At 32.9% G+C, this 230,686-nt stretch carries 198 protein-coding genes, 2 tRNA genes, 2 other RNA genes and 15 pseudogenes (2 of these 217 cut by a window edge); 104 read left to right on the top strand and 113 right to left on the bottom strand.

Going from position 1 to position 230,686, the window contains the following annotated elements; genetic code table 11:
* The 5 genes in view from ACN1AG_RS07310 to ACN1AG_RS07290 are tightly spaced (at most 40 nt apart) and all read left to right on the top strand, a layout consistent with a single transcriptional unit that may run on beyond the window.
* A protein-coding gene (locus ACN1AG_RS07310; protein ID WP_417904890.1) for a CoA transferase subunit A crosses the window boundary here: on the top strand, positions 1 to 321 show its 3' end. The gene continues 378 nt to the left of window position 1, outside the view; only the last 321 of its 699 coding nucleotides appear in the window; its start codon lies beyond the left edge, outside the window; it ends in the stop codon at positions 319 to 321.
* A gap of 7 nt (positions 322 to 328) precedes the next feature.
* Entirely contained in the window at positions 329 to 967 is a 639-nt protein-coding gene (locus ACN1AG_RS07305; RefSeq protein ID WP_417904889.1) for a 3-oxoacid CoA-transferase subunit B, read from the top strand.
* Between the two features lie 40 nt (positions 968 to 1,007).
* Complete coding sequence (locus ACN1AG_RS07300; RefSeq protein WP_417904888.1) at positions 1,008 to 2,006, top strand: FKBP-type peptidyl-prolyl cis-trans isomerase; 999 nt, start codon at positions 1,008 to 1,010, stop codon at positions 2,004 to 2,006.
* An 11-nt stretch (positions 2,007 to 2,017) separates the two neighbouring features.
* The gene (gene thyX, locus ACN1AG_RS07295; RefSeq protein WP_367364328.1) at positions 2,018 to 2,911 is read left to right on the top strand and encodes an FAD-dependent thymidylate synthase; all 894 of its coding nucleotides are present in this window, start codon (positions 2,018 to 2,020) and stop codon (positions 2,909 to 2,911) included.
* Positions 2,912 to 2,922: 11 nt separating this feature from the next.
* A complete protein-coding gene (locus tag ACN1AG_RS07290) occupies positions 2,923 to 3,654 on the top strand; it encodes an N-acetylmuramoyl-L-alanine amidase (RefSeq protein ID WP_417904887.1) in 732 nt (243 codons plus the stop codon).
* A 184-nt stretch (positions 3,655 to 3,838) separates the two neighbouring features.
* Here ACN1AG_RS07290 and ACN1AG_RS07285 read toward each other — a convergent pair whose 3' ends face one another.
* A complete protein-coding gene (locus ACN1AG_RS07285) occupies positions 3,839 to 5,155 on the bottom strand; it encodes a porin (protein ID WP_417904886.1) in 1,317 nt (438 codons plus the stop codon).
* A gap of 860 nt (positions 5,156 to 6,015) precedes the next feature.
* On the opposite strand from ACN1AG_RS07285, the gene rimP reads away from it, so the two are divergent.
* The 5 genes from rimP to ACN1AG_RS07260 all read left to right on the top strand — a co-directional run bounded on the left by rimP (position 6,016) and on the right by ACN1AG_RS07260 (position 12,546).
* Complete coding sequence (gene rimP / locus ACN1AG_RS07280) at positions 6,016 to 6,504, top strand: ribosome maturation factor RimP (protein ID WP_417905610.1); 489 nt, start codon at positions 6,016 to 6,018, stop codon at positions 6,502 to 6,504.
* 217 nt (positions 6,505 to 6,721) lie between these two features.
* Entirely contained in the window at positions 6,722 to 8,218 is a 1,497-nt protein-coding gene (nusA, locus tag ACN1AG_RS07275; protein ID WP_417904885.1) for a transcription termination factor NusA, read from the top strand.
* A 914-nt stretch (positions 8,219 to 9,132) separates the two neighbouring features.
* The gene (gene infB, locus ACN1AG_RS07270; protein ID WP_417904884.1) at positions 9,133 to 11,622 is read left to right on the top strand and encodes a translation initiation factor IF-2; all 2,490 of its coding nucleotides are present in this window, start codon (positions 9,133 to 9,135) and stop codon (positions 11,620 to 11,622) included.
* Positions 11,623 to 12,018 carry a 30S ribosome-binding factor RbfA gene (gene rbfA, locus ACN1AG_RS07265; RefSeq protein ID WP_417904883.1) on the top strand — a complete coding sequence of 132 codons (396 nt, stop codon included), beginning with the start codon at positions 11,623 to 11,625 and terminating at the stop codon, positions 12,016 to 12,018.
* Positions 12,019 to 12,075: 57 nt separating this feature from the next.
* Positions 12,076 to 12,546, top strand: a complete 471-nt coding sequence (locus ACN1AG_RS07260; RefSeq protein WP_417904882.1) for a GNAT family N-acetyltransferase — start codon at positions 12,076 to 12,078, stop codon at positions 12,544 to 12,546.
* 160 nt (positions 12,547 to 12,706) lie between these two features.
* Here the strand turns inward: ACN1AG_RS07260 and ACN1AG_RS07255 are convergent, their stop codons facing one another.
* Together ACN1AG_RS07255 and ssrA are read right to left on the bottom strand one after the other, a co-directional pair.
* The gene (locus ACN1AG_RS07255; RefSeq protein ID WP_417904881.1) at positions 12,707 to 13,189 is read right to left on the bottom strand and encodes a ClpXP protease specificity-enhancing factor SspB; all 483 of its coding nucleotides are present in this window, start codon (positions 13,187 to 13,189) and stop codon (positions 12,707 to 12,709) included.
* Between the two features lie 249 nt (positions 13,190 to 13,438).
* Positions 13,439 to 13,795, bottom strand: a transfer-messenger RNA (tmRNA) gene (ssrA, locus tag ACN1AG_RS07250).
* Between the two features lie 233 nt (positions 13,796 to 14,028).
* Between ssrA and ACN1AG_RS07245 the strand changes: the two genes are divergently transcribed.
* From ACN1AG_RS07245 to ACN1AG_RS07220, 6 genes are all read left to right on the top strand, one after another.
* Complete coding sequence (locus ACN1AG_RS07245; RefSeq protein ID WP_417904880.1) at positions 14,029 to 14,766, top strand: ABC transporter substrate-binding protein; 738 nt, start codon at positions 14,029 to 14,031, stop codon at positions 14,764 to 14,766.
* Positions 14,751 to 15,233 (top strand): flavin reductase family protein, encoded by a 483-nt coding sequence (locus tag ACN1AG_RS07240; RefSeq protein WP_417904879.1) that lies wholly within the window; start codon positions 14,751 to 14,753, stop codon positions 15,231 to 15,233. Before ACN1AG_RS07245 ends, ACN1AG_RS07240 begins: the two co-directional genes overlap by 16 nt.
* Entirely contained in the window at positions 15,230 to 15,982 is a 753-nt protein-coding gene (dapB, locus tag ACN1AG_RS07235) for a 4-hydroxy-tetrahydrodipicolinate reductase (RefSeq protein WP_341754518.1), read from the top strand. The genes ACN1AG_RS07240 and dapB overlap by 4 nt, the downstream gene beginning before the upstream one ends.
* Before the next feature lie 126 nt (positions 15,983 to 16,108).
* The gene (gene rpmB / locus ACN1AG_RS07230) at positions 16,109 to 16,402 is read left to right on the top strand and encodes a 50S ribosomal protein L28 (RefSeq protein ID WP_341754519.1); all 294 of its coding nucleotides are present in this window, start codon (positions 16,109 to 16,111) and stop codon (positions 16,400 to 16,402) included.
* The gene (rpmE, locus tag ACN1AG_RS07225) at positions 16,399 to 16,626 is read left to right on the top strand and encodes a 50S ribosomal protein L31 (RefSeq protein ID WP_341758396.1); all 228 of its coding nucleotides are present in this window, start codon (positions 16,399 to 16,401) and stop codon (positions 16,624 to 16,626) included. Before rpmB ends, rpmE begins: the two co-directional genes overlap by 4 nt.
* A 378-nt stretch (positions 16,627 to 17,004) precedes the next feature.
* A tRNA-Met gene (locus ACN1AG_RS07220) sits at positions 17,005 to 17,081 on the top strand.
* A 69-nt stretch (positions 17,082 to 17,150) separates the two neighbouring features.
* Here ACN1AG_RS07220 and ruvX read toward each other — a convergent pair.
* A complete protein-coding gene (gene ruvX, locus ACN1AG_RS07215; RefSeq protein WP_417904878.1) occupies positions 17,151 to 17,624 on the bottom strand; it encodes a Holliday junction resolvase RuvX in 474 nt (157 codons plus the stop codon).
* A 39-nt stretch (positions 17,625 to 17,663) separates the two neighbouring features.
* Between ruvX and ACN1AG_RS07210 the strand changes: the two genes are divergently transcribed.
* Complete coding sequence (locus ACN1AG_RS07210; protein ID WP_341758394.1) at positions 17,664 to 19,238, top strand: phosphoethanolamine transferase; 1,575 nt, start codon at positions 17,664 to 17,666, stop codon at positions 19,236 to 19,238.
* Positions 19,231 to 20,394 carry a lipid-A-disaccharide synthase gene (gene lpxB, locus ACN1AG_RS07205; protein WP_417904877.1) on the top strand — a complete coding sequence of 388 codons (1,164 nt, stop codon included), beginning with the start codon at positions 19,231 to 19,233 and terminating at the stop codon, positions 20,392 to 20,394. Before ACN1AG_RS07210 ends, lpxB begins: the two co-directional genes overlap by 8 nt.
* A gap of 23 nt (positions 20,395 to 20,417) precedes the next feature.
* On the opposite strand, the gene ACN1AG_RS07200 is transcribed toward lpxB, so the two are convergent.
* The gene (locus ACN1AG_RS07200) at positions 20,418 to 20,690 is read right to left on the bottom strand and encodes a hypothetical protein (protein WP_417904876.1); all 273 of its coding nucleotides are present in this window, start codon (positions 20,688 to 20,690) and stop codon (positions 20,418 to 20,420) included.
* A gap of 159 nt (positions 20,691 to 20,849) precedes the next feature.
* On the opposite strand from ACN1AG_RS07200, the gene ACN1AG_RS07195 reads away from it, so the two are divergent.
* Together ACN1AG_RS07195 and ACN1AG_RS07190 are read left to right on the top strand one after the other, a co-directional pair.
* The gene (locus ACN1AG_RS07195; protein ID WP_417904495.1) at positions 20,850 to 21,083 is read left to right on the top strand and encodes a hypothetical protein; all 234 of its coding nucleotides are present in this window, start codon (positions 20,850 to 20,852) and stop codon (positions 21,081 to 21,083) included.
* Positions 21,084 to 21,385: 302 nt separating this feature from the next.
* Positions 21,386 to 22,495 carry an IS66 family transposase gene (locus ACN1AG_RS07190; RefSeq protein ID WP_417904515.1) on the top strand — a complete coding sequence of 370 codons (1,110 nt, stop codon included), beginning with the start codon at positions 21,386 to 21,388 and terminating at the stop codon, positions 22,493 to 22,495.
* Here the strand turns inward: ACN1AG_RS07190 and tnpB are convergent.
* The 7 genes and pseudogenes from tnpB to ACN1AG_RS07155 form a co-directional block, all read right to left on the bottom strand.
* Positions 22,492 to 22,845, bottom strand: coding sequence for an IS66 family insertion sequence element accessory protein TnpB (gene tnpB / locus ACN1AG_RS07185; protein ID WP_341757307.1), 354 nt, complete (start codon positions 22,843 to 22,845; stop codon positions 22,492 to 22,494). The genes ACN1AG_RS07190 and tnpB overlap by 4 nt on opposite strands.
* Positions 22,833 to 23,264 (bottom strand): hypothetical protein, encoded by a 432-nt coding sequence (locus tag ACN1AG_RS07180; protein ID WP_417904493.1) that lies wholly within the window; start codon positions 23,262 to 23,264, stop codon positions 22,833 to 22,835. The genes tnpB and ACN1AG_RS07180 overlap by 13 nt, the downstream gene beginning before the upstream one ends.
* A gap of 53 nt (positions 23,265 to 23,317) precedes the next feature.
* Positions 23,318 to 23,605, bottom strand: a complete 288-nt coding sequence (locus tag ACN1AG_RS07175) for a transposase (RefSeq protein ID WP_417904875.1) — start codon at positions 23,603 to 23,605, stop codon at positions 23,318 to 23,320.
* A 152-nt stretch (positions 23,606 to 23,757) separates the two neighbouring features.
* The gene (locus ACN1AG_RS07170; RefSeq protein WP_417904874.1) at positions 23,758 to 24,390 is read right to left on the bottom strand and encodes a hypothetical protein; all 633 of its coding nucleotides are present in this window, start codon (positions 24,388 to 24,390) and stop codon (positions 23,758 to 23,760) included.
* A 53-nt stretch (positions 24,391 to 24,443) separates the two neighbouring features.
* Positions 24,444 to 24,638 (bottom strand): hypothetical protein, encoded by a 195-nt coding sequence (locus tag ACN1AG_RS07165; protein WP_417904873.1) that lies wholly within the window; start codon positions 24,636 to 24,638, stop codon positions 24,444 to 24,446.
* Between the two features lie 294 nt (positions 24,639 to 24,932).
* Positions 24,933 to 25,696, bottom strand: a protein-coding gene (locus ACN1AG_RS07160; RefSeq protein WP_417904872.1) for an IS5 family transposase whose coding sequence is annotated in 2 segments (ribosomal slippage) — positions 24,933 to 25,361 and positions 25,364 to 25,696 — 762 coding nt in all. Because the reading frame shifts where the segments join, the coding sequence is not laid out codon by codon here.
* A gap of 54 nt (positions 25,697 to 25,750) precedes the next feature.
* Positions 25,751 to 25,986, bottom strand: a pseudogene (locus tag ACN1AG_RS07155) (transposase family protein); the annotation flags it as partial.
* A 319-nt stretch (positions 25,987 to 26,305) separates the two neighbouring features.
* Here ACN1AG_RS07155 and ACN1AG_RS07150 point away from each other — a divergent pair.
* The 3 genes and pseudogenes from ACN1AG_RS07150 to ACN1AG_RS07140 form a co-directional block, all read left to right on the top strand.
* Positions 26,306 to 26,928, top strand: a pseudogene (locus ACN1AG_RS07150) (IS5 family transposase); the annotation flags it as partial.
* Between the two features lie 164 nt (positions 26,929 to 27,092).
* Positions 27,093 to 27,233 (top strand): annotated as a pseudogene (locus ACN1AG_RS07145) (transposase); the annotation flags it as partial.
* Between the two features lie 152 nt (positions 27,234 to 27,385).
* Positions 27,386 to 28,237, top strand: coding sequence for a hypothetical protein (locus ACN1AG_RS07140; protein ID WP_417904871.1), 852 nt, complete (start codon positions 27,386 to 27,388; stop codon positions 28,235 to 28,237).
* On the opposite strand, the gene ACN1AG_RS07135 is transcribed toward ACN1AG_RS07140, so the two are convergent.
* Positions 28,204 to 28,323, bottom strand: coding sequence for a hypothetical protein (locus ACN1AG_RS07135; RefSeq protein ID WP_417904870.1), 120 nt, complete (start codon positions 28,321 to 28,323; stop codon positions 28,204 to 28,206). The genes ACN1AG_RS07140 and ACN1AG_RS07135 overlap by 34 nt on opposite strands.
* A 389-nt stretch (positions 28,324 to 28,712) precedes the next feature.
* Here ACN1AG_RS07135 and ACN1AG_RS07130 point away from each other — a divergent pair.
* The 3 genes and pseudogenes from ACN1AG_RS07130 to ACN1AG_RS07120 form a co-directional block, all read left to right on the top strand.
* Positions 28,713 to 29,441, top strand: a pseudogene (locus tag ACN1AG_RS07130) (IS982 family transposase); the annotation flags it as partial.
* An 844-nt stretch (positions 29,442 to 30,285) separates the two neighbouring features.
* Positions 30,286 to 30,606 carry a transposase gene (locus tag ACN1AG_RS07125; RefSeq protein WP_417904869.1) on the top strand — a complete coding sequence of 107 codons (321 nt, stop codon included), beginning with the start codon at positions 30,286 to 30,288 and terminating at the stop codon, positions 30,604 to 30,606.
* A 54-nt stretch (positions 30,607 to 30,660) separates the two neighbouring features.
* Entirely contained in the window at positions 30,661 to 31,431 is a 771-nt protein-coding gene (locus ACN1AG_RS07120; protein ID WP_417904868.1) for a hypothetical protein, read from the top strand.
* A gap of 108 nt (positions 31,432 to 31,539) precedes the next feature.
* On the opposite strand, the gene ACN1AG_RS07115 is transcribed toward ACN1AG_RS07120, so the two are convergent.
* Positions 31,540 to 31,629, bottom strand: a tRNA-Ser gene (locus ACN1AG_RS07115).
* Positions 31,630 to 32,063: 434 nt separating this feature from the next.
* On the opposite strand from ACN1AG_RS07115, the gene ACN1AG_RS07110 reads away from it, so the two are divergent.
* A complete protein-coding gene (locus ACN1AG_RS07110; RefSeq protein WP_367363706.1) occupies positions 32,064 to 32,477 on the top strand; it encodes a helix-turn-helix domain-containing protein in 414 nt (137 codons plus the stop codon).
* Here the strand turns inward: ACN1AG_RS07110 and ACN1AG_RS07105 are convergent.
* The 6 genes from ACN1AG_RS07105 to ACN1AG_RS07080 all read right to left on the bottom strand — a co-directional run bounded on the left by ACN1AG_RS07105 (position 32,474) and on the right by ACN1AG_RS07080 (position 43,399).
* Positions 32,474 to 34,714, bottom strand: coding sequence for a tetratricopeptide repeat protein (locus ACN1AG_RS07105; protein ID WP_417904867.1), 2,241 nt, complete (start codon positions 34,712 to 34,714; stop codon positions 32,474 to 32,476). The two genes, ACN1AG_RS07110 and ACN1AG_RS07105, sit on opposite strands and share 4 nt — an antisense overlap.
* A 6-nt stretch (positions 34,715 to 34,720) precedes the next feature.
* The gene (locus ACN1AG_RS07100; protein WP_417904866.1) at positions 34,721 to 36,973 is read right to left on the bottom strand and encodes a tetratricopeptide repeat protein; all 2,253 of its coding nucleotides are present in this window, start codon (positions 36,971 to 36,973) and stop codon (positions 34,721 to 34,723) included.
* The gene (locus ACN1AG_RS07095) at positions 36,966 to 38,399 is read right to left on the bottom strand and encodes a hypothetical protein (RefSeq protein WP_417904865.1); all 1,434 of its coding nucleotides are present in this window, start codon (positions 38,397 to 38,399) and stop codon (positions 36,966 to 36,968) included. The genes ACN1AG_RS07100 and ACN1AG_RS07095 overlap by 8 nt, the downstream gene beginning before the upstream one ends.
* Positions 38,400 to 38,626: 227 nt before the next feature.
* Positions 38,627 to 39,175, bottom strand: coding sequence for a CDP-diacylglycerol--glycerol-3-phosphate 3-phosphatidyltransferase (pgsA, locus tag ACN1AG_RS07090; RefSeq protein WP_341758125.1), 549 nt, complete (start codon positions 39,173 to 39,175; stop codon positions 38,627 to 38,629).
* 644 nt (positions 39,176 to 39,819) lie between these two features.
* A complete protein-coding gene (locus tag ACN1AG_RS07085; protein WP_417904864.1) occupies positions 39,820 to 42,423 on the bottom strand; it encodes an AsmA family protein in 2,604 nt (867 codons plus the stop codon).
* 322 nt (positions 42,424 to 42,745) lie between these two features.
* Positions 42,746 to 43,399 (bottom strand): ankyrin repeat domain-containing protein, encoded by a 654-nt coding sequence (locus tag ACN1AG_RS07080; RefSeq protein ID WP_417904863.1) that lies wholly within the window; start codon positions 43,397 to 43,399, stop codon positions 42,746 to 42,748.
* 224 nt (positions 43,400 to 43,623) lie between these two features.
* Between ACN1AG_RS07080 and ACN1AG_RS07075 the strand changes: the two genes are divergently transcribed.
* Positions 43,624 to 45,408, top strand: coding sequence for an ABC transporter ATP-binding protein (locus ACN1AG_RS07075; RefSeq protein ID WP_417904862.1), 1,785 nt, complete (start codon positions 43,624 to 43,626; stop codon positions 45,406 to 45,408).
* Positions 45,386 to 47,188 carry an ABC transporter ATP-binding protein gene (locus ACN1AG_RS07070; RefSeq protein ID WP_417904861.1) on the top strand — a complete coding sequence of 601 codons (1,803 nt, stop codon included), beginning with the start codon at positions 45,386 to 45,388 and terminating at the stop codon, positions 47,186 to 47,188. The genes ACN1AG_RS07075 and ACN1AG_RS07070 overlap by 23 nt, the downstream gene beginning before the upstream one ends.
* Positions 47,189 to 47,389: 201 nt before the next feature.
* On the opposite strand, the gene ACN1AG_RS07065 is transcribed toward ACN1AG_RS07070, so the two are convergent.
* Entirely contained in the window at positions 47,390 to 48,304 is a 915-nt protein-coding gene (locus tag ACN1AG_RS07065; protein WP_417904860.1) for a murein hydrolase activator EnvC family protein, read from the bottom strand.
* Between the two features lie 90 nt (positions 48,305 to 48,394).
* Between ACN1AG_RS07065 and rpiB the strand changes: the two genes are divergently transcribed.
* Entirely contained in the window at positions 48,395 to 48,829 is a 435-nt protein-coding gene (gene rpiB / locus ACN1AG_RS07060) for a ribose 5-phosphate isomerase B (RefSeq protein WP_341757886.1), read from the top strand.
* Here rpiB and ACN1AG_RS07055 read toward each other — a convergent pair.
* From ACN1AG_RS07055 to ACN1AG_RS07045, 3 genes are all read right to left on the bottom strand, one after another.
* Positions 48,826 to 50,262: a hypothetical protein gene (locus tag ACN1AG_RS07055; RefSeq protein WP_417904859.1), complete on the bottom strand. Its 1,437-nt coding sequence runs from the start codon at positions 50,260 to 50,262 to the stop codon at positions 48,826 to 48,828. The genes rpiB and ACN1AG_RS07055 overlap by 4 nt on opposite strands.
* A 447-nt stretch (positions 50,263 to 50,709) precedes the next feature.
* A complete protein-coding gene (locus ACN1AG_RS07050; protein ID WP_417904858.1) occupies positions 50,710 to 51,252 on the bottom strand; it encodes a DUF2497 domain-containing protein in 543 nt (180 codons plus the stop codon).
* A gap of 152 nt (positions 51,253 to 51,404) precedes the next feature.
* Positions 51,405 to 52,754: a TolC family outer membrane protein gene (locus ACN1AG_RS07045; protein ID WP_417904857.1), complete on the bottom strand. Its 1,350-nt coding sequence runs from the start codon at positions 52,752 to 52,754 to the stop codon at positions 51,405 to 51,407.
* Positions 52,755 to 53,190: 436 nt separating this feature from the next.
* On the opposite strand from ACN1AG_RS07045, the gene ACN1AG_RS07040 reads away from it, so the two are divergent.
* From ACN1AG_RS07040 to ACN1AG_RS07015, 6 genes and pseudogenes are all read left to right on the top strand, one after another.
* Complete coding sequence (locus tag ACN1AG_RS07040) at positions 53,191 to 54,444, top strand: hypothetical protein (protein WP_417904856.1); 1,254 nt, start codon at positions 53,191 to 53,193, stop codon at positions 54,442 to 54,444.
* Positions 54,445 to 54,843: 399 nt separating this feature from the next.
* The gene (gene gyrB / locus ACN1AG_RS07035; RefSeq protein ID WP_417904855.1) at positions 54,844 to 57,270 is read left to right on the top strand and encodes a DNA topoisomerase (ATP-hydrolyzing) subunit B; all 2,427 of its coding nucleotides are present in this window, start codon (positions 54,844 to 54,846) and stop codon (positions 57,268 to 57,270) included.
* A 144-nt stretch (positions 57,271 to 57,414) separates the two neighbouring features.
* Entirely contained in the window at positions 57,415 to 58,314 is a 900-nt protein-coding gene (locus ACN1AG_RS07030) for a DUF2608 domain-containing protein (protein ID WP_417904854.1), read from the top strand.
* A 603-nt stretch (positions 58,315 to 58,917) separates the two neighbouring features.
* Positions 58,918 to 59,052, top strand: coding sequence for a 50S ribosomal protein L34 (rpmH, locus tag ACN1AG_RS07025; RefSeq protein ID WP_417904853.1), 135 nt, complete (start codon positions 58,918 to 58,920; stop codon positions 59,050 to 59,052).
* 3 nt (positions 59,053 to 59,055) lie between these two features.
* Positions 59,056 to 59,484, top strand: a complete 429-nt coding sequence (gene rnpA / locus ACN1AG_RS07020; RefSeq protein WP_417904852.1) for a ribonuclease P protein component — start codon at positions 59,056 to 59,058, stop codon at positions 59,482 to 59,484.
* Between the two features lie 126 nt (positions 59,485 to 59,610).
* Positions 59,611 to 59,778 (top strand): annotated as a pseudogene (locus tag ACN1AG_RS07015) (IS6 family transposase); the annotation flags it as partial.
* Positions 59,779 to 60,037: 259 nt separating this feature from the next.
* On the opposite strand, the gene lepA reads toward ACN1AG_RS07015, so the two are convergent.
* Complete coding sequence (gene lepA, locus ACN1AG_RS07010) at positions 60,038 to 61,840, bottom strand: translation elongation factor 4 (RefSeq protein WP_417904851.1); 1,803 nt, start codon at positions 61,838 to 61,840, stop codon at positions 60,038 to 60,040.
* An 83-nt stretch (positions 61,841 to 61,923) separates the two neighbouring features.
* On the opposite strand from lepA, the gene prfB reads away from it, so the two are divergent.
* A protein-coding gene (gene prfB, locus ACN1AG_RS07005; RefSeq protein ID WP_417904850.1) for a peptide chain release factor 2 occupies positions 61,924 to 63,034 on the top strand; the annotation gives its coding sequence in 2 pieces (ribosomal slippage) (positions 61,924 to 61,992 and positions 61,994 to 63,034; 1,110 coding nt in all).
* 63 nt (positions 63,035 to 63,097) lie between these two features.
* Here the strand turns inward: prfB and ACN1AG_RS07000 are convergent.
* The 12 genes and pseudogenes from ACN1AG_RS07000 to ACN1AG_RS06945 form a co-directional block, all read right to left on the bottom strand.
* Positions 63,098 to 63,247 (bottom strand): annotated as a pseudogene (locus tag ACN1AG_RS07000) (IS6 family transposase); the annotation flags it as partial.
* A gap of 62 nt (positions 63,248 to 63,309) precedes the next feature.
* Positions 63,310 to 63,698: pseudogene (locus ACN1AG_RS06995) on the bottom strand (transposase); the annotation flags it as partial.
* Positions 63,656 to 63,808, bottom strand: coding sequence for a hypothetical protein (locus tag ACN1AG_RS06990; RefSeq protein ID WP_417904849.1), 153 nt, complete (start codon positions 63,806 to 63,808; stop codon positions 63,656 to 63,658). The gene ACN1AG_RS06990 and the pseudogene ACN1AG_RS06995, both read right to left, overlap by 43 nt.
* Positions 63,809 to 63,894: 86 nt before the next feature.
* Positions 63,895 to 65,664, bottom strand: coding sequence for a glycosyltransferase family 2 protein (locus tag ACN1AG_RS06985; protein WP_417904848.1), 1,770 nt, complete (start codon positions 65,662 to 65,664; stop codon positions 63,895 to 63,897).
* A 645-nt stretch (positions 65,665 to 66,309) separates the two neighbouring features.
* Entirely contained in the window at positions 66,310 to 67,422 is a 1,113-nt protein-coding gene (locus ACN1AG_RS06980) for a hypothetical protein (RefSeq protein WP_417904847.1), read from the bottom strand.
* Positions 67,419 to 68,546, bottom strand: a complete 1,128-nt coding sequence (gene wecB, locus ACN1AG_RS06975; RefSeq protein ID WP_417904846.1) for a non-hydrolyzing UDP-N-acetylglucosamine 2-epimerase — start codon at positions 68,544 to 68,546, stop codon at positions 67,419 to 67,421. The genes ACN1AG_RS06980 and wecB overlap by 4 nt, the downstream gene beginning before the upstream one ends.
* A complete protein-coding gene (locus tag ACN1AG_RS06970) occupies positions 68,539 to 69,549 on the bottom strand; it encodes a polysaccharide biosynthesis protein (RefSeq protein ID WP_417904845.1) in 1,011 nt (336 codons plus the stop codon). Before ACN1AG_RS06970 ends, wecB begins: the two co-directional genes overlap by 8 nt.
* A gap of 9 nt (positions 69,550 to 69,558) precedes the next feature.
* On the bottom strand, positions 69,559 to 70,413 hold the full coding sequence (locus tag ACN1AG_RS06965; protein WP_417904844.1) for a dTDP-4-dehydrorhamnose reductase family protein: 855 nt from the start codon (positions 70,411 to 70,413) through the stop codon (positions 69,559 to 69,561).
* A gap of 229 nt (positions 70,414 to 70,642) precedes the next feature.
* A complete protein-coding gene (locus ACN1AG_RS06960; RefSeq protein WP_417904843.1) occupies positions 70,643 to 71,158 on the bottom strand; it encodes a transposase in 516 nt (171 codons plus the stop codon).
* A 373-nt stretch (positions 71,159 to 71,531) separates the two neighbouring features.
* Positions 71,532 to 71,702: pseudogene (locus tag ACN1AG_RS06955) on the bottom strand (IS982 family transposase); the annotation flags it as partial.
* Positions 71,703 to 71,707: 5 nt separating this feature from the next.
* Positions 71,708 to 72,745 carry an IS630 family transposase gene (locus ACN1AG_RS06950; RefSeq protein ID WP_417904842.1) on the bottom strand — a complete coding sequence of 346 codons (1,038 nt, stop codon included), beginning with the start codon at positions 72,743 to 72,745 and terminating at the stop codon, positions 71,708 to 71,710.
* 56 nt (positions 72,746 to 72,801) lie between these two features.
* Positions 72,802 to 72,960 (bottom strand): annotated as a pseudogene (locus ACN1AG_RS06945) (IS982 family transposase); the annotation flags it as partial.
* Positions 72,961 to 73,152: 192 nt separating this feature from the next.
* Between ACN1AG_RS06945 and ACN1AG_RS06940 the strand changes: the two are divergent.
* A complete protein-coding gene (locus ACN1AG_RS06940) occupies positions 73,153 to 73,296 on the top strand; it encodes a hypothetical protein (protein ID WP_417904841.1) in 144 nt (47 codons plus the stop codon).
* 142 nt (positions 73,297 to 73,438) lie between these two features.
* Here ACN1AG_RS06940 and ACN1AG_RS06935 read toward each other — a convergent pair.
* Positions 73,439 to 73,567, bottom strand: a pseudogene (locus ACN1AG_RS06935) (IS5/IS1182 family transposase); the annotation flags it as partial.
* Between the two features lie 252 nt (positions 73,568 to 73,819).
* Between ACN1AG_RS06935 and ACN1AG_RS06930 the strand changes: the two are divergent.
* Together ACN1AG_RS06930 and ACN1AG_RS06925 are read left to right on the top strand one after the other, a co-directional pair.
* On the top strand, positions 73,820 to 74,413 hold the full coding sequence (locus ACN1AG_RS06930) for a plasmid pRiA4b ORF-3 family protein (RefSeq protein ID WP_417904840.1): 594 nt from the start codon (positions 73,820 to 73,822) through the stop codon (positions 74,411 to 74,413).
* Between the two features lie 341 nt (positions 74,414 to 74,754).
* Positions 74,755 to 75,045: pseudogene (locus ACN1AG_RS06925) on the top strand (DUF4158 domain-containing protein); the annotation flags it as partial.
* 105 nt (positions 75,046 to 75,150) lie between these two features.
* Here ACN1AG_RS06925 and ACN1AG_RS06920 read toward each other — a convergent pair.
* The 5 genes from ACN1AG_RS06920 to ACN1AG_RS06900 all read right to left on the bottom strand — a co-directional run bounded on the left by ACN1AG_RS06920 (position 75,151) and on the right by ACN1AG_RS06900 (position 79,487).
* Positions 75,151 to 76,188 (bottom strand): hypothetical protein, encoded by a 1,038-nt coding sequence (locus ACN1AG_RS06920; protein ID WP_417904839.1) that lies wholly within the window; start codon positions 76,186 to 76,188, stop codon positions 75,151 to 75,153.
* Between the two features lie 409 nt (positions 76,189 to 76,597).
* Positions 76,598 to 77,839 (bottom strand): MFS transporter, encoded by a 1,242-nt coding sequence (locus tag ACN1AG_RS06915; protein WP_417904838.1) that lies wholly within the window; start codon positions 77,837 to 77,839, stop codon positions 76,598 to 76,600.
* A gap of 6 nt (positions 77,840 to 77,845) precedes the next feature.
* Positions 77,846 to 78,601, bottom strand: coding sequence for a LuxR C-terminal-related transcriptional regulator (locus tag ACN1AG_RS06910; RefSeq protein ID WP_341755693.1), 756 nt, complete (start codon positions 78,599 to 78,601; stop codon positions 77,846 to 77,848).
* 43 nt (positions 78,602 to 78,644) lie between these two features.
* The gene (locus ACN1AG_RS06905) at positions 78,645 to 79,238 is read right to left on the bottom strand and encodes a hypothetical protein (protein WP_417904837.1); all 594 of its coding nucleotides are present in this window, start codon (positions 79,236 to 79,238) and stop codon (positions 78,645 to 78,647) included.
* A gap of 66 nt (positions 79,239 to 79,304) precedes the next feature.
* Positions 79,305 to 79,487 (bottom strand): hypothetical protein, encoded by a 183-nt coding sequence (locus tag ACN1AG_RS06900; RefSeq protein ID WP_417904836.1) that lies wholly within the window; start codon positions 79,485 to 79,487, stop codon positions 79,305 to 79,307.
* 277 nt (positions 79,488 to 79,764) lie between these two features.
* Between ACN1AG_RS06900 and ACN1AG_RS06895 the strand changes: the two genes are divergently transcribed.
* Positions 79,765 to 80,115 carry a hypothetical protein gene (locus tag ACN1AG_RS06895; RefSeq protein ID WP_417904835.1) on the top strand — a complete coding sequence of 117 codons (351 nt, stop codon included), beginning with the start codon at positions 79,765 to 79,767 and terminating at the stop codon, positions 80,113 to 80,115.
* Positions 80,116 to 80,182: 67 nt separating this feature from the next.
* Here ACN1AG_RS06895 and ACN1AG_RS06890 read toward each other — a convergent pair whose 3' ends face one another.
* Together ACN1AG_RS06890 and ACN1AG_RS06885 are read right to left on the bottom strand one after the other, a co-directional pair.
* The gene (locus ACN1AG_RS06890; protein WP_417904834.1) at positions 80,183 to 80,617 is read right to left on the bottom strand and encodes a hypothetical protein; all 435 of its coding nucleotides are present in this window, start codon (positions 80,615 to 80,617) and stop codon (positions 80,183 to 80,185) included.
* 489 nt (positions 80,618 to 81,106) lie between these two features.
* Positions 81,107 to 83,353, bottom strand: coding sequence for a tetratricopeptide repeat protein (locus ACN1AG_RS06885; RefSeq protein ID WP_417904833.1), 2,247 nt, complete (start codon positions 83,351 to 83,353; stop codon positions 81,107 to 81,109).
* Positions 83,354 to 84,165: 812 nt separating this feature from the next.
* Between ACN1AG_RS06885 and ACN1AG_RS06880 the strand changes: the two genes are divergently transcribed.
* Positions 84,166 to 85,056: an IS982 family transposase gene (locus ACN1AG_RS06880; RefSeq protein ID WP_367363772.1), complete on the top strand. Its 891-nt coding sequence runs from the start codon at positions 84,166 to 84,168 to the stop codon at positions 85,054 to 85,056.
* A 157-nt stretch (positions 85,057 to 85,213) separates the two neighbouring features.
* Here ACN1AG_RS06880 and ACN1AG_RS06875 read toward each other — a convergent pair.
* Positions 85,214 to 85,573, bottom strand: a pseudogene (locus ACN1AG_RS06875) (DDE-type integrase/transposase/recombinase); the annotation flags it as partial.
* A gap of 971 nt (positions 85,574 to 86,544) precedes the next feature.
* Here ACN1AG_RS06875 and ACN1AG_RS06870 point away from each other — a divergent pair.
* Positions 86,545 to 90,801, top strand: a complete 4,257-nt coding sequence (locus ACN1AG_RS06870; protein ID WP_417904832.1) for a palindromic element RPE1 domain-containing protein — start codon at positions 86,545 to 86,547, stop codon at positions 90,799 to 90,801.
* 16 nt (positions 90,802 to 90,817) lie between these two features.
* On the opposite strand, the gene ACN1AG_RS06865 is transcribed toward ACN1AG_RS06870, so the two are convergent.
* From ACN1AG_RS06865 to ACN1AG_RS06835, 7 genes and pseudogenes are all read right to left on the bottom strand, one after another.
* A complete protein-coding gene (locus ACN1AG_RS06865) occupies positions 90,818 to 91,183 on the bottom strand; it encodes an IS630 family transposase (protein ID WP_417904831.1) in 366 nt (121 codons plus the stop codon).
* 135 nt (positions 91,184 to 91,318) lie between these two features.
* Positions 91,319 to 91,501: a hypothetical protein gene (locus ACN1AG_RS06860; protein ID WP_417904830.1), complete on the bottom strand. Its 183-nt coding sequence runs from the start codon at positions 91,499 to 91,501 to the stop codon at positions 91,319 to 91,321.
* Positions 91,473 to 91,781, bottom strand: a complete 309-nt coding sequence (locus ACN1AG_RS06855; protein WP_417904829.1) for a helix-turn-helix domain-containing protein — start codon at positions 91,779 to 91,781, stop codon at positions 91,473 to 91,475. The genes ACN1AG_RS06860 and ACN1AG_RS06855 overlap by 29 nt, the downstream gene beginning before the upstream one ends.
* Positions 91,781 to 92,544 (bottom strand): IS5 family transposase gene (locus ACN1AG_RS06850; protein WP_417904828.1). Its coding sequence is split into 2 segments (ribosomal slippage): positions 91,781 to 92,209 and positions 92,212 to 92,544, totalling 762 coding nucleotides; the frame shifts between segments, so codons are not numbered across the junction. The genes ACN1AG_RS06855 and ACN1AG_RS06850 overlap by 1 nt, the downstream gene beginning before the upstream one ends.
* A gap of 457 nt (positions 92,545 to 93,001) precedes the next feature.
* A pseudogene (locus tag ACN1AG_RS06845) lies at positions 93,002 to 93,873 on the bottom strand (IS982 family transposase).
* 102 nt (positions 93,874 to 93,975) lie between these two features.
* Entirely contained in the window at positions 93,976 to 94,101 is a 126-nt protein-coding gene (locus tag ACN1AG_RS06840) for a hypothetical protein (protein WP_417904827.1), read from the bottom strand.
* Between the two features lie 37 nt (positions 94,102 to 94,138).
* Positions 94,139 to 94,258 (bottom strand): annotated as a pseudogene (locus ACN1AG_RS06835) (IS982 family transposase); the annotation flags it as partial.
* An 80-nt stretch (positions 94,259 to 94,338) separates the two neighbouring features.
* On the opposite strand from ACN1AG_RS06835, the pseudogene ACN1AG_RS06830 reads away from it, so the two are divergent.
* Positions 94,339 to 95,602, top strand: a pseudogene (locus tag ACN1AG_RS06830) (IS256 family transposase).
* A 230-nt stretch (positions 95,603 to 95,832) separates the two neighbouring features.
* Here the strand turns inward: ACN1AG_RS06830 and ACN1AG_RS06825 are convergent.
* From ACN1AG_RS06825 to secA, 6 genes are all read right to left on the bottom strand, one after another.
* Positions 95,833 to 96,096: a hypothetical protein gene (locus tag ACN1AG_RS06825; protein WP_417904826.1), complete on the bottom strand. Its 264-nt coding sequence runs from the start codon at positions 96,094 to 96,096 to the stop codon at positions 95,833 to 95,835.
* An 80-nt stretch (positions 96,097 to 96,176) separates the two neighbouring features.
* A complete protein-coding gene (locus tag ACN1AG_RS06820) occupies positions 96,177 to 96,467 on the bottom strand; it encodes a hypothetical protein (RefSeq protein WP_417904825.1) in 291 nt (96 codons plus the stop codon).
* 92 nt (positions 96,468 to 96,559) lie between these two features.
* Positions 96,560 to 97,012: a transposase gene (locus tag ACN1AG_RS06815; protein ID WP_417904824.1), complete on the bottom strand. Its 453-nt coding sequence runs from the start codon at positions 97,010 to 97,012 to the stop codon at positions 96,560 to 96,562.
* A gap of 105 nt (positions 97,013 to 97,117) precedes the next feature.
* Positions 97,118 to 97,384: an IS110 family transposase gene (locus ACN1AG_RS06810; RefSeq protein WP_417904823.1), complete on the bottom strand. Its 267-nt coding sequence runs from the start codon at positions 97,382 to 97,384 to the stop codon at positions 97,118 to 97,120.
* Positions 97,385 to 97,872: 488 nt separating this feature from the next.
* On the bottom strand, positions 97,873 to 98,748 hold the full coding sequence (locus ACN1AG_RS06805; RefSeq protein ID WP_417904822.1) for an aminoglycoside phosphotransferase family protein: 876 nt from the start codon (positions 98,746 to 98,748) through the stop codon (positions 97,873 to 97,875).
* 216 nt (positions 98,749 to 98,964) lie between these two features.
* A complete protein-coding gene (gene secA, locus ACN1AG_RS06800) occupies positions 98,965 to 101,697 on the bottom strand; it encodes a preprotein translocase subunit SecA (RefSeq protein ID WP_417904821.1) in 2,733 nt (910 codons plus the stop codon).
* Between the two features lie 146 nt (positions 101,698 to 101,843).
* Here secA and ACN1AG_RS06795 point away from each other — a divergent pair, with 146 nt between their 5' ends.
* Positions 101,844 to 102,689, top strand: a complete 846-nt coding sequence (locus ACN1AG_RS06795) for a foldase protein PrsA (protein WP_367363902.1) — start codon at positions 101,844 to 101,846, stop codon at positions 102,687 to 102,689.
* Positions 102,690 to 103,018: 329 nt separating this feature from the next.
* Here the strand turns inward: ACN1AG_RS06795 and ACN1AG_RS06790 are convergent, their stop codons facing one another.
* Both ACN1AG_RS06790 and ACN1AG_RS06785 read right to left on the bottom strand, forming a co-directional pair.
* Positions 103,019 to 103,480, bottom strand: a complete 462-nt coding sequence (locus ACN1AG_RS06790) for a hypothetical protein (RefSeq protein WP_367363903.1) — start codon at positions 103,478 to 103,480, stop codon at positions 103,019 to 103,021.
* 226 nt (positions 103,481 to 103,706) lie between these two features.
* Positions 103,707 to 104,285 carry a disulfide bond formation protein B gene (locus ACN1AG_RS06785; RefSeq protein ID WP_367363904.1) on the bottom strand — a complete coding sequence of 193 codons (579 nt, stop codon included), beginning with the start codon at positions 104,283 to 104,285 and terminating at the stop codon, positions 103,707 to 103,709.
* Between the two features lie 396 nt (positions 104,286 to 104,681).
* Between ACN1AG_RS06785 and ACN1AG_RS06780 the strand changes: the two genes are divergently transcribed.
* Entirely contained in the window at positions 104,682 to 106,838 is a 2,157-nt protein-coding gene (locus tag ACN1AG_RS06780; RefSeq protein WP_417904820.1) for a Sca4 family protein, read from the top strand.
* A 608-nt stretch (positions 106,839 to 107,446) separates the two neighbouring features.
* On the top strand, positions 107,447 to 107,926 hold the full coding sequence (locus ACN1AG_RS06775; RefSeq protein ID WP_417904819.1) for a hypothetical protein: 480 nt from the start codon (positions 107,447 to 107,449) through the stop codon (positions 107,924 to 107,926).
* A gap of 590 nt (positions 107,927 to 108,516) precedes the next feature.
* On the opposite strand, the gene ACN1AG_RS06770 is transcribed toward ACN1AG_RS06775, so the two are convergent.
* The 6 genes from ACN1AG_RS06770 to ACN1AG_RS06745 all read right to left on the bottom strand — a co-directional run bounded on the left by ACN1AG_RS06770 (position 108,517) and on the right by ACN1AG_RS06745 (position 118,302).
* Positions 108,517 to 109,995, bottom strand: a complete 1,479-nt coding sequence (locus ACN1AG_RS06770) for a glutamate--tRNA ligase (protein ID WP_417904818.1) — start codon at positions 109,993 to 109,995, stop codon at positions 108,517 to 108,519.
* Positions 109,996 to 110,012: 17 nt separating this feature from the next.
* Entirely contained in the window at positions 110,013 to 112,427 is a 2,415-nt protein-coding gene (gene topA, locus ACN1AG_RS06765; protein ID WP_417904817.1) for a type I DNA topoisomerase, read from the bottom strand.
* 2 nt (positions 112,428 to 112,429) lie between these two features.
* A complete protein-coding gene (gene dprA / locus ACN1AG_RS06760) occupies positions 112,430 to 113,569 on the bottom strand; it encodes a DNA-processing protein DprA (protein ID WP_417904816.1) in 1,140 nt (379 codons plus the stop codon).
* Between the two features lie 323 nt (positions 113,570 to 113,892).
* Positions 113,893 to 114,495: a peroxiredoxin gene (locus tag ACN1AG_RS06755; RefSeq protein ID WP_417904815.1), complete on the bottom strand. Its 603-nt coding sequence runs from the start codon at positions 114,493 to 114,495 to the stop codon at positions 113,893 to 113,895.
* A 763-nt stretch (positions 114,496 to 115,258) separates the two neighbouring features.
* Positions 115,259 to 116,287, bottom strand: coding sequence for an IS110 family transposase (locus tag ACN1AG_RS06750; RefSeq protein WP_417904814.1), 1,029 nt, complete (start codon positions 116,285 to 116,287; stop codon positions 115,259 to 115,261).
* 245 nt (positions 116,288 to 116,532) lie between these two features.
* Positions 116,533 to 118,302 (bottom strand): ABC transporter ATP-binding protein, encoded by a 1,770-nt coding sequence (locus ACN1AG_RS06745; protein WP_417904813.1) that lies wholly within the window; start codon positions 118,300 to 118,302, stop codon positions 116,533 to 116,535.
* A gap of 125 nt (positions 118,303 to 118,427) precedes the next feature.
* Between ACN1AG_RS06745 and ACN1AG_RS06740 the strand changes: the two genes are divergently transcribed.
* From ACN1AG_RS06740 to sucD, 10 genes are all read left to right on the top strand, one after another.
* Positions 118,428 to 118,685, top strand: a complete 258-nt coding sequence (locus ACN1AG_RS06740; protein ID WP_367363911.1) for a DUF2671 domain-containing protein — start codon at positions 118,428 to 118,430, stop codon at positions 118,683 to 118,685.
* 100 nt (positions 118,686 to 118,785) lie between these two features.
* Positions 118,786 to 119,280, top strand: a complete 495-nt coding sequence (locus tag ACN1AG_RS06735) for a copper chaperone PCu(A)C (RefSeq protein ID WP_417904812.1) — start codon at positions 118,786 to 118,788, stop codon at positions 119,278 to 119,280.
* 428 nt (positions 119,281 to 119,708) lie between these two features.
* Positions 119,709 to 120,275, top strand: a complete 567-nt coding sequence (dcd, locus tag ACN1AG_RS06730) for a dCTP deaminase (RefSeq protein WP_341747229.1) — start codon at positions 119,709 to 119,711, stop codon at positions 120,273 to 120,275.
* A gap of 28 nt (positions 120,276 to 120,303) precedes the next feature.
* Complete coding sequence (gene secB, locus ACN1AG_RS06725; protein WP_341754311.1) at positions 120,304 to 120,753, top strand: protein-export chaperone SecB; 450 nt, start codon at positions 120,304 to 120,306, stop codon at positions 120,751 to 120,753.
* A 257-nt stretch (positions 120,754 to 121,010) separates the two neighbouring features.
* Positions 121,011 to 121,772, top strand: coding sequence for a response regulator transcription factor CtrA (gene ctrA / locus ACN1AG_RS06720; RefSeq protein WP_417904811.1), 762 nt, complete (start codon positions 121,011 to 121,013; stop codon positions 121,770 to 121,772).
* A gap of 217 nt (positions 121,773 to 121,989) precedes the next feature.
* On the top strand, positions 121,990 to 122,340 hold the full coding sequence (locus ACN1AG_RS06715) for a hypothetical protein (RefSeq protein ID WP_417904810.1): 351 nt from the start codon (positions 121,990 to 121,992) through the stop codon (positions 122,338 to 122,340).
* 24 nt (positions 122,341 to 122,364) lie between these two features.
* Positions 122,365 to 123,039 (top strand): DUF5394 family protein, encoded by a 675-nt coding sequence (locus ACN1AG_RS06710; RefSeq protein WP_417904809.1) that lies wholly within the window; start codon positions 122,365 to 122,367, stop codon positions 123,037 to 123,039.
* A 117-nt stretch (positions 123,040 to 123,156) separates the two neighbouring features.
* Complete coding sequence (locus ACN1AG_RS06705) at positions 123,157 to 123,993, top strand: DMT family transporter (protein WP_417904808.1); 837 nt, start codon at positions 123,157 to 123,159, stop codon at positions 123,991 to 123,993.
* A gap of 248 nt (positions 123,994 to 124,241) precedes the next feature.
* A complete protein-coding gene (gene sucC / locus ACN1AG_RS06700; protein WP_417904807.1) occupies positions 124,242 to 125,402 on the top strand; it encodes an ADP-forming succinate--CoA ligase subunit beta in 1,161 nt (386 codons plus the stop codon).
* A gap of 29 nt (positions 125,403 to 125,431) precedes the next feature.
* Positions 125,432 to 126,310, top strand: coding sequence for a succinate--CoA ligase subunit alpha (sucD, locus tag ACN1AG_RS06695; RefSeq protein ID WP_417904806.1), 879 nt, complete (start codon positions 125,432 to 125,434; stop codon positions 126,308 to 126,310).
* Here the strand turns inward: sucD and acpS are convergent.
* The 3 genes from acpS to ACN1AG_RS06680 all read right to left on the bottom strand — a co-directional run bounded on the left by acpS (position 126,307) and on the right by ACN1AG_RS06680 (position 128,399).
* On the bottom strand, positions 126,307 to 126,690 hold the full coding sequence (gene acpS, locus ACN1AG_RS06690; protein WP_341754304.1) for a holo-ACP synthase: 384 nt from the start codon (positions 126,688 to 126,690) through the stop codon (positions 126,307 to 126,309). The genes sucD and acpS overlap by 4 nt on opposite strands.
* Complete coding sequence (gene rpoZ, locus ACN1AG_RS06685; RefSeq protein WP_341761359.1) at positions 126,687 to 127,079, bottom strand: DNA-directed RNA polymerase subunit omega; 393 nt, start codon at positions 127,077 to 127,079, stop codon at positions 126,687 to 126,689. The genes acpS and rpoZ overlap by 4 nt, the downstream gene beginning before the upstream one ends.
* A 153-nt stretch (positions 127,080 to 127,232) precedes the next feature.
* Positions 127,233 to 128,399 carry a glycosyltransferase family 4 protein gene (locus tag ACN1AG_RS06680; protein WP_417904805.1) on the bottom strand — a complete coding sequence of 389 codons (1,167 nt, stop codon included), beginning with the start codon at positions 128,397 to 128,399 and terminating at the stop codon, positions 127,233 to 127,235.
* A 23-nt stretch (positions 128,400 to 128,422) separates the two neighbouring features.
* On the opposite strand from ACN1AG_RS06680, the gene ACN1AG_RS06675 reads away from it, so the two are divergent.
* The 6 genes from ACN1AG_RS06675 to ACN1AG_RS06650 all read left to right on the top strand — a co-directional run bounded on the left by ACN1AG_RS06675 (position 128,423) and on the right by ACN1AG_RS06650 (position 133,480).
* Positions 128,423 to 129,187, top strand: coding sequence for an alpha/beta hydrolase (locus ACN1AG_RS06675; RefSeq protein WP_417904804.1), 765 nt, complete (start codon positions 128,423 to 128,425; stop codon positions 129,185 to 129,187).
* Positions 129,184 to 129,945, top strand: a complete 762-nt coding sequence (locus tag ACN1AG_RS06670) for a DUF2608 domain-containing protein (RefSeq protein ID WP_417904803.1) — start codon at positions 129,184 to 129,186, stop codon at positions 129,943 to 129,945. The genes ACN1AG_RS06675 and ACN1AG_RS06670 overlap by 4 nt, the downstream gene beginning before the upstream one ends.
* Positions 129,921 to 130,934, top strand: coding sequence for an efflux RND transporter periplasmic adaptor subunit (locus ACN1AG_RS06665; protein WP_417904802.1), 1,014 nt, complete (start codon positions 129,921 to 129,923; stop codon positions 130,932 to 130,934). Before ACN1AG_RS06670 ends, ACN1AG_RS06665 begins: the two co-directional genes overlap by 25 nt.
* A gap of 86 nt (positions 130,935 to 131,020) precedes the next feature.
* Entirely contained in the window at positions 131,021 to 131,992 is a 972-nt protein-coding gene (locus ACN1AG_RS06660) for an SPFH domain-containing protein (RefSeq protein WP_341754299.1), read from the top strand.
* Positions 131,993 to 132,147: 155 nt separating this feature from the next.
* A complete protein-coding gene (locus ACN1AG_RS06655; protein ID WP_417904801.1) occupies positions 132,148 to 132,789 on the top strand; it encodes a GNAT family N-acetyltransferase in 642 nt (213 codons plus the stop codon).
* 88 nt (positions 132,790 to 132,877) lie between these two features.
* Positions 132,878 to 133,480 carry an ATP-dependent Clp protease proteolytic subunit gene (locus ACN1AG_RS06650; RefSeq protein ID WP_341754920.1) on the top strand — a complete coding sequence of 201 codons (603 nt, stop codon included), beginning with the start codon at positions 132,878 to 132,880 and terminating at the stop codon, positions 133,478 to 133,480.
* A 296-nt stretch (positions 133,481 to 133,776) separates the two neighbouring features.
* Here ACN1AG_RS06650 and ACN1AG_RS06645 read toward each other — a convergent pair whose 3' ends face one another.
* Together ACN1AG_RS06645 and phaZ are read right to left on the bottom strand one after the other, a co-directional pair.
* Entirely contained in the window at positions 133,777 to 135,876 is a 2,100-nt protein-coding gene (locus ACN1AG_RS06645; protein ID WP_417904800.1) for a hypothetical protein, read from the bottom strand.
* Between the two features lie 89 nt (positions 135,877 to 135,965).
* A complete protein-coding gene (phaZ, locus tag ACN1AG_RS06640; RefSeq protein ID WP_417904799.1) occupies positions 135,966 to 137,210 on the bottom strand; it encodes a polyhydroxyalkanoate depolymerase in 1,245 nt (414 codons plus the stop codon).
* 184 nt (positions 137,211 to 137,394) lie between these two features.
* Here phaZ and der point away from each other — a divergent pair, with 184 nt between their 5' ends.
* Positions 137,395 to 138,744: a ribosome biogenesis GTPase Der gene (der, locus tag ACN1AG_RS06635; RefSeq protein WP_417905609.1), complete on the top strand. Its 1,350-nt coding sequence runs from the start codon at positions 137,395 to 137,397 to the stop codon at positions 138,742 to 138,744.
* Positions 138,745 to 139,076: 332 nt separating this feature from the next.
* On the opposite strand, the gene ACN1AG_RS06630 is transcribed toward der, so the two are convergent.
* The gene (locus ACN1AG_RS06630) at positions 139,077 to 139,880 is read right to left on the bottom strand and encodes an RMD1 family protein (protein WP_341754284.1); all 804 of its coding nucleotides are present in this window, start codon (positions 139,878 to 139,880) and stop codon (positions 139,077 to 139,079) included.
* A 133-nt stretch (positions 139,881 to 140,013) separates the two neighbouring features.
* Here ACN1AG_RS06630 and ACN1AG_RS06625 point away from each other — a divergent pair, with 133 nt between their 5' ends.
* The 9 genes from ACN1AG_RS06625 to ruvC all read left to right on the top strand — a co-directional run bounded on the left by ACN1AG_RS06625 (position 140,014) and on the right by ruvC (position 149,152).
* Positions 140,014 to 140,826 (top strand): YgfZ/GcvT domain-containing protein, encoded by an 813-nt coding sequence (locus tag ACN1AG_RS06625; RefSeq protein WP_417904798.1) that lies wholly within the window; start codon positions 140,014 to 140,016, stop codon positions 140,824 to 140,826.
* On the top strand, positions 140,819 to 141,436 hold the full coding sequence (locus ACN1AG_RS06620) for a chloramphenicol phosphotransferase CPT family protein (RefSeq protein ID WP_417904797.1): 618 nt from the start codon (positions 140,819 to 140,821) through the stop codon (positions 141,434 to 141,436). The genes ACN1AG_RS06625 and ACN1AG_RS06620 overlap by 8 nt, the downstream gene beginning before the upstream one ends.
* Positions 141,433 to 141,990 (top strand): histidine phosphatase family protein, encoded by a 558-nt coding sequence (locus tag ACN1AG_RS06615; RefSeq protein ID WP_417904796.1) that lies wholly within the window; start codon positions 141,433 to 141,435, stop codon positions 141,988 to 141,990. The genes ACN1AG_RS06620 and ACN1AG_RS06615 overlap by 4 nt, the downstream gene beginning before the upstream one ends.
* A 139-nt stretch (positions 141,991 to 142,129) precedes the next feature.
* Positions 142,130 to 142,297 (top strand): hypothetical protein, encoded by a 168-nt coding sequence (locus ACN1AG_RS06610; RefSeq protein ID WP_417904795.1) that lies wholly within the window; start codon positions 142,130 to 142,132, stop codon positions 142,295 to 142,297.
* 417 nt (positions 142,298 to 142,714) lie between these two features.
* On the top strand, positions 142,715 to 143,374 hold the full coding sequence (locus ACN1AG_RS06605) for an amino acid ABC transporter permease (RefSeq protein WP_367363931.1): 660 nt from the start codon (positions 142,715 to 142,717) through the stop codon (positions 143,372 to 143,374).
* Between the two features lie 14 nt (positions 143,375 to 143,388).
* The gene (locus tag ACN1AG_RS06600) at positions 143,389 to 146,418 is read left to right on the top strand and encodes an efflux RND transporter permease subunit (protein ID WP_417904794.1); all 3,030 of its coding nucleotides are present in this window, start codon (positions 143,389 to 143,391) and stop codon (positions 146,416 to 146,418) included.
* Between the two features lie 130 nt (positions 146,419 to 146,548).
* On the top strand, positions 146,549 to 147,604 hold the full coding sequence (locus ACN1AG_RS06595; RefSeq protein ID WP_417904793.1) for a DNA cytosine methyltransferase: 1,056 nt from the start codon (positions 146,549 to 146,551) through the stop codon (positions 147,602 to 147,604).
* Entirely contained in the window at positions 147,594 to 148,592 is a 999-nt protein-coding gene (locus ACN1AG_RS06590; protein ID WP_417904792.1) for an HNH endonuclease, read from the top strand. Before ACN1AG_RS06595 ends, ACN1AG_RS06590 begins: the two co-directional genes overlap by 11 nt.
* 74 nt (positions 148,593 to 148,666) lie before the next feature.
* On the top strand, positions 148,667 to 149,152 hold the full coding sequence (ruvC, locus tag ACN1AG_RS06585) for a crossover junction endodeoxyribonuclease RuvC (protein ID WP_417904791.1): 486 nt from the start codon (positions 148,667 to 148,669) through the stop codon (positions 149,150 to 149,152).
* Here ruvC and ACN1AG_RS06580 read toward each other — a convergent pair.
* Positions 149,147 to 149,662, bottom strand: coding sequence for a hypothetical protein (locus ACN1AG_RS06580; protein ID WP_417904790.1), 516 nt, complete (start codon positions 149,660 to 149,662; stop codon positions 149,147 to 149,149). The genes ruvC and ACN1AG_RS06580 overlap by 6 nt on opposite strands.
* 483 nt (positions 149,663 to 150,145) lie before the next feature.
* On the opposite strand from ACN1AG_RS06580, the gene ACN1AG_RS06575 reads away from it, so the two are divergent.
* From ACN1AG_RS06575 to ACN1AG_RS06565, 3 genes are all read left to right on the top strand, one after another.
* A complete protein-coding gene (locus ACN1AG_RS06575) occupies positions 150,146 to 150,421 on the top strand; it encodes an HU family DNA-binding protein (protein WP_341754294.1) in 276 nt (91 codons plus the stop codon).
* Between the two features lie 217 nt (positions 150,422 to 150,638).
* The gene (locus tag ACN1AG_RS06570) at positions 150,639 to 151,439 is read left to right on the top strand and encodes a DNA polymerase III subunit delta' (protein ID WP_417904789.1); all 801 of its coding nucleotides are present in this window, start codon (positions 150,639 to 150,641) and stop codon (positions 151,437 to 151,439) included.
* Positions 151,440 to 151,733: 294 nt separating this feature from the next.
* Entirely contained in the window at positions 151,734 to 153,704 is a 1,971-nt protein-coding gene (locus tag ACN1AG_RS06565) for a hypothetical protein (RefSeq protein ID WP_417904788.1), read from the top strand.
* A 397-nt stretch (positions 153,705 to 154,101) separates the two neighbouring features.
* Here ACN1AG_RS06565 and ACN1AG_RS06560 read toward each other — a convergent pair whose 3' ends face one another.
* The 3 genes from ACN1AG_RS06560 to mutM all read right to left on the bottom strand — a co-directional run bounded on the left by ACN1AG_RS06560 (position 154,102) and on the right by mutM (position 157,315).
* A complete protein-coding gene (locus ACN1AG_RS06560; protein ID WP_417904787.1) occupies positions 154,102 to 155,388 on the bottom strand; it encodes a type II restriction endonuclease in 1,287 nt (428 codons plus the stop codon).
* A gap of 3 nt (positions 155,389 to 155,391) precedes the next feature.
* Positions 155,392 to 156,393 (bottom strand): DNA (cytosine-5-)-methyltransferase, encoded by a 1,002-nt coding sequence (dcm, locus tag ACN1AG_RS06555; protein ID WP_417904786.1) that lies wholly within the window; start codon positions 156,391 to 156,393, stop codon positions 155,392 to 155,394.
* A gap of 103 nt (positions 156,394 to 156,496) precedes the next feature.
* Complete coding sequence (mutM, locus tag ACN1AG_RS06550) at positions 156,497 to 157,315, bottom strand: bifunctional DNA-formamidopyrimidine glycosylase/DNA-(apurinic or apyrimidinic site) lyase (protein WP_417904785.1); 819 nt, start codon at positions 157,313 to 157,315, stop codon at positions 156,497 to 156,499.
* A gap of 77 nt (positions 157,316 to 157,392) precedes the next feature.
* Here mutM and ubiE point away from each other — a divergent pair, with 77 nt between their 5' ends.
* From ubiE to ACN1AG_RS06530, 4 genes are all read left to right on the top strand, one after another.
* Complete coding sequence (gene ubiE / locus ACN1AG_RS06545) at positions 157,393 to 158,157, top strand: bifunctional demethylmenaquinone methyltransferase/2-methoxy-6-polyprenyl-1,4-benzoquinol methylase UbiE (protein WP_417904784.1); 765 nt, start codon at positions 157,393 to 157,395, stop codon at positions 158,155 to 158,157.
* Between the two features lie 621 nt (positions 158,158 to 158,778).
* The gene (locus ACN1AG_RS06540) at positions 158,779 to 159,879 is read left to right on the top strand and encodes a hypothetical protein (RefSeq protein ID WP_417904783.1); all 1,101 of its coding nucleotides are present in this window, start codon (positions 158,779 to 158,781) and stop codon (positions 159,877 to 159,879) included.
* 50 nt (positions 159,880 to 159,929) lie between these two features.
* Positions 159,930 to 160,589, top strand: a complete 660-nt coding sequence (locus tag ACN1AG_RS06535; RefSeq protein WP_417904782.1) for a hypothetical protein — start codon at positions 159,930 to 159,932, stop codon at positions 160,587 to 160,589.
* A 124-nt stretch (positions 160,590 to 160,713) separates the two neighbouring features.
* Positions 160,714 to 161,451, top strand: a complete 738-nt coding sequence (locus ACN1AG_RS06530) for an HD domain-containing protein (RefSeq protein ID WP_417905608.1) — start codon at positions 160,714 to 160,716, stop codon at positions 161,449 to 161,451.
* Here the strand turns inward: ACN1AG_RS06530 and ACN1AG_RS06525 are convergent.
* From ACN1AG_RS06525 to miaA, 9 genes are all read right to left on the bottom strand, one after another.
* Entirely contained in the window at positions 161,366 to 162,688 is a 1,323-nt protein-coding gene (locus tag ACN1AG_RS06525; protein WP_417904781.1) for an MFS transporter, read from the bottom strand. The genes ACN1AG_RS06530 and ACN1AG_RS06525 overlap by 86 nt on opposite strands.
* A gap of 871 nt (positions 162,689 to 163,559) precedes the next feature.
* Positions 163,560 to 163,820: a hypothetical protein gene (locus ACN1AG_RS06520; protein ID WP_417904780.1), complete on the bottom strand. Its 261-nt coding sequence runs from the start codon at positions 163,818 to 163,820 to the stop codon at positions 163,560 to 163,562.
* 276 nt (positions 163,821 to 164,096) lie between these two features.
* Positions 164,097 to 164,594 carry an NADH-quinone oxidoreductase subunit NuoE gene (gene nuoE, locus ACN1AG_RS06515; RefSeq protein ID WP_417904779.1) on the bottom strand — a complete coding sequence of 166 codons (498 nt, stop codon included), beginning with the start codon at positions 164,592 to 164,594 and terminating at the stop codon, positions 164,097 to 164,099.
* Positions 164,591 to 165,766 carry an NADH dehydrogenase (quinone) subunit D gene (nuoD, locus tag ACN1AG_RS06510; RefSeq protein WP_417904778.1) on the bottom strand — a complete coding sequence of 392 codons (1,176 nt, stop codon included), beginning with the start codon at positions 165,764 to 165,766 and terminating at the stop codon, positions 164,591 to 164,593. The genes nuoE and nuoD overlap by 4 nt, the downstream gene beginning before the upstream one ends.
* 97 nt (positions 165,767 to 165,863) lie before the next feature.
* Entirely contained in the window at positions 165,864 to 166,244 is a 381-nt protein-coding gene (locus ACN1AG_RS06505; RefSeq protein ID WP_417904777.1) for a hypothetical protein, read from the bottom strand.
* Positions 166,245 to 166,255: 11 nt separating this feature from the next.
* Positions 166,256 to 166,852, bottom strand: a complete 597-nt coding sequence (gene lspA / locus ACN1AG_RS06500; RefSeq protein WP_417904776.1) for a signal peptidase II — start codon at positions 166,850 to 166,852, stop codon at positions 166,256 to 166,258.
* 8 nt (positions 166,853 to 166,860) lie between these two features.
* A complete protein-coding gene (locus ACN1AG_RS06495) occupies positions 166,861 to 167,490 on the bottom strand; it encodes a peptide deformylase (RefSeq protein ID WP_417904775.1) in 630 nt (209 codons plus the stop codon).
* A gap of 31 nt (positions 167,491 to 167,521) precedes the next feature.
* On the bottom strand, positions 167,522 to 168,409 hold the full coding sequence (locus ACN1AG_RS06490) for a HEPN domain-containing protein (protein ID WP_417904774.1): 888 nt from the start codon (positions 168,407 to 168,409) through the stop codon (positions 167,522 to 167,524).
* Positions 168,410 to 168,807: 398 nt separating this feature from the next.
* Positions 168,808 to 169,734 (bottom strand): tRNA (adenosine(37)-N6)-dimethylallyltransferase MiaA, encoded by a 927-nt coding sequence (gene miaA / locus ACN1AG_RS06485; protein ID WP_417904773.1) that lies wholly within the window; start codon positions 169,732 to 169,734, stop codon positions 168,808 to 168,810.
* Positions 169,735 to 169,765: 31 nt separating this feature from the next.
* Here miaA and ACN1AG_RS06480 point away from each other — a divergent pair, with 31 nt between their 5' ends.
* Positions 169,766 to 169,909 (top strand): hypothetical protein, encoded by a 144-nt coding sequence (locus ACN1AG_RS06480; protein ID WP_417904772.1) that lies wholly within the window; start codon positions 169,766 to 169,768, stop codon positions 169,907 to 169,909.
* A 266-nt stretch (positions 169,910 to 170,175) separates the two neighbouring features.
* Here ACN1AG_RS06480 and ACN1AG_RS06475 read toward each other — a convergent pair whose 3' ends face one another.
* Positions 170,176 to 170,940, bottom strand: a complete 765-nt coding sequence (locus ACN1AG_RS06475) for a GNAT family N-acetyltransferase (RefSeq protein WP_417904771.1) — start codon at positions 170,938 to 170,940, stop codon at positions 170,176 to 170,178.
* A gap of 377 nt (positions 170,941 to 171,317) precedes the next feature.
* Here ACN1AG_RS06475 and ACN1AG_RS06470 point away from each other — a divergent pair, with 377 nt between their 5' ends.
* The 4 genes from ACN1AG_RS06470 to ACN1AG_RS06455 all read left to right on the top strand — a co-directional run bounded on the left by ACN1AG_RS06470 (position 171,318) and on the right by ACN1AG_RS06455 (position 176,592).
* On the top strand, positions 171,318 to 172,601 hold the full coding sequence (locus ACN1AG_RS06470; RefSeq protein ID WP_417904770.1) for an MFS transporter: 1,284 nt from the start codon (positions 171,318 to 171,320) through the stop codon (positions 172,599 to 172,601).
* Entirely contained in the window at positions 172,585 to 174,357 is a 1,773-nt protein-coding gene (locus tag ACN1AG_RS06465) for an ABC transporter ATP-binding protein (RefSeq protein WP_417904769.1), read from the top strand. Before ACN1AG_RS06470 ends, ACN1AG_RS06465 begins: the two co-directional genes overlap by 17 nt.
* Positions 174,358 to 174,486: 129 nt before the next feature.
* A complete protein-coding gene (locus ACN1AG_RS06460) occupies positions 174,487 to 175,461 on the top strand; it encodes a DNA cytosine methyltransferase (RefSeq protein ID WP_417904768.1) in 975 nt (324 codons plus the stop codon).
* Between the two features lie 15 nt (positions 175,462 to 175,476).
* On the top strand, positions 175,477 to 176,592 hold the full coding sequence (locus tag ACN1AG_RS06455) for a hypothetical protein (protein WP_417904767.1): 1,116 nt from the start codon (positions 175,477 to 175,479) through the stop codon (positions 176,590 to 176,592).
* Between the two features lie 8 nt (positions 176,593 to 176,600).
* Here ACN1AG_RS06455 and ACN1AG_RS06450 read toward each other — a convergent pair whose 3' ends face one another.
* Positions 176,601 to 177,260, bottom strand: a complete 660-nt coding sequence (locus ACN1AG_RS06450; protein ID WP_417904766.1) for a 7-carboxy-7-deazaguanine synthase QueE — start codon at positions 177,258 to 177,260, stop codon at positions 176,601 to 176,603.
* 170 nt (positions 177,261 to 177,430) lie between these two features.
* Here ACN1AG_RS06450 and ACN1AG_RS06445 point away from each other — a divergent pair, with 170 nt between their 5' ends.
* On the top strand, positions 177,431 to 178,657 hold the full coding sequence (locus ACN1AG_RS06445; protein WP_417904765.1) for an ankyrin repeat domain-containing protein: 1,227 nt from the start codon (positions 177,431 to 177,433) through the stop codon (positions 178,655 to 178,657).
* Between the two features lie 268 nt (positions 178,658 to 178,925).
* On the opposite strand, the gene mreC is transcribed toward ACN1AG_RS06445, so the two are convergent.
* From mreC to ACN1AG_RS06430, 3 genes are all read right to left on the bottom strand, one after another.
* Positions 178,926 to 179,762 carry a rod shape-determining protein MreC gene (mreC, locus tag ACN1AG_RS06440; RefSeq protein ID WP_417904764.1) on the bottom strand — a complete coding sequence of 279 codons (837 nt, stop codon included), beginning with the start codon at positions 179,760 to 179,762 and terminating at the stop codon, positions 178,926 to 178,928.
* 3 nt (positions 179,763 to 179,765) lie between these two features.
* A complete protein-coding gene (locus ACN1AG_RS06435; protein WP_341753644.1) occupies positions 179,766 to 180,806 on the bottom strand; it encodes a rod shape-determining protein in 1,041 nt (346 codons plus the stop codon).
* A 187-nt stretch (positions 180,807 to 180,993) separates the two neighbouring features.
* Positions 180,994 to 182,082, bottom strand: coding sequence for an LptF/LptG family permease (locus ACN1AG_RS06430; RefSeq protein WP_417904763.1), 1,089 nt, complete (start codon positions 182,080 to 182,082; stop codon positions 180,994 to 180,996).
* 665 nt (positions 182,083 to 182,747) lie between these two features.
* Between ACN1AG_RS06430 and pheS the strand changes: the two genes are divergently transcribed.
* The 3 genes from pheS to ACN1AG_RS06415 all read left to right on the top strand — a co-directional run bounded on the left by pheS (position 182,748) and on the right by ACN1AG_RS06415 (position 188,093).
* A complete protein-coding gene (pheS, locus tag ACN1AG_RS06425) occupies positions 182,748 to 183,797 on the top strand; it encodes a phenylalanine--tRNA ligase subunit alpha (protein ID WP_417904762.1) in 1,050 nt (349 codons plus the stop codon).
* Positions 183,794 to 186,175, top strand: coding sequence for a phenylalanine--tRNA ligase subunit beta (gene pheT / locus ACN1AG_RS06420; RefSeq protein ID WP_417904761.1), 2,382 nt, complete (start codon positions 183,794 to 183,796; stop codon positions 186,173 to 186,175). The genes pheS and pheT overlap by 4 nt, the downstream gene beginning before the upstream one ends.
* 640 nt (positions 186,176 to 186,815) lie before the next feature.
* A complete protein-coding gene (locus tag ACN1AG_RS06415; RefSeq protein ID WP_417904760.1) occupies positions 186,816 to 188,093 on the top strand; it encodes a hypothetical protein in 1,278 nt (425 codons plus the stop codon).
* Between the two features lie 415 nt (positions 188,094 to 188,508).
* On the opposite strand, the gene ACN1AG_RS06410 is transcribed toward ACN1AG_RS06415, so the two are convergent.
* Both ACN1AG_RS06410 and lnt read right to left on the bottom strand, forming a co-directional pair.
* The gene (locus ACN1AG_RS06410; RefSeq protein WP_417904759.1) at positions 188,509 to 188,973 is read right to left on the bottom strand and encodes a helix-turn-helix domain-containing protein; all 465 of its coding nucleotides are present in this window, start codon (positions 188,971 to 188,973) and stop codon (positions 188,509 to 188,511) included.
* Positions 188,974 to 189,033: 60 nt separating this feature from the next.
* Positions 189,034 to 190,536, bottom strand: coding sequence for an apolipoprotein N-acyltransferase (lnt, locus tag ACN1AG_RS06405; RefSeq protein WP_417904758.1), 1,503 nt, complete (start codon positions 190,534 to 190,536; stop codon positions 189,034 to 189,036).
* An 86-nt stretch (positions 190,537 to 190,622) separates the two neighbouring features.
* Between lnt and ACN1AG_RS06400 the strand changes: the two genes are divergently transcribed.
* Complete coding sequence (locus ACN1AG_RS06400; protein ID WP_417904757.1) at positions 190,623 to 191,432, top strand: enoyl-ACP reductase FabI; 810 nt, start codon at positions 190,623 to 190,625, stop codon at positions 191,430 to 191,432.
* A 488-nt stretch (positions 191,433 to 191,920) separates the two neighbouring features.
* On the opposite strand, the gene ACN1AG_RS06395 is transcribed toward ACN1AG_RS06400, so the two are convergent.
* The 9 genes from ACN1AG_RS06395 to ACN1AG_RS06355 all read right to left on the bottom strand — a co-directional run bounded on the left by ACN1AG_RS06395 (position 191,921) and on the right by ACN1AG_RS06355 (position 199,847).
* The gene (locus ACN1AG_RS06395) at positions 191,921 to 192,724 is read right to left on the bottom strand and encodes a DUF2163 domain-containing protein (protein WP_417904756.1); all 804 of its coding nucleotides are present in this window, start codon (positions 192,722 to 192,724) and stop codon (positions 191,921 to 191,923) included.
* Positions 192,721 to 193,311 (bottom strand): TIGR02217 family protein, encoded by a 591-nt coding sequence (locus tag ACN1AG_RS06390; protein WP_417904755.1) that lies wholly within the window; start codon positions 193,309 to 193,311, stop codon positions 192,721 to 192,723. Before ACN1AG_RS06390 ends, ACN1AG_RS06395 begins: the two co-directional genes overlap by 4 nt.
* A complete protein-coding gene (locus ACN1AG_RS06385) occupies positions 193,308 to 193,601 on the bottom strand; it encodes a nucleotidyltransferase domain-containing protein (RefSeq protein WP_417904754.1) in 294 nt (97 codons plus the stop codon). Before ACN1AG_RS06385 ends, ACN1AG_RS06390 begins: the two co-directional genes overlap by 4 nt.
* Before the next feature lie 33 nt (positions 193,602 to 193,634).
* Complete coding sequence (locus ACN1AG_RS06380) at positions 193,635 to 194,867, bottom strand: Rpn family recombination-promoting nuclease/putative transposase (protein ID WP_417904753.1); 1,233 nt, start codon at positions 194,865 to 194,867, stop codon at positions 193,635 to 193,637.
* Positions 194,857 to 195,195 carry a phage head closure protein gene (locus ACN1AG_RS06375; RefSeq protein ID WP_417904752.1) on the bottom strand — a complete coding sequence of 113 codons (339 nt, stop codon included), beginning with the start codon at positions 195,193 to 195,195 and terminating at the stop codon, positions 194,857 to 194,859. Before ACN1AG_RS06375 ends, ACN1AG_RS06380 begins: the two co-directional genes overlap by 11 nt.
* 6 nt (positions 195,196 to 195,201) lie before the next feature.
* Entirely contained in the window at positions 195,202 to 195,741 is a 540-nt protein-coding gene (locus ACN1AG_RS06370; protein ID WP_417904751.1) for a head-tail connector protein, read from the bottom strand.
* Positions 195,742 to 196,066: 325 nt separating this feature from the next.
* Complete coding sequence (locus ACN1AG_RS06365) at positions 196,067 to 197,602, bottom strand: phage major capsid protein (protein WP_417904750.1); 1,536 nt, start codon at positions 197,600 to 197,602, stop codon at positions 196,067 to 196,069.
* Between the two features lie 434 nt (positions 197,603 to 198,036).
* Positions 198,037 to 198,822 (bottom strand): TatD family hydrolase, encoded by a 786-nt coding sequence (locus ACN1AG_RS06360; protein ID WP_417904749.1) that lies wholly within the window; start codon positions 198,820 to 198,822, stop codon positions 198,037 to 198,039.
* On the bottom strand, positions 198,819 to 199,847 hold the full coding sequence (locus ACN1AG_RS06355) for a mitochondrial fission ELM1 family protein (RefSeq protein ID WP_417904748.1): 1,029 nt from the start codon (positions 199,845 to 199,847) through the stop codon (positions 198,819 to 198,821). Before ACN1AG_RS06355 ends, ACN1AG_RS06360 begins: the two co-directional genes overlap by 4 nt.
* A gap of 387 nt (positions 199,848 to 200,234) precedes the next feature.
* Between ACN1AG_RS06355 and ACN1AG_RS06350 the strand changes: the two genes are divergently transcribed.
* Both ACN1AG_RS06350 and glyA read left to right on the top strand, forming a co-directional pair.
* Entirely contained in the window at positions 200,235 to 200,774 is a 540-nt protein-coding gene (locus ACN1AG_RS06350; protein WP_341758368.1) for an invasion associated locus B family protein, read from the top strand.
* Between the two features lie 181 nt (positions 200,775 to 200,955).
* Positions 200,956 to 202,218 (top strand): serine hydroxymethyltransferase, encoded by a 1,263-nt coding sequence (gene glyA, locus ACN1AG_RS06345; RefSeq protein ID WP_417904747.1) that lies wholly within the window; start codon positions 200,956 to 200,958, stop codon positions 202,216 to 202,218.
* Between the two features lie 858 nt (positions 202,219 to 203,076).
* Here the strand turns inward: glyA and tkt are convergent.
* Positions 203,077 to 205,128, bottom strand: coding sequence for a transketolase (gene tkt / locus ACN1AG_RS06340; RefSeq protein WP_417904746.1), 2,052 nt, complete (start codon positions 205,126 to 205,128; stop codon positions 203,077 to 203,079).
* 283 nt (positions 205,129 to 205,411) lie between these two features.
* Between tkt and ACN1AG_RS06335 the strand changes: the two genes are divergently transcribed.
* From ACN1AG_RS06335 to rsmD, 6 genes are all read left to right on the top strand, one after another.
* Complete coding sequence (locus ACN1AG_RS06335; protein WP_417904745.1) at positions 205,412 to 206,284, top strand: DUF1189 family protein; 873 nt, start codon at positions 205,412 to 205,414, stop codon at positions 206,282 to 206,284.
* 307 nt (positions 206,285 to 206,591) lie between these two features.
* Entirely contained in the window at positions 206,592 to 206,828 is a 237-nt protein-coding gene (locus ACN1AG_RS06330; protein WP_341747556.1) for an AbrB/MazE/SpoVT family DNA-binding domain-containing protein, read from the top strand.
* Positions 206,822 to 207,151 carry a type II toxin-antitoxin system PemK/MazF family toxin gene (locus ACN1AG_RS06325; RefSeq protein WP_417904744.1) on the top strand — a complete coding sequence of 110 codons (330 nt, stop codon included), beginning with the start codon at positions 206,822 to 206,824 and terminating at the stop codon, positions 207,149 to 207,151. The genes ACN1AG_RS06330 and ACN1AG_RS06325 overlap by 7 nt, the downstream gene beginning before the upstream one ends.
* A 12-nt stretch (positions 207,152 to 207,163) precedes the next feature.
* A complete protein-coding gene (locus ACN1AG_RS06320; RefSeq protein WP_417904743.1) occupies positions 207,164 to 208,255 on the top strand; it encodes a pentapeptide repeat-containing protein in 1,092 nt (363 codons plus the stop codon).
* A 160-nt stretch (positions 208,256 to 208,415) separates the two neighbouring features.
* Positions 208,416 to 209,129 carry a pseudouridine synthase gene (locus ACN1AG_RS06315; RefSeq protein WP_417904742.1) on the top strand — a complete coding sequence of 238 codons (714 nt, stop codon included), beginning with the start codon at positions 208,416 to 208,418 and terminating at the stop codon, positions 209,127 to 209,129.
* Positions 209,126 to 209,695 carry a 16S rRNA (guanine(966)-N(2))-methyltransferase RsmD gene (gene rsmD / locus ACN1AG_RS06310; RefSeq protein ID WP_417904741.1) on the top strand — a complete coding sequence of 190 codons (570 nt, stop codon included), beginning with the start codon at positions 209,126 to 209,128 and terminating at the stop codon, positions 209,693 to 209,695. Before ACN1AG_RS06315 ends, rsmD begins: the two co-directional genes overlap by 4 nt.
* A 47-nt stretch (positions 209,696 to 209,742) precedes the next feature.
* Here the strand turns inward: rsmD and ACN1AG_RS06305 are convergent, their stop codons facing one another.
* Positions 209,743 to 209,907, bottom strand: a complete 165-nt coding sequence (locus ACN1AG_RS06305; RefSeq protein ID WP_417904740.1) for a hypothetical protein — start codon at positions 209,905 to 209,907, stop codon at positions 209,743 to 209,745.
* Positions 209,908 to 209,974: 67 nt separating this feature from the next.
* On the opposite strand from ACN1AG_RS06305, the gene ACN1AG_RS06300 reads away from it, so the two are divergent.
* A protein-coding gene (locus ACN1AG_RS06300; RefSeq protein ID WP_417904739.1) for an IS5 family transposase occupies positions 209,975 to 210,798 on the top strand; the annotation gives its coding sequence in 2 pieces (ribosomal slippage) (positions 209,975 to 210,362 and positions 210,362 to 210,798; 825 coding nt in all).
* A 156-nt stretch (positions 210,799 to 210,954) separates the two neighbouring features.
* On the opposite strand, the gene queA is transcribed toward ACN1AG_RS06300, so the two are convergent.
* Positions 210,955 to 212,016, bottom strand: a complete 1,062-nt coding sequence (queA, locus tag ACN1AG_RS06295) for a tRNA preQ1(34) S-adenosylmethionine ribosyltransferase-isomerase QueA (protein WP_417904738.1) — start codon at positions 212,014 to 212,016, stop codon at positions 210,955 to 210,957.
* Between the two features lie 165 nt (positions 212,017 to 212,181).
* Here queA and ACN1AG_RS06290 point away from each other — a divergent pair, with 165 nt between their 5' ends.
* Positions 212,182 to 212,565 (top strand): hypothetical protein, encoded by a 384-nt coding sequence (locus ACN1AG_RS06290; protein ID WP_417904737.1) that lies wholly within the window; start codon positions 212,182 to 212,184, stop codon positions 212,563 to 212,565.
* 16 nt (positions 212,566 to 212,581) lie between these two features.
* Positions 212,582 to 214,303, top strand: a complete 1,722-nt coding sequence (locus ACN1AG_RS06285; protein ID WP_417904736.1) for an autotransporter domain-containing protein — start codon at positions 212,582 to 212,584, stop codon at positions 214,301 to 214,303.
* A 214-nt stretch (positions 214,304 to 214,517) separates the two neighbouring features.
* Here the strand turns inward: ACN1AG_RS06285 and gyrA are convergent, their stop codons facing one another.
* The 3 genes from gyrA to rnpB all read right to left on the bottom strand — a co-directional run bounded on the left by gyrA (position 214,518) and on the right by rnpB (position 219,358).
* On the bottom strand, positions 214,518 to 217,157 hold the full coding sequence (gene gyrA / locus ACN1AG_RS06280; RefSeq protein ID WP_417905607.1) for a DNA topoisomerase (ATP-hydrolyzing) subunit A: 2,640 nt from the start codon (positions 217,155 to 217,157) through the stop codon (positions 214,518 to 214,520).
* 320 nt (positions 217,158 to 217,477) lie between these two features.
* Positions 217,478 to 218,782, bottom strand: a complete 1,305-nt coding sequence (locus ACN1AG_RS06275; RefSeq protein WP_417904735.1) for a hypothetical protein — start codon at positions 218,780 to 218,782, stop codon at positions 217,478 to 217,480.
* A gap of 174 nt (positions 218,783 to 218,956) precedes the next feature.
* Positions 218,957 to 219,358: RNase P RNA component class A (rnpB, locus tag ACN1AG_RS06270), an RNA gene on the bottom strand.
* Positions 219,359 to 219,470: 112 nt separating this feature from the next.
* Between rnpB and ACN1AG_RS06265 the strand changes: the two genes are divergently transcribed.
* The 3 genes from ACN1AG_RS06265 (at position 219,471) to dnaJ (ending at position 223,533) form a co-directional block, all read left to right on the top strand.
* Positions 219,471 to 220,127: a hypothetical protein gene (locus tag ACN1AG_RS06265; RefSeq protein WP_417904734.1), complete on the top strand. Its 657-nt coding sequence runs from the start codon at positions 219,471 to 219,473 to the stop codon at positions 220,125 to 220,127.
* 112 nt (positions 220,128 to 220,239) lie between these two features.
* On the top strand, positions 220,240 to 222,126 hold the full coding sequence (dnaK, locus tag ACN1AG_RS06260) for a molecular chaperone DnaK (RefSeq protein WP_417904733.1): 1,887 nt from the start codon (positions 220,240 to 220,242) through the stop codon (positions 222,124 to 222,126).
* A gap of 279 nt (positions 222,127 to 222,405) precedes the next feature.
* Complete coding sequence (gene dnaJ / locus ACN1AG_RS06255) at positions 222,406 to 223,533, top strand: molecular chaperone DnaJ (RefSeq protein WP_417904732.1); 1,128 nt, start codon at positions 222,406 to 222,408, stop codon at positions 223,531 to 223,533.
* Between the two features lie 537 nt (positions 223,534 to 224,070).
* Here dnaJ and ACN1AG_RS06250 read toward each other — a convergent pair.
* From ACN1AG_RS06250 to ACN1AG_RS06230, 5 genes are all read right to left on the bottom strand, one after another.
* Positions 224,071 to 225,051, bottom strand: a complete 981-nt coding sequence (locus ACN1AG_RS06250; protein ID WP_417904731.1) for a hypothetical protein — start codon at positions 225,049 to 225,051, stop codon at positions 224,071 to 224,073.
* A gap of 463 nt (positions 225,052 to 225,514) precedes the next feature.
* Complete coding sequence (locus tag ACN1AG_RS06245; protein WP_417905606.1) at positions 225,515 to 226,789, bottom strand: MFS transporter; 1,275 nt, start codon at positions 226,787 to 226,789, stop codon at positions 225,515 to 225,517.
* 21 nt (positions 226,790 to 226,810) lie between these two features.
* Positions 226,811 to 228,625: an aspartate--tRNA ligase gene (gene aspS, locus ACN1AG_RS06240; protein ID WP_417904730.1), complete on the bottom strand. Its 1,815-nt coding sequence runs from the start codon at positions 228,623 to 228,625 to the stop codon at positions 226,811 to 226,813.
* 187 nt (positions 228,626 to 228,812) lie between these two features.
* Positions 228,813 to 229,523, bottom strand: coding sequence for a hypothetical protein (locus ACN1AG_RS06235; RefSeq protein ID WP_417904729.1), 711 nt, complete (start codon positions 229,521 to 229,523; stop codon positions 228,813 to 228,815).
* A 56-nt stretch (positions 229,524 to 229,579) separates the two neighbouring features.
* Positions 229,580 to 230,686, bottom strand: the 3' portion of a protein-coding gene (locus tag ACN1AG_RS06230; protein WP_417904728.1) for a UvrD-helicase domain-containing protein. It continues 867 nt past the right edge of the window; the window shows 1,107 of its 1,974 coding nt (coding positions 868–1,974); its start codon lies beyond the right edge, outside the window; its stop codon occupies positions 229,580 to 229,582.

Here is a 230,686-nt window from a genome sequence, read left to right as displayed (position 1 = left end):
ATAGTAGAAGAAGGAAAAGAAGTACGTGAATTTAATGGTGAGAAATACCTTATGGAAACCGCTCTTTTTGCAGATTTAGCGATTATTAAAGGTTGGAAAGCTGATAAAAGTGCCAATGTAATTTACAATAAAACAGCTAGGAATTTCAATCCCATAATGGCAACTGCTGCTACGATAACAGTCTGTGAAGTAGAAGAGATAGTTGAGACAGGTAGACTTGATCCTAATAATATTCATACACCTAATATTTTCATAAATAGGCTAGTACTCGGTGAAAAATATGAAAAACGTATAGAACATATAACAACTAGAGAGAAATAAGTACAAAATGGCATGGACTAAAGAGCAAATGTGTCAAATAGCGGCGAATCTTGAACTAAGCCAAGGTCTATACGTCAATCTTGGTATCGGAATACCGACAAACGTGGCAAATTATATTCCACCAAATATGGATATCATATTTCAAAGCGAGAATGGTATGCTTGGAATGGGGGAGTTTCCTTTTGCAGGAGAAGAAGACCCTGATTTAATTAATGCAGGGAAACAAACAATAACTTCAATTCCGCAAACTAGCTATTTGGATAGTGCCTCATCATTTGCCATGATTAGAGGTTCTCACATAGACTTAACTATTTTAGGAGCTATGCAGGTTACTCAAGATGGAGATATTGCAAATTGGACTATACCAGGGAAAATGGTTAAAGGCATGGGAGGAGCTATGGATTTGGTGGCAAATGTCAAACGTGTAGTCGTGATCATGGAACATATAGCTAAAGATGGCAGCATGAAGTTATTGAAGAAATGTACATTACCTCTAACTGGCGTTAAGGTAGTAGATAGGGTAATAACAGATATTGGAATTTTTGATATTACTAGGGATGGTATGTGCTTAGTCCAAAAACCAAATGATGTAAGTTTAGAAGAAATTACTGCAAAAACTACTGCAGAATTTACTGTGTCTCTTTAGGTTGATGGCAAGAACCTAACAATTGGATCGAGGTTATTATATGCAAAAAGCTTTAAGTCTTATAATTGCTGCAGCAATTATTTACTCTATTGTTCAAATGAAGATGCTCTCTCCTCCCGAGGATAAAGACCCTAAAGTTCAGACGACTAATGATGCTGAGAATAATAAAAATACTACCGCTGCTCCTGAACAAGCAAATATACCATTAACTGGTAATTTTCTTGAAAAAACTGTTTCAAAGGTTTTGATAAATGCTCTTAAGACAGAAGAAGGTCGACTATTTTTTGAGCATTTACTACAACCAACGAACAAACCTATTACTGATGGTAAATATACTATAGAGGTTAATAGAGACTTAATACAACCAATGTTTAAGATTAATAGCTTTGGTAATGGGACTATTGGGCCAGCCACTTGTGGTCACGTGGTCACATTACGTTATCAATTATTGGATATTAACAATAATTTACTTAGCGAAAATACCAAAACCTTTACACTTGGTTCTAGAGCGATCATGCCAGGCCTTGATTCTGTAGTAGTAGGTATGATGGTTGGACAAACAAGACAAGCGGTACTTCCTGCAAAATATGCATATTATAACCAGCAATATAAAGAAGAAGATAGAGAGCATGATGTACCTTATAGAGTTAATATTGTCTTAAATTCAATATTACCTAATAATTTTGTTGATAGTAATGAAGTAAAGATATTTGATGATGAAATAGCTTATAGAATGCCATTATTATGTGGAGATAGAGTAGGGGTTGACGTAAAGATTACTAAATTATCGAATGGTCAGGTAATTTATGATTCAGTACAGAAAGGTAAGAAATTAGATATAAAAATTGGTGATATTAATTATCCATTAATCGTTTCATATGCTCTACATGGTAAAGTGCCAGTTGGCACTAGAACAGTAATTGCCAAAGGTAAGTCATTTAAGGCACTTGGTTCTAATATCAACAAAATGCTTAATCAAGATAAGATTCCTATGGATGAATATTTGATGCTGGAATTAACAAATTTTCAAACAGAATAATAGAGAAAAGAATGCACGACAATAATTACAAGACAAAAAGAGCTACAGTACCAGCTCTAGAAGAATTATTATTTGAACCCATAAAAATACTAGATCATGGTTTTATCAGAATTATTGATTATATGGGTGATGATAGTAGCATCGTCCAAGCAGCACGAGTATCATATGGTAAAGGTACAAAACAACTAAGCCAAGATAAAGGTTTAATCAATTACCTAATGCGTCACCACCATACAACACCATTTGAAATGTGTGATATCAAATTTCATATTAAACTGCCTATTTTCGTTGCAAGACAATGGATACGTCACAGAACCGCTAGTGTTAATGAATATTCAGCTAGATATTCTATATTAGGAAATGAATTTTATTTACCAGAAAAACAGAATCTTGCTGCTCAATCCACAATAAATAAACAAGGAAGAAGTGATGAAGAAGTTCCAAAAGAAATTGCAGATAAAGTCTTAGTGCTACTAGAAAAAGATGCTAAACTATGTTATCAGCATTATACTGAAATGATGAATCAGGATGAATATGGCAATATTATCGATGAAAACACTATAGGTATTACTAGGGAACTTGCGAGAATGAATTTAACCTTAAACTATTATACAGAATGGTATTGGAAAATTAATTTGCATAATCTATTACATTTTCTACTGTTACGTGGGGATTCTCATGCCCAATATGAAATCAGAGTATATGCAGAAAAAATGCTAGAAATAGTAAAAGCTTGGGTACCTTTCACTTATGATGCTTTCGAGGAATATAGGCTAGGAGGAAATAATATTTCTAAAAAAGGACTTGCTGTTATAAAAAAACTACTCAATAATGAAGAAATTACTCAAGAATCTAGTGGCATAAACAAAAGAGAATGGGATGAATTAATGCAACTTATAAAATAGGTTTTTCAGAAATGATAATAATTGATAGAACAACCTACAGAGCTGCGTGCTTTAATGAAAGAGTTAAGTTCTTAGTACTGCATTACACTGAAAGAGATCTAGAGATATCCTTAAAGCTATTATTGGGTTCAGAAGTTAGTAGTCACTATCTAGTTTCTGATATTAATCCCAATCATATATTCCAATTAGTAGACGAATCCAAACGAGCTTGGCATGCTGGTATTAGTAGTTGGCAAGGACATCAAAACCTAAACGATACTTCTATCGGTATTGAAATAGTATATCTTGGCTATACTCAAAATACTCAAGGAGAGATCACTTGGCATCCTTACGCATCAGATCAGATTGAATCAGTAATTGCCCTTTGTCAAGATATTATAGCTCGCTATGATATTGACCCCACTTGTGTGATCGGTCATTCTGATGCTGCTCCGGGAAGGAAACAAGACCCAGGTCCTCTATTCCCATGGAAACAATTATATGATAATAATATCGGAGCTTGGTATGATCAAGATACTGTTAATGCTCTAATAGCTAAGGTAGATATGTCTAATGTAAAGTTAATCCAAGAACAATTTAGCAAATATGGTTATGTGTTGCAGCCGACAGGAGTAATTGATCAACAAACAACTAATGTCATAGTATCGTTCCAAATGCATTTTCGCCCAAAGAATTTTTCTGGAGTATTAGATGTCGAGACTGTGGCAATTTTGCAAGCATTATTACAAAAATATCTTATGTAAAAAAGCTGTCAATCCCTACGAACGCATTGCCCGCGTGGATCAAAAAGGCAACGTAAGTAATGGTACTTACAGAATCAAAAACGATGTCATTCCCGCGTAGGCGGGAATCCAAAAAATAGCTTGCAAAGACCTATTAGGTATTATGGATTCCCGCCTGGGAACGACAACGAGGGCTTATTAAAGGTTAAAATTTAAGCTTTGCACCAATAAGAGCAACTGTACCTTTAGTTTTTTTCTTAGGAGCTTCAATAAGGTAAACTGGCTTACCTTTAGCTTGAAAATAGGAGATTTCAGCGTAAGGTAACAAGCCTGGTGTTATCTTATATTCAGTACCTAGACTTACTGTATCCACCGTATTTTTATACTTTAGTGATTTAAAATAGGAAAGACTTGTTTTAATAGGACCTTGCCCATAAGCAATTGTACCATTATAATATTTCGTATCACGGCCAACTTTATGATAAGTTTTTGAAGTCAAACTTTTACCTAAACTACCATAAGAAGCTGCACAAGAAATATTACCATAAGTTAAGACTGCACCTAAATTGTAAGCGTTTAGATATGATAGCTTGTTACTAGATACTATCTTTCCATTAGGATCTAATACTATAAGTTTGCGAGCTGGTTTGGCATGTTCTCCTGTAACACCAACTTCTACCGCCGCATCATCTAAAATCTCGTACTTATAGGATATCCCTGCAGAAATGGCATCTTTGACATTGTAATTATAAATTACTGTATTACCTGTACCACCATCTATACCTGGTAGTGTTACTTCAACTATACCAGTCTTTAATGTACTACGACCCGTTTTACTATCTAAGTTTTTTATACTACGATGACCACCAGTATTTGCTGAATCAGGAATATAAGAAATACCAAACTGAAAGCCTTGTATCTCTGGCGTATAATAAGAGACTTTTCTAGATGGCTCTGTTCCTTTACTTATATCATCGAAGCTATTGGTAAATGAGTCTGTGAAAGTGGGTGGGACTACCTCAAATTGTGGTTTCATACCTTTATATTGCATACTGCTATCGTCTAGTGATACATACTTACTCCAACCAAAACCACAACTGGCTACTGCAACTTTAACACCACTAACACCCATCTTATTTGCAGCATCATAAGGAGAGCCTAACTCTACTTTACCATAATCTGTCTCTAAGAAAATGTGAGAACCATTGACACTTGTAGAACCCTTTGGTTTGCTTGTTGTTAGTAAAATTATTTTAGCTCCAGCTATTACATCATTAAATTCTTGCTTAGCAGTGGCAGAGAAAGCCGCTTCACTATAAAATCCAAGCTTTTTCTTATTATCAGTGATATATTTACTTTGTTCTGACGACAATTTACCTTGAGCACTATAACCAGCTTGGAAACCAAAAAAACCTTCTAATTTTATTTCAGTATCTGAAGCAGCATCAGCTGGAGGAGTAGAGCTACTCAAGGCTGTGCTAGACAAACAAGAAACACAGAGTAACATTATTAATTTTTTCATAGTAATACCAAAACTTTTTATTCATTATATTCTTTTTATATAGCCTAGCCCATTGAACGTATATACATTCCTATATTGGATATTTATAGCAGAAGATAAACCATAATGTAACAAATTTTCGTAAATAACTATGATTAGTCAGACAAATTTTGTAATTTTAATGATAAAATTACAACTATATAATATTATACCATAGTAGTGCAAGTTTTGTTAAGTAGCCTTGATTTCATGCCTGCGGAGGCTTTGCCCGTGTGGATCACTAGTATGTCATTCGAGCTGCGACGGGAATCTAAAAAATAACCTGCAAAGGCTATTAGATATTATATCTTCCGCACCGAAGCGGGAATGACATAAAGGGAAGCAGGTCACGTTGAAAGTTTACAAACATCTATACCACAGCGTCATTGCGAGCGTAAGCGAAGCAATCTAGGAAACAATCTATAGATAAATGATGTTACTGGATTGCTTCGTCGGCCTTACAGCCTCCTCGCAATGACGTATAGGGAAGGTGTATTTACTAACTTTCAACAGTTATGGGAAGCAGGGATGAACGAAGTAGGGACATATACGATGAAACGATGTCATTCTGCGAAAGTAGCGGAATCTAAAAAAACAGACAGGAAGGGTGCTTTAGATATTTTGGATTCCCGCCTACGTAGGAATGACATCAACCCTTAAGGATATTATACTTACTTAAACTTACACACTTGGTAATTATAACATTTTTTTAATTGTTGCTAATATCATAAAAATATTGTATTCTAGCTTTGCGGGTTGAAATTTTTGTAAATAAAGTTGAAAAAACAAAGGTGGGGTTAACCCCACCTTTTTTATTAGAATCTTTAAATATTTATGTTGTAATGCAAACTATAGAGCAACAAATTATTGATGCGGTGCAAGATAACCTGAAAGATATTGGTTTCGACTTAGTAAAAGTAACTTTAAAGGGTTCAACCCATAAAGTACTTGAAATATTAATAGATAGGTTGGATGGCGAAAAGGTTAATATAATAGATTGTCGGAATAGCAGTAGAATTATCTCAGCCCTTTTAGATGTTGAAGATATAATTAGTGATAAATATTTTTTAGAAGTTTCTTCAGCAGGTATTGAACGCCCATTAATAAAATTTGAAGACTATACTAGATTCCTCGGTAGGGAGGCTACCATAAAATTAAAAGAATTATTAAATGGTCAAACTAGATATCAGGGAAAGATAGTTAAAGCTGAAGATAATAAAATTCATCTGAATAACCATGGTGAAGACATAGTGTTTTCATTTGATATGATAAAAAAAGCCTCTTTGGTATTAACAGATGAAATGTTTAGGAATTTAATGAATAAAAAATAGACTTCTTGGAGAATTTGCTCTAGCTCAGGAATTTGTAGGAGGATTGGAATCTTGACTCGCAGCGTACTCAAATTCTGTTACGGATTCGAGTCTAGTACCGACGCACAAATTACCAGTAGAAGTAACACGAATTCGGGATAAGAATTGACAAATTCTTATCCCGAATTGGGGTAAGTAGAATTATGCAAGAAGTCTAATCTTAAAAGGCAGTGAATTTATGGTTAATATTGGTAACATAGAAATTCTGCAGATCATAGATTCTGTAGCTAGAGAAAAGAGTCTTCCTAAGGAAGCACTACTTTCGGCAATGGAACAGGCTGTACAGATTGCAGGACGCAGAAAATATGGAAATGAGCATAATATAAAAGCTGAGATTGATAGGAAAAATGGTAATATTAGTCTTTTTAGAATCCTTGATGTAGTGGATGATGTAGAGAATTATTTTACTCAAATTTCTTTAAAGGATGCTGTTGAAAAGAAAGCCGATGCTAAAATTGGCGATGAGATTTATGAATTCTTACCGCCTATTGATCTTGGACGTGTTGCAGCTCAGGCAGCTAAGCAAATAATAATACAACGTGTTGGTGAAGCAGAAAGAGAAAAACAATATGAAGATTTTAAAGATAAGAAAGGTGAGATTTTAAACGGCACTGTTAAGAGAGTAGAGTTTAATAATATCATAGTTGATCTTGGTGGTCGTGCTGAAGCAATGATTAAAAAGGAGCAGCTCATTAGAGGAGAAAGCTTTAAGGTTAACGATCGTATTAAAGCTTATGTACAAGATGTAAGATTATCGTCTAAAGGACCGCAAATTTTTCTATCTAGAACTGACGACCAAATGCTAATAAAATTATTTGAATTAGAGATTCCAGAGATTTATGATAATATAATTGAATTGCGGGCTGTAGCTCGTGATCCTGGATCAAAGGCAAAAGTTGCAGTCTTTGCTTCTGACTCCAATTTTGATCCTATAGGTCCATGTGTAGGACCTAGAGGTAATAGGATTAAGGCTATTAGTAATGAGCTTAATGGCGAAAAAATAGATGTAATATTATGGAGCAAGAATATTGCCCAATTTATTATGAATGCACTTGCTCCTGCAGCAATTGCAAAAATTGTTATTGATGAAGATAAGAATATAGTTGATGTAGTCGTGTCTCAAGATAATTTGAGTCTTGCAATTGGTAGAAGAGGTCAAAATGTTCGTTTAGCCTCTAAACTTACTGGCTGGAATATTAATATAATGACGGAAGATCAAGAATCCAAACGGAGAAATGATGAATTTTGCTCTGCTACTGAGTTATTTATGGAAACCTTAGATGTTGAAGAAGTGATAGCACAACTGTTATCTGCACAAGGTTTTACTTCTCTAGAACAGTTAGCTTCCAGTAAAATTGAAACTTTAATGAATATTGAAGGCTTTGAAGAAGAATTAGCAACTGAGATAAGAGAACGAGCAATAAATTATGTAAATGCTAAAAATGAAAAAATTATTATTAAACTCGAAGCTTTAGGTGTTGAACAAGAATTAATTGATGTATTGGATTTACAACCAGAATTCATATTAAAATTAGCTGAGTATGGTGTAAAGACTATAGAAGATTTGGGAGAATTGACAGTTAATGAATTTAAATCATTAGTGCCTAATTCTAACATGGTAGATGATGATATAGAATTACTGATTCGTACAGCTCGTACTCGTGAAGATGAATAAATTTAAGCAACCTCAGTATCATTCTAGAAAAGAAAGATGTCATTCCCGCCTACGCGGGAGTGACATCAATCCTGACAGGGGGTGCTACCTAGACTACTTAAGCTAACACCCATGTGCGTAGACGGGGATCTAAAATGTCTAATAGTTATCAGTCAAAGCAAGAAAATTTTAAAAAATTTAACATTAAGTATTAGTGCTAAGAATTTTATTGATATAACTGAAGAACTACCAGCAAAATTAGCCATTTCTAATAACAGAAACTTGGTAATTTAATTTTGGATAAAGAAAAAATTAACAATTCCTTTAAAAAAACTGGTATTATAGTGTAAGCATGAGATGCAAGTGCAAGAGAAAAAATCTAAGTGTGCAAGTTTAAGTGAGTATAATAGTCCTTAAGGGTTGATGTCATTCCCGCGTAGGCAGGAATCCATAATATCTAATAGCCTTTGCAGATTATTTTTTGGATTCCCGCCTACGCGGGAATGACATCGTTTTTGGTTCTGTAAGTACCATACTAACGTTGGAGTTCTTGATCCATACAACAAAGTCTTTGCGGGGATGATACCGGGGCTACTTAAGTTAACAAAACTTGCACACTTGGTAAATTTGTAAATTATTCGATATACTCAAATGATTTGAAGAATGGAGACAACAAACAAGGGGTGAGCGTACCTTACTATTACCTACATCTTTGGACTAGTGGGACGTCATCCTGAAGGATGTGGATAAGTGGATAATAGTAAGGTGAACGTACTAGCTGTACGTTTAGTAGTGAGTACACTAAATCCCCGCAAGTATTTGCAGAAGCCAATTCTTTAAAGTAGAAGAGTATATCAGTTAATCATTAATCACATAGCAAAATTATTTAAAAAACTTTATCACAAATATAATTGCTATTTAAAGGTTTAATATTTATGACGTATAACCAAGAACCTAAACCAAAGAAACTAACACTTGGTGGCTCTAAACTCTCGCTTAATAAGCCAGCCCAACCCACCAATGTTACTAGAGGTTTTGTTAGTTCTGCAAAAACAATTGTAGAAGTTAGGAAGAGTAGCACTCCAACTAATACTTTGTCTTTTAACAAACTTTGGTCTAGTGGTTCTACTTCTCAAGGCGGCGAATCTACTGCTGGAGAAGAATTTAATAGACGCCTAACTATTTTAAAAAAAGCAGCAGAAGATGCAAAATCTCAGAGTACTGATAGTAAGATTAGCACTCTGAGTAAACTTGCAACTATCAATCAACCTATGAAAAAAGACGATATTGAAGAAAATGTTCAGGATGAGTCACAAGATATCGAAAATGATTCTGAAATACCACCTACTACATTAGCACCTACATCTTCACAGGATAACAACCCATCAAAGTCTTTTGTTAGATCAACACTGATTGGTTCTCAGAGTAATTTTGGCGTTGCACCTGAAGATGTTTCTGGGGCAGATAAGACTGGTGATAATAAAATAGTAGTGCCAAAGGTTAAAGTTGAGGAACCTAAAAAATTAAAAAAGGCAGATATCTTCAATATGCTTGATGCGGATGGAAGCGATAATACTGGTAGAACTAGAAGCCTTGCATCAATAAAAAGAGCTAGAGAAAAAGAAAAACGTAAAGCTGAGCAACAAACACCAGACAAAGTATATAGGGAAGTTATTATTCCGGAAGCTATTTCTGTAGGAGATCTAGCCAATAAAATGTCTGAGCGAGCCACGGATGTTATAAAAGAATTGATGAAGCTCGGTATTATGGCTACGACCATCCAAACAATTGATGCAGATACAGCAGAGCTTGTTGCTACGACCTTAGGGCATACAGTAAAAAGGGTTCAAGAGTCCGATGTTGAAAATATATTGATTAGTGAAGCTGATAAAGAAGAAGATTTAAAGCATAGGGCTCCTATTGTAACGATTATGGGACATGTCGACCACGGTAAAACTTCGTTGCTTGATGCTTTAAAGTCAACTGATTTGGCAAGTCAGGAAACAGGTGGGATTACCCAGCATATTGGTGCTTATCGAGTAACCTTGGCTGATGGTAGAGCTATTACTTTTATTGATACTCCAGGACATGAAGCGTTTTCAGATATGAGAACTAGAGGGGCAAAGGTAACGGATATAGTGGTTATAGTAGTTGCTGCAGATGATGGAATAAAGCCGCAAACGATTGAAGCAATTAATCACGCTAAGGCGGCAAATGTTCCTATAATCGTTGCAATAAATAAGATAGATAAACCGGATATTAATCTTGACCGAATTAAAAATGATCTATTAATTTATGGTTTAGTTAGTGAAGAGTTGGGAGGTGATACTATAGTTGTACCAATTTCAGCTTTAAAGAAAACTAATTTAGATAAGTTAGAAGAGGCTATATTATTGGTTGCAGAAATGCAGGATCTTAAGGCTAACTTTAGCGGACTCACTGCTGGGGTGGTCATAGAAGCAAGAGTTGATAAAGGTAAAGGAGCGGTGGCTACTATATTGGTACAACGTGGTATTCTAAGAAATGGAGACATAGTAGTTGCTGGAACGAAATATGGTAGAATTAAGAGGATGAATAATGATAAAGGATTAGATCTTACCGAGGCAGAACCAACTTTACCAGTAGAGATTTATGGGTTAAATGAAGTTCCGCGAGCAGGAGATCAGTTTAATGTAGTGCAGAATGAAAAGCAGGCTAGAGATATTGTAGAGTATCGTGAACGCCTTGCAAAAGAAAAGAAAATTTCTGTTACCCAAAGATCAAGTATAGAAGAATTATTCCTAAAAGCCTCCGGTAATAGTGGTATGGTAAAAGAGTTACCTATAATTGTTAAAGGCGATGTGCAAGGTTCAATTGAAGCAATTAACACTAGTCTATTAAAGTTGCCAAATGATGAAGTTCGTTTAAGAATTTTACATCACGCAGTAGGTGGAATATTGGAGTCAGATGTTACTTTAGCTAAAGCATCCAATGCTATTATTGTTGGTTTTAACGTTAGAACTAATAATAATGCTTTGGCTATGGCAGAAAGAGAAAAAGTGGATATTAGATATTATTCCATTATCTATAATTTGTTAGATGATATTAAATCAATAATGAGTGGTATGCTTTCACCAATTATTCGTGAGCAATATATCGGTACAGTAGAGATTAGACAGGTATTCATTGTCTCAAAAGTTGGTAAAGTTGCAGGTAGTTATGTTACCAAGGGTACTATTAAAAGAGGTGCTGGAGTTCGCTTGTTACGAGATAATATTGTTATTCACGAAGGAAAACTTAAGACTCTAAAACGTTTTAAAGATGATGTTAAAGAAGTTCACGAGAATTTTGAATGTGGTATCGCGTTTGAAAATTATGATGCTATAAAAGAAGGTGATATAGTAGAAGTCTTTGAAATTATTGAAGAAAAAAAACAGTTATTGTAAATGCAAAAACTTTCTGATAAAGACAAGTCACAAAATAGGTCACAAAGGCAAAAAAAAGTGGCAATATTAATAAATGAAGCATTAGTGGAAGTACTAAGGCGTGGTAAGATGTTAGATGAACGTCTGATTAATTGTCCAGTAACTATTACTAAAGTCTTAGTTACTTCTGATTTAAAAGTAGCAGATTGTTACTTTTTACCATTTAATACTACTTTTAATGAGATACAACTTACTGAATCTTTAAATAATTCAAAATATGCTATAAGAAACTTTATAACTGCTAAGATTAATTTAAAATATTCACCGGAAATTCGTTTTCATTATGATCACGGATTTGATAATGCTTACAAAGTTGAGGAGTTATTGAAGCAAGTTACCCCAATTCGGGAGAATTAACTAATTCTTATCCCGAATTCGCGTAAGTTGAAACTAATCGAGTGAACTAGGGTTACAATGAATCAAAACCTTACCCATCGCAAAGCCACAATTGCTGACTTAAAAACAATTGTCAACCTTCTTTTAGAAGATGAACTTGGACAAACAAGAGAACAGTTTTCAGCAGAATTGGATCAAGCTTATATTGATGCGTTCTACAAGATAGATAGTGATCCACATCAATATTTGATGATAGTTGAAATGAATAAAGAAATAGTTGGTACTTGCCATCTGACCATTATGCCCTCGCTAACTTTCATAGGTTCAACTAGGATGCAAATTGAAGCTGTTCGTATCTTAGAAAAGTATAGAGGGCAACATTTCGGTGAATGGATGATGAGTATTGCAATGAAATATGGCAAATCAAAAGATGTCTCCATTGTTCAGCTCACAACTAATAAAAAACGTCCAAGAGCCAAACAGTTCTATGAAAGACTTGGTTTTGAAGCAACACATGAAGGGATGAAATTATATAACTCTAATGAATAATAGTGTTATTATTTTAGCCTCAGTTCGATATAAGAATTATTAATTCTTATATCGAACTGAGGCTATTTAGACTTTTCTAGACCCCTGCTTTCGTGAGGGTAACATCAACCCTAACAGGAGAGGCTAACTTGTTACATCGAACTCAGTTTATGTAGATTATCTACACGGGTTTACTGGGTTTTCGAAATTTGTCCAAAACTATTATATTATCTGCTGAATTAGATTTACTTTTAGAATCGCTAGATGCCTTAATTGTTTCTCTTTTCTTCTCGTTAGGCAATTCATTAGATTTGATTGTTTCTAGCTTAAACTTTAGGCTGTAACCATTATTAGGATCAACAAAGCTGATAAGCGAATCAAATGGTACATAGATAGTTTCTTTGATACCATCAAAACTAATTGTTACAGAAAAGCCATTGAGTCCTGCAGTTAAATCTTCAAATTGATGTTGTATTACTATAGTGATTTCTTTTGGATAACGTTTTTTTATCCTAGAAGATAAAACTACTGCAGGATTATCAGTTCTGTAAGAAATATACAAGAGTTGATTCATCTGCAACTTATCGGTACGAATTTTTGAAAGAATCTTTTTTACAAATTCCAACATACATTCGTTCAGAAATTGTTGATATGGGGTGTTCATAGTTATAAACTAAATAAAGAAAATAACACAAAACTAGATATAGCTAATCCGAAAATGTTTGATCCATAGTAATAACCTTGATGTCATTACCCGCTTTCGCGGGAATGACATATCTTCTAGCTAGGTAACATTAACATATAACTAAAACCTTTTCAGGTTAGCTATAGGCTGAACAAAATTTAAATAGTCTTATTCAAGCCTTATTCACATGAGGTTTTGTATATCTCTAGTTATGCAAGATAAAATTCTAGCGGGGCTTTTTCTGTTGCCCGGTTAAGCCCCCAACCGCGTAGGATTAGGCAGCTAGTGCTGCAGTTCCTACGAAACGTTCATTATCATTTGCGTTTCTTTTTTTAACCCAACGACACAAGGTCCGGCGGAATTATACCGAGTAAAGATAATTTTTTTATTAAGCACGTCGATCCTATTTCGCCCCCATGAAAGCTTATGGATAGAACCTGTAATATCCTTCTATCACAACTTAATTTGGTGGAAGCGTCGGGTACCGCCCCCGAGTCCGCAACCTCTATTCTAAATCACGTTTATTACTATAGCTACAAAAGCAGCAATTTTATGCTACAACAATTATAATAGGATGTAAAGGGCTAAATTTTAAAAAAGTCTATTGTATATACTTATAAGAAGTGCGATAATAATTAACATGAGTTCGATTCTAATCCCCTCGATGTCATTCTTAGCAACGGCGGGAATCCGTAATATCTAATATCCTTGGCAGGTTATTTTTTGATTCCCGCCTACGCGGGAATGACATTATACCCAGTATGGAAGGATAATTATTACATCGAACTCAGATTAATTAAAACAGTTATTTGATTTTTATGAAACTAATAAAGCTATTCTTTCTTGTTATATCTTGTTCCTTTTTGATGACTGGTTGTGATAATCAATCTAAGGAACAAAATTTAATAGTTGCAACTTCTGCAGATAACCCCCCTTACGAATTTATCCAAAATGGTCAAATAGTAGGATTTGATATTGATATTATTAATGCTATAGGAGAACAAATAGGGAAAAAAGTTATAATTAAAAATTTTGATTTTAATGGTTTACTTGCATCCTTGACTACTGAAAATGTTGATATAGTGATAGCTGGATTATCGGTAACCGAAGAGCGTAAAAAACATATTAGCTTTTCAGTTCCTTATATATCAACGAATGTGTCAATATTGTATAGATCAGCAGATAATTTAAAGAATACTGGAGATTTGGATAATAAAGCTGTGGGTGTACAACTTGGTACAACATGGGCGGTAATAGTTCAGGATTTAGCTAAGCAGTTTAATATTAGAATAAATTATTTATCAAATAATTTAATGCTAGTCGAAGAGTTAAAGTCAAAAGTTATAGATGCGGTGGTACTAGAGGCATCCCAATCTAAGAAATTTATTGAAAATAATCCTGATCTTGCTAGCTTCAGTTTAACAGAGTTTTCATCTGAACTAGCTATCGCTATGCCAAAAAATTCTAAACTTATTGAGAATGTTAATAGAGCTATTGCTGAATTGACAGAAGATGGGACAATTAGCCGTATTACTAAAAAATGGCTTCAACAGTGAATTCCGAACGATTTAAACAAGCTCTTAGCACTTTGCCTACAGGCGTTACTATTATCACTACTTTATATAATAATAAGCTATTTGGTTTTACTGCAGATTCCTTTACCTCAGTTTCCTTGTTACCACCTTTGGTATCGTTTTGTCTTGATAAACAATCTTTTAGTATGAATGCTTTTGCTGGTAGTGAGTACTTTGCTATTAGTATTCTAGCTGAGAATCAAGAAGATATTTCTAGGCATTTTTCTAAGTTTAACATTGATAAATTTGCGGGTATTTCGTATAATTTAGGGTGTGCTACTAATTGTCCTTTGATTGAGGGGGCAGTTTGCCATATTGAATGCAACAAGTTTAGTCAATATGAAGTGGGAGATCATGTTATATTGATTGGTGAGGTGATAAATACTATAGTGAACAGTAACTTAAACCCACTAATACATTATTTAAGACAATATAGAGGATTAAAATGACTGTTTGTATAGGTGTTTGTGGTGCAACTGGTAAAATGGGGCAGATGATAATTCAAAGAATGAATGGATTTAATGCTTGTACACTTTCTACAACATTTACTAGAAAAAATAGCATAGATGATCTTGCTGAGTTTTGTCAGAATTCTGATGTAATTATCGACTTTTCTAGCAGTGAAATATTAGAAAAATTACTTGATTATGCTATTAGCTACAACAATAAATTAGTTATTGGCACTACTGGTTTGACTCAATATCAGCTTGATCACTTAAACGTAGCTTCCAAAAGCTTGGCTATATTATATTCAGCTAATATGAGTTTAGGTGCGAATTTACTTACAGTACTGGCAGAAAAGGCAGCAAAAATTCTAGATAATACTTACGATATAGAGATTCTAGATTGTCACCATCGTATGAAGAAAGACGCCCCTTCTGGTACAGCTATAATGTTGGGTAAGGCTGTAGCTAAGGCTAGAAATTTAGATTTTGATGAATATGCAGTATTTAATCGTAGTCAAAAAGGTCAAAGACAGCCTGATGAAATTGGTATTAGTTCTATTAGGGGAGGGCAGGTACATGGGGAGCATGAAGTGTTATTTTTAGGTAATAACCAAGTTCTTAGTATAAAACATCAAGCATTAAGTAAAGAATCCTTTGCTGATGGTGCAATTCAGGCTGCCGTTTGGTTATTTGATAAACCAGCCGGTCTTTATTCAATGCGTGATATGTTCTCGCTACTTCAAAAATGTTGACGATTTTTGCATAAAGTTTGCATAAAAATTTCCATGAAAATGTATAATAATATATAATATACATTGACATAAGGTCTTGTTATATAGTATAATCCTGTGTTATAAATTATGGGAAGGGAGATCACGATGTCTCGTAGATGTGAGCTTAGTGGAGTAGGTGTTTTATATGGTAATAAAGTATCACACTCACAAAGAAAAACTAGAAGACGATTTGAACCTAACCTAAGGGTGGTGAGGTTTGTAAGTGATCTGACGAAGCAAGAATATAAGCTTTCGGTAAATGCCAAATGTATGCGTTCTGTTGAGAAAGTAGGTGGTTTTGATGCATATATGCTTAAAATATCATGTGATGTACTCTCAGATAAAGCACAGGTAATTAAAAGAAAGATAGCTGAAAAAAAAGTTGGTGCTTCATTATGAAAACTGGAATACACCCAAAATATAAAAAATTCAAAATTATTATCAGTAAGGATGTTTTTGAAACAAATTCCGGTGGTCATGCAGAAGAGATTCTGATGGATGTTGATTATAGGAAACATCCAGCATGGACTAAAGAATCTGGAAATGTTGTTAACCAATCTAATAAAAATATCAGTGACTTTAATAAAAAGTTTGCTGGGCTTAGTTTTGGTAAAAAGATATAGCTAAGCTTTTTACTCAAGGTGGATGTCATCCTGAACGGGGTGGAGGATCTGTTAAAACTAAGTAGTTTAGATACTGAAATAAATTTAGGATGACGTCATAGTAGGTGAGTAATTATTAGGAGTGTCTACGAATTGAGGAATTTTTAGGAAAAATGCAGCTGAGTATACTCGAACGATCCTACGAATTGGATTTGAAAATGAGGGACAAGCGAACTAGGTGCATATTTCATGAGTATGCTAGTTCCTGATATTTTCAAAAAACAATTTTTCAAAGCAGGAGAGTATCCCGCAAGCAGTGTACAAATGTACGTGAGGAACGGAAGCAAGTTTTGACAACAAAATTACCAAAAAAAATCAATTCACAGGTACTTCCATTATCGTGGGGTGGAGCAGTTTGGTAGCTCGTCAGGCTCATAACCTGAAGGTCGTTGGTTCAAATCCAACCCCCGCAACCAATTATGGTACGATTTTAGTCTATCTGAGTTTGTTCGTGTCTCATATATCTGTACCACACTAGGATACACTTAGGCTCTGTGGAGTTTCTTAATAGAATCTAAAGTAGTTTCTAAAATCATACTTGCTGCGATTGAATCATCTTTTTGGTTACGTTCTCGTCTTTTGATTCCTAGCGATTTTAATAAACTATTGGCAGCAAGGGAAGTAAGTCTTTCATCTTGTAGATATATAGGAAGATTTATAGCTAAACTAAGCTTTCTGCTGAATTTTAATACAATCGCAGTTTGATCACTAGCTTGACCATTCATACTAATCGGCAGCCCTACGACAACACCACAGCTAGAATAGGTTGCGATCAAATCTAATATTGATTTGATCTTATTTTCTTCTGTTATCTCATATATAGTTTTTATAGGCATAGCGATGGTATGTTCTTGATTTGAGATAGCGATGCCTGTTTTTCGTGTCCCATAATCAACAGATATAATTGGTCTATTAACTTGTAAAAGTTGAAAAAACTCTTGCAGTGTTGATGTTATCATGATACCTAAGTTACAACCATACAAAAGTACGTTATTTATATGTTAAAACTAATCCAAAAACATTTAGATAGTAAACTAATCAAACTATCTTTGGTGTTCTCTTTTATTTATTTTTTACTTTTTAATTCAGCAGTTATTGTTTACAAGTTCAGCTACTACAAAGTCACTTTTTTTAAAGCAATATTGGAGTTGAGTAAGGACTCTATTTATATTTGCTTTACTTGCTTTATCATTTTTTTTGGTTTAACTATTCATCGACTTGTTTTTATAATAGGAGCAATATTTTTATTTATAACGGGAGCAATTGCCAGCTATTATCTATATCTTTTCAAAATTTCTCCTACAAAAGAGATGATGGGTAGCTTTTTCTCTACTGACTTCAATGAAGTATATGAGATAGCTAGTATTAGGCTAATTGTTTGGCTAGTTTTTAGCCTAGCTACTTGTATTTATACGATGAAGCATTTCTCTATTTTAGATAGTAAACTATTTGTTACAAAATTACTATCGGCAATTTGTCTTTTAATTACCATTAATAATATTATTATGCCGCAGTTTAATTTGCTAAAGGGTTATTTTCCTATCCAATATTTACATAATACATATTTATCTTTAAATAGCAAAAAAAGTGCAATGCGTGATGATATAAGTAAGAAGTTTTCTTTCATTGATCAATCGGATCAAAATATTACAGTGGTACTTGTAATAGGAGAATCAGCACGATTTGATCATTTTGGTATTAATGGTTATCACAGGGACACTACTCCATATTTAAGTTCTGTTGAAAATCTTTTTTCATTTAAAGCACAGTCTGCTTCCAATCACACACATCTTTCTGTCCCATCTCTTCTATCTCGCCATCCTGCGAGTAGCTTAGACAAAAGTACAGAAGAAACGAGTTTTTTATCAATTTTTACCATGCTTGGTTTTAACACTAATTGGATTGGCACTCAGAGTATAGTAGGATACTTAAGAAGTAAAAATCCAGTTACAATTTATGATGAAGTTAGGTTTGCTATAATCCCCAGTGGTTCTATTTTATTAAAAAGGCTTGATCACGATGGAGAAATGTTACCTCATATTGAAAATAATATTGTAAATTCTACTACTAAAAATGTTTTAGTTATCCACACAGCTGGTAGTCATTGGAAATATTCTGCTAGATATCCTAAAGAATTTCAAAAATTTACTCCTAAGTGTAATTCCATTACTAAGGTAGATCAGAGCAGTTGTGATATTGAAGGGTTGATTAATGATTACGATAATACCATTTTATATACAGATTTTTTTTTGTATAATGTAATAGGTCTATTAAAAAATAGTAACGCTATCCTAATGTATGTTTCTGATCATGCAGAATCTTTGGGAGAACATGGTTATTACGGTCACGGTGGACCTATGATTCCAGAACAGACCACAGTGCCTTTTCTAGTTTGGGTATCGAATGAATTTAAAAAAAAACATCCTGATTTGGTAAGTTCTATAGCCAATCATTTAGGCACTGAAATTAGTCATGACTATGTATTTCATTCGATCCTTAATTGTGTTGGCATTCATTCTGCTGTGATTGACAAAAATTTAAGCTTATGTAGTAAGCAGCGGTCAAATGGCTAAAATTTATCTAATTGCTGGTGAAATTTCAGGAGATTTTATAGGGAGTCATTTGATACAAAGCCTAAAAGATATCTATAAGCTGGAGGAGATGCAATTAGAGTTCGTTGGTGTAGGGGGGAGCAAGATGGAAGAAGCGGGGTTAGAGCATAGCCTTTTCCCGATTAGTCAAATAAACCTTATGGGTTTCGTCGAAATTATACCACATATTTTTAAGATCACTAAGCTAATCAAGCGTACTATTGCTGATATAATTCAGCATGCCCCAGATTTGTTAATTACCATAGACTCGCCAGGCTTTACTTATAGAGTGGCAAAGAAGATTCGAGCAGTCCGACCCAATTTAAAGATTATGCACATTGTCGCACCCTCCGTTTGGGCATACAAACCTTCTCGGGCTATGAAATACGCTAAAATTTATGATTATTTGTTGGCTTTACTGCCATTCGAGCCACCATACTTTCAGAAGCTAGGTCTAGATTGTCGGTATATTGGTCATCCAATATTAGAGCAGTATTTTTATGATGATAAAGATAAAGAGCTATTAAAGCGAGAATTACAAATACCTGTTCACTCAGAAGTGTTATGTGTCACTTGTGGTAGCCGCAAAGGTGAAATAACAAGACATGCTCCGGTATTCACGGCGGCGATCAATCTACTAGCAAAACAATTCCCTAATCTTGAAGTGATATTTGTTACGGCTGAGCCTAGTCATAAATCTTTAATTGAACCATTTTTATCAGATGCAGCATTTAACTACCATTTCTCAAGTGCTAGACTTAAGATTTTTGCTGTAGCTACCCTTGCTCTAGCAAAATCTGGCACTAATACCTTAGAAATTGCCGCTTGTAATACTCCGATGATTGTTGCTTATAAATTAAATATCTTAAGCTTTTTTTTAATAAAGTTACTAATAAAAATACCTTATATTTCTTTGATTAATATTATTGCTAATAAAGAGATATTACCAGAATTTATTCAGTTTAACTGTACTAAATCACATATAGCAGATAAGCTTACATCACTATTAGTTGACAAGGAAAAAGCAGCACAGCAAGTGAAAGAAAGCAGGAAGATTTTAATAGAATTAGGTTTTAAAAGCCCTAGCTCTCCTTCAAGCGTAGCAGCATATATTATAAAGTCAGAATGTTTAAATTGATATCTTAGTACAGGACAAAGAGATTAACAAGGTGATAATTGGAGTAAAGATGGTATCATTGGTTTAATAAATTTTGTTATAACTTCCATCCATTTTTCCATCATTTCTTCAATATTCAAAAATATTCTCTGCAAGTAATCTAAGCCATACCTGAATAAGGAGATAGACTTTCTACCATGTTTTTTAAGCTTTATAGGTTTGATAGAATTTTGCCATTGACCCACAACATAAGCAAAAGTAAATACTATAGCAAGTAAACCAAGCAATTTACTAATTCTATCGTATACTTGCAGCAAAACTGCATAACACTATTAAATTTTTTTGCTAGTATAAATTTATTTTATAAATTTGGGTTTCTACTATGCAAATATCACCGATTAATAAAAAAACTAGTTGAAAAAGTACCAGTCATATTATAACATCTGAAATATTAACAATAATGATAATTAATCGAAATGCAAAAGCCAAAAGTAGCGACCTTAAGTGCTGAAGAACGAGAAGAACTAATACAACATATTAAGGCAAATTCATTAACAGGAAATGATCAGCAAGCGATAATAGAACTTGTGAAATTTTGTAACGAACTAATAGACAAGCTAGCATCATCAAATATCAGTATAAATAAGCTTAAGGAAATGCTGATTGGTTTTAAGGCAGATAACAAAAAAAAGATAGTTCAGATTCATTAAAAGAACCGCCAAGTGAATCTGATAACGGGAATGGTGGTAATGAAGAAGAGTGCGATAAGCCCAAAAAGATAGATCGTAGTAATTGGCAAGGTAAATATGGGTTTGATGATTATAAGGATGCGAATACCAGCTATTTAGCTCCTGAGAATTTTTGTAGTGGTGATAGCTGTCCTCACTGCTATAATGGCAAACTATATAATAGTGAAGCTAGAAAATTGCTACAATTCACAGGTAACGCTCCAATTACAGTCAACAGATATGTAAAGAAAACGCTACGCTGTAATGCTTGCGACTATAAAGTTATGAACAATAAAAATATCAACAAATGGACAAATAGTAGCAGAAGTGCAATAGTGTTACAAAAGACCTATGGTACTCCTTTCTACCGTTTATCTAGGTTGCAAAGTTTAAGTGGGTTTCCTGTAGCATATAGTTCGTTGTGGCAACAATATTTAGATGTTTGGCAAGAAGGTGGTGGAGCTGAGATTTACGGGGTATTATTGGAAATGGCTGCCGAATGTAATTCACTGAATCTTGATGATACTAGAGCCAGGATTTTAGAAATTACTATAGCCAATAAAAAATTACGTACTCAAAATAAGAAAGGACGCAGCTGTTATACTACTACTATATGTGCTAAGACTACAAATAATGAGGTGATAGTTTTATATTTTACAGGTAATAAGCATGGCGGGGAGAATATTGGTAACGTACTAAAGAATCGTAAGAATAGAACAGATTCTATCCAATTAATGACTGACGCAAGTAACAATAATAACCCGGTATTATCAGAAGCAGATAAAGAATTACTAGCAATAATAGTGATGATCAATTGTTTGTCACATGGTCAGAGAAAATTTACAGAGAATGAACTATATTACCCTGAAGAATGCGGATATTTTCTCAAACAAACACGTGGTATTTACCACAATGAACATCAATGTAAAGAGATGAGCCCTGAAGAAAAACTGGGGTATCATCAGGAACATAGCAGTAAATATATAGAAAACATATATAACAAAATAGACGAATTATTTAACGACAAGAAAGTTGAGCCTAATAGTAGGCTTGGACAAGTTATGAGATATTGGTTAAATAATAAAGAAGGTTTGACCCAATTTTTAAAAATTCCAGTTAGCAGTCTTGATAATAATTGGGCTGAGAGATCACTGCGTACCATTATTTTACAAAGGAAGAATTCATTATTCTTTAAAACAATCAATAGTGCTGAGATACATAGTGGTCTATATAGTATAGTAAAGACTTGTAGTGAGAACGAGATCAATGCCTTTAAATATTTAAATTGGCTACAAGAGCAGAGTAGCAAAGCAAAGAAGCATCCTGCGAATTATAGCCCTTTTGCCTATGCAAGATATATGAATAATACGGAATTAATCAAGACAGCAGCTTAAATGACAGAACGCCAATCATTAGAGAGTTTGGCAGAACTAGGATCGCCATTATGAATAAGAATGTATAAGGTTCTATGGCAAATCTGATAAGATAAATTATCAGAAGGGAAGAGTTTTGCCGTAAATTTACCTTTGGATAGGCGTTTAGAGCATAGCCAAAAGCCTTGACCGTCAAAGGACAAAATTTTAATGGCAGTTCTGTTTTTATTATAGAATAAAAACAAGGAACCATTAAGAGGGTCAGAAGAAAGTTTTTGTCTACAAACAGCGATTAAGCCATCTATACCCTTGCGAAAATCGATGGCAATAGTGGCAACAAAAATAACTGACGCCGGGGTTAGTTGCAGCATAGAAATGTCTGAATTATGGTTTTTGGCTCTAGTGTTTGGATAATAAGCTTGGTACCATTTGGTTTAATAATGTGACAAGTATAGTGATTTTGTTTGGGGTTCGCTACAGGATCAGTAGCTATAGAATTTACTAGTTGAAATGGGACAAAATTAATATTTTGTTGTAGAGCTTGATTTGAAGCTGAGACAGGAGAAGTTTTGAGGGTAGGTTCATGGGCTTTTTTAATTGAACTAATTGTTGCTTTATTAATATTAATATTAAGATGTTTAGCTATCTCTTGGTAAGAATAATGATGGAGTAATTGGTGAACTAATTCCTTTAGATGGTTTGGTATGGGATCAAACTTGTTAGTTTTAGTTTGACGCCAAGCTTTAAATTGCTGAGCTACTTGCTCAATAGTAATTGATGGTATTTGCATAGTAGGAACCCAAATGTATAAAAAATTCATACTAGCAAAAAAATTAGATAAAGTTATGCAGTTTTGCTGCAAGTATACAATACTATAGCAAGTAAACCAAGCAATTTACTAATTCTATCTAAATGTATTATATGGGTATTTTCAAAATTGAAGCCCCGAGTCTTAAGGCAAGCAAAAAGGTTTTCTATTTCCCATCTTTTTTTATATATATTTAGTGCTATATTAGGGTTATCATTGGTAGCTATGATTACTAATTCTCCTTGATCATTACGCAATGCCGCTACAGATACTTTAGGTCCTTTATAATTCTTACCCAAATATCTTTTTCCTTTAAACAACATACGTCAATTCGGGATAAGGATTAGTAAAAATGCTTTAGCTATAACTAATACAAGATTTTGGATATGTATAAATTGCATTTCTGTGAATTCATACATTAATTGCTCTTCGTAGTGTATATATGTCTGCTATTTTTACTAATCCTTATCCCGAATTAACGTAACATATATTCACCATTCTGTAACTTCTTAATTAAATGATTAGCAGTAACTAACTCGTCTTCTGCTCTACCAATGGTAAGATTGGCTTTGATTCTAATATAAAATGGTATCATTTTATCGGCTAAAAACTTTAGCCATAAATCACCAATAAACTCCCGATCCCCAAGCAATGCTGACATTTTCTCTATGCCAAACACACTCATAAACCTTTCCATTAATTGCTGACGTTCAACGTTATTAGAAGTTCCTGCTTTTGGCAACATATCCCACATAATTGGTATAGCAATGCCTTTATGGCAAATAGATAATACTAAAATATTGATGTCAAGCTTGCCAAATTTCCAATTTGTCCGATCAAGCACTAGTAACCATTGATCAGCATCAATTCCAGCCAACCTAACCAATAACTTGGCTAAGGACGTATATGATAATTCACATTTGGCAAAAAATCTCTGTAATTTCTTATAGCGTGATTCTTGCTTATCTCCTTTTATCGTTAAGGCAAGCTGGGTAAGATTTACATCTCTCACTTGCAGTAATCTTAATATTATTTGTTCTATTAATTTTATGCTTGCAAAACTATTAAAAAAGTAGTCTCCTATTAATTGTGATAACGCTGTAATCATTCTCTTGCCTCTTAAGTCTTCAATAACCTAAGTAATAGAGCTTTGGCTACGCGTTATCTACTATTTTTTATTCTCTCCTTAATCTCTTTGTCCTGTACTGAGCTGATATATATAATAAATATCAACTTTGTGCAAAAGGTGAAAGCCGCTATTATAGAACCTTTTGCACTCATTATTAAATAATTCCCTACTTCAAGAATTGTTTTCACAACTCTTGAAGTAGGAGAAGTATATAGGCGTTGCTCCATCGTTCCTGCTACCCAATCCTCTTGAATTGACTGTTAGTATAACACCCCTCTTGTAAGAACTCGAGAACAAAAATAACGATGAAGTTGACTATTAGATACAAGAATCAGTTATGTTAACCTGAATTCGATGTAACAAGTTACATCGAACTTTCGTGTTATATATAGAAACAATCAGGTTTGAAGCGGTTCTACACCTGATTGTTAAAATATAACATTCCATTCAATAGACCTCTTTCGAAACTGGTTAACGTAGTTCAAAATTATAAATGCTAGAGATCAAATTAGGGTGTGTCATCAATTGAGGCAAATTACCATGGAAACCATATAAACAGCTCCTAAAAAGTTCTGAGATGTTTTGTCATATCGTGTTGCGATAGCTCTATATTGCTTCAATTTTGCAAAAAAGTTCTCAATCAAATGCCTAGCTTTATAAAGATCCTTATCATAATTAGCTGGATTCACACGATTCTTCTTTGGGGGAATCACAACTGTACATCCCTTATCTTTCAGCTTATCTCGCATACGTGCATCGGCATCATAAGCCTTATCAGCAAGTACAGCATCCGCTTTCGTCAATTCATTCATCAAAACATCAGATCCTTGCAAATCATGAGCTTGACCCGGGGTAAGATGGAATCCCGTTGGATTCCCTAGAGCGTCACATGTGGCATGGATTTTAGTACTCAGCCCCCCTTTACCTCGTCCAATTGCTTGGTCATCCTCTAACTCTTTTTTTTAGCACCAGCACTATGTTGATGACTCCTAACAATGGTTGAATCAATCATGGCATACTCGTTATCAGCATCTTCAGCCAGCATCTCAAAAACCTTTTTCCACACACCTGTCTTGCTCCACCTTGAATGACGTAGGTGAATCACTCGAAAATCTCCAAAACGTTCAGGTAGGTCTCTCCAAGGTATACCAGCCCTATATCGATACAAGACTGCTTCTACAAATAGGCGATTATCCTTGGCTGTTACACCAACAGACTCTTCCCTTCTAGGTAGGTTATCTTTAATCCGATCCCATTGATCGTCACGTAGAGCATATCGACGCATAGAGAAAATTTATTCTTAATTTTTTCTCTATTACACAACAAATAAACGCTCCTGTCAACTTAATTGATGACACGCCCTAAATCTAAGACCGAATTTTTACGTCTATTTCGATATTTGTCAGCAATAATTTTGAACCGTTTTAGCATACCAATAACGTTTTCATTCAGAACTCTTTCTCCTGCTAACCTACGATTATTCTTTTTATCATTTTTAGTTAAAGGATTTTTCTTGCTTTTTTTCTTTGGTAATTCAGAATTATTGTGAATTTTTTGTATACCTTGATATCCTGTATGTGCGTCAAGATAAGGTGCATTAATCTTATGGGTGAAAGTCCTGTTATGGAAGGAGTAGCTAGCTCCACCATATAGCGAGTCTTGTGCTGCTGAAGGTAACGACAGTAGTAAAGCGTAGACAGCGAAACAATCGAGCCGAAACCAAAAGGTGAACGTGATAGCCCCGAAATAGTCGGTAGTAGTGAGAGCTGATACTTTATACAGGGTAGTAAGCAATAGAATACTGGAGGTTATAACTAGGGCGTGTCATCAATTAAGTTGACAGGAGCGTTTATTTGTTGTGTAATAGAGAAAAAATTAAGAATAAATTTTCTCTATGCGTCGATATGCTCTACGTGACGATCAATGGGATCGGATTAAAGATAACCTACCTGGAAGGGAAGAGTCTGTTGGTGTAACAGCCAAGGATAATCGCCTATTTGTAGAAGCAGTCTTGTATCGATATAGGGCTGGTATACCTTGGAGAGACCTACCTGAACGTTTTGGAGATTTTCGAGTGATTCACCTACGTCATTCAAGGTGGAGCAAGACAGGTGTGTGGAAAAAGGTTTTTGAGATGCTGGCTGAAGATGCTGATAACGAGTATGCCATGATTGATTCAACCATTGTTAGGAGTCATCAACATAGTGCTGGTGCTAAAAAAAAGAGTTAGAGGATGACCAAGCAATTGGACGAGGTAAAGGGGGGCTGAGTACTAAAATCCATGCCACATGTGACGCTCTAGGGAATCCAACGGGATTCCATCTTACCCCGGGTCAAGCTCATGATTTGCAAGGATCTGATGTTTTGATGAATGAATTGACGAAAGCGGATGCTGTACTTGCTGATAAGGCTTATGATGCCGATGCACGTATGCGAGATAAGCTGAAAGATAAGGGATGTATAGCTGTGATTCCCCCAAAGAAGAATCGTGTGAATCCAGCTAATTATGATAAACGTTAATTCGGGATAAGGATTAGTAAAAATAGCAGACATATATACACTACGAAGAGCAATTAATGTATGAATTCACAGAAATGCAATTTATACATATCCAAAATCTTGTATTAGTTATAGCTAAAGCATTTTTACTAATCCTTATCCCGAATTGACGTGATAAGGATCTTTATAAAGCTAGGCATTTGATTGAGAACTTTTTTGCAAAATTGAAGCAATATAGAGCTATCGCAACACGATATGACAAAACATCTCAGAACTTTTTAGGAGCTGTTTATATGGTTTCCATGGTAATTTGCCTCAATTGATGACACACCCTAGCAAATCCGAAAGTATTTAATCACCGGGGTCGCAGGCCACAACTGTCGAAAGTTTGAAGGTAGAGGGGGTTTTAGAGGATTTTCATAAGTAAAAAAGTAGATATAATCAAGTATTAGTAAACATAAAGAGGCTAATACAAATGAATATATCGGAAATAATGAATTTAATAGATAAGGAAAAATTAGAGGAATTAGGAACATTATATAAAGTTGATAAAATCAATAACAAAATTACAGGAAAATTCATTGTTAAAAATTTTGTAAAATGCGTTCTTATGAAAAGAGCTGTTAGTTTACGCTCATTAGAGATGCTATGTAATAATAGCAAAGAATTGTCTGAGTTGTTAAAATCAAAAAGACCAAACAAGAAGCAAGTAGATCATAGTTCTATTGGTAAGAGGTTGGAAAGTATAAACGTTAAATATTTTCAAGGAATTTATGAAGATTTAGTAAATAAATATAACAATAAATTTGCAGGAAATGATAAACAAAAATTTAATATATTTGATTCAACAATTATTAGTTTATCTAGTAAATTATTGAAAGATGGTATAAATGCTGGAGGGAAGGAAACAGCTAGGCATATTAAGATTAGTGTTGGATTAAAGAATTCAATAGCAAATAGTATAAGATTTTGTAATGGACAATCGGAAGTCAGCGAAGATATAGCATTAGTTAAAGCGATTAACGAAGCTAAGATAGAAAAAGAAGATGTATTGCTATTTGATAGAGGAGTGTCAAGTGCAGATAGTTTTAGAGAGTTAGATAAGCAAGAAAAGAAATTTATTACCCGTATAAAGTTAAATAGAAAATATCATTTAGTTAAAAGAAACGATATAGTGAATGCAGGGAATTTAGATATTACAAGTGACGGTTACCTAAGTAGGAAAGGTCACCCCTTCCTACTTGGCTCCAAAACCGTACTTGATAGTTTCCCATCATACGGCTCCTCAGTAATTCAGTGTTTGTCATACATACTTCTCATTTTATGAACATGATCATGACAATAGCCGTGTAATAGCACTAAATTGTCAATATTATTGTGATGTCTATTTTGATCTTTATGGTGTACTTCCATATGATCAGTATCCTTAAAGCAGAATTGACATTGTTCACATTTGCCATGTTACGTTAATTCGGGATAAGGATTAGTAAAAATAGCAGACATATATACACTACGAAGAGCAATTAATGTATGAATTCACAGAAATGCAATTTATACATATCCAAAATCTTGTATTAGTTATAGCTAAAGCATTTTTACTAATCCTTATCCCGAATTGACGTATGTTGTATTTTCAAAAGTTGTGCTACCCTTTGTGGCACATTTAGAGAACGACCCAAGCGTGTTGCCCAGTATACGTCAGTTCGGGATAAGATATAGATGAAATAGTAATAGATAAAAGGATTGTCAAAAAGGAGTGCCTGCAGTATTTATATTTTTAAACAAAAAAACAAACTACAGGCATGAAAAAAGATATCACAGAATTATATAGTTTTATAGATGATTTTTGTAAAATTTATTTGGAGTATGAACAGAGAAAGTTATTACCATCAAATAAGCAGAGAAATCGCTGTTGTAGCATGAGTTTAAGTGAAATGTTAACAATAATAATTATGTTTCATACATCCTATGCTAAGAATTTTAAATTTTTCTATAAAAGTTATATAGAGTGCATGCATAAGGATGATTTCCCTAAAGCCTTGAGTTATAATAGATTTGTTGAATTAATGGCACGATTATTCATACCGCTAAATATGTTGATTCATTTGTTGTTTGGTGAAGAAACAGGTATTTATTTTATTGACTCTACAACGATTAAAGCTTGTCACAATAAAAGGCGTTATAGCAATAAAGTTTTTAAAGGATTAGCCAAACATAGTAAATCCTCTATGGGGTATTTTTATGGTTTTAAATTACATGTAATAATCAATAATAAAGGGGAGTTTATGGCATTAAAAGTGACCAAAGGCAATGTAGATGATAGGGTTCCAGTACCGGAGTTAACAAAAAGATTAACTGGAATTATAGCAGCTGATAAAGGTTATATTAAGCAAAATTTGTTCTTAAATTTATATGAAAGAGGCTTAAAAATGATTCATGGAATTAAGAAGAATATGGAAAATAAATTAATGGATTTGAAAGAAAAAATCTTACTTCGAAAGCGTAACTTAATTGAAACAGTTTTTGATTATACGTTAATTCGGGATAAGGATTAGTAAAAATAGCAGACATATATACACTACGAAGAGCAATTAATGTATGAATTCACAGAAATGCAATTTATACATATCCAAAATCTTGTATTAGTTATAGCTAAAGCATTTTTACTAATCCTTATCCCGAATTAACGTATATCATTCCATTTATACCTAATCGATGATTGGTTCATAACTTGTACACTACTATTCATAACTTTATCTTCTAAATTACCGTGCCTCCGTCGGCATATCCTAAACATTACTATAGGCATTAGCTTCTGAGGCAATCCTTCCACTACAGAACATATAGTTGGCTACTTACTCATTAATTTTGAGAGTATCCGTAGTGGTTACCCCGTTCCATGATTATCGTTTCACGTTGAACTTAGGTTCCTGCTTTCCGCCGGAGACTGGGAACATCTGATTGAGGTCTATTCACTCCTCATCACCCATTACGTCTCGTACCTTTTGGTTCATGCGTATCAACTCTTTTCGCATGTTCCGACCTTACGACAGTTCAGACACAGGTTTCTTGCGTAACCATATTCAACTATGTTTGGGAGGATTCTCTATTGAGTTTAAAGTTACTCCCTTTTATTCCATGCTTGCATCACAAAGATTGCCAAATCTTTGAAATGTGGAATATACTTTTACCCCGATGATAGGGGAGATGGAATTTAACCATCACAATAACCACGACTAGTCCTATTTCCCTATCGAAAAATAAAACTTTCGGGTCGCACAAATAGTAAATCTATATAACAAGAAACATCAGAAAATTAATTGTAATTTAAGGTTAATTAAAGCTAAAAATGTTGCTAAAGATGAGTTATGGTTTTTGACTAACATATTAGATTTATCTGCAGAGGAGCTTGCTGAATCCTATAAGGAACGCTGGTCTATAGAAGTTTTTTTCAAATTTATCAAACAAAATTTACAATTTAAGAATTTTGTCAGTCATAATATGAATGGAATGCAGGTATATTTATATTGCATTTTAATAGCAGCAATTTTGTTTATAATTTTTAGAATTAGTAATAAACTAACAGGATTTAAGATGGCGTTATTAAAGTTTACTTTGTTCATTGAGAAGGAACTTATTAAAGATATTGTACTTTTTTGTGGCGGTAATCCAAACTTGGTGGAGCTGAAAATATGATCCCCTTCGAACTTGCGACAGTTGTGGGTCTATACTCTTAGGTCTATGGTAAATATGGCTAAAGAATTAGGCTTAATAAGTAAAAAGAATTGTCACCTAAATAAAACTGTTATACATCGTTTAATACAACAACCATTTTATTACGGTGAAATGAGAGTAAAAGGAGAGATGTGGTCACATGGTTATCAACCTATTATAACAAGAGAGATTTTTATGGCATGTAAAGATGTACGTTTAGGATGGAAGAAGAAACCGTTTAAATATGGTGGGAAAGATTTTCTCTTTAGAGGATTAATTACATGTGCTGTAACTGGCAAAATGGTAACAGCTGAAATTCATAGTAAAACATATCCAAACGGTAAAGTGGATGAATGGACTTATTTAGCTACCTGGGATCCGCAGAACTTAGACAAGAAAATATATATAAGGGAAGATGAGGTTTTAAAGCAAATAGAAGAGGTTTTTAAAAGAATAGGTATAAGAGACCTAGAAATGCTAAAAGAGACCCTTGCATACCTAAAAAACACAAATGAGCTAAAAAAAGACGAGCATGGGCAAGCAACAGCTTCATTAAAGCAAGAACATACCGAAAATGAAAATAGATTAAATTCATTAATAGATTTGCGACTCAATGGAGAACTTAGCACAGAAGAATTTCAAAGAAAAAAACAACAATTAAAAGATCGTCAATATGAAATTGCTCGTTTAATTAAAGTTTATGAGGAAGCAGACGATAAATTTACTGATACCGCTACAACGCTAATAACTCTAGCATCTGAGGCCTATGAAACTTTTAAAGGTAAATGCCTCAAAAACGTAATCTGAATGATAAATTTCGTATTTCAGAACCTAAAACGTCAGGGGCAAAAAACTTGAACCTGTCCTACGTTTCCCGCTGCAATATTTTTGAAAAAACGACAACTTGTACCAAAGTGGCGGATAGGGTGGGATTCGAACCCACGGTACGGTTGCCCGCACGCTAGTTTTCAAGACTAGATCCTTAAACCACTCGGACACCTATCCGAGATAATACATATCAGATAGATTGAAAAAATTCAAGTATAAATATTTGTGAGAGGGGCAGGGTAATTTAAAAGTCACAGTCATTAGTTGTTATAGATGTAAGTTTAACCATTATCGATGTCATTCCTGCGAAGGCAGGGATCTATATTACGTAATAGTCTTTCAGGCTATTTTTTTTAGATACCAGCTTTCGCTGGGATGACATCAAGTACATATTAAGCACTTTTTCCCTTATCTATTAGGCTTACAACCCGACTTTTAAATTACCCTGGAGAGGGTATGGTAATTTAAACTTTTTATTAGATCATTAAAAATTAGTGTTACAAACTCCCGTAATCCAAATCAATTAATTATAATTAATTATTAGTTATTTACTTTTTGATAGTTATACCTTATTATTTAGAAATATTAATTTTACATATAAAATCTTATCTATGGCAAATTTACAAACCAAACTTAGTTCATTAATGATGCAAAAAAATATAAATGCTGTAGAGATAGAGAAAAAAACTGGATTAAGTAGAAATACTGTTTATAGCATTTTGTATGGTAGTTCAAAAAATCCTAGTGCTAATAATTTACAATTAATTGCAAAAGCCTTAGATATTAGCCTAGAAGCTCTTGTTGTTGATAACGAAATAAGCCATGAAGTGCTAACTATTGATCAAATGAAAATTTTTAGTAAAGCCACTAGTGCAACAATTAATATGTTGATTGAAAGAAACTTAATTTTTTCATCTACAAATCTTACAGCTCTAATAAAAGAAGTATATGAATATGCACTGAAAAAGCAGTCTGTTGATAATACATTTATAGATTGGATGATTGATAAATATCACAAACCTTAATCTTGCTTCACCCATAAATCCATATTATATTGTTTGCAATATTCAAACATATCAACTGTATTAGAGTGGTGTATGCCAAACTCCTTAATTTGTGGCTTGCCAAAAAATTTATAATTATACAAATCTTTGCTTTTACAAGCTGATTTTGCTGCATGATTATATAAATCACTTACTTGAACAATATTTTTACTGTTATCTTTATATAAGTAATGATATATGGTAAATGCTTGTTTATAGGATTCGATTGCTTGTTTAATATTATTTTGAGCAAACAAAATATCTCCTTGTAGTGCATAGCCTCCCGCTAAATTTAGATCTTGAGAATATTCTGTATTCTTGGGATTTCCATATTCATCTGTTAAAAATATTATAATAGCTTTGTTAATATGGTTCAAGGCTTTATCTATCTTACCTAACCCTAATTCACTTCTTGCCATTGTCCTGTAGATATAACCAAATGTCCTATGGTCTTCACTTTTTATAGGTTTATGCATGTCATATAATTGCTTAGCTTGAGCATAAGCTTCTTGGTATCTGCCAAGATAGCCTAGTATCTCTGCTCTAGATACATAAGGTGCAGTAAGATGTAGATGATTAATATTTAATCCACTTTTTATAAATACCTCAACATATTTATCTATGTAATCTAAAGCGTCATTATATTTGCCTTGGATAAAAAATAAACGTGCCTTTAAATAATAGATTCTAAATATATCAGCTTCTTGTAAACCTTGTTTAAATAATTCTTCCATTTTTTTAAGGATTTCTTTGGCAGTGTGTACATTGCCCAAAGATACTTGAGATACAGCGATGTGTGAGTTAAGATTAAATTTTAAAAAAGCATAATCACCATTAAGATTATCTAAAATCTTTAATGCTTTAGTAGGATAAGAAATGGCTATTTCAAAATTTGCTAATGACAACCTACTATGCTCTCCTATTAACCCCAAATATCTAGCATAACAATATTTTTGATATTCAGACATTTTCCACAGTTTGAATGCTCTGTCCTTATCTTTGTATTCAAACCAATCAATCATTTGTTTTGCTTTATATAGATTATGATCCCTTACATATATAGCAAACAACTCGACTCTTAAATCAAGCATTACATATATGTCAATATTATATTTTTCAGAATTCTGTAGAAGAACCTCTAGGTTGTCAGGTATAGTCTTTGCTGTCCTCCACAATTGTCCCGACTGTATACCTTTGGGTTTAGGGAGTTTAGAAATAATATTTTCTAAATATATTTTGTTATTATTGCCATTTATCTCCATTATTTTATTAGCAACAACATCATGCATTTCAAAAATAGGATTATTTTCATTAGGATCAATATTGCTAATCAGCAGAAACTTAGATAATTGATATATATCATCATCAAGAGTATCTTTATTATCAGTAATGATAGTAAGTAGTTGTTTCGAGAAACTCTGATTATTTAATAAAGCTATTTTATTAAGTAACTTTACTGCACTAGGCTTTAATTCCTTTATAGCCATACTAATATTTATCGCTATTTTATCAGCTGATTGATAAACTTTCTTCTTATATTCTTCTCTATCTAATCCTTTAACCTTATTCAATAATTGAGTACCTTGAACTATAAGTATTGGATAACCACTAAAAGATTCTATCAAAAACTTAATATCATTTTTATCTTTATTATCCAATAAATTATTAGCTAACTCTATGGTAGTAGCTTTATTAAATAAAGTCATTTCTATAGTATTGGGTAAATTCTCGCTATCTTGTGAACAAAATATTACATTGCTATTATGCTCCCAATCAATTAAATCTTGAACTTTGTTATTTCCATTAACTTTTAGATTATCAAACACTAGTAACCACTTATTACTATGAGTTAAATATGATATTACTTCTTTCTTGGCAGAAGTAACATCTTCAGGTATCTTAGTTTTCTTGATACTATTAAGTTGTTTAGCTAACTTGACAAATTCCTCATTAAGATCAAGGTTACAATCAAAAAACCAAATAATATCATAATTATTTTCATAAGCATACATTCTGACAAATTGTGTTTTGCCGATACCGCTAGTTCCTACTATACTTGCTTGTCTATATTTACTTAAGATATCCTTCAGTATCTTAAGCTGTTTCTCATGATTGACAAAATAGCTAACCGGTGTAATCAAATTAGATATTTTTTGTTCTTGAGCAAAAGATTCACAGTTTGTGATTAATAATATTATTAGCACTAAATATTTATTCATATAACCTTAATTTTTCTTTGCCCACAAATCCATATTATATTGTTTGCAATATTCAAACATACTGGTAGTATTAGGGTGATGTATTCCAAATTCTTTAACTTGCGGTTTACCAAAGAATTTATAATTATATAAATCTTTGCTTTTACAAGCTGCTTTTGCTGCATGATTATACAAATCACTTACTTTAGCAACATTTTTACTTCTCTCGTTATATAAGTAATGATATATAACAAATGCTTTCTTATAAGATTCTATTGCTTGCTTAAGCCTATCTTGGGCGAACAAAATATCACCTTGTACTACATAACTAGCTGCTAAGCTAGGATTTTTAGAATAATTTATTTTCTCTGGATTGCTGTTTTCCACTGCTAAAGATATGGGAATAGCTTTATTAATGTATTCAGAAGCTTTATCTACTTTACCTAAACCTAATTCACTTTTTGCCATTTGGGTGTAAATATAAGCAAATATCGTATCTCTTTCACTTTGTACAGGTTTATACATGTCATATAATTGCTTAGCTTGAGCATAGGCTTCTTGATATCTATCAAGAGAATTCAATATTTGTGTTCTAAGCATATAAGCTGAAGTAAAGTATGGGTCATTAATATGTGAGCCACTTTTTATAAATATTTTAATAACTTTATCTATACATTCTAAAGCCTCATTATGTTTGCCTTGCATACTAAATAATGTAGCTTTTAAAAGATATATTATAAATGAATCAGCTTCTTGTATTATTCCTTGTTTTGCTAATTTTTCTATCTTTTTAAGAAATTCCTCAGCAAGTGTCATATTACCCAAAAATATATGAGATGCAGATATATAGGATATAAAATAAAATTTAAGGAAATGATTAGATGCATCATCCTCAAGCTCATCTAAAATATTTAATGATTTAGTAAGATAAGAAATCGCTGTGTCACAATTTCTTAATATTCTTGTATGATACACTCCTATTGCTCCTAAATATCTAGCGTAATAAAATTTTTGATATTTAGACATTTGCCACAATTTAAATTCTTTGTTTTTATCTTTCTGACTAAACCAATCAACCATTTGTTGTGCTTTATTATTATTATAAAGGTTTACATATAGAGAAAGTAATTCACTCCTTAAGGTAAGTATTGCATATATGTTAATATTATATTTCTCAGAGTTTTTTAGAAGAATTGCTAAATTCTCTGGTGTAGTTTTGGCACCCCTCCACAAATATCCTGAATAAGACCCTTTAAATTTAGGTATTTTGCTAATAATATTTTCTAAATATATTTTGTTATTATTGCCATTTATCTCCATTATTTTATTAGCAACAACATCATGCATTTCAAAAATAGGATTATTTTCATTAGGATCAATATTGCTAATCAGCAGAAACTTAGATAATTGATATATATCATCATCTAGAGTCTCTTTACTATCAGTAATGATAGTAAGGAGTTGCTTCGAGAAACTCTGATTATTTAATAAAGCTATTTTATTAAGTAACTTTACTGCACTAGGCTTTAATTCCTTTATAGCCATATTAATATTTGTTGCTATTTTATCAGTCGATTGATGGATTTTCTTTTTATATTCCTCTTTATCTAAATCTTTGACCTTATTTAATAATTGAGTACCTTGAACTATAAGTATTGGATAACCATTAAAGGCTTCTGTCAAAAATTCAATATCATTCTTATCGTTATTATCCAATAGATTATTAGCTAACTCTATGGTAGTAGTTCTATCAAATAAAGCCATCTCTATCGCATTAGGTAAAATTTCGCTATCTTGTGAACAAAATATTACATTGCCATTATGTTCCCAATCAATTAAATCTTGAACTTTCTTATTCTCACTAACTTTTAGATTATCAAATATTAATAACCACTTATTACTATGAGTTAAATATGACATTACTTCTTTCTTAGCAAAAGTAACATCTTCAGATATATTAGCCTTCTTGATACTATTAAGCTGTTTAGCTAACTTGACAAATTCCTCATTAAGATCAAGATTACAATCAAAAAACCAAATAATATCATAATTATTTTTATTTTCATAAGCATACATTCTGACAAATTGTGTTTTGCCGATACCGCTAGTTCCTACTATACTTGCTTGTCTATATTTACTTAAGATATCCTTAAGTGTCTTAAGCTGTTTCCCATGATTGATAAAATAGCTAACTGGTGTAATCACATTAGATATTTGTGTATGGGCAAATGAATTATTGACTATAAATAACACCATAAGTGACAATAAATATTTATTCATTTTTTTTCCTAGTTAAAGAAGTTAGTAGAATCACATTATTTTCTGTTTTTACTGGTTGCGGGTTACTTTTATTTTTCTGTCTTATGCTTGAATCATTTGGATAGATTTCTATAATATTGCTTTGGTTATAACTTATTTTATAGTTGAATCCATCAGCTCTTAATATATTAAATACTTGACTTAAATTAAGTAAAAAAGGGTTAGCATGAGTTTTGAAAAAATGATTTGATGTTTTTAGCAGCTCTTCTGCTGTCATTATAGGATAACCGTCATATTCAAAACGTAGCTCTATTTTTTGTTTTATATTATCGATAGTTAATCTAATATTGTGTTTGGTAGTAGAAGATTGTTTCTTTAACAAAAAAAATAGATAGTTAATAACACTATAAATGATTTGGTACAACGCTGCATTAGAAGCAAAATATAATACTTTTGCTTTGCTTAAAATTTCAACCGATATATTTTCATCTTCCTGATTAAATCTGTCAGTAAATAAGTCAACTAATTTACTGGCATTAATTTCTTCTATTTTATTTTCTTGATACAGAAGTATAGAGCAAGGTACTTTATCACCAAAGTTTTTTAACCTATAATCCTTGATCATATCTTCTTGATTGTTAGAACTCTTATCAAGCAAGGATATTTGATTAGCTTCCTGAGCAAATAAACAATTAATTTCTAAATCTTTTTGTTTATTGAAATCATTATTCCAAATTTTTCTCATTAAAGAGGTTTCGCAATTTTTTAATTCCTGCTGATAATTAAACTTAAGTTGTTCTAATTCTGTAGCATATTTGTCTTGATAATGTAATGCATATGATTTATTGAGATTCTTAAATAAGCTTCTAAAGAGAAAATATAACAATAGAAGATTAGCAGTAATAAATGCAGTTAATATCCAAAATGGTCTTTTAATATCTGCTTTTACTTTATGCCAATATATACTATTAATTGCCAAACTAATATTAAGTTGGTTAGAAACGTTAATAGGATATGTTTTATCTATTTGATAATTTTGAGTTTTGATATTTGAATAAAGAAATTTTTTATTGAGTTCTATCTTGTAATAAATGAATTCCGGAATATGCTTATTCAATAATGCTCCAAAATGAAAAAGATTATAGTTTATACATTTTTCTGCCTCATTACATATCTCAAGCTCACTAATGTTGCTGTTGATTGAAATATTTTTTTCCTGAATATTGCTAGATAAATGATAGGCGAGGGAAGAGATTTTATCCATGCTCACTTCTACTATTTTATTATACTGGTTTTGTAGAATTTGTGTTTTTTCCATTTCAACTTTAGCATTATAATATTTATACAATGAAGCTATAATTGTACTATAAGCTATAAAAATTAAGATAAATATTTTGAATAAATTTTGCCTTAATTTATCTAAATATGGTGAATTTTGCTCCTTCATGATCCAATAAACTAATAGTTAGAGATTACATAAGGTTCTTTAGGCTATGTTAGGCAAGTATTTTTATCATCTTTGTTAATAACCACGTTGCATAGCGTAAATATACCTATCACTTAGTTATATATCATACTTTTTATGCTACGCTAAGTTATTATGGCATCAATAATTTTATTTTTTATTATAATGAATGATTGTTTCGTGAAAGCAAGAATTTAAACTAATAGTAATTAAAAATATTTACTACAAGCCTTCAAATATGAATATCCGGTTACTACAGTTAAAAGTGCGGCAATCCATAAAGCTATTTGGCCTATTAAATCCATATAAATTATACCTGAACCTTTAGAACCAAGAATTAACGCTGACAAAGCAAACATTTGGGTAAATGTTTTAATCTTAGCTAATCTAGACACAGGAATACTTACTTGAATCAAAGCTAGAAATTCACGTAGTCCAGCCACCAAAAATTCACGAGCTAAAATTAATAAGCACGGTATCTCTCCCGCTGCTCCTTTTTTTACCAACATTATAATTACACAACCTACTAATAATTTATCAGCTATTGGATCAAACATTTTACCAAACCCTGATACTAAATCAAATTTTCTAGCAAGATAACCGTCAAAAAAATCAGTAATACTAGCTATAATAAATAATAACGCTGCAATTCTATGAGCGAGTTTAGAGTTATCTAGATAAAAGGTCATTACAATAATTGGAATAACCACAATACGAGCTATCGTCAGATAATTTGGTATATTTTTATCAATATTCATTTATTATATATTTTTACTTCTTGATTTCTTGAGGAAATGACAACGACGGATTATGACCTAAATCCAAGAAAATAGGAACAAATTTTTATAGAATAACTTAAAAGAACTAACCTAGTAGGCTATTAAACCGATGTCTTATACCATTTCCCATTATTAACTACGCTATTTAGTGCTACAGTTGTAGTACTAATGTCAAAACGATGTCATCCCAGCGAAAGCTGGGATCTAATAATGTTTAATAGTCTTTTAGGCTATTTTTTTAGATTCCCGCCGTTGCTAAGAATGACAGCTTTGGGTAGTAACTACAACTGTAGTATTAGCGTAGTTAATAATGGGAAATGGTATTATATAGAACTCAGGTTAATATAATTTTTAATAACTCACCTTACGCATAATCCCCATGGCAATTTAAAAATTGCAGAAAAGTACAAGACACCCCAATTCGGGATAAGAATTGACAAATTCTTATCCCGAATTCGCGTAAGACGTCTATTAGCGAGACCACGTGAGTGTAGTGGCAATCCACATTTATTGGATTGCTTCGTTGCCACCAAAGTGACTCCTCGCTAATAGCTCTAGGCTATTCTCCCTATGACTTTTAAATGTCATGCGTAAGGTGAGTTAATAATTATACATTAAAGGCATTATTTAAATAACCCTTTTAAACCTTTTTCAATGGTAGATTTTACTTTGTTGATAGGCTGCTCTCCATTAGTAGAAGATCCCCTATCTTGATCATTTTGCACTCCTTCTCCTACGGGCTGTCTATCTTTGCCTACCCCAATAATATCTTTTAGTATGTCTTCAGGTTTTTTACCTTTCTTAACATCGTTAACCACGCTATTTACTAAATTCTTCACAAGATATTGCTGTAATGCTTTAGTATCAAGTTTATGTTGTGGATTATTAAGATAGCCATAAAAACGAACTTTGAATGGTGGCATTAATTTTATATCGACAGTAATAACGCTATCTGTATCAAATGTATAGGCAGGAAGGTTAATATTGCCGGTAACTGCTACCTTTGACGAGGGAGCATCTAATGTACCATGTGTTATATTAACTATGCCTTCTGTTATTTCAGTATCTACAGCAAGTTTTTGAAATTTTGTTTCACCACTTGCAAAGAAACCATCGAGCATTTTTAAAATAGTTTGAAGGTCTTTAATGTTTTTAAGGCTATCTAATACTTTTTGTAGATCAAATCCACTAACTTTACCGTTGGACGCCGTTAATGTTGTTTTACCAAATAAGTTACTTACATATTGCAATTGGCTCTGACCTTTTGTTTTTAGATCGAGTACAAAATTAACAATCCCTTGCGTAACTTTAATTTTACCTCCTTGTGGTACTATATTTTTTAACTCGGCATCCTTAATACTGGCTTTAAAGCTAACAGGTTGATTAACTTGAGAAGAAATTTGTCCAGTAGCGATTAAAGTGCCACCATATAAATTGCCATTTAAAGATTTTATATCCAGCACACCATTTGCTAATAGCATAGTAGTTTTTATATTATCAAAAATCATACTCCCTTTAATAATTTTCTGTATAGTTAAGGTTAAATCTCCATCAAACTTGTTTAAAAATGACAAATCTATCGTATCTTTAGACCAAGGCACAGAGTTGTCTACATTTTGCACAGAGTTAGTAGGGCCACTATTAGGAGGTGCGTCACTTAAATCATCTAAATTTAAGGAAGCTATTTTTATATCTGATAGAATCTTTGGTTTAGCAGATGTCAAATTTATACTTACTGCTCCACTAAAATTTACAGGGTTCTTTTTTAACGCGACAGTAAATTTATTTATGTTGATTTTTATAATTTCTGTCATATCTCCTGCGACTTGTGTTGAAAGAGAATAGCTACCAAGTATTTTATTAGGCAAGCTATTGGTTAATTGACCTATAGTTTGACCTAAATTATCACCAAAACTCTCAATAGTAATAGCAGGTTTAATATCCTTATCTAAAGAGATAGTTCCCTTAATGTTATTAGTAGTTTTTGCCAGCATTATCATACTATTAGTTTTAAAAAGATTTTGCTGTTTAATAGTCTCACCTTTTACCAAAGCATTGCCAAGATTAATAGGTAGAGTCTTACCCAATAAGTTAGCAATGGTTGGTATATCACTAATTTTTAAATTATAAGAAATAACTAGGTCTTTATCCCAATCCTTAAGACCTATATTGCCTGTTAAATTAGCTTTATCGACAATTAGATTAATATTATTTAGCAATAAATTTTGATCTAAATATGCAAAGCCTGTGGCAAAAGAGAATGGCTTATCCAATAATTTAACACTTAAATCTCCCTTATTATCTTCAAAATAAAAATTAGCATTACCTGTAGCTGATAGCTTACCTGCCGTAAAGTCAATATTACTTATTTTAAATAATTTCTTATCACTATTGATGTTAAAGCTTAGTTTGTGATCTAAATCATATGGGATAGATATATTAGGGAAAATAGTCTGCAAATTCTTACCAGCACCTTCTAGCTTAATCTGACCAGCAAAAGTCATATTGTCGTAAGCAAAATTACCTGAGAGATTAATTTTTTCTTGCAGAACATTTAAATTCACTGTTAAAGCTATACTACCATGCTTCTCCTCTATATTACCTTTGATATCATAATGCTTTCCGGAAGAATAGAACTGGCAAGCTAAATCAGATGGTCCATGGAGATTTTTAATTTCTAATCTATCAATATCTATTGTTGTTGGGGAAATACTATTACCTTTAGTACTACCGTTAAAATTAACATAATTTAGCTTAGTATCAACAATTTTAATTAAGTTTATATCTAACGAAAACCCTGCATTTTTATCAGTTGAACTGTTACTAACATTGCTTTGCATTTTAGGAAATTCCCAAGAAGCTAGACCATTTCGCATCCGTTCTAAATTAATTATTGGTTTGTTAATTTCAATCGTTGAGATATCTATCTTTCCTTTAAGTAGAGATAATATAGAAATAGAAGCACTCACTTCCTTAACTTCCAATAGAGAAGGATAATGAGCATTAGGTAGGGAAGCAAGTGTTACATCTTTAACGGTAATAGTGGGAGTAGGCAACAAAGACATGGTGATATTACCATTAATTTGTAGCTCTCGACCAGTTATTTCTTTGACTTTATCAGTTGCTAAACCTTTATATGATTCTAAGGAAATAAATAAAGGAATTATCAGCAATATAACGATTATTAAAATAAATAACCCAGCTGAATATTTTAGAAATTTTTGCACTACAATTCTCTTTTAATTATGTAAAGAATTCATTATAGCAGGTTATAACTTCTCCACTAAGTGTTCTTTAGTATTTTTTAATAGGTGCTGTGAAAATTTTGTTTTTATGAATAGATTTATAGCCAACCCTAGAAGATTATCACCAATACTATGGCTAAAACCTCCTAGGGTTAGCTATATCTTTGGACGTTACGCAAATTCGGGTACGTCCTTTAGGACAGATCCCGTATTAACAAGGTTAGCCACTTGCTTCATTAACTTGAATTTGATGTAACAAGTTACATAGAACTGTCGTGAGATATATAGAAACAATCAGGTTTCATTAATAATCAGAAGATTGGCCATCATCTACTCCTGACAATAGAACATCTGTTGCATTAATACCATTAGCAAGTACATTTTGGTATATAGTATATTGATTATTAAATGAACAATCAGTAGTGTAATCATGACTTGTTACTTCATATAAGGACTTTACAATATCACTTATCTTTTTTAAATGAGCATTTGCTTGAGGTGATAAATCCATTATTTCGTTTTTTGATAATATAGATTGTAAAGTGTACGAAAAAGCATTGATGTTCTTATCTAGCTGAACTTGAAACAAATCTGGTTTTGTGTTTTTAGCTTCACATTCTGCTAATAGAAGCATATTGCTTAAACTACCATTTCCAGAAGCAATGTTGAATGGTGTATTATTCTCCTTATTAGGTATATTTGGATTTGCTTTCATTTCTAATAACATTTTAGTGATTTCGACACTTTTAGGATGATCCTTATGTTCTGTTGCATAATGTAGTGCAGTATTACCGTCTTTATCTTGATTATTTACATTACCTTTTGTAACTAAATGATCTACTAACTTTATGTTACCTGTTTTTACAGCTGTAAATAAAGGATTTTTATCAAATAAAGTAGTTAAACCACCATAGCGTACTTTAGCAACAACTTGCTTACACACTGTTCCAAACGTCATATTTATTCCTCCTGTTAGTTTTTAGATCACAAACAATCCGTTTTAAACGGTTTGTTTGTGATTATAGTTAATACAGTAAAATTTTATTACATGCAAGCAATATTTGGAATTTTTTAATTTTATTTACAAACTACCTGCCCTGAGAAAAAATACTAAAGATAATACTTAGTGGTAATGTTATAATTTGCTATAATGCATTTTTTTATAATTAAAAGAAATATTTTATGTTCTCTATTAAACAACAAAACTATGAACTAAAATCATACTTATACGCCTTGGCTTACAAATACCGGGTGTACCTAGCTAGCATTATGCTTATGTCCATTGGTGCTGCGCTCTTTACTTTATTCGTTAACTATCAAATTAAAGAAATTATTGATACTATTGCCAAAGATCCAAAAATAGATGTTACCTTACTTCTTTGGTTGTTTGTATTATATAAAATGATGAATCACGGTACGTTTTTTATCGTTAGGCTTTTTGATATTAAATACAAACCAGCGATGCTTGCAGAAATCATCGAAAGCACTTATGGCAAAACTATCAAACACTCTTTACATTGGTTTGATTCTCATTTATCAGGAGAAATTGCCAGTAAAATCACTGATTTTCAAGATGCTATTATAACCATAGTTACTGTTCTCAATCGTTCTTTGGTATATCTTACAACTATGGTAAGTAGCATAATATTTTTGTTCATGATGAATTATAAAATAGCAGGGGTTGTAATTGCTTTTCTTGTTGTGTATATACCAATAATGTCAGTTTTATTAAAAAAACAAGGGCAGCTGCAAGAAGAATATGTTAAGGCTCGACAAGAAGCGGTTGGCATTATCAATGATTCTATTGCTAATATTTTCGGTATTAAGATCATTGGTAATAGCTGGACGGAGCTAAAACTAAAACTCCTTCCTGCAATTGATAAATGGAAAGGCTGGGATAGAAAAACTAGGCAGTATGATGCTTATTATGTAGATCTGATCGATTCCATATTACTTACTATACTAGCAGCAGCCCAAATATGGGTACTGGCATATTTATACCAAACCGAACAAATCACAGCTGGTGAATTTGCAGTTACTATAGCGATTACTTTTAACATTGAGTGGGCGATTGATCAGTTATTAGACTATATAATATTTTCCATAAATCCTAAGATTGCTGCCATTAAATCTTCATTTAACTTTATTCATACTATCTCAGATATTACTGATGTAGAAAATGCTAAGTTGCTTCCTCGTGTCAAAGGTGATATTAAATATCAAGACGTAACCTTCCGTTATAGTAGTGGAAGTACTATATTTGACAATCTTACATTGCACATCAAACCTGGAGAAAGGGTCGGTATAGTTGGCACATCAGGTGCTGGGAAAACTACTTTAATTAAATGTTTGCTTAGATATTTCAATTTACAAAGCGGATATATTTTTGTAGATGGATATGATATTTCACAAGTAACGGAGGAGTCGCTAAGAAGCAATATCTCAGTAATCCCTCAAGATATTACGATGTTTCATCGTTCTATTCTAGAGAATCTGCAGCTAGCTAAATATGATGCTACTTTACAAGAGATTGAAGAAGCTTGTAAAAAAGCTAAAATACATGATGATATTGAGAGAATGCCTAATGGTTACCATTCAATAGTTGGTGAACGAGGTGTAAAAGTAAGTGGCGGACAACGGCAACGTATTGCAATCGCTAGGGCTATTTTAAAAAATGCACCCATCCTTATTTTAGATGAAGCAACATCGGCACTTGACTCACCAACTGAAGCCCTAATCCAAAAATCTATTAATGAAGTTTTGGAAACTACTAATGCTACAACTATTGTCATTGCTCACCGTTTATCAACACTTCTGCATATGGATCGTATTTTAGTATTCGAGCGTGGCAAAATTGTAGAAGATGGTACTCATACTATGTTAATTACTAAAGGAGGAATCTACAAAACCCTGTGGGATGCACAAGTTGGAGGATTTTTGCCAGATGGTAAAAATAAGGAAAGATGATATGGATTACACATTAACACCAAATTTATGGTCTTTTATATGGCATTTTTTGCGAGGCTACAAACGTTTTGTGATTATTTTTGTTTGTCTTGCTATGATTACTGGACTTTGGGGTCCTTGTAATAGCTTGCTTATTAAATATATGATTGATTCTTTAGGCACATCACAGCTAAATAATACGCTATCTATTATATTTTGGCTTGCTGTATTTTTTGTGTTGAATTTTGAGATACATGATCTTTGTTGGCGTGGTATGGGATATATAAACTATAAGTTCCAGCCAATGATAAAGAATCAAATTATTAGTGAAACTTTTGGATATGTACTACAACATACGCAACAATTTTTTCAAGATAATTTAGCAGGTGCTATTGCCACTCGAATTAATACACTTGCTGATAACATAGAACGTATTGTGCATGACATCACAAGGCATCTTATTCGAGTGGCTGTACTGCTAATGGTGTCCTTGGTGAATATGTATTATGTGCATCCTAAGTTTTTTTATGCCTTGTTCATATGGCTTCTTGTATTTGCTTCCTTTAGTCTACGCATGTCCAAAAAGCTTGTTAATTTATCAGAATCTCATGCTGCTGCTGAATCAATTGTTTCAGGGCAATTAGTCGATAGTATTACCAATACCAGTAATGTACAAATTTTTGCTAGACGTATTTATGAAATATCTTATCTTAAAAAAACTTTGCTTATAACAAAAAAAACCTTTCAAGCAAAAGCAATATTTGCAATAACATTGCATTTTATGCAGGGCATTTCTCTTTCTATTATGCTTGGATTCATGCTTTATTTTTTAATTCAGTTATGGATGAAGCAAATGGTAAGTAGTGGTGATTTTGCACTTATTTTAGGTTTGAGTCTTGAAGTAGGATATATGACTTGGTGGGCTATGGAGCAAGTAGATGAGTTAAATAAAGCTGTTGGCAAATGTAGGCAGAGTATTGCCAAGCTTCTTATACCGCTAGAGATCAAAGATAAAGACAATGCCTCAAATTTGCTAATTACCAATGGTCAAATCACTTTTTCATCAGTTAAATTTCATTACAAAGGCATTGAACCGTTATTTCAGAATAAATCAGTAACTATTGAAGCTGGGCAAAAGGTTGGTTTGGTTGGATATTCCGGTAGCGGTAAATCAACTTTTGTAAATTTAATTTTGCGTCTTTATGATGTAACAGATGGCCAAATTCTTATAGATGGTCAAGATATTCAAGAAGTCAGGCAGGATTCCTTGCGAGAAGCTATTGCCATGATTCCACAAGATCCTTCACTGTTCCACCGATCACTTATGGAAAATATTCGTTATGGGCGTATTGATGCAAGTGATGAAGAAGTGATAGAGGCGGCGAAGCGTGCCCATGCCCATGCCTTTATAACCAAACTCTCCCAAATGTATGAATCTTTGGTAGGAGAACGAGGAGTTAAATTATCAGGTGGACAGCGTCAGCGGATTGCCATAGCTCGGGCTATCCTCAAAAATGCCCCAATTTTGATTTTGGATGAGGCGACCTCTCAGCTAGACTCTCTTACTGAAAGCGCTATCCAAGAAAGCTTATGGGAACTAATGCAAGGTAAAACCACCATTGTGATTGCCCATCGTTTATCTACTTTGATGCATATGGATCGTATCCTAGTGTTTGATCAAGGTAAAATTATTGAAGATAACACCCATACTAAACTATTCGAGAAAGGTGGTTTTTATAGAACATTGTGGGATGCACAAGTTGGAGGATTTTTGCCAGATAATAAAAATAAGGAAGTATGAAAATATAGAGTAAAAATACCTGACGGCATTGAAGCCTAAAGTTGCACCTTATTTCAACCTCTATTATAAAATACTACAACCATCATTAGTAGAACTGTCATGTCCTAAAAGCCTAATAGTATAAGAAAAATCAAGGGGATTAGAATCTAGGTTAATTATATCATAGTGTCAACAAATTTATAAATCGCCCTATCTTTACACCTAATAGCTTACATAGTTTAGCGGATCAACAGCTATCTTTCCCTCGCGAATAGCAAAATGCAGCTGAGGATATTTAACCTCTCCAGTACTCCCTACATGTCCTATTATCTTGCCTTGTGAAATTGTTGCTCCTTTTTGAACAAGTAGGTCTTGCAAATGAGCATAAGCAACATAAAGGTCGCTATTGTCTAACTTTATTATTAATAAATTACCAAACTTTGTATCATTACCTGCAAACACTACTTGACCTGTTGCAATAGATTCTACAGCAGTTCCTTCGTCTGCGGCAATATTAATTCCTTTGCTTTTTCCTTTAGATGTTTGCTCACCAAATTTGATAATAATTTTACCTTCAATTGGTTTGATAAATTTTGGTGTATTAGTTTGGACAGCATTTTTCGTTTTTCTTACAAGACTTTCTTGATTTTTTTTATTTAATAACTCAGTACTAATCTTTATTGTGATAATTTGGGATTCATTAAGATGATATGGTGTGGAAATATTATTTAGCTCAGCTAATTCTTCAACTTTCTGACCATAATCATTTGCTATTGATACTAATGTTTCTCCTTGTTGTACCTCGTGGTAGATTAGCTTACTATCATTCGGTTTCACTTTTGGAACTATTATTACGTCGTCTCGATTTTCAGTTTCTATGGCATTACGATCTTTTAAGAAACCAGTTGGAGCGTCAAAATCTTTTTCCTTCTCATCAATTTCTCTACTTATTATTTCATCTTCATCGCTTTCTAATATCTTCTTATTTTCGGAATATGCTGTAGTTGGTGAATTGATGGTTGTAGGCTTTTTGGCAAAATCCTTTCCATGATTATACTCAATAGGGGCTGGAGGTTGTGTGCTACATCCAGAAATCAAAAACACTATAAAATAGACAAAAACTATATTACCCTTCATAACTTACCAAAAAATTTGCAATTTTATTATGCAATAAACTAACTTTAATATAGAATCAAGTCTAGTATTTTTTATCAAAATTAAGTAATTATGAAAACTTACGATGTTATAATAGCCAGTGATCACTCCGGATTTCTACTCAAGAGCAAAATTATCAGTTATTTACACGATAAAAATATATCTATTCTTGATTGTGGTACTTACAATCAAGAAACAGTGGATTATCCAGATTATTCTAAAAAAGTTGTTGATGGGATTTTAGAAAATATAGCTCCTTTGGGAATTTTAATTTGTGGAACTGGCATAGGTATGTCAATTGCCGCAAATCGTACGTCTGAAATAAGGGCAGCTTTATGTTTTGACTTATTTATGGCAGAAAGATCAAGGGCTCATAATGATGCTAATATAATAGTGTTAGGAGCTAAAATACCCAATGAGGAACTAGCTTGTAAAATGATCGATAAATTTTTAACGACTAAATTTGAAGGTGGAAGACATAGTGCTAGATTAGCAAAAATAAACTAATTTGCTGTTGCTTTTATTATCAAACAGCCCACATTATTATTTTGTTCATCAGAGATGTCCAATGCCGTTCTACAATGATAATTAGTAGGCTTAATGTTTATACCACGCATAATTAACAATTTTGCTATATAGTAATTACTAGTTTCTGCAGCTTCATGTAAAAGGGTATAATTATCATTCCCCCTTCTTTGGATGATTGGATAATTATCCAAAAGAGTCCTAAGAACAAATAAATTATTTTTTCTAACTGCCTCAAATGCTCTATCCGTTGCATCACTGACTATAGCAGTATGGAAAGCATTATCATAATTATCAATAAAATTATCTATCATCTTTCTTTGCTGCTTTCTATTGTCACTATCATAAATTTTCTTAAACATTTGAATAAATGAATACATATCCATTTGATCTAATCTTGCCTCTTCTGTAAGCTCTCCCAATATTACATCATCATTTGGCAAAAGTAACATTTGTGCTTCATCTTGTACAAATTCAGTTATTTTAGGCGATGTTTCTTTGATGGTGCTAGCTTTATCTTTTGTAATTGCAGATTGATGCTTATTTACTTCTTGCTCTTCTTTGATTACATTACTATCTTTCTCTAGGGCAGTTTTACTAGAGTCATCTAGTTGCTTATCCTTTTTTACAAATACTGGTATAGGAGTTTGAGGCTTAGTCACTTTAGATTCAGTATTTTCCTTAGGTAATACTATTGGTACGATAGGAGCAGTTACTTGCGGTTCAGTAGGCTTTTTTTCTTGCGAAGAAGGCAATATATCTAGATTAGGAGCAACCACTTCTTTATTATCTTCATTACTTGGCTGTTGCAATATTACTGGATATTTCTCTTTATCAGGTATAGTTACAGAAGGTACGATAGGAGTAGTAGCTTGTGGCTCAGACTTATTACTACTCGGAAGATCTATTTGAGGTTTAGACTGGGCAGATGAATCAAGTGACTTAATAGGCACAGCATCTTTAACCTCAGTGGGTGGAAGAGTAGGAGAATCTTTGTTGGTATTACTGTCATTCTTACTAGGCCTATCTAGATCAATTTTTTGGTACGGATTTTTATCTAATCGATCCAATTCTTTTGTATTTTCTAAGGTTGGTAATTTATGATTCCCTAAATCAATGAAGGAATCTGTCTCACCTTCTTCATTATTAGTATCTTGTGGTGTGGATGCTGGTTTGCTTGATCCTAATACTTCATTATCAATTTTCTTAGAATGCATAAATTGCTGTATTTTTCCCAGCAAAGAATCTGCCTCTTCTTTCTGTTTATTCACTTTATCACTTTCTAATTGTGGCAATGCTGGGGGAAGAGGTGGTGGAGCAGCATCAGCCTTATCCATAAATAAAAAGATAGTTATTAGGACTATAAAAAATTTATTACCTAAGATAATCTTCTTACTCTCCATGTTAAAGTACATTTATAATTATTCTCACGTTAAATTTATTATACAAGTAATCAAAAACGATAAATAGCCTAAGTATAGCTAACCCGAAAAGGTTTTATGTTAATCTTAGCTTAGCTAGAAGCGATGTCATCCCTGCAGGGTTTATGTCATTCCTGCTTCGGTGCGGAATCTAAAAACATGACCAAGATAGGTTGTGTTAAGTTATTTTAGACCCCTGCTTACGCAGGGGTGACATCGTAAGATCGTATTAGATTCCCGCCGTTGCTAAGAATGACATCGTTTTTGGTCCTGTAAGTACCATTACTTACATTAGCTTTTTGATCCACGCGGGCAATGCCTACGCGGGAATAACACCGAAGCCGTATTAAGAATTCTATCCCTTATTTATCAAAGCTTATAGCTCGACTTTTAAATTACCCTGTTAAAATAAGACTAACACAAATGATGTCCTCCACTAAGTCATTTTTGATCATTTGGTATTAATTTTTGAATTTCTTTTTCTACTAATTGTTTTACTAATAAAGGCAAGTTTTTATCTAACCATTGACTCAATTGTGGTCGTAACATTTCAATAATTAGATTCTCTAATGTTTTGACCGTAGGGTTCGAAGCATTTGCACTAATCTCTTGAGCTGTTTTCGAGAAATGCTGGAAAATCTTAGTGGTTTCTGCTGCAGATTTATCGGATACCAAGGATGTCTGCGATAGTTCCTCTTCTAGTTCACTATGCCTATTATTTTCTAACTTATTTGCCTCATCCCCTACTATATTTGTCAATTCTAGTATTTCATCATCGTTAGATTGGCTATTACTATAGTCAATTGAGGAGAAGTCGGTAGTGTCGTCTTCGATCGCTTGCCTATTACATATAGGCGTTGCTCCATCGCTCCTGCTACCCAATCCTCCTGAATTGACTGTACCACGACTATCAATCACTCCTTTAATTGATTTCAATATCTCTTCAACTGACATATCTTGGTTTTTTTTATGATCTTTACTCATACACTACTATGATTCCAAAAGTTAATAGACGAAGATGAAAATCATGATAGTAGCAGGAATTACCAAGTCGAGGTGCTAGGCGTACATTTAGTACGTGAACACCACATATCTTGGATAATGACGACGCAATTCTTGATTTTCATCGAGTATAATTAAAAACCTATAATAAGTTTCTTCTTGAGTCCTTTAAACTCATCTTCAGGAGTAAAATATTTAACTTTCAATTTTAAGCTTTTTGCTGTCAATTCCCCAAGTAAAGATTTTATTTGGTAAGCTGCTAAAATAGAGTCTCTGTGTGCATCAACTTTTGACACCCTAGCACTATGTAATTTTTCTTCAGCAATTAAAACGTCTAAGATTGTTTTAGAACCAACAATTTCTTCCTGCATTGTCCCATCGTAAGCTATTTGAGCAGATTCTACACCTTGTGATGTGGCAATAACTTTAGACTTTGCTGCTTCAAATCCTTCCCAACTACCAATAGCACTTGCCCGAATTTGTTTTATTGTATCATCAAGTTGAATAACTGCACTCCTAGTACTATTTTTAGCTTTCCTAATTTTTGAATATTCGCTACCCCCGTGAGAATAAATAGGTATATTAACTGATAATGTAGATGTAGTACTTCTATTATTGGTATTATATGGGCTTTCTGGAGTGTAATGGGTTTTACCAGATTGAACTTTAAAGCTTACCTTGGGTAAAAGTTCAGCTTTTGCTGCCAGTTCACTAGCTTTATAACTTTTAACACTATGTCTTGTACTATCTATGTTAGGATTAACATTTATCGCTCTTTGCATTAAATCCTCTAATGAATTAGGTAAGTTATCAGGTATAGGAGGCATATCAATATCATTCGCTTCTATACCGAACATCCGAATGAAGCTTGCTTTTGTTGCTTGATAATTAGCATATGCGGTTAACTTCTCGGTTTCAGCTTTTGCAAGACCAGCCTTGGCAGTAGCTAAATCTATTGATGTTGCCTCACCTAATTTTAGTTTTTCTTCAATGGTTTCTAATTGCTGTTTGTTAGCTTTTACACTAATTTCAGAAATCTCATATTTTTCTTTTGTTTCATAACAATCGAGATAAGTTTTTATTAGGTTAAGAAGAATTTTTTGTTCTTCTGCATAATATTTAGCACGCGATGCCCTAAAAGCTGATTGGGCGGCTTTCAAAGTTGCAACACTACTCCCACCACTAAATATAGGCTGCTCTATTACTAAAGCTCCCTGTTGTGATTTCAGCTCTCTTTTAGAAGAAGCAGCATATTGACTATTCGGTTTATTCGTATTAATAGCAGAATCAATATTATAAGACGCACTGGGCATAAAACCTGAAAAAGCTGCAGAAAACTGTTCAATTTCATTTAAAAAAGTCTGCCTATTGATTTGTAACTCACCATTATTATTATATGCACTAGTTAGAGCATCAGATAAGTTAACAGCATAAACTGAATAGTTTAGTAAAATGATAACGGTGAAGTATAGGAATTTATGCATAATTGGTTTTCTAAAAATATGTTTATGTTAAAAAATTTTGCTAGCTTATGCAAGAAGTTAAAGGTATTCTTGATCTAAAACTTGATTTGTTGTGATAAAGCTAGCACGTATAGCTAACCAAAAAATATTTAAGCCGTAGTAATGATGATAGCCTTAATGTCATTCCCTCTTCGGTGCGGAATATAAAAAATAGCCTGAAAGGCTATTATATATCGTAGATCCCTGCCTATGCAGGGATGACATAGCTTTAGCTAAGATAACATTAACATATGGCTAAAACCTTCTCGGGTTAACTATATAATAGCTCAGATCAAATCAATTAGCTATAACATATCAAAAACTAACTGTCAGAGCAATATAACAGTTTTAAAGTGCAGTTTTTATTTGTATTATTTGAGTAATAATTTAAAAATTTTAATATAATTCAATTATCTATATGCCTAATATATACTCTTTCCTTTCAAAAGTCGCTTTACCCACTATCTTATCAGATGCTTCTATTGCTAGTGCTATAGAACAGTTAAAGTTTGATTCTATGAAAACACTCAAAACGTTTCCTAGGAACTTAAGGGCTATTAAAAAAAGAGTTGACTATATATATAACATATTTCTTGATTCAGAAGATCAACAAAGGGAACGAGAAATAGCTGAATCATTCAAAGAAACAGTAGGTAATTCCTTAGATGAATTAGAAAAGTACATTGATGAACAGCAATCGGTAAAGGAAGAGATATTATTCTTTGAAGATGCTTTCATTGAGCTAATAATAAAAGTTCTTGAAAGTATTGTGGAGTTTCAAAATAGACTAGATAGCTTGTATCCTGGAGCGTCAAAAGAGATCGTTGATTATTTAGGTAATTTATTAATTGGTATAATAGCTGTGCAAATGCCTGTAGTTGGTTTAATACTCAAGGGAAGTGGCTTATTAGACTCAGTAAAATCTTTTCTCAGTACTGAGAATCTAACAAAGACAGTAGATAATTGGCAAGAAAAACTAGAAATAGTTAGAGAAAAACGAGCCGAAATAGAAAAAAGTACAAATCTTAAAGAAAAATATTCCAAAGCTACGCAGATTGTTGAAATCACAGAAATAGCAGGAGTATCACCTGTAGCTGTAGCAGGATTAGGGTTAGATATTGACTCTTTGAAGAAAATTAATAAATTGGTTGCACAAGATCCAAAAGAAAAAAAATCTTTTAAAAAACTTATTGACTTATCTGAAGAAATCCCTCATACTAAAGATGGTATAATGGGAGGTGTTGACCTTCTGCGTAAAGGTATGACTAAAATCCTTGGAAATATACCTGATCAAGGAAAAGAGCTAAAAAAATCAATTGAAACCGAATTATCTCACATAAAAGAAAACCTCCTTGCTGTATTAGATCCCAATAAAAGCATTCTTGAGAAGTTAGGATATTGCCACAAAGCAGCCAAAAATATATTGATTATTGAATCTAAAATACAAGAAACAGTCAAATTAATACCTGACAGGGAAAAAATCACCACATCTTTTGCAAATTTAGTTAAGGATAAGACAAAAAATATTCTACCAGCATATTTTTTGAAAAACCTTACATCGTTAAGAACCCCGTTAGAATCGTTACCTGAACTACTACAAGTAGGAAATGCTATGAAAGTAGTCCTTGAAAATAGTAGTAGTAAAACCCAAGGTGTAGTACGAAAAAGGTAACATTTTGCTAAAAACATGATTTTAAAAGATTAAAATCATGTTTTTACACGATAATCAAGTTTTTATTAAGTTATATAATTCATGGCAGTTTGAAAATCATGAAAAGAAGCTGAGAAGATGTCATTCCCGCGCAGGTAGCGGAATCTAAAAAATAGCCTAAAAGACTATTTAAACTTTTTTAGATCCCAGCCTACGCTGGGATGACATAAACTACCATGAATTGTAGCCTTCAGAAAAAAACTTGATTATCGAGTTTTTAGCTTTAGAAAGGTTTAAAATGCATTCGCGTTAGCCGCTTTAAGAATGCATTTTTCCTTATTTTAATAAACTACTTGAAAACTATACACTTGCTGTAATTTTGGTGTATAGTTATTCTTTATCTTTCATTTTATGTATAATATGTCAACTAATCAACAACAATCAATAGCAGAATTAGAATATGGAGCTGACTCCATCAAAGTTTTAAAAGGTCTTGAGGCAGTAAAAAAAAGACCCGGTATGTATATTGGTGATACTGACGATGGTTCAGGATTACATCATATGATTTATGAGGTTGTTGATAACGCAATCGATGAAGCTTTAGCTGGTTATTGTAACTTAATTGCAGTAATACTAAATGCAAACGGATCTGTAACAGTGCGTGATAATGGACGTGGGATACCTGTTGATATTCATGAAGAAGGCATATCAGCAGCTGAGGTTATTATGACTCAACTGCATGCTGGAGGCAAGTTTGATCAGAATTCTTATAAAATATCTGGTGGATTACATGGTGTTGGTGTATCTGTGGTAAATGCTCTATCAGAATGGTTAGAACTTAAAATTTGGCGAGCTAATAAGGAGTATTTTATAAAATTCAGAGATGGTGCTACTGAAGTACCACTGTTACTGAAAGGAGATTCATCAGAGAAAAATGGTACTGAAATTACTTTTTTCCCGTCTATTACAACTTTTAGCACGATTGAATTTAATTTTGCTACTGTGGAGCATAGGCTTAGAGAACTAGCCTTTTTGAATTCTGGTGTAAGGATATTATTAAAGGATCATCGTTTTTCTGAACAACAAGAAGTAGAATTCTGCTTTACTGGTGGTGTAGAAGCTTATGTCAAGTATGTTGATAGAGCCAAAACCTCATTACATAAATGTATAGCACTCAATACCAATAACCAAGCAACAGGGATTACTTTCGAATTAGCTATGAATTGGAATGACTCATATCATGAAAATATTTTATGTTTTACCAATAATATAAGGCAGCGTGATGGTGGTACGCACCTTATTGCCTTTAAAGCCGCTCTTACTAGAGTTGTCACAACTTATATTGAAAATATTGGGCTTAACAAAAAAAATAAAGTAAATTTCACTGGTGATGATACGAGAGAAGGTCTCTCATGTATTTTATCAGTAAAAGTACCAGACCCTAAGTTTTCTTCACAAACTAAAGATAAATTAGTTAGTTCTGAAGTGCGGCCTATCGTAGAAAATGCTGTATATACTAAGATTTTAGAATGGTTTGAAGAACATCCTAGTGACGCAAAAATAATTATTAATAAAATTATTGAAGCTGCAACTGCTAGAGAAGCAGCAAAAAGAGCAAGGGAATTAACTCGTCGGAAATCGGCTCTTGAAATTTCTAACTTACCTGGGAAACTTGCCGATTGTCAAGAAAAAGACCCTGCTCTTTCAGAGTTATTTATTGTGGAAGGAGATTCTGCCGGTGGTACAGCAAAGCAGGGTAGGGATAGGAAATTTCAAGCAATTTTGCCACTGCGAGGTAAAATCTTAAACGTTGAAAGAGCTAGATTTGATAAAATGTTAAACTCTGAGCAAGTAGGGACTCTAATAACAGCTCTTGGCACTGCTATTGGTAATGAAGACTTTTCTTTGGATAAGTTAAGATATCATAAAATAATTATTATGACTGATGCTGATGTTGATGGTTCGCACATCAGAACCTTATTACTTACTTTCTTTTACCGGCATATGCGTCAATTAATTGATAAAGGATATCTATATATAGCTCAGCCACCTTTATATAAAGTAAAAAAAGGTAATAACGAGCTTTACTTGAAAAATGAACAAGCTCTGCAAGATTATTTAGTCAAATCTACTATTAGTGATGCAACAATTATGTTATATAATGGGGCAGAGATCATTGGTAATGATCTTGAGGGGATAATAAAGGCGGTTATCAGGTTCACTACGTTACTTGACCAAGTAAGCAAAAAATTTAATCGACAAATTGCAGAATCTCTAGCTATAAAAGGTTTATTAGGTAATCAAATATTTGATAACGATAAGACAAATGAAATAAATCAGGCTTTAAATATTTTAAATCTTGGTGATATTACACCTGATAAGACAGATTGGCAGTTTATAGTTAACGCAAATAATATAGAATTTTTCCGCTTTGTTCGGGGGGTAAAAGAAAGTAAAATTTTGTCAAAAGAACAGCTTGAGTCTTTTGAATTTATTCAGCTAGCTAAAGCATTTACCCCACTTGTAAATTTATTTATTGGACAAGCAAAGTTGTTGATTAAAAACCAGGAATTTATGATTACGTTACCTAGTATGTTACTGAATTATATATTAGAACATGGTAAAAAAGGTATAGCTATTCAACGTTTTAAAGGTCTTGGAGAGATGAATTCCGATCAGTTAGGAGAGACAACATTAGATCCTCAAAAAAGAACTTTACTGCAAGTTAAAGTACATGAACAAGATAGTGCTGAGGTGATTTTTTCAACATTAATGGGAGATATTGTTGAACCTAGAAGACAATTCATTCAAGCAAATGCTTTGAATGTAGTTAATTTAGATGTTTAAAACTCATAGGCACTCCCTTAAAGGTTAACTAAATTTTTATAGCAAGAAGTAGAAGTGTATACTCGATGAAAATCAAGAATTGCGTTAATTTCCCATTGAGAATGCTTATCCTTTATTAGACATCATCAAGAAGGTTGTGTAACGATGAAAAATTACTTGAACCAGATTAAATTGGGTATCAAGATTGGATTCATGGTGTTCATGGGCTTTTTCGCTTTTGAAGCAAATGCTCAAATTGTACAAGCATCTTCGGTTAATGAGATTAAAACATATACTTCTCAATTTGACGGCGAAAACACTCTTGTTTTATTTGACCTCGATTATGTACTGTTTGTGCCACGGGATAGCGTGTTAAGATATGCGGGCGAGAAAGACAATTATCGTTCAAAACACCTCAAAGCCATCTTTAAAGATTTTCAAGGAAAAGAGATTGTACTTAATGGGTGTAAAGTACCGATGGAAGAGTATTTAACTAGTCAGATTTTATCTTCTAGTAAGGTTGAGTTGGTTTCTTCGGACATGCCAAGCTTTGTTAACGAACTTGATTCTCAAAAAATGACTATTGTCGGGTTTACGGCCAACAGCAGTGGGAAATACGGTATCGTTCAGAATGAAGCACAACTTCATTTATCACGCTTAAAGTCTCTTGGGTATCATTTTAAAGATAATGATGATTTATTAAAGGGTTACTTTCCTGAATGTATTTCTCGTGTTATATTCACGAACAAAACAGATAAAGGGAAAGTGCTTTTAGGTTTCTTGGAGCAATTAAATAAAAATTACAAAAATATCGTTCTTGTTGATGACAGATTGAAAAATCTAATTTCAGTACAAAATGTACTTAAAGATAAAGATCCTCAAATTAATTATCTAGGTATTCATTATACTGAGCTCAAAGATAAAAATGAGGTATTAAATCAGGATATAGCAGATAAACAGTTTCAGGTATTATCTCAAGAGCATATATGGTTGAGTGACGATGAGGCACAAGCTCGACTGAATAGGAGCTTCGTCCGGAATCTAAGGTTTTACAATTTTCGCTAGACCACGATTTACAAATGTGACAGAACCCTCGAATGACATCGGTAGTAGTTAAATTTAAGTTTATATCAACTATTGACTGTGACTTTTAAACTGCCCTAGTTTTAAATAATGTTATTTAACCTCAGTTCGATATAAGAATTAATAATTCTTATATCGAACTGGCTTTGTTATAAGGAAAAATGCATTCTTGAAGCGGCTGACGCGAGTGCATTTTAACTTTTTTCATCATTCAATATGTGATTTTAATAATTAAAATCACATATTACGTTAATTCGGGATAAGGATTAGTAAAAATAGCAGACATATATATACTACGAAGAGCAATTAATGTATGAATTCACAGAAATGCAATTTATACATATCCAAAATCTTGTATTAGTTATAGCTAAAGCATTTTTACTAATCCTTATCCCGAATTGACGTATATTGAATGGAGTGTTATATTTTAACAATCAGGTGGGCAGCCGCTTCAAACCTGATTGTTTCTATATATAACACGAAAGTTCGATGTAACTTGTTACATCGAATTCAGGTTATTTAAGTTGACAGTTTAACATTATCTAACTATAAAGAAATATATTATTTCGTATTGGATGTGAATTTATGAAACGTACATTTCAACCTAGCAATTTAGTAAGAAAAAGAAGACATGGATTTAGGACAAGAATGGCGACTGTCGGCGGTAGAGAAATTTTAAGGAAACGCCGAGCAAAAGGCAGAAAAAAATTATCAGCGTAGTAAGTGCTTATCTCATCCCTAAAAAATCAGAAAGAATTTGACCTAGTTAATAAGTTAGGAAAAAAGTTCCATTGTCTTTATTTTATCACAATAATAGCAAAGAATTCTACTAAACTCTTTGCAAAACTAAATGTGAAAGGTAATATTGACGACAAAACTACCCAAGTGCAGCTATGTAAGAAATATGGTGAGATTCTACATAATTCGTCAAATACATTACTTTTTGGCATGAAAGTCGGAAAAAAGTTAGGAAACGCTGTTATTCGTAATAAAATCAAAAGACGCATTAGGCATTTAGTTAGACTGCTAAGCAAGGAATCAAAATTCAAACAAAATAGTTGGGCAATGATAGTTGTCCCTAGGAAAGGTTTTGAGCAAATTGAATTTGCAACTTTATTAAGTGAACTATATAAGATAGTTTCAAAGGTGTAATCCTTGTATAATGCATAAATTACCTTGCTTGTAATAAACCTATTAATATACAAATACCCCCGGTTCTGTCGCATCTATTGCAAATAACACAAGGGAAGAGTAGAATAGTGTAAAGAAAGTATATCTATGCCATTTTATATTTCTCCGAAACTGCTTAAATATTTTAAAGGATTCTGTTCTTCACCAAAAATCATCATGTTATTTGTTTATATGAAATGTAGATTTTCTTTGAGCTATCAAGATTTAGAAGAAATGGCTATTATTAGAGGCGCTAGAATAGATCATGCTACTTTAACCTGAATTCGATGTAACAAGTTACATCGAACTTTCGTGTTATATATAGAAACAATCAGGTTTGAAGCGGCTGCCCACCTGATTGTTAAAATATAACACTCCATTCAATATGTGATTTTAATAATTAAAATCACATATTGAATGATGAAAAAAGTTAAAATGCACTCGCGTCAGCCGCTTCAAGAGTGCATTTTTCCTTATAACAAAGCCAGTTCGATATAAGAACCCTAGCATGTTGTATTGAATTCAGGTTATGATATCACTCATCTCCTATTTTAAGAGCAGCTATAAAAGCAGATTGAGGGATCTCAACATTACCAATATTACGCATACGTTTTTTGCCAGCTTTTTGTTTTTCCAATAATTTACGCTTACGAGTTATATCACCGCCGTAGCATTTAGATAAGACATCTTTACGCATTGCTTTGACAGTTTCTCTAGCAATTATTCTACTGCCAATAGCAGCTTGAATAGCAATTTGAAATAATTGCCTTGGGATTAGATCACTGAGGCGTTTACACAATTCTCGACCTCGATATTCTGACCTTGAACGGTGTACTATAGTAGATAAAGCATCAACTGGCTCGCTATTAACTAAAATAGATAATTTTACCAAATCACTCTCCTGATAAACATCTATTTCCCAATCAAAGCTAGCATAGCCTTTTGTGTAACTTTTTAACTTATCATAAAAATCAAATACTATCTCATTTAACGGTAATCGGTAAATTACCATAGCCCTACCGGCTACATAAGTTAATTCAATTTGCACCCCTCTTTTATCGGTACATAAAGATAACACATTACCTAAAAACTCATCTGGTACTAATATTGTTGCCTTAACCCAAGGCTCTAACATTGAGTCGATATTTTGCACAGGTGGCAAATCAGCTGGGTTATGTATTTCTAATTGATCTCCACCACGCATATTAATCTTATAAATCACACTAGGAGCGGTGGTTATCATATCAAGGTCAAATTCGCGTTCCAATCTTTCTTGTACTATTTCAAGATGTAGTAACCCTAAAAACCCACAGCGAAAGCCAAAACCTAAGGCTGTTGAACTCTCTGCTTCAAATTCAAAGCTAGCATCGTTAAGTTTTAATTTAGCTAAAGAATCTTTTAAATGCTCAAATTGAGAAGCATCTGAAGGATATAAACCACAAAACACTACCGGTAAATGCGGTTTAAAACCAGGCAAAGATTCCTTACAAGGTCTTTTCTCGTCAGTTATTGTGTCCCCAACTTTACAATCAGCAACTTGTTTTATTGAAGCAGTAAAGAAGCCTATTTCTCCTGGGTATAAAATATCTGATATATGTTTTCTAGGAGTAAAATACCCAACATTTTCAACATTATAACTAGAATTGGTAGCCATCATTTTAATACGCATATTCTTGCGTAAAACTCCATCGATAACTCTAACTAAAATTACTACCCCTAGGTAAGAATCGTACCAGCTATCAACCAATAATGCCTTTAGAATATCTGTTTGATTAGTTTCTGGACATGGCAGCCTATTAACAATTGCTTCAAGTACCTCCTCTATTCCTATACCACTTTTTGCAGAAATCAATAATGCATCGCTTGCATCTATACCAATTACATCCTCTATCTGTTGCTTAACTTTATCAGGATCAGCAGCTGGTAGATCAATTTTATTTAGGACTGGAATAATTTCATGATTATTATCGATCGCTTGATAAACATTTGCTAGAGTTTGTGCCTCAACACCTTGGCTACTATCCACTACTAACAAAGAACCTTCACAAGCAGCTAACGATCTACTCACCTCATAAGAGAAATCCACATGACCAGGAGTATCCATTAGGTTTAGATAGTATGTATTACCATCTTTTGCTTTGTAAGTTAATCTAACAGTCTGTGCTTTGATAGTGATACCACGTTCTTTTTCTATGTCCATTGAGTCAAGTACCTGATGACTCATTTCTCGAGTTGCCAGCCCCCCACAATATTCAATTAATCTATCTGCTAGAGTAGACTTACCATGATCAATATGAGCGATGATTGAAAAATTTCTGATAAAGTTTTGATTATTCATGGTATATTTGGTATAATGTTAAAATTAGAAAGAAGTTTTATCTTTATATAATAAAATTCCATTTTATAGTAGGAAAATTAATAATGCGTGCTGAAATTGAACATTATGTAAAAAAAATCGAACAGTCTTTAGAACTGCTCAGGAGGTCGCTTTGATTTCGATAACGCAACCAAAAGGCTTTTAGAGCTAGAAAATATATCAGAAGATCCGGATCTGTGGAATAATCAAGAGAAGGCCTCGAGTATCCTAAAAGAAAAAAGACTTCTAGATATCAAGCTTAACTCGTTTAAACAACTTCAGTCTAATCTTACGGAATGTTTAGAACTTGAGGATTTGGCATTTATTGAAAATGATCAACAAGTTTTGCAGCAAGTTCAAGAAGATTTAGGGAAGCTATCTATTATTGCCGGAAAATTTGAAACTGAATGTTTATTTTCTGGAGAATTTGACAGTAATAATTGCTTTCTAGAAATCAACGCTGGAGCTGGAGGAACAGAAAGCCACGATTGGGCATCAATTATGATGCGTATGTATTTACGCTTTGCAGAAAGGTTGGGTTTTAAAAGTGAAATTATTCATCTTATTAATGGCGAAGAAGCTGGAATAAAATCATGTACTATTAAAATTAATGGTTACCAAGCATATGGTTGGTTTAGAACAGAATCTGGTGTGCATAGGCTAGTTAGGATATCACCTTTTAATGCCGCAGGTAAAAGGATGACTAGTTTTGCTAGCAGTTGGGTATATCCAGAAATTGATGATGATATTTCCATTACAATAGATGAAAAAGATCTTAGAATTGATACTTATAGGTCTTCCGGTGCTGGGGGACAACATGTAAACACTACCGATTCTGCAGTAAGGATTACCCACTTACCAACTAATATCGTAACCCAGTGCCAAAATGATAGATCGCAGCATAAAAACAAAGCACAAGCTATGAAAATGCTTAAAGCAAGGCTTTATGAGTCAGAGTTAAAAAAACGTACCGATGATATTAATGAACAAAATGCATCCAAGACTGAAAATGGTTGGGGACATCAAATAAGATCTTATGTATTACAGCCTTATCAGATGGTTAAGGATTTACGTACCAACCATGAAACTTCTGATACTAAGGGTATACTTGACGGGGATTTAGAGAAATTCGTTTCAGCCAGCCTATCAATGAGTATTGGTAATATTAGTCATTAGACGGTTCTGTCGCATTTGTAAATCGTGGTCTAGCGAAAATCGTAAAACTTTGGATTTTGGACATTATGATGCCATGAGCATAACAAAATGCTCAAAAGTAGCAAAATTATTATTAGCTCCAGTAATTTGTCTTTTTTGAATCATACGAATATTTTCTATACCAGTAATAGTAATAGTAGCAGAGCGAAAACTCTTAAACCCCAGCATCGGTTTGGTATAATGGACTGAAAAATCAACACAAAAAAAAGATAAATTTGTTTCCTATTTTGCATTTATTAAGGAGCAATTTGCATGTAGTTTTGCATATAATTAAGATAGACATGCATAGGTTTTTTATAACCAATAGCTGAATGAAATCTTTGATAATTATATTTATTCATATAATTATCAACACCATCTTTTAGTTCCTTAATCCGTTCATTGAGATTTGAATGTTATGATCTTTCAGCATCTGTGTATGGTCATGGTTAGTATATTGACTGCCTTGGTCACTATTAAATATTTTTGGAGCTTTGTATTTATTAAGGGCATCTTTTAATACATCAGTTACCAAAGTCACATCCATTGAATTTGATAATTTATAACTCAATATGGCTTTACTATGCCAATCTATAATAGCAGCTAAATACATAAAACCACCATTAGTTCTGACATAAGTAACCTCAGTTCGATATAAGAATTATTAATTCTTATATCGAACTGAGGTTCTTTTAATAATTCTAGCACTATTTTTGTTTTTTCTTCGGCACTGAAAATTCTTACCTTATTTTTCATAGTTGTTCCTTTTAAGTTTAACTCTTTTATTCTAACTTATTACGGAAACTTAACTACTCTCTTTTTTGTCTAATTTCTTCAGTCCATTATATACCTAGTTTCCTACAAATTTTGTTCCACGTTATTCTAAAACCATCTACACGCAGCGATCTAATTAACTTCACTATTATATTAGGGTTACGTCTCTCAGATATATTAAGATTACCTCTCTCAGATGGCCAGTCATTAAATTTTATTAATTTATCTAATGGCAAGCTAGATATATTTGCTGCAGAAAATAGTAACAACTGAACGTGCTTATCAAATTGACTTAAATATTCATCGTTCATAACAAATGATGCAATATTGATTAATCCTATTATTGTTTTTTTAGTATTTAGGCATGTAGTAGTACTGTAATTAACTCTAACCTTCGATAATGCAAGGTCAATCGCTCCTATCTCATATTTGCTTGCTATAGAGATCCATAAGCATACATCTTCACCAATTCCTATATTTTCAGGGAATTTGTTTGACATAAAAATAGAAGTTTCTCCCATAACAGTAGGCATTGCTATAGGACATTCAGCAATGATCTTAGGGAATACCTGACCTCTGAAAGTAGCAGAACTCATATATTTAATCAGCTCCCCAGCCCAATCTATTCTATGGTAAGAAGTATGTGAGAATAATAAACTATTATCCTTCATAAACTTCAATTGAACCTCAAGTTTATTGTCATAAAACAAATCATCAGAATCAATGAACGCTATGTACTGCCCAGATGCATGTTTAATACCTAGGTTACGTGCTGCTGCTGGTCCTGCATTTTCCTTACGAATATATTTAATCCTACTATCTTTATTGCACTCCTCAATTAACCTAGATACATCATCTTCAGAACCATCATCTACTATAATCAATTCAAAACACTTATGAGTTTGAGCAATAACACTTTTTATAGACTCAATTGCCAAATCAACTCTATTATAAATTGGCATAATTACACTAATCTTAATATCGGTTAAGAGATCCTTAGCCATTGACTTAGCTAGTTCAGATGCTTGATAACAAGAAGCATTTGCAAAAAAAACACTAGTACGATGCAGGAATAAATAAGGTGATCCTTCCATTATAGTCATTTCTTCTAAAGTTAACCTTCTGAGAAACCTAGACCATAATTCACTACATTCATTCATATGGCTAGTAATTTTATGTGTTCCTTGGTCTAGATGAGTACGACTTTTAATTAAAATATGATCATCAAAATGAATAGGTGCTATCCGTAAAAACTCAAACCAAAGTGCATAATCTTGGGTAGTTAGTAATGTTTCATCAAAAGTACCAATTTCACGGAAATATTTTATGGGTATTAAAAGAGTACATCCATGAATTAATCCTCGCATAAGAGGGAATAATGGGATATTACATTTTTCTGCTGATAATATTTTATCTGGTCTTATAAAAGACAGTGACTTAGAGTTATGATCTATAACTTCATACCCTCCGTAAATAATCGTATTACGACTGGGAAGAGTATTAAGTATATTAATTTGATGTTCAATTTTATTTGGATTGTAAACATCATCATGACTAAGCCACGAAAAATACTCTCCTTTCATTTCCTTAATTGCCAAATTCAATGCTGAGCCCACACCACCATTTGGCTTAGAGAAATAACGAATCTTATCACCATAAGATAAAGCTATGTGTTCCGTTTTACCATTATCACTTGATCCATCATTAACAACTAAAATTTCTAAATTTTTATAAGTCTGAGCAACTGCACTATCTATTGCTTCACGCATATAATTAGCACCGTTGTAAACGGGAATAATGATTGAAACTTTTGGGTATATATTTATTATTTTATTCACTATTTTCTCTTTATATATTTTCTAAATTGACAATAAGACTTATAGATTAAATGCAGTGATCTATAATATACAAAAACCTTACAACTAAAGGAAACCATGATATACTCAATGAAAATCAAGAATTGCGTTGTCGTCTTTAGGGATCGTAGGTAGCCACGTACTAAATGTACGCCTAGCCTCGACCCTTCGACTCCTGCTACTATCATAATTTTGATTCTATCGTCTATCACTCGATAATCAAGTTTTTTTCTAGTTCATAACAATTGGCTTATTGCAGGGCAAATGTTTGTGTTAGTTTTTATAATATTGAAACTTTTAGGTTAATAAGGTTATAAGATTTATTTTATAAGTAGTATTAACAGCACTAAAGTATAGGTTTTTCCCTCTGCAAAATATAATTTTTTTAACAATTTTAAAAAACTTGATTATCGAGTATCAACTCTTCATTTATAGAGTAGTTATACTCGTTGGTTATGAAATGTATCCGCAATCTTCAAAAACTTTTTCCCGGTATCCTGAAATTGTTGAATGCTCATAAATACATAACCGTAATATCTATACATTTTGGCTATGCTGTGTTTGATCAATTCTCGAAAAAAAAGACCATATCCTAGGAAAATAGTCAGTCCAAACATAGTTATCTTCTTATTTAGCTATATCAAATAAATTTTTAAGCTTCCTATAAATTCTTACATATATATTTCTAGAGATAACAGCTTCACGAGTCGTAAGTAGCTCATCACGAACTCTTAATTCAGTTTCACGAGTCGCAAGTAGCTCATCACGAACTCTTAATTCAGTTTCACGAGTCACAAGTAGCTCATCACGAACCTTTAGTTCATATTCCCGGGAATTGAAATCTAGAAATTGAGAAGCAAATTCTCGTATTTTTACATTATACTCTCGTGCTTCCTTCAAATAATTATCTGTTTTCTCAAGAGTTATTATATCAAAGATCTCTTTTACCGATTTCGTAGCTTCTTGTTCAATAAATAATATCATTGTTCGTTGACATGACTGAATAGCACATTTCATATTACTCCTTTCAATCTCACGAGAAACTACTTGATCTATAAACCGAGGGAAAATAGTCCGAATGGCATTTAAATTACTTGTGCTATCTAATAGAACTTCTTGAGAATATATTTCGTTGAAATAGTTTGTAGATTTGACTAAAGTCTTTATGGCGTAGAACCCACCGTATGGAGGGTTAATTGGCTGACCTTTAAAATCAGCGATATGTAAATGCTTGCATGCAAGCACATGCCAATCTAAAAAATCTTCTGGATACCACCCAGATTTATGATCCTGCCACGTTCCACCATGTAAATTCCACCCATCTAAACTACTAGCATGAGTTTCCTGAGGCATAAAACCTAAGGGAGTGAATAACACTACTTGCCTACGTGCAACACGCTCAGATTCACTAATAACCTCTAGACCAATTTCTTTAGTCATATGTTCAATGACGTCAATTAAAAATATCGAATCAACAGCATTATTAGGCAGTGCTGATAGTGCCTGTTTCGCATCAAGCGAAATAATTATTGAATTTGTTCCATCTAGGTTTTTCTTAAGTATCTCAACATACTCAAGATGAGGCTCAACACAAATGAGAAAATCAGGTATTATAAACTGTTGTGGACGAATACCACAACCAATATCCATCACAATAGAAACAGTTTCAATTAGCTCAGAAGCCCGTTTAAAAAATGTTTGGCTATCACACCACTCTAGCATTTGATTTGCTTGTTTCACTTAAACCACACAACTCTATTAATATAATCCACGTAGCTCAAAACAATACGGAGTATTTTTTGTGAGACTAAGCCAGCATTATAATCTGAAACGATTGTTTGTAAATGACTATGTTTACTATGTTGTTTGGTTACAATGCGTACAGCATCTAGAACCTTTTCTACTTTAAGACCACTCATTATCAAAACACCTTCATCCATACCTTCAGGTCTTTCGTGAGTATTACGAATGGTAATTGCTGGTAATTTAAGAATAGAAGCTTCCTCAGTAATTGTACCACTATCAGATAAAATGCAGAAAGCCTCCATTTGCAGTTTGATGTAATCTAGAAAACCGAATGGTTTTAAAAACCGAATTTGTTTATCCAAACCTTTAATACCTAATTTTTCTAACAGCTGACGTGTACGAGGATGTGTTGATACAACCACGGGCATATCATATTCTTTAACCAACATCTGTAAAGTATTAAGTAAGTCCTGTAAATTGGCTGACACATCTACATTCTCTTCGCGATGAATACTGACTAGAAAATATTGATGAGCTTGAAGTTCTATCCTATCTAGCACATTTGATAGATGCACTTTAGGCATAAAATAACCTAACACTTCTTGCATATGCGAACCAGACTTAATAATTCGCTCTGGCGATACACCTTCGGCAATAAGGTAACGACGGGCATGTTCAGTCAGAACTATATTGATATCACTTAAATGGTCAACTACTTTACGATTTAGCTCTTCTGGTACTCTTTGATCAAAACAACGGTTGCCGGCTTCCATATGAAAAACTGGTATCTTTCGCCTTTTGGCTGCGATAACCGAAAGGCAGGAATTCGTATCACCATAAAGCAATAATGCATTTGGTTGTTCTTTTCCTAAAACCTCATCAGTTTTCTCAATAATGCGTGCAATGGTTTGTGTTGCATTACCACTAACAGCAGCTTCTAAAAAATAATCTGGTTTACGAATGTTAAGATCGTCAAAGAAAATCTGATTCAGTTCATAATCAAAATTTTGCCCTGTATGAACCAAAATATGGTTCGTATACTCATCAAACTCAGAAATTACTCTAGACATTTTAATAAGTTCTGGGCGAGTACCAATAATGGTCATTACTTTAAGCATTAAGTTGCTCTTTAATGAAGTCAAGTGTTAGTAAGAGTTTTTTAACTTGTTCTATATTCAATCTTTCTGTATTAGATGATGTATAGTCAGTTAGAGAAGCAACGTTTAGATCTCCTTCTACAAAAAACTTTGAATAATTGAGATCACGATTATCGGCAGGAATCCTGTAATAACTTCCTAAATCTTCAGCTTTGACCATCTCCTCAGAAGAAACCAAGGATTCATAGATTTTTTCTCCATGACGCACGCCAATTAAACGAATTTCATTATTAGTATTAAATAATTCTTTTATAGCATGAGCTAATACTTCAATTGTTGCGGCCGGAGCTTTCTGCACAAAAATATCACCTTGTTGCCCATGTTCAAAGGCATATAACACTAAGTTTACAGAATCTTCAAGTGACATTAAGAAACGTGTCATATTTGGGTCGGTAATAGTTAGCGGTTTTCCCTCTTTTATTTGATTAACAAAAAGAGGTATTACCGAACCACGGGAAGCCATTACATTACCATAACGAGTACAACACAGGACGGTATCTCCTTTAGAACTCATTCTAGCTTTAGCTATCAACAATTTTTCCATCATTGCTTTTGATAAACCCATGGCATTGATAGGATATACCGCCTTATCAGTACTGAGTACCACAATCCGCTCAACACCATTGGCAACAGCTGCATTCATCATATTTTCAGCTCCCAGTACATTAGTCCGCACTGCTTCCATCGGATAAAATTCACATGATGGAACTTGCTTCAAGGCTGCAGCGTGGAACACATAATTAACATTTTTCATAGCATAGTAAATACTATCATAATTTCTTACGTCCCCAATATAAAACTTAAGCTTTGGGTTATTGAAAGCAATCCTCATATCTTCTTGTTTTTTTTCATCCCGACTGAATATGCGAATTTCTTTAATATCACTTTCTAGTAATCGTTTCATCACTGTGTTGCCAAATGACCCCGTACCTCCAGTAATCATTAAAATTTTATTAACAAACATTCTTACCTTTTATTGAAATTTATACATACGTTGAATTAACTCTGGCCACTCAGGCGGTGCATATCCCGTTGCCTTATTAAAAAGTTCGGCATTAAGTGAGCGATCAATGACCAGTTCATTAGATGGAATTATTTCGATTGTTTTTTTATAAGTACTAGCCACAAGTTTTAACAAATCATATTTATTGATCGGTTTTGCTGCAACATGATAAAGTCCACGCATATCGGGTCGCGGTATAACGATGTCACGAACTATCCTTGCTAATTCAATAGTTGGAAGTCCAGAGAACACGGCTTGGGCAAATCCTTTAACTTGTTTTTTTTGTGCAAGAAACCAGCCAATAAGACTCTTAGTTCCCGATAACTCATGCCCGATAATTGAAGTACGAAGTGTTATAGTGTTAGGATAATTTACTTCCCCTAAAAACTTTGAGCGACCATAGAGATCATTAGCATCTGCAAAATCACTCTCTGTATAGTTACCCTTAGACCCGGAAAATACACAATCTGTACTAACATGTATAAAACGAGACCCTATAGTTTGACATATTATACTAAGTCTATGAGGAAGCAAAGCATTAATTGATAGTGCTTGTAGGGAATCATTTGCATCTTCTAGTTGTTTAATTAGCCCAATACAATTTACTACCACATCAGGTCGAATTGTTGCAAATAATTTAATAAGAGAATCATGATTTTCTATATTTACTGGGGCAATGAGTTGTGTAGATGACTCTTCAGAAAAATAACGGCAAGCACCATTATTCCTAGCTGTCCCGTAAACGTTAAGGTTATGATCTTCAGCCATAAACCTAAACATGGCATTGCCAAGCATGCCTGTTATACCAAGGATTAATATTTTCATAGATTATTCTTCAAGCTTTTATTCAGTTTTTGCTAGGATTCATTAGGTTACGTTATTATATCACCAAACTCATATAATGGACTGAAAAATCAACACAAAAAAAAGATAATTTTGTTTCCTATTTTGCATTTATTAAGCAGTAATTTGCATGTAGTTTTGCATATAATCAAGATAGATATCCATAGGCTTTTTACAATCAATAGCTGAATGAGATCTTTGATAATTATATTTATTCATATAATTGTTGATGAATATAACGATAACCAAATTCAGGATTTTCTGTATATATCTCATCTATTCTATTTAAAACCTTCAAATTGTCTGTACTAAAGGGCTTAGCTTTATAATATACTGAAGCACGATTAACTTCCAATAATTCACACTGTCTTGCCTTTGGTAACAGCTTTAGCTTGGATTCGACAAGACTTTTTCTATTTGATAAGTCCAAGCTTTTTAACTTTCCCACAGCCCAATCCCTCTCAACAGTAGTTTTCCCGAGTGCTTTAGCAAGTTCATCATTTTGTTCCTTTAGCTTATTAATTTGCTCTTGATATTCACTCAATACTTTAGAAGGTTCAAAAGCTAATGCTGCATTCGCTACAAATTGACTCTTCCAATTCCGGATACTCTTCGCATTAACTTCATATTTCGATGATAGCTGAGATAATGTAATATCCTCTTTTAATAATTCTAGCACTATTTTTGTTTTTTCTTCGGCACTGAAAATTCTTACCTTATTTTTCATAGTTGTTCCTTTTAAGTTTAACTCTTTTATTCTAACTTATTACGGAAACTTAACTACTCTCTTTTTTGTCTAATTTCTTCAGTCCATTATAACTTAACTTGACGGTGTATTAAAATTATTTTTTTGTATTTTTACCTATTGCTACTAAAAAGTAAAAACATTAGTATAATTTTAACTATTTATACTTTTTCAACAGTCCGTCTTGACTAGTACACGTTAATTCGGGATAAGGATTAGTAAAAATAGCAGACATATATACACTACGAAGAGCAATTAATGTATGAATTCACAGAAATGCAATTTATACATATCCAAAATCTTGTATTAGTTATAGCTAAAGCATTTTTACTAATCCTTATCCCGAATTGACGTTACCTGTTTCCTCGCCAAATAACAAATGCATAAGAATATTAAGTGGGACAAACAATCTAGGCATTAACTCGACAAAACGGTTATAGCTCAATGCTTTTGGGAAATCACCTTTGTGGATATATTCTATACAAGTCTTATAAAAATATTTAAAGTTTTTAGCATAAGAAGTATACTCAATTAACCTGAAGAGTTGGCAAAATGATTAAAAGTTATAGTCTGAAATTGGTCAGTTATAAGAGTAAGCAAATTACCTTTGTATTTATCAATATTAGCAAAAAATCTATCTATAGCTTCTGAGAATTGAGCAAAATTATGGTAAAATTTATTATTTGTTACAATTCTATGCATAAATTTCCATAATCGTTCAATCGGATTAAGATTAGGGCTATAGGGAGGTAAAAATACTAATTCTATTTTGCTATTTACTAGATACTCCTTTACTTTCTTTGACTTATGATACCCAGCATTATCACAAATCAAATATATCTTCTCTTTATTAGGATTTTCTGCTTCTAATTTTTGTAGAAAATTGATTATATAATCACCGTTTACTTTAGGATTATCTGTGCTAACTAATTGCAAATCAGATAAATTAATTGCTCCTATTAAATGCTTCCTTTTCCAACCACTAAATGTTGGTAAAGTTTTATTTTGATTCTTTCTGATCCAACCATAACGGGCTTTTGTTTGATACTGAGGATGAACGCTATCCATAAAATATATAGCTTCTTTAGCCTTGAGATTACCTTTTAACAAACTATATTCTAGCTTAAATAGTTCTTGCTTATCTACATCAAGCTTGCCGGGTACAATCTTTGGCTTTTTATATACAAAGCCTAATCTCCTTAATAGCTTTGTTATTCCTGCTATTGTATAGGCAACACCGTATTTTTTTTCTATGTAATTGCTAATATCTTTGGCATAAACATAATTACATACTTCTAAATGCTCTATTAACTCTTTCTCTTCTAGCTCACTTAGCTTACTTGCACTACCACCGTTAGCTGTCTCTAATTTATTAAATTTTTGATAATCTCTTACATGCTTTCTTATAGCTTCTTCACTTAACAGCAATGCTTCTGCTATTTCTTCATAGCTCCAACCTTTATCATACAGCAAAACTGCCTTAATTCGGTCACATACTCTCCTATCTCGTTCATTACCATGACGTGACTTCAGTGCCGTTCTTTGTTCAGATGTTAAAATATTTCCCATAATCATATTCTAGCTTCTTTCTTCTCTTCTTTCAACTCTTCATTTACGAGCAGTATATGATACATTACCATAATTGTCATAATCTCGCTTAAACTCATATCACAACGGCGATTCCTTTGTTTTTCTGTTGGTAATAATTTCTTTTTTTCGTATTCATAGTAAATTTTACAAAAATCGTCTATAAAACTATATAATTCTGTGATATCTTTTTTCATGCCTGTGTTTATTTCTTTTTCCACAAAAACATTTATCACAGGCATTAACTCCTTGCAACTCTTATATCTACACTATTCTTTCTTATCCCTTATCCCTTATCCCGAATTGACGTATAACGGGACTTTCACCCATAAGATTAATGCACCTTATCTTGACGCACACACAGTATATCGAAAGCATTATCTCTTCTTATGGTTCAGTCTATTATTAAGGCATTAGATGAAGCATTTGCTACACCGCCGTTAGTGCTGCCTGATAACTTAGATGAGAAAATGCTAGATAAGCACTTTCGTATACTTAATGATTTAGATGTGTACTACGTTAATTCGGGATAAGGATTAGTAAAAATAGCAGACATATATACACTACGAAGAGCAATTAATGTATGAATTCACAGAAATGCAATTTATACATATCCAAAATCTTGTATTAGTTATAGCTAAAGCATTTTTACTAATCCTTATCCCGAATTGACGTATATCGATACAAGACTGCTTCTACAAATAGGCGATTATCCTTGGCTGTTACACCAACAGACTCTTCCCTTCCAGGTAGGTTATCTTTAATCCGATCCCATTGATCGTCACGTAGAGCATATCGACGCATAGAGAAAATTTATTCTTAATTTTTTCTCTATTAGGCGGAGTGTGAGGGAACAAGCGATGAGCCGCCACTTTGCTGGAATTCATTTGTGGATTTTGCATTTTTTAAAGTGCCGAATATACAATAGCGAGAGAATATAGTAAAGAAAGAGAGATGATAGTAATGAAATTATTTGATTTGCATTATATTTGGATCTAAGATATCATCATTAAAATACCGACACCAGTTATTCTAGGAACTTATGGGAAATCAAATATGACAGCAACTATTTCAAATATTTATCAATTTAAAATTACCTTAAAAGGAAGCAAACCCAAAATTTGGCGACGTATTCAAGTACCGGAAAAATACAGTTTTTGGGATTTACATGTGGCCATTCAAGATGCTATGGGATGGCAAGATTATCATCTGCATCAATTTGAGATGATCAATCCTAAGACTGGAGAAAAGGTTCTAATTGGTATACTAGATGAGGAGGGATTTGCCGATACAATTCCTGAGAAAACTGCTAAAATAGCTAAGTATTTTTTATCTTCTAAAGATAAAGCAAGTTACGAATACGATTTTGGTGATGGATGGGAACATGAGGTTATTTTAGAAAAGATTTTACCAGCAATTGCAGGAACGCAGTATCCACAATGTATAGAAGGTAAACTGGCTTGTCCACCGGAAGATTGTGGTGGTGTTTGGGGATATGAACATTTGCTGGAAATTATGGCGAATCCGCAGCATGAGGAATATGCAGAACGTATGGAATGGTTAGGAGATAATTTTAACCCAGTAAACTTTGATCCGAAATTGGTTAAGTTTGATGATCCTAAGGAACGCTGGAAAATAGCTTTTAAGTGATTTTGATATAGATATTTAGTTAGATTTATTTTTAGGAATTAAAAAATATTTAAAATGCAAAACAATTTACCTCAAAATAATATTCTTGGTATCGATGTTTTGTTTACCTTAGATATTACGTTAATTCGGGATAAGGATTAGTAAAAATAGCAGACATATATACACTACGAAGAGCAATTAATGTATGAATTCACAGAAATGCAATTTATACATATCCAAAATCTTGTATTAGTTATAGCTAAAGCATTTTTACTAATCCTTATCCCGAATTGACGTATATTGAAGAAATAGCTTTAGCTCAAAGTAAAAATAGTGCTGAAAATAAATTGGCATTTGTTGTAATGCTTAAGTTTTTTCAAATGGAAGGAAGGTATCCTACTAATGATGATATTATTGCTAAATCAATGATTAATAGTCTTGCTGTTCAATTAAATTGCTATGATATCTGTCTTGAGAATTATGATTGGAATAGTAGGACTTCAGAACGATTTCGTCAAGAAATTCGTTTATTATTGGGTTATAGAAAGGTAAGTAGTATTGATAGCAAGAGGTTAATTAATTGGTTAATGGAGTATATATTGCCTGAAGCTCCAACATTATCTCAGCTGCATGAGCAAGCTTATCAATTTTTTCGTAAACATAATCTAGAACCATTTAAACCCAAGCAGTTAGATCGTTATATTAGCACGGCATGTTATAGATTTGAACAACAGTTTTTTGCTGATATTTTTAAGCAATTATCTACTGCCCAGTGCTTCTATTACCATAGATCGCCGTTTACTTGGTATTGCACCTATAGCTGGCACAACCTTAGAATCAACATAATATTTATCCTTAATCTGCTTGTTCTTTTTAATAAACTCAATCGCCTGTACTATTTCTTGATAATCAGGATTATTAGTGTGAAAAACAAATATCTCTAATAACATTAATAATACACGACGATGAGCATGTGAGTACAAGGAGTATATTTTCTTTTGTACTTGGTGCTGATACCATGTATCTTTGTTAGATATTAGTTCTTTGGCTAAATTGCTAAGCGTCTCTTCACTTACTTTTGGATAAATTGTATCTTTAATTATACCAGCCGGATTCTCTAAAGCTGTATCTGCAAGTGTATATAAAATATCGAATTTACCATTAACACATTTCACCTCAGATAATATATTTTTATTAATCGATATTTCAGCGAATAGCCTCATCTTGTGGATTAATTGAATTAACGTATCTACTAAATCATCTGTTAGTAATGCAGAACGGAAATAGCAAAATATTGCCATACTTGCATAAAGTGTCTGAGGCTTATATGCTTTAATATCGCTAGGTATTGCAGCAAAAATTCGCATATAATATTTTTGCTTAAGTTTTCTAGATGATAAACTAAACGATGACGGTAAATTCAACATCCTTAAGCGTTGAATCTTATCAATTTCAAAACCAACATTCTTTAACTTAGCTCCTGCTATATTTTTCTTTAGCTGCTTTAATTTTATCTGTTCAAGCCTTCTTGCTTCAACATCCTGTTGATCACCAATATTTCCATCATTGGTCAATTCAGTTGCCTCTTCATCATCTAGGTCATTAATGTCATCTAATAACCTATCCATTGATTCTATTGTTGCAGTAGATAATTGCTTAAAAATATCAGCAAAAAACTGTTGTTCAAATCTATAACATGCCGTGCTAATATAACGATCTAACTGCTTGGGTTTAAATGGTTCTAGATTATGTTTACACGTTAATTCGGGATAAGGATTAGTAAAAATAGCAGACATATATACACTACGAAGAGCAATTAATGTATGAATTCACAGAAATGCAATTTATACATATCCAAAATCTTGTATTAGTTATAGCTAAAGCATTTTTACTAATCCTTATCCCGAATTAACGTTAATCCTTATCCCGAATTGACGTATTACGGATGCTAACGTGTATATAGACTATTGTAACCAAAATAATCTTAATCCCATAAAATTTATAGAAGATACAACTAGCGGCAAAATTGCTTGGCAAGATCGAACAATTGGAAAAATTATGGAAAAAGCTGTTAAGGGGACACCGTCAAGTTAACTTGAATTTAACAAAAAATGAGTATTTTGTGAACGATACTATGCTGCTTACAGACTGAAAATTTTGTTAAAATTAGGCGTTTTTCAGTTAACTTGACGGTGTCGTTAAAACTTATATAATATTTTTATATGTTTCTTTGTAAAAAAATATTATAAAAATAGCTAAAATAGCTAGGAAGGTTAAATAATAAGACATCGCTAATCTATCTCCTGTAACCTGATATATCCAAGCACCAATCATAGGGACTGTCCCTCCAAATATTGCTGCACTTATGTTACATGATAGTGCTACTCCTGTAAAACGAACACTAGTTGGAAATAGTTCCACTAGAATCGTTGGTATTGCACCCATATGAAATGCTACTATTACAGCAAATAAAATTTGTGCTGTAGTTGCAAGATAATAAGATTTAGTATTTATCATGAGAAAAATTGGGTAGGTGAGTATTATAAGTGCTAGGCAACTAAAAAGAATTACAGGTTTGCGTCCTATCTTATCTGAGATGTAGGCAGTAATAGGGAAAGTAATGATCATGGTAACTAAAGTTAAGCCTCCTAATGTTGAGCATTCAGCTTGGCTATATCCAAGGGTCAACATGTAGTTTGGAATGAAAATAGTTGCAGCATAAAAAGGTGCTGTAACATTAATATAAAGACCTATTGCTAACCAAAGTTTTTTCTTATAGTTTAATAGTAGTTCTCGCAAAGGGTATTGTAAGACTAGTCCACAATCTCTTACCTTGGCATATATTGGGGTTTCTGATATGCTATTTCTTATGTACATTCCTATCATACCAACAAAAAAACTACTAATAAAAGGTAATCGCCACCCGAAAGACCATAAATCTTCTTTTGATAACAAGGAACTGAGTAAATAAGCAATTATTATTCCTAACAACATTCCTAAGCATTGGCTAATATATACAATACTTCCAATTATGCCCCTGTTATTTGCCGGTGCATGTTCTGTAAGATAAATAACGCAACCACTAAATTCCCCACCTAATGAAAATCCCTGAACTAACCGTACTATAGTTAAAATTATTGGAGCAACTAAACCAATTGAATTATAACTGGGTAGTAATCCTATTATGGTAGTAGGAACTACCATTGTCAAAATACCTATAACCAAGGAAATACGTCTTCCAAATTTGTCACCAATATTACCAAAAATAATTCCTCCAAGCGGTCTTACCACAAACCCAGCTGCAAATATTGCAAAAGTCAGTATTTCACTAATAGAGCTATCTGGCAAAAATTTTTGTTTGAGTATATAAGCAAACTGAGCATATAAAATAAAATCATACCATTCCAATGCATTGCCAATCATACAGGTCAAAACAATTTTTTTCATAAAAACCTATTTTGTAGACACGGGAATAATACTATTTGGAATGTAATGTAGGAAACCACTATTAATTGCTTTTTCTATAAGTTGAGATTTATTACTGCACCCTAACTTTAATTTGATTATCGCAAAGTATGATTCCACAGTACGTACTGATAGGTTTAATATAGTGGCGATTTCTTTCATGGATTTACCACGCAACAATAAGAATACACATTCTTGTTGTTTTTTGCTTAAAGGAAGAGGAGAATGCTCCTGATTTAAAATATAAATTATAGGTTTATCCTGCGAATTTATAAATTTTTTATCAAATTGATTTAATGCTAGATACCAATTAAACATATTAGTGTTAGATATGTCCATAACTTGACCAAATATCCCAGTGATTTTCCCATCTTCTTGTTGTATGGGGATCTTATGACTCATTAAGGTTTTCCAGCCAGATGAATAATTGCAAATATATAAGCTTAATATCGCCTTAGTAGTATCGATAACTTTCTGATCAAGGGTTATAAATTGCTCAGCTGCTTTTACGGCTTCACAAGGTATGTCAAAATCTGTTAAATCAACGCAGTGGTCTGGACTCTTCCAACCCAGTAGTAGAGCATAATCTTTACTAATAACGGAATACTTAGAATTGATGTCTTTAGCGATAACAAAGCCAGGTACATTTACTATAGAAGCAAATTCAGATTTTAAATCGTTTTGTTTAGTACAAATAATTGATGTATTTTGTACTGAGCTTTTATCTTGGACAGGCTTCAACATAATTTGTTACACGAATATTTTGTTGTTATAATTAGCTGGACACTTAGTTGGACAGCTCTACACTATAAACTATTTTTTCAATATTACCATTATATCCTAGTTCTCCTATAATAATCTTGGAGGCTTTACATACCATATTTTCTTTGAAAGAGACTGCTACTCTCTTTGCAGTATCCTGTAATTCAAACCTTGGTGGGTATTGGTAAAACAACGTCATATGAGGATTATATAACTCCAAAACTCCACTAACGCCATAATTATCGACTTGTTCACGTTGAACATTTGACATATCTTTATAAACATCTTTAGAGCGAGCCAACGGATGTTTGTGGAAAGGGCTAGCTAAATGAACGATTGATGCGTGTAATGCCTGAAGATATTTAGTTTTTTCTGCTCCTAAGTCTATCCACCTATCTGCAGTAGAGTAAATTTTACTAAGATTTAAGGTAAAAGGTTGGAGTTCTAGTCCTTTAATTTTGTTATATATTTGTGGCAGATCTTTTGTTTCATATGCTCCGTGATATAAGGTAACATGCCAATAATTTTTAACATTATTTAAATGACTTAATATTTTTGCAATATCCTGATTTAGTTTTTCAGCTACTCTTACGCATTTTTCTTCTAGTAATATACTCATTCAAAATGAAGATGCTTTTGTAGATACTTATAAATGCGGGGGTTTAGGCTATTATTTAAAGCATCTTCATTTTGAATGAGTATATAACAATCCCATATTCTTATTTTTTCCTGCTGTTAATGTTCCACTACTATAAGCAAGTATAAACCAAACTATAACAAAAAAGAAGAATGACTTTTTAATTAAACTCCTAACAGCTGCATGTGACATAAAGCATTTTCCTAATAAATCCTGTACTTGAAATTCCATAATTTATACCTCAAAATTATTTTTTAATTTCAGATGACTAACTTTATACATAAATAATAATGTAAAAAATCAACTCATATCAATACCGTAAAAAATACCGTAGTAATTAATACATCAGTAAGTTATAATAATATTTTTTCGAATATTAAGTAAAGTAATAAATAGGATTTACTAAATGATTAAAATAAATACGTATAGCAGCAATCAATCATCCAATTTTATCTAGCGAAAGGCTATAGCGGACAAACATAACATTAGCAAATAAAGGAAGTAGAACATGAATTACCAAATATTAGCCTTGGCTATTGGAGTATTTAGCCTAATCATCGGACAGATATTGTTAATACTACTCTCGGTCAAATGGCTTAATCAAATCAGATCAACCTGTAGCAACATTAAGGTTATTTGCAATAATTTTTCTAACGTCTACATCAAAGCACAAAATGAAATAGCAGCTCTATATCAAAAGACCACAGAGCTAGCTAATAGTACAGCTAAGAAAGAAAATCACATGTTAAATGCTACCTTTCAGTTAGAAGATATTAATCTGAATCTTAAAATACTCCTTGATGAGTTTAGAGAATTTACTAGCTCTAGTAATAATATTACGCCACAGACCAAGGAATAAAAATAATTAACATTAACTAACTAACCCCAGTTGCCCAATTAATTTTGTATATCAAAAAGTTCTAGAGTCAATCCTTGATTATTTTTGCTTTATTACAGAATTTACCTTGCATATCAAATATTTGTACTACTCCTTCTGTATGAATATCGTGAGCTTTATCAACTAGATATTTTTGCTGTGGTGGAAACCATTGTAACACAAAATAAAGGACAGTGGTTGTAGTAATAGTTGATAAGCTAAGACTAATCGCTACCACAGGGAAAAAATTCTTGCTACGATTAATCCTAAGAGACTCAATATCATCTTTAATTTTGTTGAGATTTTGACTACAGCTATTAATCGCTATAGTCATTTCATCTATTTTAAGTTGGTTGTGATTTTGAATTTCCTCAGCAACTTCAGGGGCTATAGCTCTTATGCTTTTATCTAACTTCTCCGGTATTTTGCTTAAGATATAGCACTCCTCACTAAGCTTAGAAAGATTTTTTTTAAAATCTTCCAACTGAATACTAAATATTATTACTATAATTGCTTAGTGGAATCACTAAAAGATGCTAAACTTGCACTTCCCGTTTAATATATGGCAGCTCTTTAACTAGTTCCATGCACGTAGTAAAGTGCTTGTCTACTTTGTCATAAACTGTAGTAAAGTCAGTCGTTATTTTTTTACTCTTTAAAAAACGGTGATATGCTGGTTTATTATTTGGCACATATATACATACATCAAGTCATTTTTTACTTACATCTAGACCTATTATTTTATTCATAGTAGAATCTCCTTCATCTTATTGTGCAAGGCTACTGCATTGCAGCACCTTCTACAATTTGTTCAAAGCAAACTTTCTAAGAGGATACTTATTCTGTCTACGACTCTTTCAGTCCAAAACCCATCAAGTCACCCTCTTATAACTACTTATAACATGTTTTTAAGATATAAGACCCATTTCAGTGAATAAACTAGATTGACTTTTATAATTGCTGGTTGACACAACTAATGCTTAATGATCTTGGTCCACAAATCCATATCATATTGTTTGCAATATTCAATCATATCAACGGTATTAGGATGGTGTATGCCAAACTCCTTAATTTGTGGCTTGCCAAAGAATTTATAATTATATAAATCTTTGCTTTTACAGGCAGCTTTTGTTCCATGATTATATAAATCACTCATTTGGGCAACATTTTTACTTCTATTTCCATATAAATGATGAAATATAACAAACGCTTTTTTATATGATTCTATGGCTTGTTTAAGCCTATTTTGGGTAAACAAAATATCACCTTGTACTACATAACTATCTGCTAAATAACGATTTTTAGAATAATTTGTGTTCTCTGAATTGTTATTGTCTTCTGCTAACAACATGGGGATAGCATTATTAATATATTCATAAGCTTTATCTACTTTACCTAAACCTAATGCACTTTTTGCCATTATTATATAAATATATCCTAATATTTCTTTATCTTTATACTCATTTTGTATGAAGTTATATAATGATTGAATCTGATTATAAGCTTCTTGATATCTACCCAAAAAATTTAACAATTCTGTTCTATACGCATAAACTATAAGAGCGTATGGGTCATTAATATGCTGTCCATTTTTTATAAATATTTCAATAACTTTATCTATACATTCTAAAGCTTCTTTATATTGACCTCGCCTCTCAAATAATGTACCTTTTATAATATATATTGTATATATTTCATCTTCTTGCATTACTCCTGGTTTTATTAACTTTTCTATCTTTTTAAGAAGTTCTTCAGCTAATTTAATTTCGCCTAAAGATGCATAAGCTATAGACATATTATAGAGAACATTCAATTTAAGAGAATAATTAACTTCATCATCAAGTTTATCTAAAACCTTTAACGATTTAGTAAAATAAAAAATAGAGGTTTCAAAATTGCCTAATATTTTTCGTTGAAACACTCCTATTGTTCTTAAGTATATAGCATAATACAATTTTTGTGATTCAGACATTTGCCACAATTTAAATTCTTTATCTTTTTGATTAAACCAATCAATCATTTGTTGGACTTTGCTAATATTGTCAGTGTTTACATATAGAGAAAATAATTCACTTCTTAAACTAAGAATTGTATATATGTTAATATTATATTTTTCGGCATTTTTGAGAAGGCTCTCTAAATTTACTTGTATAGTTTTAGTGCTTTTCCACAAATATCCTGAATAAGTTCCTTGTGATTTAGGTAATTTGCTAATAATATTTTCTAAATATATTTTATTACTATTGCCATTTAGTTCCATTATTTTATTGCTAATTATATCATGCATTTCAAAAATAGGATTATCCTGATTAGAATCAATATTGCTAATCAACATAAACTTAGATAATTGGTATATATCATCATCTAGAGTATCCTTGTTATCAATAATTATAGCAAGTAATTGTTTTGAGAAACTTTGGTTATTTATCAAAGCTATTTTATTAAGTAAATTTACTGCACTAGGTTTTAATTCTTGAATAGCCATGCTGATATTTGTTGCTATTTTATCAGTTGATTGATAAATTTTCTTTTTATACTCTTCTTTATCTAGACCTTTAATTTTATTGAGTAATTGAGCCCCCTGAACTATAAGTATTGGATAACCACTAAAAGATTGCGTTAAAAATTCGATACTATTTTTATCCTTATTATCCAATAAACTATTAGCCAAAGCTACGATAGTAGGTTTATTAAACAAGGTCATTAATATAACATTAGGTAATCTCTCGTTATTTTGAGAACAAAACACCACATTACCATTATGTTCCCAATCAATAAAGTTCTGAATTTTTTTATTTTCATTAACTTTTAAATTATCAAACACCAATAACCATTTACTAGTAGAAGTTAAATATGACATTACTTCTTTTTTGGCTAGAGTTATTGCTTCAGATATATTAGTTTGTTTAACCATATTGAGTTGTTGGGCTAATTTAACAAATTGTTCATTAAGGTCTAGGTTACAATCAAAAAACCAAATTAGATCATACTTATTTTTATTCTCATAACTATACATCCTAATTAATTGAGTTTTACCTATACCGCTAGTACCCACTATACTTGCTTGTCTATATTTATCTAAATGTTTCTCAAGAATTTTAAGTTGCTGCTCATGATTGACAAAATAACTAACTGGGGTGATTAAATTAGTTATTTGTTCTTTTGCTAAAGTTCTAGTATTAATGATTAATAATATGATTAATAGTAAAAATTTTTTCATATAATAAAACTGTTGAAAAATAAATTATGCCCTAACGGTACGTATAAAACATATTATACGAAATAACTATAAAGAATAAGCAAGAATAACTCAACTTAAATTTGAATATTAATAATAAAAATTATTAAAAAGCAGGAAAGTTTGTTTGTTAATTCTGAACTAAATTCCACTAACCTAGTATGTGCGTCAAGATAAGGTGCATTAATCTTATGGGTGAAAGTCCTGTTATGGAAGGAGTAGCTAGCTCCACCATATAGCGAGTCTTGTGCTGCTGAAGGTAACGACAGTAGTAAAGCGTAGACAGCGAAACAATCGAGCCGAAACCAAAAGGTGAACGTGATAGCCCCGAAATAGTCGGTAGTAGTGAGAGCTGATACTTTATACAGGGTAGTAAGCAATAGAATACTGGAGGTTATAACTAGCAAATCCGAAAGTATTTAATCACCGGGGTCGCAGGCCACAACTGTCGAAAGTTCGAAGGGGATAATATTTTCAGCTCCACCAAGTTTGGATTACCGCCACAAAAAAGTACAATATCTTTAATAAGTTCCCTCTCAATGAACAAAGTAAACTTTAATAACGCCATCTTAAATCCTGTTAGTTTATTACTAATTTTAAAAATTATAAACAAAATTGCTGCTATTAAAATGCAATATAAATATACCTGCATTCCATTCATATTATGACTGACAAAATTCTTAAATTACGTCAGTTCGGGATAAGATATAGATGAAATAGTAATAGATAAAAGGATTGTCAAAAAGGAGTGCCTGCAGTATTTATATTTTTAAACAAAAAAACAAACTACAGGCATGAAAAAAGATATCACAGAATTATATAGTTTTATAGATGATTTTTGTAAAATTTATTTGGAGTATGAACAGAGAAAGTTATTACCATCAAATAAGCAGAGAAATCGCTGTTGTAGCATGAGTTTAAGTGAAATGTTAACAATAATAATTATGTTTCATACATCCTATGCTAAGAATTTTAAATTTTTCTATAAAAGTTATATAGAGTGCATGCATAAGGATGATTTCCCTAAAGCCTTGAGTTATAATAGATTTGTTGAATTAATGGCACGATTATTCATACCGCTAAATATGTTGATTCATTTGTTGTTTGGTGAAGAAACAGGTATTTATTTTATTGACTCTACAACGATTAAAGCTTGTCACAATAAAAGGCGTTATAGCAATAAAGTTTTTAAAGGATTAGCCAAACATAGTAAATCCTCTATGGGGTATTTTTATGGTTTTAAATTACATGTAATAATCAATAATAAAGGGGAGTTTATGGCATTAAAAGTGACCAAAGGCAATGTAGATGATAGGGTTCCAGTACCGGAGTTAACAAAAAGATTAACTGGAATTATAGCAGCTGATAAAGGTTATATTAAGCAAAATTTGTTCTTAAATTTATATGAAAGAGGCTTAAAAATGATTCATGGAATTAAGAAGAATATGGAAAATAAATTAATGGATTTGAAAGAAAAAATCTTACTTCGAAAGCGTAACTTAATTGAAACAGTTTTTGATTATCTAAAAAATAAAATGAACCTTGAACATACTAGACATAGATCACCAATAAATGCCTTTGTCCATATATTATCTACTCTTGTTGCTTATTCATTAAAGAAAAATAAACCTTCAACAAAATTTGATTTTAATCTACATGTTCTCAATATCCTTATCCCGAATTGACGTGTAGGTTGGATTCCCACCAACTGTAATTTATCCGCTTTGCCTAGCACCATCATCCTCTAACTCTTTAATCTGCTCGAATTTCATTACTACTTCAAATCAGATATTTATAACACCATTCTACATCATTGTCTAGTTTCGAAAGAAGTCTATTGTATTCATAGCAAATACGATCAAAAATATGCATCCAAGCATGCTTATCTACTGTTCTGTTAGTAAATTGAATACCATTATCTGTCAAAATAGTATGAAGTTTATAAGGTATAGCTTTAATTAAATTACGAAGAAATTGTGCTGTTTCTGTCTTTGTACATCTTGGTAAAAGTTCTACATACACAAACTTTGAAGTGCGATCAATAGCAACAAATAGACAGAGTTTACCTTCTTCTGTTTTGACTTCAGCAATATCTATATGGAAATAACCAATTGGATAAAGTTTAAACTTCTTCTTGGTTTTGTTATCTCCTTTTACTTCCGGTAACCTACTAACATTATGGCGTTGAAGAAGTCTGTGTAATATTTGTCCCATAATTCCTCTCTTGATGGTAATTCTTTATAATATACACCATTACACCCTGGGACTAAACACCAGATTTATACCGTTCGTTTATTTTACAATCAACTAATATTTTCCACCTATAGCTATTTTTTAGATAAACCATTTTCTTTTTTTTATCTCTCTTTTCTTCACCCACCCTACCTAAATAACCCTCTTAAGGAACATTCTGCTGCCTATATAAAGCTTGCCAATAAAATAAACTATGTAGTTACAAGTGAGGTTTTAGCATTTACAGCTGGAATTCCGATAGGTGCACTTGGGCAAACTAGGTAAACCTAGTTTGCCTGTGTTCAAAGATTCAGTTTTTGTCATTGCTATTACCAAAAACTTACGGCTTAGATAGTATGGCAATATATCACTGTAGCAAATCAGAAGTACAAAAAGTAGGGGGTACTTATGTATGTTTATTACATATTTTTATATATAATCTATTTTGAAATTTACACACTTTTTTGGATAGAAGCACTGGATTTATGATAGAATCATAATAGTCTAATTTAAAGTATCTAAAAATACAGAAGCAAATGCTTGTACCAATTCAGCATCAAACCAATAATATTTACAACTAGCAGAGCTTAAAAGTATCTAGAGCTGTTATGTTGTTAATTAGATAGTGATTTGGTATTACTTGTTTTTTGATCATTATGAAACAATTAAATTATTTAACCAACTAAAAATTGACACCTTAATATGAAGTGGATTTTAGAAATGAAACAAGTGATTTATGTTAGATTGGTTTTCTATAAATATATTTCTACAATTTTATGCCTTTTTTGTGCTAGAAGCCTGTCGGAGAATAGCGAATTTACCCTAATTAATGATCAATTTTATAAAACAAGCCTTAGGGGGTAAGGTAAATTTTCTTATTTTTTAAGATATTTTCTATTTTACGACAGACTCCTAGGCTCATAGCTACCTAAACTTAAATTATGAACTATCAAGATATTATTGCAGCATTAAGAAATGATCCTAATTTTGATGAAGCAAAAATTAAGGAGGCACTTAATTTTGCGATAAAGAATCACAGAGATAATAATCAGCAATTCATAGAAATAGCAAAAACCATCACCTCAGTATACCCTGACACCAGTTCTACTATTGCAGCATTACTGTTCTTTAGTTTTGCAAAAGCTAACTTAAAGACAGCTAAAATTCAATGTTTTAATACCGAAATATCTAAGCTATTTAATGCATTAACTAAACTTTTTCAAATTTACAACACATGTTCTCACAATACAACACAGGAAACTTTCAAGTTATTATTATCATTAGAACCTGATATAGGAATAAGGATATTATTAATCAGATTTGTATATTTACTGAATCAAATAATATTTGATTCAAAAGTATCAGATATTGAATATTATTTAACTAGCGATGAAATAAGTAATATCTATGTACCATTATTTCAAGAAGTAACAATAGAGAACATTAAAACTGCATTGCAAGATGGTTGTTTAACAATATTACAGCCACAGTTACAAGAATTGATAGTCACTTGTTTAACAGAACAATATCCCAATCAACAACAGTTAGTTATTAGCACCATTAATACATTGCATGATATTTTATCTGTTTTAGACATAGCATATACCATATCTGGAAGAGTTAAATCTTGTTATTCTATTGCTAAGAAGATAGTACAGAAGTCTTGTAAAGTAACAGAATTATTTGATATTATTGGCATTAGAGTAATAGTAGAGGAAGAAGGTCAATGTTATAAAATATTGGATACTATTTATAATAATTATAAACATATTCCAAAACGATATAAGGATTTTATTAAGTTTCCTAAGAAAAGTGGTTATCAATCACTACATACGGTAATAGTTAAAGATTCCCAGAAGATAGAAGTACAAATACGTACTAAAATGATGCATCACATTGCACTATTTGGTAGTGCATCACATTTGCAATATAAAATGCCGTCAATAAGAACTAACGTTACTCTACATAGTGTTTATGATCTATTAAATAAATATATATTAGATATATTAAATCCATTTACTATCAACATCAGACTGAAGGCTGTTAGAATAGCTAATGAGTCAGTTGCTCTAAGATCAGAGGTGACATGGTTAATAACACAAGATATTGAGGTATCACAGTTGCATTACCGATTTTCCTACCAAGAACATGCTGCATATTATGTTGCTGAAGTTATAACAGTTAATATCATTGAAGTAAATCAACTATCTCGACAGTTAGTTAATATTGATGACAGGATAGATATAGATGCTGCTAGGACGTCACAGATTCAAGAGCAATATTTAGCAAATATACGAACTAACTATCAAGATCATAATCAACAATATGCTGAAATCTTACTCACCGATCTACCGCTTGATAATATGGATAATGATTACAGGGTTAATCAGAGTGTCCAAAACGCTAAGAAATCAAATACCTTAGAAGTAATAAAGAATAATGCAACAATAATACCAAACCCATCAATAGAACTATTAGAAAAGCTATTGCCTCCAGATATATCTCAAGAGAAATTAATCACCCACTATCAAGATATTGACTGGTATGCAGAGTTAATATCATTAAAATCTAAGACAAGCTGTGCAAATGCACAGAATGATTGTAGTGTGCCAATAAGCATTGAAGCTCTTTTGCAATTTGCTTCTGCTAGGGAGTTGAAAGGAGATACGGAGCGTGAAATTACAACATACATAGATGTAGCTGAAGATTTATGCCCCGCCTCGAAGACAAAATTGTCAGCAGCAATAGATTTACCAAAGATATCTATTATACTTCCTGCAAAAGTCACTTATGTGCAAGGATTTGAAAGAGACTCTTCGCCTCAAACCACAGCGTACTCTAGTGTATGTGAGGATTCGAGTGCCACATCATTGTCCAAATTACCAGTAGAAATAGAGTTTTGCAGGGATTCTATTAAATCAGATAACACACCGAACTACATCAACACAACTGTATTGGTTAATGAAAAACTAGAGGAACATAAAATTAATTTTGGTGACCAAAATAATCATGATCTTAATAAAGACTCATGGAACATTCCAATTAAAACAGTTGCCTCTATACTACAAAAAAATCCCATTACTATTGATCTTCGAGACGAGAGAATAAAGGATTTAGACATTGAAACACTTATTTCTCTACTAAAAGAGCATAATATTACGCACTTAACTCTTAATACTAATGATAAATCTTATAAGATATTTAAGACATTTATTTCTCTACTAAAAGATACTAATATTACACACCTTAATCTTGAAAATAACGACATAAGCAAGACAGAGATTGAGATACTTGCTCCTGCACTCAGAGACACTAAAATTACACAGCTTAATCTTGAAAATAACGACATAAGCAAGACAGAGATTGAGATACTTGCTCCTGCACTCAGAGACACTAAAATTACACAGCTTAGTCTTGGATATAATGACATATATGACGAAGAATTTGAGATGCTTGCTTCTATACTCAAAGATACTAATATTACACACCTTAGCCTTGAACATAACTACATAACAGAGATTGAGATACTTACTCCTGCACTTAGAGACACTAAAATTACGCACCTTAATCTACAAGCCAACCAAATAGCAGAAGATTGTGCTAAAACACTTATTTCCATATTAAAAGATACTCAAATTATAGATCTTAATCTATCATGTAATGATATAGGAGATACTAGTATACCAAGTGTTAAAGATGATACACTTACTTTACCACAAGATACTAAAATTACATATCTTGACCTTGGATATAACAGTATGGGCGATGCAGAAATTAAGTCACTGGCCTCTATACTAAAAAACACTCAAATTATAGATCTTAATCTTGCATACAACTATATAGGAAATTCAGGAGCAACAGAACTTGCTTCTGTCTTAAAAGACACTAAAATTACAAAGCTTAATCTTGCATACAACTATATAGGAAATTCAGGAGCAACAGAACTTGCTTCTGTCTTAAAAGACACTAAAATTACAAAGCTTAATCTTGCACACAACTGTATAGGAAATTCAGGAGCGATAGAGTTAGCTTCTATATTAAAAGATACTGAAATTACAGAGCTTATTCTTGACGGTAACCTTATAGATGATACAGGAATTAAGGAACTTATTTCTATACAAGAAAATACTAAAATTATCATTAATTTTAAAGGTCAGTATAAGGTGATAGATAATAATATGACTCCTTATGATGAGGATAATACTCAACTAGTAGATACAGATAGTGGATATGGTGATAGTGTATGTGAAGAATTGGTTACACAGGATGAAGAGTCATGTAGCATTCCAATTAAGATAGTGGTTTCTATGCTACAAAAAGATCCCAACATGACACATCTTGATCTTCAAAACAATTGCATAGACGATTCAAATATTGAGAAACTTGCTGATATATTACCAAAAACTAATATTACACACTTAAATCTTAGCAATAACAAAATATATTATAAAGGATTTAAGACACTTGTTTCTATATTAAAAAATACTAGTACTACCCACCTAGTTCTTAAACACAACTGCATCAACACATTCGTCCAACAGGAGCTTCATTTTATTGAGGAATGTGAGTCTATATTAAAAAATACTAAGATTAAAATTAAATATCTTGATCTAGAAAATAATGCGGATAATAATTTTGATATTACAGTTCTTACTTTTATATTCAAGTATATTGAAGTTGAAGAACTTAATCTAGCATGCAACCGTATAGGAGATGATAATGATAATATGCAGCAACTTGCTAATATATTAAAGGATACTGAGATTAAACATCTTGATCTTCAAAACAATCGCATAGACGATTTAAATATTGAGAAACTTGCTGATATATTACCAAAAACTAATATTACACACTTAAATCTTAATGATAATGAAATAACAACTAAAGGAGCGAAAATACTTATTAATATATTAAATAATACTAAGATTATAAAGTTGGATTTTAAGCATAACCATATAGCAGATAAAGATATAGTAACTGATCAGAAGGCAGGAGGTTGTCAAATTGATTTTGATGATCAAAAGACTATTTATCCTGAGAATTTTTATCCTAGTAATTTTCCTAAATTACAAAATATTACATCATATTCGTTGTACTCCCCTATATCTCAAGTAGCGGATAAAATTTACTATTCACCGAATTACAATTATCAAAAAAGGTTAGAGGATGAAAAGAGTGAACTATTAGGAGAGATATAGTATAAAATACATTGAATTAGGTGACAAAGAACATAGAAATAGCTTCGAATAATTTACTAGTTTCTGTTATCTTATTTTTAATCCATTTTTTCATATTAGCCCAAAATTTTTCTATTGGATTTAAGTCTGGTGAATATGGGGGTAAAAAAATAACCTTACAACCTACTGATTCTATTAATTCTTTCGTCTTCTTTGATTTATGGAAACTAGCCTTATCTAGTACTACAACCTGTCCTGCTTTTAATTCTTTAATTAAAAACTTCTCAACCCAATTATTAAATAGTTCTGTATTACAAGTTCCATTAAACACAAAAGGGGCTATCGGCTTATTATTTACCAAACCAGCTATGATATTAGTTCTTTGATACTGTTTACACGTCAATTCGGGATAAGGATTAGTAAAAATGCTTTAGCTATAACTAATACAAGATTTTGGATATGTATAAATTGCATTTCTGTGAATTCATACATTAATTGCTCTTCGTAGTGTATATATGTCTGCTATTTTTACTAATCCTTATCCCGAATTAACGTGTTTACCACTTTTTTGTCCAACCAACAATTCTCCTATCTTACCCCAACCTCTATCTTGGCAAATGGTCCTATCTATACCACTCTCATCAAGATACACCATTTGCTCTTTGTCATATTTACTGACCTTTTCTAAATATTCAGATCGTTTCTCTGCACTTGCTTCCAAATAGCTGAAGGTTTTTTTTATAACTATAGCCTAACTTCTTTAATATTCTTCCAACTTGAGTGCCTGTAATCCCAAATTTCTTACCAATATCTTTTAGCGTAATATTTGAATTATTTTTGACAAATTCTTCTAATTGTTGCTTGTCAACTTTACTTTTAAATCCTAATCTCGCTTTTGCTAATATTGTTCCTTCTTTTTTCTTCCTTACCTTCCAACGATTAATTGTATTCTTGTGTATATCAAATATCTTAGCAGCAGATATTTGACTAGGGTGTGTCATCAATTGAGCCAAATTACCATGGAAGCCATATAAACAGCACCCAAAAAGTTCTGAGATGTTTTGTCATATCGTGTTGCGATAGCTCTATATTGCTTCAATTTTGCAAAAAAGTTCTCAATCAAATGCCTAGCTTTATAGAGGTTCTTATCATACTTAGCTGGATTCACACGATTCTTCTTTGGGGGAATCACAGCTATACATCCCTTATCTTTCAGCTTATCTCGCATACGTGCATCGGCATCATAAGCCTTATCAGCAAGTACAGCATCCGCTTTCGTCAATTCATTCATCAAAACATCAGATCCTTGCAAATCATGAGCTTGACCCGGGGTAAGATGGAATCCCGTTGGATTCCCTAGAGCGTCACATGTGGCATGGATTTTAGTACTCAGCCCCCCTTTACCTCGTCCAATTGCTTGGTCATCCTCTAACTCTTTTTTTTAGCACCAGCACTATGTTGATGACTCCTAACAATGGTTGAATCAATCATGGCATACTCGTTATCAGCATCTTCAGCCAGCATCTCAAAAACCTTTTTCCACACACCTGTCTTGCTCCACCTTGAATGACGTAGGTGAATCACTCGAAAATCTCCAAAACGTTCAGGTAGGTCTCTCCAAGGTATACCAGCCCTATATCGATACAAGACTGCTTCTACAAATAGGCGATTATCCTTGGCTGTTACACCAACAGACTCTTCCCTTCCAGGTAGGTTATCTTTAATCCGATCCCATTGATCGTCACGTAGAGCATATCGACGCATAGAGAAAATTTATTCTTAATTTTTTCTCTATTACACAACAAATAAACGCTCCTGTCAACTTAATTGATGACACGCCCTATTACCTTTTTCTATATAATTTATTACTTTTTCTCTTAAATCTTGACTATATGGGCTTGTTGACATTTTTTTCTCTTATTTATATCATATAAACTCACCTAATTCAATGTCTTTCACTATATCTATGACTGAAAATTAACATGAGTTTACTAGACTAGGACGTGTCCTCAATTAAGCCAATACTACCTCTAACTACAATGAAAGAGGATAATTTCTCCTAACTTTGTCTAACGATACTACCTTTGGTTGATATTCTGTCCGTATAGCATTCCATTTTATCCCATATTACCCCAATTCGGGATAAGGTTATAATTTAGAGGGAAGTCGAGATTGCAATTTATAGAAGGTTTATTTTTCTTAAGAGAATAGGCAACTAACGTCAATTCGGGATAAGGTTATAATTTAGAGGGAAGTTGAAATTGCAATTTATGGAAGGTTTATTTTTCTTAAGAGAATAGGCAACTAGTGTAGAAAGTATATGAACAAAAGCATTTATAGGTGATCTGTGTCTAGTATGCTCAAGGTTCATTTTGTTCTTTAAATAATCAAAAACTGTTTCAATTAAATTACGTTTTCTTAGCATAATCTTCTCCTTTAAATCCATTAATTTATTTGGCATATTTTTCTTAATCCCATGCACCATTTTTAATCCTCTTTCATATAAACTGACGAATAAGTTTTGCTTAATATATCCTTTATCTGCATACATAACTCCAGTTAAACCATCTGTTAACTCAGGTACTGGAATCCTATCATCAACGTTTCCTTTAGTCATTTTTAATGCTATAAATTGTCCTTTTTCATTAATAATTAAGTGTAACTTGAACCCATAAAAATAACCCATTGATGATTTGCTATGTTTTGCTAGCCCCTTAAATATTTTATTACTATATCGCCTTTTATTATGGCAAGCCTTGATTGTCGTTGCATAATAAAATAACTACCTGTTTCCTCGCCAAATAACAAATGCATAAGAATATTAAGTGGGACAAACAATCTAGGCATTAACTCGACAAAACGGTTATAGCTCAATGCTTTTGGGAAATCACCTTTGTGGATATATTCTATACAAGTCTTATAAAAATATTTAAAGTTTTTAGCATAAGAAGTATGATACATTACCATAATTGTCATAATCTCGCTTAAACTCATATCACAACGGCGATTCCTTTGTTTTTCTGTTGGTAATAATTTCTTTTTTTCGTATTCATACGTTAATTCGGGATAAGGATTAGTAAAAATAGCAGACATATATACACTACGAAGAGCAATTAATGTATGAATTCACAGAAATGCAATTTATACATATCCAAAATCTTGTATTAGTTATAGCTAAAGCATTTTTACTAATCCTTATCCCGAATTGACGTATTCATAGTAAATTTTACAAAAATCGTCTATAAAACTATATAATTCTGTGATATCTTTTTTCATGCCTGTGTTTATTTCTTTTTCCACAAAAACATTTATCACAGGCATTAACTCCTTGCAACTCTTATATCTACACTATTCTTTCTTATCCCTTATCCCGAATTGACGTAACTAGTGTAGAAAGTATATGAACAAAAGCATTTATAGGTGATCTGTGTCTAGTATGCTCAAGGTTCAGTTTGCTCTTTAAATAATCAAAAAGAGTCTATAATATAGTTTGTGTAAGTTGCAAAAGAAGCAGTAAGAGATTACTGTAAAAAGAAGTAACTAAAATAAAGGGAAATTATGGCTAAAGAAATAGGTAAAGATAAAGAAAAATTAAACATAAGTAATCATCTAGTAGAAGAATTATTATCAAAAGCAAACCCATCAGAGTTATTTGGTCGAGATGGTTTATTTCAACAGCTAAAGAAACAAATAGTTGAGAAAATATTAGCAAGTGAGTTAGATCATGAATTGGGCTACTCAAAACATAGTAAAGTAGAAAAAGTAGATAATAATCGTCGTAATGGTAGTTATGAGAAGACAGTAATTGATGATGATGGTCGTAAGTTGACATTAGAAGTACCAAGAGACCGGGAAGGTGAGTATAATCCACAATTAATACCAAAAGGGCTGAGGAGATTTAATGGATTTGATGAGAAGGTAATTTCACTTTATGGTAGAGGAATGACAGTCAGTGAGATTCGTGGTCACTTAGAAGAAATATATCAAACTGAAGTATCTAGTGATTTAATATCAACCATAACAGATGGAGTACTAGAGGAGGTAACTAGGTGGCAAAATCGCTGTTTAGATAGGATATACCCAATATTGTATTTGGATCGCATATATGTTAAATCTAGGGACAATCATATAGTAATAAATAAAGCTGTATATTTGGCAATTGCGGTTAATATAGAAGGCAAGAAGGAGTTATTGGGCATTTGGATAGGAAAAAATGAAGGCTCTAAATTTTGGATGCAAGTAGTAACTGAATTAAAGAATCGAGGTGTAGAACAAATTTATGTTGCTTGCGTTGATGGTTTAAAAGGCTTTCCTGAGGCTATCAGTAGCATATTTCCTGCTACTATAGTACAACTATGTATAGTGCATATGGTACGCAATTCAGTAAAGTACGTGTCATATAAGGATTTAAAAGAGGTAACATCAGATTTAAAACAAATTTACACGGCAAATAACGAAGAAATGGCTCGTTTAAAACTGCAACATATTTAGTATAAAATGGGATAAAAAATATCCAGTAATTTCTGATATTTGGCAGCGTAGTTGGTCAGGAATAATACCATTTTTTGCCTTTCCTGAGGAGATTAGAAAGGTGATTTATACCACGAATACTATAGAATCTATAAATCGTCAAATTAGGAAAATTATTAAAAATAAAGGTGTATTTCTAGATGATAAATCAATTCAAAAGATAATATTTTTAGCCTTACAAAATGCGGCTAAAAAATGAACTATGCCTATAAAAGATTGGTCATTAGCTTTAAATCAATTTGAAGTACTTTGTGGAGATTTTAAATATGATTTATTGGAAAATAAAAAATGAACTTACACAAAAAAAATTATTGACTCAATTATGCTCTCTACCTCATTGCTATAAAGATGTTGCATTAGTCCTCTTATTGCATCATGACACCCTATTCCCATTCTGAAACCATAGGAACATTCTAGGAATATTGGCTCATATATACTTTCAAGCACCTTGTGCATCATCTTCTGACATATTTTATCTTCAAAGTTGCTGATACCTAAAGTTCTAGTCTTGCCATTGCTTCCTTATTTCGGTATTTTTACCTCTCGAATATTGCCTGGTATGTAAGCCATCCTCTTTAATTTATCAACTAATTTTCCAATATTTTCTGTAAGTTTTAAGCCATAATTAGTTTTGTTTACTCCGTCTACTCCAGTTGCTTTCCTAACATCCAGCTCATGATAGCAAACAGCAAGTGCATCCTCACTAAACAAATGCATGAGATTGTTAAATCTCTTATTTTTATCCCGTGAAGATAACCATGCTAAGAGAGTAGACGCACCAGTCACCCAGTACGCCCCTCGTTAGAACCATCATCGTGCGGTTTTCCCGCAATGGGTTCAAGATAAATTCGTTCACTTCAGTAGTATCAGAAAAGTTTATGGCATACTCTCACTCTCGGAAGCGGGTTAGCTAATAGAAATAGCTGAAATTTTTCCCAAGTAAAGGACTTCTTTTGGCTTCTTCGGTTTAGCCATTTAAACATGATCTGCACTGTACGGTACAAAAAAGTCTCTATTCTTTTTATATTAAAGCTCACACCATAATATTGAATATGACCCTCTAGTTTGATACAGAATTTCTGCCATATTGTTTTGAGCTTATATTGATTTCGAACCTCTTTTGCCCACTGGTTAACCTTCTTAAGTTTTGACCTCATTCTTTTTCCTTCAGTCTTTAATTTTGGTATTTTACGTTAGCATCCGTAATGGAAGTCAATAAAAAAATAGTAACTTAACATAAATTTTCATTCTAGGAAGAATTATTTTTTACAATAGAGTGCATAAAAGCTAGTAATTTGTGCATAACAGCAACAAGAGCAAGTTTTGCTGGTTTATGTTTAGCAATTAAGTGGTCATAAAAATTGCGTAGGTGCTTATTACATCGTAAGGCAGCTACTGCAGCCATATAAAGAACTCTTCGAAGATTACCTCTACCTGCAAAAATACTTCTTCTACCTTTATAACTACCGCTTTCTCTAGCAAAAGGAGCAAGACCTACTAAAGATGTTAACTGCCTAAAAGTAATATTGCCAAGCTCCGGTGCTTCACATATTACAGTGCTAGCAAGAGTAATGCCAACTGCTGGAATAGAAGTAAGCCGATCAATTTTATCCTTTATTTCTTGATCTTGAGAAATTAATTCTTTGATACTATCCTCAATCTCTTGTAATTGTGCTGTTAAACTAGCAATATGCTGGTTCAAAGATAAAATGACGACAGCATTAAACTCTGTATCCTGCCTAGCAATTTCTTGATTCTTAAATAGTAATAATTGTTCTCTTCTTTTTAATAAAGCATGTAACTGTTGTTAACTATTACTATCATAAGTAACATTCACTGGTAAAGCAAAGCACGTTGCATAATCATGCAACAATTTACTATCGATATTATCAGTTTTAGCAAGCCATCCTTTAGCTTTAGCATAACTACGTACTTTATTAGGGTGTACTGTAGCAAAAGGCAATTTATTTATTTTTAAAAATTCTCTTAAATTATGTTCATATCCACCAGTAGGTTCAAAGACAACATTTAATTCAGATAAGGCAGTATAGTGTTTATTAATGGTGCTAAGCATAGTAGTAAAGCCTTGTTGATCATTGGTAACTTCAAAAAGCCTTGTTGGTAGCTGGTATATAGATACTTAAAGTTTTTTTACTAACGTCCACACCAATATAAGTTGTTGCCATATAGAGCCACATGATTTATATTAATAATAGGATACGCTACATACTCATACGCAAGGTTTAAACCTTATGACATCCGTTCGTAGTCTTTATCCAAACAGGATGGGTCTTTGCTCAGGTACGAAGTCTTTAAAATTCAAAGCTTCAATTCGAGATACAGTTTACCCATCCTACCACTATATATAACTGATCACGTTATATTTATCATGGCTTTTTTATTGTATGAATTCGATGTAACTTGTTATCAGTATCATCCCTGTTAGGCAGGGTAATTATAGAGTAGGCGTAAGTGGTAACGCTTACGTCTACTCTATAATTACCCTGCTGCTAGGGTTGATGTCATCGAAGGTGCTTAGAATAATAATTATTTTTATATTGTTTAGTTATGTCTGTAATCTGTAAGCACTTCATCAATAATACGCCATGATTGTGTGACTTCTGCAGCATTTGTACCCGGGAGGCCTGCTGCTACAATCAAGGCCTTCCATAATGTCCATGCACGACCGCGAGCCCAAGTGCCAGCATCTAACGGAAGCATTGTTCGAAAGATTTCCCGACTTTTTCCTTGAAACAACGTCCAAGTAATCGCCAAATCACAGGCTGGGTCGCCGATCCCTAGCCCTCCAAAATCAATGACAGCACTTAACTTTCCTCCTTGCACTAACAGGTTGCCGGTGCTGAGGTCACCATGAATCCATATTGGTGAACCTTGCCAAGTAGTAGTAAGAGCTTCTTCCCAAATTTTAGTAGCAGTGCTGACATCGATCTTGTTACTTAATTCAGAGATTGCTTGTCGTGTCTCAGTGTCGTAGATCGTTAGAGATCCACCACGATAGAAGTTATGTAAGTCTGGCAGAGGTCCGTCCGTGGGATCAATGCTTTGCAGAGCGATGAGAAATTGTGCGAGACTGGTTGCGAAGTCACCTAGGTCGGCTATGTGTGCAGATGTAGCAGTTTCGCCCTCAATCCAGCGATAAATAGACCATCTCCATGGGTAGCCCTCACCAGCTTCTCCCATTGCTACAGGCAGTGGAATTGAAAGTGGCAGCAAAGATGCCAACCTAGGCAACCACTTTTGCTCTTTTTCTACCTGTATTGCATACCTCTCAGCACTTGGCATGCGTACAAGCATGTGCTTACCCAAGCGAAATGTTCTGTTGTCCCAACCACTAAGTTCAACCGGTTGAACAGGCAAATCTCTAAATTGTGGAAACTGGGTGGCTACTAGGCAACTCACAAGTTGGCTGTCTATCATTAGTTATTTACCTATCATTAATTTCTTATTATGGGATCAGTTTGTAGGATTAGTTCATAACACTCCCATATTTCTTAATAGCCTTCCTGTCTATTTCTTTAGATTCCGCTACCTGCGCGGGAATGACATAAACTGCCATGAATTGTAGCCTTCAGAAAAAAACTTGATTATCGAGTTTACACCAACTATTGATTGTGACCTTATAAATTGCCCTGCTTATTCATTACTTCCGTGACAATATTTATATTTCTTGCTAGAACCACAGGGACATAACTCGTTTCTAGCCACTTTTCCCCAGCTTGATGGGTCTGATTGCACTCTATCCTGTGGATTGACTTGAGTTTTGATGGTTTTAAGTTGAGTTTCAATACTAACACCAGCATTATATTTATTAAAAGCTGGGTCCTCTCTAGTTTCTCGCATTGTCTTTTGAAGTTTTTTATTTTCCAAAGACATTGACTCTTTTTTAATATGGCTAGTATCCATATGGAGGTGACAAACTCTTTGGATAAATAATTCCTTCAAATTATCGAGCATTTGTTCAAATAAATTGAAAGCTTCTCTTTTATACTCGTTAAGAGGATCTTTTTGGGCATAAGCCCTTAGTGATATACCTTGTCGTAAATGATCTAAATTATGTAGGTGATCTTTCCATACTTGATCTAAAGTTGTTAGTAAAATATACTTAATTGCGTCATTCATCAAGTTAACGCTATATGCTTCATCTTTTGCTTGGTACAAGTCATTTACCATTTGTACAACGTTAGATACCACCTGTACTTCGGTAACATCAGCTTTTGTTATAGATTCATGATGTAGTTTTATAGCAAAAATACGCTGCAACTCTCCTGTTAGAGCGTTTATATCCCAGTCTTCTCTATAAGAACTAGGTGGAATAAAAATTAACACCACTTTTTCCACTAGTTCTTTTGTCATGTTAGTTAAAAAATCATGTGCATCTTTTGACTTAATGATGTCACTGCGCTGTTCATAAACTATCTTACGTTGATCATTCATAACATCATCAAAACGTAATAAATTTTTACGTATTTCGTAATTATGTCCTTCAACTTTCTGTTGAGCTTTTTCAAGTGAACGACTAATCATAGGGTGATGGATTGCTTCACCATCTTTTAAACCTAACGTTCTTAAAACTCCGGAAATACGGTCTGAGGCAAAAATACGCATCAGATCATCTTCTAAAGACAAGAAAAATTTTGTATTGCCTGGATCACCTTGTCTACCAGCTCTTCCTCGTAACTGGTTATCTATCCTACGACTTTCATGCCTTTCAGTACCTATAACAAATAATCCTCCAGCCTCTATTACACGCTGCTTCTCTTCAGATATCTGCTCTTTTATTTTTACTATTTCTAATTCATATTGCTCTTTTGGTAGGTTCTTTAGAGATAGTTGTTCTATTAGCATTTCTGGGTTACCGCCAAGCATAATATCTGTACCACGACCTGCCATATTTGTGGCGATAGTCACAGCCTTAAATCGTCCAGCTTGAGCTATAATAAATGCTTCCTGCTGATGAAATTTTGCATTTAAAACATTATGAGTTATTTTATTTTTGGTAAGTAAGTTAGAAATTTCTTCAGACTTCTCTATACTAACCGTTCCAACCAAAACAGGTTGACCACGATCATAACATTCTTTTATTAATGTTAGGATAGCTTCATATTTATCTTGTTTACTGCCATAAATCTCGTCATCATAATCAACTCTAGTGATTGGATTATGGGTAGGAACAGCAAGAACATCAAGATTGTATATGTCTTTTAGCTCTGCAGCTTCGGTCATTGCTGTACCAGTCATGCCTGATAATTTGGGATAATTCCTAAAATAGTTTTGGAAAGTAATAGAAGCCAAGGTTTGATTCTCATTTTGAATTTGTACATGCTCTTTTGCCTCTAGTGACTGGTGTAAGCCTTCGGAATAGCGTCTACCTTCCATAACACGTCCAGTAAATTCATCAATAATCATAACTTTTCCATCGCGTACTAAATAATCAACATCACGATTGAAGAGGATATGAGCTCTTAATGATTGATTGATATAATGAACCAAACTTAGATTTTCAAAATCATAAAGGCTTGAATCTTTTTCAATAAGACTATTAGCTACAAGCATTGATTCTACATGAGTTATACCATGCTCAGTAAGATTAACTGTCCGTAATTTCTCATCTTTTTCGTAATCTTCATCTTTAAACTGACGAACTAATTTATCAATTGTGCTGTATAAATCCGAGCGATCGTCTACTGGACCTGATATAATTAGCGGAGTTCTTGCTTCATCAATTAAAATTGAGTCAACCTCATCAATAATAGCGAATTTAAAAGGGCGAAGTACCTTAGAGTCTTCACTATATTTCATGTTATCTCTGAGGAAATCAAATCCAAGCTCGTTATTAGTTGCATAAGTAATATCTGCTCTATAAGCGTTACGTCTATCATCATCACTGATATTAGCGATGATACAACCAACAGATAACCCTAGGAAATTATGAATTCTTCCCATCCACTCAGAATCACGTTTTACTAAATAATCATTTACCGTAACAACATGCACCCCTTCACCAGTAAGAGCATTCAAATATGCGGGTAATGTGGCAACTAAAGTTTTTCCTTCTCCTGTACGCATTTCAGTAATCATACCACGGTGCAATATCAATCCACCAATTAGCTGAACATCAAAATGCCTCATCCCATAGACTCTTTTTGAAGCTTCTCGTACAACAGCAAAAGCTTCATAAGTTAAGTCATCTAATGACTCACCATCTTTTAATCTTTGCCTAAATTGCTCTGTTTTATTTCTCAAATCATCATCAGAAAGTTTTTGTATTGAAGGCTCGAGCAAATTAATTTTTTCAATTTCTAAAGATAGTTTTTTTATACTTCTATCATTTGCTGTGCCGAATAATTTTTTAAGTAAAGAAAGCATTTATATCCTAGATTCAAATAGTAAATATCCTGTAAAATATGATATTTTATGATATTTATCAAACAAATTGTAAATAGCTGTTGACGTAGAAGGGTTATCCTTATAAAATCCAGCTATCATAAACAATATATAATAATGGATAACAAATGAAAAGAACAACTATAATTTTTTTAGCTGCTAGTTTACTTGCGAGTAATGCTTTTGCTGATGAAGATAAAATTGTTGCTACCTACAAAGGTGGTGAAGTAAAAGAATCACAGGTTATGCAACAATTCCAACCTTCTTTAGATACCCAACCAAGTGCTAAAGGAAAAAAGTTTGCTGATTTCGATGCGAATATACAGGAAATGTTAGTAAAGGGCTATATTGATGCAAAATTGCTTGAGCAAGAAGCCAAGAATTCTAATATTGAATCTTCAAAAGAATTCCAATCTAAGTTGAATATCGTAAAAAACCAATTGGTTCAGCAAGAATTGATGGAGCGTTATGTAAAATCTCATGTTGATGAGAAAATGATTAATGCTGAATATGATAAATTAGTTGCTAGCCTAAAAGGAAAAGAGGAAGTAAAAGTAAGTCATATTTTGGTTGCAACTGAAAAAGAAGCAATAAATGTACAAAATAGACTTAAAAAAGGGGAAAAATTTGCTAAGCTTGCTAAGGATTTCTCAAAAGATGAAGGGTCTAAAGCAAATGGTGGAGAAATAGGCTATATTACTTCTGGACAGCTAGTGCCTGAATTTGAAGATAAAGCATTATCAATGAAAGTAAATGAAATCTCTGCTCCAGTTAAAACCCAATTTGGTTGGCATATAATTACTGTACTTGATAAAAGAGCTGCACAAATACCTTCTAAGGAGGAAGCTACTGCTGGTATAACCAATCAACTTAGTAGAGATGCTATATTAAAGTATGTTGCTGATCTTGAAAGTAAAGCTGATATCAAAATAATGTTACCAAAGTTACAAATAACAAATGAGACTAAAAAATAATCTAACACCTTAATTTGATGTAAGATATTGGTTTAATAGCCTAGGGTGTCATCCCTGCTAGGGTTAATGTCATTCCCGCGAAGGCGGGAATCTGGACCCCTGCAGGGGGGATGACATCGGAGTTGTTAAACCAATGTCTTACATGTCATCCCAGCGAAAGCTGGGATCTAAAACTATATAACATACCTTCATGCTATTTTTTTAGACCCCGCTACCTTCGCAGGGAGTGACAGCACTTCTATTATTATAGCTAAAAGTTAACTATAAAGATAGCTCCGGACACTAATGAACCCACGCAGGAATCAATCTGCCTTGATAATATTTTATCCTCAACGTGTTCTTGACCCCTCAAATGCTTTGCTAATCGCTTTACCTAGGGCTTCTGTTGATTTTGTAAAGTTATCATATGCTTTTCCACGTTCTTTTTCAGATTTACCAATAGATCCTATTAAAGCGATAGTAGATTTTAAAAAATCACCGAATTGAGTGATAACTTTTGGGGTTTTCATATCTTTCATAAAATTATCTTTGAGATTATTTAAGTCTTCAATTACTTCATCAACTGGACTTGCTTTATTCCCTATTTTTCTTGCCGCATCCCGCAAAGCTCTTGCAGCTTTTGGGCTTACTTGATCAACTTTAGAGTTAATTTTTTTAAATACATTTTGCACTTCGTCCATTATCTGATCATTATCTGGTATAGCGTCAACAATTTGTTCTACTTTCCGCTCTATTTTCTCTCCTAATCTTCTTGCCTTTTTTTCTACTTTTTCTACAAAGCTTTTTGACATTTTATCCTCCATTTATTGGTTATTATTAAAAATTTTTATGATGTCCTGTTATAGTAACCTCAGTTTGATGTAAGACATCGGTTTAATACCACGATGTCATCCCTAATGGCGATGATTACTTGAGCCTACTATTAATTTATTACATCAAACTGAGGTTATAGTAATATAATTAAACTTCTTGAAATAGTCGTCTTTTTTAAACAGAAATCTAATAAATTAAAATTACTTAACTACTACCAAATAATTGCTGTAAATTTTTCCATTCTAAGTAAGTTGTAGGATCGCTAGGACACATACTAAAACCACATTCAAAATAAGTTGCAAACACATTAACAAGAGTGATAATTATCAAACTAATCTCAATTAACGTAGGTACAAAACTAGGATAAAATTGTAGTATACTAAATTTACTTAGAATAAGGCTAACTATAGGGATTATAGACATTAATAGGATTAAAGAAAAAGAAATTATTGCTGACCATGTATAAAAATGTAACCCAAGAAAAGTATTACCATATCCTAAATCATGGGGTAAAATATGCAGCAAAACCTGCCTAATCCCTACCATCAACGTATAAACACTAGAGGTGAATATAATCATATCATATTTCCAAGAAGGATTATATATTATGCTAAGTAGTGCTCCAAGTCCGATAGCAATAAAACCGAATCTTTGTAATAAACATAAAGGGCAGGGTAGTTCATAATAAAAAAATTGGAAAATAAAGGCTACGACATTTGTTACTATACATAAAATAGCAATAGCAATATATATAATTGTAGGTCGGCTTAAAACTGGATTCATAACAAATTAAAATGAGATATTTAAGTGGTCAGTAGCATGTAAGTAAAAATAGATACTAGCTATTAAAAAATTAATATAAAATAATGGTATGATAAAATTATAGCTCTTTTGGGTATTTCTATGCCTATTAATTGTAAAAACATAAAACATTAAAATAAATATCAAGATCATAATTACCACTACTACTGCCTGTTAAAGCTTAGTTTGCCTCTAGGTAAAGAAAATGTCAAGATATAATTGCGTATATGCTTAGTGCTAATATTATTTATGATATAATTAAAGTGAATGAGCCTACTTTTTAAGGAAGTTGTCTTAAAAATAAAACAAAATAGTTGCTTTAAAGAAGAATATTATCTAGCATCAATATAATTAGAATTTAAGAATAGGGTGGTAAAAATGAGTAAGAGTGAAGAGAAAAATCCTAGAGAGTATTTTGATTATTATACAGACTTAATGATTGAAATAGATAAAGCTGGAGAAAAAGTAGACAGTAATGTAGAAGATACTCCAATTGAAAATGCAGCCATTGATTCTCTATTTGACTATCTACTTAAAATTCCAAATAGAGTTTCGGGAGATCATTCGATTGCACAAAAAAGCAAGGTTGCTGTAGTAAATGATGTATTAGACGGTTTTGCTGAAGCAATCAAGACTAATGCTGATGAATGTGAAAAGATAGGGGGAAATACTGAACAAGATGAGTTAACATTTAAGAAAGCTATAGTGTTTGAGAAACTAGCTGACAAATTGGCACAGTCCCTACAGCAAGGGAACATGCCTGATAGTTGGCAAGGATATGAAGGTAAGTTGCAGGCAATCATTGCTTCTACTAAAATAGAAGAACCTGCTAAAGAAGAACTTGCTCAGGACGTCTTTGTGTTGCAAGATTCTGCTGAGGAAAGTCTTAAAGAATTAGAAGACCCTTCTTTTGACGCTATCCGTACCTCTTCTTTTTCTGCTGCCGATCGAGATGTTGACCCTATAACCCAAGCAATTAGAAATCAAATCTTAACCAAGCAGAGGGAGCTAATAGTTGAAGCTCTAGTAAATAATAATATAGCACAACCAAAAGAAATTGGAGATATAACTAAATTTCGTGTGTACTGTGAAAATGAAGAAAACAAAGAGAAAATCAGTGAAGTTCTTAGAGGAGCTGAGTTAAAAAGAGCTTTAGAACAAGTAGAAATTGCCGGCTACAAAAATGTTCATACCCAGTTTACAGATAGATTTAGTACTATGGAATGGAAGGATGGAGTTGGAGAAAGTGGTAATGGTATTACTACTAAAACGCAGATAGTACGAGATGTAAATGACAACGAGATTGCTAGATTAACAGAAGCAACACATCAAATAAATCCTCCTCAAACAGTGCAAAAAAGTGATGGTACTACAGTAGCAATTAAAAATTATAGGACGATAGATTTTCCGATAAAACTTAATGATGGCGGTTCAATGCATTTATCGCTAGCGGTAAAGGATTCACTTGGCAGAAATATTGCCGCAAGTAAGGCTGTATATTTTACTGCTCACTATGATGATGATGGTAAGCTAATCGAGGTCAGTTCACCACGTCCAGTTAAGTTTAGTGGAACTAGTCCTAATGCAGTTGGGTATATAGAGCATGGTGGACAGATATATACCTTGCCAGTAACGCAAGAAAAATATAAAGCAATGATGAAAGAAGTAGCCCAAAACAAGGGACATGACGTGGATATTTCACAATCTATCGATACACCATCTGTGGACCGTATTATAACTTCCCCTCAGAAGACTGAAGAGCTGGGTAGAACAAAAGAGGCTGTGGTTTCTCTTGCTGACACGACCCAAGAGGAAGGAGTAAATGCAAGGGTTAATATTCTAGATAAGCCTCTTGATGCCCTAGATACCACACCTGTTCTAACACCAGAAAAAGCAAATGTAAAAGTAAATCCAAGGGGTAATATTCTAGATGAACCTAACCCCACTCTTCAAAATGCCCCCGTTCTAACACCAAAAGTAGTTGATAATGTTCGTACAGCTAGTAAATTAGTTGAGTCAAAGCCTGTTGAGGAAAGTGCAAAAGAGCTAGCACAATCCCTTAGGAAGAACCTAGAAACACGGGTAATTCCATCTCGAAAAACCAATGTTGAGATTATTGTACAAGCAGAAGAGATATATAAAAATTTGCAAAAAAAAGAACTTAAAAGTCAGGAACAATATATCAATGAAGAATTAAAAAAATTATCAACTCCTCAAGAACAGATAAAACTATTGCAGGAATTAGCACGGGTTGAAGCTGATAGAAGGGGAGAAAGAGTTAAAGAAATTGGTTCTGGAGGAGAGAAAGAAGCAAATGTAGGACCGGTTAGATTAAAAACAGAACAAAGGAGAGAAAGTACAAATGGATCTCCTCAAATAGGATACCAACAAAAAAGAGAACATGTTAATGTTAAAGATGATGTAAATTTACAAACATTCCTAAAGAATAGAATTGTTGAAATTAATCAAGAAGAATCCAAAAAGCTAGCTCCTGCTTTTAAAACTCGGAAGGTAGGAAGTCATGGTTTTCCCTAATTTAACCTGAGTTCGATGTAACAAGTTAATATACTCGATGAAAATCAACAATTGCGTTGTCGTTGTCCAAGACCTGTGGTACTCACGTAACCTCAGTTCGATATAAGAATTAATAATTCTTATATCGAACTGAGGTTATTGCTTACAATTTATCCTCTTTGGCATGTTTTTTTATTCTTAAAATAATTTATCACTTTTTCACTTATAGCGTAAGTTTTGCATTTTTAGTGTGGGCTTTTCTAAAAAGAACTGCACATAAAATAGGTAAGACGGTTTATCAAATAAAGTTAGGGTTTTTAGATCATTATATGCAACAGCAGCTGCGTTCACCCTCTTTACGCTATTTAGAACCTCACATTTTAACTTTGCTCTAAAAATAATTTATTGACATTTATTAATATTTTTTTATGTTGATTAACAGGCTTTATATATAAACTGTTAATTAACTGAGAATTTGTAAAAATAAGCTACCAGCTCTTTATTAGCTATTGAGACAGATTTATAAATAATTTATATAAGAGCATTAAGTAACTTCTAATACAAAAAGTATTAGTTAAACTAAGCTTATATAGCGAGTCTTTTTTAATAATTTAAGAAAGGAAATCAAAATGCTTAAGAATATAAACAATACAGTTAATAAAGTGTTAACTGCAGGCGTCGCATTTGTGGGTACGGCTGCTGCGGTTGCATTTAACACAACCTTAAACTATGTGAATGAAGTTAGTAGTAATAACTCAACTATTGATGCTGAAACTGATCCTGATGAATTGGCAAAAGATATAGTTAATGCATGTAAGAATGGTTTTACACCAGAATGTAAACAGGCAATATTTATTCCCTTGGTTATTGCAGTGGTTGGTGCTGGTTTAACAGCAGTGGCTGTTGGAAAAAAAAAGATTCTGAAGTATATTTCAGATTGGGCTAATACAGGAGAAGAGGCTGAAGTCCCTCATAAGATAGATACCCCAGACTTTCCTACTGTAAAATATCAACCTACAGCACAAGATGAGCATAAAGTAGAGCTAGCCGGTATAAGTTCACTTACAGAGCATGTAATATGTAATGAAGGTGGACCTGAAGTAATATAGTAAAGTTATAATTAACTTTACTATGACCCCAATTTTAAAGTAACCTGAATTCGATGTAACTTGTTATATCAAATTCAGGTTAAGTTATTTTAGACCCCTGCCTACGCAGGGGTGACATCGTAGTGTTTATGTCATTCCCGCTTTGGTCAGGAATCTAGAAAAATGACCAAGATAGGTTGTTAAGTTATTTTAGACCCCGCTACCTTCGCAGGGGTGACATCTGCGAAGGGGCAGGGGGGTGACATCCGAAGGGGAATCAGGGGGGTAACACTCATAGTACCCTAATTTTTCTATAATCGTCATAGCAAGGCTCTTTAGATGCCGTGGCGATCTAGGTAAACAGCGGAGCTGTTTTTTTAGAGTAACGCTTCGCGTATCCTAGATTGCCGCGTCGCCGCTTTCAGCGACTCCTCGCTAATAGACGATCAGCAGCCATTTTAATAGTGGTTATATAAAAAATGTAGGGTACTATGGGTAACACCCCACCCATAACAGTAATGATATACTCAAATCATTTGAGTATATCATTACTTACGTTGGCTTTTTGATCCAGCGGGCAACCGTTGCTGAGAATGACATCAACACAAAAATCAACTTAATCTTTTTATAATTTCTTCTCTGCGAAGTAAGGGTAATATTACTGACATTTCCGGTCCGGATGGCATTCCTGTTATGCTAAGCCTTAGAGGTAAGAATACATCCTTGCCCTTTTTACCAGTAACGACCATAATTTTTTTAGTCCATATGCTCCAGCTGTCGAGGGTTATTGGTTCGTCTGGTAACAATATAGCTGCCTGTTTTAAAAAATCTTTATCTAAGCCTTCAACTTTAGATGGTGAGTAACAAATATTCCACCAATCTTTTATTTCATATAATTTTTGCAAATTAGCTCTCACTGCCAACCAAAACTGTTCAGTTACTTGCTCAGCCTTAATCTCTCTTAAGCGATCTTTTACTTCATCAAAACTAAGGCTAATTAGTAATTTATGATTCAGACGTTCTAATTCTTCCGGCAAATAAGTTGTTGGACTTTTAGAAAAATTATTAATGTCAAACTCTTTTATTAGCTGATCTAAATTCTTAAACGATACAATACTTGATGACGAACCAATTAAACTAAAAAAACTATTAATTGCCATTGGTTCTAATCCAATTTCATCCCTTAGAGCAGCGATCTCAAACCCTCCTATTCTTTTAGATATTTTTTCATCTCGGCTAATGACTAGACCAAGATGAGCAAAATTCGGTATATACCCTTCGCCTTTCAAGTATTGGCGTTGTTGTACTTCGGGACTTCGCGTACTCACGTAGGTTTTACTACGCTCCGTTCGCTCGCCACTCGTACGCCTAGCCAACTCTTGAAATTCATCGGGTATACTCTTTTGATTTGAGTATAGCTCTCCCTGTAGTGCTTCAAACATTTGTAGTTGAATCGCCGTATTAGTTACATGATCTTCGCCCCTAATAATATGGGTAATCGAATAATCAATATCATCAATGACTGAACAAAGCATATAAGTCATACTATTATCTTCTCTGATAACTATCGGATCACCAAGATTCTTCCCATCATATTTAACTTCACCCTTAATCATATCTTGCCACATAATTGGAGTATGCGATACCAAAAATCGATAATGCGGCTTTCTTCCTTGACTAATATAATCATTTATTTGTTGTTGAGTCAAATTCAAAGCTGCCCGATCATAGATGGGGGGGAGTCCTCTTGATAATTGTAATTTACGTTTCAGTTCCAGCTCTTCTTGCGTCTCAAAACAAGGATATAATCTATTTTTTTGCAATAATAATGTTTTTACAGCTTCATATTTAGCAAGTCTATTAGATTGGCAAAAAGTTTGATCCCAGTTAAGCCCTAGAAATTTCAAATCCTGTTCAATGGCATTTTTATATTGTTGTTTGCTACGTTCAAGATCGGTATCATCAAACCTTAAAATGAATATGCCATTATGCTTTCTAGCATATAACCAATTTATAAGAGCTGTCCTACTATTACCTATATGCAGCATACCTGTTGGTGATGGTGCGAATCTTGTGATAACCCTTCCCATAATTTTATCTTAACCGCTTATTGTACTTTTTTCTTTCTTGTTTTTTTTTTTGCTGTAGCCTTCTTTTTAGAAGTTTTTGTTGCAACTATCACCTGTTTGCCATTATCTTTCTCTTGTTTATTCTTTAACTTATTATTACTAGCTTCAATTATTTCTACAGCGATCTCTGTTGTTATGGTAAAAGGATCGTATCTTTTTGGTATTGAAATAAACCTATCAAGATATTTAAGATACGGACCATATCTACCTATACCAAGTATAATCTCTTGTTGAGATTCAGGATGTAAACATAATTTAACTGGCAACTCAAGCAACCTCATAGCTAAATCAAGAGTAACATCACTTTGTGCAATAGAAGGTGGCAACGATGCACGTTTTGGTTTTTCACCCTTGGCAACTTGCTCACTAGTCTGTACATATAAACCATATGGGCCTTTCTTTAGAAAAACATCAAAACCATCCTTATTTACTCCTAATAGTTTGTTCTCTTCCATAGTAGCAACATCATCACTATTTTTAGAGGTAATTTGTTTTTTGAAAGTACATTCTGGGTAATTACTACAAGCTAAGAATGCTCCAAACTTACCAAGTTTCAGACCTAATTGACCTGTAGAGCAGGATGGGCAAATTCTTGAATTGTTACTTTCTGACTTTTCTCCAAATAAGTGATAATCTAAGGCTTCTTCAACATAAGTAATTATATCAGATATTTTCTTTCCACTAACTACTTCTACATTATTATTAAACCCATCCCAGAATTTTTTTAGTAAAGACTTCCATTCTATTTTACCTTCTGCCACCTCATCTAAATCATTTTCAAGATCAGCTGTGAAATCATATTCCACATATTTCTTAAAAAAACCTGTCAAAAATGTTGTAACTAAACGCCCTAATTCCTCTGGAAAGAATCGTTTTTTCTCAACAACTACATATTTTCTATCTTGCAACACTGATATAATTGAAGCATAAGTAGACGGGCGACCAATACCAAGTTCCTCAAGCCTCTTTACTAAACTAGCTTCAGAATATCTTGGGGGCGGATCAGTGAAATGTTGTGCTGGATTCACTGAATCTGTAATTAATTTCTCTCCTTCTTTTAGCGGTGGTAGAAGCCTATTTTCTTCTTCTGTTTCATCATCTAGACCTTCTCGATAAATTTTATAAAAACCATCAAACGCAATAATTGAGCCATTTGCTCTGCATGTAAATTCTTTATCTTCTGTATCAAGCTGAGCTACTACCAAATCAATAATAACATTTTCCATCTGGCAAGCTACCGTCCTCTTCCAAATTAGGTCATAAAGCTTGTAATAATCTTTATCTAGTTTATCCTTTAACTTTTCTGGTAGCAGGGTAATATCAGTTGGTCTAATCGCTTCGTGAGCTTCTTGGGCATTTTTAGCTTTAGATTTATAAACTCGTTGGCTAGTTGGCAGATATTTATCCCCAAAATTCTTATCTATCAACTGACGTATTTGCTCAACAGCTTCACTAGCAAGAGTTGTCCCGTCCGTTCTCATATAAGTGATCAAACCTATAGTTTCATTACCTATATCCATACCTTCGTAAAGTTTTTGGGCAATTTGCATAGTCTTCTTAGCAGTAAACCCTAATTTTCTTGCAGCTTCTTGCTGCAGCGAAGAGGTAATAAAAGGCGGTTGCGGTTGACGTTTTTGCTGTTTTTTTTCTATAGCTGCAACATGAAAATTCTTTAATTTTATTTTCTCGACTAGATCATTGGCAGCCAGTTCATTAGTAATTGAGAATTTCTCTAATTTTTTACCATTAACATGAGTTAATCTCGCTAAAAACGGTTCATTATTACTATTAAGAACATTAAGACTAATATCCCAATATTCTTGCGATTTAAAACGTTCAATTTCATCTTCTCGTTCGCAAATAAGTCTCAGTGCTACAGACTGCACTCTTCCGGCTGATCTACATCCTGGCAATTTACGCCATAATATCGGCGATAAAGTAAATCCTACCAAATAGTCTAATGCCCTCCTTGCTTGTTGAGCATTAACCAAATCAATATCAATTTTTCTTGGGTTTTCAATTGCATATAAAATAGCTTTTTTTGTAACTTCATCAAATGCTACTCTTTTAAAGAAATCACTAGATTTAACCAAGTTTTTTTCTTTTATTATTTCTGCAACATGCCAAGCAATTGATTCTCCTTCTCGGTCTCGATCTGTTGCTAGATAAATCATTTCAGCTTTGGCAGCATCTTTAGTTATTGCTTCAACATATTTTTCTGCTTTATCTGATATAATATATTTCATAGCAAAATCTTCATTTGGCAGAACTGAACCATTTTTAGATGGTAAATCTCTAATATGTCCAAACGAAGCAATAACTTTAAAACCATTATCTAGATATTTATTTATCGTTTTCGCCTTTGCTGGCGATTCTACTATTACTAATTTCATATTTATTTATAAATTAAAGATATCTTGTTGCCAGGATATCTAGTTATTTTTCCAGCCAGTTCTAGCTCCAGTATTATCATATATATAACCTGCAAAGGTAGCTGCGTTTGATGCAAACAATCAAAATCTATAGGAGTTGAAGATAAAAGCTCCTTAACTTTCATACGCATATCGTTGGTAATTGGATTAGCATATTTTACATCTAACGCTTTAAACTGGTTATTCTCAGCTGAATCATTTGCCACATCCTTAGATTTGCTGACAACCTTAGAAAAATGTGGTAGATTAGTTACTATATCTTGGGTAGATTCCACCATGTATGCTCCTTCCTTGATAAGTTTATTAGTACCCTGACACCTAGGATCTAGCGGAAATCCTGGCACTGCAAATACTTCTCTATTCTGTTCTAAAGCAAACCTTGCTGTTATTAATGATCCAGATTTTAGGCTTGCCTCAATTACTACCGTTCCAAGAGATATACCAGAAATCAATCGATTACGCTGTGGGAAATGTTGTCCAAGAGGTTTTGAACCTATTGGTAATTCAGCAATTATTAACCCCTCTTGCTGAATTTGTTCGAATAATTTAACATTTTCTAAGGGGTAAACATGATCAATTCCTCCAGCTATAACTCCTATTGTTTTAGAGGTATTAACTTGATGTACTGCCGTATCAATACCTCTTGCAAGTCCAGAAACCATTATATAATCTGCGTCTGTCAATTCCTTAGCGATTTTAGCTGCAAAAGCACGACCATTTACTGAAGCATTTCTTGCTCCAACAATTGCTAAACATCTTTCGTGTGATAATAACCCGATATTGCCCTTATAACTTAGTATCGGCGGGCAATCAAAAATCTCTAACAATAACCTTGAATATTCTAGAGACTTATAGGTAATAATTTTGGCGTTATTCTTTTCCAAAAGCTCAAGTTCTTTACTTGCCTCACTTTGTGAAAATACCTTTACTGGTTTAGAGCGTCCACCTCGCAGCGAAAATTCTTGTATATTTTCAATTGCAGTACTACTACTACCAAATAACTTTATTAAACTCCAAAAAGTTCTCGAACCAACATTTTCACTCCTAATTAGTCTTAGAATATCAATTGTTTCTTTTGTATAAGATACTCGGTTAGTATCCAAAAATAGCTCCTTAAGCATCAAATCTCTTTTGTAGTACTAATGTCAAAACGATGTCATCCCAGCGAAAGCTGGGATCTAATAATGTTTAATAGTCTTTCAGGCTATTTTTTTAGATTCCCGCCTACGCGGGAATGACAGCTCTGGGTAGTAACTACAACTGTAGTATTAGCGTAGTTAATAATGGGAAATGGTATTATCCCTTGAATGATATTTGCAGTATATAGCAAAATTTTTTCCCACTAAGTAAAAAAATAAAAAAACAATTAATTTCTAACTAGGGAAGTTTAAAAATTACAACTAGCAGTAGAAACCCACGCTATATACTATAATTTTTCTGCATTAGAAGCTAAGTAATCTGCCACTCCTTTATGTGATGGGGTAATGCCTTCATCACCTTTATGCCACCCAGCTGGACATACTTCACCATGCTTTGCATTATAGTCTAGAGCATCTATCACTCTTATTACTTCATCAATATTTCTACCAATTGGGAAATCGTTAACTAACAAGTGCCTTACTATAAATTCTTCATCAATAACAAAAGTACCACGCAGTGATATTCCATCATCATGAAGTACATTATAACTATGTGAGGCACTTTTATTAAGATCTGACACCATGGGAATTTGGATATTACCAACACCACCTTTATTGTAAGGAGTATTCTTCCAAGCCAAATGAGAAAAATGCGAGTCAACGCTTATTGCTAGTAACTTTGTATTTCTCTCAGTAAATTCTCCTAATCTATTATTAAAGGCTATAATTTCTGATGGACAAACAAAAGTAAAATCTAGGGGATAAAAAAACAATACAACTTTATGACCCTTAGCATAATTTTTAAGATTAAATTCAGATTCTATACTATTATCAGGCATAATAGCTTTAGCTGTAAAATCCGGTGCAGCTTTTCCAACGAATACTTGCATTTTAAATTCCTTCAATTTCAAGTGATTAAAAATAATTATTATTCTAACCCCCTTCGATGTCACCCCTGCGTAGGCAGGGGTGACATCGAAGGGGAATCAGGGGTAACATCAACCCTAACAGGGATGATACTGATAACAAGTTATATCGAACTCAGGTTAAGTAAGATTGACAAATCAGCCTTACGACAATTTGAAGTCCTTCGATCCCGGTGCGAGCGTTCGCACCGAAGGCTCTCACTTGCCTAAGATGACGCCGCCGACTTAAACCGGACACTAGTGTGTCTACGCAGGGATAACACCTAGGCTATTAAACAGATGTCTTACATCGAACTCAAATTATGATACACAAAATAATAATGTATTACAATACCAAATCTTAAATGAATTAGCAGGATAATTTAAAAATTGCAATCAATAGTTGAGTGCGTGCCATGATTGGAAATGGTATTACTACCCAGAGCTGTCATATATGGACGAGTAAGTAAGTCAATAAGAAAAATGATGCGGGAGTAATAAAAAAATAAGCTGTCATATATTCGGCATCTAATGCCATAATAGTTTTCGCATTCCACGCAATCCTTGGAGTTATCCACTCATTCTTACGGCTTCTAGAGCCTTGACATAAAATCTCGGACTTGTTTTTGGAATGCCCATTTATTATCTCCAATCACTTTCGCTTATATCGTACCTCTTAAATCCTATTTACTTACTTCTTCTTTTTATATAGATAAAATACAGATAAATCTATATACACCACCAACTATCAAGCATATGCACATTTTCTTGTAACACATACATACGCTATTCTAGCTAATTTGTTTGCTATTGCCACAGCAGCCTTATTAAAGCTCATCCTTTCCAGCAATTTCTTTGCCCATTGCACTAAATGATCAGTAGGATCCTTTTGTATTTTTGCTCTGATTGCAATAGACCTTGCTCCTTGTATCAGCATAGTTCTAACATATCTATCTCCTTTCTTAGTGATAGATCCAAGACTTGTTTTACCACCTGTGCTATTTTGCTTAGGCACTAATCCCAAACTTGCAGCAAAACTTCGACAATCATCATAATTTTCATATGCTGCTGTGCTTAGTATATTAGCATTAATTTCTCCAATACCTGGTATTGTTTTTAATAAAGTAGCTATTTCAGATTCTTTATTTATTGCTATTAGCTGTTTATCTATTGCTGATTCTTGTATTAATAACGTAGCAATTTTTTCAGCTATTACCTTCATTTCCTTATACATTCTCTCTGAAATCACACCAGCATTTTTGGCATCTTCTACTATATTTAATGCCTCACGGGCAAATTTAGATTTACTCATTTTTATGTAATAACCAAATTCAAGTAAATCACTCATTAAACCATTACTATATTGTACTCTTTGTCTAATAATATGTTGCCGACGTTTATGTAACCAACTAATCTCTTGTTGTGATATATTTTTTATACGAACCGATTTTAACTCCGGATCTTTTCCTGCTCTTGCTATTGCCAAAGCATCATTTGTATCATTTTTTTGCCGAGTTTTTGCAAAAGCTTTTACATCACATGGTTTAAGTAATTTTACTGTAAAACCTGATTCCATAAACTTATTGCTCCAATAATGACAACTGCCACATGCTTCCATTACCAATAAACTATTCTTGGGAATGTTTGTTAAAATGTAGTCTTCAAATTCTTCTCTGTGTAATTTTTTAGCTAATATTTTTTCACCATCTTTATTTAATGCAACAATATGAAAAATTGTTTTTGCTAAATCAATGCCTAGTATGTTAATATCTTTCATGGTATGGACTCCTTTTTAATTATTAAATAGTATAATTATGTGACCGAATTATATTCGTGATCACGGGAGTAAGTAAAGTTTCTTTTACTTACTCGTCCATACCATCATTCTTAGCAACGGCGGGAATCTAAAAAAACAGCCTAAAAGACTATTAAACATTATTAGATCCCAGCTTTCGCTGGGATGACATCGTTTTGAGCGTAGTTAATAATGGGAAATGGTATAATAAATAATCAGCAATTTCTTTAAATTATTAAGCCTTTTACTTGTGATTTCCATAGTTTTTTGTACAATTTACTGTTTTTTAGTAATTCCTCATGTTGTCCATCTTCAACTATGCTACCTTCATTAAAAACCAAAATTCTATCCATATTCAACAAAGTTGATAATCTATGAGCTATAGCTAATACAGTTTTATTTTGCATTAAGTAATATAGAGAATCTTGTATCAACTCCTCAGTCTCACTATCTAGACTACTTGTTGCTTCATCAAGAATTAATATTGAAGCATTCTTTAATATGGCCCGTGCTATTATTATTCTCTGTCTCTGACCACCTGACAAGTTATTACCCCTTTCACCACATAAGCTTTGGTATCCTTCTGGTAGACCCTCAATAAATTCATGTATATGAGCTAATTTTGCTGCCTCTATTACCTCTTCTAAGCTAGCATCTTTTTTTCCATATCTAATATTATCCATGACTGTCCTATGAAATAGGATCGGTTCTTGCGGTATTATACTAATATTTTCTCGTAAAGAGTCTTGTGTGACATATCTAATATTTTGCCCATCAATTAGAATTTCTCCTTGGTCTATATCGTGCAACCGTGTAATAAGATTAATAAAAGTTGTTTTTCCTGAACCAGAAAACCCTACTAATCCGACCTTTTGTTGACTAAAAATTGTAACGGATTTATTCTCAAATAAATTATTATTATGATAATATTTAAAACTAACATTTTTAAATATTATCTCACCTGTTGTAACTTTTAGAAGATGGGCATTCTCAATATCTTCTATAATATGAGGTTTCATTAATGATACACTTTGATTAAAAGAACCAAACTCTTCGAACATATCTCCTACTTCCTGCGTTAGATCCCAAATTTCACTACTAACCGTTATAGACAAAGTAAGTATCAATACGCAATCTCCTATAGTTATTTGCATTTGACTACGAAGCTGAGCTAGATAATAAACCATTATACAAATCATTATAGAACAAGCTATGCCTAGTACAATACGTAGCTTAAACATAAAGAGTTGCATAATTTGTTCATTAACTACAGCATCATCTATTCTTACTTCTAGATTCTGACGTTCAAATTTATGAGAAGTAAACATCCGTATTGCACCAATATTTGCAATTGCATCAACAATACTGCCGGCAACTATTGATTTGCTTCGTGCATAATTTACTGAATATTTGTTTATTGTACTTGAACAGATAACGCTAGTCCCTACAAAAACACAAATATGTATAAGGAATATAGTAGCAAATATTTGATGTACCCAGTACATTGTTCCAAGAGCAAAAACAATTATAGCTAGTTTGTATAGAATTTTCTCTCCAAATAAAGACAAAACTATTTCAAAAGATCTAGCTCCTTCAGTAATACGATTGGTAATATGACCAGCAAGGTTTTCTTGAAAAAATCTATGATTATGGTACTGAGTGTAATTATACATTTTGTCTAATATCTGAGCTTTGATATACGGCATTGTTTTTAGATAAATATAATCATAAATTCGCCACATAGTATTTACACATACCCACCAAAATGCATATATTATTGCCCAAAATAACATGGAGGAAGGTAGGTCTTTAACTGTTTCATCAGAAAAAGACTCAATCAAATTTATAATTTTTTGTAGCAATACACTATCAACAGCTGGTATCATCCCCCGTATTATGCATAACAACCCTAAAATAGTTAGTTTAATTCTGTTTTGCTTTAAAAAATAGAAAAATAACCCTATTGCAGACTTTGAAAAATCAAAACCTTCTAGCACAGCACACACCTCATTACAAAAAAAACTAATTAGACTAAATAACCTAAATTAACCTAACAACAAACTCTTGCCACCTTATTACTAAACTGTTATAAAAACGTACACAATATCTGAAGTTGTTTAGAATGAAAGAAAAAAACGTACCTATTTTGAATACCCCAACTAAGAAAACTATAAGCTCATTAGATACTGAGAATAATCCCTTTTTTAATGTTAAGTATATTTGTCAATCAACGACTCTAATTACTGAATCTATACAAAAAGGCTTTGATGTTGCCCAGTTACCTAATGGAGATATTACAGTTACAGAAATTAAAACAGTAAATGTTCACTATCATTGGGATTCTGTTAAACAAAGATTTGTTAAAGTAAGCCAAAGTTAGCATTATACACTATAAATATATTATTTTTTTGCAAAATATACTTAGTGTATGTATAATTAAGTGACTCGAGTGTGTAATTAATTTAATTTATGGTAATAATATGCTACTTAAGAACATAGTAACCCTCATTGCTGTTACTTTATATTTCAGCCTATCAATATGTTTTGCAACTACTACGCCAAGTAATAACAATCCAGCAGCATCATTAGAAGCATCAACTCCTACTGCATCAACTGAATCTATTAAAATACTAAATGCTTGGGCAAGAGATTCTGCTACTAATAATTCTGCAATATATTTTGAGATTTTTAATGACTCTAACCTCGATTACAATTTGGTAAATGTTTCTTCAGATATAGCTAACAAGGTTGAATTACATAAAAGTTTTGTTGATGAAAAAGGGGTTAGCAGAATGGTAAAACTCGATAAGCTAGTCATTCCAGCTAAAAGTAGTGCTATTTTACAACCGGGTGGTATGCATATTATGCTCTTGGATCTAAAAACCATACTAAAAGTTGGTGATCACTTTGATTTATCCTTATATTTCGATAATGGTCTTCAGAAAGTTGTTCAAGTAGAAGTAAAAACAAAGTAGTTAGTCGTTTTTATAATGAATGGATATTTATACACCTTATGTGCCAGCTATCGTTAACTCTAGTATCGGTAATAGTCTAGATGTCATCTACGCTGGCAAAGCCTCTCTTGGTTATTGTTCCCATTCTTTAGATCATCCGAGTATACCCTTCGCCTTTCAAGTGTTGGTGTTGTGGCACGATGGGACTTCGCGTAGGAACAACGGTTTGACTACGTTCCGCTTACTTGCCACTCGTACGCCTAGCCAACTCTTGAAATTCATCGGGTATATACGCGAATCTCCCACATTTTTGCGAAACTAATTCTTTAAAGCAGAAGAGTATATAAATATTTTAATGAGGCTGCCCTGCTAATTAAAGTTTTAGTACTTTTAATTTTTAACTATATCATTTATATTCGAGAATTTAAACATAGTATGTGTAATTATATATGACCATTATGTCTGATAATTGGATAAGAAAAATGTGTATAGAACACGATATGATTGCACCTTTTACTGATACGCAGGTTAGATTGAATAATTCAGAGAGAATTATTTCTTATGGTTTATCTTCATACGGTTATGATGCAAGAGTTTCGAAGGAATTTAAAATATTTACTAATATTAATTCGGCAATAGTTGATCCAAAAAATTTTGATGAATATAGTTTAGTAGACAGAGAGGTTGATGTTTGTATTATTCCACCAAACAGTTTTGCCTTAGCAAGAACAATTGAGTATTTTAAAATTCCAAGAGATGTGCTAGTTATCTGTGTTGGCAAATCAACCTATGCAAGATGTGGTATAATTGTTAACGTAACGCCGTTAGAACCGGAATGGGAAGGGCATGTGACATTAGAGTTTTCCAATACTACCCCACTGCCAGCAAGAATTTATGCTAATGAAGGAGCATGTCAATTTTTGTTTTTAAAAGGTGATCAAACTTGTAATATATCTTATGCCGATCGTTATGGGAAATATATGAAACAAAAAGGTGTTACCCTTCCAATAACTTAAAATTTAAAATGTAAAGGACTATATTATTATGAAAGATACTAACCAAAAAGAAATGCCTCATATCGCTGTTAATGCACAATACATAAAGGATTTGTCTTTTGAAAATCCAGATGCTCCGAGATCTTTAGTATCTTTGGAACGTAATCCACAAATTGATTTATTCCTAGACCTCAATATTTCTAATTTACCGGAAGAGAATTTTTATGAGGTAGAATTAAGTATAGAAGCTAAAGCAATGAGTGAAAAGCATAAACTATTTATAGTAGACCTAAAATATGCGGGGGTTTTTAATTTAATTAATATAGAGGAAGATCAACACCAAATAATACTAGCAATTCATTGTCCAGCAATGATTTTCCCATTTGCTAGAAAAATTATTGCTGATGTTACTCAGGATGGCGGTTTCCAACCATTGATGATTGACCCGATTGATTTTGGTGCTTTATATCATAAAAAAATGCAAGAAAATGATAATTAACCAAGTAATATTTATTTGATATATACTCAAATGATTTGGAGCATTGGATTCGAAAATGAGGGGCAAGCGAACGGAATGTACATGAGTACGCGAGTCCTTGATATTTTCAAAAAACAATTTTTCACAGCAGAAGAGTATAGTTGAATCTTATTTTGATAAAATTACTTGCTCTTATAGAGATAAAATGAGAACATAGACTATGTAATAAAGAATAATAAATTAATATTATAGAAAAATTTGTTAATGGGAGAAATGTCATGAGGGTACTGTTAGTAGAAGATAATAGTGATATAGCTAGTTCTATTGAATTAACCTTAGCTTCAGAAGGAATTATTTGTGAGGTGGTGGAGTTTGGTACAGAAGGAATAGAAATAGCTAAAATTTATAATTATGATTTAATTATTTTAGACCTGATGTTGCCAGATATTAGTGGATTCGAAGTCCTACTGAGATTACGTTCTGCTAAAGTAAAAACACCTATACTGATTTTATCAGGTATTACTACAGTTGATCAAAAAATCAAAGGACTTACGTGTGGGGCAGATGATTATATCACAAAACCATTTAACCGCGAAGAGTTAATTGCTCGTATTTATGCAATTGTTCGTCGTTCTAAAGGACATTCTGAGTCAGTGGTTAGGTTTGACAAGGTAAGTATTCATCTTGATACTAGAATTGTAGAAGTTGATGGAACAAGGATTCATTTAACGAATAAGGAATATGCTATTTTAGAATTATTAGTCTTACGTAGGGGAACAGTACTGAATAAGGAGATGTTCTTAGACCATCTTTATAGTAGTGTTGATGAGCCGGAGATTAAAATTATAGACGTATTTGTATGCAAATTACGTAAGAAATTAGCTGATGCTGCTGGTGGTACAAACTACATTGATACAGTATGGGGACGTGGTTATATGTTGAAAGAATATGATGAACAAGAAACATTATTGCATCATTTTCAAGGAGAAGTTATTGAACCATCTCTAGAATCAGAGGTAGAAGATAACAAAGAGTCGTGATACTCGATGAAAATCAAGAATTGCGTTGTCGTCTTCAGGGATCGTAGGTAGCCACGTACTAAATGTACGCCTAGCACCTCGACCCTTTGACTCCTAGCACTTCATAATTTTTATCTTCGTCTATCAACTCTTCATTTACGAGTAGTATAATAAAATAAAAGATTATGATTTTTATCAAAGATATGACAGAAACTTAATTTAATATAGATAGAGCATCATGATACCTAGCAAGATAGAATTAACCGGTAAAGTCTATATTAAATATGTTGATCCTATACCAGCACCAGATGTCGGGGATGTTAAGCTTTTATTAAATGATGATGCATTGAGTCTTAATAAAGGAGATTATGATAACTTAAAGTCAAGTGGTTATATTAAAGCAAAAATTTTTGATGGACTTGTTTGGCAAAATATTAGTATAAGTGAGTTATGTCTCGAAAAAGAACATAAATTTACCAAAAAACAAAAATCTATTGACTCAGCCTTACTGTGCCGAAGTATAATTGAAAAACATCGGGGAGTCACGTTGTACCGAACTTATAGAGGACATTTTACTACTCAAGAATAGACTTCGTAAACAGGGGACTAATAAATGGAAACAGATGATAAAAAACCAAAGGACTCTAGAAAATTGGCAGACCAAATTAAGGATGCATTAGTAGGCATCACTGATGATGAACTTGGATCTGATGAGGCGATGGAAATTTTCAATGAGTTAAGTAAAAACGATGCTTTCGAACAGGAAATAGAACAAATATTGGCTTGTCTTAATGAGCAAACAATGGATCTAACAAAATTACAGACACAGATCATCCTATTAATAAAAAAATATTTAGGTAAACTTGGACACAAGAAATTAGAAAAATTAGGTGTTAAAATTGATGAGAACCTTGTTAGTAAGAATGTTGCTGAAGTAAGTAGTTACTTAATGCAACAACATTCGCAATTGGTAAAAGAAGCTAACCGAGGTTTGATAAAATCAAAAGATAAGCTACAAGGTATAAGTAATCAATCTAGATTGGAAGCAAGACGTTTAGTGAAAAATTTTGCTTTATACCAAGTTTATAAGTTCATGAACCCTAAAAGAATAGCTGGAGAAACAAAGGAAGAAAATTTTGCTTATAATATGATTAGAGGGGGGATAGATCTAGCTAAAAAATATGAGGGTGGATCGAAAAGTGATCTTAAATCTTATTCTCCAGAATTTATCAAAAAATTAGATAAGGCTCATCAGAATTTTAAAGGTAGTGGCAGGACAATTTATTGATTAAGTTATTGATTAATGCGAGTTACCCATTATGGATTGTTTTATGCTCCAATTGAAGTAGGATTATTTGTATAACCCCAGTTGTCAATTAAATAGGAGTGATGAAGTAGAACCACTATGAAAGCAACATTATATATCTTAAGTGCATTTGGACTTGGAGCAATGAAAGCTAGTATAGTAAAATCTCTTAATAGTAGTATACCTATTTCTCTAGTTGTATTTTTACAATTCTTTCTTTGTGCTATCTTTTTTTTACCAAAAGTTATTAGGTCTCGTGGTCAATTAATAGTATCACAGCGATATTGTGCATTAATTACAAGGGGATTATTGGGTACAGCATATTGGTATTGCATGTTTTCATCAGTAAATTACTTGTCTCTTTTCAATGTTAGTACACTTACGAATCTGTCTCCAATTTGGGTACTGCTAATAACGGGTATTTTTACTGATAAATCTATCAAAAATGATCTATTATTTTTAGCAATAATTGGGTTTATTGGCTGTTTATTAATACTGAAGCCATCAGTAGAAATTATAAATTTAGGAGCCATTTTTGGATTATTTAGCGGAATATTTATGGCATTAACTATTATATCATTACACAACCTACTAAAAACAGAGACCTCAGATAGAGTATTAGTGTATTATTTTTGGATTTCCTCTCTTATTATGTTACCATTTTTAGTGGATTTTAATATAACGCAAGTTTCTTCAAAGGATTGGATATTGCTATTAATCAACGCTCTGTTGATGCTTTTACACCAAATATTATTAAATAAGGGATTAGAAATTGGTTTAGCTACTGAAATGAGTATACTAGCTTATAGCAGCGTTGTATTTTCTTTAATTTTAAGTGTAGTTATATGGCAAGAAATACCGGATAGTTTTTCAATTATTGGAGCAGTAATAATAATCTCAAGTGGAGTATATATATCTAGGAGACAAAAATCGTAAGCAAAAAGTAGAGTAAGATGAATATACCTATTAGTTTAACCTCAGTTTGATGTAATAAATTAATAGTAGGCTTAAGTAATCATCGCCATTAGGGATAACATCGGTAGTGGTTAAACTTGCATCTATAACAACTAATAACTGTGACTTTTAAATTACCCTGCCTAACAAGTAGTAAATGAAGCTTTACAAATTGGCAACATTTGTAGTATATAAGAGCCTAGGATTAAATTATTTAAAGAATTATAAAAATGAATATTCATGAATACCAAGCAAAGATGATTCTGAGGCAATATGGTATACCTACTTCTACAGGAGTTGTAATATTGCAAAAAGAAGACATCGATAGGCTAATTGATGGTTTAGAAGCAGAAATATATGTGGTTAAAGCCCAAATCCACGCAGGTGGTAGGGGAAAAGCTGGTGGTGTAAAAGTTGTAAGAACTAAAGAAGATGCAAAGAAAGCAGCACACGCAATGTTTGGCATTAACTTAGTAACTCATCAGACGTCAGCTATTGGCCAAAAGGTTCGCCATCTCTATGTTGAATCTGGGTGTGATATTTTAAAAGAATATTATTTTAGTGCCGTTTTTGATCGTAGTAATAGCAAGGTAACTTTTATAGCTTCTACTGAAGGTGGGATAGATATTGAAGAAGTTGCTCATAATACTCCAGAGAAAATTATTAAAGTATCAGTTGATCCTGCAACAGGCATACAGCCATTTCATTGTCGTAGAATGGCATATAAGCTTGGCTTTAAGAATGATCAGGCAAAACAAATGATGAAAATTGTTGAATCAACCTATCGAGCTTTTATAGCAACTGATGCTAATCAAATTGAAATTAATCCATTAATAACAAAAGCTGATGGTAGTTTATTGGCACTTGATGGCAAGATTAACTTTGATGATAATGGACTATTTAAACATCCTGATATTTTAAATATGCGGGATGATGATGAAGAAGATGCTCTTGAAATAAAAGCAGCTGGCCTTGGTCTTAGTTATGTTAAGATGGATGGTACTATTGGTTGTATGGTGAATGGGGCTGGGCTAGCTATGGCTACAATGGATATTATCAAGCTTTATGGTGCTGAACCGGCAAATTTTTTAGATGTTGGTGGTGGGGCTGATCGTGAGAAAGTAACGGAAGCACTAAAAATAATTTTATCAGATTCACATGTACAAGGGGTTTTAGTTAATATTTTTGGTGGTATAATGCGTTGTGATATAATAGCCGAAGGAATTATTGCTGCAGTGAAAGAGATTGGCATTACAGTTCCACTGGTTGTACGTTTAGCTGGGACCAATTTTGAATTAGGTAAAAATATTTTAGCAAATTCTGGTTTAAAAATAATTGCTGCAAATGATTTAGGTGATGCTGCTGTTAAGATCGTCGATGCAGTAAAATAATTCATATAAAAAATACGGAAAATGCATATATGTCAATATTAGTTGATAAAAATACAAAAGTAATTTGCCAAGGTTTTACTGGCTCTCAAGGGACTTTTCATTCTGAGCAGGCCATCAGTTATGGTACTAAAATGGTAGGAGGGGTAACTCCTGGAAAAGGTGGAAATACTCATCTAGATCTACCTGTATATAATACAGTACATGAGGCAGTTGCAAAAACTAAGGCTACTGCCAGCGTTATTTATGTTCCACCACCTTTTGCTGCTGATTCAATTTTGGAAGCTATAGATGCAGGAATTAGTTTGGTAGTGTGTATTACAGAAGGAATACCGATACTTGATATGATAAAGGTCAAAAGGGCATTAATCGGATCAAAAACTAGATTAATTGGGCCAAATTGTCCTGGTATTATTACTCCTGATGAATGCAAAATCGGTATAATGCCTGGTTATATTCATAAGAGAGGTGGGGTGGGAATTATATCCCGGTCCGGTACTTTGACTTATGAAGCAGTAGCACAGACTACAACTGTTGGCCTTGGTCAATCTACCTGTATTGGTATTGGTGGAGATCCAGTTAACGGCACCGATTTTGTTGATTGTATTGAAATGTTTTTACAAGATGATGAAACAAAATCGATTATTATGATTGGTGAAATAGGTGGGGGTGCTGAGGAAGATGCTGCTAAATTAATAAAAAGCTCAAAGATTAAAAAACCAATGGTTAGTTTCATTGCTGGTGTTACTGCTCCTGAAGGTAAAAGAATGGGGCATGCTGGTGCTATTATTTCTAATGGACAGGGTTCAGCTGAAGATAAGTTGGAGGCGTTGCAAAGTGCAGGTGTTACTATCACTAGATCGCCAGCTGATATTGGTAAAACTATGTTTGAACTATTAGAAAAGCTCTAAACCTTAGAGGTAATGACTGCAAAAGCTACAGAAATTGGGTAATCGTCTGAAATGGACAAGTGAATTTTGATTTGTCCAAATTTGTTTGGATTTTCAGGATGACAAATTTGGACAAAGGGCTTTCCTAAGGCATCATTTAGTACAGAGATGTCTTTAAATTGTAAACCCCGCCCAATTCCGACACCAAGGGCTTTGCTAACTGCCTCTTTCGCAGCAAACCTTTTTGCCAAAAAACAACCATATTGGTCTTTGCTTAGAGAAGTTAGCTTTTGTATTTCCGTTTTAGAAAGAATTTTGTTTATAAAACGCTGGTCATATAGGTTTAAGATCCTTTCTATTCTTGGAATTTGTACTATATCTGTACCAACACCAATAATCATTTTTGTTCATCATCACTAGCATTATCATCAAATATTTGATCATCTAAATCAGAGTAGTCTTCAGTAACACAAAGATCTGAGCCGCTTGGTAAATAATCAAACTCTTCTACAGCAGTATCAAGGGAAGCATCTGTATTTTCTTCATCAATAGGATCGATTCTACTTTTTGTTCGAAGACGTTTTAATAATTGTGCCTTTAGGGCTGGAATCGTTATATGACCAGCAGCTATTTCACGTAATGCCAGCACAGTTGCCTTATCACCTTTAACATTATTAATAGTCATTTTACTACCGGAATTTATATCATTTGCTCTTTGAGCAGCTAAAGCTACAAGTTTAAACCTATCGTGAATTTTGCCAACACAGTCTTCAATCGTTATTCTAGCCATAATACTCTCTTTTTAATCTTACAATAATGGATCAGTATAAAGTATAATTAGTATATTTCAAGAATAGAATTTTCATTGCCTCTCTAGGGTAGTTTAAAAATCATAGCTACAGATGGAAAGATATAAGGGAACTACAAAGAACTGGGGAAAATATTATGTTTTTTTGAGCATTTCTTTATATAGATCTAAGGTTTTACTAAGCATTAAATCAAGGGAAAAATTATCGATTACTGCTTTTCTTGCTGCTTGTTGTATTTTTTTACCTTCATTGGTTTTGAGTATAGATAAGCAATGTTCGATTTTTTCTGCTAAATCGACAGCATCGTTTGGTTTGACATGAAATCCAGTTTTTTTATCTAATATTGTTTCAATAGCTCCACCTATATTTGTAGCAATTACTAGCTTTTCCATTGATTGTCCTTCAGTTATAGTTCGACCAAATGCTTCTGGCTCAATTGAAGTAGATATTACTATATCTGAAATACCGTAAAGGCTGAGCATATCAGCTTCATTACCAAAAATTTGAATTTTACTTTGTAGCTTCAATAAGTTTATAAGAGATTTTACTCGGTTGGTAAAATTGGGATGTTTGGATAAATCTCCAACCATTAGACAGTAGAAATCTAGATGTTTTAATTTGCCAAGTGCTTCAACAAGGGTAAGATGCCCCTTCCAACTGGTCATTCTTGATGGTAATAATATTATAGGAGTATTGTTAGATATACCGTATTTCTTTTTATGTTTTAGTAATTTTTCTTCTGTAACATTTTTTGGATCGAAATAACGATAATCTACCCCTCGACATATTACAACAATTTGATCTTCTAGGATTTGATAATTAATTAATATATGGTGTTTTACAAAATTAGACACAGCTATGATCTTTTCGCCTTTGACCATGACGCTATTATAAAAATGTTTGAAAGGATTCGAGATGTTGTAGACTCCGTGGAATGTTGTTAAGAATTTAGTGCCTGTAGCCTTTGCCGCCATATAACAACTCCAAGCTGGAGCTCTCGATCTTGCATGTACTATATCTACGTTATATTCCTTAATTATTTCTGACAGAATTCTTGTGTTTTTCCATATTGTCAAAGGATTTTTAGTAGCACTATTCATAGAAATATGTGGCACTCCTGCCGCCACTAATTCTTCAACCAATGAACCACCAGATGAAACTACAATAACATTATAATCAACTTTTTTTAACATTTTAGCCACTTCAATTGTTCCTCGCTCTACTCCACCAGAGAATAAAGCTGGAACTACTTGTAAAATGGTGGGTTTATGATATCGTTTGGGTGAATCTGATGAAATCATTAATCTTTTACATAATTATTTAAATGCGTAAAATACATAATACAGAAAAGAAAAGATTTATCACTTACAATCATCACGAAAGTAGTAAAAAAAATATGCCATCGGTAATTTTCTTGCATGGCTTAATGTCGGGTATGAATGGTAAAAAGGCTATATTTCTTGAGAATTACTGTAAAAAACGTGATTATAATTTTATCACATTTGATAATTTTGGTCATGGAGAATCATCAGGTAGATTTCTAGATGAAACGATTGGATCTTGGCTTACAGGGGTTGAACTAGTTTTAAATAAACTTGTAGTGCAACCAGCTATTATAATAGGCTCCAGTATGGGTGGTTGGTTAGCTATTCTTGCTGCTATAAAATTTCCTAGTAAGGTTTGTGGTCTTGTTTGTATTGCTCCTGCCCTAGATTTTACAGAAAATATTTGGCAAAATTTAACTGAAATGCAAAAAACACAAATGCAACAACAAAAGTACCTTGAGATTGGTAGCCCTAATTGCAACTATAAATATCCAATAAGTTATCAATTAATACTCGAAGCTAGAAATCACTTGTTACTAAATTCAAATAGTATTAATCTTAAGGGAGTTATTCATTTAATTCACGGGATGCTAGATGAAGACGTACCTTATACCATCTCAAATAACCTGGTAGAAAAGATTACTAGTGATATGGTAGTGATGAAATTAATAAAAGACGGAGTTCATACTCTTGTACGAGAATCAGATTTAGCTATAATAGCTAATTCTTTGGAAGAAATAATAAACTTATCATTAGAACTATGAATAAACATATATTTGCTAAAACAACTAAGATTTCCGATTTTTTAAAAATATCAGAAGTAATAGATAAGCTAGATCAAAATAGCTTGGTGCTTTTTGATGTAGATGACGTACTTATCATGGATCAAGATGAATATCGCTTAACTCATCCTTATAGACGGCAGTGGCGTGCTGAAAGCAAAAACCGTCTTACGAGAGAAGAAAGGCATCTTTTATTCAGTATTATTTTAAAAAATCGTACTATTCGCTTAGTGGACTATAATATAACTGATATACTGGGTAGATTATGGAAGATGCAAATCCCAACTGCTGCTCTGACCAAATTATATACAGGGAAATTTGGTGTTATTGAGGATTTTACCAATTGGCGTCTTACAGAGCTTAAAGGGATAAATATAGATTTTATGAAATCTACTCCGATAAAAGAGGAAATATTAGTTGATGAATTACATATTGGGGGTGGTGTGCCAATGATGAAAGAAGGGGTGATTCTTACAGCCGATGTTGATAAAGGTGCAGTATTAGAGAATATTTTACACAAAAAAAACTACTATCCTAAAACAATAATATTTGTTGACGATATTTTAGAAAATATTGAGTCAGTGGCAAAAATATGTAGCAAATTACAGATTAATTTTTATGGTTTTGAATTTGACGGAGCTTCTTTGATCCCGGAAACAGAACTAGATAAAAAAAGTGAAAAAATTCGTTTTGAAATTTTAGAGAAGGAACATCGTTGGATAACAGATTTAAAACTATAATTATTTTTTTGTGTATATGCATTACTTCTTGCTGTGCTATAGCTGAAGAACAAGAAAGTATTGGGGTAAAAGCTACTAAAGTACAAATGGCTGATTTATATAATGTTTTCAGCGTTATAGGACAATGTAAGAGTGGTATGAGCCGTGATTATTATGCAAATGTTTCTGGTAGACTTGATTTAGTATCTACTTCCCAAGGAGGTAAGATCCATCAAGGTGATGTTTTGCTTATTATTGACCAAGATTTAGCTATGTCAATTAAGTCACAAGTGGAAGTCTCTTTAAGAAAGGCCAAGGCTTCTTATAACCGTAATAAGGAATTACTTGCCAAAAAATATATTAGTAGTGATGTGCTAGACAAATTTAGCAGCGAGTTAGAAGAAGCTAAGCTTGCTTTTGCTAAAGCAATGAATAGTTACAACGATATGGTTCTTATAGCTCCATTTGATGGATATATTGGTATAATAAAATCCAAAATAGGGGATAAGATAAAACAAGGAGATTATCTTTTTAGCATTATTGCTCAAAATTCTACTACTAATAATATTTTAATGGAGCTACCTGAGGAGCTTTATAATCAGGTGTCAGAATCCACTAATTTAGTGATAACCGATAATAAGGGTGGATTAATTAATGGAAAAATTGCTGAAATATCACAATATGTTTCAGATAATGGCACTATAAGTGCTAAAATTATCGTTGATTCTAATAGTAATATTGTGCATGGAAGCTATGTAAATATAGATCTAATTCTTAACAAACATAGGAATTTAGCTGTGCCTAATCAATCGGTACAGAGTAATAATAAAGGTGAGTATTTTGTATATAAACTCAATGACAATAAGGTACAACAACTTTATGTTACACTTGGCACTAGTTTAAATGGTTTAACAGAGATTATCTCAAACGAAATTAAGGAAGGAGATATGGTGGTACTGGAAGGGGTTACTAAGATTTATGATGGTAGTGTCGTCAAATTGTTAGATTAACCTGAATTCAATGTAACAAAGTTACATTGTTAAGCATCAACTGCGAACGATGTCATCAACTATGATTAAATTAACAGAGGATTAAAATGGAATATATATTATTAGTTTGTAGTATCGTGGCAATTCTTATTATTGTACAGATGGTTAAGGTTGTACCACAACAACAAGCATGGGTTGTAGAAAAGTTTGGAAAATTTGATAGGGTTTTGCAGCCTGGATTGAATATTTTGATACCAGTGATTCAGAGAGTAGCCTATAAACACACTTTGAAGGAGGAAGCTATTGATGTTACTGCTCAAACAGCCATTTCCAATGATAATGTTACGTTATTAATAGATGGTGTTTTATATGTAAAAATTGTTGATCCAGTTGCTGCATCTTATGGTGTTAGTAGTCCATATTATGCCATCACACAGCTTGCACAGACCACCATGCGTTCAGAAATAGGTAAGTTACCATTAGATAGAACTTTTGAAGAACGAGAAACGTTAAACATCGCTATTGTGTCTGCTATTAACCAAGCTGCAATAAATTGGGGGATACAATGTATGCGTTATGAAATTAAAGATATTCAGCCACCACAAACAATACTTAAAGCGATGGAATTACAAGTTGCAGCAGAACGTCAGAAACGAGCTCAAATTTTGGATTCAGAAGGCAATAGACAAGCAAAAATAAACCATGCAGAAGGTGAGAAGGCTCAAGTTGTATTAAATTCTGAAGCTTCCTATACTGATCAAGTAAATAGAGCTAAAGGTGAAGCTGAGGCAATAGGATTAGTAGCAATGGCTACTGCTAAAAGTATTGAAGTTATTGCCGCATCTATTCAAAAGTCTGGGGGTAATGACGCGGTATCTTTAAAAATTGCTGAACAATATATAAATGCTTTTGGTGAGTTAGCCAAAGATAGTAATACAGTAATTCTTCCGGCAAATCTTTCTGAACCAGGAAGTTTTATAACTCAAGCTTTAAGCATTTTTGATCAGCTAAAATCAGTGAGCAATAAAAAATTGTCTAAGGAATCTTCTATGAAGAAACAAACGAGTGCTAGTGAATAATAAGGTAGCTGAATAAAAATGATTCAAGAAATCAAAAAAATCAGCAATTCGGCAATTATCTCAGAGTTGAAATATTTTCCAAATAAGCAGTCCTATGGGCAATAGTCGATAGGAATAAAATTGGAAAGATTTTTGAACTTCCGGGGGGTGTTGTCATGGTATTAGAAAATTGTAGAGATCCATTTGTTTTTGTAGCTGGAAACTTAACAGATCAATCAGTTGAAACGTGTATTTCTCTTGTAAATGGGCGTGAATTTCCAATGATTTATTGTAATCCTATATATCATTATTTGTTTTTAGAGAAAGGGTGGGATTTTAATTTGCGTGCTGAATTACGGTTAAAAAGTTTGATAAAAATTGAGACAGTAGATGAAGCTATGACGATTAAACCAATAGACACAGCGGAATTATTTAAAAAGTGCTTTTGGTATAAAGAGACTTCTGAATTGTACGGTTCAGATGAGGACTTTTTAAAATATGGTACAGGATACGCTTTGTGTCAAGATGATCAAGTTGTAAGTGAAACGTACGCCATTACTGGAGGCGGTTATGCAGAAATTGGAGTTATTACCCATCCTGATTACCGTGGTAAACAGCACGCTGCACAGGTTGTATCACATCTAATTAAAAAATGTGAAGAAGCAAAAATAGCCCCTATGTGGAGTTGCCACATGCACAATCGATCATCACTTAGATTGGGGCTTAAACTTGGTTTTTTTATATCAAATTATTTCGTACAAATGATACCTAAAATAGACAATGTACTTAGTCCAAGCCTAGCCTCACCAATTGGCTAAAAAATAATTCTTGAAATCATTTGAGTATACCACATTCTTCAGATATAAGAACTTAGACTTTTTATCAATAAATTTAGGAGAAAATTTAATGACATACGTGCCTATAGTAATTGAACAAACCCCTAGAGGGGAAAGAGCCTATGATATCTATTCTAGGTTATTAAAGGAACGCATCGTTTTTGTTTGTGGTCAAATTGAAGATTATATGGCCAATGTGGTGGTTGCCCAATTACTATTCTTAGAGGCAGAAAATCCAGAAAAAGATATATTTATGTATATTAACTCTCCTGGTGGTGTTGTGACTTCTGGCTTGGCAATTTATGATACTATGCAATATATTAAACCTAAAATTTCTACTCTTTGTATAGGGCAGGCTTGTTCCGCGGGGTCTTTGTTGCTTACTGCTGGTGAGAAAAATATGCGTTATTCCCTACCACATAGTCGTATAATGATCCATCAACCGTCGGGTGGTTACCAAGGGCAAGCTACAGATATAGAAATTCATGCTAAAGAAACCATGAAATTAAAAAGAATGCTCAATAACTTATATGTCAAGCATACAGGGCAAGAACTAGATTCTATTGAAAAAAGTATGGAACGTGATAATTTCATGGATCCTGAAGTAGCTAAATCTTTTGGACTTGTTGATGAAATCATCACCGATAGAGCAAAAATCTTAGTAAGAAAATAGCCTTTGCAGGTTATTTTTGGATCCCCGCCGCAGCTCGGATGACATAAACTAAAAGTCGGGCTGCAAACCTAATAGATAAAGGAAAAAGTGCTTAATATGCACTCGATGTCATCCCAGCGAAAGCTGGGATCTAAAAAAATAGCCTGAAAGACTATTAAGTAATATAGATCCCCGCCTACGCGGGGATGACATCGATGGTGGTTGAATTTATATCTATAACAACTATTAATTGTGATTTTTGCATTATCCTGCAATTGAGTGACCATAAGGCTAATTGTTAAACTGAGTCTTGACTCCTACTCATCCATTGACGATGCTCCCATTAGTTGCGGTTCATTATTATGATTAGTACAATAAATCTCTTCGTAAGTAGTATTTTCTGTATATTTTGCTACTTCTTTATGATTCATTTCTTTAGTAAATAACATTAATTTTTTGTTATCTTTGTTTATATAAGTTTTAGGAGCAAGTAATCTGAGATCACTACTACAATCTTTTGCTTCATAAATACCACCACGCTTTAAGTACTTAATTCCATTTTCAGCATTTTTTCTTGAGGTAAAACCTTTTGTTAGAATATTCTCCCACTTACTAAGATTAGTATCTAATTTTAAACTAGAATCAATAGCAGCGTATAAATTAGGAAATATATTAATTGCATCTAATAACTTAATGTTAGTCTCTTCATTGATTCTCCATCCAGCCTCTTGATCTTTATTAACTGGATTTATCGATTGTTTTAAAAGAAGTTTTTTACTTAATTTGAAGTATTGGTCTATTTTTTGAGGGTCATAGCTATCAATTATATCATCATACGAAGACCAAGTTTGTGTTGGTCTAGTTTTTTCTTTTGGAACTCTTTTTTCTATCTGTGACTCTTCGTCATTAGTTAGAGTTATTTCATTCAGTTCTTTATGTGCAATTTCTGCTTGCTTTTCCGGATACGATTCCTTAGGAGTCTCTAAACGTTCCTTACAAGTTTCTAAAATGTCTTTGTGTAATAAGTATAAAGGATTGTTTGATTTATAATCTATAGCTAGATTTATATATTTTAAGGCAATGTTATTATAATTGGAAATATCAGAATATAATACTGACAGCTTATAAAACAGTGCTGATGTTATATCAGGATCAAGCTTTTTTATAATTGCACTGATATTTTCAACACAATTATTTAATAATAATCTAGCTTCTGCCTGAAATTCAGGTAAGATTTTGTTAAACTCTTCTTTTTTTCCTACTATCTCATCTTTTAATATTGACCTATAAGATTCTATGTGTTCTTCATCATTTAATGATATAGCCAATATAAGATTGCTTATAACTATATTGTACTTATCTGCATAACATAAATCTTTTATTAATTGCAATTCAGTATATTCTTGGTTATTTAAAACATTTTTCATCATCTTTACACAAGGTAACGCATCTTGATGTTTATTAAATATATCCTCTGCTTTATTATATTCTCCTATTGCAGTGTATAGATGATATAATTTAGTGACAGCCTCTTGATCAGCATTATATTGATAATATTTTTCAAAATAATCTGTAGCTTCTAAAAGTTTATTCTCAAGTATTAGCAGCATTCCATTATTCCAGTAATGATTGGCTTGTAATAGTTTAAAATCTTGTTGTTTATCAATCTCATGAAGTTGAGAAGAACGTATTAATTGATCTGTAATGTTTAAAAAATATTTTGCGTCTTCTATATTATGAATATTAATAAAAGATTGTGTTAAGTTTTGGGAAAGTGTTATTGAATCTTGAAAGAGTTGGTTCTTACGAATTACTTTTAAAGTATCTCGATCCATTGATCCAATAACTTTGGTAAAATCATAAAATAATTCAATAAACAGATCATGCTTATCTATAAAATCTATAATTGATAGGAAAGACTCTTTTATACAGGATATCTCTTTAAATGTTACTGTGTTTTGTGATTTATAGTTGTGTAAGTTTAGTAACGCTTCGGCATAAGATGGCCACATCTTTTCACTTTGACTTATATTTGAACTATTTTTGGTAGAGATTACTTTTACTATATTATCATTTGGTTTCTCAAATTTGATTCTTGGATCAGTTGGATGAATTTTGCCAATTTTAATATTGGCATAGTTTTCAATAAATCTGGCAAATGATTTGTTGTATGTATACTGCCTCCCCTTATATTCTTGATGAGAACATAAATTAACAAGCAAATATTCTGTTATTAGTTCTGTATTATCCCCCAACATTTTTTTCTTAATTAGTTCCATTAACACTTCATAATGAGTATTAGAACAAATATTGCTTATAAGAGTTTTATTACTTTGTCTTGTTGGAAATAAATCAAGTGATTTAAAATTCACTTTAATTTCTCTTTGTGGTAAAAGCTGGAATTTTAGTTTGCTCATATAATTTTCATTTAATTAGTTAAACATTAACTGTTAATCCGTTATAAACGGATTAACAGTTAATGCAATAACTTTTTTGCATTAGAAGTCTAATTTTGACAACTATATATAAAATCCCTAATTATTGGGACAATAAACTGTTTGAATTTGCTACCACTAAATAAGCCGTAATGCCCAACTCCTTTTTGTAAATGATATTTTTTCATTACCATAGGAATACCGGAACACAAATCTAATGCAGTTTTAGTTTGTCCAACCGCAGCTATATCGTCATTCTCGCCTTCGATGCCTAGTAAAGCACATTTTGTTATATTTTTTAAATGAACTTTACGATTTTTTGAGACAAATTCATCTTTGGCAAGAGCAAAATCTTTAAATACTTCTTGTATTGTTTGAAGATAGAATTCCGATGTCATATCCATAGTGGCTAAATATTCATCATAAAATTTTATGGTATGATTAGCTTTTTCAAGGTTGCCATCTAGCAAATTTTGTAGTAAATCCAAATGCGAATTAATATGCCGAGGAATATTTAAACTGATAAAACCCATAAGTTGTACAAATCCTAGATAGACATTTCTTCCGTAACCAGGATAGTTAAAGGGGACGGATGTAATCATCATTTGGCAAAACCATTGCATGCTTTTATGGATTGCAAACAAGTTAACATCTGTAGGATTAAGCCTTGCATCAATAGGTCCACCTATCAAAATCATTGACCGCGGCACATTTACATCATTATTTGCAGACATTATACTAATGGCAGCTAGAAGGGGGACTGTTGGTTGGCATACTGCCATAGTGTGCAGATTTGCTCCTAGAAGCGTCATAAACTCAATTAAGTAGTCTATAAAATCATCTAAGTTAAATTTACCAAGTTGATTAGGTATAGTGCTTGCATCAAGCCAATCTGTAATATATACATCTGCGTATGGGAGCATTTCAGTTACAGTGTCCCTAAGTAAGGTAGCATGGTGTCCTGACAGTGGAGCGATTATTAATAACTTTGGCATTTTTTGTTTAATACCAATTTTGCTAAAATGCTTTAATTGACAAAATGTTTTAGTAGCAACTGTTTTTTCTTTAACCACATAAGACGTACCATCAATAATACATTCATTAATGTTAAATTTTGGCTTCTTGTATGTTCTAGTCATCCTTTCAGCAAGCGTCAAATATGCTGACATAACGTGAGTATAGCCGCTATCTTTTATAGGATTATTACTATTTTTAAACCACTGCTCTAAAATTTCTATGTTTGCTCGCATTGGAATAAGCATAGTTTTAAAGCCTTCTAGTGCATAATAAAGATTATTAGAACTGCCATTATGCATAATATTTGTCCTTTAGAAGTCTGTTTATGCTTTAATTTTATATAATTAAGTGTTAATAATATACTCAAATACTGCAATATTCAAATGATTTACCCCAATTAGGGATAAGAATTAGTTAATTCTTATCCCTAATTCGCGTATTTGGGTATTAGTGCTAATGAATTATTATGATAATATAAAGGTGATGCATAAAAAAATTGTGGCGATTATTGGTAGACCCAATGTAGGGAAGTCTACGCTCTTTAATCGTTTGGCTATCAGGAAAAAGGCTATCGTACATGATCTCCCGGGGGTAACACGTGATCGAAAATACTCTGATGCCCAAATTGGGCCATTTGATTTTACGGTAATTGATACTCCTGGTTTAGAAGAAGCAATCGGTGAAAAATTAGAATATAGAATGATGCAACAGACTGTAGAAGCCATTCTAGAAGCAGACTTGCTATGCCTTATGGTGGATGGTAAGGATGGCGTATTACCGGAAGATAAGTTTTTTGCTAATTTTATCAGAAGATATGATAAAAAATCTGTGTTGATTGTCAATAAATGTGAAGGACGGTTTGATTTTGCTAAAGAATACTACAAGCTTGGTTTTGATAATGTAGTGCCAATTTCTGCAGAACATGGTGTTGGTATGGCAGATTTACACGATGCAATAACTGAAGAATTAGGAGATGAGGAATTAGAGGAAGAATTAACTGATCCAATAAAGGCTGACTGTATACAAATAGTGGTGAGTGGTAGACCAAATGCAGGAAAGTCTACTCTTATTAATAGTATTATTAACAATGAAAGATTGTTAACAGGACCTGAAGCCGGTATAACAAGGGAATCTATAGAAATTGATTGGCTATATAATGATAATAAATTTAAATTAATTGATACGGCTGGTCTAAGAAAAAAGGGAGCTATTAACAAGTCCTTAGAAAAATTATCAGCTTCTGATACTATTAATAGTATTAAGTTTGCTAATACTGTTATTCTGATGGTTGATGCACGAACGAATTTGGAGCAACAAGATCTGAATATTGCCAGTTATGTTATAGAGCAGGGCAGAAGCCTGCTCATAGTAGTTAATAAGTGGGATTTAATTGAAGGGAAAAATAAAGATAAATTTAAGGAAGAATTTCTTTATAAGATGGAAACTAATCTACCGCAAGTTAAAGGAGTACCGATAATATTCATATCAGCCTTAAAAAAGCAGAATATTAATATGGTACTAGATGAGGCTATAAAAATTTATACTTTATGGAATAAAAAAATTGCTACCAGTAAACTGAATAATTGGTTAGGTTTTGCACTCGAGCAACATCCGCTGCCCTTACAAAAAGGTGGTAGACGTGTTAGAATTAAATATATGACCCAAACAAAAACTCGCCCACCAACTTTTAAACTATTCTCTAATAATCCTGAGAAAATCACGGATAGTTATACTAGATACCTTGTAAACAACTTGCGAGAAGCTTTTAATTTACCCGGTGTGCCAATAAGATTTACTTATACTAAAACTGAGAATCCATATGTAAAGTCATAGGAAAAACAGCCTAGCGTCATTGCGAGGAGCTGCGACCATAGTACCCTACATTTTTCTATAATCGTCATCATAATCGTCATCGCGAGGCATCTTTAGATGCCGTGGCGATCTAGGTAAACAGCGAAGCTGTTTTTTTAGAGTAACGCTTCGCGTATCCTGGATTGCCGCGTCGCCGCTTTCAGCGACTCCTCGCAATGACGCTCGGAAGAACTCTTAACAGTAGTGACATAAAAAATGTAGGGTACTATGATTGCCACTACACTCACGTGGTCTCGCTAATAGACGTCTTGTACTTTTCTGCAATTTTTAAATGCTATACGTAAGGTGAATAGTTAAATTTTATTCAGAAGATAACCAATTATTTTGAAAAAGAGTTTATCGTGAACAAGGGATAGTACAACTTCTATGGTAATTAATATTATAATGATCCATTCAAGTCTAGTTGAGTGTTTATAGTTTAAGTCATTTGACAAAATATTGTAGAGTTCATGGATCATGTTCAGTCGATGGTTAAGAATATTCTGACGAATTTGAATATCTTGAAACTCTGCCGTCATTAAGTATAAAGGCTCATAACTAGGACGACGCCAAAAAAATTCAGGAGTATCTAGTATATCGCTGTGTAAATTAATAGAATATCGTTCGTTAAATAATATGCCAATTTGTTGGGATATTTCTTTTTTGGAAAGTGATACACTACCAGTGCTGGCTAGCTCTTGTTGAATCGGTGTTGTTTTTACAATTAAATTACTTACTGATTTTTCCAGTACACTAAGCTTAACTGACTGAGCTAAAGCATGCGATATAGATAATTTTATAAAAGTTGATTTATCTGCTAGAATGATTTGGTTTTTTTCTTCATCTATAAAGGTTTTACCTGTAGTTTCATCATAATCAAAATAGATAAAGTCAGACATTATCTCGTCAGTTTGATTAGCTTGCAGAGCTACTATGTCTTCTAGAATCATTTTTTCTTGGCTTTCTTCAGCTCCCCATATAGTAACACAGCCAAATGGGAAAAAGAAAACATCTATAGGGTCTAAGTTTTTTACTTGTTCTTTTTGAATATATAGTACATCATCGAAGTGTTTAGGTTCAAGACCAATCTTATTGAGATTTATTACTAAGTCATTCATCTTATATTCAGAAGTCGTACAGTAGGAAGCACATCTCATATAATAAATAATTTATAGCAAACAACTGTTGCATCAGTATAATATAGTATTATAAAACTTATTAAAGTCAATTAAAATATCATAGTTGGTAATTATGCATGAAATATTAACAAATAGAGCAATTATTGAAGTTGTTGGTGATGATGCGATGAATTTCTTGCATAATTTGACAACTAATGATATAAAAAATAATAATTATTGTTATAGTTATGCTCTAAGTAATCAAGGAAGGTATTTATTTGATTTCTTTGTATTAAAACTAGCAGCAACAAGGTTTTTTATTGATATAAATGTTAATCAGTCTGATTTATTTAAAAATCACTTAGTGCGGTATAAATTACGTGCTAAAATTGAAGTGAACGACTTAACTAACATCTATCAGGTTATTTACTCAAAACAACAGTTGGAATTTAATGGATATAAAGACCCTCGTTATGATCAACTCGGTTTCCGTTCCATTGTTAGTAAAGATGTACCAATAACTGCAGGAACAGCAGGACTATACCTGCAAGATAAATATAATTTTGCCATAGTTGATGGGTATGAGGATCTAATTTTCAACAGATCCATTCCGGTCGAATATGGCTGTGAGGAATTAAACGCTGTAAGTTATACCAAGGGTTGCTATATTGGACAGGAAGTTATTTCAAGAACAAAATACCAAGGAGTAGTAAGGAAAAAAATATTTAAATTATCTGCTACTACAGACAATCTAGATATCTCAAAAGATGATGAAATTATGGCAAATAATACAAAAATTGGAGTAGTATGTTCAAGCTATAAGAATAATGCCATAACTTTAATTAGAGTGGACGACTATCATTCATTACAAAACACAGTTATTACTGTAAAAAACCAAACTGTTTCTTTGTGCGTTCCACCTTGGAGGAGCTGTACATATGAGTAAAATTATATTTTTAAATGGATGTGGTTCTGCTGGTAAAACATCTATCGCAAGAGCAATACAGTATTTAAGTAAGGATTCTTGGCTTACTTTTGGCATAGATACTTTTATTAGTATGACACCATTACCATGCTTATCTGATGATAAACCGGATGTTAGATACTTTTCCTTCGTTCCGGGGATAAATGACCGTGGGCCAACCATGCGTGTTGAGGTTGGAGCAAAAGGTGAACAACTCTTTGGTATCATGCCAGATTTTACTAATTTGCTTGCAGGTCGAGGAAACAATATCATTATCGATGAAGTCTTATTTGATGATGTTTACCTCAAATCTTACATAAAAGTCTTGAAAGGGTATATTGTCTATTTTGTTGGAGTTTTTTGTGATCTTTCAGTGATGCAGGAGCGAGAAATTTTACGCTGTGATCGTGCTATAGGTTTATCTAATGACCAAATAGATAGAGTCCATGCAGGTAGCCTGCGAGAATATGATTTAACAGTTGATACTATGAGCCGGTCACCTTTTGAGATTGCCAAGCAAATTCTGACTTTTGTAGAAGAAAATCCTGCACCACAAGGTTTTATGACTATGCATGAGAGATTACAGTTATGAAGCTTCCCTTAAAACCTTTTTATTTTTTACGTCATGGTGAAACAGATTGGAATAGACACCATATTTACATGGGTGTGCAGGATATTCCTCTCAATCAAACTGGAGAAAACCAAGCACGGGAAGCCTCTGATATTCTTGGAGAAAAGGATATAAAGCATATTGTCACAAGCCCGCTTATGAGAGCATACAGGACTGCTGAGATCGTCAATGAAAAGCTAAAAGTTGATCTTACAATTGTCCCGGAGTTAGCAGAATGTTGTTGGGGTGAATATGAAGGCCAACCCATTGATGATAATATTCTGAAAAGATGGCTAGATGGCAATCCTCACCAAGGAGCAGAATATGTAAATGATTTTGACAAGAGAGTTCTGCGTGGTTTAAATAGTACACTCAGCTTTCAAGAGCCAGTTTTAATTATTGCACATAGTGGTGTTTATCGTGCTATCCATAGACTTTTAGGAGGGACAATTATATATCTTAAAAATTGTTCTCCCATTTTTTACAGTCCACCAATAGGACAAAGTCAATCATGGTCTATGTGTGAACTCAGTTAACCTCAGGTTAGTTGTGAGCTTACTATTACCCACATCTTTAGACTTAGGGGACGTCATCCCACAACTGTTGAAAGTTAAAAAAGGTGCTAAAATACAACTAAGGATTATATGCAAATTAAGTTCATATAAATACAGAAAGTTGAACAATATACAAATATCAGAAATTATGAATTTAATAGATGAAGATAAACTAAATGAAGTAGATAAATTATACAAAATAGATAGGTCATTGCTTGAGACAGAAATTATCAAAGATATAGTGTTATTTTGCAGCGGAGAGCCTAATCTTGTAGATTTAAAATTATAAATGTTAGATTATTATTTATGTATAATTTTTGGTTGTAATGAATTATAGTTTTTAACTTTCAACGGTTGTGGACGTCATCCCTGCGTAGGTAGGGATATATAGTATCTAATGATTCCTGACCGAAGCGGGAATGACATCAAGGCTATTACATTAATATGCCTTAAACCTTTTCGGGTTAGCTATAAAATGAAAGTCTTTTACGACTGCTTAATTGAATCGGGTAAACCGGCTAAAGTTGCATTGGTAGCTGTCATGCGTAAAATTATTATTTGTTTAAATTCTATGTTAAAAGATAACAAAATTTATATAAAATAATGTTTTTTACTCTTGACTCTTAAGACGGTAGATGACATCATTCCCGCCTGAGTACACTGGTATTCATTGGCTTTATTAATGGAGATTACTTAAGAGTGTTAGATGTTTGAGCAATTACTTGATTTTTCTTCTATATATTTTATTATGCAAGGGATGGTAGTAACACTGAAATACAGTATAGTTTCAGTGTTATTAGGATTGATTATTGGTATCTTACTAGCAATTTGTAAGGTAAGTAAAAGTTGTGCGTTAAGACTGTTTGCTAATTTCTATACATCTGTTTTTCGTGGTACTCCATTACTTATACAACTTAGCATAATTTATTTTGGTTTACCTAGTGTAATTGGTATTAAGCTTGGTGTCTTCGTTGCTGGTAGCATAGCTTTCTCATTAAACTCTGGGGCATATGTTTCGGAAATAATTAGAGCTGGAATTAATAGTGTTGATAAAGGGCAGATTGAGGCAGCTAAAGCATTAGCTATACCCGAGAGATTAATGATGAAAGATATTATCTTGCCTCAAGCCATAAGAAATATTTTACCTTCACTAGTTAATGAGCTTATTAATTTAATCAAAGAGTCGGCGATTATATCAATGATCGGTGAAATGGATTTAATGCGGAGAGCTCAGCTAGTATCGGCTGAACATCTTACTTTTTTTACTCCTATGTTAATAGCAGGACTTTGTTACTATGTTATGGTAATAATTATCAGTAAATTAGCTAAAATTATTGAAAAAAGACTAGTAATTGGAGTTGAGTAGGATTTATTGATAATATGTACTTAAGTGAAATATGTATAAAACGTCCAGTATTTGCAACAGTGTTGAGTCTAGTGGTTGTTATTTTAGGGGCGGTATTTTTTACTAAACTGCAAATTAGGGCTATTCCCGATATTTCTTTTCCTGTAATAACAGTATATGCAGATTACCCTGGGGCAGATGCTCTTTATATGGAGAAAGAGATAACAACTCGTATTGAAAAAGCACTAAAAACTGTCAAAAACCTTGATACTATCACTTCACAAAGCTCTACAGGTAGCAGCCATATTACTTTAAGGTTTCTATCATCGGCTGATATAGAAACAGCATTAAACGATGTTCGGTCTAAAATTTCTAATATAAGTTCCTTCCCCCAAGATATGAGCATGCCTTATGTTGATAAGATGGATGCAGATAATTCCGCTAGTTTGTATTTAAGTATCAGTAGTGATGTATATGATGATTTACAATTAACCCAAATTGTTCAAGATAGCGTAAAAACCATTTTAGACAAACTTGAAACAATAGGTCAGGTTGAGATATATGGTGCTAAAGATTACTCTATGCGTATAGAACCAGATCCGGTAAAATTATATCAGCATAAAATGTCAGTGTTAGAAATTGAGAGTGCTATAAAAAAACAAAATATCTATTATCCAGCGGGAACTATTAAAACAGCTGCACGTGATTTTGCTGTAAGATTAGATGGTTCTTTAAGTAAACCGGAAGAGTTTGAAAAAATTATACTAAAAGTGAAAGATGCTAATATATTAAAGTTACGAGATATTGCTAAAATATATTTAGCCCCTCCAGATACTGAGGTAATTTTTAGATATAACGGAAAAAACTCGATAGCACTTGGTCTTATAAAACAATCGAAGGCAAACATACTTGATTTATCCAAAGAGGTTAGATCTTCACTAGATAAAATAAAAAAAAATCTACCTAAGGGTATAACAATTGATATAGCCTATGATGAATCAATTCCAGTTAGGGCTTCAATCAGATCAGTGTTCTTCACTATCATGGAAGCACTAGTTTTGGTTATGGTAGTAATATACCTGTTCTTGGCATCAGTAAGAATCACCCTCATACCATTTGTAACTGTTCCGATATCATTAATTGGTACGTTTATTGTTATGTATTATTTAGGATTTTCTATCAATATATTTACCCTTTTAGCAATGATATTAGCTATTGGCTTGGTAGTAGATGATGCAATAGTAATGTTAGAAAACATTTTTAGGTACAATGAGATGGGGCATTCTCCTATAGAAGCTGCCTTTCTTGCATCTAAGGAAATTGCTTTTGCCATTGTAGCGATGACTATAACACTTGTTTCAGTATTCTTACCAATAGGGTTTATTGATGGATTTATGGGCAAGTTATTCATTGAATTTGCTTGGACCTTAGCATTCTGCGTTTTATTTTCCGGTTTTGTGGCGATTACTTTAACGCCAATGATGGCAAGTCGAATGATTAACAAAAATGATCAACCTCCTTTAGGGTTTTTAGTTAAATTTGATCAGTTCATTAAATTAGTACAAAGCAAGTATTTGTACTATTTAGATCTTGCTCTTGATCATAAAAAGAAATTCTCACTTATTATTGCACTATCTTTAGTTGTACTAGTTGTTAGTTTTATCTTTGTCAAAAAAGTTTTTATTCCTCAGGAAGATGATGGTTTATTACAAGTTTTCTTCTCTGGTCCTCAAGGTTCTAGTATTAAACAATCAGAAAAAATAGTAGCAGAAGCTGAGAAAATACTTAGTCCTCATAAAGATATAGCAGGTTATTTGACAGTAATTGGCTGGGGAGGTAGTAACAGTGCTTTTGCCTTCGTATCTCTTAAAGATTGGAAGGAAAGGTCAATGTCACAAGAAGCTATAAAAAATATGCTTAATAAGCAATTTCAACAAATAGCTGGAATGTCGATTTTTGTTAATGATCATCCTTCGTTGTTTAGTGGTAATGCTAGAAATGCTGTTGAGTTTACTTTGCAAACCTCGCTTGAATATGACGAGTTAGATCAAATATCACAGAAATTCGTTAATAGAATGAAGAAAGATCCAGTTTTTATCGATGTGGGTAGAGATTTAAATGCTTCTATGCCGACAATTGACGTAATTGTTAACCGAGATAAAGCTTATCTGCTTGGTATGAGTTTAGAAAATATAGGGATAACATTGCAATATTTGCTGGCAGGAAGAAAAATTGGTGATTTCAGAATGGGCAATAATCTGTATGATATAACTATGCAATATAATTTAAAATACCGTAATAGTACCGATCATTTTAGTAAGATACTGATACCAACCAATAAACCAACTAATAATTTGCTGCCATTAAGTGTAGTCGCTAATATGGTTGAGACAGTGTCTATTAAGTATTATAACCACTATAATAATTCTAGATCGGTAACGATTTCGTCAGGTTTAGCTCCAAACCAAAAAATTACCGATGCCATAAATTCGATAAATACTATAGCTGATGAATTATTGGATAGTAGCACAACTACATTAGAATATATTGGAGAGATTAAAAGAATGACAGAATCGCAAGGTAGTCTTATTGTTACTTTCTTATTTGCTTTGTTGTTTATTTATTTAGTACTTTCAGCACAATTTGAAAGTTTTACTGATCCTATATTAATACTTATTGCTGTACCATTCTCAATTACTGGAGGGGTATTAATGCTCTTAATATGTGGTAATACGCTTAATATGTATAGTAATATTGGCTTGATCACTTTAATTGGTTTGATAACAAAAAATTCTATTATGATAGTAGAATTTGCTAATAACTTAAGAGACCAAGGACTAAGTGTTAGAGAAGCTGTAACTAGAGCCTCTAGCTTAAGACTTAGACCTATTCTAATGACTACTCTAGCAACCATTTTTGGGGCAATGTCATTAGTGATTAGTTCTGGAGCAGGAGCAGCCGCTCAAAATTCTATTGGTTTGGTAATAGTTGGAGGAATGAGTATAGGAACTCTTTTCACTATATTTGTTATTCCAGTTTTATATCAAAGTTTTAAAAAAGGGTGATTTAAGTGAAATATCTTATATTTAATGAGTGCAAAAGGTTCTATAGTAGCGGCTTTCACCTTTTTGCAGTATACAATACAAAATGGTTTGCAGACATAGATAAACCTAACACATATTTAAGTTTGATTACATGAAGAAAATTAACATAGCAACCGTATTTAGTGGAATTGGTGCAATAGAACACGCATTGCAAAGATTGCAAATAGACCACCATATTGTTTTTGCTTGTGATATTGATAAATATTGCAAACAAACATATTTTGCTAATTATAAAATCAACGAAAATCAATGGTACAATGACGTAAAAGTACTCGATGGCAATAAATATAAAAATAAAATAGATTTATTTGTTGGGGGAAGTCCTTGCCAATCTTTTTCAATGGTTGGAAAAAGGAAAGGGCTTGAGGACGATAGAGGAAATTTGTTCTTTGAGTTTGCAAGATTAGTTGACGAAATAAAGCCCAAGATTTTTATTTTTGAGAATGTAAAAGGTCTATTATCTCATAATAGTGGTAAGACTTGGGAAACAATTGAAGAAACCATAAAAGGACTAGGTTATACATATTATAAACAAGTTTTGAATTCAAGAGATTATGGCATACCACAAAATAGAGAAAGACTATTTGTTATTGGTTTTTTAGAAGAACAAAGTTTTGAATTTCCTAAACCGATCCCCCTTGAAATAACAATGCAAAATTTATTGGTTGATAACCCTGAGGTAAAATATTTTTTACCTGAAAAGGGTATTAAATTTGTTTCAGATAACAAGAACTTAAATAAGAAATATACACAAATTGACGGTAAAATTGCATTATGTCAAAAAGCCAATCAACAATTTAATTGGCACGGGGATTTTGTAATGGATAAATATTATCTTTCTGAGAAAGTAAAAAACTACGTTTTATCAAGTGGAACAAGGGATTTTTATTCAAAACCTGCAATAGATTTATCAATTGCAAGACCTCTTCTATCAACAATGGCAAAAATGCATAGGGCAGGAGTTGATAATTACATTACACGAGGCGATAAATTACGAAAACTAACCCCTAGAGAATGTTTAAGATTAATGGGTTTTTCTGATGAATTCAAAATTGTTGTTAGTGATACACAAGCATATAAACAAACTGGTAATAGCATTGTTGTTGATGTATTAGTAAATTTACTTAAGTCTATTTATGGAAAATGAACTAACATTATTGGGGCAGAAATACATTAATATTAATACATTTGATAGTATTGCAATACCTGATTGTTTTGTGCATAGACGAAATAAACTTGATTATTCAAGAGGTAATGGAGAAGCAAAATTATACATCGGTTCAAGAAAAAGCATAGAAAAACAATCGTTTTTTAAAAAAACCTCAATGACGGGATTTTTATTAAAAAGAGATTTGTTAGAGTATTTGCAAGACGCAAAATTTGAATATGAGAATAAAGAACAAGTTTATCGTGAAAATATAACTGATTACTGGCTTGAGAATAACAAAATGCTTGAAGAAAAAGAGGATGTATTGTTTTTTGAATTTACTGAATCACTGGCCGGTGGAGATTCTAGATATTACATCACTTCAATGCGTGGAGACATATTTTATAAAGAATTTAGAAAAATTGTTTTACCTGAAATTACTTATATATCAATCTTGAAACTGAAAAATATTGATAATAAAGAGGTTTTTTATTTTAGACCATATTTAAATTATTTTTATGATCCAAGGCATCATAGTGCAATTATAGCAGAAAAAGAAAAGGAAATTGAAGAAGATAAAACACTAGGACAAGATAAGAAGAAAGAAATCATTTACGCAAGAAAAGGACAAGGTAAATATCGTACTAGCGTTATTGATGAAATGGGTGAATGTTTAATAACAAGAGTAAATGATGAGAGAATGCTGATTGCAAGCCATATAAAACCTTGGGCGGTTTGCGAAAATGACAGAGAACGTATTGATAAATACAATGGATTACTTTTAACGCCAACTTATGATAGGTTATTTGACCAAGGGTTTATAACTTTTTCAAATGAAGGTACAATTTTTGTTTCACCTTATTTATCACCGTTGAATACAAAAAGATTGGGATTGATTCCAAATAAGCAATATGATTTATCGTTGCATGAAAGACGTTCGGATTATTTAGAATATCACAGACAATGTATTTTTAAAAAAGGTTCATGAACAAATAATAAAAGATGTAAAACTTCATTCTTCTGAAGTAATTTTATAAAAAATCTATTAGTGGGGGAATAATTTTGATTATACTAGGAATTGACCCATCTTTAGCTGGTATGGGATGGGGGGTAATCGATACCGATCCTCTGAAATATTTAGATAGTGGGGTTATAAAGACTAAATCAAGCGAACCAATGCATAAAAGGCTAGCTTTCATTAGCTCGTCCTTGCAAAAGATAATAGTACAATATAAACCTGCTATTGTTGCTATGGAGGAGACATTTGTTAATATGAATAGTGTTTCATCTTTAAAATTGGGATATGCTAGAGGAGCAGTCATGTCACTTATAGGAGGATATGATATTGCTTTTCAAGAATTTAAACCTAATGTTATCAAAAAATCGGTAGTGGGTTATGGTCATGCTGAAAAAAATCAGGTTCTGCAAATGATTAAACTTTTACTACCAGGAGCAATTGCAATCAATAACTTTGATCAAGCAGATGCCCTTGCAGTGGCTTATGTTTGTTGGGCTTATACTTCAAAAACTCCCATAATTGAATTATAGCAATTCTTTACCTTTTGCTTTTTTTACTTTTTCTTCTTCTTTTTGCTTACCTTTAAATTTTGTTAGAAACTCATCTGTTATGTATATAAGACTCATACTAAAGCTAAGGAATGGAGCATCTAATATAATAGTACAACCACCATCGGCAAATCTAATCTCCTTATTACCTAAATTAGGGTTTTGGCTATGGGTGAGTTTATATTTTTCTGAAAGTAACTCATAAAACTCTGTGAATTTATCGTTATTTATCGTTAAGATGATTGCTTGGATAATATTATCATCATTACATATTACTAATAACTCAGTCAGCCCCTCTAATTTGACATCTCTAACATTAACATAATAATTATATCCATCCCAATGATTCCTCTCTTTTTTGGTAATCTGATATACTTGTTCTACATCTGTTATACTTGCTTTATTTAATTCAAAACCCAATGGAGTTGGATTAGCACTAACATTTAAACTAAAAATTGAAATAAATAATATGTAGAATAGTCTAGTGATCATAAAAGTTACCTTTTTATATATTAAATAAGAAAGGTATAATATATAAACTATTATGATTTTCAACTAATTATTTCATTTAAGCAAAAATAATATACTATCAACTAGTTTTAAAGTTTAATTATTAGTTATAAGACTAGTTAAACTACCTCCTAACTACAGGATAAGAAACTAACTTGATGTAAAATAGATACAATTTTATTGAAATTAGATTATAAAATAATATATTCAAAAGTTCTAAAGAAGTCTCAGTTGCAGTCAATTTAGTGTTTGCTATAATCTAGCCAACGAGATATAACAAATCTTGCTGGCATGTTAGTATATACTCTTCTGCTTTGAAGAATTGTTTTTTGAAAAGATCAAGGCAACGTACCTTATGTACGCTCCGCTTGTTCCTCATTTTCAAATCCAATGCTCCAAATCATTTGAGTATACTAAATACATTAATGTCTGAAATGTTAACAATTTATTTGGAGAGTTGATCATATGAATAAAGGAGAATTAGTAGCATTAATGGCTGAAGCAGGTCATTCAAAAAGTGATGCAGAGAAAGCCCTTACTTGGGTTGTAGACAGTGTACTTAAAGCACTTAGTCGTGGTGAGGACGTTAACCTAGTGGGGTTTGGTTCTTTCCATATACAAAGTAGAGCTGCACGTGAAGGTCGTAATCCAAAAACTGGTGAGAAAATGCATATTTCTGCCTATAAACAACCAGTATTTAGAGCCGGTAAGAAAATGAAGGAAGCCTGTAATAATTCGTAACTTCGTGTTTTACTTAGAACTTGCTTCTATAAAATATTGTAGTTTTTACCAAGTGTGCAAGTTTAAGTACTCTGAGTTCAATACAACAAAGCTAGTGTCATCCCTGCCTATGTAGGGATTGACATCGCTTTTGCCATACAAGTACCATTACTTATGTTGGCGTTTCTGACCCATGTTGGCAAAGCCTAGAAACTTATTTTATTATGCCATTAGCAGAATGATCAAAGAATATCTTGAATGTAGATTCAAACAGGCCAGGCTTTATAATAGTTGGCTGATTGATGTTGATGATACTGCAAAAGCTTTAGAAGATTTGCTTATATTTATAGAAAGCAGTTTGATTGTAGATAAAATTCAATTAACAAATCATCCAGATTATCGGTTAGTAGCTAGGGATAATTCTGTGACGAGCAGTGTCAAAGACATATCTGTTGACCAAATTAGAGATTTACAGCAATTTTTTTATAGAACATCATCAATCTCTAAATATAGAGTAGCTGTTATTTATCAAGCAGATCTAATGAATCTCAATGCAGCAAATTCCTGTCTTAAACTTTTAGAAGATACGCCAAAGGATGGTTTTATTTTCTTGATTACCTCAAGGGCTGCCGGAATAATAAGTACTATAAGATCTAGATGTGCTAAAATTAACATAAAATCACAAAATCGCTTAGTGGGAAGCGATATATATGTTAAATTTACGACGTATATTGCTAACTATGCAAATCCTAAAGTGAGGTTAGATCTTATCGAAGAGTTTACTAGTAAAAACAAGGAATTATGGGGAGATTTTGCTTGTAGCATGCTATATCTAGTTAATAGAATTACTAAAAAATCTCTCAATATCAATATTGAATTCAATGAATTAGAGAATAAAATATTTAATCAATTGCGTTCTAATTCCCCTAATTATTTGATAACAAAATTTGCAAATATCAAGCGAATAATAAATAACACCATAGATTATGACCTAGATCTAAGGGCTAATACCATAGCATTAATAGAAGAGTTATGGTAATTTTGTCGTCAAAATTTGCTTCCATTCCTATTCAATGTCATTCCCGTGCAGGTAGTGGAATCTAAAAAAATAGCCTATACGTCTGCTACTTTCGCAGGGGGTGATGACATCCTTGATAGTTAATACTACTACATATACCAACTGGTGATTGTGACTTTGAAACTGTCCTAAGAAGCAGAAGATATATTTTTATCTTGCATTGTTTGAATGAGTATGTTACAGTGCGTTCGCAATCATAATATCCGTTTGATACGGCAGGAAGATTTTTTTAATTTTATAGAAAAATATAAGAACATGTCCCAAGATGTTTTAACAGTAAATGCAGTTACACTTGTTCAGGAAGATTTTCCTTTAACAAAGGAAGTAGATAACACAGAATCTTCAAGCGAATTAGCTGTATCTAAAACGCCACAACAAGTGGATGATATTATTAGTAAGCTGAGGGAAAATAGTCTACATGTTTTTGAGAAATATTTACGTAAAGAGTTTTTTAGCACAGTAGCTGGCAATCAAGGTGAAGTTGATATAACAAAGGATATTTTTCAGATAATGTGTCACTCATTATTATATAATGATCAGAAAGGTGCATTAAGTCTATTTATGACTATAAAAGATATAAAGAAAAGGCTTGATGAAATAAAGACAACATCAGAGGGGGCAAAAAAAATTAATAAGTTTAAAGAGGAAATTGAGCAATATAGAGCAGATATAATTAAAAAATTATCAACTAATGAAGGAATCACAGAGATTGTTACTGGACGTTTACAAGATGATCTTGTTAGTATGATAGTTTTAAGCGACTCGAATGAAGAGGCTAGATTTAGTACGAAAGATATTGCTTTGGAAGTTACGAAATATATAACAATCCCTGATAAAGTGCAAAATTATATGTTAAAAAATGGTTATGGTGTGTCTCCGTCTTTTAAGACAGTCATTAATAGAACCGGACTTAAGCATTTTGCAGTAGAAATAAACCAAGGCAAAAAGGGAAGGGAGTGGGGTTATTTTGATCAGCAGCAACTCACTGCAAAGAATATTCATAAATTTGCTGATTCTGTGAATAGTATTATTACCTCTATGGAAATAATATTATTATCAATTGAACAGTTAAATAGTGAGATTAAACAGTTAAATAGTGAAAAAATAATCACTGAAAAACAAAAAGAGAAACTTATAGCTAAATTATTGCCAGTATTAGCTGGCTTTAACAGTGGATATTTGAAGAAGAATGAGGATGAAATTGTAAAGAAAATTACTACTAGCTTTCCACATAAATTTTTTAGCCAAAAAGAACTCAATATTTCTAATGACAAGCTAGATAATATCGCTAAAAAAATAATTAAATTACATACTGAGAAAAGTAAGAATTATATAGAAGAAGAAAATACGGATTCTATAGATATTAATGGTGAGTTAAGTGATATATCAATAACTTCCTTTGAAGCAATAGAGTCTCAATATGAAGACCCTATTACAGATATTGATGAGCCAATAAATCAACTAGATTATGATATAGAACAGCAACCTGTACCTACTGAGATATCCTATGTAGTAGAAAATTATGAAGAAACGATAGAATTGGAAGAAAAGATAGAGTTTATTACTGATGTTGGGGAGTTAAAAAATATAACAATAACTTATCCTGAAACAAGAGAGTTTCAAATAGACATAGTTACTGATCCATTAAGCTGTGATGTAGAAACGGTAGAACAACATGATGTAGAACAGCAATCTAGTCCTATGCAAGAAGCCCTGACTGAGTTTCAAGATTGTAATGATCAACAAGAAAAAACTAACTCTATTAATATAGCAAGCGATAATCTTGATAATACAGAGGTAACAGTTTTAAATGAACAACATATTGTTGATAGTAACCAATCTGATATATCACCAAAGGATAGAGGCTGTGATGTAGATACAGAAGCATCTTCCCTAAATAGCACTACTACAGTGATTGATAGCACTAAATCTGAGCTTGAGTCTTTAGAAGCTAATAATACAGAATTAGTAGAAAGCCCAATAGTTATAAGTCACATTTCTAGTTGGAGTATAGGGGCTATGTGGACAGCACTTAAATCATCTATTAGTACATTACATGAAAAAATTAGTGATACCGTACTAACTTCTATAAAGCAGTGGGATCATCATCACTATGGAAGTTATGACTTAGGTCATCCTTATAAAAGTCATAATCTAGGAGAAGAGTCAAGCCTAATAGGGGAGAATCCAGCCTTATTAGAAAGTGTTAAATACTTCATCTTGTAATTTAAAGGCTAGACTTCTTGCATAAGTCAAAAAAGCTTTCGGGATTTTTAGAAGAAACGAAGCCGAGTGTTGCAGCGTACTCAGATGATTGTTACGGAGCAAGGCGAGTTTCGGCGATAAAATCACCAACTAGATTGATTTATGCAGGAAGTCTACTTTATGGTTCAGTATACTTTAAGGTTATTAATATAACCTCAATTCGATGTAAGACATCGGTTTATAGCCTAGGGTGTCATCCCTGTACCTTCGGATGTCACCCCTACGAAAGCAGGGGTCTAAAAATGCTCAACAGTACTTCGATCTACTTTTTTTAGATCCCGCAAGCAGGGATGACATAATGGTGAGTAGGGGGTGATGTCACCCCTAATGGCGATGATTACTTGAGCCTACTATTAATTTAATTACATCGATAGTTGAGGTTAATATATTTATTTTGTCTTGTTCTAACAAGCAGTAGAAAATCTTTTAAATTCATAATATCTTGTTGTTGATTTATTGTATAAGTTGCCTTTATTTCATTCGGTAAAACTAACGTTAAATCATTTGACTTCATTTCTTGTGTTTGATTTTCTGAAATACTTGGCTCTAAAGTAAATAAATGCTTCTTCTTGATTCGTTTTGCTTCAGACAAGATTTGTCTCCATCTATCTTTACAAGTTGTTTTACTTGCCAGCATTGATAAACCAGTATCTGCAAAATGTATATCATGATATTTGGCAATATTTGGAAAAATAAAATCTGGTTTTGACTTATTTTCTGTTATTCCGCTGTGTGTATACATCACCTTGTTTGCATTAAAAATAAAAGATAAATGATTCTCAAGAGCTTTACCAGCTCGAGATTTTCTTGCATTTTGTATAGATAATGAAAATTGTAAGAAGCTGTCAACATCAACATTTTTATTTTCAATAAAGCCATTTTGTAATTTATGAACTATCTTGACCCTCTCAAGAGTTTTGTATAGAACCTCTTCCTTTTCAAATAATCTCATAATTGCAACATCCGGCTCTTCAATTGGGTCAATTTCTTTTTGCATTAACTCTAGTGTGAATTGCGAAAGTTCACTCGTGCTTGGTATTTTATTGTCAAATCTTTTCTGCATTATGTCTAAGTAATTCTCATTCAATTCTTGGACTTTTATGCCTAAAATATCCAAAATAAATCGTGATGCAAAGGTAACTTTATTATTCGTATTTTGAATTTTCTTAATCTGAAATTTATTATTATCTTCTATTTTTTCAACTCCAAAGAGCCACATAATTTGTTTTTCTGCAGTGCTGTTATGCTGTGCTATAATTACATGAAATACATCATTTTTTCTTGCAATAGCCAAGAAATCACCTTTCTTCATTCGTTTTGTAGCATCGTTTGTTTGGTAATATAGTCGATACTCACTCCTACCAGTTTTATCATGACTCTTTGCTCTAGCATCGTACCAAGTCAGGAAGGCATATTGCAAGATATTTTGTGATTCATCTTCGTTTAAGTAAATAAAAGTAGAGTATATTTGCTTCTTTTCGAGTGTAGTATTATTGTACAAACGAAACAGTTCTTTTAATGCACGGTCACCATTAAATTCATGTTGATTAGAGCCAAATATCGTATCAACTTTACTTAATGTTTTAAATGCTACTATTTCAAAATAGTCTGATAATAATCCAGAATATAGCACGTTAGTTCTCATGAATTATAGAAATTTTGTTATATATTCTGCAATTTCCTTAACAACTGGAATTACCACAGAATTACCAAACTGTTTGTATGCTTGTGTGTCACTAACAACAATTTTAAAATCATCCGAAAACCCCATCAATCTTGCACATTCCCTAGGAGTTAATCTTCTAGGATTTGAGTTTTCTTGATGTATTAGTATTTCAGCCCCATCTTTATAATATCTTGCTGACAGAGTTCTGCTAATGTCATCATCCATGCAAAGACTAAAACCAAAACCATTGCCCTTTGCACGGTGTTTCTTTGCGTAATCTTGTAGATATTGCCACAGTTTGTCCGTAAGGGTATATTTCTTATTAATTTTACCATTTTTTTCGACATAGCCATTAGTAATGTCATCCTTATTTGAATTATTTTGGCAATGAAATATTGTTTTAATTATATGTTTTGTATTGGGCAAATCTATTTTATGTAAATTTATTTTTGCATCTATCCTATTTGCTACTATAAAAAGCCTTTCCCTGTGTTGTGGTACGTAATACCGTGCATCAATAACCCTTTCAGAAACAGCATAACCTAAATCTCTGAGTGTTTTTTTAATAATTGCAAATGTCTTACCTTTATCGTGTGATAATAAATTTTTTACATTCTCTAAAAAGACGATTTTGGGTTTATGGTAGCTGATAATTCTTGCAACATCAAAGAAGAGAGTTCCCTGAGTATTGCATAAAAAACCGTGTGGAATTCCTAAAGAGCAACGCTTTGAAACCCCAGCTATACTAAATGGTTGACATGGGAATCCTGCACATAAAATATCGTGAGGGGGTACATTTTGTTCATGTATTTGTGTTATATCACCATCAATCTTATGAACACAGCTAAAATTAGCTCTATATGTTTTTAATGCCGATGCATCAATCTCGCTAGTGTAAACGCAGTTACCACCAACAGCCTCAAATGATCTTCTTACACCACCAATCCCAGCGAATAAGTCAATAAAAGTAAAGTTATTATACATAAACCTCATTATAATGCAATTAACCACAATATTACAAATATATTCAATAACTATGTGACAATTTAATTGTCAACCTTAAACGGTACTAATCCTTTAATACCTCTCATTCTTGACAAATAGAACAATAGAAACTAGTTCTGCCGGATTGTTTTATTTTCCTTATTATTCCCTCGCAGTTTAGGCATTTTTGATTTTCTCGTGCATAGACCTGCAATTCTTGTTGGAAGTAACCAGGTTTACTATCACCGCTAACAAAATCTTTGAGAGTAGTACCTCCTGCTGATATTGCCTTTATTAAAACATTTTTAATGGCTAATACCAAATTACTTATTTCCTTGTTTGACAAACTACTACCCAGTCTGCTTGGGTGTATTTTAGCAATAAAAAGGCTTTCAGAAGCATATATATTACCAACACCGACAATAATCCGATGATCCATTAATAAATTTTTTATCGGAACAGAGCGATTCAATAATTTTGTTTTTAGATACTCATCAGACATATCATTTGACAAAGGTTCTACACCTAAATTTAGTAAAAATTTTTCTAGGACAAGGTTTGTTGGCATACTATAAATCATCCCGAAACGTCGTGGATCATTAAAAACTAATTTCTCGCGACTTGTCAAAGATATAACCACATGATCATGCGTTTGTAGCTTATAATCACTAGGTTGTAGCGTCAGCCTACCAGTCATGCCAAGATGTACAATAATGGAATAATAATTATCCAAATCTATTAGCAAATATTTTGCCCTACGCCTTAAAGCTACAATTCTTGCTGACTCTACATTTGACTCTAACTGATCGCTTAGTTTATAGCGTATATCATCTCGTCTCTTATCGAGTTTATTGATGGTAGCCCCTATTATTCGCTGTTCTAGGCAACGTTTTAATGTTTCAACCTCAGGAAGTTCTGGCATTTTTACATTTTAATAGTATTAATAATTCATTATATATCATAATATAACACATAAACAACTTAGCACTAAGTAGTAATATGCAAAATAATGATAACCAATCTGATCAAGTAAATTTTGGCTTCTCAAAAGTGAGCTTTGATCAGAAAAGAGATTTAGTTAAAGATATCTTTTCTAGTGTTGCTAATAAATATGATGTAATGAATGACTTCATGAGTTTAGGAATACATCGTTTATGGAAAGATGAATTTGTTAGGCAAATCCCCAATTTAAAATCAAATATATTGGATGTGGCAAGTGGTACAGGTGATATAGCTTTTAAAATAATAAAGCGAGCATCGGCAAAAAATGTATTAGTGCAGTTAACGATGTGTGATATAAATCATGATATGCTGGAGGTAGCACGTCACAAAGCTATTGATAGTAATATATTACAGGGATTAGAGTATGTCGTTGCTGATGCAGAAAACTTACCTTTTCCTGATAATAGTTTTGATTATTATACTATAGCATTTGGTATTAGGAATGTGGCAAAAATTGACAATGCCCTAAAAGAAGCATATCGAGTACTAAAGCCTGGGGGTAAATTTTTATGTTTAGAATTTTCTAAAGTGGAATACGATTGTCTAAAGCAATTATACCAGTTTTATTCGTTTAATATTATTCCTAAGATTGGTAAAATTATAGCAAACAACGAATCAGCTTATCAATATTTGGTGGAAAGTATTAATGTATTCCCAGATCAGGAGAGTTTTGCAATTATGCTAAAGGATGTCGGCTTTACTGATGTTAGTTATAAGAATCTTACTTTAGGTGTTGCTGCTATTCATAGTGCTTATAAATAATGGAGATGTTGCTAAAATATCAACGGAGATCAGAGAGTTATTGACCATCATCCACATATCCCATGTTGGTGAATTATTGGATATTGTTTTTATACTCGATAATCAAGTTTTTTTCTGAAGGTTACAATTCATGGCAGTTTATGTCATCCTAGCGAAAGCTGGGATACTCGATGAAAATCAACAATTGCGTTGTCGTTGTCCAAGACCTGCGGTACTCACGTACTAATGTACGCTGCGCTCCTCGGCTTAGACACTCCTAGCACTTGTTGATTTTGATTCTATCGTCTACCAACTCTTCATTTACGAGCAGTATATCTAAAAAAATAACCAAGAAGGATGTTATACATTTTTAGACCCCTGCCTACGCAGGGGTGGCATCCGAAGGCTAGGTGATGCCGTTGTTGAGAATTATGACATCTTCTCAGCTTCTTTTCATAACTTTTAAACTGTCCTGAATTATATAACTCAATAAAAACTTGATTATCGAGTTATAGATAAAAAAATAGTAGAAATTAATAATGGTTACAATTTAAGAATGCTTGACTAATAGTTTAGTATTAGTTTTAATAATTAAAGTAGTTAATCAAACCCTAACATGGTGAAATATAAGTGAAGTATAAAATGACCAATGATTTAGATAATGATGCTTCTAAGAGGGATTTCATTAAAAAAGAATATGAAAAACTTGAAGGGAGGGTACGTAATGCTACTTCAAGGACACAATTAGCTTTGATTATATCTGATGCTGGTAGTTTAGCTTTAATGGCTAGTCAGTTAGGGATAGATATTGGAGTACTGGAATTAATAGCAACTGCAGTAAGTAAAACTCTTTATTATGAAACAACTGAGCAAATCCAAGTTGTGGATTTCAATGAGGGCATAAGATTAGTAAAAGAACAAGAAGAAATTGATAGAGAGCATAAAGTTCAAGGCATTTATAAAGCTTTTGATTCTTTTTATGATGATTCTCTTAATAGACAAAGGAAAGATAATGAAAGTTTACACGAAATCTTTGAAGCTATAAAAGCAGGTCGGCAACTTACTGAGGAAGAAAAGCAGAAATTCGGGAAAACACCTGAACAAATAAAAGAAGAAAATACTCGTAGTAAACACATGCGGCTAACTAAAAAGCTAGCTAAAATAGAACGAGAACATCACTCTAATGAAATAAAGAAAATTGAGGAATGTGAGGAACAAGTTAAGCATTTATCAGAGAACCACCCGGAAAGAGTCTTGTTGGCTAATCAGAAAAAACATCATGAAGGTTACCGTAATTTAGTTGATAAGAAAATAGATCAGTACAAAGCATACAAGCAAGAAATAAAACAACATGCTTACAATATTTGTCTTAATAAAGAGTTAGCTGAGGAAAATAGATGTAATGAAGATGCAGCACAATTTTGGGAAGAAGTATTTCATAAGATATACGATGTTACTCCAACGGAAATGGCTAAAAAATTAACTCCAACGGAAAAACAGCCCCAAACTTTTATTACTTTACCACCTGCTAAAAGTGCATTATCGTCAAAAAGCCTAGCCGTTCTAGCATCTCAACAAGAGTTCGATACAAAACAAATAATTTCTGATTATAAGTTAGAGAAACATATGGGAATATTAAGTGGTAAAGAAAATAAGGACACTCAATTACAAAGAACGAATTCTATAAATCTTAATAACCCAAATACTAAAGATCCTAGCAAAGGTAGAGGTGGAAGAGATTAGTAATATTATAGCAGAATTAAAAGATTTAAAGATAAATAATAGGTAGTATTATGGCAAAATCAACATCACAAAATAAACTCACGTCTGAACATCATCACCGTTGGGGAGAGTATTATTATGGCTTAGCCGCTGATATGGAGGATATGGATGAAGCACAAAGAAAAATAGATGCATGTTGGAAAATGGTTGCTATGGAATTTTGGTTTGCATTAACTTTAGGTAGTGAAAAAGCTCCTCTCTCCTTGTTTAAATGTTTTAGACAAGGTGTTGGTGTAGAGAAAGATACTTATATGAGAGATCTCATGTATGGTGCAGCATTACAACTTACACCTCAAGACTGTGCTGATAAGGTCAAACCTGAAAATAAACCAATAATTACTAAATCTATGCAACCTAAAATCGATGCACTAGTAAAATTAGTACAACAAACTCGTGATCAGCTGCCAGTTGAGGGAGTGGATGTAAAGGTATTTAATGAGCAACTAACTAAGTTCAATCACGCCATCAAACTACCATCAGGCAAGTCAATACAGAGTTGTTTTATTGAGAAAAGTGCTAAAGCTACTTCTAAAGAAAAAGATTTAAAGTCCAAAGCATTAGAATTAACAAAGAATCTGCCAAGTCATAATAAACCAACCACAACTACTATGAACCATGTACCTAGAAAGACTAATAAATCTTCATCTAGAATTGGTTGCATTATCTCATAAATCTGTAATTTATACAACAGGATTAGAAAATATGCATCTTTTTAACAATAAAAAGTAGTAAATGCTTTGAATAGTCAAAATTTTAGTTTAAAATAACTTTAGAATTAAAATGTTATGGTTTTCTATGGAAGAGATTAACTATTGGGATAATTCAAGATACCAGTCTTGTGCATATGCTGAGAGGTTGCTTAATGAATTAATGTTGCTAAATACAAAAGTAAAGCAACCAGTAAACATTTATGAAGTCAAAAAAGGCATCTACTATGCTAAAAAATATCATGGCAGCCAAATGAGACAATCCGGTGAGCCTTATTATTCTCATCCAATTGAAGTAGCTTATATGGTTGCCCAGTACACAGCCCTAGAAATTCCACGATTGTTTAGAACCGACATGATTGTTACCGCATTACTACACGACACCCTTGAAGATACGGAACTGACCAAAAAGATGATTGCTTACATCTTTGGCAGCAAGGTTGCTAGTCAAGTAGAAGACCTGACTAGGGTCAAGCCTCATGGCAAGATTAGCTCAGCGGAAACACTAAATTTATTATTTCAACAAAAAAAATATGATGTGGCACTTATTAAAATTTTTGACCGAATTCATAACTTACAAACACTCGGGGCTAAATCACCTGAAAAAGCTAAGAAGATAATTCAAGAGACAATAGAACATTTTGTAACGCTTTGTGCATATTTGGAAATACCAAGAGCAGAGCAAGAACTAATAAAACTTTGTTACCAAAATTTACCTATTGACCCATTCTCTCTATATTTTAAAGTTTTTTCTGAGGATAATTTCCAGCTTGTTTCTCCAACTTTTCAAAATGAAATAACCCGTATGCAAAACCTATACTTGTAGGAATCATAATAATCAATAATCCATAGTGACCAAAGTATTTTGTTAAGTATATTAATCCAAAAGAAATAATAACATACATTAAAGCACGTGATAAAGCAAACGTAAGGCTTGCACAGGTGAATCGTTTAAAAACAGGAAAACTTTTATAACAAATAGGAGCAGCAGGTCCGATATCATTCCAAAATAAAACAACAAATGACTGAATTAAAAGTAGATCAAATGGCAAATGAAGATTATTCAGCCAATATGGACAAAATACAATAAAAACAGAAAATATTATCAGCTTAACTTTAAGAATTAATAATGGATATACCTTATAACTTATATAAGTTAACATTAACATACCTAAAAACTGTACTATAGAAACAATAAGATTATGATAAATAATTTCAGTTGATGTATAACCAAAAGTAGTTTTTAAAATATTACCACAATGCACATAGGTAAAATAAAAACTTACCGGTAAAGCACATTGTAATAAAAAGAGAGCTATTACTGTTTTTGTATTAACTTTCTCGTTCCAAGTTATATCATTTGCTAAAATGCTTGTATTTGTATTAGTTTTTGAAAAAACTATTTTTATTCGACGTTTTGCATCAGCAAATTCAGGAGTTTCCCGCAGTGCCGTTCTAGCAACAGAACCAATCAACGCCACTACTGCACCAACCCAAAATGCTATACGCCAGTTAAAACCATGAGAAGTAACAAGTGATGCAATTCCTAAAGCAGCTATACCTCCTAAGGCAGAAAAAGCTACTATCAATACTACAGTAGCATATTGTGCTGGGGGATTGATAGTTTCAGCTAAATAAAGTTCTGCCCCTACTATCTCTCCCATAGAAGATATTCCTTGGACAATACGACAGATTGTAACTACCCAAGCAGCTGTAACTCCTATCTGTGCATAAGTAGGGAGATTAGCCATTACAATACACGAAAAAGCCATCATAAAAGTTGTGATGATAACAGTTGTTTTTCGTCCTATATTATCACCTAACCAACCAAATATTAAGGCTCCCATAGGTCGAAAAACATAGGTTGAACAAAAAGCAAAAGCTGTCATTAAATATGCTGAGTGAGGATCAGTAGGCTCAAAAAATAACTCATTCAGCAGTGCCGCCATATGGATATATAACATCAAGTCAAAATACTCTAGGAAAGTCCCTATTGAAAGCAATCCAACAGCTTCTTTTTGTTCTTTTGTTAGGCTTCTTTGTTCTTGCTGATATCCTATCATTTATTACCTTATATATTTATTAATATTTATAAATACTGAAGATTTGGTTAATTAATAGCAAGAAAAAATAATACAGAAAATTGAAATAATAAATTGTTGGTTGTAACAATATCACGGTTCTATAAACAAACTAGTAAGGAAATAAAAGAGATATTGCTAAAATGCCAGCTTAACGCGAATTCGGGATAAGAATTTGTCAATTCTTATCCCAAATTGGGGTAGCCTAGATCAAAGAGATATTAACTGTCAAAAGTGCATCGTATGTTAGTGAATTATTAAAAATTTTAATTACTAGCAGTCAAAATACTAACATTGTTGTTATGCGGATCGAATGATTTAAAGAATTGGCTTCGCAAAACTGCGAGGAATTCGTCATAGTACCCTACATTTTTTATATAACCACTATTAAAATGGCTGCTGATCGTCTATTAGCGAGGAGTCGCTGAAAGCGGCGACTCGGCAATCCAGGATACGCGAAGCGTACTAGAAAAAAACAGCTTCGCTGTTTACCTAGATCGCCACGGCATCTAAAGATGCCTCGCGATGACGATTATAGAAAAGGTACTATGGGAATTCGTATACACATTATCTACACCTAGTTCGCTCACCCATTGTTTGTTGTTCCTATTCTTCAAATCTTCGAGTATACTTACCATTGAATTCAGGGGTTAAGTAGAAACAATCAGGTTTGATGCTCGCCTACACCTGATTGTTAAAATATAATATTCCATTCAATAGGTGATGTTAATAATTAAAATCACCTGTTGAATGATGAAAAAAGTTAAAATGTACTCGTGTCAGCCGCTTCAAGAGTGCATTTTTCTTATATTAAAAGGAGCTTATACTTAGCTAATTATAGATCTATCTACTGTTATAAATCTCGTTTATGTTTATCGATCTCTATGATATCATCATTTTCTAGCCCTTGTTCTATTACATGTTTTTCAAACATTGAGTATATCATACTCATATCTTGAAAATTTTCTAGATACTCTTCTAGTTTTTCAAGCTCAGTCAGACAGCTATTCTTATCGCCCTGTTTAAGATGTAATTTGGCTGATTCTACTAGTTGCTGTAATGTACCTAAAACGTCCAATTTCATTAGCTCCTTCAGAATCACATTGCGTAGCATAAATACACCCCTCTAAGTTATATATCATATTTTTTATGCTATGCTAAGTAGTTTAGATGTCAACAATTTAATTTCTATTGTAATAAATAATTATCTTTAAAGAGTGAAAGTTTAAACCAGTAGCGATACTATTGCAACCCAGGGTTCATTTATACACATACCTTACGTACGCCTAGTTCGCTTACCCCTTGTTTATTGTCCCCATTCTCCAAATCATTTGAGTATACTTCTTTAATTTTGCTACTACCCAATAATAAATATTAAAAGCTGCAGAAGTCAGGTAAGGCTATCAATTAAATCAGCCATTTTTTCTTCATCTAAGTCTTCAAAGAAATCATCATTAATTTGTACAACTGGTGCATTGACACAAGCTCCCAAACATTCAACTTCTGTAAGGCTAAATTTTTTATCACTTGTTAGTTCACCAAAGTTAATACCAAGTTTTTTTTTACAAATAGTTACAATTTTATCACTACCCCTTAGCCAACAAGGAGTAGTACCACAAATTTGTATATGATATCGTCCTACTGGCTTTAGATTAAACATGGTATAAAATGTTGCAACTTCATATGCTCGGATAAAAGGTAAATTTAGAAAATTTGCTACATACTCTATGCAGCCTCTCGGTAACCAACCATTCATTTGGCGTTGTGCAAGGTCAAGCAATGGCAGGATAGCACTCTTTTGTTTGTTTTCAGGATATTTCTTAATGATATTTTGGGCTTTTCTTAAGTTCTCATCATTAAAACTGAAATTTAGTGATTCATCATTCATCGATCAATTTCTCCAAAAACAATATCAAGACTGGCAATAATAGTGACCACATCTGCCATCAAATGTCCTTTTGACATGAAATCTAGACCTTGGAGATGAGCAAACCCAGGGGCTTTAATCCGGCATCTATAAGGTCTGTTTGTTCCATCAGAGTATAAATACACACCAAACTCGCCTTTTGGTGCTTCAACAAATTTATATATTTCGCCTTTTGGCACATCATATCCTTCAGTGTAAAGTTTAAAATGATTAATCATGGCTTCCATTGATTCTTTCATTTTTTCTCTTGAGGGTGGTGCAATTCTAGGATCATCAGTTTTAATAGCACCCTCTGGCATTTTTTCAAGACATTGCTGTATAATTTTAAGCGATTGGTACATTTCTTCAATGCGGACCAAATACCTATCATAACAATCACCAGATTTGCCAATTGGTATATCAAAATCTAGCTCATCATATACATCATACGGGGTGGCTTTTCTAAGATCCCATGCGATGCCTGAGCCTCTAAGCATTGGACCAGAAAACCCCCAATCCATAGCTTCTTTTTGACTTACTACTCCGATATCTACTAAGCGTTGTTTCCAAATTCTATTGTCATTTAACAGAGTCTCGACGTCTTCTAATTTTTTTGAGAATTGCTGAACAAAAATATTTATATCTTCTAGTATACCATTTGGTAAGTCCTGTGCAACACCACCAGGTCTAAAATAATTTGCATGCATTCTAGAGCCGGAGACACGCTCATAAAATTCCATAATTTTTTCGCGTTCCTCAAATAACCATAATAGAGGGGTAGTAGCACCAACATCTAGGGCTTGTGTTGTTATATTCAGTATGTGATTAAGGATACGAGTAAGCTCAGAAAACATCACTCGAATAAACCTCGCTCGTCTTGGCACATTGCAGCCAAGCAATCCTTCAACTGCTAAGGCAAAAGCGTGTTCTTGGCACATTGGCGATACGTAATCTAACCGATCAAAATATGGTATAGCTTGTAGGTATGTTTTATGCTCAATTAATTTTTCAGTACCACGATGCAGCAATCCAATATGCGGGTCTGCTTTATTGATAACCTCACCATCCATTTCTAAAATTAATCTTAATACCCCATGGGTAGCTGGATGTTGTGGACCAAAATTTAACACAACACTTTTATTATTATCACCCACCTTGTTTTAGACCCCGGCAATTGTTGATTTTAATCGAGTATATACCAAAATTTTTGTCCACTAAGTGAAAAAATTATATAATATTAAAATAATAGCATTATTTTTCCATGTCCTCTATTAAAGCTTGCTCTCCATCATTGAGATTTTTGGGAGAATGAACTTTGTGGTTCTTTGTATCTTTTTTTTCAATAGAAGGCAAGTCATAGTGAGGGGGGACTTCTAAGGTTTTATTGCGTTGTACCCTATACTCATCAGGACCAGGTGTCACTATACCCATTGTTTCTTTTACTTTTTTATTGCAGGCAGACAGTGTTACTAAGGTAGTAAATAACAAAAAAATTATACGCATACTCTTCTGCTTTAAAGAATTGGTTTCTGCAAATACTATCGAGGAATTCGTGTACTCACGTACTTCATGTATGCCTAGTTCACTCACCCCTTGTTTGTTTCCCCCATGCTTCAAATCATTTGAGTACATATCAATCCTCTTTATAAATTTATATTTTTCTTAAAATCAAGTTCACGAATCCTATCCGCTTCAGTTTGCAATCGAGCGTGATTATATTCAACATCTTGTTGTTGTTCAACAATTTTCTTGGTCTTATAATAATCATGCAATAAGAATATTGTACCTAATGAAATGAAACTATCTGCTAGATTAAATACCGGAAAACCAAAATCTTTATAGTGAAAATAAATAAAATCAAATACCGCCCCATGAACAAAACGGTCGATCAAATTACCAATAGCACCACCAATGACAAAACTACAACCAACAAAGCTTGGCATCGTCTTACATTTTAATAAGATATACCACAAATATGCTATAAGGGCAGAGTTAACGACTATAAAAAGCATATTACTATACTGATAATAATTTCGAAGTATCCCAAAACTAATTCCATAATTCCAAATATAAACCATATCTAAAAAGCTGGTTACTTCTAGTGTTAGACCAACTTTACCTCTTAGATAACTTATAAAATACCATTTTACTAATTGATCTATAATTACTAATTTAACAATTATACGACTACTTTGGCGAATAATTAGTAATATTTTCTTAAATATTGATGGTATACGCATATTAGAATTTAATTTTTGATTATATCTTCTGACTTCATTTCTTCGGCTCGTTTTTCTCTATATTCTTTTATACTCATAAGCTTATCTTTTGGTACAAGATCTATAAATAATTTACCATCAAGATGATCTATTTCATGCTGGATAACCCTAGCTGCAAATCCCTCTGCTTGTCCTTCTACTATGTTACCTTCCTGGTTGAAGGCTGTGTAACTTATTTTCTTATAACGCTTAACTAGAGCAGCTACATCTTTTACGGAAAAGCATCTCTCATAATCTTCATGCATCTCCGTGCCAATTGGTTTATAAGATGGGTTAATCCACAGAGTTTTAGGCATAGTTTCAGTTAAATCTGGATGCCGTTTTTTTAACAAAGGGCTACTAGGTACTGCAAATACAATAACTCGTTTAGAAATTCCTATTTGCGGAGCTGCTAGACCAGCACAATTTTTTTCATTATCAAATTTGCTTATAAGTATTGCTATATCCTTATTATCTTCCTTAGATAAAGGAAATTTAACATGACTTGCAGCTATTCTTATTGATGTTTTTGCAGTCGCTTCTAGATTAGATACACATGCAGTTACATAATTTGGTAATGAATCATCTAAAAGTGTTGCTTCACTAGATTTGTTAGGCATCTCCGCTCCTTTATTAATTTTAGTTGGCTTATCATACTTCTATTTTATTAATCCTTTCTAGGCAGATATTTTCAGTCACTATCTTTAATTCCTCTACCCGGTTAATAAGGTAAAGTAATTGTTCTTTACTAATTGTATAATCTTGATCATACCTTGCGTCAACATAAGCATTTCGCAGTAACGTAAAGCACTCTTCTTGCTCAGGAGTCTCATGTGGAAATATCTTATAGAGATCGTAATGATGACTTCTAGCCCTATCGCCAAGTCCCAGTATATCATGTGACTTAGCCTTGTAACCAGTAAAAACTAACAAGATAGCATTATAAAAGCTCTCGGTAGCTTGGTGAAGCACAAAGGCTGCATTATTCAATTGTTCTATATCCAAACATAAATGAGTAAGCAATAGAAAATCCTTAGCTTTTTTAAACCAATATTTATAATTTTTTTCAGCTATTGGTTTACGTTCCTGCCATGATAGTTCCTTAGCTTCAGACAGTATAAATTCACCACTATCATATAAAAGAATTCCCTCTTTCTTGATATCACTAAAGAAATACTGCCCTTTTTCTAGTTGCCTATTTACCAGCTTAATAGGTTCAAGTATCAGAGTAATTGGTGGTTTTTCATCTAATGAGAATTTTTTACCTAGCCTGTTCTCTATCTTATGTTGTAGGTTTATAGCTGGATAGCCAGCATATTCTCCGTTCTTTAAAATCAACAAAAGATCAAAATCACTTTGATACTTATAATAACTAATATCCCCTACCTTCTCTATATCCTCTACCCAATCTCCTCTAGCATAAGAGCCAAATAAGATAATCATCGCTATTTTTGATTTGCCTACATGTAGGATTTCTTTAACAATATTATCTAGCTTTTCTTTAATCACTAGTGAGCGGTCAGGTAAGGTAGTTTTCATAAAGCTATTTTTTTATCCTAGATCAACTATATACCAAATATTTAAATAATCAACAACAGTTTAATCTTAAATTACAAAATAATTTAAGATTATAATCAATAGTTGTTATATGTGTCATAATGCAGTAACAATAACATAAGGAAATTAAGACTATTAAACAGCTGTCTTATACCATTTCCCATTATTAACTACGCTATTTAGCACTACAGTTGTAGTACTAATGTCAAAACGATGTCATCCCAGCGAAAGCTGGTATCTAATAATGTTTAATAGTCTTTTAGGCTATTTTTTTAGATTCCCGCCGTTGCTAAGAATGACAGCTCTAGGTAGTAACTACAACTGTAGTATTATCGTAGTTAATAATGGGAAATGGTATTATATCAAACTTAGGTTAAAATTTATAATATCTCCAAATCAATAATCAACTCTTCAAATTGCTGATTATTAGAATATTCTAGAGTTATCTTGTCTTTTATTTGGTTTTTGAACCAAGTAATTTGCCTTTTTGCATATTGCCTAGTTTTAATTTGTGCTAAATTTATGGCATTTTGCAAAGTAATTTCATTATCTAAATAGCATAATATTTCCCGTAGACCAATGGTTTTTATTGCAGAAGAATATATATCAGGAAAATCTTTTTTAATTTGAGCTACTTCTTCAATTGCTCCTTCATTAAATAATTTTTCTAACCTAGTATTACATGTTTGATAAAGAAATTCTCTCTTTGGATGTAGAAAAATTACCTTAAAATCAAATGCTGGAAGAATAGATTTATTTTGTAAGCTTTGGAAAGCAAATATAGATTGTCCGGTTTCCATAAATACTTCATAGGCTCTTATAACCCTTTGAGTGTCGTATTCGTGTAACTTTTGGCTAGCCAGTCTATCTAGCTCTTTTAGTTTATTAAAAAACTGGGTCGAACCAATCTTAGAGTGTAGCTCTCTAACATATTGCCTAATTTTAGGAGATATTGATGGTATTTCATTATAACCAAAAAGTAATGAATTAATATATAACCCAGTACCGCCAACAATTATTGGTAGCTTGCCTCTACTACGAATGTTTGTAATTTTTTCAAGAGCATAATTTATATATTGTATTACTGAAAATTCTTGATCTATAGATAAAAAATTATAAAGATGATACGGAATCTCATTGCGGTATGTTTGTGATGGCGAGGCAGTAATAATAGGAATCTGCCTATATATCTGCATAGAATCACAGTTAACTATCTCAGCATTATATATTTTAGCTAAATAATGTGCCAAATAAGACTTGCCGCTAGCGGTAGGTCCACATATAACTAACATTTTCTTTTTTTGCATTAATGTATATACTCAAGAATAGAAAATTAACATGAAAGCTATAACTATAGTCAATTCAGGAGAATTGGATAGCAGGAACGATGGAGTGAAGCCTATAGATAATAGGCGAGCGACGACATCACCAAATTCTCATCAATTGACTATATACTCAAATGATTTGAAGAATTGGATTTGAAAATGAATGGTGAGCAAGCGGAGCGTACATATAGTACGTGAGCATGCGAATCCATGATATTTTCAAAAAACAATTCTTCAAAGTAGAAGAGTATACCCGACTATCATTACTTCGTCTATTAGCAAGGAGTGCGTAAACACAACTAAGCAAAAATCACTTTCTTGGATTGCTTCCATAACTGTTGAAAGTGAAAAAATATAATACATTGTAACCAAAAATTATGCATAATTTCAACAGTTATGGGATAAATACCTACTCGTCGTATGTCATTGCTGCCATTCCAAAACTACCTCTGTATTACCAGTTAAAGGTGCGTCCATTTCACTAGTGTAGTGTAATTCAAATTTACATACCTCGTCTTTATGCTCACCAAATGGTTTAAAAGCTAAACGTTCTAGTATTGTTTTAGAAGCGATATTAGTTATTGACGTTGTGGCCTCAACTGTAGTAAAAATTTCACCTCCAACAAATTTTTTTAATTGTTCATCATAAGTTTTATTTACGTAAGCTTGTTTTTTTGCTAACTCTTGACCATATCCCAAAATTAACGCACCAACATTCTCATATCCTACATATTTTTTTGTATTACTCCTGCGATATTCTTGATTAAACGAATAAGCAATTTCCCCTGCATGATCTTTACTGCCATCACTTATCACTTCAGATCCAACAACTGCATCGTTAGATTCATCTGTAATTATAAAAGTGGCAAATGAATAACCATTGTTCCACAAAAAGCTTTGCTCATGAACTCTTTCTACAAATTCTTCTACGCTTACTTCTCCTGTTGCAGAACGTTCCATTATAACAGGATCTGCAGACATAAAATTAAATAATTGTTTAATTTTATCCGGGAAATTTGCAAAATCATTTTCTGTGGTATATAAAGACTCAGCACGAAATCTCTCTGTATATATATAACTTTTTAATACGCCATTTTCATCCTCTTCACCAAGAGTCACATTGAATGTACCGCAAGTTTGTTGATAATGGGTAAGTGCCTCCTGTAAAGTGTTAATTTGCTTAGACATTTTTTCTATCTCCACTAATTGGATATTGCTAGGATTATCTTTGTGTCACCTTTCACATTGTTCTAGAAAAAACTCAATATCCACATTTTGCTTATTATATAATTTTACACTCGATGATCAAGTTTTTTCTGAGTAGCAGAAAATAATTAGAAAATTATGCCTTTTAAGAGTGATTCCTAAAAAATAAGTACCATTTACTTAACTTTAAGACGATAAAAACTCTTGTAATTAATATAATAATAGCAGAATATGGTTTAAAGTAGCTGAGTATACCTTGCACTCTTCAATGGCTGTTGATTGTATTTCGAAGAAAAATCAGTATAGTCTTTGAATATCCATAAAAATTATACCATGACAAAAATAATAGGTCTAGATGTATGACAAGACCGGCATTCCTAATTGCTTTTTTTACAACAATTGTGCGTTATTATGACTATGCTCTTTTTGGTCTCTCGGCAGCAGTTCTATCCAAGAATTTCTTACCTCTAGGATCAAATGATAGGCAGATATTATTATTTTTTGCTATATTCAGCATAGCTGTAATAGCTCGTCCCATAGGCTCGATCATTTTTGGTTTTATCAGTGATAAATATGGTAGAGTTGTATCAGTTAAAATTTCAGTATTTTTGGCTACTATCTCTACAATTCTTATAGGATTAACCCCTAATTTTGATAAAATTGGTATGTATGCTACAATAATTTTAATATTTTGTCGTATGACATTTTTAATGAGTTTGGCAGGGGAGGGTGATGCAATAAAAATTTATGTTGTAGAAAAGGTGGGAAGTAGGCATAAAAATTATACTTATGGTATCGTGTCATTTTGTACTCAGGTTGGGGCATTGCTTGCTGCAGCAATTTATCATTTTTCGACAAAGTTTGAACAAATGTCTCATTTATGGCGGGCAAATTTTATTATTGGTGGAATCTTTGGTTTATTTATCATAAGTCTAAGGCACTATTTTCGTGAAAGTGAGGAGTTTTTAAAGTCTAAAAAGGATCATAAATCTATAGATTATAACTTTTTTGATTTAGGAAAGATTATAAAAAATTCATTTGGCAGATTTATCATAGCAATATTAATAAGTGGTTGCATAGGAGGTATTTACCATTTTTTAATTATTTTTTGGGGAGTCTTTGCAGCAAAAAGTGCGTTGCTTATGAATAGCAATCAAGCTCAAATTATCAATATAGTCTTAATAACCATTTACGCTATTATGTCAGTGTTTTCTGGTTTTTTATCCGATAGGATTTATCCTAAAAAACAAATTATTACATCGTTATCATTAAGTTTGTTAGTTATAATTATTGTACAGTTTCTATTATATAAAGAAATCTTTGTGATTTACTTCCCTATCATTCTTATAGCACTCGCTCCATTTTATGTAGTACCATTACAAGTTATTGTCCAATCTCTATTCATTACTAATATTAGGGCTAGAATGTGTAGCCTATCGCATTCACTTGGTGGCATGATAGTTTCGTCAACAACACCATTTTTTTGTATGTTATTGTGGCAATATTTTAATTCAATATTCTTAGTGCTAGGATTTTTTCTGCTATTGTTATTAATATTGTTCAGTACAGTAATTTATCTGTATAGTACAAACGTTATAACAAATTACCAAACTGAAGGAGAGAATTTTGCAAAAAAAACATAATCTAATAAATTATGACTATAGTGCCTATAATACTTTAAGAAGGTTAATAGTTGATCATATAAAACCCTATCTAAAGCAGATCGGGGTAGCCTTATTGTTTATGGTAGTTAACGCTTGGTGTAATGCTTATATTGTTGAATTAGTCCAACCAACCATTGACCAAATATTTTTAACAGGCAATCGTCAAATGTTATTATTTCTGCCGTTAATGGTAGTGATCACATTCGCTATTAAAGGTATTGCTGAATATTATTCAAGTTATTTAATTAAATTTGTTGGTCAGAGAATTCTAACTGATTTACAAATTAAAATGTATGAACATCTATTATTTGCCGATATTCTATTTATTCAATCTCAATCATCGGGACGTTTAATATCACGTTTTACTAACGATATTTCCATGATGCGTGGTGCTGTATCGAATTTATTGGTAGGTTGTGCCAAACATTTTTTGACAGTAGTAGGCCTTATCATAGTGATGTTTAAGTTAGAACCTAGGTTGTCTTGTATTGTATTTCTAGCATTTCCCCTAGCAATTTATCCAATACAGAAATTAGGGAAAAAAATTCGTAGAATATCAGGTCAAGCTCAAGAAGAATTAGCTAATTATACTTCTAGGTTAGATGAAACTTTTCAGTCAATTAAAATTGTTAAGTCTTTCTTAGGAGAGAAAATTGAAAGCAATCGAGCTTTATTGCTCTCTAGTAATATTTTACGTTTTCTAAAGAAAACTGCAAAACTGGATGCATTGGTCTCACCAATCATGGAAGTATTAAGTGGTATGACAGTTGGGGGGCTTATTTGGTATGGTGGATTATTAATCATAGAAGGAGAAACTACACCAGGAGCATTTTTTGCTTTTATTGCTGCCTTTCTTACGGCTTATAGGCCTTTTAAGAGTTTGGTGTCTTTAAATATCAACCTACAAGAGGGTATTGCTGCAACAAGAAGAGTCTTTAATATTCTAGATACTGAGCCTATTATTAAAGATAGTGTAAATGCTCAAAATGTTCAGTTAGTTAATCCATCAATAGTTTTTAATAATGTTGAACTAAAATTTAATGATAAAGTAGCTTTAAAGAAAATTAATTTAAAATTAATGCAAGGAAAAACTACAGCTATTGTAGGGCGTTCTGGTAGCGGCAAAACTTCGTTATCTAATTTATTAGTAAGATTTTATAACCCAACTAGTGGGCAAATTTTAATTGATGATTACGATATTAAAGATATAAGGATTGACTCTTTAAGGCAGCAAATCTCTTTAGTGACGCAAGATACTACATTATTTGACACTAGTGTTGCAGAAAATATTGCTTATGGCAATCCAAATGCAACTCGTGATCAGATTATTATAGCGGCAAAATATGCTGATGCTCATGAATTTATTTCACACCTTCCAGCAGAGTACGACACGATAATTGGTAATCAAGGTTCAACACTTTCAGGTGGACAACGTCAGCGTTTAGCTATAGCTAGAGCTTTTTTGAAATCAGCGGCAATTTTAGTTTGGGATGAAGCAACAAGCTCGTTAGACCAAAATTCTGAGCGATTAATTCTAAATTCTTTAGTAAATATTCGTGAGAATAAAACCACCCTAATTATAACACATCGTTTATCGAGCATTAAGGATGTTGATCATATAGTTGTTATGAAATCTGGCATGATATTTGAACAAGGAACTCACTCACAACTTATGGACAATAAAGCGGAATATTATAAATTATATAATAAGGAATTAGAGGAGGGGGATAAGTGATGAAGTTAATATGGAAAAATAAATATACTGCTATGATTTCAAGAGTTGATAGACGATAGAATATAAAAATTATATATTGAGGCTGTGGTTAAGTTGTTTAATATAAAGTTTATAAAAACTGATTTACAAATGTACAAATTTTCTTTCATTGATTTATTTGCTGGGATTGGAGGGTTTAGGATTGCGTTGCAGTCAATAGGTGGAAAGTGTCTTTTTTCATGCGAAATAAATGAACATTGCCAAAAAATGTATCAAGAAAATTTTGGAGAAATTCCAGCTGGAGATATCAAAACAATAGATCCAAATGATATACCGGAGTGTGATGTTTTATGTGCAGGATTTCCTTGTCAACCCTTTAGTATTTCAGGTAAAAAAATGGGATTAAAAGATGAACGTGCAAGTGTAATTGAATCAATATTTAATATCGTAAGTCATTTAAAGCCTAAAGTTGTAATGCTAGAGAATGTGAAGCATTTATTACATCATAACAATGGTGAAACATTGCAACATATCATATCAAACCTTAATAAGATAGGCTATAACATTTCTTACAATATACTAAATGCAAAAAATTTTGGAGTCCCGCAAAATAGAGAAAGATTAATTATTATTGCAAGTTTAAACGGTAAGTTTAATTTTTCTAAGCTTCAAAAACAAAAAAGTATAAAAATTCATGATATTTTGGATCAAGAAGGGGATTTTGAATTTCTAGAATCAGATGAATATAAAATTATAGAGAATCCAACTAGACAACAAAGTGGTTTAATATTTTGTGGATATAGGAATAAAAAGATAAGAATTAAAGGAGTTAGGGAGGGAACTGAGCATTTATCTAGAGTTCACAAACAACCAAACAGAATATATTCAATTGAAGGTACGCACCCAACGTTATCATCGCAAGAAACTTCGGGGCGTTATTGGATATTACTCGATAATGGACGTGTAAGAAAACTAACAATAAATGAGTGTTTTAAAATTATGGGATTTCCTGAGGACTATAAACTAAAATCTCCAATATCTGAGTTATATAAACAAGTTGGAAATTCTGTATGTATTCCAAAGGTAAGAATTATAGGAAAAGCTATAGTTAAACAATTACTGTGATTTATTGAGTTTATTATGGAATATGGAAAAGAATTAGCTGCTATCTTGGAAAAAGTTTCAGTTGAGTCTGATTTCTTTATAGAAGATAGTATTAAAAGTAGATTGGATATTATATTAGATAATTCAGAGCGTAGTAAGGGGGTGCTAACAGTTCTAATTACAAGTGTAGTATACAAGTATTTTCATCCTTCTCAGGATGTTAGATACCATCAATCAAGTATGCAAAATGGATATTCTGGTAGAAGCTTTGATACAAAATATGTTACTCCATTTTTAAGAAAATATGAATTTCCATCAATGTCTGAAAGTGGTTGGCTAACTCGTTCTCTTGAGCAACCTTATCCATATATATTAGACTACAAGGGAAGAATATCACCAAAAGAAGTCGCCGAAGCCTTTTTATTAATTCTTAATGAATTAGAAGTTAATAAATATTCAGCAGGAGTAACTCTTAAGTATATTTTTAAGCAACTTTTAATTCAAAGGGAAAAGAAGCGGGTTAATCTAGTTCGTCCAACGGAGATAACGATTGCTAATGCAATTTATATTCTTGAAAAGCATTTTTCGTATAAATACAAAGATGGTTTTGGAGCAAGTAGGTTGCCAGTATTAGCAATTTATGCAATATATAAATGTTTTATTGATGAGGTTAAAAGATTTAATTCATGTAAATTGGCTCAACTTGAAAGTCATACATCATCTGATCTACGAAGTGGTGCTGTAGGGGATATTGAAGTATTTGATAAAAACAATCAAGTTCTTGAAGGTATAGAGGTTAAGTGGAATAGGCTAATCACTAAAGAGACCGTGCAAATTGCATTTGACAAATTTCGGATTACTAAAATTCAAAGATATTACATTTTATCAAATTTAAAGTTAACCGCATCAGAATTTGATGCTATTAATGACATAATTCAAAAAATTAAAATCTTACATGGCTGTCAGGTTATCGTTAATGGTATTATTGACACAATAAAATATTATTTACGTTTATTACAAGATACATCAAATTTTGTAGACAAATATGTTTCGTTAGTAGAGGTTGATAGAGCTATTAAATACGAGCATAAAATACGTTGGAATGAAATTTTTAATGAAGTTATGGTAGGGGGGATAATTTTAGGTGAATAAATATATAATCACTCAATACCCAAAATCTTATGAGTTTGTAAGGAAAGGCGATGACCATACTTAATGGCCAAATCAATAGCTAACCGTTCATTTTCTTTATTTAGCAACGGATTATTTTGATCCATAGGCTGAATAAATACTGGTATATTATACTTGCTTTGTCCTACTTCTGGTATGTTAGAGTATATGGGTATATTGTTAGCCACCAAAAATTTCAGGGCATTAATATGAGATAGTAAGTCATCTCTCAATAGTGCATAACCATTTTTCCCAGCTTTTGGTGAGCAAACTATATGGACTTTATCTGGAAGATCACGATATAATGTGCCATTAGTTTCAATTTGCACTATATAATCCAAATTTACTAATTTATAGCACAATAATTCTATAGGTTGACGAAAAGGCTCACCACCAGTTATAACCACTAACTTGATATTAATCGTAAGTTTTTCAACTTCTTCGATAATATTGTTAATAGTTAATATATTAAAATCTTCAAAGTCGGTATCGCAGAAATTACAAGCAAGATTGCATCCACCAAGCCTAATAAAAACAGCAGGCATACCTACAAAAGGTCCTTCTCCCTGAATAGTCTTAAAAATACTTTTGATTTCTAGACTAGTTCCATCATTAAATATGGCTGGCCTTTTAGGGTTTTGTCCAAACATAATGTATTAGTATAAAAATATTGTTAATTTTAAAACGGAAAGGCTAATAAGATTGGAGTAGTATAATTAATATTTTAGTATATAATGCTCAACTATAAAAATTAATTATTCAAAATATAACTATAATATATAATTTATATTAACTACTCAACATATAAATAGCTTTTTATATGAAAAGGTTTAATAATTATGGTGGTAAAAACATGAGAAGTGACAGTGAATATTCAAAAAATAATTTTATTGATGCTATTAGGAAAGAAATTATTTTGCTAGGCACAAATAAGGGGCTTGATAGCAATGTATCATTATGTGGGATAGATAATATTCTTGAAAAAGATATAGAAGGTAGTTGTTATAAAACATTTTACAGTGAAGATGGTGATGTTAAGAATGTATACCATCAGGACCCAGCAGGTAATAATTGTTTACTTTTTGCGATTGCCTTGAAATTATATCCACTAGCTGAAAAGTTAATTGATGATGCAAAAGGTAAGTTGTCAGATGAGGAATACAAAGATTTCCTGAATTATCAATATGTAGATGTAACTGGTCAGAAAAGAAGCTGGTATACCAATACTGCATTAACTTTAGCTACCAAGCATAATCAATATCAATTAGCTCAAAAATTACTAAATGAAGGTGCTGATCCAAATGGTACTGATGAATATGGGCTAACATCTTTGAGTGTGCTATGTTTTCATTTAGGATTAGTATCAGAAGAAAAAAATACTGAAATAGTTGAACTTATTAAACTATTAAAGTCTAAAGGGGCTGATTATACACATGAAGATCTGCTAGGTTTAAAGCCATTAGATTATTTAACGAAAGACCTAGATGGTCAAGAAATAAGAGGATATTATCTTCTTCCTGTTGATATAATCAAGCAAACTAAGAGTATAACATTTGGTGGATGGTATGTTGATGACAACAAGACACCAGTAAATATTCTAGAACATTGGCCTGTAGAAGCTTGCGAAAAAGAATTAATGGCAACTATTGGTAAAGAAAATGTTGATAGATATTATGTTTCTGCAATACAAAACAGTTATGCCGTAGATGGAAAAATATTTAATTCTTTCATTTGGGGTAATGATTCAAATTTAGTTAGTGTAATGAGGGATTATGAATTTAGTAATTTTAAGAACGAGTGGAGAAATGCAGGCCCAGTAACTCGTAAGCAGGATTTTTTTAATAGTCCACAAGGATTAAAATTAAAAAGTTTACTAGAAAAAGAAGGGGAAATTGCAGAGTTAGTTGATATTACAAACAGCTTACTAGCAGTAGCACTTGAAACAAAAGATAGTCATTCTGTAGAGCAAGACATTACTCAAGAACATAATCAAGAGAATGACGTCCCGCTTATTGCTTCTGTTAATCCCATGTTTGTAGAATGCTAGACTTTATTAGGTTTCGTGAAGGTTAATATCCTACAACTGTCGACACTTGTGGGGCTTATTGCATAGTACCCTACATTTTTCTATAATCGTCATCGCAAGGCATCTTTAGATGCCGTGGCGATCTAGGTAAACAGCGAAGCTGTTTTTTTAGAGTAACGCTTCGCGTATCCTGGATTGCCGCGTCGCCGCTTTTTCGCGACTCCTCGCTAATAGACGATCAGCAGCCATTTTAATAGTGGTTATATAAAAAATGTAGGGTACTATGGGCTTATTGTGGTAGCAATATACTGACAAACTCAGTTTTTGATAAGTCAACTACAGGCTTTACAAGAACATTCTCTGCATTTGCTTTTTTTACGTAACCCACTGTTATGCCGTAAGGGTAAATATTACCATAACCAGATGTTATAACTTTTTCGCCTTTTTGCACAAGATGAGTTTTTGGTAAATAGAGTATTTTGCTACCGTTCTCATAGCCGCTCATGATACCTTTTTCTTTTGAAGATACTGTAGTGATGGGGATTCGAGAGTTTACGTCATTAACTAAAATTATTTTAGAGTAATTGTTGCTTACTTGTATTACTCGCCCAACTAATCCTTCACTGTTGGTAACTATCTGATCAACTTCCACACCATGTCTCACTCCAGCTGACACTAAAGCAGTTTTACTGAAGGGATTTAATGAAACACTTAGTAATTTAGCACTGACATAGTTATATTGCTCTTCTTCTACAACTGATAGTAGTTTTTTTAGCTCTTTATTCTCAGATTGGATCAAATATATATTGCTCTGTAAGTTTCTTAGTCTTGCCACTTCTAATTGTAGTTCGATATTTTCTCTTGCTAAGTCTCGTAAATAAATAAAATTTTGGGTTATTAAATTAATTTGCTTAAATATGTTTTCATGAATTAGCAATCCACCAAAAATAACATGTCCAACGACTTCAAGAGAAATAGAAGAAAATCTTTTTGGAGCAGCAATAAATAAGTAAAGTGAGGCGATAAGAAAAAATAAAACGAAAACACGTCTCAAAGTAACAAGTATAAATCTAGCAAACTCTACTATTTTACTAGAACGCTTTATTCTGTTTGCAAGTAATGCCATTGGTTAATCTTGTTTAAATAACACATGCTTGAATTTTTGAAAATCTTCTAGTACTTTTCCTGTGCCAAGAGCTACACATGATAGTGGTTGATCAGCAATAATTACCGGTAGTTTAGTTGCTTCTTTTAGGACATGATCTAGGTTTCTAAGTAATGCCCCACCACCAGTCATAACAATTCCCGTATCTACAATATCAGATGAAAGCTCTGGAGGAGTGCATTCCAACGCCACTTTTACCGCTTCGACAATTTGACTAACTGGTTCAATTAGACTGTCAGCAATTTGTCTTTCGTTTAGTAGCATTTCTTTAGGGATACCATGGATTAAATCTCGTCCTTTAATTTCCATTACTCTTGGTTCTAAACTATCATCTACGTAAGCAGCCCCAATCTGCTTTTTGATTTTTTCTGCTGTAGCTTCACCGATTAGTAAATTATAATGCCTTCTAATATAAGAAATAATAGACTCATCCATTTTATCGCCACCTACCCGTACTGATCTAGCATACACAATACCACCTAATGATAGGACAGCTACTTCTGTTGTTCCTCCACCTACATCAACAATCATTGAACCAGTTGCTTCTGTTACTGGTAACCCAGCACCAATTGCTGCTGCCATAGGTTCTTCTATAAGGTATACATCTCTACCTCCTGCACTCTCTGCTGCTTCTTGAATAGCTCTACGCTCAACTGGTGTAGAACCTGATGGTACACAAATTATAATCATTGGACCAGTAAATGATCTACGATTATGTACTGTTCTGATGAAATATTTTATCATTTCTTCAGCTCCCTTAAAGTCGGCTATAACACCATCTTTTAGTGGTCTTTTTGCTTCAATGTCTGTGGGGGTACGTCCTAACATATTTTTTGCTTCCTGACCAAATGCGTATGGCTTAAATGCTCCGTCCACTTTAATCAATGCAACTACAGAAGGTTCGTTAAGTACGATTCCTTTGCCTTTGACATACACTAAAGTATTAGCCGTACCAAGATCTATGGCCATATCACATACAAATTTCCTGAAAAATTTTGTTAGCATTTTTATTTCTCCAAAATCAAATCATTTTAACGCATCACCCTAATTCGGGATAAGAATTAATAATTCTTATATCGAACTGAGGTTAATTTAACAATCAGATGCAGAGCCGTCTCAAATCTGATTGTTTCTATAATTTTACCGAATTTGGGATAAGAATTGATAAATTCTTATCCCGAATTCGCGTGCATCAGGTTTCTTTAGAATGCATAATAACAAAATTACTGAAAAATAATATACATATATTTGGCAATAAAATAGCTAAGAAAGGGGGGGTTGCATTATATGCGAGTATTTTAAACAAAATCTCTAATAGAAAATAAATAATAAAACCTAGAAATAAGCCAATTACTAAGATTTTTTCTTGAGAATTATCACGTTGCTTAAGACTAAAAAAGCAGGCTGCTAAAATCACTGTGGTAGCCATAATTATAGGCTTAAATAACTGTTTATAGAAATAAATTTGGTAGTTAGTTATTGGTAAACCAAATTCTACTAAATGTTTAATTGTACCTGGTAAATCCCAAATAGCAATCATCTCAGGATTTATAAAACTATTTAGTAAGTTACTTATTGATAAATTTGTTGGAACGGTAAAATGCTCATATTGTTTGACATTATAGTTATCCGAAATTTTTACAGAAGTTAGTTTTAAATTATTATCAACTAAAATAGCATGTTCCCCATCAATTCTTTTTAAGAAATTATTTTTGTCATCTAAAAATAATATAATAATCTTATTTAACTTATTGTTCACTACATCAATAGACCCAGCCTGAATAATTCTTTTATTGCCTTGATAATTCTCAAAAAATAGTAAACCAGATTTTGATATTATAAAATTATTAGAAGTCTTTTTACTCAATTTTGCTTCTAAAGATTCATATTTTTGTAAACCAAATGTACCAATAGGGTTACATATAGTTATTAGTATTATACCGAAAATCACCGCTGCAAAAACCGGAACAGCAATAACCCTCCAAATATGTATACCATTGCATAAAATAGTTATTAGTTCGTTATGTTTAGTTAGTCTTTTTAGAAAAAATAACATCGCAATGAAGCTAAGAAGAGAAGCTACTTCATTAACTAAATAAGGTATTTTGTATAATACAAGTTTCCAAAAAAAATGTGTTGGAATATATACAGCTTTAAATTTTTGCAAAAGGTCAAAGATATTTGAAAGAATTAAAACCCCGATAAGCAGAAGCAATATACCGATGAAATAGCCACAATATAGCCTGAGCAGGTAAATTGAAAGAGTTTTAAAATTAATCATTTTAAAATAAAAATTGGTGACCGTAGTGGATGATTTTACAACCAAAAGTGAATCAAGAGCTATTATAACTCGATAATCAAGTTTTTTTCTGAAGGCTACAATTCATGGCAGTGTATGTCATCCCAGCGAAAGCTGGGATCTAATAATGTTTAATAGTCTTTTAGGCTATTTTTTTTAGATTCCCGCCGTTGCTAAGAATGACATTTTCTCAGCTTCTTTTCATGACTTTTAAACTGTCCTGAATTATATAATTCAATAAAAACTTGATTATCGAGTATAAAACGCCACTGGTATCATACATGTATAATATAACCTCAACTATTGATGTAATAAATTAATAGTAGGCTCAAGTAATCATCGCCATTATGTCATCCCAGCGAAAGATGGTATCTAAAACTATATAACATACCTTACTATAGCTATTTTTAGACCCCGCTACTTTCGCAGGGGTGACATCCGAAGGGGCAGGGATGACAACCCTAGGCTATTAAACCGATGTCTTACATCGAATTGAGGTTAATATAATAACTATATCAGTAATAATACTCGATAATCAAGTTTTTTCTAAGTCATTGTCAATACCATGTTATTGACATTTGCTTCTAATTAATCTAGACATATAATAAAATTTACTCTAATCTTTATGGCTCGATATTATTATTGTTATGGATCATCTAAACCAAATACTAAAATCTGCACAAAACAGAATAGAATCAACTCAAACTCTATCAGAGTTGCAACAAATTAGGGTGGAGTTTCTTGGGAAACAAAGCTTACTTAACCAAGAAATGAGAAAGCTTGGTAGTCTTGAGCAAAATGATCGCAGAAAGTTAGGCGAAGCAGTTAATATGCTTAAAGGGCAGGTTAGTAATTTGCTAGAAGCAAAACAAGCAGTCTTGGAGGAAGTTGAATTAAATAAACGATTTGCTGAAGAAAAGACAGATTTAACAATTCCAGCCCGGCAGTATAAGAAGGGGAGCATACACCCCATTACCCAAGCTACCGAAGAATTAATTCAAATATTTGCAAAATTTGGGTTAACAATTGAGTATGGTCCAACTATTGAAAATGATTGGTATAATTTTACTGCTCTAAATTTTTATGAAGATCACCCTGCAAGGCAGATGCACGATACTTTCTATCTAAAAGCAAAAGAAGGAGAACAGCCTTTATTGTTGCGTACCCATACTTCAACGATGGAAATCAGGACAATGGAAAAGGGTAAACCGCCTTTTAGGATTATTGCTCCTGGTAGAACTTATAGATCTGATTCAGATATGACTCATACACCAATGTTTCATCAGATTGAGGGGCTGGTGATCGATAAAAATATCAATATGGGACATTTAAAATACATTATTACAGAGTTTATCAAAGATTTTTTTGAACAAACAAATATTGACATACGTTTTAGACCAAGTTTTTTCCCGTTTACTGAGCCGAGTGCAGAAGTGGATATTAAGATGCAAGGTAGCAATAAATGGCTTGAGGTGCTTGGTTGTGGTATGACCCATCCAAACGTTCTTAAAAATGTTAATATAGATAGTGAGTGCTATCAAGGATTTGCCTTTGGTCTAGGTGTTGAGCGTTTTGCTATGTTAAAATATGGTATCAAGGATCTCAGGCAATTTTTTGAAGGAGATATAAGATGGTTAAAACACTATAACTTCTCTGCTTTTGACTTGCCAACTCTAGCTGGAGGATTAACAAGATGAAATTTACTTTATCTTGGTTAAAAAAATTCCTAGATACCGAGAGTTCTGTTGAGGAAATTGCTGAATGTTTAACTATGCTTGGCCTTGAAGTGGAAGAAGTAATAGATAGAAGGACGGAGCTAAAGGATTTTGAAGTAGCTCATATACTAGCTACTAAACCTCATCCATCGGCGGACAAGCTAAAAATATGTGATGTCCAAACTAAGGAAGGTATTTTACAGATAGTTTGCGGAGCAAGTAATGCTAGGGAAAATATTAAAGTAGTACTGGCAAAAATAGGTTGTGAAATCCCTAATGGTAAATTTAAAATTAAAGGGTCAGTAATACGAGGAGAAAAAAGTTGCGGAATGTTATGTTCTGAAGCAGAACTATTAGTGAGTACTAATTCTGATGGTATAATAGAACTGATGCCTGATGCTAAAATAGGAGAGCCATTTATACAATATTATGGGTATGATGACCCAGTTTTTGATATTAACGTTACCCCAAATCGTGGTGATGCTCTTGGCGTCTATGGTATAGCTAGAGATCTAGCTAGCAAGGGTATTGGTACGCTTAAAGAATTAGAAGTACCATCAATTGCCGGAGAATTTAAATCTACTGTGGCTTTAAAGATAGAAAATAAAGAAGCATGCCCATTATTCTACTTTCGGGAAATAAGAAATTTACAAAACAAGACAAGCCCTGATTGGTTAAAGCAATTATTGCAAAATATTGGGCTAAAACCGGTTTCAGCCCTAGTGGACGTCACTAACTATATATCGTATAGCTTCGGGCAACCAATGCATGCTTACGATAGAAGTAAATTATCAGATCACCTGCACATTACACTACTTAAAGAAAAAACTAAATTTCTAGCTTTAAATGGCAAAGAATATGATTTAGATGAAGGATCTTTGGTAATTCAAGATAACCAGCAAGTGCTTACTCTTGCTGGTATTATAGGAGGTAATAGTAGCAAAAGTGAGCTTGAGACGCAAAATATCTTGCTAGAAGCGGCGTGTTTTTCTGCTAAATATATTACTAAAACTGGTAGATCTCTACAGATTGATACTGATTCTAGATATCGCTTTGAACGTAATATTGATCAGGCATTTACCTTAAAAGCTTTAAATATTGCGAGTAAAATGATTTTATCTATTTGTGGAGGTGAAATTTCTGATATAGTGTATAATGGGGATATCACCTTTGCTCAAAGATTCGTGGAATTTCCTGTAGATTGTCTAGCTAAAATAACTGGTCTGAGCTTAAATAAGATAGAGATTTGTAATATTTTAGAGAAACTTGGCTTTGCTATAGTAGATATAGGTGATACTCTAAAACTTACTATACCTTCTTGGCGACATGACATAGCAATCAAAGAAGATATTGTTGAAGAAATTGTTCGTATTTATGGTTATGACAAGTTAGACTCGATTAAATTACTAGAAATGCAACTAACAAGGATTATACCTAAAGAGCAAAGAAGAATTTCTGATATTAAAAGAATTTTAGCTACTTGTGGGTATGATGAAGTCGTAACAAACTCATTCATGGATAGTGAAGTTGCAAAATTATTTGCTCCAATAAAAGAGGAATTATTTCTACTAAATCCTATTAGTGTAGATAATAATTATATGCGACCTAGCCTCATTGCAAATTTACTTAAATTAGTTCAAAAAAATTTAGCAAGATCAATTAGAGAAATTGCTTTGGTAGAAGTAGGTCCAATCTTTAACTCTTGCACATCTGATGGTGAGTTGGTTTTTGCTTCTGCAGTAAGATGTGGACAATATCATGTGAAAGATTGTCATTCTGAAGCTCGCTTAGTAGATGTTTTTGATATTAAATCTGACCTAGAAAATGTTTTAAATTATACTGGCTTATCGATTGATAAGTGCCAATTTTGTCCAACTGAGTTACCTTATTATCATCCGACAAAATCAGCTCTTATAAAACTTGGTAAAAATGTCATAGCATATTTTGGACAAATTCATCCATCTATATTAAAGCATTTTGATATTGATTGTGAGATATTTGCCTTTGAAATAAATATTGCCAATATACCATTTGCTAAAGCAAAGTTTGCTAAAAGAGACGAGTTTATTGTTTCCGACTTCCAGCCAACTTTTAGAGATTATGCTTTTGTAGTTAATCTAGAACAGCCGGTTGGCGAGATGATGACTTATATAAAAAATTCTAATAAAAAAATAATAAAATCAGTTGATCTATTTGATGTTTATGTAGGGGATAAACTACCATCTAGTAAAAAATCGGTAGCAATTAAAGTGCAATTCCAAGCAGATGATCGTACGCTAAATGAAGCAGACCTAAATTTATTGAATCAAGAAATTGTTGCAATTGTTTATGAGAAATTCCAAGGTAAGTTAAGAGAATAAACTTCTACTTTCAGACTAATTATACTATTTCCCATTATTAACTACGCTATTTAGCACTACAGTTGTAGTACTAATGTCAAAACGATGTCATCCCAGCGAAAGCTGGGATCTAATAATGTTTAATAGTCTTTTAGGCTATTTTTTTAGATTCCCGCCTACGCGGGAATGACAGCTCTAGGTAGTAACTACAACTGTAGTATTAGCGTAGTTAATAATGGGAAACGGTACTATATATCCAAAAAATGCTAAAGTAACCTAAGTTCTATATAAGACATCGTTTCATCGTATATGTCCCTACTTTGTTCATCCCTGCTTCCCTTTATGTCATTCCTGCTTCGGTGAGGAATCTATAATATCTAATAGCCTTTGAGGTTATTTTTTGGATTCCCGCCGCAGCTCGAATGACATACTAGTGATCCACGTGGCCAAAGCTTTCGCTGGGATGGCATAATGGCGAGTAGGGGTGACATAGTGGCTAGCAGGGACATCGAAAGGGAATCAAGGGTTCACCCCTAATAGGGATGATACTGATAATTTATTACATCGAAATTTGTTTTTTTTAGTTACAGTCCTTGACTTCGTTAAATTAATAACGTTATATAGTACACTTAAGAAATATTAATTAAGTAGGAGTAGTTGTATGACAAGTGGTAATGAAAACTTAAATTTTGCCAATGAATCTGTGAATAAGCTAGCTGAGGCTGCAATTGCAGCTTATGTTAGCTTGCCGCCATCTTCTCCTGATAAGAAAAATTTAGAAGATGTTGCTGAGATTATAACTAGTACGATAAATGTTGCGGATGGAAGTAACTCACAGAAAAATCTAGAAGCATTAAGCAAAAAGGTCGAAAACAGTAAAAATAGTTCCCTAATTGTTATTAAAGTAAAGGAATGGGCTCGTTCTCTTATTAAGTTTTTAAAATTTCCATTTAGTAAACAACATAAAGAAGAGTTAAAACACGTAGAAGCAGATTTTATTAAAGAACTTGAACTTATAAAAAAAAGTTACGATAAGGGTATTTCCCCTGTGCAGGAACAAATATCTACAAGCATTCCAGCAAAAGAAACCGGGCTTTTGCCCCCATCTTTGGTAGAAACTCAGCAGAAACCTCATGTAACGACGGCTACCACAGCACCGGTAGTAGTACATGAAACTGCACACTTTACTATCTCAGTGCAAGCAACAGTTACTCCTCCTAACGATCCAGTTACGCCGCCACCACCGCCTCCACCGCCTCCACCGCCTCCGCCTTCACCTTTTCATTCTGATGTAGTGCTGCAACAGATATCTCAAACTGATTTGTTGGCGGCTATAACAGGGGGTAGCTTTAAGTTAAACAAAGTAGAAGACCGAACATTAAATGAATTACCTGCAGACCAAGCAGATGATTCCTTTATGAATGAGTTGCAGAAAAAGTTGGCAGCACGTCGAGGATATGAGGGGCAAGGCGATAAGAAGCTATCTCCAACATATGCTAAAGACGCTGCTGAATTTGAAAGGCTGGGAAGAGAAGAAGAAGCACGGCAAAAAAGACAAGAGGAGATAGATGCTCCAAGGATAGCAGCAGCACTAAAGGAAGAGGCGGAAAAGAAGGCAGCAGCTGAAAAGATACTATCTCCTCCTAAGGTTCAACCTAAGTTTGGAGAAATTCCACCACCACCACCTCCGCCACTTCTTTCGCCTAGTACAAACCCACTAGCTAATATTAGAAAATTAGAAACAGCTGTAAAAGAATCCCCAATAACCAAGCCACAGACTGATCAAAATAGACTTGGGTTTGCTGTCGGCTCAGCAGATATCACAAATGCACTAGCAGGGTTGAGGAAAGCAGTCACTTCTCCTCAAAAAGAAACAGAAGCACCTACAGCAAGTTTTGGAGTAAAGCTTAAACAAAAAACAGATGCACCTACTAGGTAACCGATAAAACAGTGCAATCCAGCTCAATAGGCTTCGATGTCATTCCTAGCTAAAAGCGGGAATCCAAAAAATAGCCTGCAAAGGCTATTAGATATTATGGATTCCTCATCGAAGCGTACTAGTGTCCGGTTTAAGTTGGCGGCGTCATCTTAGGCAAGTGATATCCTTCGGTGCGAACGCTCGATCCGGGATCGAAGGGCTTCAAATTATCATAAGGATGATTTGTCAATCTTACTTAACCTCAGTTCGATATAAGAATTATTAATTCTTATATCGAACTGAGGTTACGTAGTTGTTCGATTTCTCTCTAGAGTAGTGAGTACTAGGTTTTGCTCCTCACTCTTAGTATCAAATCCAACTGACTTGACTAACTTCAAAAGTTGAACAACTTGTAAAGCTAGTTAATTACTACGGTTTAGACTTGATTACCTTGAGATGCTACTATTGAATTAATCAGTTCAACTATTTTCTGCCTAATCTGTGGATTTTGAATCTCGGTAAATCCTTCCACAAGATAAGATACTTCTTTTTCTGTATCGTATTTTAAAGGTACTAAATATTCTGCTTTATCTTCAGCAATAATATTATTTACAAGACTATTGTTGTATTGCGTATCAAATAGGTAATCCTCTGATACCTCAGTAGTTTTAGTTATATCAAGAAAATATTCAATAGATACATTTAATATTTTTGCAAAAAAATACAATATACTGCCAGCTATTGGGGTAGTAGCATCTTCATATTTTTGTATCTGTTTTACACTAAGATTAATAGCTTCACTCAATTCTTGTTGGCTTATGCCGAGCATTATACGACGCTTTTTTAAACGCATACCTACAATTATATTTATTCTTTCTTTTGATTCATTAGATTTATTCATTGTTATAATAATTTAATATTTCCCTATCTATTACAACTAATGATAGTATAGTATTCTAACTTAATCAAGTAATTTTTTATTGATAAGATTTTTTATTAAAATGTAACTAATAAGGGTAGTTATTATTGCTAACAAGGCACATATATCTCCAAATTGTGAGTATAAAGTTTCAAATTTTAGCTTGTCGGGAAGTAAGTTATCTATATAACCTACTTCATTGATGCTACGTTGTTGAATAATTCTGCCTACGGGATCTATTACAGCCGATATACCATTATTAGCCGCTCTAAGCATAGGAAGACCGTTTTCTACACTACGCATACGACTGATCTGTAAATGTTGGTATGGGCCAGTGGAGTTTCCATACCATGCATCGTTAGTGACATTAATGATCACATCTGAGAGTTTATTACTCGTTCGAACAAAATTTGGAAAAATTGATTCATAGCAAATAAGTGGTTTTATGGTTATATTAGGTTTATCAAGACTAACGATCTGTCCATCTCCTGCGGTATAATCTAACAACCCAGGGGTTAATTTCTTAAATGGGAATAGCCGTTTGAGAGGCATATACTCACCAAATGGTACTAAATGAGATTTATGATACTCAAATAATTTATTTCCCACTTCTGTTAAAGCGTATAAACTCGTATAAATTTCAAAATCCTCCCCGTTCTTACCATTATTTGTTATACCACCAGTAATTAAAATTGCCTTTTTACTTTCCAGCATCTTTAATATTTTTATTTTGATTGGTTGGTAATCATGCGGTGCTACCATAGCAGCTTCCGACCATATAATTAGGTTTACGTTGCCCGGCTCTTTAGACAATGCGATATGAAGATTAAAATTTTTCCAAAATTCTTCAACGTCCCACTTAGCAATTTGTGGAATACTTGGCTGAACTAGTCGGACTTTTATATTTGAGAAGCTGGTAGGATTGTTATGTAGCTTTAATAAACCGTAGGAAGTTATTAGAACGATTATTACCAATGAATTTGCTAATAATATTTTTAATAGATTATATTGTTTAGTAAAGATATGATAAAAACTAGTTGATATATATATTACAATAAAACTTAAACCATATATTCCTATGATACTAGAAGACTGAATTAGAATATCAGAAAATGAAAAAGCATATCCAAGCAAATTCCATGGTAACCCGGTAAATATCCATGATCTTACCCATTCAAAAAATACCCAATAAAGGCAAAAAATAAACTGATAAAAATGATGATTCTTGGCTAGGAATCCGAAACCACAGATTGTAGCAATGAAACAAGCCAAAATAATTGGTAGGCCAAATAATGCCAGTGGCACTGCCCACCAAAATTCATCAATATAAACAGTAACCCCTATACTAATCCAGTATATACTGACTAAAAAATGCCCATAGCCAAATATAAAACCTAATATAGAAGCTTCTTTCCAGCTATTAGCAATTTGTACTTGATAACATAGCAGTGCTAAGGCAAATAATCCAGGTATAAAGAAAATTGGAGCAAAAACTAAACCACTAATCATACCTGAAATCAGGGTGAATATTTTGGATGAGAACATTAATGTTATTTTGATAAAAGTTGTTTACAAAAATATACATCATGCTATTGTTTGGGCAAGGTTTTAATAAAAATAAAAGAATATATATGCAAGTTAAAGTCACTGGTTTGCTTGATGGTAAGAAGGGATTAATTACAGGTGTCGCTAATAATTTATCAATATCTTGGGCTATTGCTCAAATGGTCAAAGAACATGGTGCAAACTTAGCCTTTACCTATCAAGGAGAAGTGCTTGCAAAACGCGTTATACCACTTGCTGAAGAAATTAAGTGTGATTTCGTTGTTCCGTGTGATGTAACAGATGCAGAATCACTTGATAATTTGTTTAAAATTATTGAGCAGAAGTGGGGCAAACTCGATTTCTTGGTTCATTCTATTGCTTTTTCTGATAGAAATGAATTAAAAGGCAGATACATAGATACCTCATTGTCTAACTTTCTTAATACCATGAATATATCATGTTATTCTCTAATTGCCTTGGCAAAACGTGCAGAACCTTTGATGAAAGATGGTGGTAGTATCCTTACCCTAACTTATTATGGCTCACAAAAAGTAGTCCCTAATTATAATGTCATGGGACCTGCTAAAGCTGCGTTAGAATCTAGTGTAAAATATCTTGCAACTGATATGGGATCAAATAACATCCGAGTAAATGCCATATCAGCTGGTCCTATAAAAACTCTAGCATCTAGTGGTATTAATGATTTCAAAACTATGTTAGCTCTCCATGAAGCTGCATCGCCGTTACGCAGAAACACTTCTCAGCATGATGTTGCAGGGGCTACATTATATTTGCTGAGTACCTTAGCAAAAGGAGTTACTGGTGAAATACATTATGTAGATTGTGGCTATAACACTACAGTAGGGATGGGTAAAGCTTCTAGTAATTGCCATTAACTATACTGAATTGTATAGTTAAACCCTTAGAATCAGGTGACAAAGAACATGACGATTGTAAGTTGTCATTCCCGCGTAGGCGGGAATCTAGATACCTGCTTTCGCAGGTATGACACAAAATGTGTATCACCTAATTCAATAGGTTTCACTATATATGTCCCTGCTTCCCTTTATGTCATTCCCGCACAGGTAGCGGAATCCATAATATTCAATAGCCTTTGCAGGTTATTTTTTGGATTCCAGCTTTTAGCTAGGAATGACATAATTTTTGGTTCTGTAAGTACCATTACCATAGTACCCTACATTTTTTGTGTAATCGCACCTACAGACACCACAATCGTCATTGCGAGGAGCGGCGACAGCAGCGACGTGGCAATCTTTATGCAGTATTACGCCTCACTTCACTAGATCGCCACGGCATCTAAAGATGCCTCGCGATGACGATTATAGAAAAAAGTAGGGTATTATGGACATCTAGTCTGCCTTACCTAAATCACTTTGATAAAGTTATCATCAGGAATCAATGGCTCTCCTCTGAAATTTACTGCATTGTTGAACTTATTGCAACAAGTTATAAATTTTTTATCACAACCTACAGTAAGTAAAACAGTTTTATTATGCTTCATATTATCGGGAATTGTTTTATCCAATGTAATTAAATTCTCAGAATGACTAAGGATTTTACTATAAAACTGAGCATTAGCCTGACCATCAGCTAAACTAGCATCCCCGTAATTGAAATAACCATTTTCTTTATCAAGGTTTGAGATAACCATAGTTCTACCAAACATTTCCTTAATATTATATATCTGACTATAAACTGTTTTATCTATTTTGCATTTCAAATCACCAAAATTAGCACGACAATTCTTACTAAAAGATTGCAGTAACGACTGATTATATACATCTATATTTGGCTCTAAACGTAAAGTAAAATCCAAATCTCTTTTAGTATAAGTGATGCAGCGATAAGTAACAAAATGCCTACAAGAGTTAGCAAAACAAACATATATCTTAACTATAGCTTGTGCTAAATCATGATGTTGCTTTACTCCCTCATTCTCAAAAACTCCTTCTAAGATAATGTAATTCTGGGCAGAATCATTAAATCCTCCTTCCTTTAAAGTCACTCCAGAATTCGGAACAAATATTACATTATCAATTGATAATGATCTATCAGACTCGGTAAGATACAGATCAAGACTATCTTGTAGTTTTATATGGAAACAATAAGTAAACCCCTGTAATTCAGCTATGGGATTATCAATATTTTCTGCTAAAGCTACTGTCATATAACCTCCAATAATTCTATGGGAGATAATTCTATTGACCCGTCAGAAGAATAAAAATATTCAAAACTGTCACTAGCAAATCGCACAGCTACATCAAAAATAAAATTACCTGTCAAAATTTGATCTTTATCTAATGGTTTTGGCAAGGTTACTACTCCAGTATTATAATCAACTTGAATTGCTGTATTGATATCATTAACATAGAATTCTCCACTACCAAATACCGGTTTACTAATTGTCCTAGCATAGGGCAAAATTGGGTCTTCATATAGTTTAACCAGTTGGAATTGAGTTAATTCCCCATCACCTTTGCCAATAATTTGCCTTGATACTTGATAATCAACATTATCTCTAAAACGGAAGGCAAAATTCCCTCCTCTTCTTGCTCTAAAGAAAGAACTAAACTGTTCAAATTCAAGACTACTCAGGCGACAATTTTTAATCAAATATTTTTGTTTAGCATATTCTCTATCTAAATTTCTCACTTCTCTGCCCGATAATGTCATAGCACAAGAAGTAGCAAATTCTGGTCTGCCAACAGCAAAAGTTTCAATAAATTTTGGCATACGTATATCATGAAAATTCATAATTTCTCCTGTAAATGTGTCAGATCTTTTTCTATCAGCGACCTAAAATCCTCATTCATATCAACAAGCCATCTTTTAACATCTACTTTAATTGGCAAATCAGATTCTGCTAATTCCTCTTGCAAGTTAAGTAATTCTTCATCACTTATTAGCTCCATAATGCAGAGGTCAAGATCAGAAAATTTCCTATTGCTACCTTTACTGCGAGAGCCATATGCTTGAAATGTATATGGATATTTTTTTAAGATAGATTTCAATAATAAAAAATCTTCTTGTTCAAGATTAATCATTTAATTTCTCCAAATCATTTGAGTATACAAAGCTTATTTCTTTAGCTGTTCTATTTCTTCTATTGATAGTTTTGTATATTTAACTATTTTTTCTATCGGCTCATTATTAGCTAGCATTTCTTTTGCCATTGCTATTTTTTCTTCAGCTTTACCTTTAGTAAAATGTTCTGATAAAGCGATATTTTCTGCATCTTCCTGCAATTTAGTCCTAATATATAAGTCGTATTCTGCTGGGGTAAGCTTATACCGTTCAATCATATGGTAAGCATCTAATACCTTACTGCTCTTAATATCTTTAGGTGGTTCTGTCTCTTGTGTTGCACATTTGAATAGATGTAACCACTCATCAGCAACACTCGTTAATTGTGTTTTTTTAAATTTTCCAAGCTCTATAAATATATAAGAGAGGTCAAATAAATATTGTTTATTAGTAGTAGTCTCAACATTTTTATGAATACTTATATAAGGCACTTCTTTGTCAAATATTCTAGTTTTTACCAATGAAATCACTATTACTGGCAATAAATCCAAGTGAGTTAAACCTTCTATAAGTTGCCCAACATATGAATGGGCAGGATAATATTGTACTCTTTTTAAATAATCGGTTTCATTTTTTTTCTGCATTTCGATAATGTACCAGTTTCCTGATTCATCTTTAACTTTTAAATCAAATACACTTCTCCTACCCTTATGAATCCCCGCTAATTCTTCTACTGGAATAAATTCAATTTCCTTAATTCTGTACATTTCAGATAAATCAAGAACACTATTAAGAAATTCTTTTAAATTCTCCTTATCACGGAAGATTTTCTTAAACAAACTATCATTTGTTGGGTCTAAATATTTTTCCATATTAATTACTCCCTTTTCCTTCAATAAAGCTTTATAATCTATAGTAAGCTTAGTAGTTATAAGGTCAGAACTACGCTGAAAATTTATATTACATGCTTTCATACTAGCAACAATATAATCTTGAAGAATACATGCATTAGCTGTTAATTTATTAGTAATTTTTTCAGCAACTAAAGTCAACAGGCCTTGGTTTTTATCCCTAGCAAAAGCACTTATCTCAAATTCCACCTCGTAAATATTTTGATCTAATCTTGATATATTTTCAACTTTCAAAATATTTATTAGCAAGAACGGATATTTTGCATCCTGAACTACCGATATATAAATTCGGTCAACACTAAGTCTAATATCTTGGTCACTAGATAATAATTTATATATTGTCATGTGAAAATCATGAATAAAATTAACAGACATATATCTCTAACCCTATGATATTCAAGAATTTACTTTGTTCTGCCACGTTAATAATCCGTTTAATCTCAAATTGCCTATCTCTAAATGATATACGCATCTTGGTGGTAATGCCTTTGATAAATCTTATTTTAAACAGATAAAACCCTTCCGTCATAATATGACCAAAATTCACAGGTTCTATCGATGTAAATCGATTATCACAAATAGGTTTTATTTCAGCATAAACAGATAATTTCTCTTGCCATTTTTCTCGCTCTATTTCACTTGTAGAAAAGTTCTCTAAAATTTTTACCTGATGCTGCAGACTACGTGCTACTGATTTTTTCATTTTTAACTATATTTTTAATTGTCTATATGCTAAATACAAATTCTTAACTTCCGTTGACAAAGAAGTAGCATTTTGCCTTTCTCTGTCATACATTTCTGCTATATGCATTAATATGCCATGTCTTATTGATGCTGGGATATTAATTCTATCATAACCAGCAAAATATTCAATCATTAGTTGGTAATTTTCTAATTTTTTATTTAAGCATAATAATGATCTAGCCATATCTAGGTAATATTGCCTAGATTGCAACTCAATCGCTGATCCATCACTACTTGTTAGAGTAATTTTTACCAGCTCCTTTATCGGTTGATATTTTAACTGAAAATTTTGCTGATTTTTAATATTGCAAACAAATTCTATCCTCCTTGTTATTATCGTAAGTTTAGTAAAATTCTCAGCGGCCATAATTGCCGCATCTATTAAACTATTAATTAAATCATCATCATAATTACCTTCTATCCTCATATAGTTTTTAACTTCTACTAAAGTCCAAATAGTCTGAGGAATTAATTCAATAACCTTAAATATATTTTTTTTATACATATAATACCTAGCAAAAAAGGATGTCATCCCCGCGTAGGCGGGGATTCAAAAAATAACCTGCAGAGGCTATTAGATATTATAGATTCCCGCCTACGCTGGAATGACACCATAACTGTCGAAAGTTAGTAAATACACCTTCCCTATACGTCATGAGCTACGGAGGCTGTAAGACCGACGAAGCAATCCAGTAACATCATTTATCTATAGATTGTTTCCTAGATTGCTTCGCTTACGCTCGCTAATAGACGCTGTGGTATAGGTGTTTGTAAACTTTCAACAGTTGTGGTGCAAGCACCTTCTCGCTAATAGACGTTTTATTTCTGATTCAGCTAAATATCGCCAATTTAATAGCACTCTGATTTACTACATCGCCTCCTACTCTTTTTACTGCATAAAATTTTACAAATGGCTTATCGGTATAAGGGTCTCTCATGATATTAATACCACCACGATCTATAATTTTATATGCTGATTTAAAATCACCTATAGCAATTGCAATATTATCTTTCCTTATCACGGGCATCTCAGAACAACAAACCACAGGCACTCCAAAAATTGTTTGCTTTAAAGAGTCCGAGAGTGACTGCTGCCAAATAAAACGACCATTATTATCTTGCAGTTTTTGAATGAATGACAAGGTAGTACGGTTCATTAAAAAACTAGCATTTGCCAAATATTCTTCATCAAGTAAATTAATAAAATCCAGTAATTTTTCTGCGGTAACTTGCTCACCCATATCAAAATGTTCTATTTTATCATGATATCCAGATAAAATACCCTGTGGTCTCTTCTTACCATCTCCATTAATAAACGCATCATTTTCGGCTTTTACAAAACTATCTCTTAAACGCTCTATCAGCCAGTTCTCTATCCTAATAGCTGAATCATCTATCAAAGTTTGGCTGGCTTTTGGCTGAGCGTAAAGCTCATGTACAAAAATTCTCTGTTGCTTTAACTTAGAAGCGGTTGTTTCCTCTCTTGCCTCTAGATCGCCAACCCAACCACTAGCAAAATTGCCATCTTCAATTACTATATCAAGGGCATTACTAGAAATTATTTCAATTGATGCTAATTGCCTCATAGGTGATCTAGCGTTAATCTCAGTGATTATACTATTATATAAAGCTGGTACTAATAATACCCCACCTTCCTGCTCCCCACTATTTAAAGATTTTTGGATTAATTCACTTTGGTTACCTTTACGAATATAACTATCAAAAGCTGTTTTATACTCAATATCTTGCATCCCTCCTATTTCTGGACGAGACAAAAAATTTTCTAGATTATATATTTTCTCCTGTAACTCATTGATTTTCATCTCATTACTGTTTTGTTTGGTCATTAATTCTGTATCCATGTTATTCTCCATTAAAATTGTATCATTTGAATATATTTGTTTTGTGATATGTGAAATCTTAGCTTGGTAATTGGCTGGGAAAGTTACTATACTAACCTCAATTAATTCAGCTTCAGTGATAATTCTTTGATTTAAGTTATTGTAGTTTGCTATTTTTATATTAAAACCGATGGAAAGACTATCAACTGCCCCTTGACGGACAAGTTCTATAGCCTCTTTGCCTTTTTCAATTTTATTATTAATTACAGCTTCAACTTTTAAGCCGTAATCATCCTCTATCAAAGACTTAATTACACCTATTGGTTTTTGCCAATCATGTTGCCAAAGAAACTTGATATGCGAATGATTAGCTGAGGCAAAAGCTCCCTTAACAATTAGGTCATTATGCTGGTCAGAAATATTATAAACACTAGCATAACCTGAAATAACTACGCTATTGTCTGTACTAGATTTTATGATTAAATTTTGAATCACTTGATTCTGCTGTAAGTTTTGAGTATACATATTACCTTATAATTGCAACAACTAATGGTAATATATATTATAAATCTCTAGCACTAAGTGTTTTATGAAAAAAATTTATAAAAAAGTAAAATGAGACAAACTATCAATAATTGTTGGCGGGGTATATATATTAACCTCTATGTCATCCCTGCTTCGGTGCGGTATCTAAAAAAAGTAGATCGAAGTACTGTTGAGCATTTTTAGACCCCTGCCTACGCAGGGGTGACATCCGAAGGGGCAGGGATGACACCCTAGGCTATTAAACCGATGTCTTACTACATCGAATTGAAGTTTAATAAGGTGATAAACATATCTAACTCATTAATTAAAGTTGATTATTAACTATTAGCAGCATCATATACATTAGTCTATTATGTAAATAAATCTGATTTAAAGATATATTATTTTTATTAGCAATATGTGACAATTTCCTTTCAAACAGTAGTTGAATACATAAGATGTGTTTTAGTAAATAAAGACATAAAATTTTTGGAAGTGGCACTTGCTATTGTTTCTAGGTTTGTTTCCTTTATTTCAGCTATTTTTTCTGCTACATATTTAACAAAGGCTGGCTCATTTTGCTTTCCACGCATTGGAACGGGGGCTAGGTAAGGAGAATCTGTTTCAATTAATAATCTATCTAGTGGAATATAACGTACTATATCCTGTAAACTAGCTGCATTTTTAAAAGTTACAATTCCAGCAACCGATATATACATACCAAGGTCAAGCATTTTCTTTGCCAAATGTTTTGAGGATGTAAAGCAATGAATAAGACCGGTAAATGGTGCGTTTTGTATTTCACTGCTTAAAATATCAATAGTATCTTCTTCTGCTTCTCTTGTATGTACTATAATTGGCAACCCGGTACTTTGAGATGCTTGTATATGTTGCCCAAAAGAACCAATCTGTTTATTTTTGTCGGATGTTTGGTAATAATAATCAAGACCAGTTTCACCAATACCAATAATTTTAGGGTGATTAGAATAATCCACAATAGTTTCGCACATAGCAATTTCTTTGACTTCATTAGGATGTACGCCACATGAGGCAAATATATTACCGTATTTTACGGTTATTTCTAAAATAGTCGGTAATTCCTCAAGGGTAGTACATATAGTCTGCATGTACTGAACACCATTATCCTCAGCCCGAGCTATTATTGTTGATAAATCTTCTTTCAACATGTTTAAATGGCAATGAGAGTCAATTAATATCATGAGCGTATCCAATTTTTTGAGACTATTATATTAGCAATTTTTTCTACTTCATTAAGTGGGAGATAATTATACTGTTCAAGCTGAGTTACAGATTCGTCTAATATTCTCGCTATTGCTAATTCTACCAATTTTTGTGTAAACGATAGATGTTTAGGTGATTTAAAATTATTAGGACAAAATATGTAAAGAGGCTTGCCAGTCGAGGCTGCCTCACTACACATTGAAATCGAATCAGCAGTGGAAATTATGTAATCTGCCTGTGATAACATACCAAAATAAGGGTTAGGTTTAGTGTTTTCCTCTGTTGGATCATAAATAATGGCAGAGGAAGATATATTGTTTTTAATAATTTCTTTTGCTGAATTGGGGGTGCGTCTACTAAAACTAATAAACGAGCTATATTCTTCGCTTTTTTGTATAAGATTAGATAATATTGTTGCAATTTGGCGAGCATTATCATCGGTAAAAGTATAATTTTTACTATTACCACCGATAATTACTGAGATAAATTTCCCAAGTTTTGGATAATTTTTACGTAATTCAATACCGCCATCCTGTATTTTTGCTTGGACATTGTTCAGACCCCCAGTAATTCTCAATATACTCAAATCACTTGAGTACATATTTAGTTCTTCCTTACTAACTTTATCATGATGTGGTAAAATAATTAGATCAAATTGCTTGAACGGTAGGTTAGGGTGCATAATTTGAACAATTTTTATTCTACCATTAGACTTATGTTTTAAATAACTTGCTAAAGAAGCAGTTCTTCTCCCGGCAGAAATTATTAAGTCTGGGAATCCTTGCCTGTCTGTAATAAATTCCCACGATTGTAATAGTTCCTTTTTTACATGGATAGGGCTTAATCGGAGTAAGAAATTTGGCAAATTACCCCAAAAATTATATTCAATAGGTTTTAATTCGTAACCAAGCTTGATCTTTTCTGCTAGAGCTATGGCTTGATTGGCGTTACCTACACTGCTGTCAGCCAGTACCCAAATTTTAGGTTTAGTAGTATCTATCATATTCTTTTCTATGCTTAAACCTTATAGCTAACCTGAGAAGGTTTTAGCTACATGTTCATGTTATCTTAAATAAAAAGCAATGTCAATCCCTGCACCTTCGGATGTACCTCTAATGGCGATGATTACTTGAGCCTACTATTAATTTATTACATCGATAATTGAGGTTTATAAATAGATGACTTAATTTTAACAGATTGACAAATATATTAAATTCAGATATCCTCTAGTCCTTAAATTCGAGTAAGCGAAGAAATCTTAAGGACTAGGTTTTAAGGACTGAAAAAGAGAAATTAGGCGTCAAAATTACGACATCCTCGCTTACGAAAGGGCGACAATTCGAATCTGTCATTGCCCACTAATAATATAAATAATTAAATAAGTAGAATTATGACAAACTGTATTAAAAAATCATTGTTTGTTACAGCTGGTCTTGCTGTAATGGGTTTGGGACTATTTCTTGGTAATCCTAGTAGAGTTGATGCTGCGGTTAAAGAGGGGCAAAAATTTTCAGATTGGGTAGTTAACTGCACCACAGATGCTGAAAAAAGACAGGTCTGTTATTTAAGTCAAGCAATTAACTCTACTAATAAAGATGGTAAACAACAAGTGTTAGCTGTGTATCAAGTAGGTTATTTGGGTAGTGGTAAGGCAAAAAGTTTAAAAATGATACAAATAGTTCCTACTGATGTTTCTGTTGCTCCAGGTACGTCAATTATTAGTTCTCAAAAATTAGTTGCTCCAGGTAAGTACGTTACTTGTACAAAAGATTCTTGTCAGGCTGTTGCTGAGATATCAGATAAAGATCTTAAAGATATTTTATCAAAAGATGCTAATCCTATCGTGGGGATAATGAATTCAGCTGGTCAACAAGTAAATCTTCCACTTTCTACGAAAGGTCTTGAAGAAGGCTTGAAAGCGTTAAAGTAACCTGAGTTCACCCCAATTCGGGATAAGAATTGACAAATTCTTATCCCGAATTCGCGTGAGTTCGATATAACGTTACCGTACTCTCGATGCCATTCCCAAATGACATCGAGTGGGTGAGTGGATGACATACCTCCTCCTGAAGTTAAAAATAACTTTACAACTAAAATAGTAAGTTAGCCCAATGAGTATTTGTCCTAATAAATTATCTGAAACAGATAATGAAATATACCAAATTATTAATGCTGAAAAAAAGCGTCAGCATGATTTTATCGAATTGATTGCTTCTGAAAATTTTGTAAGCCCGGCAGTATTAGAAGCACAAGGGTCAGTTCTTACCAATAAATATGCTGAAGGATATTCAGGAAAACGCTATTATAATGGTTGTGAAGAAGTTGATAAAGCTGAGCTTTTAGCAATAGAACGAGTAAAAAAACTATTTAATTGTAACTATGCTAACGTTCAGCCTCATTCCGGCTCTCAGGCTAATCAGGCAGTATTTTTAGCCCTATTAAAACCACATGACACCATACTTGGTATGTCGCTAGATACAGGGGGGCATTTGACTCATGGTGCTTCCCCTAACTTGTCTGGCAAATGGTTTAATTCTGTGTCCTATTCGGTGAATAAAGAAACTTTCTTAATTGATTATTCACAAATAGAGCAAATGACCGTGCAGCATAAACCTAAATTGATTATAGCTGGCTATTCTGCTTACTCACGTCAATTAGATTTTAGCAAATTTAGGGAAATTGCTGATAGAGTAGGGGCATATTTGCTAGCAGATATTGCCCATATTGCCGGACTTGTTGCTACAGAGGAACATCCAAGTCCCTTACCTTATGCTCATGCTGTTACTTCTACTACTCATAAAACTCTGCGTGGTCCACGTGGTGGTATTATTCTTTCAAACGATGAGGAATTGGGCAAAAAGATAAATTCTGCTTTATTTCCTGGCATGCAAGGTGGACCGTTAATGCATATTGTTGCAGCAAAAGCAGTAGCATTTTTGGAAGCCTTAAAACCAGACTATCATCTTTATATAAAACAGGTTATGAGTAATGCAAAAGCTCTTGCTAGTAGTTTAGTGGCAAGAGGCTATGATATTTTAACTAATGGCACTGATAATCATATAGTATTAGTGGACCTGCGAAAATATGGTATAACTGGTAAGATGGCCGCAGATTCACTTGAAAGAGCCGGCATAACCTGTAATAAAAATGCTATACCATTTGATACAACTTCACCGTTTATTACTTCTGGTATTAGGCTTGGTACTCCAGCATGCACCACTAGAGGATTCAAAGAAAAGGAATTTATAGAAGTTGGCGAGATGATTTGCAACGTATTAGATGGGTTGAAATCTACGCAAGATAATAGTGATTGTGAGCAAGAAACTCGCAAGCAAGTTAAAAAATTAGTAGATAATTTCCCGATTTATGTTTAATACCATTTCCCATTATTAACTACGCTATTTAGCACTACAGTGTAGTACTAATGTCAAAACGATGTCATCCCAGCGAAAGCTGGGATATAATAATGTTTAATAGTCTTTTAGGCTATTTTTTTAGATTCCCGCCGTTGCTAAGAATGACAGCTTTGGGTAGTAACTACAACTGTAGTATACTGCTCATAAATGAAGAGTTGGTAGACGATAGAATCAAAATCAACAAGTGCAGGAGTGTCTAAGCCGAGGAGCGCAGCGTACATTAGTACGTGAGTACCGCAGGTCTTGGACAACGACAACGCAATTGTTGATTTTCATCGAGTATATTATCGTAACCTGAATTCGATGTAACAAGTTACATCGAACTTTCGTGTTATATATAGAAACAATCAGGTTTGAAGCGGTTCTACACCTGATTGTTAAAATATAACACTCCATTCAATATGTGATTTTAATAATTAAAATCACATATTACGTCAATTCGGGATAAGGATTAGTAAAAATGCTTTAGCTATAACTAATACAAGATTTTGGATATATATAAATTGCATTTCTGTGAATTCATACATTAATTGCTCTTCGTAGTGTATATATGTCTGCTATTTTGACTAATCCTTATCCCGAATTAACGTATATTGAATGATGAAAAAAGTTAAAATGCACTCGCGTCAGCCGCTTCAAGAGTGCATTTTTCCTTATAACAAAGCCAGTTCGATATAAGAATTATTAATTCTTATATCGAACTGAGGTTATCGTAGTTAATAATGGGAAATGGTATTATGTATGAATTCGGGATAAGAATTAGTTAATTCTTATCCCGAATTCGCGTATATTCAGCTACTGTTTGAAAGGAAATTGTTACATATTGCTAATAAAAATACTCTCTTTCATTTCCTTAATTTTTACCATAATCTTTTCTAGGATATTTGAAGGAGTAAGACCAAAATATGAATATACATCTTCAGAACAGCTAGATAGACCAAATTGGTCGACTCCAAAGAACAGCCCGTTTTCTCCGATGATTCGATGCCAGCCGAAACTACTTGCAGCTTCTATAGCAACTTTTAAGTTACCCCTAGATAAAATATTTTGGATATAGCTAGGTTTTTGTTTAAAAAACAGCTCAAAACATAATATTGATATGACCTCAGATTTAAAACCATGGTTAGTTAGCAGCTCTTGTACTTTTAAAGCAATTGATAATTCAGAACCTGTGGCAAATATAGTAATAGTTTGGTCGTCATCCCTATTGCTTATGTCATCAAAACCTGACAATATATACCCACCTTTAGAGCATAAATTTTGTGAACTGATGTGGTTAACTATTTGATTTTCCCCATCTTGAATCTTAGTAATTTGAGGAACAGCTTGTCTTGTTAAAGCAAGAACAGAAGGACCTTGTTTATTAGATAGTGCAATTCGCCAAGACTCGGCTGTTTCTATATAGTCTGCAGGGCGTAGTACCATCATATTTGGTAAACTTCGGAGGGCTGCTAGATGTTCAACTGGTTGGTGAGTAGGGCCGTCTTCTCCTACACCGATTGAATCATGAGTCATTATATAGATTACTTGTTGTTGCATAATAGCAGAAAGTCGCATACTTGGCTTCATATAATCAGAAAAGACTAGAAAAGTAGCACCTACAGGCAAAAATCCTGATAATGACAGTCCGTTCATGATAGAACCCATAGCATTCTCACGAACACCATAATGAATGTAGTTGCCGCTAAAATCATCTTTACTGATTACTTTACTATGATTATTTTTGATATTATTGGATAATGATAAATCAGCTGACCCAAAAATAATTTTATCAGATAGTTTGCTTAATTCTTCTACAATTCTACCGGATGAACTACGAGTTGCTTCATCTTTTACCGGGATAGGGATATTATCAAGAAAAGAACAATCGATATTAGGTCTAGCAAAATACGCTTTTTGTTCTTGACTTATATCAACAAAGTTTTCCTGCCAATTATTATAACTCACTTGATTTCTTAGCCAAGCGATGCCCCATATCTCTTTTAATTCCTCTGCTATACTAAACTCCTCATCCTTAAAACCTAAATTTTCTTTTAGCAGTTTAACTTCGTCTTTGCCAAGGGGCGAACCATGGGCTGCATTTGAATTTACCTTGTTAATAGAACCTTTGGCAATTAAAGTACGACAGGCAATGAAGTAGGGTTTATCAGAATTTTTTGCCCTAGTTAAGCTGGCATTAATTTGCTCAAAATCATGTCCATCAATAGATTCGGTAATCCAACCCATGGCAGCAAATTTAAGCAAATGGTCTTCAGATACGGTAAGGTTGGTAGGACCATCGATGGAAATTTTATTATCATCAAATAAAACTATTAAGTTATTAAGGCATAAATGCCCAGCTAAAGAAGCAGCCTCGTAGCTTATACCTTCCATTAGGCATCCATCTCCAATTATACAATAAATCTTATGATCACTAAGATCTTTGCCCAATTTTTGTTGATATTTTTTTTGACCAATTGCCATACCCACTGAAGTGGCAAATCCCTGACCTAAAGGACCTGTAGTAGCCTCAATAGCTTCATATGCCCCATATTCTGGATGTCCAGGAGTTTTTGAATGTAATTTTCGAAATTGTTTTAAATCTTCTAAGTGAAAATTTTTATAATTTGTTAAATAATAAAAACTATAAAGCAACATAGATCCATGCCCAGCTGATAGAACTAGGCGATCACGGTCAAACCAAGTTGGATCATTAGGATTGAATTTAAGAAAATCAAACACTAAAACTGTCATCACATCTGCCATGCCAAGTACCATACCTGGATGCCCTGACTTGGCATGTTCTATGCTATCACTTGCTAAAACTCTAATACAGTCACTTAATTTACAATATTTTTCTGAATATTTTGGTATTTTATTAAACTTCATTATAATAAATATTAATTTTATGTTAAAAGATATATACTTTACCAAGTGTGCAAGTTTTATTAACTTAAGTAACCTCGGTGTCATCCCTGCTTCGGTGCGGGATCTAAAATATCTAACAGTATTATCTATGCTATTTTTTTAGATTCCCGCCTACACGGGAATGACATCAGCCCTTAAAAACTATTATACTTGCTTAAACTTACACACTTGGTTACTTTTCTAGTTTCAAGAATTGGAATACATTGATAAAAATTTTTTATGAATCTACATCAAAATAGATATTATGACAACAAAACTATTATCCGTTTTCTCGTGGTTTGCTACTTTATTTCATCAATTACGGTTATCAATTAGTTCAATAAATTTTTACCAAGATGTTTATAGATCATATACAGGGTATGGAATTAAGTACATATTTACGGTATCTTTTATATCATCATTGATTTTTTGTCTTTTTATATTTAATTATTTGTTGGCTTTGACGGATTATTTTACTGAAAACCGCACTACAAAAAGCACCACAACTATTGAATATATATTAAAACAGTTACCGGAAATCTATTATGATGGTAGTAAAATTTTAGTTAATCAAGATGAACCTATATATTTACTCGATGAAAATGGTAATAAAATTGCTGTTATAGACTCAAAGAATCAACTACCTTATAGCGAGAAAATTAAAGTTCCTATCCTCTTTAGTAGCAATAATATAACCCTTACTACGATTGAAATAACTGATAAAAAAAAGAGTGCATTTAGTATTGGATATTCTAAATTATTTACTTCTGATCAAAAAATTCTAACTGAAGAAGTCATTAAAAAGCATTTTTCCGGAATCCTTACACAAGCACCGAAGGTATTTATTTACATTTTAATGCCGATAATGATAGTTTTTCGTTTTGTAACAATTTTATTCGAAAAAAGCTTTATTATCACATTAGTATATTTGTTAACTAATTATTTTGGCCCTAAATCCTCTTGGCAAACATGTACTAGGATAGTATTATTTTCAAGTGGAGTAGCCATTTTATTACAACCTATTATCGTTATATTTTTACCAGAATTGAGTGGTATGGTATCTTTTATACAGATGTTTGCCTATTTTTTACTCCTTTTGGGGATGTTACAACTACGTAATAACAGGGTAGGGGGGTGATATAGCATAGTACCCTACATTTTTTATATAACCACTATTAAAATGGCTGCTGATCGTCTATTAGCGAGGAGTCGCTGAAAGCGGCGACGCGGCAATCTAGGATACGCGAAGCGCTACTCTAAAAAAACAGCTTCGCTGTTTACCTAGATCGCCACGGTATCTAAAGATGCCTTGCGATGACGATTATAGAAAAATGTAGGGTACTATGGTGATATAGCTCCTTGCAATGACGAAAAAGAATTTTTAACTTGCAGAATGTAGGTTTATTGTATATACTTGTTTATACAATAACAATATTAATGATATTATGCAAACTCAAATCCAAAAATGGGGAAATAGCTTGGGAATTAGAATTCCTAAACATCTAGCTGATAAGTTACATTTTCAACAAGGTACATTTGTTAATTTAGAAACAGCTGATAACTATTTGATTATCAGTACAGAAACATCAGAATTAGATATATTATTGGATAATATTACAGATTCTAACTGTCATCATGAAATATTAAATGACGACATTGCTGTAGGTAATGAATCGTGGTAACATTCATACCTGAAAGAGGGGATGTAGTTTGGCTTAATTTTGAACCTCAAAAAGGCAAAGAGATTCAAAAAACACGACCAGCGGTAGTTCTTACTTCTTATAAATATAACCTTAAGAGTGGTCTTGCTCTATTTGTACCTATCACTAGTCAAATTAAGGGCTATCCTTTTGAAGTGATAATAAACTTTGAACAAATAAAGGGAGCAGTATTATGCGATCAAGTACGATCTATGGATTGGAAAGCCCGCACAGCAACTAAAATTCTTACATTAGACAAAATACTCATAAATGTTATATTATCAAAATTAAGACTATTATTGTAGTTATACATTGCTATGAAACAAATATATAAATTTTACTCTCAAAAAGTAAAAGCTGCTTTGAGAATATTGCTTAAAACTATCCTATATGGGATTATAGCCATTAGGCTAATTTGTAAACTTCTCTTAAGATCAGTTTCCAGCATTATTCAAGTTTGCTCCATTATTTTAAATAAATTTAATAAGTTTTTTTCTTTTCCACAAGTAGTATTTTGTAGAAATACGATAATAAAATTACTATCTGGATACTTAGCTTTATATACTGTTGCTTTCGGTAGATATCAATTTTCTGTTCTAGCTTTAGATAATAAGGTAACTAGACTAGTTACCTTATCTGAAGGAAAAAATCCTAAATTTGCTTTCGAAAGAATCCCTTCTTTACAAAAAGAAACTGTTCCTGTTGAACCTATACTCTTTCAACCATTAAGTGTATGGGAATCATTTGATCCAAAATATAATCAAGTGAATATTGAGATTTTCAAGGAGTTAAGATTTTTGATTGCCAATAAAAAGCAAAATTTAAAAGATCTAGATCTAAGTGGTATTATTTTATTTGGTACAGGAAAGAATAAATATGATACTGATTTTAGTAAGTCTTATTTTTATAACATAAAATTTTTCAACGCCAATCTCTCATTAAATAATTTCCAAAAAAGTGAATTTTCTAACGTAGATTTTTGGGGAGCAAAGTTGCTAGGATGTGATTTTGCCCTTTCTAGATTTACTAATGGAACTTATTTAGAATCTGCTGATTTTTCAGGAAGTAATTTGTGTGGAGTAGAATTTACTAATGCTTCTTATAATACTGCAATTTTTAGTAATACAAATTTGATAGGAGTTGATTTATCTAAAATGTTAGTTTTTCATCATACTCATCAGTTTAATTTACAGGGGGCATATTATAACTCTAAACCTTTGACGGCAATGAGTGGTTTACAAATGGAATTGATTAATAGAGTAAACTCCTCTTGCTCTCGATATATGTTTTCTAGAGGATTCCCTGCTACAAAATTTCCCGAAAACTTTAATCCTAAAGAACACGGTATGATTGATATTTTTGAAATCCCTGATGATAAGATAAAAGAATTTTTAGAATCCTATTATTAACAGAGTGATTTAAAAGTTGTAGCATCATTGCGAGGAGTCACTTTACGGCAACGAAGCAATCTAAATTTGGTCATTTTTTTTGGATTGTTTCGTCGCTACTAAAGTAGCTCCTAGCAATGACGTGTCTATGTCTAGTAAGTAAAAAATATAGGATGTTCATTTGAAACAGGATAGTACACAAAGGCTAGCAAAAGCGATTAGTAACGCAGGGATATGTTCAAGACGTGATGCAGAACTGCTTATTAAAAATAATCAAGTAAAAGTAAATGGTGTTATTATTGATTCACCAGCAACCAATATTGATGAAACTAGTATTATTGAGGTGTCGGGAAAACTAATAAATCAACAACATATCCCACGTTTATGGGTATATTACAAACCTATTGGACTCATTACTTCGCATAAAGATACAAATGGTAGAGAAACGGTATTTGCCAGTCTTGCAAAGCTGAATCTGCCTAGAGTAATCTCAATAGGGCGACTGGATATCAATAGTGAAGGGCTATTATTACTAACCAATAATGGTGATTTAGCAAGAAAGTTTGAGCTACCATCAAGTAAAATAGAACGTGTATATAAAGTCAGAGCATATGGTAACCCAAATCTTTTGCTAAAAAATTATAGAAATATAGAAATTGATCAAATACGTTATGATCCCAAATCAATTAAATTAATAAAATCAGGCAGGACAAATTGTTGGTTTGAAGTAGTTTTGACTGAAGGTAAAAATCGTGAAATTAGAAAGATATTTGAACATTTTGGCTTGACTGTTAACCGGTTAATTAGAATTAGCTATGGAGATTTTTTATTAGGTAATTTGCAACCAAATCAGTATAAAGAACAGCCATTCGAAAAATTTAAGAAATTTTTATGATTAGAATTATAGCAGGCAAACATAAAAATCGGATCATACCTACCTTAAAAAACTCTAACTATCGTCCTTCCACAGGGAAAATCCGAGAGGCGATTTTTAGTATACTAACTTCAGGAGAATTCATTGATTGTAGGTTATTTAACAATGAATCTAAAGTTCTCGATTTATTTGCTGGCACGGGTAGTTTAGCTCTTGAGAGCTGTTCTAGAGGTGCTGGAGCAGTTACATTAGTTGATATAAATGCTAATTATTTACAGGCAGCAAAAGAGTTTGCTAGTAAAATAGGTGAGCTGGATAAAATGACTTTCTTAAATATCAATGCAGTAGCTCTACCTTCGGCTTATCACGGCTTTGATTTAATTTTTATTGATCCGCCATACGGTCATAATCTTATATCGAAGGCAGTTAATGCTTTAAAAAAAGGTCAATGGTTAAAAGATGGTAGCATTATTGTAGTCGAACTTGCTAAAAATGAGGATTTTAGTGCTGATTCTTTACAGCTAATTAAAGAAAAAGTATACGGTGATAGTAAGTTGCTTATCTTAAGATACATAAATGTTCTATAATATATATTATGGAAAATAAGACTAAAATATTGAATCTAATATAATAATTAACAGCATGTCAAAATTATTGTTATAAAAAAAAGTTTATAACATGCAGTAACTATTAACATGGTGGTTACCACTAAACTCCAATTATACTTGGTCACTAATGTTTTACTTAATGCACTAATGATTCTTACTTCTGTTATTTCTTTAGTCGTCTCGATGCTCATTAGACTTCTTTCGAAACTAGACAATGATGTAGAATGGTGTTATAAATATCTGATTTGAAGTAATAATATGAAATTCGATCAGATTAAAGAGTTAGAGGATAAAAAATTTCGTCGATTAACAGGAGTAAAGAAGGGAACATTCTCAAAGATGGTGGATATTTTGAGGCAAGCTGATGGTCTTAAGAAATCAAAAGGTGGGCGTAAAAATAAGCTCAATTTGGAGGAACAGTTGCTGATGGTCTTAGAATACCTTAGAGAATACCGTACTTATTTCCATATAGGTCAGAACTATGGGATTAGTGAAAGTTCAGCATATAAAGCTGTTAAATGGGTAGAAGACACCCTAGTTAAACACCCAAACTTTGCTCTTCCAGGTCGTAAAGCTCTAATGAAGAGTGATATGAATTATGAAGTAGTCTTGATTGATGCTACTGAGAGTCCTATAGAAAGACCTAAAAAAAACAAAAATTCTATTATTCAGGAAAGAAGAAAAGGCATACACTAAAAACTCAAATAGTGGTAGACAAGAAGACACACCAAGTAATATGTACAGATTTTTCTAACGGTAAAAAACATGACTTTAGATTATTTAAGGAATCCAAAATTCTTATCCATTCTAAGGTTAAAGCGATTACTGATACAGGATATCAAGGTATACAAAAAATTCACAATAATTCTGAGTTACCAAAGAAAAAAAGCAAGAAAAATCCTTTAACTAAAAATGATAAAAAGAATAATCGTAGGTTAGCAGGAGAAAGAGTTCTGAATGAAAACGTTATTGGTATGCTAAAACGGTTCAAAATTATTGCTGACAAATATCGAAATAGACGTAAAAGATTCGGTCTTAGATTTAATTTGATCTCTGGCATTTATAATTTTGAACTACGTTAACCAGTTTCGAAAGAGGTCTATTATCTTTCTCTGTTTTATTTTGAAAAAACAACAATATTACCGGGATGGATTATCACATAAAACCAAGAATTTGGGAACAGATTTTTTTAATATTATAGCTAAGTCATTGCTTCGTCGTCTTACACTCTAGAGGACTCACTCTATTACTAGGAGTGAGTTACTCGGCTTATAAAGAAGAGTCGCATCACCATAACTAAAAAACCGCATTCTCTTATCTATAGCATATTTGTAGATATCAGTTATTTCCTTATAACCAGCAAAGGCACAAACTAACATGAATAATGTGGATTTTGGCAAATGGAAATTGGTAACTAACATATCAACAATTTGAAATTTAAATCCTGGTCTAATAAAAATGTCTGTTTCAAATCCGCCATTTGTTATTTGTCCATTAAGAGAATTGGCAATTGCGTTACTTTCTAATGCTCGTAAGCTGGTAGTTCCCACGGCTATTATCCGTCGATTTTCTTTTTTTGCCTTATTAATGATATCTACAGTTTTTTTATCTATATGATAATATTCTGAATGCATTTTATGTTGGTCAATATCCTCAGTTTTAACTGGTAGGAACGTCCCTGCTCCAACATGCAAAGTAATAAAAGCAATTTCAATATTTTTTGCTTTAATTAATACAAGTAATTCATCAGAAAAATGTAGCCCTGCAGTTGGAGCGGCTACTGCTCCAAGGTTCTTACTATAAACTGTTTGGTATCTATTATTATCCTCTAGTAAATTTTCGTGCCTCTTTATATAAGGAGGTAGAGGAATTTCACCATATTTCTCTAAAAATTCAAAAACTGAAATATTATCTAGAACAAATGCTATCTCAACCTGCCCCATCCCAAGTTTTTTACTTATAATAATCTTATTACAACCAAAATCAAATTGATCTCCTTCATTAAGTCTTTTTGAAGGCTTGGCAAAACCATGCCAATAATTATTATTTATTGGCTTATTTAGGTATAAATCGATCTTTTTTCCATCTTTATTCAATAGCAATTTGGCTTTAATAACTTTACTATCATTAAACACCATTAAATCACCAGGGCATAGATAGTTAATTATATCATGAAACTTAACCTGCACTAAGTGATTATTTGGTACAGCTATCAACAAATTAGACTCATCTCGTTTTTTTTCTGGTTTCTGAGCTATTAATTCAGTTGGTAAAGTAAAATCAAAATCAGATAATTTCATTAGATATCTTCAAAGAGTTTGGACGATTATGTTTAAATATAATCACTCCGTCAATGATTATTTCACAAATCCCTTGTGTTACTGTAATATTAGCTAGACAATTATAGGTTTCTTTTCTACTATTCTATACCAATTATTATATTTTAACCTATTAAAACAGGTTCTATGTGCTTATCTAAGGTTAAAATACTTATAGCAAAGGTGCTATTTGTAATATCTGCATTGGGGACTGTAATTATTATACCAGTTACGGTATATGGAACTGGTGATTCATCTAGGCATGAGGCAGTAGCACTTTTTAATACTCCATTGGTTATTAATGAAAAACGAGCATTTGAACAGTTTAAAAAACAGTTGGGTGTTAACCGACCCAACTCTTACCTAACTAAGGTGGCTAGTTTTTTCTATAAAAAACAAGGACAAAATGAATTCCCACTAGGAGAGCTGAATATTGAACTTACTTCTTCTGAACTTTATGATGATATAGCCCCTGATGAACCTTATGTGAATATAGAAAAAACAAAAAAAAAATCAGGAGGATACAACTGATGGACAACAACCAATAGTGCCAGTAGCTAATGTACCACAACAAGTAGGATTAGAAGGAGTTGGAGTAGGACATAATCCTGCCCCACTTCTATTTCCTGATAATGTACAACAACAAGGAGAAGACGGAGACGGAGTTAGAAGGTCACCAATACACGTATATGTACCACAAGATCATCAAGAACAACAAGATCATTTGCAAATAGATATAGAAGAACATGTACCACCAGTAGGGGAAGATGGAGCTGTTGGTGGAGTACCACCAGCAGGAAGAGTAGCTGCACCACCACCTGCCCCTCTAGTAGAAGAAGCAGAAGAAGAACATGTACCACCAGCAGGAAGAGTAGCTGCACCACCACCTGCCCCTCTAGTAGAAGAAGCAGAAGAAGAACATGTACCTCCAGCAGGAAGAGTACCTGCACCACCACCTGCACCACTAGTAGAAGAAGCAGAAGAAGAACATGTACCTCCAGCAGGAAGAGTACCTGCACCACCACCTGCCCCTCTAGTAGAAGAAACAGAAGAAGAACATGTACCTCCAGCAGGAAGAGTACCTGCACCACTACCTGCACCTCCAGTAGAAGAAGCAGAAGAAGAACATGTACCGCCAGCAGAAAGAGTACCTGCACCACCACCTGCACCTCTAGTAGAAGAAGCAGAAGAAGAACATGTACCTCCAGCAGAAGCTATAGCACCACAAGAAAAAGTTGCACAGGTAGCAAGGATAACAGCAGCATTAGCGGAAGAATTATTACAAAAACAAAAAGAAACAGTAAGAAATATTGCCTTAGCACTGAATGAAATAATTATCTTGTCTCATGAATTCGCAAACTCATCTATTGATTTAAGATTAAGCGATTTAAAACATCTAAACAATCTTTTCCCTCCCGCTGCTGGTGATGAAGATAATATTGTTCCTAAAAATATGTGGGTTAGTGGTACGATAGGTATAACCAAATATAATGGGAAATGCTTGTTAAGTAGCTATACTGGCAGAACTAGTGCCACAACTATTGGGGGTGATTTAGAGTTACCTAATGGCAGCATTATGGGAGGGGCTTATAATTATGTTCTCTCTCACTTTAAATACAAGAATCATACTGACAAAGTTGCTGCCCACACTCACGTAATATCTATATATGGTCAAACTAACTTGTCTGAGAAACTAATATTACAAGGGTTTCTTTCCCGTGCTTTTGCTAATGTTTCTGCAAAATTACCAGTACAAAACCAGCTAGCTAAAGCTAAATTTGCTAATAGCTCATATAGTAGTAAGATAGTAGTTGCTTACAAATCAAAGGTTGGTAAAGCTTTAATTATCCCCCATATTGGGCTTAAATATGGAGGGCAGGATATTGCTGAATATGAGGCAAGCTTTGAAAAACAAAGTCTATCGATAGCTGCTACTAACAGCCGAAGATCTTCGGGTCTTATAGGATTTGAAGCAATTATGCCAATGAAGATTAGTGATACTACCCAAGTGATTCCTAGATTGCATATGGAAGTCGAAAAGTTTTTACATAATAAGCAGCAGAAGCTTCATATGCAGGTCATGTCAGGCCCAAGCAGTAAAGAGGAAATATTGCTGCTTGAAAAACCTGCTAAATACAACTACAAAATTGGCGGAACTATCACTATAAAACGTGGATCAACAGAAATCATGGCAGTATATAACTATTTAGCGTCTAATAATAAATATTCAAGCCATCAAGGTTCACTTAAATTAAAATTATCGTTCTAGGCTCTTATATCGTGAGGGTTGATGTCATTATAAAAATAATTATTATTCTAAGCACCTTCGATGTCACCCCTGCGAAGGTAGCGGGGTCTAAAAAAATAGCCAAGAAAACTATTTAAACTTTTCTAGACCCCTGCGAAAGCAGGGGTAACATCAACCCTAACAGGGATGATACTGATAACTTGTTAAACCGAACTCAGGTTATATTTATATATTATCATTCGAGTATATCCACATCTACCTCTTCCTCAGGGCTATCAGCAATCAATGCGGTAGAAACTACTTTTTCTCCTTGTTCGGTTTTGAATAATATTACACCACTAGTATTACGACCAGTTATACGTACAGATTCAAGTTTACACCTAATTAGTTTGCCATTATTAGTAATTAACATCAACTCATCAGACATATCAACCGGCATTACTCCAACAACTAATCCAGTTTTGTCAGACACATCCATATTAACAATACCGCTACCACCACGGTTAGTAATCCTATATTCGTATGCGGAACTTCTTTTTCCAAAACCATTTTCACTAACAGTAAGAATAAATTCTTCTGAAACAGCCATTTCTAAAATCTGTTCTTTATTTAACTGTACATCAAATTCTTCCGGGGTAAATTCCTTGCCACCCGCTATTAACAACCTATTCTCTATAGGAATTGATAGATAGGCTTCTCTTTCCTCCATTGTACACGATATTCCTTTTAATATTGTCATAGAAATAACGTAGTCGCTAGAAGCAATCCTCATACCTCTTACACCATCAGAAGTACGGCTTTTAAATACCCTAACTGAACTAGCTGGGAATCTTATAGCTTTACCAGCTTTGGTTGCCAGTAAAACATGGTCTTCATCCTTACAAACTTTAACATCTATTAAATGGTCATTATCATCAAGCCTAATAGCAATTTTACCATTTGATTGAATACGTTTAAAGTCTGATAAATCATTCCTTCTAATATTACCTTGGCTTGTAGCAAAAATAATATTCAAACTATCCCACTCATCCTGATTTTCAGGCAATGGCATAATATTATTTATACGTTCTCCTTCTTTTAAAGGTAAAATGTTGACTATTGGCCTTCCTTTACTTTGAGGATTACCAAGTGGCAGTTTATATAATTTTAAGCTGTATACCTGCCCGGTATTTGAGAAAAACAACATAGGTGTGTGAGTACTGCCAACAAATATTTGAGTGGTAATATCTTCGTCCCTCATTGACAGCCCTGACCTCCCCTTCCCTCCTCGTTTCTGTGCTCTATAGGTAGCAAGAGGTACACGTTTAATATAACCGCCCAATGTCACGGTCACAACCATTTCTTCTCTTTGGATAAGATCCTCAATATCTTGATCAAAATCACCTAATTCAATGCTAGTAAGGCGGGGGGTAGCGAATTCATCTTTGATTCTAATTAACTCATTTTTTAGGATCTCTAGAAGTTTCTCACGTGATGCTAGAATGTCAGTATAACCCCTAATCTCCGTAGCTAGTTCCGCAAGATCATTTTCTAATTTATTCTTCTCCATAGCAGTTAAACGTTGCAATCGCATTTCAAGAATTGCTTTTGTTTGTGTTTCAGTAAAATAACATTTACCATCATCTGCTATCATTGCTCTATCATCAACAAGTTTTACTAGATCTATTATAGATGACGCATCCCAAGTTCTTTGCATTAGTTGCTCTTTAGCACTTGCCGGATCATTGGAAGATTTAATTATTCTAATAACCTCATCAATGTTACTAACCGCAATCATTAGTCCCAATAAAATATGAGCCTTATCACGAGCCTTATTTAACAAATATATCGTCCTGCGAGTTATTACTATTTCTCTAAAATTGACAAAAGCAGCTATCACTTCTTTTAAGTTCATAACTTCTGGTAGCCCATCTCTTAGAGCTAACATAATCACACCAAAACTAGTTTGTAGCTGGGTATAGGAATATATTTGATTCAGCACCACTTCTGTTACAGCATCTTTCTTTATTTCAATTACTACTCGAATACCATCCTTATTTGATTCATCTCTAAGATCACTGATACCTTCAATACGTTTTTCCTTGACTAGTTCGGCAATTTTCTCAACCAATTTCGCTTTATTAACCATATATGGTATTTCTGTAATAATAATAGCCTGTCTATTATTAGCAATCTCTTCAATTTCGCTGCGTCCTCTAATTAGAATACTCCCCCTACCCGTTAAATAAGCCGACCTAATACCGCTTGTACCAAGTACTATACCAGCAGTAGGAAAATCAGGCCCTTTAACTACGGTCATAAGTTCTAATATTTCTACATCATTATTATCAACATATAGACAGCAAGCATCAATTATTTCTCCAAGATTATGAGGAGGAATATTGGTAGCCATGCCAACAGCAATACCATTAGTTCCGTTCACCAAGAGATTGGGAAACATTGACGGCAATACCGTAGGCTCCCTCTCAGAGCCATCATAATTTGGCGTAAAATCAACGGTTTCTTTATCAATATCTTCGAGCAATGTATGAGTAACTTTAGCAAGTCTTGACTCTGTATACCTCATAGCAGCGGCAGCATCACCATCTCTTGAACCAAAATTACCCTGCCCATCAACGAGCAGTAATCTTAAAGAGAAATCCTGTGCCATTCTCACTAATGAGTCATAAATTGCAGAGTCGCTATGCGGATGGTATTTACCCATCACATCACCGACAGTTCTTGCTGACTTACGATAAGGTTTGTTAAAGTAATTAGATGCTTCATACATTGCATAAAGGATTCTACGATGCACTGGCTTTAGACCATCACGTACATCTGGAATTGCCCTACTAACAATTACACTCATAGCATAATCTAAGTAAGAGCCTTTCATCTCATCTTCAATACTAATAGATATTAAGTTTTGACGATCTAAATTAGTCACAGTTAGAACCTACATTTATTAAAGTAATATTAGAATAGTTTAAGTATATTACATATTCGGAAAAAAATCTATTGCTGAATGAGCGTAGACTAGCTGGAAAAGCTATTTTTTTCCAAGTAGTAGCTATGACCCGAAGAGCAGATTCCCTAGTTGAGGAAAAAAAGGAATTAAATAGATAGGGACAAGTTTAAAAGCTCGAGACGTCATTGCTGCATCGCAGCTCCTCGCAATGACGCAATTTTACTATGGCTAAATACTAATCTAGTTAGCTATACATAACATCTTTTTTTAGATTGCCTGAATTTCAGATAAATCGGTAGGCTAAATAATGTTAAAATTCTTATAACATAATAATAACGATAATCGGATGCCATAGTAGCAAAAAATAGTACTATTGAAAAAACAATAGATATTGCTACGATATATGCCAAAATAACTTTCTCGGGATTATTAGATTGTTTATTTGTTAGAATAGATATTAAATACACAAATATTAATATAAAACTAATAAGATTTATTGTTAAAATCTTTGGATATAATTTTAAATATTTAATTGTCCAATTTTTTAAGTAATTCTTTTTAATATCCATACCATGTTTTTGAGCTTCGTTAAGTTCAATAAAGGCGTAATGATGGAATCCCCAGTTTTTCATTAACATAACAAAATTCATTGTACGATGTTTAAGAAAATCTAGTGGATAGTAAGTAATGGTTTGTTTATAAGCAGATTCCATTTCTTGTAACTTTATAGGATCTGTTGTAGAGGCATAAATCCTAGTATCACCAAAAATTAATGGATCAACCCACCTAGGAGTGTAATGAACTTTAAGCTTTTCAAAACTATATAAATCTAGGTCTTCTTTAACATATTTTGGCACTAAATCATCATTATTGATAGCAACACTTACTCCAGCAATATCAAATAATTGACGTAATTGCTCTGCATGACTTTCAGCGGAAAAATGCTTAGTAAGTTTAGCATTACCATACATTATTGATAGCGAAATGATGCAAGTTAGTATTATTCTTATTAACAAGCTAGTTTTAAGATAAATTGACAATACAAACAAAATCAGAATTGGAGCTATAAATTGTGCTTGAAATTTAACACCAACAATATAAAAAACAATTGACAATAATCCAATAACTACCAACAAAGGAGCAGGTTTTTGGCGATAAGTATAAAAAATACAAGTAGCTACTATAAAAAAATTACCAAAGGTAAAAGCTACATCTTTCCAAATTGTTCCAGATTGGGATAATACATTAGGTAGAAATGGTATTAATAAATAAAGGTTTCTATATTTATTCTGTGAATCAGCATAGAAAAGCAGCAATACTCCACCCCACAACAGTCCTAAATTAAGCAAGAGCATCGTCTGCGGACCTTGGTAAATATAATGAAACAAGGACCATACCATTGACATTAACGGTGGGTGATGTGTAGAATAACTCCCACTAACGCTTTGTTCATATTGATCGAAACTATCAAACGACATCCCCCCAGGATAGGCAGAGGCAAAATGTAAAGACATTAAGAATAAACACAAAATGACAGGGTAATATTTACGCAAAAACTCTGTATAGCAATTCATGTTCACAATTTATTATTTCAAAAACTCAATTTCTAAGATTATTAGCGATAATAGATTAAAAGCATTCGTGCCAGTTGCTTCAAAAATGCATTTTTCTGATATTCTAGCCAGTTTTGGATTAAAATTAAAAATTTTAATCCAAAACTAAGATTGCAAATATGATGGTCTATAAGCCGGATTTTGTATAAATAATATTTCTATTATCTACTGCAGTTATTTATCTAGGATAAATATTACCATTTATCTCAAGCGATCCACCCACATTACTTCTAGTCAGAGATGCCTAGGAACACGTAAGTTCTGTAATGCCTATTTGATCTTGCTCTTGGTGGGGTTTTCCATGCGTAGCTTGTTGCCAACCTACCGGTATGCTCTTACCACACCATTTCACCCTTACCAAAATTTGATAACAAAGTTTGGCGGTATATTTTCTGCGGCACTTTCCCTAAAAGATTACTCTTCCGCTGGACGTTAACCAGCACCATATCTCTGTAGAGTCCGGACTTTCCTCGTAAATTCTAGTATAGATTTTTACGCAACTGCACGACCATCGAGATGATTATGTTTTAATATAGTTGTCTCGTCAATGATTTTTTTTATTAGATCACTTAGTGCTAGTTAAAAACCTGCTATTATTGATCTTTTCAAGATAATAATAGTTAAATTTATGGTAGTGAGTATAAAATTTGCCGCTGAATTACGAGATAAATTATATGGATTAAATCTTTCTGACCCAAAACATCTACAATTTTACCAAGAAATGGTATTTATTTTTATTAAAGGTAATGAAAATGAAATATTACAAGTATATAAAGACATTAAGGGGTACAACACTATAGGGATAGGCTTTAACATGGATAATCCAAAAGCAAAAATTGTGTGGCAGACAATATTCCAAGGTTCTTTATCATTTGACAAAGTTTATAATGGCGATAAAGCTATTACAATACAACAATCTCGAATGATATATGACTATAAGAGTGCTGTTAATCGTCTAGAGCTAAAAAATATTTATGGCAAGTCTTGGGATAAGTTAAAACCTAACGAGATGCTGATGATTGAGGATATGTATTGGAATGGTGGTAATAAGCTAGTAGGTAAATATACCAAGTTTTTTAAACATATGATCCTTTATACTGAAAGTTCTAGATTAAAATATCTTACACAAGGATTAATCGAGGTAAGAGAAAATTCTAATAAAGAGAGAATTAGGGGTATTCAAAATCGTAGAAATGTACAAAGTGAAATAGGTGACTCGTCCAAGTGTTCTGCTCCGGTGTCAATTATAAACAAGGCTATAAATCAGCATTATAAAACTAATTAAGCATAAGGATATGATATAACTTTTTTTCACATCTACCTCTTGTAAAATGGACGAGAAGACACTATATCAAAACTTATCAAGTTGATTTATTAAATTGGGATTAGGAGTGTATATGGCAAAGATCATAGGTATAGATTTAGGAACAACAAATTCTTGCGTTGCGGTAATGGAAGGAAAAGAGCCAAGAGTCATAGCAAATGCTGAAGGAGTTAGGACTACTCCTTCAATGGTAGGATTTGGTAATGACGGTGAAAAATTAATTGGCGAACCAGCTAAACGTCAAGCTGTAACCAATCCAGAGAATACTTTATACGGCATTAAAAGATTGATAGGTAGAGGTTTCTCTGATCCTATGGTAAAAAAAGACCAAGATCTTGTACCATACAAGATAGTAAAAGCTACTAATAACGATGCTTGGGTTGAAGTTAAGGGCGAAAAATATTCTCCAAGCCAAATTAGTGCTTTCATTTTACAAAAAATGAAAGAAACAGCCGAGAATTATCTTGGTGAGAAGGTAACACAAGCAGTCATTACTGTACCAGCATATTTTAATGATGCACAACGTCAAGCAACCAAAGATGCTGGCAAAATTGCTGGTTTGGAAGTATTAAGGATAATCAATGAACCAACAGCAGCCGCTTTAGCATATGGTTTCGATAAAGCTGAGAGCAAAATAATTGCTGTTTATGATCTTGGTGGTGGTACGTTCGATGTATCAATTTTAGAGATAGGTAACGGTGTATTTGAAGTTAAATCTACCAACGGTAATACTTTCCTTGGTGGCGAAGATTTTGATTCTAGAATTCTAGATTATTTAATTGATGAATTTAAGAAAGAAAGTGGTATAGATTTACGCAAAGATCCTTTAGCTTTGCAACGTCTGAAAGAAGCTGCTGAAAAAGCTAAAAAAGAATTATCATCTGTATCTCAAACTGATGTTAATTTGCCATATATTACGGCTGATAGCTCAGGTCCTAAGCATTTAAATATAAAATTTACTAGGGCGAAATTAGAATCCTTAGTGGCAACGTTAATTGATGATACAATAGAACCATGTAAGAAAGCTTTAAAAGATGCTGGGCTAAAAGCTTCGGATATTCAAGAAGTAGTACTTGTTGGCGGTATGACTAGAATGCCAAAAGTTATTGAGAAAGTAAAGGAATTCTTTGGTCGTGAACCACATAGAGGAGTCAACCCTGATGAAGTAGTGGCTCTAGGTGCTGCTATTCAGGGAGGAGTGTTAAATAAAGAAGTTACTGATATATTATTGCTAGACGTTACCCCTTTATCTTTAGGTATTGAAACTCTTGGTGGGGTATTTACTAGGCTGATTGATCGTAATACTACTATTCCGACTAAAAAGAGTCAAGTATTCTCTACTGCTGACGATAACCAGCATGCTGTAACGATTAGGGTATTCCAAGGTGAACGGGAAATGGCATCTGATAATAAAATACTTGGCCAATTTAATCTTGATGGCATCCCGCCTGCACCACGAGGATTACCGCAAATTGAAGTAACTTTTGATATAGATGTTAATGGTATAGTTCATGTTTCTGCCAAGGATAAAGCTAGTGGTAAGGAACAAAAAGTAACTATTCAAGCTTCTGGAGGTCTTAGTGATGCGGAAATTGAACAAATGGTAAAAGATGCAGAACAAAACGCTGAGGATGATAAAAAGCGTCGTGAATTAATTGAGGCTAGAAATAGTGCTGATAGCTTAATTTATTCAACCGAAAAAACTCTAAAAGAACATGATAGTAAAATATCAGCTAGTGATAAACAAGAAGTAGAAAATAGCATAACAGAGTTAAAAGCAGCTTTAGAGTCTGATAATCTTGAGCAAATTAAAGCAAAAACTGATACTCTTATGGCTAGTAGTATGAAAATAGGAGAAGCTATGTATAAATCTCAGCCAGATGATCATAGTGAGGAAAAACCTGGGACAAATGATGACAAAGTAGTTGATGCTAACTACGAAGATGTCAGCAATAAGTAGGAATTTTCGGATGTCACCCCTGCGTAAACAGGGGTCTAAAAAAATAAACAGGAAGGGTGCTTTAGATATTTTAGATCCCAGCTTTCGCTGGGATGACATATACGATGAAACGATGTCATTCCTGCTTCGGTGCGGAATCTAAAAAAATAGACAGAAAGGGTGCTTTAGATATTCTAGATCCCAGCCTTCGCTGGGATGACATAATGGCAGCAGGGGTGACATCGAATGATGCTGCTTAAAAGGATAATTTAACTAAATTTAAAATCAGATATTCTTATTATGTCGACAAAAGATTATTACCAAATACTTGGGGTTAGTAAAACTGCTACCCAGGAAGAGCTAAAAAAAGCTTATCATAAATTGGCGATGCAATATCATCCTGACCGTAATACACAGGATAAACAAGCAGAAAAAAAGTTCAAGGAAATAAGCAGTGCTTATGATATCCTAAAAGATGAACAAAAAAGAGCTGCCTATGATCGTTTTGGACATGATGCTTTTCAGAATTCAGGTGCAGCATCGTCAACTGGAAGACATAACAATAGTGGACCTGATATAAATGATATATTTGGTGAGTTTTTTAATGATTTTATGGGTGGCGGGGCAAGAAGACAACGACCATCAACTACCGTTAGAGGTTCAGATCTAAAATATGATATCACAGTTACTCTGCAAGAAGCATTTCGTGGTATCGACAAAAATATTAGTTTTACCAGTGAAGTAAAATGCCAAACATGTAACGGCAACGGGTCAGAAAGTAATGCCGGAATGACCAAATGTGACGCTTGTGCAGGACAAGGGGTTACAAGAAGACAACAAGGCTTCTTTACATTAGAACAAACTTGTGGAAAATGCCAAGGTGCAGGACAAATCATTAAAAATCCATGCAAAAAATGTCATGGTCAGGGGCGTTACTCACAACATAGAAATTTATTAGTAAATATTCCAGCTGGTATTGAAGAAGGTACTAGAATAAGGCTTACTGGTGAAGGAGATGCCGGAGTACGAGGAGGCAATAACGGGGATTTGTATATTTTTGTTACTATTAAACCGCATGACCTCTATAAAGTTGATGGAATTAATTTGCATTGCAGACTACCAATTAGCTTTATTAAAGCTGTTTTAGGTGGAGAAGTAGAAGTCCCAGATATAGAAGGTGGTAAGGTAAAATTACAAATACCCGCTGGTACACAAAATGGCGAACAACTTAGGTTAAAAGGCAAAGGTATGTCTAAGGTTAGATCAAGCATTAGAGGTGATATGTTTGCCCACATACATATTGAGATACCAAAGAATCTTACTAAAAAACAAAAAGAATTACTAGAATTGCTGGATAAAGAATTTACAAGCGACAAAGATGAGGATGATGCTAGTTTTTTTAATAAAATGAAAAACTTATGGTCGTGAGATTAGTATGGTAATTCAAAAATCATATCAATAGTTGATATAAATACAAGCATAACCACTCTAGATGTCATCCAGGTTGCGGAGGGAATCCAAAAATAGCCGGCGAAGGCATTAGATAATATGGATTCCCGCCTTTAGCTAACCTGAGTTCGATGTGTTTAATTGCATCGGTGTCATTCCCGCTTCAGTGCGGAATCTAAAAATAGCCAAGAAGACTATTAGATATTTTAGACCCCTGCTTTCGCAGGGGTAACATCGACAGGGTAATTTAAAAGTCACAATTAATAGTTGTTATAGATATAAACTCAGCCACCATCGATGTCATTCCCGCGTAGGCGGGAATCCATAATACTTAATAGTCTTTCAGGCTATTTTTTTTAGATCTCAGCTTTCGCTGGGATGACACCCTAGGCTATTAAACCGATGTCTTACATCAAATTCAGATTACCATTACTTACGTTGGCGTTTTTGATCCACGCTAGCAATGTCTATGCGGGAATGACATATATAGTAAAATGATGTTATCTGCTTTATAATTTAGAACGAAACATCAGGATGTTCTCCTACTAGTATAGGATGATGATCACTATCACTATCATGATACTTATTGGGTATATCTACATTCTGTTTATGTTTAGAATAGTCCCTAGGAGGTGGACATGGTGGTAGCTTATTACTAATAGTGCTAGTATTAGCTAGTAGTGGCTTACTACTACTGGCACTACTATTAGTTAATTCATCACTAGAAGAACCAGAATAACCCGATTCTTGAGAATCATTTTTTTTCATTTTAGATTTGAACTCTTGTATTATCTGATCATGTGTTGAGTCAGTAAGCACTTTTGATTTTGTAGGACTAGGTGTATTTGGATCATTATTTTTAGCTTGCAACTCTTTTATAGGGGCTGAATATGCTGACTCAGTAAGCACTTTTGGTTTTGTAGGACTAGGTGTATTTGGATCATTATTTTTAGCTTGCAACTCTTTTATAGAGGCTGAATATCTAGAAACTAACTGATCATGTACTGACTCAGTAAGCACTTTTGGTTTTGTAGAACTAGCTGTATTTGAATCATTATTTTCTGTTGTTAATTCATTATTCCACTTTTCAAGACATTGCAAAGCCTGCTTTATAGTATAGTCCTTAAGCTTATCACATATATCTGGAGATATACCAGCTGTTTTGAGTATATCTATAATATTTAGATTAAGTTTTTCAAGGAGAATAGCTATATCTAACACTTTATAGATTGCCTTTATTTCAGTAACTTTAGCTATGTATTCTTCGCCAGATGACTTGTTTTGCTTTACTAACTTTTTACACTCATCTTCTAATTTAACTTTCTCTTTATTAAAGAATTCTTTAGTTAGTTGTATACTAGACTTATACGTGACTCCCTTAAGAAACTTATCCTGTGTTTTCTGAGATACATTAAATATAGTGCATATTTGTAGAACATCTACTTTTTGAACAGATTCAAGTACTTTCTGAGCTTTTTGTATTTCAGTATTAGGCATATATAATAATCTTTTTAGTTAAAAATAACTAGGTTATTTTATCTTAAAAAGGTGATATAATAACCTAGGAAAAAGATTTTGCGATATTGTTTTATAAGATGCAATAAAAAACAATATATTAAATAAAGGTTTACTTTTTTGTAATAATTATTGTGTTATTCTTGCAAGTACATTTGAGTAGTACTATAGTTGTAGTTACTACTCAGAGCTGTCATTCCCACGTGGGCGGGAATTATCTAATACTCGATAATCAAGTTTTTTTTCTGAGGCATACAATTCATGGCAGTTTATGTCATCCCCGCGTAGGCGGGGATCTCAAAAACCTTCAAGTAGGTGTTTTTGTATTTTTTAGATTCCGCTACCTACGCGGGAATGACATCTTCTCGGCTTCTTTTCATGACTTTTAAACTGTCCTGAATTATATAACTCAATAAAAACTTGATTATCGAGTAAAAGATAAATTTTATAAATTAATATCAGTTTGCAACTTAATTTTGTTTTTATAATCTTTCTCAAAACATTTTGCCATAAAATATGCTAATATTGCAAAGAACATAAGATATATGATTGGGCATAATTGAAAATTTAGGTATCTCATTAATATTAAACAGACAGAATTAGCTGTACCAGACATCAACATTGACCCAATATTATGACCAAGACTTACTGCACGATAACGATCATTGACAGCAAAAGCTTTTGTCATGATACCATGAGAAAGAGCATTGAAAGGAGCAACAAAACATGCTAGCATTAAACAAGAACCCAAAGCTAAATTAACCATCTGATAGTTAACAGATATAATAAATAATAGACTAGATACAATAGTACCAAATAAGCTAAACTTAAATACTAGCATTTGACTAAGCCGATCTGCTAACAAGCCAGCAATAGGCATAGGAATGGCAAAACATATGATTATTAAAACTGAAAATGTGCTAATAATGAAACTAGTCTGCGGTAGGATCAAAGGCAAATATTGTTTCATAAATATAATAGATATTTGATAAGTTGCACCAAATCCACCAGCAAGAAACACTGCCATCAAAATAACTCGCCACTGTTTCTTAATTAAAATAGCCAAGCTTTGCGTCTTCGCTTTACTGTCTTGATTCTTTTTAAATTCAGGTGTTTCATCAAATGTTCGGCGAAAATATAAAACGATTAAAGCTAAAGGTAAACTAAGTAAAAAAGGAATACGCCAACTCCAATCTGGAAAAATATGGGCATTAAAAAAATTGGTCGCCCCATTCCCTAGTAATAAACCTACGACCCCAGTACAACGAGTTATTGCTGAAGCTGTATATCGGTATTTCTCCCCTAAATGCTCGATAACGTAAATAGCTGCTCCATCATATTCTCCACCTATAAAAAAACCTTGCATAAAGCGACACAAAGCCAAAATTATTGCACCCCACACACCAATAGATGAGTATTCTGGTAGGAAGCCTATAACCATCGTAGGTATTCCAATACCTATGATGGTTATACTTAATGCAACTTTACGCCCATACAAGTCTCCGATACGACCAAAAATCAATGATCCCATAGGTTTTGATAAATATGCTATCGCATAAATAGCAAAAACATTTATTAGATTAGTTAGATAATCAGTATTTGGAAAGAATTTTGCTGCCATAATACCAGCAGAAAAACCATACAAACCATAATCATAATATTCAACTATTGTACCTAGAAATGCTCCGATAATTTTATTTCTTGTTTTTTTTTTCACTATATACTGCTCATAATTTAGTACTTAAGAGCCTTCAGTTAACAATTTATTTCTAGCTGAAGGTGATAAGTTAATATTAAGATCTTTTAAAGCTTTTTCATCAATATAATCAGGAGCATTCATCAATAAATCTTCTGCTTGCTGATTTAGTGGAAAAGCTATTACCTCTCTAACATTAGTTGAATCAGTTAATAACATAACCATCCTATCTATTCCAGGGGCTATCCCGCCATGTGGGGGGGCTCCAAATTTAAAAGCCCTGATCATACCACCAAATTTTTTATCGACAACTTCCGGGGAGTATCCAGCAATCTCAAAAGCTTTATACATTATTTCCGGTTTATGATTTCTAATTGCACCACTAGATAACTCGATACCATTACAAACAATATCATATTGATAAGCTTTAATGGTTAGTAGATCATCTACTGTTTTGGCTGATTCTAGTACCTCCATACCACCTTGTGGCATCGAAAATGGGTTATGGCTAAAATCTATTTTTTTGGTTTGTTCATTTAATTCATAAAATGGGAAATCTGTTATCCAACAAAACTCAAAACAATCTTTTTTAAGTAAATCTAATTCTTCCCCTAATTTAGTTCGTAGCTTACCAGCAAGTTTAGATGCTTTATCAACTTTATCACTAGAGAAGAAGACAGCATCGCCATTTTGTAGATTCGCTAAAGACTTTAAATTCAATAATTGCTCATCTGTTAGAAATTTAACAATAGGTCCTTTAGCTTGTCCATCTTCTAGGAACTGGATGTAACCAAGCCCACTTGCCCCCTCAGAAGTCGCAAATTCTGCCATTTTGTCAAAGAAGCTTCTAGGTAAAGCAGAAGCTTTAGGAGCTGGCACGGCTCTAACAACAGAACCATTTTTTATATTTTCTTTAAAAATAGCAAAGTTAGAATCTCTAAATAATTCTGTAACATCTGCAATGATCAGTGGATTCCTAAGATCCGGCTTATCAGAACCATATTTTAGCATCGCTTGTTCATATGGAATTTGTACAAAAGGTGTATTTGATACTTTTTTATCAGAAAATTTGCTGAATATCTCATACATTACCGGCTCAATGGTATTAAATACCTCTTCCTGCGTGACAAAAGACATCTCCACATCCAATTGATAGAATTCGCCTGGTGACCTATCAGCCCTAGCATCTTCATCTCTAAAACAAGGGGCTATTTGAAAATAACGATCAAATCCTGACACCATCAGTAATTGTTTAAATTGCTGTGGGGCTTGTGGTAATGCATAAAATTTACCAGGATGCAATCTACTTGGCACCAAAAAGTCCCTAGCCCCTTCCGGCGAACTGGCAGTTAGGATTGGTGTTTGAAACTCCGTAAACCCTTTTTGCATCATAAGATGCCGCACGTGAGCAATAACTTGCGATCTTAGTATAATGTTATTATGTAATTTCTCACGTCTAAGATCTAGGAAACGATATTTTAACCTAGTTTCTTCGGGAGCGAGTTGCTCAGAATTAACTAACAATGGTAAATTTTCAGCATTAGACTCAATGATTAAATCAGTTACCAATACCTCAACTTCCCCAGTCATTAGTGCAAGGTTTACTGTATCAAGAGACCTTTTTAGTACTATACCTACAACAGTTATAACTGATTCATATCTTAGCCTACTAGCTTCTTCCATTAAGCTTAGATACTCATCAGTAAACACTAATTGAGTTAGACCAAAATGATCTCTAAGATCAATAAACACTAAATTACCATGATCCCTTTTTCGATGCACCCAACCAGATAACTTTACCCAGTCATCAGCATCCTCCCACCGCAATTCATTACAATTATGCGTTCTATATTTATGCATGTTACTCAACATATTTATTTTGTTTGTATAGATATATAAAAAATATCTATATTAGGCAATAAACTTCTTCATCCTTGCAAGCTAAATTTCTCTTAAAACTTGTAGAACAATATATCATAAAATTTGAATACACTAATAGTATTCAGCAATAAATTATAACTTACATTTCTAAAAGCTAGACTTTAAATTAATTTGGTTTATCACTTAACTGCTGTTTAGTAAAGTTTATTAACTCATTTATTTCATCATCTTCAAAAAGATTTTGAATATCCTTTAAATTACCATTTATAGTAATATTATCAAAGGCTTTGTAATGTTCTTGTAAAAGAAGAGATTCTAAATAATTAATGAGTGAATTAGCAAATTCTTTATGGGCAAAATTTCCTTTTTTCTTTTTAAAATTTTCTAGAGATATTATGTTATCTTCAGTATTTGCAATATAATTAGGATTAAATTGATCAGATATGAAACAATCATAAATTTTCTGTATTGTAGAAATAAATTGATAGACATTTTTACTATCAACTTTACTATATAAAAAAATGGATTTTAAAAACATTAAGTTTTGATACTCCTTAGTTTTAGGGTATAAATATTCACCCTTCCAGTGACTCCACAAATTAGATGAAAAAAAACCTAAAACATATCCTACTGACCAATAGGGTATATTACGCTTTTCTTCTTTTTCATCTTTGAATAAGCTACGAATAGCTTCTACCAAAGAGTCTATTGCTTCTTTTATTATTACTTGAGTATCAGTTTCTATTTGAATTTGAGGATATTTTTTCTTTACTTCTTCTTTAAATATCTTTAATGCCGTAAGGGCTATCTCTTTAATTTTAAAAATTATAGGAGATTGATATATTATTTTTAAATATTGTTCTTCCTCTGCCTGCATATTTTTTCTCTTTTAATAACTTAATAATATCATTTGTATACATATTCTTTAAAAGATTAAAAAGAAACTTTGTGTTTTGTACCTAAATAATTAAGTTGTTTGGTTGAAGAAGTTCTAATACAAACATTATTTGGTATTTCTCCAAGAAACCTAGAAGGAGAGGATCTTATTATTTCATAAAACATAAAACGACTTTCTGCATAAGTAATATACAGGTCTTTCTTAGCTCTAGTAATACCAACATAGGCAATTCTCCTCTCTTCTTCTAGACCTTTTTCACCCTCTTTTAGTGATCTCTGATGTGGAAACACCCCCTCTTCCCAACCTGGTAGAAAAACTAAATCAAATTCAAGACCTTTAGCAGCATGGAGGGTCATAATGCTAACAGAACCACCAAAATTTGATTCTAATTCCTCATTTTCCATTACTAAACTAGAATGTTCTATAAAATCTTGAATATTATCGAATTCCGCGATTGCTCTAAGCATTTCGTTAATATTTTCAATTCTACCAGTTGCTTCATCTGTTTTTTCTTCTTGTAGCATCTCAAGATAACCTGATTCTTCTAGTAAAGATTTAGTGACATTAATAGCTGGGTCATTTCTATATCGTAAACTCCAATTATCGATATTACTAATAAATTTGTTTAGACTATCTTTGACTTTATTTTTAAAAGTTTCTGCTTGTAACATCTGACGAATGGCAGGAATAATAGGTATATTATGTTCAACCGCATGATCTTTTATTTGCTTTAATGTGGTATTACCAATTGCTCTCCTTGGAACATTTATTATGCGTTCAAGAGCAAGATTGTCACTATGATTTAAAGTGATACGTATATAGGCAAGTAAGTCACGTATCTCCATTCGTTCATAAAACTTAAGACCACCGATAATTTTGTATGGTAATGCATTACTAATAAACACTTCTTCAAATGCTCTAGTTTGGAAACCTGCTCTAACTAATATCGCAACTAATCCTGCATTATACTTTCCCTCTGTAACTAACTTGCTAATTTCAGATACAACGAATCTTGCTTCTTCTTTATCATTCCAACAAGATATAATTTTAATTTTTTCTCCATCATTTTTATCAGTCCATAATGTTTTACCGTGACGATTCTTATTATGGTCAATTACACTTGATGCAGCTAATAAGATTTT

The sequence above is a fragment of the Candidatus Tisiphia endosymbiont of Micropterix aruncella genome (genome assembly GCF_965178575.1).
In the GTDB taxonomy this organism is placed as follows: domain Bacteria; phylum Pseudomonadota; class Alphaproteobacteria; order Rickettsiales; family Rickettsiaceae; genus Tisiphia.
The sequence above is the reverse complement of the archived record's forward strand: the minus strand, read 5'-3'. Positions and strand labels throughout refer to the sequence as shown.

What these genes read in the sequence shown, in the direction of transcription:
- ACN1AG_RS06235 (WP_417904729.1), bottom strand. Translation starts at nt 229,523, where the DNA reads ATGCAGGCAGAGGAAGAACAATATTTAAAAATAATATATCAATCTCCT.
- ACN1AG_RS06670 (WP_417904803.1), top strand. Translation starts at nt 129,184, where the DNA reads ATGAATAAACATATATTTGCTAAAACAACTAAGATTTCCGATTTTTTA.
- ACN1AG_RS07195 (WP_417904495.1), top strand. Translation starts at nt 20,850, where the DNA reads ATGCAAAAGCCAAAAGTAGCGACCTTAAGTGCTGAAGAACGAGAAGAA.
- ACN1AG_RS06820 (WP_417904825.1), bottom strand. Translation starts at nt 96,467, where the DNA reads ATGAGGTCAAAACTTAAGAAGGTTAACCAGTGGGCAAAAGAGGTTCGA.
- rpiB (WP_341757886.1), top strand. Translation starts at nt 48,395, where the DNA reads ATGAAAACTTACGATGTTATAATAGCCAGTGATCACTCCGGATTTCTA.
- queA (WP_417904738.1), bottom strand. Translation starts at nt 212,016, where the DNA reads ATGAAATTATCTGATTTTGATTTTACTTTACCAACTGAATTAATAGCT.
- ACN1AG_RS06900 (WP_417904836.1), bottom strand. Translation starts at nt 79,487, where the DNA reads ATGGAATTTCAAGTACAGGATTTATTAGGAAAATGCTTTATGTCACAT.
- ACN1AG_RS07045 (WP_417904857.1), bottom strand. Translation starts at nt 52,754, where the DNA reads ATGCATAAATTCCTATACTTCACCGTTATCATTTTACTAAACTATTCA.
- ACN1AG_RS06580 (WP_417904790.1), bottom strand. Translation starts at nt 149,662, where the DNA reads ATGATCACTAGACTATTCTACATATTATTTATTTCAATTTTTAGTTTA.
- ACN1AG_RS06930 (WP_417904840.1), top strand. Translation starts at nt 73,820, where the DNA reads ATGACAGCAACTATTTCAAATATTTATCAATTTAAAATTACCTTAAAA.
- wecB (WP_417904846.1), bottom strand. Translation starts at nt 68,546, where the DNA reads ATGCTTAAAGTAATGACCATTATTGGTACTCGCCCAGAACTTATTAAA.
- ubiE (WP_417904784.1), top strand. Translation starts at nt 157,393, where the DNA reads ATGCAAAATAATGATAACCAATCTGATCAAGTAAATTTTGGCTTCTCA.
- ACN1AG_RS06370 (WP_417904751.1), bottom strand. Translation starts at nt 195,741, where the DNA reads ATGTATAAAAAAAATATATTTAAGGTTATTGAATTAATTCCTCAGACT.
- ACN1AG_RS07290 (WP_417904887.1), top strand. Translation starts at nt 2,923, where the DNA reads ATGATAATAATTGATAGAACAACCTACAGAGCTGCGTGCTTTAATGAA.
- pgsA (WP_341758125.1), bottom strand. Translation starts at nt 39,175, where the DNA reads ATGAATATTGATAAAAATATACCAAATTATCTGACGATAGCTCGTATT.
- ACN1AG_RS06970 (WP_417904845.1), bottom strand. Translation starts at nt 69,549, where the DNA reads ATGTTTGTTAATAAAATTTTAATGATTACTGGAGGTACGGGGTCATTT.
- rsmD (WP_417904741.1), top strand. Translation starts at nt 209,126, where the DNA reads ATGATTAGAATTATAGCAGGCAAACATAAAAATCGGATCATACCTACC.
- gyrA (WP_417905607.1), bottom strand. Translation starts at nt 217,157, where the DNA reads ATGAAAGGCTCTTACTTAGATTATGCTATGAGTGTAATTGTTAGTAGG.
- ACN1AG_RS06305 (WP_417904740.1), bottom strand. Translation starts at nt 209,907, where the DNA reads ATGAGCATCGAGACGACTAAAGAAATAACAGAAGTAAGAATCATTAGT.
- ACN1AG_RS06785 (WP_367363904.1), bottom strand. Translation starts at nt 104,285, where the DNA reads ATGAATCCAGTTTTAAGCCGACCTACAATTATATATATTGCTATTGCT.
- secB (WP_341754311.1), top strand. Translation starts at nt 120,304, where the DNA reads ATGAAAGATACTAACCAAAAAGAAATGCCTCATATCGCTGTTAATGCA.
- ACN1AG_RS07065 (WP_417904860.1), bottom strand. Translation starts at nt 48,304, where the DNA reads ATGAAGGGTAATATAGTTTTTGTCTATTTTATAGTGTTTTTGATTTCT.
- ACN1AG_RS06770 (WP_417904818.1), bottom strand. Translation starts at nt 109,995, where the DNA reads ATGGGAAGGGTTATCACAAGATTCGCACCATCACCAACAGGTATGCTG.
- ACN1AG_RS07080 (WP_417904863.1), bottom strand. Translation starts at nt 43,399, where the DNA reads ATGACGTTTGGAACAGTGTGTAAGCAAGTTGTTGCTAAAGTACGCTAT.
- ACN1AG_RS07140 (WP_417904871.1), top strand. Translation starts at nt 27,386, where the DNA reads ATGAATATATCGGAAATAATGAATTTAATAGATAAGGAAAAATTAGAG.
- dcm (WP_417904786.1), bottom strand. Translation starts at nt 156,393, where the DNA reads ATGTATAATAACTTTACTTTTATTGACTTATTCGCTGGGATTGGTGGT.
- ACN1AG_RS06710 (WP_417904809.1), top strand. Translation starts at nt 122,365, where the DNA reads ATGGAAACAGATGATAAAAAACCAAAGGACTCTAGAAAATTGGCAGAC.
- dnaK (WP_417904733.1), top strand. Translation starts at nt 220,240, where the DNA reads ATGGCAAAGATCATAGGTATAGATTTAGGAACAACAAATTCTTGCGTT.
- rimP (WP_417905610.1), top strand. Translation starts at nt 6,016, where the DNA reads ATGCAAACTATAGAGCAACAAATTATTGATGCGGTGCAAGATAACCTG.
- ACN1AG_RS06490 (WP_417904774.1), bottom strand. Translation starts at nt 168,409, where the DNA reads ATGAAAACTACCTTACCTGACCGCTCACTAGTGATTAAAGAAAAGCTA.
- ctrA (WP_417904811.1), top strand. Translation starts at nt 121,011, where the DNA reads ATGAGGGTACTGTTAGTAGAAGATAATAGTGATATAGCTAGTTCTATT.
- ACN1AG_RS07180 (WP_417904493.1), bottom strand. Translation starts at nt 23,264, where the DNA reads ATGCAAATACCATCAATTACTATTGAGCAAGTAGCTCAGCAATTTAAA.
- ACN1AG_RS06645 (WP_417904800.1), bottom strand. Translation starts at nt 135,876, where the DNA reads ATGAGCAAACTAAAATTCCAGCTTTTACCACAAAGAGAAATTAAAGTG.
- ACN1AG_RS06535 (WP_417904782.1), top strand. Translation starts at nt 159,930, where the DNA reads ATGGCAAAATCAACATCACAAAATAAACTCACGTCTGAACATCATCAC.
- ACN1AG_RS06680 (WP_417904805.1), bottom strand. Translation starts at nt 128,399, where the DNA reads ATGATTTCATCAGATTCACCCAAACGATATCATAAACCCACCATTTTA.
- ACN1AG_RS07300 (WP_417904888.1), top strand. Translation starts at nt 1,008, where the DNA reads ATGCAAAAAGCTTTAAGTCTTATAATTGCTGCAGCAATTATTTACTCT.
- ACN1AG_RS06940 (WP_417904841.1), top strand. Translation starts at nt 73,153, where the DNA reads ATGGTTCAGTCTATTATTAAGGCATTAGATGAAGCATTTGCTACACCG.
- ACN1AG_RS06540 (WP_417904783.1), top strand. Translation starts at nt 158,779, where the DNA reads ATGACCAATGATTTAGATAATGATGCTTCTAAGAGGGATTTCATTAAA.
- ACN1AG_RS06320 (WP_417904743.1), top strand. Translation starts at nt 207,164, where the DNA reads ATGAAACAAATATATAAATTTTACTCTCAAAAAGTAAAAGCTGCTTTG.
- lnt (WP_417904758.1), bottom strand. Translation starts at nt 190,536, where the DNA reads ATGTTCTCATCCAAAATATTCACCCTGATTTCAGGTATGATTAGTGGT.
- ACN1AG_RS06920 (WP_417904839.1), bottom strand. Translation starts at nt 76,188, where the DNA reads ATGTCTGCTATTTTTACTAATCCTTATCCCGAATTAACGTGTAAACAT.
- ACN1AG_RS07190 (WP_417904515.1), top strand. Translation starts at nt 21,386, where the DNA reads ATGAACAATAAAAATATCAACAAATGGACAAATAGTAGCAGAAGTGCA.
- ACN1AG_RS06590 (WP_417904792.1), top strand. Translation starts at nt 147,594, where the DNA reads ATGGAAAATGAACTAACATTATTGGGGCAGAAATACATTAATATTAAT.
- ACN1AG_RS07030 (WP_417904854.1), top strand. Translation starts at nt 57,415, where the DNA reads ATGAAAAATTACTTGAACCAGATTAAATTGGGTATCAAGATTGGATTC.
- ACN1AG_RS06810 (WP_417904823.1), bottom strand. Translation starts at nt 97,384, where the DNA reads ATGCTTAGCACCATTAATAAACACTATACTGCCTTATCTGAATTAAAT.
- ACN1AG_RS06755 (WP_417904815.1), bottom strand. Translation starts at nt 114,495, where the DNA reads ATGCAAGTATTCGTTGGAAAAGCTGCACCGGATTTTACAGCTAAAGCT.
- ACN1AG_RS06395 (WP_417904756.1), bottom strand. Translation starts at nt 192,724, where the DNA reads ATGACAGTAGCTTTAGCAGAAAATATTGATAATCCCATAGCTGAATTA.
- ACN1AG_RS06910 (WP_341755693.1), bottom strand. Translation starts at nt 78,601, where the DNA reads ATGTTGAAGCCTGTCCAAGATAAAAGCTCAGTACAAAATACATCAATT.
- ACN1AG_RS06495 (WP_417904775.1), bottom strand. Translation starts at nt 167,490, where the DNA reads ATGCCTAACAAATCTAGTGAAGCAACACTTTTAGATGATTCATTACCA.
- ruvX (WP_417904878.1), bottom strand. Translation starts at nt 17,624, where the DNA reads ATGATAACATCAACACTGCAAGAGTTTTTTCAACTTTTACAAGTTAAT.
- mreC (WP_417904764.1), bottom strand. Translation starts at nt 179,762, where the DNA reads ATGGCATTACTTGCAAACAGAATAAAGCGTTCTAGTAAAATAGTAGAG.
- ACN1AG_RS06885 (WP_417904833.1), bottom strand. Translation starts at nt 83,353, where the DNA reads ATGAAAAAATTTTTACTATTAATCATATTATTAATCATTAATACTAGA.
- rpoZ (WP_341761359.1), bottom strand. Translation starts at nt 127,079, where the DNA reads ATGGCTAGAATAACGATTGAAGACTGTGTTGGCAAAATTCACGATAGG.
- ACN1AG_RS06715 (WP_417904810.1), top strand. Translation starts at nt 121,990, where the DNA reads ATGATACCTAGCAAGATAGAATTAACCGGTAAAGTCTATATTAAATAT.
- der (WP_417905609.1), top strand. Translation starts at nt 137,395, where the DNA reads ATGCATAAAAAAATTGTGGCGATTATTGGTAGACCCAATGTAGGGAAG.
- ACN1AG_RS06840 (WP_417904827.1), bottom strand. Translation starts at nt 94,101, where the DNA reads ATGCCTGTGATAAATGTTTTTGTGGAAAAAGAAATAAACACAGGCATG.
- ACN1AG_RS06895 (WP_417904835.1), top strand. Translation starts at nt 79,765, where the DNA reads ATGAATTACCAAATATTAGCCTTGGCTATTGGAGTATTTAGCCTAATC.
- ACN1AG_RS06570 (WP_417904789.1), top strand. Translation starts at nt 150,639, where the DNA reads ATGATCAAAGAATATCTTGAATGTAGATTCAAACAGGCCAGGCTTTAT.
- ACN1AG_RS06750 (WP_417904814.1), bottom strand. Translation starts at nt 116,287, where the DNA reads ATGAAAGATATTAACATACTAGGCATTGATTTAGCAAAAACAATTTTT.
- ACN1AG_RS06655 (WP_417904801.1), top strand. Translation starts at nt 132,148, where the DNA reads ATGGTATTAGAAAATTGTAGAGATCCATTTGTTTTTGTAGCTGGAAAC.
- ACN1AG_RS06650 (WP_341754920.1), top strand. Translation starts at nt 132,878, where the DNA reads ATGACATACGTGCCTATAGTAATTGAACAAACCCCTAGAGGGGAAAGA.
- ACN1AG_RS06355 (WP_417904748.1), bottom strand. Translation starts at nt 199,847, where the DNA reads ATGATAGATACTACTAAACCTAAAATTTGGGTACTGGCTGACAGCAGT.
- tnpB (WP_341757307.1), bottom strand. Translation starts at nt 22,845, where the DNA reads ATGCTGCAACTAACCCCGGCGTCAGTTATTTTTGTTGCCACTATTGCC.
- ACN1AG_RS06480 (WP_417904772.1), top strand. Translation starts at nt 169,766, where the DNA reads ATGAAAGCTATAACTATAGTCAATTCAGGAGAATTGGATAGCAGGAAC.
- ACN1AG_RS06470 (WP_417904770.1), top strand. Translation starts at nt 171,318, where the DNA reads ATGACAAGACCGGCATTCCTAATTGCTTTTTTTACAACAATTGTGCGT.
- ACN1AG_RS06380 (WP_417904753.1), bottom strand. Translation starts at nt 194,867, where the DNA reads ATGTCTGTTAATTTTATTCATGATTTTCACATGACAATATATAAATTA.
- ACN1AG_RS06375 (WP_417904752.1), bottom strand. Translation starts at nt 195,195, where the DNA reads ATGAAAAAATCAGTAGCACGTAGTCTGCAGCATCAGGTAAAAATTTTA.
- ACN1AG_RS06575 (WP_341754294.1), top strand. Translation starts at nt 150,146, where the DNA reads ATGAATAAAGGAGAATTAGTAGCATTAATGGCTGAAGCAGGTCATTCA.
- sucC (WP_417904807.1), top strand. Translation starts at nt 124,242, where the DNA reads ATGAATATTCATGAATACCAAGCAAAGATGATTCTGAGGCAATATGGT.
- ACN1AG_RS07110 (WP_367363706.1), top strand. Translation starts at nt 32,064, where the DNA reads ATGGCAAATTTACAAACCAAACTTAGTTCATTAATGATGCAAAAAAAT.
- ACN1AG_RS06740 (WP_367363911.1), top strand. Translation starts at nt 118,428, where the DNA reads ATGAAAGAAAAAAACGTACCTATTTTGAATACCCCAACTAAGAAAACT.
- ACN1AG_RS07120 (WP_417904868.1), top strand. Translation starts at nt 30,661, where the DNA reads ATGGCTAAAGAATTAGGCTTAATAAGTAAAAAGAATTGTCACCTAAAT.
- ACN1AG_RS06775 (WP_417904819.1), top strand. Translation starts at nt 107,447, where the DNA reads ATGCTTAAGAATATAAACAATACAGTTAATAAAGTGTTAACTGCAGGC.
- mutM (WP_417904785.1), bottom strand. Translation starts at nt 157,315, where the DNA reads ATGCCAGAACTTCCTGAGGTTGAAACATTAAAACGTTGCCTAGAACAG.
- ACN1AG_RS06595 (WP_417904793.1), top strand. Translation starts at nt 146,549, where the DNA reads ATGAAGAAAATTAACATAGCAACCGTATTTAGTGGAATTGGTGCAATA.
- ACN1AG_RS07210 (WP_341758394.1), top strand. Translation starts at nt 17,664, where the DNA reads ATGTTAAAACTAATCCAAAAACATTTAGATAGTAAACTAATCAAACTA.
- ACN1AG_RS06505 (WP_417904777.1), bottom strand. Translation starts at nt 166,244, where the DNA reads ATGTACTCAAATGATTTGAAGCATGGGGGAAACAAACAAGGGGTGAGT.
- ACN1AG_RS06390 (WP_417904755.1), bottom strand. Translation starts at nt 193,311, where the DNA reads ATGAATTTTCATGATATACGTATGCCAAAATTTATTGAAACTTTTGCT.
- rpmH (WP_417904853.1), top strand. Translation starts at nt 58,918, where the DNA reads ATGAAACGTACATTTCAACCTAGCAATTTAGTAAGAAAAAGAAGACAT.
- topA (WP_417904817.1), bottom strand. Translation starts at nt 112,427, where the DNA reads ATGAAATTAGTAATAGTAGAATCGCCAGCAAAGGCGAAAACGATAAAT.
- ACN1AG_RS06735 (WP_417904812.1), top strand. Translation starts at nt 118,786, where the DNA reads ATGCTACTTAAGAACATAGTAACCCTCATTGCTGTTACTTTATATTTC.
- pheS (WP_417904762.1), top strand. Translation starts at nt 182,748, where the DNA reads ATGGATCATCTAAACCAAATACTAAAATCTGCACAAAACAGAATAGAA.
- ACN1AG_RS06605 (WP_367363931.1), top strand. Translation starts at nt 142,715, where the DNA reads ATGTTTGAGCAATTACTTGATTTTTCTTCTATATATTTTATTATGCAA.
- phaZ (WP_417904799.1), bottom strand. Translation starts at nt 137,210, where the DNA reads ATGCATAATGGCAGTTCTAATAATCTTTATTATGCACTAGAAGGCTTT.
- thyX (WP_367364328.1), top strand. Translation starts at nt 2,018, where the DNA reads ATGCACGACAATAATTACAAGACAAAAAGAGCTACAGTACCAGCTCTA.
- secA (WP_417904821.1), bottom strand. Translation starts at nt 101,697, where the DNA reads ATGCTTTCTTTACTTAAAAAATTATTCGGCACAGCAAATGATAGAAGT.
- ACN1AG_RS06960 (WP_417904843.1), bottom strand. Translation starts at nt 71,158, where the DNA reads ATGAAAAATAAGGTAAGAATTTTCAGTGCCGAAGAAAAAACAAAAATA.
- ACN1AG_RS06625 (WP_417904798.1), top strand. Translation starts at nt 140,014, where the DNA reads ATGCATGAAATATTAACAAATAGAGCAATTATTGAAGTTGTTGGTGAT.
- nuoE (WP_417904779.1), bottom strand. Translation starts at nt 164,594, where the DNA reads ATGAATGATGAATCACTAAATTTCAGTTTTAATGATGAGAACTTAAGA.
- ACN1AG_RS07165 (WP_417904873.1), bottom strand. Translation starts at nt 24,638, where the DNA reads ATGGAGCAACGCCTATATACTTCTCCTACTTCAAGAGTTGTGAAAACA.
- ACN1AG_RS06870 (WP_417904832.1), top strand. Translation starts at nt 86,545, where the DNA reads ATGAACTATCAAGATATTATTGCAGCATTAAGAAATGATCCTAATTTT.
- ACN1AG_RS06455 (WP_417904767.1), top strand. Translation starts at nt 175,477, where the DNA reads ATGGAATATGGAAAAGAATTAGCTGCTATCTTGGAAAAAGTTTCAGTT.
- glyA (WP_417904747.1), top strand. Translation starts at nt 200,956, where the DNA reads ATGAGTATTTGTCCTAATAAATTATCTGAAACAGATAATGAAATATAC.
- sucD (WP_417904806.1), top strand. Translation starts at nt 125,432, where the DNA reads ATGTCAATATTAGTTGATAAAAATACAAAAGTAATTTGCCAAGGTTTT.
- ACN1AG_RS06385 (WP_417904754.1), bottom strand. Translation starts at nt 193,601, where the DNA reads ATGATTAATCTTGAACAAGAAGATTTTTTATTATTGAAATCTATCTTA.
- lpxB (WP_417904877.1), top strand. Translation starts at nt 19,231, where the DNA reads ATGGCTAAAATTTATCTAATTGCTGGTGAAATTTCAGGAGATTTTATA.
- ACN1AG_RS06660 (WP_341754299.1), top strand. Translation starts at nt 131,021, where the DNA reads ATGGAATATATATTATTAGTTTGTAGTATCGTGGCAATTCTTATTATT.
- ACN1AG_RS06675 (WP_417904804.1), top strand. Translation starts at nt 128,423, where the DNA reads ATGCGTAAAATACATAATACAGAAAAGAAAAGATTTATCACTTACAAT.
- ACN1AG_RS06950 (WP_417904842.1), bottom strand. Translation starts at nt 72,745, where the DNA reads ATGGGAAATATTTTAACATCTGAACAAAGAACGGCACTGAAGTCACGT.
- ACN1AG_RS07305 (WP_417904889.1), top strand. Translation starts at nt 329, where the DNA reads ATGGCATGGACTAAAGAGCAAATGTGTCAAATAGCGGCGAATCTTGAA.
- ACN1AG_RS06705 (WP_417904808.1), top strand. Translation starts at nt 123,157, where the DNA reads ATGAAAGCAACATTATATATCTTAAGTGCATTTGGACTTGGAGCAATG.
- ACN1AG_RS06790 (WP_367363903.1), bottom strand. Translation starts at nt 103,480, where the DNA reads ATGTCAAAAAGCTTTGTAGAAAAAGTAGAAAAAAAGGCAAGAAGATTA.
- ACN1AG_RS06415 (WP_417904760.1), top strand. Translation starts at nt 186,816, where the DNA reads ATGACAAGTGGTAATGAAAACTTAAATTTTGCCAATGAATCTGTGAAT.
- pheT (WP_417904761.1), top strand. Translation starts at nt 183,794, where the DNA reads ATGAAATTTACTTTATCTTGGTTAAAAAAATTCCTAGATACCGAGAGT.
- ACN1AG_RS07175 (WP_417904875.1), bottom strand. Translation starts at nt 23,605, where the DNA reads ATGTTGTTTAAAGGAAAAAGATATTTGGGTAAGAATTATAAAGGACCT.
- ACN1AG_RS07170 (WP_417904874.1), bottom strand. Translation starts at nt 24,390, where the DNA reads ATGATTACAGCGTTATCACAATTAATAGGAGACTACTTTTTTAATAGT.
- infB (WP_417904884.1), top strand. Translation starts at nt 9,133, where the DNA reads ATGACGTATAACCAAGAACCTAAACCAAAGAAACTAACACTTGGTGGC.
- rbfA (WP_417904883.1), top strand. Translation starts at nt 11,623, where the DNA reads ATGCAAAAACTTTCTGATAAAGACAAGTCACAAAATAGGTCACAAAGG.
- ACN1AG_RS06530 (WP_417905608.1), top strand. Translation starts at nt 160,714, where the DNA reads ATGGAAGAGATTAACTATTGGGATAATTCAAGATACCAGTCTTGTGCA.
- ACN1AG_RS07075 (WP_417904862.1), top strand. Translation starts at nt 43,624, where the DNA reads ATGTTCTCTATTAAACAACAAAACTATGAACTAAAATCATACTTATAC.
- ACN1AG_RS06915 (WP_417904838.1), bottom strand. Translation starts at nt 77,839, where the DNA reads ATGAAAAAAATTGTTTTGACCTGTATGATTGGCAATGCATTGGAATGG.
- ACN1AG_RS06600 (WP_417904794.1), top strand. Translation starts at nt 143,389, where the DNA reads ATGTACTTAAGTGAAATATGTATAAAACGTCCAGTATTTGCAACAGTG.
- ACN1AG_RS06905 (WP_417904837.1), bottom strand. Translation starts at nt 79,238, where the DNA reads ATGAGTATATTACTAGAAGAAAAATGCGTAAGAGTAGCTGAAAAACTA.
- ACN1AG_RS06525 (WP_417904781.1), bottom strand. Translation starts at nt 162,688, where the DNA reads ATGATAGGATATCAGCAAGAACAAAGAAGCCTAACAAAAGAACAAAAA.
- dnaJ (WP_417904732.1), top strand. Translation starts at nt 222,406, where the DNA reads ATGTCGACAAAAGATTATTACCAAATACTTGGGGTTAGTAAAACTGCT.
- ACN1AG_RS07245 (WP_417904880.1), top strand. Translation starts at nt 14,029, where the DNA reads ATGAAACTAATAAAGCTATTCTTTCTTGTTATATCTTGTTCCTTTTTG.
- ACN1AG_RS06965 (WP_417904844.1), bottom strand. Translation starts at nt 70,413, where the DNA reads ATGAAAATATTAATCCTTGGTATAACAGGCATGCTTGGCAATGCCATG.
- ACN1AG_RS07055 (WP_417904859.1), bottom strand. Translation starts at nt 50,262, where the DNA reads ATGTACTTTAACATGGAGAGTAAGAAGATTATCTTAGGTAATAAATTT.
- ACN1AG_RS06795 (WP_367363902.1), top strand. Translation starts at nt 101,844, where the DNA reads ATGAAAAGAACAACTATAATTTTTTTAGCTGCTAGTTTACTTGCGAGT.
- gyrB (WP_417904855.1), top strand. Translation starts at nt 54,844, where the DNA reads ATGTCAACTAATCAACAACAATCAATAGCAGAATTAGAATATGGAGCT.
- ACN1AG_RS07100 (WP_417904866.1), bottom strand. Translation starts at nt 36,973, where the DNA reads ATGAATAAATATTTATTGTCACTTATGGTGTTATTTATAGTCAATAAT.
- ACN1AG_RS06435 (WP_341753644.1), bottom strand. Translation starts at nt 180,806, where the DNA reads ATGCTAACAAAATTTTTCAGGAAATTTGTATGTGATATGGCCATAGAT.
- ACN1AG_RS07050 (WP_417904858.1), bottom strand. Translation starts at nt 51,252, where the DNA reads ATGAGTAAAGATCATAAAAAAAACCAAGATATGTCAGTTGAAGAGATA.
- ACN1AG_RS06620 (WP_417904797.1), top strand. Translation starts at nt 140,819, where the DNA reads ATGAGTAAAATTATATTTTTAAATGGATGTGGTTCTGCTGGTAAAACA.
- ACN1AG_RS06560 (WP_417904787.1), bottom strand. Translation starts at nt 155,388, where the DNA reads ATGAGAACTAACGTGCTATATTCTGGATTATTATCAGACTATTTTGAA.
- aspS (WP_417904730.1), bottom strand. Translation starts at nt 228,625, where the DNA reads ATGCATAAATATAGAACGCATAATTGTAATGAATTGCGGTGGGAGGAT.
- ACN1AG_RS07240 (WP_417904879.1), top strand. Translation starts at nt 14,751, where the DNA reads ATGGCTTCAACAGTGAATTCCGAACGATTTAAACAAGCTCTTAGCACT.
- ACN1AG_RS06350 (WP_341758368.1), top strand. Translation starts at nt 200,235, where the DNA reads ATGACAAACTGTATTAAAAAATCATTGTTTGTTACAGCTGGTCTTGCT.
- rpmB (WP_341754519.1), top strand. Translation starts at nt 16,109, where the DNA reads ATGTCTCGTAGATGTGAGCTTAGTGGAGTAGGTGTTTTATATGGTAAT.
- ACN1AG_RS06445 (WP_417904765.1), top strand. Translation starts at nt 177,431, where the DNA reads ATGAAAAGGTTTAATAATTATGGTGGTAAAAACATGAGAAGTGACAGT.
- ACN1AG_RS06290 (WP_417904737.1), top strand. Translation starts at nt 212,182, where the DNA reads ATGTGCTTATCTAAGGTTAAAATACTTATAGCAAAGGTGCTATTTGTA.
- lspA (WP_417904776.1), bottom strand. Translation starts at nt 166,852, where the DNA reads ATGCGTATACCATCAATATTTAAGAAAATATTACTAATTATTCGCCAA.
- ACN1AG_RS06615 (WP_417904796.1), top strand. Translation starts at nt 141,433, where the DNA reads ATGAAGCTTCCCTTAAAACCTTTTTATTTTTTACGTCATGGTGAAACA.
- ACN1AG_RS07255 (WP_417904881.1), bottom strand. Translation starts at nt 13,189, where the DNA reads ATGAACACCCCATATCAACAATTTCTGAACGAATGTATGTTGGAATTT.
- ACN1AG_RS06250 (WP_417904731.1), bottom strand. Translation starts at nt 225,051, where the DNA reads ATGCCTAATACTGAAATACAAAAAGCTCAGAAAGTACTTGAATCTGTT.
- ACN1AG_RS06365 (WP_417904750.1), bottom strand. Translation starts at nt 197,602, where the DNA reads ATGTATACTCAAAACTTACAGCAGAATCAAGTGATTCAAAATTTAATC.
- dapB (WP_341754518.1), top strand. Translation starts at nt 15,230, where the DNA reads ATGACTGTTTGTATAGGTGTTTGTGGTGCAACTGGTAAAATGGGGCAG.
- dcd (WP_341747229.1), top strand. Translation starts at nt 119,709, where the DNA reads ATGACCATTATGTCTGATAATTGGATAAGAAAAATGTGTATAGAACAC.
- ACN1AG_RS06265 (WP_417904734.1), top strand. Translation starts at nt 219,471, where the DNA reads ATGGTAGTGAGTATAAAATTTGCCGCTGAATTACGAGATAAATTATAT.
- ACN1AG_RS06330 (WP_341747556.1), top strand. Translation starts at nt 206,592, where the DNA reads ATGCAAACTCAAATCCAAAAATGGGGAAATAGCTTGGGAATTAGAATT.
- ACN1AG_RS07135 (WP_417904870.1), bottom strand. Translation starts at nt 28,323, where the DNA reads ATGGAAGTACACCATAAAGATCAAAATAGACATCACAATAATATTGAC.
- tkt (WP_417904746.1), bottom strand. Translation starts at nt 205,128, where the DNA reads ATGAAGTTTAATAAAATACCAAAATATTCAGAAAAATATTGTAAATTA.
- ACN1AG_RS06520 (WP_417904780.1), bottom strand. Translation starts at nt 163,820, where the DNA reads ATGCTACGCAATGTGATTCTGAAGGAGCTAATGAAATTGGACGTTTTA.
- ACN1AG_RS06450 (WP_417904766.1), bottom strand. Translation starts at nt 177,260, where the DNA reads ATGTTTGGACAAAACCCTAAAAGGCCAGCCATATTTAATGATGGAACT.
- ACN1AG_RS06805 (WP_417904822.1), bottom strand. Translation starts at nt 98,748, where the DNA reads ATGATAGACAGCCAACTTGTGAGTTGCCTAGTAGCCACCCAGTTTCCA.
- ACN1AG_RS06460 (WP_417904768.1), top strand. Translation starts at nt 174,487, where the DNA reads ATGTACAAATTTTCTTTCATTGATTTATTTGCTGGGATTGGAGGGTTT.
- ACN1AG_RS06335 (WP_417904745.1), top strand. Translation starts at nt 205,412, where the DNA reads ATGACAACAAAACTATTATCCGTTTTCTCGTGGTTTGCTACTTTATTT.
- ACN1AG_RS06430 (WP_417904763.1), bottom strand. Translation starts at nt 182,082, where the DNA reads ATGATTAATTTTAAAACTCTTTCAATTTACCTGCTCAGGCTATATTGT.
- ACN1AG_RS07105 (WP_417904867.1), bottom strand. Translation starts at nt 34,714, where the DNA reads ATGAATAAATATTTAGTGCTAATAATATTATTAATCACAAACTGTGAA.
- acpS (WP_341754304.1), bottom strand. Translation starts at nt 126,690, where the DNA reads ATGATTATTGGTGTTGGTACAGATATAGTACAAATTCCAAGAATAGAA.
- ACN1AG_RS07285 (WP_417904886.1), bottom strand. Translation starts at nt 5,155, where the DNA reads ATGAAAAAATTAATAATGTTACTCTGTGTTTCTTGTTTGTCTAGCACA.
- ACN1AG_RS06475 (WP_417904771.1), bottom strand. Translation starts at nt 170,940, where the DNA reads ATGTCTAAGCAAATTAACACTTTACAGGAGGCACTTACCCATTATCAA.
- ACN1AG_RS07040 (WP_417904856.1), top strand. Translation starts at nt 53,191, where the DNA reads ATGCCTAATATATACTCTTTCCTTTCAAAAGTCGCTTTACCCACTATC.
- ACN1AG_RS06630 (WP_341754284.1), bottom strand. Translation starts at nt 139,880, where the DNA reads ATGAATGACTTAGTAATAAATCTCAATAAGATTGGTCTTGAACCTAAA.
- ACN1AG_RS06780 (WP_417904820.1), top strand. Translation starts at nt 104,682, where the DNA reads ATGAGTAAGAGTGAAGAGAAAAATCCTAGAGAGTATTTTGATTATTAT.
- ACN1AG_RS06880 (WP_367363772.1), top strand. Translation starts at nt 84,166, where the DNA reads ATGAAAAAAGATATCACAGAATTATATAGTTTTATAGATGATTTTTGT.
- ACN1AG_RS06855 (WP_417904829.1), bottom strand. Translation starts at nt 91,781, where the DNA reads ATGACACACCCTAGTCAAATATCTGCTGCTAAGATATTTGATATACAC.
- ACN1AG_RS07095 (WP_417904865.1), bottom strand. Translation starts at nt 38,399, where the DNA reads ATGAAGGAGCAAAATTCACCATATTTAGATAAATTAAGGCAAAATTTA.
- miaA (WP_417904773.1), bottom strand. Translation starts at nt 169,734, where the DNA reads ATGCAAAAAAAGAAAATGTTAGTTATATGTGGACCTACCGCTAGCGGC.
- ACN1AG_RS07070 (WP_417904861.1), top strand. Translation starts at nt 45,386, where the DNA reads ATGGTAAAAATAAGGAAAGATGATATGGATTACACATTAACACCAAAT.
- lepA (WP_417904851.1), bottom strand. Translation starts at nt 61,840, where the DNA reads ATGAATAATCAAAACTTTATCAGAAATTTTTCAATCATCGCTCATATT.
- rpmE (WP_341758396.1), top strand. Translation starts at nt 16,399, where the DNA reads ATGAAAACTGGAATACACCCAAAATATAAAAAATTCAAAATTATTATC.
- ACN1AG_RS06360 (WP_417904749.1), bottom strand. Translation starts at nt 198,822, where the DNA reads ATGATATTAATTGACTCTCATTGCCATTTAAACATGTTGAAAGAAGAT.
- ACN1AG_RS06990 (WP_417904849.1), bottom strand. Translation starts at nt 63,808, where the DNA reads ATGAAAAATAAGGTAAGAATTTTCAGTGCCGAAGAAAAAACAAAAATA.
- ACN1AG_RS07260 (WP_417904882.1), top strand. Translation starts at nt 12,076, where the DNA reads ATGAATCAAAACCTTACCCATCGCAAAGCCACAATTGCTGACTTAAAA.
- ACN1AG_RS06410 (WP_417904759.1), bottom strand. Translation starts at nt 188,973, where the DNA reads ATGAATAAATCTAATGAATCAAAAGAAAGAATAAATATAATTGTAGGT.
- ACN1AG_RS06565 (WP_417904788.1), top strand. Translation starts at nt 151,734, where the DNA reads ATGTCCCAAGATGTTTTAACAGTAAATGCAGTTACACTTGTTCAGGAA.
- ACN1AG_RS06400 (WP_417904757.1), top strand. Translation starts at nt 190,623, where the DNA reads ATGCAAGTTAAAGTCACTGGTTTGCTTGATGGTAAGAAGGGATTAATT.
- nusA (WP_417904885.1), top strand. Translation starts at nt 6,722, where the DNA reads ATGGTTAATATTGGTAACATAGAAATTCTGCAGATCATAGATTCTGTA.